Source organism: Hymenobacter piscis, assembly GCF_018760735.1.
In the GTDB taxonomy this organism is placed as follows: domain Bacteria; phylum Bacteroidota; class Bacteroidia; order Cytophagales; family Hymenobacteraceae; genus Hymenobacter; species Hymenobacter piscis.
The window spans coordinates 344580-512016 of sequence record NZ_JAHHZN010000001.1 but is presented as its reverse complement, the minus strand read 5'-3'; the positions used below and the strand labels follow the sequence as shown (position 1 = coordinate 512016).

147 protein-coding genes and 1 riboswitch are annotated in these 167437 nt (G+C 62.9%); of the genes, 70 read left to right on the top strand and 77 right to left on the bottom strand.

Features of this window, described 5'->3' with window-relative positions; genetic code table 11:
- Nucleotides 1-399: 399 nt before the first annotated feature.
- Nucleotides 400-2766, bottom strand: a complete 2367-nt coding sequence (locus KLP40_RS02190) for an alpha-amylase family glycosyl hydrolase (protein ID WP_215591914.1) — start codon at nt 2764-2766, stop codon at nt 400-402.
- A gap of 355 nt (nt 2767-3121) precedes the next feature.
- Here KLP40_RS02190 and KLP40_RS02185 point away from each other — a divergent pair, with 355 nt between their 5' ends.
- The gene (locus KLP40_RS02185; RefSeq protein ID WP_246558579.1) at nt 3122-3898 is read left to right on the top strand and encodes a murein L,D-transpeptidase catalytic domain family protein; all 777 of its coding nucleotides are present in this window, start codon (nt 3122-3124) and stop codon (nt 3896-3898) included.
- Between the two features lie 207 nt (nt 3899-4105).
- On the opposite strand, the gene KLP40_RS02180 is transcribed toward KLP40_RS02185, so the two are convergent.
- The 3 genes from KLP40_RS02180 to KLP40_RS02170 form a co-directional block, all read right to left on the bottom strand.
- Entirely contained in the window at nt 4106-5173 is a 1068-nt protein-coding gene (locus KLP40_RS02180; protein ID WP_215591912.1) for an Ldh family oxidoreductase, read from the bottom strand.
- Between the two features lie 147 nt (nt 5174-5320).
- On the bottom strand, nt 5321-6256 hold the full coding sequence (locus KLP40_RS02175) for a Ppx/GppA phosphatase family protein (RefSeq protein WP_246558578.1): 936 nt from the start codon (nt 6254-6256) through the stop codon (nt 5321-5323).
- Between the two features lie 179 nt (nt 6257-6435).
- A complete protein-coding gene (locus tag KLP40_RS02170; RefSeq protein WP_215591911.1) occupies nt 6436-7320 on the bottom strand; it encodes a class I SAM-dependent methyltransferase in 885 nt (294 codons plus the stop codon).
- A gap of 215 nt (nt 7321-7535) precedes the next feature.
- Between KLP40_RS02170 and dapF the strand changes: the two genes are divergently transcribed.
- From dapF to amaB, 13 genes are all read left to right on the top strand, one after another.
- A complete protein-coding gene (gene dapF, locus KLP40_RS02165) occupies nt 7536-8348 on the top strand; it encodes a diaminopimelate epimerase (protein ID WP_215591910.1) in 813 nt (270 codons plus the stop codon).
- A gap of 146 nt (nt 8349-8494) precedes the next feature.
- A complete protein-coding gene (locus KLP40_RS02160; protein WP_215591909.1) occupies nt 8495-9502 on the top strand; it encodes an ABC transporter ATP-binding protein in 1008 nt (335 codons plus the stop codon).
- 38 nt (nt 9503-9540) lie between these two features.
- On the top strand, nt 9541-10056 hold the full coding sequence (locus KLP40_RS02155; RefSeq protein ID WP_215591907.1) for a GNAT family N-acetyltransferase: 516 nt from the start codon (nt 9541-9543) through the stop codon (nt 10054-10056).
- A 295-nt stretch (nt 10057-10351) separates the two neighbouring features.
- A complete protein-coding gene (locus tag KLP40_RS02150) occupies nt 10352-11554 on the top strand; it encodes a glycosyltransferase family 1 protein (RefSeq protein ID WP_215591905.1) in 1203 nt (400 codons plus the stop codon).
- A 79-nt stretch (nt 11555-11633) separates the two neighbouring features.
- The gene (gene glf, locus KLP40_RS02145) at nt 11634-12815 is read left to right on the top strand and encodes a UDP-galactopyranose mutase (protein ID WP_215591903.1); all 1182 of its coding nucleotides are present in this window, start codon (nt 11634-11636) and stop codon (nt 12813-12815) included.
- A 259-nt stretch (nt 12816-13074) separates the two neighbouring features.
- A complete protein-coding gene (gene secA, locus KLP40_RS02140) occupies nt 13075-16476 on the top strand; it encodes a preprotein translocase subunit SecA (RefSeq protein WP_215591902.1) in 3402 nt (1133 codons plus the stop codon).
- A gap of 194 nt (nt 16477-16670) precedes the next feature.
- Nucleotides 16671-17348 carry a deoxyribose-phosphate aldolase gene (gene deoC, locus KLP40_RS02135; RefSeq protein WP_215591901.1) on the top strand — a complete coding sequence of 226 codons (678 nt, stop codon included), beginning with the start codon at nt 16671-16673 and terminating at the stop codon, nt 17346-17348.
- Complete coding sequence (locus tag KLP40_RS02130) at nt 17329-17865, top strand: sporulation protein (protein WP_215591900.1); 537 nt, start codon at nt 17329-17331, stop codon at nt 17863-17865. Before deoC ends, KLP40_RS02130 begins: the two co-directional genes overlap by 20 nt.
- A gap of 81 nt (nt 17866-17946) precedes the next feature.
- A complete protein-coding gene (locus KLP40_RS02125) occupies nt 17947-19149 on the top strand; it encodes a M20 metallopeptidase family protein (RefSeq protein WP_215591899.1) in 1203 nt (400 codons plus the stop codon).
- Between the two features lie 81 nt (nt 19150-19230).
- Nucleotides 19231-20049, top strand: a complete 819-nt coding sequence (locus KLP40_RS02120; RefSeq protein WP_215591898.1) for a hypothetical protein — start codon at nt 19231-19233, stop codon at nt 20047-20049.
- 220 nt (nt 20050-20269) lie between these two features.
- Entirely contained in the window at nt 20270-20704 is a 435-nt protein-coding gene (locus tag KLP40_RS02115; protein WP_215591897.1) for an Hsp20/alpha crystallin family protein, read from the top strand.
- Nucleotides 20705-20981: 277 nt separating this feature from the next.
- The gene (locus KLP40_RS02110) at nt 20982-22490 is read left to right on the top strand and encodes a Do family serine endopeptidase (RefSeq protein ID WP_246558577.1); all 1509 of its coding nucleotides are present in this window, start codon (nt 20982-20984) and stop codon (nt 22488-22490) included.
- Between the two features lie 276 nt (nt 22491-22766).
- Entirely contained in the window at nt 22767-24365 is a 1599-nt protein-coding gene (amaB, locus tag KLP40_RS02105; RefSeq protein WP_246558576.1) for an L-piperidine-6-carboxylate dehydrogenase, read from the top strand.
- Nucleotides 24366-24427: 62 nt separating this feature from the next.
- Here the strand turns inward: amaB and KLP40_RS02100 are convergent, their stop codons facing one another.
- Nucleotides 24428-24955, bottom strand: coding sequence for a hypothetical protein (locus KLP40_RS02100; RefSeq protein WP_215591896.1), 528 nt, complete (start codon nt 24953-24955; stop codon nt 24428-24430).
- Between the two features lie 179 nt (nt 24956-25134).
- Between KLP40_RS02100 and KLP40_RS02095 the strand changes: the two genes are divergently transcribed.
- From KLP40_RS02095 to KLP40_RS02060, 8 genes are all read left to right on the top strand, one after another.
- Nucleotides 25135-25698, top strand: coding sequence for an RNA polymerase sigma factor (locus KLP40_RS02095; protein ID WP_215591895.1), 564 nt, complete (start codon nt 25135-25137; stop codon nt 25696-25698).
- 116 nt (nt 25699-25814) lie between these two features.
- Nucleotides 25815-26549, top strand: coding sequence for a hypothetical protein (locus tag KLP40_RS02090; RefSeq protein WP_215591894.1), 735 nt, complete (start codon nt 25815-25817; stop codon nt 26547-26549).
- 33 nt (nt 26550-26582) lie between these two features.
- Nucleotides 26583-27785: a hypothetical protein gene (locus KLP40_RS02085; protein WP_215591893.1), complete on the top strand. Its 1203-nt coding sequence runs from the start codon at nt 26583-26585 to the stop codon at nt 27783-27785.
- 74 nt (nt 27786-27859) lie between these two features.
- Entirely contained in the window at nt 27860-28411 is a 552-nt protein-coding gene (locus KLP40_RS02080) for a PPC domain-containing DNA-binding protein (protein WP_215591891.1), read from the top strand.
- A 119-nt stretch (nt 28412-28530) separates the two neighbouring features.
- Nucleotides 28531-31845: a hypothetical protein gene (locus KLP40_RS02075; RefSeq protein ID WP_215591890.1), complete on the top strand. Its 3315-nt coding sequence runs from the start codon at nt 28531-28533 to the stop codon at nt 31843-31845.
- Nucleotides 31832-33790, top strand: coding sequence for a DUF3857 domain-containing protein (locus tag KLP40_RS02070; RefSeq protein ID WP_215591889.1), 1959 nt, complete (start codon nt 31832-31834; stop codon nt 33788-33790). The genes KLP40_RS02075 and KLP40_RS02070 overlap by 14 nt, the downstream gene beginning before the upstream one ends.
- A 190-nt stretch (nt 33791-33980) precedes the next feature.
- Nucleotides 33981-35957, top strand: coding sequence for a DUF3857 domain-containing protein (locus KLP40_RS02065; protein ID WP_215591888.1), 1977 nt, complete (start codon nt 33981-33983; stop codon nt 35955-35957).
- Nucleotides 35958-36154: 197 nt separating this feature from the next.
- A complete protein-coding gene (locus KLP40_RS02060) occupies nt 36155-36667 on the top strand; it encodes a PaaI family thioesterase (RefSeq protein ID WP_215591887.1) in 513 nt (170 codons plus the stop codon).
- A 172-nt stretch (nt 36668-36839) separates the two neighbouring features.
- Here the strand turns inward: KLP40_RS02060 and KLP40_RS02055 are convergent, their stop codons facing one another.
- Together KLP40_RS02055 and KLP40_RS02050 are read right to left on the bottom strand one after the other, a co-directional pair.
- Nucleotides 36840-38411: a diadenylate cyclase gene (locus tag KLP40_RS02055; RefSeq protein WP_215591886.1), complete on the bottom strand. Its 1572-nt coding sequence runs from the start codon at nt 38409-38411 to the stop codon at nt 36840-36842.
- Between the two features lie 349 nt (nt 38412-38760).
- Nucleotides 38761-39558 (bottom strand): energy transducer TonB, encoded by a 798-nt coding sequence (locus KLP40_RS02050; RefSeq protein ID WP_215591884.1) that lies wholly within the window; start codon nt 39556-39558, stop codon nt 38761-38763.
- 110 nt (nt 39559-39668) lie between these two features.
- On the opposite strand from KLP40_RS02050, the gene KLP40_RS02045 reads away from it, so the two are divergent.
- The 4 genes from KLP40_RS02045 to KLP40_RS02030 all read left to right on the top strand — a co-directional run bounded on the left by KLP40_RS02045 (nt 39669) and on the right by KLP40_RS02030 (nt 45611).
- Nucleotides 39669-40103 carry a RidA family protein gene (locus KLP40_RS02045; protein ID WP_215591882.1) on the top strand — a complete coding sequence of 145 codons (435 nt, stop codon included), beginning with the start codon at nt 39669-39671 and terminating at the stop codon, nt 40101-40103.
- 252 nt (nt 40104-40355) lie between these two features.
- Nucleotides 40356-42305 (top strand): MutS-related protein, encoded by a 1950-nt coding sequence (locus KLP40_RS02040; RefSeq protein ID WP_215591881.1) that lies wholly within the window; start codon nt 40356-40358, stop codon nt 42303-42305.
- Between the two features lie 116 nt (nt 42306-42421).
- On the top strand, nt 42422-43387 hold the full coding sequence (locus tag KLP40_RS02035; protein WP_215591880.1) for a bestrophin family protein: 966 nt from the start codon (nt 42422-42424) through the stop codon (nt 43385-43387).
- A 91-nt stretch (nt 43388-43478) separates the two neighbouring features.
- Nucleotides 43479-45611, top strand: a complete 2133-nt coding sequence (locus tag KLP40_RS02030; RefSeq protein ID WP_215591879.1) for an FUSC family protein — start codon at nt 43479-43481, stop codon at nt 45609-45611.
- 91 nt (nt 45612-45702) lie between these two features.
- On the opposite strand, the gene KLP40_RS02025 is transcribed toward KLP40_RS02030, so the two are convergent.
- Nucleotides 45703-48198 carry a TonB-dependent receptor gene (locus KLP40_RS02025; RefSeq protein ID WP_215591878.1) on the bottom strand — a complete coding sequence of 832 codons (2496 nt, stop codon included), beginning with the start codon at nt 48196-48198 and terminating at the stop codon, nt 45703-45705.
- Between the two features lie 304 nt (nt 48199-48502).
- On the bottom strand, nt 48503-50593 hold the full coding sequence (locus KLP40_RS02020) for a S9 family peptidase (RefSeq protein WP_215591876.1): 2091 nt from the start codon (nt 50591-50593) through the stop codon (nt 48503-48505).
- A 56-nt stretch (nt 50594-50649) separates the two neighbouring features.
- On the opposite strand from KLP40_RS02020, the gene KLP40_RS02015 reads away from it, so the two are divergent.
- The 7 genes from KLP40_RS02015 to KLP40_RS01985 all read left to right on the top strand — a co-directional run bounded on the left by KLP40_RS02015 (nt 50650) and on the right by KLP40_RS01985 (nt 57036).
- Nucleotides 50650-51552: a LysR substrate-binding domain-containing protein gene (locus KLP40_RS02015; RefSeq protein ID WP_215591875.1), complete on the top strand. Its 903-nt coding sequence runs from the start codon at nt 50650-50652 to the stop codon at nt 51550-51552.
- 78 nt (nt 51553-51630) lie between these two features.
- Entirely contained in the window at nt 51631-52620 is a 990-nt protein-coding gene (locus tag KLP40_RS02010; protein ID WP_215591874.1) for a YeiH family protein, read from the top strand.
- A gap of 305 nt (nt 52621-52925) precedes the next feature.
- Nucleotides 52926-53171, top strand: a complete 246-nt coding sequence (locus KLP40_RS02005) for a hypothetical protein (protein WP_215591873.1) — start codon at nt 52926-52928, stop codon at nt 53169-53171.
- A gap of 39 nt (nt 53172-53210) precedes the next feature.
- On the top strand, nt 53211-53924 hold the full coding sequence (locus KLP40_RS02000) for a hypothetical protein (RefSeq protein WP_215591872.1): 714 nt from the start codon (nt 53211-53213) through the stop codon (nt 53922-53924).
- Nucleotides 53925-53949: 25 nt separating this feature from the next.
- The gene (locus KLP40_RS01995) at nt 53950-55170 is read left to right on the top strand and encodes an SHOCT domain-containing protein (RefSeq protein WP_215591871.1); all 1221 of its coding nucleotides are present in this window, start codon (nt 53950-53952) and stop codon (nt 55168-55170) included.
- A gap of 126 nt (nt 55171-55296) precedes the next feature.
- On the top strand, nt 55297-56346 hold the full coding sequence (locus KLP40_RS01990; protein ID WP_215591869.1) for a DUF3089 domain-containing protein: 1050 nt from the start codon (nt 55297-55299) through the stop codon (nt 56344-56346).
- Nucleotides 56347-56406: 60 nt separating this feature from the next.
- Entirely contained in the window at nt 56407-57036 is a 630-nt protein-coding gene (locus KLP40_RS01985) for a DUF6624 domain-containing protein (RefSeq protein WP_215591867.1), read from the top strand.
- An 80-nt stretch (nt 57037-57116) separates the two neighbouring features.
- On the opposite strand, the gene KLP40_RS01980 is transcribed toward KLP40_RS01985, so the two are convergent.
- The 5 genes from KLP40_RS01980 to rplM form a co-directional block, all read right to left on the bottom strand.
- Nucleotides 57117-57431 carry a hypothetical protein gene (locus KLP40_RS01980; RefSeq protein ID WP_215591866.1) on the bottom strand — a complete coding sequence of 105 codons (315 nt, stop codon included), beginning with the start codon at nt 57429-57431 and terminating at the stop codon, nt 57117-57119.
- Nucleotides 57432-57541: 110 nt separating this feature from the next.
- Entirely contained in the window at nt 57542-58381 is an 840-nt protein-coding gene (gene tsf / locus KLP40_RS01975; protein WP_215591865.1) for a translation elongation factor Ts, read from the bottom strand.
- A gap of 225 nt (nt 58382-58606) precedes the next feature.
- Complete coding sequence (gene rpsB, locus KLP40_RS01970) at nt 58607-59374, bottom strand: 30S ribosomal protein S2 (RefSeq protein WP_215591864.1); 768 nt, start codon at nt 59372-59374, stop codon at nt 58607-58609.
- Nucleotides 59375-59394: 20 nt separating this feature from the next.
- Nucleotides 59395-59781, bottom strand: coding sequence for a 30S ribosomal protein S9 (rpsI, locus tag KLP40_RS01965; protein WP_215591863.1), 387 nt, complete (start codon nt 59779-59781; stop codon nt 59395-59397).
- Nucleotides 59782-59820: 39 nt separating this feature from the next.
- The gene (gene rplM / locus KLP40_RS01960) at nt 59821-60273 is read right to left on the bottom strand and encodes a 50S ribosomal protein L13 (RefSeq protein ID WP_215591862.1); all 453 of its coding nucleotides are present in this window, start codon (nt 60271-60273) and stop codon (nt 59821-59823) included.
- 168 nt (nt 60274-60441) lie between these two features.
- On the opposite strand from rplM, the gene KLP40_RS01955 reads away from it, so the two are divergent.
- Nucleotides 60442-61923: a V-type ATP synthase subunit I gene (locus KLP40_RS01955; RefSeq protein WP_215591860.1), complete on the top strand. Its 1482-nt coding sequence runs from the start codon at nt 60442-60444 to the stop codon at nt 61921-61923.
- Between the two features lie 80 nt (nt 61924-62003).
- Here KLP40_RS01955 and KLP40_RS01950 read toward each other — a convergent pair whose 3' ends face one another.
- The 5 genes from KLP40_RS01950 to recA all read right to left on the bottom strand — a co-directional run bounded on the left by KLP40_RS01950 (nt 62004) and on the right by recA (nt 67379).
- Complete coding sequence (locus tag KLP40_RS01950) at nt 62004-62717, bottom strand: RluA family pseudouridine synthase (RefSeq protein WP_215591858.1); 714 nt, start codon at nt 62715-62717, stop codon at nt 62004-62006.
- A 265-nt stretch (nt 62718-62982) separates the two neighbouring features.
- Nucleotides 62983-64068 (bottom strand): sensor histidine kinase, encoded by a 1086-nt coding sequence (locus tag KLP40_RS01945; RefSeq protein ID WP_215591857.1) that lies wholly within the window; start codon nt 64066-64068, stop codon nt 62983-62985.
- Nucleotides 64069-64192: 124 nt separating this feature from the next.
- Nucleotides 64193-64894: a response regulator transcription factor gene (locus KLP40_RS01940; protein ID WP_317196735.1), complete on the bottom strand. Its 702-nt coding sequence runs from the start codon at nt 64892-64894 to the stop codon at nt 64193-64195.
- Nucleotides 64895-65216: 322 nt separating this feature from the next.
- Nucleotides 65217-66038, bottom strand: a complete 822-nt coding sequence (locus tag KLP40_RS01935) for a DUF3108 domain-containing protein (protein WP_215591855.1) — start codon at nt 66036-66038, stop codon at nt 65217-65219.
- A gap of 216 nt (nt 66039-66254) precedes the next feature.
- The gene (recA, locus tag KLP40_RS01930) at nt 66255-67379 is read right to left on the bottom strand and encodes a recombinase RecA (RefSeq protein WP_215591854.1); all 1125 of its coding nucleotides are present in this window, start codon (nt 67377-67379) and stop codon (nt 66255-66257) included.
- A gap of 168 nt (nt 67380-67547) precedes the next feature.
- Between recA and KLP40_RS01925 the strand changes: the two genes are divergently transcribed.
- Nucleotides 67548-68714, top strand: coding sequence for a hypothetical protein (locus KLP40_RS01925; protein WP_215591853.1), 1167 nt, complete (start codon nt 67548-67550; stop codon nt 68712-68714).
- Nucleotides 68715-68749: 35 nt separating this feature from the next.
- Here the strand turns inward: KLP40_RS01925 and KLP40_RS01920 are convergent, their stop codons facing one another.
- Nucleotides 68750-69331, bottom strand: a complete 582-nt coding sequence (locus KLP40_RS01920) for a GNAT family N-acetyltransferase (RefSeq protein WP_215591851.1) — start codon at nt 69329-69331, stop codon at nt 68750-68752.
- A 196-nt stretch (nt 69332-69527) separates the two neighbouring features.
- On the opposite strand from KLP40_RS01920, the gene KLP40_RS01915 reads away from it, so the two are divergent.
- Nucleotides 69528-70412: an SDR family NAD(P)-dependent oxidoreductase gene (locus KLP40_RS01915; protein ID WP_215591850.1), complete on the top strand. Its 885-nt coding sequence runs from the start codon at nt 69528-69530 to the stop codon at nt 70410-70412.
- Between the two features lie 174 nt (nt 70413-70586).
- Here KLP40_RS01915 and KLP40_RS01910 read toward each other — a convergent pair whose 3' ends face one another.
- The 8 genes from KLP40_RS01910 to guaB form a co-directional block, all read right to left on the bottom strand.
- Nucleotides 70587-71033 carry a hypothetical protein gene (locus KLP40_RS01910; protein ID WP_215591849.1) on the bottom strand — a complete coding sequence of 149 codons (447 nt, stop codon included), beginning with the start codon at nt 71031-71033 and terminating at the stop codon, nt 70587-70589.
- 112 nt (nt 71034-71145) lie between these two features.
- Nucleotides 71146-72108, bottom strand: coding sequence for an AAA family ATPase (locus KLP40_RS01905; protein WP_215591848.1), 963 nt, complete (start codon nt 72106-72108; stop codon nt 71146-71148).
- Nucleotides 72109-72232: 124 nt separating this feature from the next.
- A complete protein-coding gene (locus KLP40_RS01900) occupies nt 72233-73621 on the bottom strand; it encodes a peptidylprolyl isomerase (RefSeq protein ID WP_215591847.1) in 1389 nt (462 codons plus the stop codon).
- Between the two features lie 467 nt (nt 73622-74088).
- Nucleotides 74089-76395 (bottom strand): peptidylprolyl isomerase, encoded by a 2307-nt coding sequence (locus tag KLP40_RS01895; RefSeq protein ID WP_215591846.1) that lies wholly within the window; start codon nt 76393-76395, stop codon nt 74089-74091.
- Between the two features lie 188 nt (nt 76396-76583).
- On the bottom strand, nt 76584-76997 hold the full coding sequence (locus tag KLP40_RS01890; RefSeq protein WP_215591844.1) for an ATP-binding protein: 414 nt from the start codon (nt 76995-76997) through the stop codon (nt 76584-76586).
- 24 nt (nt 76998-77021) lie between these two features.
- Complete coding sequence (locus tag KLP40_RS01885) at nt 77022-77351, bottom strand: STAS domain-containing protein (protein WP_215591843.1); 330 nt, start codon at nt 77349-77351, stop codon at nt 77022-77024.
- A gap of 14 nt (nt 77352-77365) precedes the next feature.
- A complete protein-coding gene (locus tag KLP40_RS01880; protein WP_215591842.1) occupies nt 77366-79459 on the bottom strand; it encodes a PP2C family protein-serine/threonine phosphatase in 2094 nt (697 codons plus the stop codon).
- A gap of 283 nt (nt 79460-79742) precedes the next feature.
- Nucleotides 79743-81215: an IMP dehydrogenase gene (gene guaB / locus KLP40_RS01875; RefSeq protein WP_215591841.1), complete on the bottom strand. Its 1473-nt coding sequence runs from the start codon at nt 81213-81215 to the stop codon at nt 79743-79745.
- A gap of 215 nt (nt 81216-81430) precedes the next feature.
- On the opposite strand from guaB, the gene KLP40_RS01870 reads away from it, so the two are divergent.
- Nucleotides 81431-82273, top strand: a complete 843-nt coding sequence (locus KLP40_RS01870) for an oxidoreductase (RefSeq protein ID WP_215591840.1) — start codon at nt 81431-81433, stop codon at nt 82271-82273.
- A gap of 158 nt (nt 82274-82431) precedes the next feature.
- Here the strand turns inward: KLP40_RS01870 and KLP40_RS01865 are convergent, their stop codons facing one another.
- Entirely contained in the window at nt 82432-83214 is a 783-nt protein-coding gene (locus KLP40_RS01865) for a DUF2490 domain-containing protein (RefSeq protein ID WP_215591838.1), read from the bottom strand.
- A gap of 145 nt (nt 83215-83359) precedes the next feature.
- Nucleotides 83360-85918 carry an ATP-dependent helicase HrpB gene (gene hrpB / locus KLP40_RS01860; RefSeq protein WP_215591837.1) on the bottom strand — a complete coding sequence of 853 codons (2559 nt, stop codon included), beginning with the start codon at nt 85916-85918 and terminating at the stop codon, nt 83360-83362.
- A gap of 252 nt (nt 85919-86170) precedes the next feature.
- On the opposite strand from hrpB, the gene KLP40_RS01855 reads away from it, so the two are divergent.
- Nucleotides 86171-87442: a DUF6799 domain-containing protein gene (locus KLP40_RS01855; protein WP_215591836.1), complete on the top strand. Its 1272-nt coding sequence runs from the start codon at nt 86171-86173 to the stop codon at nt 87440-87442.
- 111 nt (nt 87443-87553) lie between these two features.
- Here KLP40_RS01855 and KLP40_RS01850 read toward each other — a convergent pair whose 3' ends face one another.
- Nucleotides 87554-87877, bottom strand: coding sequence for a rhodanese-like domain-containing protein (locus KLP40_RS01850; protein WP_215591835.1), 324 nt, complete (start codon nt 87875-87877; stop codon nt 87554-87556).
- A 171-nt stretch (nt 87878-88048) separates the two neighbouring features.
- On the opposite strand from KLP40_RS01850, the gene pnuC reads away from it, so the two are divergent.
- From pnuC to KLP40_RS01830, 4 genes are read left to right on the top strand one after another with little or no spacing between them, the layout of a single operon-like run.
- A complete protein-coding gene (gene pnuC, locus KLP40_RS01845; protein ID WP_215591834.1) occupies nt 88049-88675 on the top strand; it encodes a nicotinamide riboside transporter PnuC in 627 nt (208 codons plus the stop codon).
- Between the two features lie 56 nt (nt 88676-88731).
- A complete protein-coding gene (locus KLP40_RS01840; protein ID WP_215591833.1) occupies nt 88732-89292 on the top strand; it encodes an AAA family ATPase in 561 nt (186 codons plus the stop codon).
- Nucleotides 89293-89344: 52 nt separating this feature from the next.
- Nucleotides 89345-90226, top strand: coding sequence for an aldose 1-epimerase family protein (locus KLP40_RS01835; protein ID WP_215591831.1), 882 nt, complete (start codon nt 89345-89347; stop codon nt 90224-90226).
- A 7-nt stretch (nt 90227-90233) separates the two neighbouring features.
- Nucleotides 90234-90650, top strand: coding sequence for a GNAT family N-acetyltransferase (locus KLP40_RS01830; RefSeq protein WP_215591830.1), 417 nt, complete (start codon nt 90234-90236; stop codon nt 90648-90650).
- 192 nt (nt 90651-90842) lie between these two features.
- Here KLP40_RS01830 and KLP40_RS01825 read toward each other — a convergent pair whose 3' ends face one another.
- Nucleotides 90843-91070 carry a hypothetical protein gene (locus KLP40_RS01825; protein WP_215591951.1) on the bottom strand — a complete coding sequence of 76 codons (228 nt, stop codon included), beginning with the start codon at nt 91068-91070 and terminating at the stop codon, nt 90843-90845.
- Nucleotides 91071-91341: 271 nt separating this feature from the next.
- A riboswitch (TPP riboswitch) is annotated at nt 91342-91448 on the top strand.
- A 59-nt stretch (nt 91449-91507) separates the two neighbouring features.
- Here KLP40_RS01825 and KLP40_RS01820 point away from each other — a divergent pair.
- Nucleotides 91508-93991: a TonB-dependent receptor gene (locus KLP40_RS01820; protein ID WP_215591829.1), complete on the top strand. Its 2484-nt coding sequence runs from the start codon at nt 91508-91510 to the stop codon at nt 93989-93991.
- Nucleotides 93992-94161: 170 nt separating this feature from the next.
- On the opposite strand, the gene KLP40_RS01815 is transcribed toward KLP40_RS01820, so the two are convergent.
- Nucleotides 94162-95901 carry an APC family permease gene (locus KLP40_RS01815; protein WP_215591828.1) on the bottom strand — a complete coding sequence of 580 codons (1740 nt, stop codon included), beginning with the start codon at nt 95899-95901 and terminating at the stop codon, nt 94162-94164.
- A gap of 228 nt (nt 95902-96129) precedes the next feature.
- Between KLP40_RS01815 and KLP40_RS01810 the strand changes: the two genes are divergently transcribed.
- The 3 genes from KLP40_RS01810 to KLP40_RS01800 are packed head-to-tail and all read left to right on the top strand — an operon-like array spanning nt 96130 to nt 98742.
- Complete coding sequence (locus KLP40_RS01810) at nt 96130-97365, top strand: acyl-CoA dehydrogenase family protein (protein ID WP_246558575.1); 1236 nt, start codon at nt 96130-96132, stop codon at nt 97363-97365.
- Between the two features lie 9 nt (nt 97366-97374).
- The gene (locus tag KLP40_RS01805; protein WP_215591827.1) at nt 97375-98139 is read left to right on the top strand and encodes a hypothetical protein; all 765 of its coding nucleotides are present in this window, start codon (nt 97375-97377) and stop codon (nt 98137-98139) included.
- A gap of 48 nt (nt 98140-98187) precedes the next feature.
- A complete protein-coding gene (locus KLP40_RS01800; RefSeq protein WP_215591825.1) occupies nt 98188-98742 on the top strand; it encodes an acyl carrier protein in 555 nt (184 codons plus the stop codon).
- Nucleotides 98743-98784: 42 nt separating this feature from the next.
- On the opposite strand, the gene KLP40_RS01795 is transcribed toward KLP40_RS01800, so the two are convergent.
- Nucleotides 98785-99246 carry a DUF4268 domain-containing protein gene (locus tag KLP40_RS01795; RefSeq protein ID WP_215591823.1) on the bottom strand — a complete coding sequence of 154 codons (462 nt, stop codon included), beginning with the start codon at nt 99244-99246 and terminating at the stop codon, nt 98785-98787.
- Between the two features lie 105 nt (nt 99247-99351).
- Here KLP40_RS01795 and KLP40_RS01790 point away from each other — a divergent pair, with 105 nt between their 5' ends.
- The gene (locus KLP40_RS01790; RefSeq protein WP_215591822.1) at nt 99352-99693 is read left to right on the top strand and encodes an HIRAN domain-containing protein; all 342 of its coding nucleotides are present in this window, start codon (nt 99352-99354) and stop codon (nt 99691-99693) included.
- Nucleotides 99694-99799: 106 nt separating this feature from the next.
- On the opposite strand, the gene KLP40_RS01785 is transcribed toward KLP40_RS01790, so the two are convergent.
- Nucleotides 99800-100771, bottom strand: a complete 972-nt coding sequence (locus KLP40_RS01785; RefSeq protein ID WP_215591821.1) for a hypothetical protein — start codon at nt 100769-100771, stop codon at nt 99800-99802.
- A gap of 255 nt (nt 100772-101026) precedes the next feature.
- On the opposite strand from KLP40_RS01785, the gene ruvB reads away from it, so the two are divergent.
- Together ruvB and queG are read left to right on the top strand one after the other, a co-directional pair.
- A complete protein-coding gene (gene ruvB / locus KLP40_RS01780) occupies nt 101027-102073 on the top strand; it encodes a Holliday junction branch migration DNA helicase RuvB (protein WP_215591820.1) in 1047 nt (348 codons plus the stop codon).
- Nucleotides 102074-102216: 143 nt separating this feature from the next.
- Nucleotides 102217-103155, top strand: coding sequence for a tRNA epoxyqueuosine(34) reductase QueG (gene queG, locus KLP40_RS01775; RefSeq protein WP_215591819.1), 939 nt, complete (start codon nt 102217-102219; stop codon nt 103153-103155).
- Nucleotides 103156-103268: 113 nt separating this feature from the next.
- Here queG and KLP40_RS01770 read toward each other — a convergent pair whose 3' ends face one another.
- The 5 genes from KLP40_RS01770 to KLP40_RS01750 form a co-directional block, all read right to left on the bottom strand.
- Nucleotides 103269-103463 carry a hypothetical protein gene (locus tag KLP40_RS01770; RefSeq protein ID WP_215591818.1) on the bottom strand — a complete coding sequence of 65 codons (195 nt, stop codon included), beginning with the start codon at nt 103461-103463 and terminating at the stop codon, nt 103269-103271.
- A gap of 273 nt (nt 103464-103736) precedes the next feature.
- Nucleotides 103737-104642: a ferritin-like domain-containing protein gene (locus tag KLP40_RS01765; RefSeq protein WP_215591817.1), complete on the bottom strand. Its 906-nt coding sequence runs from the start codon at nt 104640-104642 to the stop codon at nt 103737-103739.
- A gap of 21 nt (nt 104643-104663) precedes the next feature.
- Entirely contained in the window at nt 104664-105383 is a 720-nt protein-coding gene (locus KLP40_RS01760; protein ID WP_215591815.1) for a ferritin-like domain-containing protein, read from the bottom strand.
- A gap of 204 nt (nt 105384-105587) precedes the next feature.
- Nucleotides 105588-106394, bottom strand: a complete 807-nt coding sequence (locus tag KLP40_RS01755) for a ferritin-like domain-containing protein (protein ID WP_215591813.1) — start codon at nt 106392-106394, stop codon at nt 105588-105590.
- Between the two features lie 29 nt (nt 106395-106423).
- Nucleotides 106424-107152, bottom strand: coding sequence for a ferritin-like domain-containing protein (locus tag KLP40_RS01750; protein WP_215591812.1), 729 nt, complete (start codon nt 107150-107152; stop codon nt 106424-106426).
- A 359-nt stretch (nt 107153-107511) separates the two neighbouring features.
- Between KLP40_RS01750 and KLP40_RS01745 the strand changes: the two genes are divergently transcribed.
- The 3 genes from KLP40_RS01745 to KLP40_RS01735 all read left to right on the top strand — a co-directional run bounded on the left by KLP40_RS01745 (nt 107512) and on the right by KLP40_RS01735 (nt 111064).
- Nucleotides 107512-108984, top strand: coding sequence for a BatD family protein (locus KLP40_RS01745; protein ID WP_215591811.1), 1473 nt, complete (start codon nt 107512-107514; stop codon nt 108982-108984).
- 215 nt (nt 108985-109199) lie between these two features.
- Complete coding sequence (aroC, locus tag KLP40_RS01740; RefSeq protein ID WP_215591810.1) at nt 109200-110276, top strand: chorismate synthase; 1077 nt, start codon at nt 109200-109202, stop codon at nt 110274-110276.
- 158 nt (nt 110277-110434) lie between these two features.
- A complete protein-coding gene (locus KLP40_RS01735; protein WP_215591809.1) occupies nt 110435-111064 on the top strand; it encodes a NifU family protein in 630 nt (209 codons plus the stop codon).
- Between the two features lie 330 nt (nt 111065-111394).
- Here the strand turns inward: KLP40_RS01735 and secDF are convergent, their stop codons facing one another.
- The 5 genes from secDF to KLP40_RS01710 form a co-directional block, all read right to left on the bottom strand.
- Nucleotides 111395-114355 (bottom strand): protein translocase subunit SecDF, encoded by a 2961-nt coding sequence (secDF, locus tag KLP40_RS01730; protein ID WP_215591808.1) that lies wholly within the window; start codon nt 114353-114355, stop codon nt 111395-111397.
- 141 nt (nt 114356-114496) lie between these two features.
- The gene (locus KLP40_RS01725; protein WP_215591807.1) at nt 114497-114868 is read right to left on the bottom strand and encodes a hypothetical protein; all 372 of its coding nucleotides are present in this window, start codon (nt 114866-114868) and stop codon (nt 114497-114499) included.
- A gap of 150 nt (nt 114869-115018) precedes the next feature.
- The gene (locus tag KLP40_RS01720; protein ID WP_215591806.1) at nt 115019-115645 is read right to left on the bottom strand and encodes a uridine kinase family protein; all 627 of its coding nucleotides are present in this window, start codon (nt 115643-115645) and stop codon (nt 115019-115021) included.
- 262 nt (nt 115646-115907) lie between these two features.
- On the bottom strand, nt 115908-116486 hold the full coding sequence (gene rdgB / locus KLP40_RS01715) for an RdgB/HAM1 family non-canonical purine NTP pyrophosphatase (protein WP_215591805.1): 579 nt from the start codon (nt 116484-116486) through the stop codon (nt 115908-115910).
- A 106-nt stretch (nt 116487-116592) separates the two neighbouring features.
- Nucleotides 116593-116979 (bottom strand): hypothetical protein, encoded by a 387-nt coding sequence (locus KLP40_RS01710; RefSeq protein WP_215591804.1) that lies wholly within the window; start codon nt 116977-116979, stop codon nt 116593-116595.
- A 195-nt stretch (nt 116980-117174) separates the two neighbouring features.
- On the opposite strand from KLP40_RS01710, the gene KLP40_RS01705 reads away from it, so the two are divergent.
- The 6 genes from KLP40_RS01705 (at nt 117175) to KLP40_RS01680 (ending at nt 123173) form a co-directional block, all read left to right on the top strand.
- Nucleotides 117175-117420, top strand: coding sequence for a type B 50S ribosomal protein L31 (locus KLP40_RS01705; RefSeq protein WP_215591803.1), 246 nt, complete (start codon nt 117175-117177; stop codon nt 117418-117420).
- Between the two features lie 171 nt (nt 117421-117591).
- A complete protein-coding gene (locus tag KLP40_RS01700; protein WP_215591802.1) occupies nt 117592-118800 on the top strand; it encodes a GlmU family protein in 1209 nt (402 codons plus the stop codon).
- A 152-nt stretch (nt 118801-118952) separates the two neighbouring features.
- Nucleotides 118953-120086 (top strand): DNA polymerase III subunit, encoded by a 1134-nt coding sequence (locus KLP40_RS01695; protein WP_215591800.1) that lies wholly within the window; start codon nt 118953-118955, stop codon nt 120084-120086.
- A gap of 300 nt (nt 120087-120386) precedes the next feature.
- Nucleotides 120387-121316, top strand: coding sequence for a hydroxymethylbilane synthase (gene hemC / locus KLP40_RS01690; RefSeq protein WP_215591799.1), 930 nt, complete (start codon nt 120387-120389; stop codon nt 121314-121316).
- Nucleotides 121317-121475: 159 nt separating this feature from the next.
- Nucleotides 121476-122120, top strand: coding sequence for a peptidylprolyl isomerase (locus tag KLP40_RS01685; protein ID WP_215591798.1), 645 nt, complete (start codon nt 121476-121478; stop codon nt 122118-122120).
- 144 nt (nt 122121-122264) lie between these two features.
- A complete protein-coding gene (locus KLP40_RS01680) occupies nt 122265-123173 on the top strand; it encodes an SDR family oxidoreductase (protein WP_215591797.1) in 909 nt (302 codons plus the stop codon).
- 412 nt (nt 123174-123585) lie between these two features.
- Here the strand turns inward: KLP40_RS01680 and KLP40_RS01675 are convergent, their stop codons facing one another.
- From KLP40_RS01675 to KLP40_RS01665, 3 genes are read right to left on the bottom strand one after another with little or no spacing between them, the layout of a single operon-like run.
- Complete coding sequence (locus KLP40_RS01675; protein ID WP_215591795.1) at nt 123586-124605, bottom strand: ABC transporter permease; 1020 nt, start codon at nt 124603-124605, stop codon at nt 123586-123588.
- Nucleotides 124602-125633, bottom strand: coding sequence for an ABC transporter permease (locus tag KLP40_RS01670; protein WP_215591793.1), 1032 nt, complete (start codon nt 125631-125633; stop codon nt 124602-124604). The genes KLP40_RS01675 and KLP40_RS01670 overlap by 4 nt, the downstream gene beginning before the upstream one ends.
- 8 nt (nt 125634-125641) lie before the next feature.
- On the bottom strand, nt 125642-127153 hold the full coding sequence (locus KLP40_RS01665) for an ABC transporter substrate-binding protein (RefSeq protein ID WP_215591792.1): 1512 nt from the start codon (nt 127151-127153) through the stop codon (nt 125642-125644).
- Between the two features lie 1627 nt (nt 127154-128780).
- Between KLP40_RS01665 and KLP40_RS01660 the strand changes: the two genes are divergently transcribed.
- A complete protein-coding gene (locus KLP40_RS01660) occupies nt 128781-129491 on the top strand; it encodes a hypothetical protein (RefSeq protein WP_215591791.1) in 711 nt (236 codons plus the stop codon).
- Between the two features lie 20 nt (nt 129492-129511).
- On the opposite strand, the gene KLP40_RS01655 is transcribed toward KLP40_RS01660, so the two are convergent.
- The 12 genes from KLP40_RS01655 to KLP40_RS01605 form a co-directional block, all read right to left on the bottom strand.
- Nucleotides 129512-130000, bottom strand: a complete 489-nt coding sequence (locus KLP40_RS01655; protein WP_215591790.1) for a hypothetical protein — start codon at nt 129998-130000, stop codon at nt 129512-129514.
- Between the two features lie 144 nt (nt 130001-130144).
- Nucleotides 130145-130741 (bottom strand): PKD domain-containing protein, encoded by a 597-nt coding sequence (locus KLP40_RS01650; RefSeq protein ID WP_215591789.1) that lies wholly within the window; start codon nt 130739-130741, stop codon nt 130145-130147.
- 41 nt (nt 130742-130782) lie between these two features.
- The gene (locus KLP40_RS01645; protein ID WP_215591788.1) at nt 130783-131502 is read right to left on the bottom strand and encodes a LytR/AlgR family response regulator transcription factor; all 720 of its coding nucleotides are present in this window, start codon (nt 131500-131502) and stop codon (nt 130783-130785) included.
- A 33-nt stretch (nt 131503-131535) separates the two neighbouring features.
- A complete protein-coding gene (locus KLP40_RS01640) occupies nt 131536-135240 on the bottom strand; it encodes a hybrid sensor histidine kinase/response regulator (RefSeq protein WP_215591787.1) in 3705 nt (1234 codons plus the stop codon).
- A gap of 177 nt (nt 135241-135417) precedes the next feature.
- Nucleotides 135418-135969 carry a hypothetical protein gene (locus KLP40_RS01635; RefSeq protein WP_215591786.1) on the bottom strand — a complete coding sequence of 184 codons (552 nt, stop codon included), beginning with the start codon at nt 135967-135969 and terminating at the stop codon, nt 135418-135420.
- A gap of 85 nt (nt 135970-136054) precedes the next feature.
- Nucleotides 136055-136645: a hypothetical protein gene (locus KLP40_RS01630; protein WP_215591785.1), complete on the bottom strand. Its 591-nt coding sequence runs from the start codon at nt 136643-136645 to the stop codon at nt 136055-136057.
- Between the two features lie 108 nt (nt 136646-136753).
- Nucleotides 136754-137329: a hypothetical protein gene (locus tag KLP40_RS01625; RefSeq protein WP_215591784.1), complete on the bottom strand. Its 576-nt coding sequence runs from the start codon at nt 137327-137329 to the stop codon at nt 136754-136756.
- A 32-nt stretch (nt 137330-137361) separates the two neighbouring features.
- On the bottom strand, nt 137362-138012 hold the full coding sequence (locus KLP40_RS01620; RefSeq protein ID WP_246558598.1) for an IS630 family transposase: 651 nt from the start codon (nt 138010-138012) through the stop codon (nt 137362-137364).
- Nucleotides 137934-138320 (bottom strand): helix-turn-helix domain-containing protein, encoded by a 387-nt coding sequence (locus KLP40_RS21130; protein ID WP_246558574.1) that lies wholly within the window; start codon nt 138318-138320, stop codon nt 137934-137936. The genes KLP40_RS01620 and KLP40_RS21130 overlap by 79 nt, the downstream gene beginning before the upstream one ends.
- Nucleotides 138321-138784: 464 nt before the next feature.
- On the bottom strand, nt 138785-140824 hold the full coding sequence (locus KLP40_RS01615) for an OmpA family protein (protein ID WP_215591783.1): 2040 nt from the start codon (nt 140822-140824) through the stop codon (nt 138785-138787).
- 98 nt (nt 140825-140922) lie between these two features.
- On the bottom strand, nt 140923-141951 hold the full coding sequence (locus KLP40_RS01610; protein ID WP_215591781.1) for a tetratricopeptide repeat protein: 1029 nt from the start codon (nt 141949-141951) through the stop codon (nt 140923-140925).
- A 171-nt stretch (nt 141952-142122) separates the two neighbouring features.
- A complete protein-coding gene (locus KLP40_RS01605) occupies nt 142123-142416 on the bottom strand; it encodes a hypothetical protein (RefSeq protein ID WP_215591780.1) in 294 nt (97 codons plus the stop codon).
- 167 nt (nt 142417-142583) lie between these two features.
- Here KLP40_RS01605 and KLP40_RS01600 point away from each other — a divergent pair, with 167 nt between their 5' ends.
- Nucleotides 142584-143006 carry a BrxA/BrxB family bacilliredoxin gene (locus KLP40_RS01600; protein ID WP_215591779.1) on the top strand — a complete coding sequence of 141 codons (423 nt, stop codon included), beginning with the start codon at nt 142584-142586 and terminating at the stop codon, nt 143004-143006.
- 114 nt (nt 143007-143120) lie between these two features.
- Nucleotides 143121-143831 (top strand): GNAT family N-acetyltransferase, encoded by a 711-nt coding sequence (locus KLP40_RS01595; protein WP_215591778.1) that lies wholly within the window; start codon nt 143121-143123, stop codon nt 143829-143831.
- A 25-nt stretch (nt 143832-143856) separates the two neighbouring features.
- Here the strand turns inward: KLP40_RS01595 and recQ are convergent, their stop codons facing one another.
- Nucleotides 143857-146055, bottom strand: a complete 2199-nt coding sequence (gene recQ, locus KLP40_RS01590; RefSeq protein WP_215591943.1) for a DNA helicase RecQ — start codon at nt 146053-146055, stop codon at nt 143857-143859.
- A 174-nt stretch (nt 146056-146229) separates the two neighbouring features.
- On the opposite strand from recQ, the gene KLP40_RS01585 reads away from it, so the two are divergent.
- Both KLP40_RS01585 and KLP40_RS01580 read left to right on the top strand, forming a co-directional pair.
- On the top strand, nt 146230-147207 hold the full coding sequence (locus tag KLP40_RS01585; protein WP_394369957.1) for a KpsF/GutQ family sugar-phosphate isomerase: 978 nt from the start codon (nt 146230-146232) through the stop codon (nt 147205-147207).
- A gap of 188 nt (nt 147208-147395) precedes the next feature.
- Nucleotides 147396-148523 (top strand): mannose-1-phosphate guanylyltransferase, encoded by a 1128-nt coding sequence (locus KLP40_RS01580; RefSeq protein WP_215591776.1) that lies wholly within the window; start codon nt 147396-147398, stop codon nt 148521-148523.
- Nucleotides 148524-148623: 100 nt separating this feature from the next.
- Here the strand turns inward: KLP40_RS01580 and KLP40_RS01575 are convergent, their stop codons facing one another.
- On the bottom strand, nt 148624-149856 hold the full coding sequence (locus tag KLP40_RS01575; RefSeq protein WP_215591775.1) for an isocitrate dehydrogenase (NADP(+)): 1233 nt from the start codon (nt 149854-149856) through the stop codon (nt 148624-148626).
- A gap of 249 nt (nt 149857-150105) precedes the next feature.
- On the opposite strand from KLP40_RS01575, the gene KLP40_RS01570 reads away from it, so the two are divergent.
- Nucleotides 150106-150489 carry a hypothetical protein gene (locus KLP40_RS01570; RefSeq protein WP_215591774.1) on the top strand — a complete coding sequence of 128 codons (384 nt, stop codon included), beginning with the start codon at nt 150106-150108 and terminating at the stop codon, nt 150487-150489.
- A gap of 97 nt (nt 150490-150586) precedes the next feature.
- On the opposite strand, the gene rlmB is transcribed toward KLP40_RS01570, so the two are convergent.
- The 3 genes from rlmB to KLP40_RS01555 all read right to left on the bottom strand — a co-directional run bounded on the left by rlmB (nt 150587) and on the right by KLP40_RS01555 (nt 153160).
- The gene (gene rlmB, locus KLP40_RS01565; protein WP_317196731.1) at nt 150587-151612 is read right to left on the bottom strand and encodes a 23S rRNA (guanosine(2251)-2'-O)-methyltransferase RlmB; all 1026 of its coding nucleotides are present in this window, start codon (nt 151610-151612) and stop codon (nt 150587-150589) included.
- A gap of 38 nt (nt 151613-151650) precedes the next feature.
- Nucleotides 151651-152853 (bottom strand): GWxTD domain-containing protein, encoded by a 1203-nt coding sequence (locus KLP40_RS01560; protein ID WP_215591773.1) that lies wholly within the window; start codon nt 152851-152853, stop codon nt 151651-151653.
- Between the two features lie 100 nt (nt 152854-152953).
- The gene (locus KLP40_RS01555) at nt 152954-153160 is read right to left on the bottom strand and encodes a hypothetical protein (protein WP_215591772.1); all 207 of its coding nucleotides are present in this window, start codon (nt 153158-153160) and stop codon (nt 152954-152956) included.
- Between the two features lie 18 nt (nt 153161-153178).
- Here KLP40_RS01555 and KLP40_RS01550 point away from each other — a divergent pair, with 18 nt between their 5' ends.
- Together KLP40_RS01550 and KLP40_RS01545 are read left to right on the top strand one after the other, a co-directional pair.
- On the top strand, nt 153179-153529 hold the full coding sequence (locus KLP40_RS01550) for a DoxX family protein (RefSeq protein WP_215591770.1): 351 nt from the start codon (nt 153179-153181) through the stop codon (nt 153527-153529).
- Between the two features lie 5 nt (nt 153530-153534).
- Nucleotides 153535-153876 carry a DoxX family protein gene (locus KLP40_RS01545; RefSeq protein WP_215591769.1) on the top strand — a complete coding sequence of 114 codons (342 nt, stop codon included), beginning with the start codon at nt 153535-153537 and terminating at the stop codon, nt 153874-153876.
- A 110-nt stretch (nt 153877-153986) separates the two neighbouring features.
- On the opposite strand, the gene clpB is transcribed toward KLP40_RS01545, so the two are convergent.
- The 7 genes from clpB to KLP40_RS01510 all read right to left on the bottom strand — a co-directional run bounded on the left by clpB (nt 153987) and on the right by KLP40_RS01510 (nt 160668).
- Nucleotides 153987-156605 carry an ATP-dependent chaperone ClpB gene (gene clpB, locus KLP40_RS01540; protein ID WP_215591768.1) on the bottom strand — a complete coding sequence of 873 codons (2619 nt, stop codon included), beginning with the start codon at nt 156603-156605 and terminating at the stop codon, nt 153987-153989.
- Between the two features lie 274 nt (nt 156606-156879).
- Complete coding sequence (imm9, locus tag KLP40_RS01535; RefSeq protein WP_215591767.1) at nt 156880-157359, bottom strand: Imm9 family immunity protein; 480 nt, start codon at nt 157357-157359, stop codon at nt 156880-156882.
- A 93-nt stretch (nt 157360-157452) separates the two neighbouring features.
- Nucleotides 157453-157716, bottom strand: coding sequence for a Txe/YoeB family addiction module toxin (locus KLP40_RS01530; RefSeq protein ID WP_215591766.1), 264 nt, complete (start codon nt 157714-157716; stop codon nt 157453-157455).
- Nucleotides 157713-157934, bottom strand: coding sequence for a type II toxin-antitoxin system Phd/YefM family antitoxin (locus tag KLP40_RS01525; protein WP_215591765.1), 222 nt, complete (start codon nt 157932-157934; stop codon nt 157713-157715). The genes KLP40_RS01530 and KLP40_RS01525 overlap by 4 nt, the downstream gene beginning before the upstream one ends.
- Before the next feature lie 90 nt (nt 157935-158024).
- Nucleotides 158025-158426: an NUDIX hydrolase gene (locus KLP40_RS01520; RefSeq protein WP_215591763.1), complete on the bottom strand. Its 402-nt coding sequence runs from the start codon at nt 158424-158426 to the stop codon at nt 158025-158027.
- Nucleotides 158427-158720: 294 nt separating this feature from the next.
- Nucleotides 158721-159635, bottom strand: a complete 915-nt coding sequence (locus KLP40_RS01515) for a DUF808 domain-containing protein (protein ID WP_215591762.1) — start codon at nt 159633-159635, stop codon at nt 158721-158723.
- An 85-nt stretch (nt 159636-159720) separates the two neighbouring features.
- Nucleotides 159721-160668 (bottom strand): 1-phosphofructokinase family hexose kinase, encoded by a 948-nt coding sequence (locus KLP40_RS01510; protein ID WP_215591761.1) that lies wholly within the window; start codon nt 160666-160668, stop codon nt 159721-159723.
- Between the two features lie 185 nt (nt 160669-160853).
- Between KLP40_RS01510 and KLP40_RS01505 the strand changes: the two genes are divergently transcribed.
- The 4 genes from KLP40_RS01505 (at nt 160854) to KLP40_RS21375 (ending at nt 163610) form a co-directional block, all read left to right on the top strand.
- On the top strand, nt 160854-162026 hold the full coding sequence (locus tag KLP40_RS01505; RefSeq protein ID WP_215591760.1) for an extracellular catalytic domain type 1 short-chain-length polyhydroxyalkanoate depolymerase: 1173 nt from the start codon (nt 160854-160856) through the stop codon (nt 162024-162026).
- 230 nt (nt 162027-162256) lie between these two features.
- Nucleotides 162257-163048 carry a HipA family kinase gene (locus KLP40_RS01500; protein WP_215591759.1) on the top strand — a complete coding sequence of 264 codons (792 nt, stop codon included), beginning with the start codon at nt 162257-162259 and terminating at the stop codon, nt 163046-163048.
- Nucleotides 163026-163412 (top strand): DUF3037 domain-containing protein, encoded by a 387-nt coding sequence (locus KLP40_RS01495; protein WP_215591758.1) that lies wholly within the window; start codon nt 163026-163028, stop codon nt 163410-163412. The genes KLP40_RS01500 and KLP40_RS01495 overlap by 23 nt, the downstream gene beginning before the upstream one ends.
- Before the next feature lie 63 nt (nt 163413-163475).
- The gene (locus tag KLP40_RS21375; protein WP_262898904.1) at nt 163476-163610 is read left to right on the top strand and encodes a hypothetical protein; all 135 of its coding nucleotides are present in this window, start codon (nt 163476-163478) and stop codon (nt 163608-163610) included.
- A gap of 89 nt (nt 163611-163699) precedes the next feature.
- On the opposite strand, the gene KLP40_RS01490 is transcribed toward KLP40_RS21375, so the two are convergent.
- The 5 genes from KLP40_RS01490 to KLP40_RS01470 form a co-directional block, all read right to left on the bottom strand.
- On the bottom strand, nt 163700-164275 hold the full coding sequence (locus KLP40_RS01490; protein ID WP_215591756.1) for a hypothetical protein: 576 nt from the start codon (nt 164273-164275) through the stop codon (nt 163700-163702).
- A 67-nt stretch (nt 164276-164342) separates the two neighbouring features.
- The gene (locus KLP40_RS01485) at nt 164343-165023 is read right to left on the bottom strand and encodes a hypothetical protein (RefSeq protein ID WP_215591755.1); all 681 of its coding nucleotides are present in this window, start codon (nt 165021-165023) and stop codon (nt 164343-164345) included.
- The gene (locus tag KLP40_RS01480; protein ID WP_215591754.1) at nt 165020-165781 is read right to left on the bottom strand and encodes an LVIVD repeat-containing protein; all 762 of its coding nucleotides are present in this window, start codon (nt 165779-165781) and stop codon (nt 165020-165022) included. Before KLP40_RS01480 ends, KLP40_RS01485 begins: the two co-directional genes overlap by 4 nt.
- Before the next feature lie 13 nt (nt 165782-165794).
- Nucleotides 165795-166310: an LVIVD repeat-containing protein gene (locus tag KLP40_RS01475; protein WP_215591753.1), complete on the bottom strand. Its 516-nt coding sequence runs from the start codon at nt 166308-166310 to the stop codon at nt 165795-165797.
- Nucleotides 166311-166491: 181 nt separating this feature from the next.
- Entirely contained in the window at nt 166492-167424 is a 933-nt protein-coding gene (locus KLP40_RS01470) for a D-2-hydroxyacid dehydrogenase (RefSeq protein ID WP_215591752.1), read from the bottom strand.
- Between the last annotated feature and the right edge of the window lie 13 nt (nt 167425-167437).

The window sequence follows — 167437 nt, the reverse complement described above, 5'->3', positions numbered from 1 at the left end:
CGGCCAGGTGCTCGGCCAAGTAAGTGCCGGTGTAGTTGACCTGGCTGCTGAGCAGAAACTGGCCATACAATTGAGCGGTGACTTTCATGGGCTTGGTACGCTGAGAAAGCCGTTTGCGTAAGTCCTAATTACTTGAAAAGCACTTGGAAGACCAAAGTTGCTCTGTTGTACGAAGGGCGCATTTATGAAAACGAAGGAGTAGCTTCGGAAAAGTATGAGATTGGTGATTCTGTCAAAGTGAAAATTCTGCCGAATGATCCGAATGGACCAATGTTGATATCAGATAATGAAGATGTTATATGCAAATAGAAGCAGTAACCGTATCCAGAGAAATGCGCACATAAAAAGCCCCGCCGGAGCAGTCCGACGGGGCTTTTGTGTACCGAAAGCGTGAAGAAATTACCGCACCACCACTTTCCGGCTCAGGTTGAGTTCGGGTACGCTGAGCAGGTACACGCCGGCGGGCAGGCTCTGGGTCACGCGCAGACGCTGCTCAGTGGAGCCCGGATACAGGCGCACCGATTGCTCGTGCACCCGGCGGCCCAGCAGGTCAGTCAGCTGCAGCGTAGCAGTCAGTTCCTTCGGCGACTGAATCACCAGGTCGATGCGGTCAAACGCGGTGGGGTTGGGGTACACGGCCAGGTCGGCGCCGCTGACGGTGGCTTCCTTGGCGGCCAGCACGGTGCTTTCGCGCAGGGCGGTGGTGCTCAGCACGGCCGGGGCGGTGTAGGTGGCCTTGATGAAGGCGCGCTGGGCCGGGTTGGCCGTGGAGGCGTTCTTGGCCCGCAGCGTGAGCCAGCCGGTGGCTGTGGGCGTGTAGGTGCCCGTGAGGTTGCCGGTGCCGGTGCGGCTGCTCACGATGGTGCTCGTGCCGCTCACCAGCTCTACCGTCAGGCTGCGGGTGGCATTAGTGGGGAACAGGTTGTAGGTGACGGCCTTGCCCGACTGCACGTAGATGCGGCCCGCCGTGCGGTAGGCCGTGGACGAGGCCGGCAGCTGCCCGCCCTGCCGCAGGGAGCGGCTGTCACTGTCGCCGAGGTCGTCGGCCAGCTCCCATTCCTGGGTGGTGGCCATGGCGGCGCGCACGTAGTTGGTATTGATGCCCACGGGCGCCCATACCGAGTAGCCACGGCGGCCGCCAGCGGCCGTGCCGTTGCAGGGCGGCGTGTTGATGCTCACCGTGCGGGAGCCGCTCACCGTGACGGTAGCCGTGCCGTTGGCGCCGGAGTAATCCTTGAGCACGGTGCCGGGCGCGAAATCACACGAAACCGTGCTGTTCTGCCAGGCACTGAAGTTGTCGTTGATACCGATAATAGCCTTGGTGCTCCGCTCGATGACGAGGTGGTCCTGGGCTTGCCAGCGCACTTTGTAGGCGCCGTCCTTGAAGCGCAGGTTCTGGTGGCACCAGATCAGGTTTTCGATGTCGGAACGCTGGGGCAGGTCTACGGTGCTGGTGGGCTGGTGGGAGTAGCGCTTGCCGGTGTTGCCGATGTTGAACAGGTCTTCGAAGAAAATCTGCGGCGAGCCATCCACGGCCAGCGCGGCGGCATAGGCAGCCGAGAGGCGCGGATCAAACGGGTCGATGTGCGGGGCCAGCTCCGAGCCGGTGTTCCAGCCGGTATAGTTGCCGGTGCTGCCCACCTGGGGCCGGAACGTGTCGTGGTTGTTCACAAACGGCACCGTACGGTGCACGAATTGCCCGTTGATCTGGAACACGCGGGCGCCTTGCTGGTAGGTGGGCAGGCTGCCAATATCAAAGTTGCCGCCCCCGCTCACGATGCTGTACAGGGCATTGCGCAGCGAAAAATCGAAGGTGCCGGCGCGGTTCTGCACGCCTGCTACCCAGCTGTCCATCTGACCGCCGGAGCCTACCCATTCGCCCACGGCGTACATAGAGGCGCCGCCCGAGGCCCAGCCGGCGTTGCTTTGCAGGTTGTAGAGGAAATCCTCCATGGCAAACTCCGGGAAGTGCTTCACCGCATCCAGGCGCACCCCATCGAAGCCTACCTGTTTCTTGTACCACACCAGCCAGTTGCGCACGTTATTGCGCATGTAGTCGGCGCCCTGCACCGGGTTAAAGGTGGCGTTGGAGCTCTGGCCGTAGGAGCCGTTGTAGTAGCTGATATCGGGCCCGAACAGAATCTGATTCTGGTCGCCGGAGGTGGAGTTGTTGCCGGGGTTGGGGTTGAAGTTCTGCCAGTTTTTGGGGAAGCGGCCGTTGCGGGCCAGGTAGTTGGCGGCCGTTTCATCGGTGGCGGGCCGGCTGTAGCTCACGTACCGGAAGTTTTTGTACTTGCTGGTGGTGAAGTCTTCCCAGGCGGCCGGGTCCTGGCCGCCGCCGCCGGTCTGGGAGCCGGCTCCGTCGTTGTGGTTGAGTACCAGGTCCTGCACCACCTCAATGCCATTGGCGTGCAGCACGGCCACGGCGCGCAGCAGTTCATCCTTGTTGCCGAGGCGGGTGGCGGTGAAGCCCTTCTGGTACTTGTCGCCCAGGTCGTAGTTGTCGAAGGGCGAGTAGCCGTTGCCCTGGTTGCCGTTCTTGATGCTGGGCGGCAGCCACACGGCATCGATGCCCATGGCTTTCAGGCGCGGGGCCAGCAGGGCAATGTAGTTAGCCCAGCCGTTGGGGTAGTTGGTGTTCCAGTAGTCCCACCAGTAGCCCTGCAGAACTACTTTTTGGGCTTGGGCGGGTTGGCCACCCAAAACGAAAAGGGCAGCCGAAGCCAGGGTGAGCTTGCGCCACCACGAGTTTGTACCGTTGTACATGTGGGAATTGGGGGAATTGGGTTGTGGAAAAACGACGGCGTTGGGGACGCCGGAAAGAGCAGATTCGGGGATTCGAAAATCGGTAATGAAATAGAATAATGCTGATGTTCTGTTGCCGGATGATAGTTCTGCTTTTGCCAGTTAAAGTAGATCTGGGGAATTGATTAGGCTCCGGCTATGTTTACCCGGCGTCGGGGCCGATTTCACTGCCGTGCATCCGCCGCCCGTGCCCCTGCGTATAGAGGCAACCGGGCGGCCGCGCGCGCGCCGCCCCTTTCTGCAACCAAAACGAATTGTGCCGATGGAAAATGCAAGTGTGGTTCACCGTCAGCGACTGAAGCTCCGGGCTCGTCGGATGGCGCGTCGGGTACTGCCTTTCGTGGCGGCTTTGTTTATGGCCACGCCCCTGGCCGCGCCAGTTACCCGCTCCACGGCCGCTACCACCGGCTCGCACCTGAAACTCAAAACGGCCGCCGCCACCAAAGCCAGTCTCTTCGACCAACAGCTGATGGGCCTCTACCGCGACCTGCAGGTGGAAAACCAGGGCCTGCGCTACGAGGTCTTCGAGAAAGCCATGACGGGCTACCTCAACCTCGAAAAAGCCGGCAAGCTCAGCGACAAACAATTGCTCACCGTCGTGGATTTTGGCCTGCCTTCCACTGAAAAACGCCTCTGGGTGCTAGATCTGGAGCAAAAGGCAGTTCGGTTTCATACTCTGGTGGCCCACGGCCACAACTCCGGCGAAAACATGGCGACCAACTTCTCCAACGAGAACGAGTCGAACATGAGTAGCCTGGGCTTCTACGTGACCAAGGGCGAGTACGTGGGCAAGCACGGCCGCTCCCTCAAGCTGACCGGCCTCGACGAAGGCTATAACACCAACGCCCTCATGCGCTCCGTAGTTATGCACGGTGCCGATTACGTGAGCGAAGACTTCATCCGCCAGAACGGCCGCCTGGGCCGGAGCCTCGGCTGCCCCGCCCTGCCCATGGCGGAGAAGGATGCCATCATTGAAGCCGTGGAAGGCCAGACCGCCATCTTCATCAGCGGCCCCGATGCTCAGTATTCCTCCAAATACCTGAACCAGGACGTAGCCGTTCACTCCCTGCTCGATAACCGCCAGATGATCTAAATCACCGATGGTACAGATCAAACTGATGCCGCAGATTCGTTCTGAAGGCTAACAGAAGGCTAAACGTCCGCAATAAAATAGGACACTCCCGATTAGGAGTGTCCTATTTTTATTGCGGATACTACGTGCCGCACAGGTTAAAATGGATGTTGCCAAAAGTCAGTAGAACGAATCTGCAGTATCAGTTTCATCTGCGTCATCTGTGATTTAGAGCTGTACCCCGAACTTGCGGCCCAGGCTTTCCAGGTCGCGCATCACCGGGTCGAGCAGGGGAATGCCTTCCAGGAGCCGGACGGCGGCGGTTTCGCGCTCCGGGTCGCCGGGGATGAGTACGTGCTGGCCTTCCACCGCCCGGGCGGCCCGGAAGGTGCTGATCCAGTTATCCATGTGGGCCTTGAACTCGTCGGCGGGGCGGAAGGCATCCACGCGCATGGCCCCGAAGAAGTGGCCCAGGCCCTGGCCCACGGGATTGGCGGCCGGTTGCAGGAAGGCCACGAAGGGGGGTACCCAGGGCCCATAGTTGGCCCCGCTGAGCACGGCCGAAAAAATGTCGACCACCGCGCCCAGCCCGTAGCCCTTGTGCGAGCCGGTAGCGCTACCAAGCGGGAGCAAAGCCCCGCCGTTTTTCACCGCGTTGGGGTCCGTCGAGCCGGCGCCGGCCGCGTCCTGGGCCCAGCCTTCGGGAATGGGCTGTTGCTTACGCTGGGCAATTTCGAGCTTGCCGTTGGCGGCGGTGGTGGTGGCCATGTCCAGCACGAAATCGGGCTGCTCGCCGGCGGGCACGGCCACGGCAATGGGGTTGGTGCCCAGCAGGCGCTCCAGCGAGTAGGTGGGGGCCACCAGGGGCGAAGCGTTGGTCATGGCCACGCCAATCATGTCGTGGGCCAGGGCCTGCATGGCGTGGTAGCCGGCAATGCCGAAGTGGTTGGAATTCTTCACCGACACCCAGCCGGTGCCCACTTGCCGGGCCTTGTCCAGGGCCACCCGCATAGCTTTCGGCCCCACTACCAGCCCGAGGCCTCCGTCACCATCTACCACGGCGGTGCTGGGCGTTTCGTAGGTCACGCCCACCCGGGGCGTGGCGTTGATGCGGCCGGCTTCCCAGAGGCGCACGTAGCCGATAAGCCGCGCCACCCCGTGCGAATCCACCCCGCGCAAATCGGCCGAGAGCAGGGTTTCGGTGGCCAGCGTGGCATCTTCCGCCGGGCAGCCCAGGCTTCGGAATACGTTTTCGGTGAAGGCGAACAGCTGGGCGTAGGGGAGGGTAGTGGTCATGGGGAGAGGAGAAGCGGCTCCCGGATGCCCCAGGGCGGAAGCACTAGGCTACAGAGCAGCGCGGGTACGCGAAAATTGGGTGGTAGGAGCAAAGACGCGGTTAGTTCCGTAGCCCAGGGCTTCCGCCCTGGGGCATCCGGGGGGCGGCTACAGCATTTCGGCCAGCAGCCCTTCCTTGAGGGCGTAGGCCGAGGTGCGGATGCGGGTGATGCCGGTCAGCTCCAGCACGTAGTCGATGAGGACGCAGGCCACCACCAGCATGTCGGCGCGCATGGGCAGGATGCCGGGCAGGGCCTTGCGCTCCTCGTGGGGCAGTAGCAGCAGCTGGGCGTAGCTGCGGCGGAAGCTTTCCAGGTCGAGCTCGGTGGAGGGGGGCAGCTCGGCTTCGGCGCGCAGGCGGCCCAGCTGCATGTCGGCCAGGCTATCGAAGCTACCGGAGGCGCCCACCAGGCTCACCGGCCGGAACTCGGCCAGGGCGGCCGTGAGCGGGGCGAGCTTGGAGGCCAGGTACTCCTTCTCCCAGGCCACGGCCTCGGCCGTGATAACGCCGCTGGGGTCGGGAAAGAACTGGTCGAGCAGACGCTGGGCCCCGATTTCAAAGCTCTGTTTCCAGAAAATGGTGTCGGCGTTGGCAATGATGAACTCCACCGAGCCCCCGCCAATGTCCATGATCAGGTGGTGCTCCGCACCCAGCGGCACGGCCTGGCGGACGCCGGCGCAGATGAGCTCGGCTTCCCGGTCGCCGGCAATAATTTCCACCTGAATGCCGGACTGCTCGAAAATATCCTTCACCAGCTCGGGGCCGTTCTGGGCCACGCGCATGGCGCTGGTGGCCGTGGCCCGCACGTCGGTTACCTGGTGTAGCTCCATTTCCTCCCGGAAGCCGGCCACCGCGTGCAGGGCCCGCTCGTAGGCCGCCTCTGTAATCCGGCCCGCGCTGATGCCGCCCTCGCCCAGGCGCACGCCCACTTTGGTGCGCAACAACGTGCGCGGCTGAGTCCGGCCGACTTCGGGCAGCTCCACAATCAGCAGGTGAAACGTGTTGGTGCCCATATCAATGAGGGCGAGGCGGCGGTGCAGCATCTTGGTTTTTGGTTAATGGTTACTGGTTTTTGGCAGGTGGTTGCGGGAATATGATTTGCAATCAGGCTGCTATCCTGAGCGGAGCGAAGGACCTTACACCACATCGGGTCAGGTGGCACAAGATCCTTCGTTTCGTGCAGGATGACAGATTCTTTCAACATCCACCCACCAAAAATCCCCTACGTGGCGAACCGGCAGAAGGTGCCCAGGGGCAGCTTGCGGGCCCCAGCGTCGTGGAGGTAGATTTCCCCGATTTCACGCTTGTCGCGCATCGTGGGGAAGATTTCGCTCACGAGGTTATCCAGAATCAGGGCTGAGAAACCCAGGGAGTACAGGTTGACGAGGAAGAAGTGGTCTTCGGGGTCGAGCAGTTGCTGGCAGAGCTTGAGCATCTCGTTGAGCTCGTCTTCGAGCTGCCACTTTTCGCCGTTCGGGCCGCGGCCGTAGGCGGGCGGGTCGAGGATGAGGCCCTGGTACTTGCTGCCGCGCTTCACCTCGCGCTTCACGTACTTCATGGCGTCTTCCACCAGCCAGCGCACCCCGTCGAGGTTGGAGGCCTCCATGTTGTCGCGGGCCCAGAAGTTGACCTGCTTCACCGAGTCGAGGTGGGTGACGTCGGCGCCGGCGGCGCGGGCGGCCAGGGTAGCGGCCCCCGTGTAGGCAAACAGGTTGAGCACCCGCGGCACGGCGGCCTTGCGCCGGCGCGTCTGGTTGTAGATGAACTGCCAGTTGGGGTCCTGCTCGGGGAACAGGCCCACGTGCTTGAACGACGACATGCCCAGGCGGAAGCGCAGCTTCAGGCCGTCGGGCCGCTCGTAGCCGATGAGCCACTGCTCGGGCGTGCCGGGCTTGATTTTCCACTGGCCGCGCTCCTGGCTGCCTTTTTCGCGGGTGAAAATGGCGTTGGCGCTGCGCCATTCCGAGGCCGGCAGGTGCGGGTCCCAGATGGCCTGGGGCTCGGGCCGGGCCAGAATGTGCTGGCCGAAACGCTCCAGCTTCTCAAAATTGCCCGCGTCGAGCAGCTCGTAGTCGGCCCAGGGGCTCGTGGTCAGGAAAGTGTACATGCGGGGCAAAGGTAAGGAGCGGTGAAGGAGTGACTCGGCGAATGAGAGAAAAAGAACGTCATGCTGAGCGAAGGCGCAGCTGTAGTCAAAGAATCTCGCGTGCTGACGTTGCCATAGTAACCCAACGAAGCGGTAGAGATTCTTCGACTACGGCTGCGCCTTCGCTCAGCATGACATTTTTTCTCACACACTCCCTCCGTCCGTACCTTTGCCCTATGAGTACCACGCTGCACTTCTACAAATACCAGGGCACCGGCAACGACTTCGTGATGGTGGATGACCGGGCCAGCCAGTTCGATGCCGCCGACCACCAGCGCGTGCGCCACCTCTGCGACCGGCGTCGCGGCATCGGGGCCGACGGCCTGATTCTGCTGCGCGAGCACCCGCAGTACGACTTCGAGATGGTCTACTTCAACGCCGATGGCTACCTGGGCTCGATGTGCGGCAACGGCGGCCGCTGCACCGTGGCCTTCGCCCGCCAGCTCGGTGTGATTGACACCGAGGCCCGCTTTCTGGCCGCCGATGGCCCCCACGAAGCCCGCGTGGACGCCGATGGCACCGTGCACCTGCGCATGCAGGACGTGCTGGGCCAGCAGGAGTTGGAGGGCTACGGCGTGTTTCTCGATACCGGCTCGCCCCACCTAGTGCGTTTCCAGCCCGCCAGCACCCTGGCCGAGCTGAACGTGTTTGCCGAAGGCCGCGCCCTGCGCTACGGCGAGCTGTTTCGCGAGAAAGGCACCAACGTGAACTTCGTGGAAACGCCCGCCACGCCCGGTCAGCCCTGGCAGGTGCGCACCTACGAGCGGGGCGTGGAAGACGAAACCCTGAGCTGCGGTACCGGCGTTACGGCCGTGGCCCTGGCCGCCTCCCGCCGCGGGGCCGCCAGCCCCGTGCACCTGCGCACCCCCGGCGGCGACCTGCGCGTGGCCTTCGAGGCCCAGCCCGATGGCTCCTTCACCCACGTTTTCCTCAGCGGCCCCGCCACCTACGTGTTCGAGGGCCACATGCCGGATAAGTTGGGAGGTTAGAAAGGTGAAAAGTTAGAAAGTGCGGCCACGTAGTGCAGAACTGAACATGTACCCTGCCATCGACCCCTTTACTGTAATTGGAAACCCGCACTACGCAATGACACTTTCTAACTTCTCACCTTTCTAACTTCCCAACAAGTGCAGTTATGCCCGATACCGAATTTCTGACCCTCACCAACATTAGCCTGGAAGAGCGCGGGGCGACGGTGCTGCGGAATATCAGCTTTGCGCAGCCCGCGGGCCGGAAGCTGGCGCTGGCCGGCGAGTCGGGGGCGGGCAAGAGCACCTTGTTGCAGGTGATTGCCGGGTTGGTGCAGCCCACCGGGGGCGAGGTGCGGTTTGCCGGCCGCCGCGTAAAAGGGCCCCAGGAGGTGCTGGTGCCGGGCCATGCGGGCATTGTGTATCTGTCGCAGAAGTCGGATTTGCCCAAATCGTTGCGGGTGGAGCAGGTGCTGCGCTACGCCAACAAGCGCCCCGCCGCCGAGGCCGAGGCCGTGTACGAGGTCTGCCGCATCACCGGCCTGATGGCCCGCCGTACCGACCAGCTGTCGGGCGGGGAGCAGCAGCGGGTGGCTTTGGCGCGGCTGCTGCTCACGTCCCCGCGCCTGCTGCTGCTCGATGAGCCCTTTTCCAACCTCGATAGGGTGCACAAGCACCAGCTCCAGACCATCATCCGGGAAGTGGGGGAGGAGCTGGCGATTACCTGCCTGCTCGTTTCCCACGACCCCACCGACACGCTGCCCTGGGCCGATGAGGTGTTGGTGCTGGAGCGCGGCCGCCTCGTGCAGCAGGGCCCGCCCGAGCAGGTCTACCGCCAGCCGGTGAGCGAGTACGTGGCCGCCCTCTTCGGCGACTACAACCGCCTCGACGCCGCTGACATGCGGGCCCTGCTGGCCGCCCCGCGCCGCAAATTACCCGGCGCCGCCCTGCTCGTGCGCCCCGAAAACCTGCGCCTGCACCCCACCGGCCATCCCGGCGTGGCCGGCACCGTGCGCGCCGTGCGCTTCCTGGGCAGCTACTACGAGGTAGAAGTACAGTTGGCCGACACGCTGATTCGGGTGCGGCAGCCGTCGGCTATGGTGGCGCCCGGCGGGGCTGTCACGGTGGCCCTGGCCCCCGAGGCGCCGGTATCGTTTGTGCAAGAAGGAGAATAAATAGCAGCTAACCGCTGATAGCCAACAGCTCACCGCCCATGCTCCAATCTGACCTGCTCAGCCTGCGCCCCCTGGAGGCCGACGACCTCGACTTTCTCTACCAGCTGGAAAACGACCCGGCCGTGTGGGGCGTGTCGGATACGCTGGCGCCGGTGTCGCGGCACGTGCTGCGGCAGTACCTCGATAACGCGGCGGCCGATTTCTTCGAGGTGCGGCAGCTGCGGCTGGTGTTGCAGGACCGCGCCAGCGGAACGGCCGTGGGTACGCTGGATGTGTTCGGTTTCGAGCCCCTGCACCAGCGGGCCGGTGTGGGCATCACGGTGCTGGCCGACTACCGGCAGCGGGGCTACGCCCGGGCCGCGCTAGCCCTGCTGCGGCCCTACGCGCGGCAGGTACTGCGCCTGCACCAGCTGCACTGCACCATCGGGGCCGATAATGAGGCCAGTCTGGCTCTGTTTGCGGCGGCCGGCTTCACGCGGGTGGGCGTGCGGCGCGAGTGGCTGCGCACGGCGGCGGGCTGGCAGGATGCGGTGGAAATGCAGTGCCTGCTGTAACGGCCACAACTGCGGCTATACTGCGGCGACATAACTCCCGCGTTGCGACAAGCTCCGCAGTGGTTCGGCAAAAGGTAGCAGCTGGTTTGTCTGCTGCTCCGGCTGGCTGCATAACAGAGCCTGAGTGCGAAGGTTTTCAGTATAGTATTGCCAATATATTTAGTTCGGTTAAGCCAATTAAAATAGTTTTAGCTCGACAATATCCTTTTGAAAACCGGGGCGTATAGGCGAGGGAAGTCCGGCCGATGGGCCCGTGCAGTTACCGGATTTCGGCCATCGTCTATTCCTGCTACCTATGCCGCTTTCCCCGCCGGCGGAGTTGCCCGTGCGCGCTTCTCACGCTGAATCTTCCGCTGCCTACCAGCTCCCCGACCTGATCTGCTTTGCGCATCTGCACTGGGACTTCGTGTGGCAACGCCCCCAGCACCTCATGTCGCGCTTCGCCCGGCACGGGCGCGTGTTTTACGTGGAAGACGCCTTCTACCACGCCGACGACCAGGTGGAACCCCATTTGGAGGTGAAACCCCGCCAACACGGCCTGCTGGTGCTGGTGGTGCACCTGCCCCAGCGCCTGCGCGCCGACGAAGCCGCCGCCGACCAGGCCCAGGCCGAGGTACTCAGCGCGTACTTTCGGGAGCAGGACGTGACGCGCTACGTGAGCTGGTATTACACGCCCATGGCCCTGGGTAAAACGGCCGGTTTCCGCCCGGTGCTCACCGTGTACGACTGCATGGACGAGCTGGCCAATTTCAGGTTTGCGCCGCCCGTGCTGCGCGAGCGGGAACAGGCGCTTTTCCGCCAGGCCGACCTCGTGTTCACCGGTGGGCACACCCTCTACGAGGCCAAGCGGGAGCAGCACCCCGATGCCCACCCGTTTCCGAGCAGCATCGATAAGGACCATTTCGGGCAGGCCCGTCGCGAGATGGCCGAGCCCGCCGACCAGGCGGGCATTGCCCACCCGCGCATCGGCTTTTTTGGGGTGGTAGATGAGCGCCTGGACATTGAACTGCTGGGCGAGCTGGCTACAAATCATTCTGATTGGCAGTTTGTTATCATCGGGCCGGTGGTGAAAATCGATCCGGCCACCCTGCCCCGGCAGGCCAACATTCACTACCTCGGCGGCAAGGACTACCAGGAACTCCCCGCCTATCTGCGGGGTTGGGAGGTGGCCACGCTGCTGTTCGCCGACAACGAGAGCACAAAGTTCATTTCGCCCACCAAAACGCCCGAGTATCTGGCCGCCGGCCGGCCTGTGGTAAGCACGCCCATCCGCGACGTGGTGCGACCCTACGGCGACCTGAACCTCGTGCAGATTGCCGCCACGGCCCCCGAATTCGGCCAAGCCATCGAAAAGGCGCTTACCCAGACCCAGGACGCCGACTGGCGCCAGCGTACCGACGACTACTTGGCCACCATCAGCTGGGATCAGACCTGGCAGCAGATGGTGGACCTGATGCAAAACCGCCTGCCTGCCCAACCGGCCGGAAGCGCCGCCTGATACTGCCTGCCGCGCCCCGAGTACCCGCCTGCCCACCCTATTCTTTCCTATTCCCCTCTTTTCCAAACACCGCCACTGTATGTTCGATTATCTCATTGTAGGGGCCGGGTTTGCCGGCAGTGTGCTGGCCGAGCGGCTGGCCACGCGCTCTAACAAAAAAGTACTGGTCGTGGATAAGCGCAACCACATCGCCGGCAACGCCTACGACCATTACAACGAAGACGGCATTCTGGTCCACAAATACGGCCCGCACATCTTCCACACCAACTCCCGGGAGGTATTCGAATACCTCTCCGACTTCACCGACTGGCGCCCCTACGAGCACCGCGTGCTGGCCTCTGTGGACGGCCAGCTGGTGCCCATGCCCATCAACCTCGATACCATCAACAAGCTCTACGGCCTCTCGCTCAACAGCTTCGAGGTGGAGCAGTTCTTTGAGTCGCAGGCCGAGGACGTGCCCGTTATCCGCACCTCCGAGGATGTAGTGGTGAGCAAGGTGGGGCGGCAGCTCTACGAGAAGTTCTTCAAAAACTACACCCGCAAGCAGTGGGGCCTCGATCCTTCGGAGCTCGATAAATCGGTGACCAGCCGCGTGCCCACCCGTACCAACCGCGACGACCGGTACTTCACCGATACCTACCAGGCCATGCCCCTGCACGGCTACACCCGCATGTTTGAGCGCCTGCTGGATCATCCCAACATCAAGGTGATGCTCAACACAGACTACCACGACATCATCGACTTCATTCCCTTCAGGGAAATGATTTTCACGGGGCCGGTGGATGAGTTCTTCGACTTCCGGTACGGCAAACTGCCTTACCGCTCCCTGGAGTTCAAGCACGAAACGCTGAACACGGAAACCCACCTGGCCGCGCCCGTCGTGAACTTCCCCAACGACAACCTCTACACCCGCATCACGGAGTTCAAGGCCCTCACCGGCCAGCAGCACCCCAAAACGGCCATCGTGTACGAGTACCCCAAGGCCGAGGGCGACCCGTATTATCCCGTGCCCCGCCTGGAAAACGCCGAGCTGTACAACCAGTACAAGAAGCTGGCCGACGAAACCCCGAACGTGCATTTCGTGGGCCGGCTGGCCACCTACAAGTATTACAACATGGACCAGGTGGTAGCCCAGGCCCTCACGCTCTACAAGAAGCTGACGACTACCTCGGAGGAAGTGCAGAAGGCCAAGAAACCCGCCATCCTCGGCTCCACGGCCATCATGGAAAAGCTCGTTCCCCGCGACCCGGCCAAGCCATGAATGAGCGATTCGGTGAATGAGTGAATGAGATAGTGATTCTCAGTGAAAGAACTGCCCGCTCATTCACCGAGTCACTCATTCGCTCCGTATTCCCGCCTGACAACAAATCCGACTGCGCAAAGCCCGCACACTCTTTGAGGTGCGGGCTTTGTCGTTTCGCGGGCCGGGACGGTGCATTTGCGGTTGATAAGCCGGGGTATTCCCGAAAAACGCTGTAAATTTGAGTTGCGCCCCGGCGTTTCAATTAAGGTAAACCAACATGCTTGATTTTCTAGGGAAGACCGTCGCCAAAATTTTCGGGTCGAAAGCCGACCGCGACTTGAAGGAGATTGTCCCGTACGTGGCGTTGATTAATGCCGAATATGCCAAACTGGCACAACTCAGCGACGATGAGCTGCGTGCCCGCACCGATGAAGTCCGGGCCCGCATCAACGCCCACCTGAAAACCATCGACGACCAGCTGGCTGGTCTGCACGAGCAGGTAAACGTGGAAAACCTCGACGCGCTGCGCAAAGAGGAGCTCTTCGACCAGATCGACGTCCTGGAAAAGCAGCGCAACAAGGAGCTGGAAGTAGTGCTGATGGAAGTGCTGCCCGTTTCCTTCGCCATCACCAAGGAAACGGCCCGCCGCTACACCCAGAACAAGCAGCTGGTGGTAACGGCCACCGACTACGACCGGGACTACGCCCGCCGTAAGCCCAACGTAACCATCGAGGGCGATAAAGCCATTTGGAGCAACAAGTGGCTGGCTGCCGGCGCCGAGGTAACCTGGGACATGATCCACTACGACGTGCAGCTGATTGGCGGCGTGGTGCTGCACCAGGGCAAAATTGCCGAAATGGCCACCGGCGAAGGCAAAACGCTGGTTTCGACCCTGCCATCCTTCCTCAACGCCCTGGCCAAGCGCGGCGTGCACCTGGTAACGGTGAACGACTACCTGGCCAAGCGGGACTCGGAGTGGAACGCGCCTTTGTTCGAGTTCCACGGCATCACGGTGGACTGCATCGACAAGCACCAGCCCAACACCGACGCCCGCCGCCAGGCCTACTTGGCCGACATCACCTACGGCACCAACAACGAATTCGGCTTCGACTACCTGCGCGACAACATGGCGCGCGACCCCCAGGAGCTGGTGCAGCGCAAGCACCACTACGCCATGGTGGACGAAGTGGACTCCGTGCTGATTGACGACGCCCGGACCCCGCTCATCATTTCGGGCCCCGTGCCCCGCGGCGACGTGCACGAGTTCTACCAGCTCAAGCCCCGCATCCAGAAGGTAGTGGAGGCCCAGAAGAAGCAGGTGCAGAACTACCTCGTAGAGGCCCGCAAGCTCATCAAGGAGGGCAACGACGGCCCCAAGGAGGGCGAAGGCGGCCTGGCCCTGTTCCGGGCCTACCGTGGCCTGCCTAAGAGCAAGCCCCTGATCAAGTTTCTCTCGGAAACCGGCATGCGCGCCGTATTGCAGAAGGTGGAAAACCACTACCTGCAGGACAACCAGCGCCAGATGCCTCAGGCCGATATGCCCCTGTTCTTCACCATTGATGAGAAGAACAACCAGATTGAGCTGACGGAGAAGGGCCTCGACCTGATTACGGGCGAGGGCGAAGACCACCACTTCTTCATCATGCCCGATATCGGCACCGAGCTGGCCAACATCGAGAAGGACCCCGCTCTCACCAGTGAGGAGAAGCTCCACACCAAGGAGAAGCTCATGGACGACTTCCAGATCAAGTCGGAGCGCATCCACACCATCAACCAGCTGCTGAAGGCCTACACCCTCTTCGAGAAGGATGACCAGTACATCCTCACCGACGACGGCAAGGTGAAAATCGTGGATGAGCAGACCGGCCGCGTGATGGAAGGTCGGCGCTACTCCGATGGCCTGCACCAGGCCCTGGAAGCCAAGGAAAACGTGCGGGTGGAAGAGCTCACCCAGACCTACGCCACCGTGACGCTCCAGAACTACTTCCGCATGTACCACAAGCTGGGCGGCATGACGGGTACGGCCGAAACCGAGGCCGGCGAGTTCTGGGAAATCTACAAGCTCGACGTGGTGGTAGTGCCCACCAACCGCGGCATTGCCCGCAAGGACGAGCACGACAAGGTCTACAAGACCGTGCGCGAGAAGTACAACGCCGTAGCCGACGAAATTCAGGAGCTGGTGCAGGCCGGCCGCCCCGTGCTGGTGGGTACCACGAGCGTGGAAATTTCGGAGCTGGTGAGCCGTATGCTCAAGTTCAAGGGCATTCCCCACCAGGTGCTCAACGCCAAGCAGAACCAGCGCGAAGCCGAAATTGTGGCCGCCGCCGGCTACCCCGGCACCGTGACCATTGCCACCAACATGGCCGGCCGCGGTACCGACATCAAGCTGCGCGAAACCAGCAAGGAATCGGGCGGCCTAGCCATCATCGGTACGGAGCGCCACGAAAGCCGCCGCGTCGACCGCCAGCTGCGGGGCCGCGCCGGCCGCCAGGGCGACCCGGGCTCCTCGCAGTTCTTCGTGAGCCTCGAGGACAACCTCATGCGCCTGTTCGGCTCCGACCGCATTGCCAAACTCATGGACCGCATGGGCCTGGAGGAAGGCGAGGTGATTCAGCACTCCATGATTACGAGCTCGATTGAGCGCGCCCAGAAGAAAGTGGAGGAAAACAACTTCGGCATCCGCAAGCGCCTGCTGGAGTACGACGACGTGATGAACGCCCAGCGCGAGGTGGTGTACAAGCGCCGCCGCAACGCCCTGCACGGCGAGCGGCTGGAGCTCGACGTCTGGAACATGATTTACGACGTCTGCGAAACCATCGTGGTGGGCCACAAGGGCAACAACGACTTCGAGGACTTCAAGCTGGCCATTATCCGCGTGTTCGGCTACGATACCCACCTCACCGCCCAGGATCTTAGCGGGATGTCGGCCAACGCCCTCACCCAGAAGCTTTACGACGAGGCGCTGGGCTACTACCACAGCAAGAATGACTTCATCGCGGGCAACTCGATGGGCCTCATCAACGACCTGCTCCGGCAGAACGCGCCCTACGAGAACATTGCCGTACCGTTCACCGACGGCCGCAAGCAGGTACAGGCCGTGGCCAACCTGCGCCGGGCCCAGGCCAACAAGGGCCACGAGGTAATCCGGGGCATGGAGAAGGTGGTGGTGCTGGCCGTTATCGACGAAGCCTGGACCAAGCACCTGCGCGCCATGGACGACCTCAAGCAGGTAGTACAGAACGCCGTGTACGAGCAGAAAGACCCGCTGCTGGTGTACAAGTTCGAGTCGTTCGAGCTGTTCCAGCAGATGATCAACAAGGTGAACGAGGATACCATCCAGTTCCTGTTCCGCGCCGACGTGCCCGTGCAGGCCGGCCAAAACGGGGAGGACGAGTTCGAGTACTTCACCGAGGACGAGTTGCCCGTCGCGCCGCCCCAGCCCAAGCTGAAGGCCGAAAAGGAGGTTTCCTCCGTTTCGCTCGGCGCAGGTCCGGAGGACCTGGAGCAGGACGGCGCCATGCAGGTGCTGGAAAAGCAGCAGCCCGCCCGCTCCCAGAAAGTGGCCAACCGCAACGAGAAGGTGAGCGTGCAGTACATGGACGGCCGCATCGTGCGCGACGTGAAGTTCAAATCGGTAGAAGACGACCTGCTCAACGACCGGGCCGTGCTGATTGACTAACTATCAGGGTTCAGGAGCGGTGCCTAACGCATTGTCATCCTGCGCTTGCGAAGGACCTTATTACGCTGGAACGGCCGTAGCAACGTCTCGTTTCAGCGCGGTAAGGTCCTTCCTTCGTCAGGACGACTCCCACCGCTTTACCTTCGTCAGTTCGTCAACTCAGTTCCCCAGCTCCTAATAATCCGAACCCCAGCATGAACCTCGCGCCCTACATCGACCATACCCTGCTGAAGCCGGATGCCAGTCTGGCCCAGATTGAGCGGCTCTGCGCCGAGGCCGCCGCGCACGGTTTTGCCAGCGCCTGCGTGCCGCCGAGCTACGTGCGGCAGGCGGCTGAGGCGTTGCAGGGTTCGGGCGTGGCCGTGTGCACCGTTATCGGGTTTCCGCTGGGCTACGCGCTGGCCAAGGTGAAGTTCTTCGAAGCCCACCAGGCCCTGACCGATGGCGCCACCGAGCTCGATATGGTGCTCAACGTGGGCGATTTGCAGGCCGGTCGGCTGGCGGAGGTGGAGGACGAAATCGGGCAGCTGGCCGAGCTGTGCCGGTTCCGGGGCGCGCTGCTGAAGGTTATCATCGAAACGGCCCTGCTCACGCAGGAGCAAATCGTGACGGCCTGCCGCCTCTGCGCCGAAGCCGGGGCCGACTTCGTGAAAACCAGTACCGGTTTTGCCAGCCGGGGCGCTTCGGTGGCCGATATTTCCCTGATGCGCGCCTCGCTGCCCACCCACGTCCGCATCAAGGCTTCCGGCGGCATCCGGACCCGGGCGGCGGCCCTGGCCCTGGTGGCCGCCGGTGCCGACCGGATTGGCGCCTCGGATGGCGTAGCTTTGCTCACCGATTCAGCCCCCGCTCATGATTCAACTGCTTCGTAACGTGCTACTGCTTTCCGCCCTGTTCTCGCTCGGGGCCTGCGCTGCTTCCGCTCCGGCATCTCCAGCCGCCGATACTGCCCGCCGGGCCCCCGCCCAGCTGCCGCCCGAGGACCTGAGCCGCTTCCGGCCCACGTTCCCGGCTCCTAAGCCTGCTCCGGCGGTGGCCCCCGCGCCCGTGCGCCCGGTGCCGCCCACCAACCACGTCAACGCCCAGATCGATCAGCGCCTGCGCGACCAGGCCTTCACCAACCAGAACGTGAAGTACGCCCAGGGCTACCGTATCTTGGCTTATGTGGGGTTGGAAAAGGACAAAGCCATGGCCGTGCGCCGGGCCGTCATCAGCCGCTACCCCGAGGAAACCGATTACCTGACCTACAAGCAGCCCATCTTCCGCCTCCAGATCGGGGACTACCTCACCCGCCTCGAGGCGGCCCAGGCTCTGCTGCGCATCCGCCCCCTCGCGCCCCGCGCCGAACTGGAGCCCATGCAGGTGAATATCAATAAATCGGGTTATTAATGTTTGGCTGTTAGCTTTTGGCTTTCGTTCATCCGGCTAACAGCTAACAGCTAACAGCTAACGGCTAAAAAAACAGCAACTATGAACCACCTGCTCCCCCGCATCAAGCAACTGGCGGCCGAAGCGGCGGCCGAAACCGTGGCCCTGCGCGAACACCTGCACGCCCACCCCGAACTCTCGTTCGAGGAGCATCAGACGGCCGCTTTCGTGGCGGAGCAGCTGCGTAAGCTGGGTTTGCAGCCCGGGCCTATTGCCGGTACCGGCCTGGTGGTGGTGATTGAAGGCCGCAACCCCGGCTCCCGCACCGTGGCCCTGCGCGCCGACATGGACGCGCTGCCCATCACGGAGCAGAACGAGGTACCTTATAAGTCGCAGAATCCGGGCGTGATGCACGCCTGCGGCCACGACGTGCATACGTCCTCGCTGCTGGGCGTGGCCCGCATTCTGGTGGCGCTGCGAGAGGAGTTCGAGGGCAGCGTGAAGCTGATGTTCCAGCCCGGCGAGGAGCTGCTGCCGGGTGGGGCTTCGCTCATGATTGCCGAAGGTGTACTGGAAAACCCGAAGCCGGCCAGCGTGCTGGGTCAGCACGTGTTTCCGCTGCTGCCGGCCGGCAAAGTGGGTCTGCGCGCCGGCCGCTACATGGCCAGCACCGACGAGCTCTACCTGACCGTGCGCGGCAAGGGCGGGCACGGCGCCATGCCCGAGCAGAACGTAGACCCGGTGCTGGTAGCCGCCCACCTGATTGTGGCCGCCCAGCAGATTGTGAGCCGCCGCGCCAACCCCAAGCTGCCCTCGGTGCTCTCATTCGGGAAGGTGCTAGCCCAGGGCGCCACCAACGTGATTCCGAACGAGGTGCATCTGGAAGGCACTTTTCGCACCCTGAACGAGGAGTGGCGCAACGAGGCCCACGAGCACCTGCGCCGCCTCTGCGAAGGGCTGGCCGCGAGCATGGGCGCGAGCTGCGAGCTGGAAATCCGCCGCGGCTACCCTTACCTGGAAAACGAGCCCGCCCTCACGGCCCGCACCGAGCAGGCCGCCGTGGAGTACCTGGGCCGCGAAAACGTGGTGGAGCTGGATCAGTGGATGGCCGCCGAGGATTTCGCTTACTTCAGCCAGGCCGCCAGTGCCTGTTTCTACCGCCTGGGCACCGCCGCCGCCGACGGCAGCGGCCGCCTCACCTCCAGCGTGCATACGCCCACCTTCGACATCGACCCCTACGCCCTGGAAATCGGCCCCGGCCTGATGGCCTGGCTGGCCCTGCGCGAGCTGGCCGAGCGGCCCTAATGCCCTGGGGCAGTAGCGCGAAGCCTTGGCCTAGCGCTGCTGCCCGTTCGGATACCTTTTCAATTCGTCATCTATCCTCTTATGCGTTTTCTCCCGCTCTGCGCCGCCGCGTTACTGCTGCTGGCCGTCCAGAATGCCACCGCCCAGCGGCGCAGCACCGCCAACCTGGTGTTGCTGCCCGAAGTGCAGGCCGAAATTGCCCTGACCGGCAACGACTACGTGCTGGTGGGTGTGAACTTGGTTAGCCAGGTGAACAGCGGGGAAAGTACGTTTGCCGGGGGACAGCTGCGGCTGGGCTATGAGCATTTCTGGACCGAGCACTGGAGCTGGGGACCCACGCTGCGCATCGGCAGCGACGCGGGCGGCGGATACGGCGACTTTCTGGATTTGCCGGGCAATCTGGTGCCTGGGGCTTTGCTGCGCCACACTGGCACTGTTGGTGGGTTTGGTTTCTCGCAGCGCCTGGCGGCGGAATACGCCGTCGTGACCAATGACTCGTATGGCAATAGCGGCAACCGGGCGCACGCGCGGCTGCGGCTGGCCCTGGACCGGGAGTTTGCCGTGGGCAGCCGCGTAAAGCTGCGGCCCCGGCTGTCGTACGAGGCCCTGACCTACCTGCGCTTCCAACGCGATGAAAGCCAGAACAAGGAACGTTTCATCGACTTCGGCAATGACCGGGCCGAGGTGGGCGTACGCCTGTCTCCGCGCTTCGACTTTACGCCCTGGTTTGCCTTCCAGACCCAGTACATCAACGCCCTGGAACTGCGCGACGCGGACGGTAACCTCGTCACCGGCGGCCGAACCAATCTGCGCAGCCCGCAACTGGGCCTGGACCTACGGATTCTGCTGGGTAAAAATGCCACGTCAGCCAACCGCAACGTCCTGCCGACGCAGCACTAAGCCTATTTTCGGACTTTTTGTCTTGATTCGGTAGTTGTCTGAATGTCGTCTTAAGAAGTGTAGGGTTGCTTTTTGTTCAGTGTTGTTAATGGTGTCGGAGAAGGGGGTGAGAAAATAATGCCATGATGGCATGATCAGCCGATTGGTACAGAATTTATAAAGTAAGGGTGTCGCCGGATGATAAGCCGGCCTTCTACTTCAACCTTACTTTCTGTTTCCCATGGCAACTCTGCTGTATAACAACCGTCCTGCCCGCGCTTCCTTCAACTCCGTGCTCAACGAGATGCTGCGCGACACGCTGCCGGCCCACAACAAACCCGCCGAGTCCTTCCATCCCGCCGCCGACGTACTGGAAAGCGCCGAAGGTTTTCACCTCAACCTGGTGCTGCCCGGCGTAGCGAAAGAGGACGTAAAAATCGACTTCCAGGACGGCCAGCTCACCGTGAGCGGGGAGCGCAAAGCCCCGGAAGCCTCCGATGAGGCCCCCAGGTTCCGCCGCGTCGAATCGGGCTACGGCAAGTTCTCCCGCACCTTCCGCCTGCCCGATACCGTGGACGTAACGGCCATTGAAGCCGAGCTTACCAACGGCATCCTGCACCTGACGCTGCCCTTCGACAGCAAGAAAGTGACCAAGCACCAGATTGCGGTGCGCTAGTTCAACTGCAAAAAGGGCATCCTGCGGGGTGCCCTTTTTTGTGAGTAACAGAACGTTGGCGGAGCAAATGAAAGGGCGCGCGCCGAAACAATCTACCAACGGGTTGTTTTTTACCCTGAACGCCCATGCAACCGGACACCATTCGGTTGGTATCTGGCGTTAGGATGATGTGCGAAGCCCTTAGTTGGCCTCATTTTGGCTGCGGAGTGCTGGCTGGTTCACGTTTTCGTTGTATTTTCCACTCGCTATCTTTTCATTCTTCACCCTTTTCTTACCCATGCAAGCAAAACAAATGATGCTCGGCCTGCTGGGCTCCGCCATTCTCGGCGGAGGCGTGGCCGTAGGGGGGTACAAACTATTGGAGCCGGAGCGCCCCAACTCCCCCCAGGCGCTGGCCGCCGACCCCAACGTCCGCTACACCAGTGAATTAAAAAGCAGCACCTACGCGGTGCCCGAAGGCCTGAACTTTACGGCCGCCGCCGCCACCGTCACCCCGGCCGTGGTGCACGTGATGACCGAATACGCGCCCAAGGCCAGCCAGAACGAGATGTCGCGCATGGACCCCTTTCTGCGCCAGTTCTTCGGCGACGAAATGGACCAGTACCAGGGCCGCGGCCGTCAGCAGGGGCCCCAGCAGGGCTCCGGCTCGGGCGTTATCATTGCCGCCAACGGCTACATCGTGACCAACAACCACGTGATTGATAAGGCCGATAAGATTGAGGTGGTGATGGACGACAAGCGCAAGTTCCAGGCGGAGCTGGTGGGCACCGACCCCACTACCGACCTGGCCCTGCTCAAGGTGAAAGCCGACAACCTGCCCTTCATCCGCTACGGCAACTCCGACGAGGTGCGGGTAGGGGAGTGGGTGCTGGCCGTGGGCAACCCTTTCAACCTGAACTCGACCGTGACGGCCGGCATCATTTCGGCCAAGGGCCGCAACATCAACATCCTGCGCCGCGAGGACGGGATGGGCGTGGAATCGTTCCTGCAGACCGATGCCGTGGTGAACCCCGGTAACTCGGGCGGAGCGCTGGTGAACCTCAATGGTGATTTGATCGGTATCAACTCGGCCATTGCTTCTCAGACGGGCTCCTTCGTGGGCTACTCGTTTGCCGTGCCCAGCTCCATCGTGAGCAAGGTGATTGACGACCTGCTCAAGTACAAGGTGGTGCAGCGCGCCCTGCTGGGCGTGCAGATTCGGGAAGTAGATGCCCAGCTGGCCTCGGAGAAGAAGCTCAAGAATCTGAACGGGGTGTACGTGATGGGCGCGGGCAAGAACAGCTCCGCCGCCGAAGCCGGCCTCCAGGAAGGCGACGTTATCACGGAAATCAACGGCGCGAAAGTGAACACCTCTTCGCAGTTGCAGGAGCAGGTGGCCCGTTTCCGCCCCGGCGACAAAATCAAGGTGACTTACCTGCGCGACGAGAAATCCCGCACCACCACGGCCACCCTGCGCAACGCCACCGGCACCACCGATGTGATTCGGGAAGTAGCCGCCACCGGCCTCAAGTACGAGGGCGCCACGCTGGCCCCGGTAACGCGCCAGGAGCTCAACAAGCTCGGCATTGAAGGCGGGGCCAAAATCAGCGGCATCCGCAATTCCAACTTCCGCGAAACCGGCATTGCCGACGGCTTCATCATCACCCGCATCGATAAGAACAAGGTGGAGAAGCCCCAGGACGTGCAGCGCTACCTCGAAGCCGCCAAAGAAACCGACGGTGCCCTCGTGGAAGGCATCTACCCCGACGGCCGCAAAGCCTACTACCCCATCGGGCAAGCCCAGTAAGCGGCCTGATCGATTGAAACTGGAAATCTGAAAAGACGGCCTGATACAACGCCAAAGCCTCCGCTACGCTCGTAGCGGAGGCTTTTTGCTGGGCTGTTTCCGGGCGTCAGGGGTAAAAGGATGGGGCGGCCAGCAATTGCTCCGGGGCAGGCACGGGCACAAAGCTGGGTGGTGAGGCGGGAACATCGCCCCAATCTAATTTGCTAGCTTTGTGAAAGGCCACCTTCCGGGCGGCTCCGAAACCGCATTTCCCACCCACCCATAGTTACCCAACCCATGAAGCAAGCACTGGAAGAAGCCGTTGCCACCGGCACCGACGTTCAGGACCACGACCACCACGGCATCCGGCAGGTAATGCGCGAGCTGGGCATTCAGGCCCATAACGCCGCCTGGAGCACCGGCCTCGAATGGGGCGGCGCCGACAATAAAAACACCCGCACCATTCACTCGCCCGCCGATGGCAAGGTAATCGGCACCGTGGCCATGGCAACGGCCGACGACTACGAAACGGTAGTGGCCAAGGCCCAGGAGGCCTTCAAAACGTGGCGCACCGTGCCGGCTCCCAAGCGCGGCGAAATCGTGCGCCAGATTGGCAACAAGCTCCGCGACTACAAGGACGCGCTGGGCAAGCTGGTGAGCTACGAAATGGGCAAAATTCTGCAGGAAGGCCTTGGCGAAGTGCAGGAAATGATTGACATCTGCGACTTTGCGGTGGGTCTTTCGCGCCAGCTCCACGGCCTGACCATGCACTCCGAGCGCCCGGCCCACCGCATGTACGAGCAGTACCACCCGCTGGGCGTGGTGGGCATCATCTCGGCCTTCAACTTTCCGGTGGCCGTGTGGAGCTGGAACGCCATGCTGGCCGCCGTCTGCGGCGACACCTGCATCTGGAAGCCCTCCGAGAAAACCCCGCTCACCGGCGTGGCCGTGCAGCACATTATCAAGGACGTGCTGCAGGAAAACGACCTGCCCGAGGGCATCTTCAACCTGATTATCGGCGACGCCGAGATTGGGGCCAAAATGGCTGCCGACGGCCGCGTACCGCTGGTATCGGCCACGGGCAGCACCCGCATGGGCAAGAAGGTCGGGGAGGCCGTGGGCGCCCGCCTCGGCAAGTCGCTGCTGGAGCTGGGCGGCAACAACGCCATCATCCTCACTGAGCACGCCGACCTGGGCATTGCCCTGCCGGGCATTGTGTTCGGGGCCGTGGGTACCTGCGGGCAGCGTTGCACCAGCACCCGCCGCCTCATCATCCACGACTCGATTTACGACGACGTGAAGGCCCGCCTGCTCAAAATATACCCTTCGCTGCCCATCGGCCACCCGCTCCAGGAAGGCACGCTCGTGGGCCCGCTCATCGACGCCGATGCCGTTACCAGCTTCCGCAACGCCCTGACTGCGGTGCAGCAGGAAGGCGGCCAGCTGCTCATCGGGGGCGAAGTGCTCAGCGGCAGCGGCTACGAAACCGGCACCTACGTGACGCCCGCCATTGTGGAGGCCCGGAACGAGTACGCCACGGTGCAGGACGAAACCTTCGCCCCCATTCTCTACCTGATTAAGTACAGCGGTGAGGTAACCGAGGCCATCGACCTGCAGAACGGCGTGCGCCAGGGCTTGTCGTCGAGCATTTTCACGCTCAACATGCGCGAGGCCGAAACCTTCCTCAGCTACGGCGGCTCCGACTGCGGCATTGCCAACGTGAACATCGGCACCAGCGGGGCCGAAATCGGGGGGGCCTTCGGGGGCGAGAAGGAAACCGGCGGTGGCCGCGAGTCCGGCTCCGACGCCTGGAAGGTGTACATGCGCCGCCAGACCAATACCATCAACTACAGCACCCAGCTCCCGCTGGCCCAGGGCATCAAGTTCGACGTGTAGTTTTTCTCTTCCAGATTACCCAAACGGCCCGCTCGGTTTTACCGGGCGGGCCGTTTGGCGTGCTAGCGGGCTATCTTGACATCGCCGTGGCCCTTGGAGCGCAGCGTGCCATCGGGGGCGTAGAAGACGTAGTAGAGCCGGTAGATTTCCTTGTTCTTGAATTTATCAGTGGGCAAGGAAAACTGCATCGTAACCCCGTACCGCCCCCCGGTCGGAACGGCCTGATCGGCGCGCGTTATCACGTTGTACTTCCGGTCCACGAACACCGTGTGCAGGCGGCCGTCGGCGGAAGTGGGCAGGAAGGTAAGGCTGCCCGCGGTGCTCTGAACCGGATTGGGAAAAAAGCTGATGCCGGACACGTACGGGGTCTGACCGGCATTGACGTTAACGCTGCTCAGGTCCTTGCGGAACAGCGCTACTTCTTTCGAATTCCACTGGCCGTCCTGCGCCCAGTCGGACGGGTCGGACGGGCCCATGGGCTGATTCTGGGCGTCGCGGTAGGAAACGCCTTCGTTGGGGCCGAAATCGATGCGGTTATGGCAGGCGCCCAGCAGAAAAACGGCGGCGAATAGGGAAGCATATTTTTTCATAGCCTTCGGGATAGAAAAGTGGTTGTCAAATGTAGTACGCTGCAAGACGAATGCAACCCCGGCCCGGCGCGGCTGTCTTTCACCTGCTTACCCGCAAGCACGACCTGTTTCAGCCCGGAAAGTTGGATATTTACGATTCTGCTGCCGATTCCGAATCTTCGCCCACCCAGACGCAACCTATGGAGGCTTTTGCATATACCGACATTAACGCCCCGCTGGTCGAGCGGTGCCGTTTGGGCGACCGGCGCGCCCAGGCCGAAATCTACAAGCGCTACTCCAAGGCCATGTTCAACGCCTCGTTGCGCATCACCGGCGACTATGCCGAGGCCGAGGACGTGTTGCAGGAGGCCTTTCTGAGCGCTTTCCGGGAGCTGCACAGCTACAAGGGCGACTCGTCGTTCGGCTCCTGGCTCAAGCGCATCGTTATCAACAAGAGCATCAACTGCCTGCGCAACCGCCGCCTGAGCCTGGTGCCCCTGGGCGAGCAGCACGACGGGGCCGCCGCCGACTCCGCCGACCACGGCCCGGACCCGGAAATCACCAGCTGGCGGGCCGATGTGGTGCGGCGTTGCGTGCAGGAGCTGCCCGATGGCTACCGCGTGGTGCTCACCCTCTACCTGCTCGAAGGCTACGACCACGCCGAAATTGCCGGCATTCTCAACATCACCGAATCCACTTCCAAGTCGCAGTACAGCCGCGCCCGCAAGAAGCTCCTGGAGCTGGCCCGCCAGCACGGCCTGTAACGCTGCCACCTGATTTTCTCACCCTGACCCGCCCGCGGCCCCTGCCGGAGGCCGGTTCTGGCCCACCCCGCGCCCGACCAGCCGCCTCCGCCACCCGCCTGCTCTACCACCTCACCATGAACGACAAGAACATCGGACTGGAAACCTTCGTGGACCACCACCGCGCCGACTTCGACGTGTTCGAGCCCCGCGCTGACCTGTGGGACGCCATTGCCCAGGACCTGGACCTGACCGAAACTCTGGCCGAAGCCGAGGCGGCCCCCCTGCGGGTACTGCCTCTGTTTGCCGAAGCCCCGCTGCGGCCCGTGGCGGCCCCCGATACGGCCGCCGTCCGCTCGGCGCGCCCCTACGGCGTGGCCGCCGCCGTGGCTACCTTGCTGCTGCTGGGCACCTGGTTCTGGCAGCACCGCACCGAAGCCACCATCTGGACGCGCACTGGCCGGCCCGCCCTGGCCCAGCTCCCGGCCGACTACTACGCCGGCTCGGAACTGCCGGCCACTACGGCCGCCGCCGGCCCCGAGCAGCGCCTGGCCAGTGCCGTGCAGCGCATGGAATCCTACTACGCCACCCAGCTCACGGAGCGGGAGCAGGAGCTGCGCCGGGCTGACTCCGAAACGGCCGTTGCGCCCCAGGCGGACTGGCAGCAGGAGCTGGCCGCCCTCGACTCGACCTATCAGCAGCTCAAAACGGAGCTCTACCGCAACCCCGAGCCCGACGTGGTGCTGGAGGCCATGAACCGCAACATGCAGATCCGCCTGGATTTGCTGGCCCAGCAGCTGCGCACCCGGGAGCGAATCCGGGACTACCACAGCCAACCCTACATGGTGGCCGACAGCCGCCGCATTCCGTAGCCCATGCGCCCTTTTTGGTTTTCAGACGGTGGAATGGGACGGAGCCTGGTCCTGGCTGCCCTGCTGAGCCTGACGGGGGCCGCCGGGTACGCGCAGGCTCCTGCCGCCAGTCCGACGGAAGTACACTTCTACGAGCCGGGGCCTGCCGCCCAGCCCGGTCAGGGCCTGCCCGAGGGCCACGCGGCCGGCTCAACCCAGGGTCCGCAGGAAGAAGGGCAGCCCCCGCTGGCCGTGGAGAAGGTGCGCAAGCTCAGCCGCACGTTTCCGGCCAGCGCCACCAAGCTTTACACCCTCGATACCCGCTACGGCCGGGTGCAGGTGAACGTGTGGAACCGCGCCGAAGTGCGCACCGACGTGGACATTATCACGCGGGCTGAAACGGAGGAAAAAGCCCAGGAGCTCCAGAACATGATTCAGGTGCAGCTTCTGGATAAGGACCCCGTTACGGGTGGTATTGTGGCCCGGTCGCGCTTTGGGGCCCTGCCCCGGGAGTGCCGCAGCCGCACCAGGCTCTACGAGGTGAACTATACCGTGTGGGTGCCCTGCAACAATCCGCTGGCCCTGCACAACACCTTCGGCGAAATCAGCCTGACCGGCGACCTGACCGGGGCCACGGAGCTTAGCATTGAGTACGGCAGTCTGCGCACGGCCCGCCTCGAAGGCCCGCGCAACACCCTTAACGTGCGCAACGCCCAGTGCGCCGTGCCTTACGCCCGCCGGGCCGTTATTGAGGCCTCCTACGCCAAGGTACGCCTCACCGAGGGCGGGGTGGTGGAGCTGCTCAACAACAACTCCGACATCGACATTGCCACCGTCCAGGACCTGACCGTGCACAGCAAGTACGGCGACGTGGCCCTGGGCACGGTGCATAACCTGCGCGGCTCCTCGGGCTACTCCAAGTTCAGCATCGATAAGCTCAGCAACCAGCTCGATATGAAGGTGCAGTACTGCCCCAGCTTCGAGGTGCGCAACACGGGCAAGAACTTCCGCCAGATTACCCTCGACGGGGGCTACAGCACCATTCTGCTCAACTTCTCCGACGGGGCCGGCTTCGATTTCGACGTGAATACCGAGTTTGGCAAGCTGCTGGTGGATAAACGCCTGGTGAAGGTAGATTCGGAAGAATCCAGCTCCTCGTCGAGTGATACCCAGGGTAGCTTTGGGGCCGTGTCCGTTCGTAATCCCGGCAACGTGAACATCCGCATGCGCTACGGCAACGTGAGCTTCAACCGGTGAGCGGGGCGCGGGCGGGCGGTGCGGGCGGCGGGACTACCTTCGCGGTTTCTGCACCCGTTGCAACTTCTTTCCTGATGCGCTTTCTCCTCTGCGCGGGGCTGCTGGCCGCCGGTCCGGGGGGTGCCCAAACCATTCCGCCCATGCCCGCTTCTGCGCTGCCCACCCCGGCTCCGGCTTCTTCCCTGCGCACCTACGCCCTGCGGTTGCGGCCGGGCCAGGATGTGCGTCAGGAGCTGCTGGCCTTCGTAGAGCACCACAACCTGAAGGCGGCCTGCGTGCTCACGGCCGTGGGCAGCCTCACCACCGCCACCCTGCGCCTGGCCAACCAGGAAGGTGCCACGGTGTACCAGGGCCACTTCGAAATTGTATCTCTGGTGGGCACGCTGGCCCGGAGCGGCAGCCACCTGCACCTGTCGGTTTCCGACTCCACGGGCCGCACCGTGGGCGGCCACCTGCTCGAGGGTAACCGCGTGTACACCACCCTGGAGCTGGTTATCGGGGAGCTGCCGGAGTTGGAGTTTCGCCGTGAAACCGACCCCACCTTCGGCTACCGCGAACTGACGGTATATCCGGCGGCCGCACCCGCCCGCGGCCCGGCACCCCGGCGGGCGGGCCGGAAAAAATAGGACTCTGCCCCGGGGGCTTTTTCTTTTTCAAGCGGCGAAAAACCGATATACTTGTGGAACTATCAACGGCTCACCGCAGGGGCGGCCGGGCCGATGAAGTGTTCTATCGAGTGTAGTTAATGCGCATTTTACCTTATGGTATGTTCCTGGGCCTGTGGGCCGGGACTGCCGCCGCGGCGCTGGCCCAACAGCAGCCCGCCACCTTACCCACCGCCGGCCGGGCCTATGAACAGGGAGTAGCCCTGCACGACAAGGGCGAATTCGCCGCCGCCATCCGCGAGTACCTGCTGGTGCCGTCTTCGGATTCAGGCTACGTGAACATCCAGGGCGAGCTGGCACTGTCGTACCTGCAGAACAAGCAGTATCGGGAAGCCGCCGAGGCCAGCCGCCGGGCCATTGCGCTGGGCATGCACAACGCCCAGCCCTACTACGTGCTGGCCGAGGCCGAGGAAAACCTCAAGCACGAGGCCGAAACCTTCCAGGCCTACGCCGACGGACTCAAGCGGATGCCCTACAGCCAGCTGCTGTGGTTCAACCAGGGCGTGAGCTACGATGCCCTCAGGCGCCGGCCCCAGGCCCTGGCCAGCTGGCAGCGCAGCCTGGAGCTCAAGCCCCTGCACCCTGGCACCCACTACCAGCTGGCCTGGCTGGCCCTGGAGCAGGGCCAGACCGCCCGCGCCCTCATCAGCCTGGTTACCTACCTGGCCATCGTGCCCGACGGCCCCAACAGCCAGAACGCGCTGATTACGGCCGAAAAGATTGCCAACAACGCCCAGGAGGTGGAGGAGAAGGAGCGCGAGAAGCCCTTCGTGCCCAACGAAGCCTTCCAGGACCTGGACCTGCTGCTGACTTCCCGCGTGGCCCTGCGGCCCGACTACAAGTCGAAGGTGAAATTCGACGCCAGCATTGTCAAGCAGCTCCAGCTGCTGGTGGAGAAATTCCCGGCGGCCGGCCCCGCCGAAACCGACCTGTGGCTGCGCGCCTACGCGCCCATGGTGGAAGTCCTGCGCCGGGACGATAACCTGACGGCCTTCACCTACCTCATCCTCTCCTCGGCCGACGACAAGCGGGCCGCCAAATGGGTGACGAGCAACAAGAGCAAGGTGGAACGCATGAGTGCCGCCGTGGGCGTGGCCCTGATGCAGCTGCGCGGCCAGCAGCCCGTGGAGGGCGAGCCCGCCACGGTGCGCCGCTCGGGCTGGTTCCACGAGGGCACCCTGCAGGGCATTGGCGCCGCCGAATCCCAGGACGGCAAGCTCACCAACCTGCGCGGCCCCTGGCTGGTGCTGGACGAAGAAGGGGCCGTGAGCGAGCGGGGCAGCTTCTCGGAGGCCGGGGAGCGGACCGGCCGCTGGCTGGCCTACCATCCCAACGGCCGGGTAGCCAAGGAAATGAATTACAACGCCGACGGCAAATTCGACGGCCGCTACGTGGAGTATTTCGACAACGGGGCTATGTCCGTGGAAGGCACTTACCAGGCCGGCACCATTGTGGGCACCGTGAAGCTCTACCATTACTGCGGGCAGGTGCGCGAGGTGCACCAGTACACTGGCGGCGACATCAACGGCGAGGTGCTCTCCTACTACCCCAACGGCAAGCTCCAGCGCCGGGCCGTGTACCGCAGTGATAAGATGGAGGGCCCGGCGGCCAACTTCTACCCCGACGGCACGCCCGAAGCCAATTTCAACTACGCCGCCGACCAGCGCCAGGGCGCGTTCGAGGTGTTTTACGCCGATAAAAAGGTGGAGCGCAAGGGCAGCTACGAGCAGGGCGAGCTGCACGGCGACTACCAGGAGTTCTTCGCCAACGGCCAGCTGGCCAACTCCGGCCGCTACGAGCACGGCAAGCCGGTGGGCCGCTGGCAGACGTTCTACGAATCGGGCAAGCCCAGCGAGGAACGCCACTACGACCCCGCCACCAAGGAGCTGCACGGCGTGTTCAAGGACTACGACCAGCAGGGCCGCCTGACCAGCGAGCTGGAATACAACCAGGGCCGGGTGGTGCGCTTTACTAACTTCGACGGCCAGGGCAAGCAGCTGGCCCAGACGGCCGTGGCCAAAAAGGGCCGCACGGCCGTGAAAAGCCTGCGCCCCGACGGCACGGTGGTCTTCACCGGCGCCTACCAGGACGGGCAGATGAGCGAGGAGTGGCGCTGGTTCCGCCGCGACGGCAGCCTGAGCGCCGTGCGCCACTACCGCCAGGGCCAGCAGCAGGACGTGGAGGAACTCTACGCCAGCACCGGCCGGGTGCAGCGCCGCAACCACTACCTCAACGGCGACCTGCACGGCCTGAGCGAGCAGTACTTCGCCCACGGCCAGCTGCAGCGCACCGGCTACTACCAGGCCGGCGAGCAGCGCGGCACCTGGCGCGAGTTCTATCCCACGGGCCAGCTCAGCGAGGAGTACAACCGCAGCGGCACCGATACCCACGGGCTGGTGCGCAGCTACACCCCCGGCGGCCGGCTCACCCAGGAACGCTGGTACCAGTTCGACCGCCTGCTGCGCCTGACTTCCTTCGACTCGACGGGGCAGGTGCTGGACCGCATCAACCTGGAGCCCACCACCCGCGCGCTCACCCTGCACTACCCCGGCGGCCAGCCGCGGGTGGAAAGCACCCTGCTCTGCTACGACTACGACGGGACCGATAAGTGGTCGTTGCCCAACGGCAAAACCGAAATTACCAAGGGCTACGACCGGGGCTTCCTCGACGGCCCCTACCGCCGCTTCGACCCGCTCACGGGCCGGCTCACGTCCGAAGGCACCTACCGCCACGGCCGGCTCGACGGGGAGTGGAAGGACTACTACCCCTCGGGCAAGCTCCGGCGCACGGGCCGCTACCGCAACGGCAGCACGGAAGGGGAGTGGGTGAGCTACTTTGAAAACGGCCAGCGGGAGCGGGTTTCGACCTACGCCAACGACGAGCTGGACGGCTCCCTGCGCACCTACAACATGGCCGGCGAGCTGGTGCTGGAGAAAGTGTACGCCAACGGCGAGCTGCTGGGCTTCCGGGCCCCTGGCCCCGACGGCCAGCCTGGTACCGGCCCGCTGCAGCCGCTGGGCGTTATTAAAACCAGCTTCGCCAACGGCCAGCCCGCCGCCACCGAAACCTACGTGAAGGGCCAGCTGGCCGGGCCGCGCACCTATTACTACAGCTCGGGCCAGGTGTACCGCCGCCTCGAAAACAACGCCGACGGACAGCTCACCGGCCCCGTGACCACCTACTACCCCACCGGCAAGGTGCAGGAAGAGGAGCACTACGCCCTGGATGAGCTGCATGGCCGCTGCCGCTACTACCGCCCCGATGGCACTCTGGAGCGCGAGGAAACCTACCGCTGCGGCGAAAAAGCCGGCCCCACGGTGTACTACGACGCCCAGGGCCAGAAACCCGTGCGCACTGATAACTACTGGAACGCCCACATCTATGGAACTCGCTAAAACGGGCCGCTGGCTGGTGGTCCTGCTGCTGGGCCTGCTCACGCTGGCCCCGCCGGCCCGGGCCCAGCAGCCGGTGTCGCAACTCGCCCAGCTCCGGCAGCAGTATCCCACCGAAAAAGCCGTCTACCTCGACTACCGCCAGGAAATTACGGTGGAAGTGAAGGGCGACTCGGTGCAGGTGCTGGCCCGCCACCACTACGACATGCTGCACCTGGGCGCGCAGTCGGCCATGTATGCCCCCGATCAGGTGTACAGCTCCCACTTCAACCGCCTCCAGAGCATTGAAGCCCGCACGCTGGTGCCCGCCGGCAACGGCTACAAGCCCCTCAAAGTTGCGGAGTTCAAGGACAAGTTTGAAATCCGGCCGGGTATCTTCTTCGACGACGTGCGGGTGGTGAGCTTCGCCTACCCGGCCGTGGCCCCCGGCGTGCGCACCGTCTGCGACTACACCGTGCGCCACTCCGATGCGCGCTTCCTGATGCCCTTCCACTTTGCCAGCTACGTGCCCGTGCGCCACGCCGAGCTGGTGATTACGGCCCCGCGCACGGTGCGCCTCAACACCAAGCAGTTCAACATCCCGGCCGGCAAGGTCACTTACACCCGCCAGGAAAAGGGCAGCAACGTGGTCTACCGCTGGACGGCCGAGGACCTGCCCGCCGCCGCCCACGAGGCCGACGGCCCCGAGGGCAGTTACTACCTGCCCCATTTGGTGTACTTCGTGGAGGAAGCCCAGGTGAACGGGCAGGCACGCCGGCTGCTGGGCGGCGTGCCCGAGCTCTACAGCCTGTATTCGGGCTTCGTGAAAAATCTCGACAAGCAGGAAAGCCCCGCCCTGCGCCGGGTGGTGGACTCCCTGAGCGTGGGGGCCCGCACCGAGCCCGAGAAAGTGGCCCGCATCTACTACTGGGTGCAGGACCACGTGCGCTACATCGCCTTCGAAAACGGCCTGCGCGGCTTTATTCCGCACGATGCGGGCCGGGTATACGCCAGCCGCTACGGCGACTGCAAGGACATGGCCAACCTGCTCCACGAGATGCTGCGCATGGCGGGCGTGAAATCCTACCGCACCTGGATCGGCACCCGCGACCTGCCCTACCACTACGCCGAGCTGGCCACGCCCGGCGTGGATAACCACATGATTACCACCTACGAGCCCAGCCCCGGCCAGTACGTGTTCCTCGATGCCACCAGCAAGTACACGCCCTACGGCATGCCCTCGTCCATGATTCAGGGCAAGGACGCACTGCTGGCCCTCGACGCCGCGCACAGCAAGGTGGTGAGCGTGCCCGTAATGGAGCGCCAGCGCAGCCAGACCGTGGATAGCTCCGTGGTGGTGCTCGACGGGGCGGCCGGCCTGCGCGGCACCGGCCGGCTGGCCCTGAGCGGCTACGCCAAGGTGCGCCAGAGCTACGCCCTTGATGGTCTCGACCCCACCGACGAAGCCAAGCTGGTGAAAAACCTGGTGGAGCGCGGCAACAACAAGTTCTTCATCGACAAATACGCCGTGCACCACCTCGATGCCCGCGACCAGCCCCTGACGGTGGACTACGAGTACCGCCTCCAGGACTACGTGCAGCGCCTCGACGACGAAGTGTACGTGAACCTCAATCTCGATCAGAGCTACGCCGCCGACCGCCTCGACCCGGCCAAGCGCACCCTGGCCCGCGTGAACGAGTACCACCACACCAACCGCATCCGCACCGAGTTTGAGGTGCCCGCCGGCTACGACGTGACCTACCTGCCGCCCAACACCGAGGGCCGCGACGAGATGCTGGGCTTCTCCATCCGCTACGCACGCCAGGGCAACAAAATCATTCAGCAGAAGGAAATCTACGTGAATTACCTGCTGCTCGAACCCGCCCGCTTCAGCCAGTGGAACGCCGTGGTCGACCAGCTCAACGCGGCTTACCGCGACGCCATCATCCTCAAACGCAAGAAAGCCTGATTTTCAGTTGCCAGTTGCCAGTTGCCAGTTGCCAGTTGTCCGGTTATCCCAGGGCTGAAGCCCTGGGCTAGTCAGCGGCTCTGTTCTGCATAATTGCAATTCGCGCGCTCCATAGCCCAGGGCTTCAGCCCTGGGAATCCCGAACGGCAACTCGCCACCGGCAACTCAGCTTCCCTTAACTTCTTTTTCCGTGACGAATCTGCTACCTCAGCTGGCCCGCATCCTGACGCTGGCGCTGCTGCTGCTACCCGCGCTGCTGCGGGCCCAGGCCCTGCCGGCTACCCTCACCTACGCCCGCTACGACTGGGACGCCCGGCGCAAGCCCGCCACCCTCACCGCCACCGAGGGCCAGCAGCCCGCCGTGGTGCTGCGCGACTTCCGGGCCGAGGAGCTGGCCCTCGACGACAAGCGCGAGCTGCGCCTCTACTCCGTCGACCACCGCATCGTGCGCGTGAACTCCTCCGACGGCATCGAGCGGTTCAACAAAATCTACCTGCCCGTGCACGAGAACGGCCGCATCGTGCAGCTCAAGGCCCGCACCATCAGTCCCCGGGGCGTGATTGTGGACGTGGCCGAGAGTAACATGAAGGAGCTCAAGGACGAGGACGGCAGCCGCGGCTTTAAGGTATTTGCGGTGGAAGGGGTGGAAAAGGGCAGCGAGATTGAGTACCTCTTCACCCGGGAGCGGCCCGTGAATTACTTCGGGCGCATCAATCTGCAGAGCGAAGTACCCGTGCGCGACCTGGAAGTGGCCTTCATCACGCCCGAGGCCCTGACCTTCGAGCTGCGCCGCTACCCCGGCGGCCTGCTGCCCGATACGGTCCTCAACGAAAAACGCGTCATCGGCCTGAGTCTGCACAACGTGCCGGCCCTGCGCGCGGAAGGCTTCGCCAACGCCGCCGCCCAGCGCCAGCGCCTGGAGTACAAGCTGGCCTACAGCGCCAGCCGGGGCCGCACCCGCGCCTTCACCTGGGCCGATGCCAGCCGCTACCTCTACGAGCGGGTGTACCAGTGGAACAAGGACGAGCTCAAGGCCGTGGACAAGCTGCTCAAGCAGATGAATCTGCCCGCGGCCCAGCCCCTGCCGGCCCTGGAGAACTACCTCAAAACCAACTTTCAGGTGGGCGCCGCGGGCGGCCCCGAAAAGCTGACCGACGTGCTGAGCGCCCGCGCCGCCTCCGACATAGGCGCGGCCCGCCTGTTTGCCGCCCTCTTCAGCCGCCTCAACATCACCAACGAGCTGGTCCTGACCACCGACCGCACCGAAACGCCCTTCGACGAGGAATTCGACACCTGGAACTACCTCGATAACCCCGTCTTCTACCTGCCCGCCACCAAGCAGTGGCTGGCTCCCGGCCGCGCCGATTACCGCCTGCCCCTGATTCCGGCCGAGTGGACGGCCAACAAGGGCCTGTTCGTGCGCCGCGTGCAGCTGGGCTCCACCGAATCGGCGGTGGGCAAAATAGGTGACATCCCGACCCTGAGCGCCGACCAGAGCCAGAACGACCTCGACATCAGCGTGCAGTTTGCCCCCAACCTGGATAAAAGTACGGTGACCATCCGCGAAACCCTGGGCGGCTACGCGGCCCAGCCCATTCAACCCTTCTACGCCCTCATCCCGGAGGATAAGCGCGGGGAAGTCACGGAAAGCATCATCAAGAGCAACGTGCCCGATGCTGCCTTCAAGAAGCTGACCGTCACGAACGGCGAAACCGGCCTCAACCCGCTGGAAAAACCGTTTATCGTGGATGCCACCGTGGAGTCGGTGGCGCTGCTCGACCGGGCCGGGCCCAAGTACCTGTTCAAAATCGGGACGCTGCTCGGGCCTCAGTCGGAGCTCTACCAGAGCGAGGAGCGGCAGTACGACGTGGAAAACGAGTTCAACCGCCGCTACAACCGCACCATCACGTTTGAGGTGCCGGCCGGCTACCAGGTGCGCAACCTCCAGGACCTGAACGTGGACGTGCAGGCCGGCCCCACCGCCGCCGGCCCCGAGTACCTGTTCAAGTCCAGCTACGAGCAGCAGGGCCAGAAAGTCACCGTGACCATCCGCGAGTACTACCGCCAGATCCGCTGGCCCAAAGCCGATTTCCAGCCCTTCCGCGAAGTGGTAAACGCCGCCGCCAACTTCAATAAAGTGGTGCTGGTACTCGAAAAGAAGGGCTAAGCGGGAAAATACGGGTTGCCCGAATACGCGGCCCCGTCGGTCAGGCTGAGCAGCGCGCAGGACCTTGCACCATTCATCGGGAGGTGGTGCAAGGTCCTGCGCGCTGCTCAGGACGACCGACGGGGCCGCGGTTTGCTCCTCCGGATACTCGGCATGACGAGTAAATTTCGTTCCTTGTAGCACCTAACCTGCCCGCCATGACCAACCCCACCACGCCCGTGGCGCCCGATGCCGCCCGGATGGAGCACTTCCGCCGCACCATCAGCAACCCCCTGAAACTGCGCCTGTTCATGCTGCGCCGCCTGCCGATGGCTTACCTGGCGGGCCTGCGCCTGGCCGAGCTGACGCCGGAGCGGGCCACCATCACGGTGCGCTACAAATTCCTCACCCAGAACCCGTTTCGCAGCATCTACTTCGCCTGCCTGAGCATGGCCGCCGAAATGGCCAGCGGCCTGCTGGCCATGATGCACGTGCAGAGCGGCTCCCCGGTCTCGATGCTGGTGGTGGGCCTGGAGGCCGATTTCAGCAAGAAAGCCGTGGGCCTGATCCGCTTCACCAGCCCCGACGGCGCCGCCATTGGCCGGGCCATTGCCGAAAGCCGCGCCACCGGCGAAGGCCGCACCGTCGTCTGCACCAGCACCGGCCTCGACGAAGCCGGCGACACGGTAGCCGTATTCCGCATCACCTGGTCGTTCCGGGCAAAACGGTAGCGGTGAATGAGTGAAGTGGTGAATGAGTGAATAAGAAGAGCGGTCATCCTGAGCGGAACGAATGGTTTTATCACGCTGGAACGAATACCGTGCTGACGTAATAGGATCCTTCGCTCCGCTCAGGATGACCGGCCGTTTCACTCATTCACTCATTCTCCACTTCACTCATTTACTATTCCTCCCGCAGGCTTTCCTTGGTGATGACGTCCACCAGGCCGTCTTCGCTGACGACGATGGCCAGGCAGGGGTAGGGGGAACTGTCGACGTAGCGGATGGCGGAGTTGTAGCGGGCGCCGCGGGTGCTGGTGCCGTGGCCCGAGGCCTTGCCGTCGAGGATGACGCCGATGGAGTAGCAGTAGGCTTCCGGATCGAGCAGCACGGCCCCGTCGATGGCCGTAACGAGGCGGGTGATGAGGGGCGTGAGCGGCACCGGCTCGATTAGGGTGCACTGGAGCTTGAGGCGGTCGGCTTCGGCCAGGGCTTCGGTGGTGATGACGAGCAGGGTGCCGGCCTTCTGGCGGCTGGCTTCGAGCACTACGTCCCAGAGCTTCTCGATTTTGCCCGCGTCGGTGAGCTGAAAGGTGCGCTTCAGGTCGCGGCGGAACTTGGTGCGGTTGAGGCGGGCCCGGGGCAGACTGGGCTGGCCGTAGTGGGCGCGCATGAGCACCTGCCCGCCGTGCTGGAACTCCCAGGCGTAGTGGGTCACGAAGCTGATGACGAACAGATCCTCCCGCGAGGCATCGTACTGCCCGATCTGGCGGCCCAAAGCGTACACGTTTTCGCCGTCGGAGAGCAGGCTCACGTCGGGGGTGGTCATCTCCAGGAGCTTGCGCACGGCCCGGTAATCGGTGAGCGGGGTGGGGCAGGTGAGGGCGAATACTTCCGAGAGGTTGGGGTGGCCGCGCCGGGCCAGCAGCATCTTGCCTACGCCCTCGGCGCCCTCGTAGCGCAGGGAGGAAATGGTGTTGCAGGTGGCAAACAGCTTGGTGGCGGCCGGATTCATGCCCATGTCCTGGGCCGGCGTATCCATGAAGAGCTTGCCCGCTGAGCGGATAATTTCGTCGGTTTCGCGGGGGCGCACCAGCAGGCCCGAACCCGGCTCGGGCTCGGTGAGCGACTTGATGCAGTCCTCGTTGAAGCGCAGAATAGCCGCCATAATGAGCGAGTGGGCCAGCATGCGCCCATCGGTATAAAAGCGGTTGGGCTGGAGCGAGGGGTAGCTGTGGTACACCTTGCGGTTGAGCTGGAGCACGGGCATCACGAGGTGGCGGGCCACCTGCACCGGCCAGCCGGCGAAGGACAGCACCTTGCCCCCCGCGTCGAGCTCATCAAACACTTCCTGCACGGCCTGGCGCACCCCGCGCCCGTACTGCTTGCGGCGCAGCAGGTCCTCGCTCTCCATGTCCAGCTCCGTCGGCTGCCAGGTGTGGGTGAGCTGGAGCACCCGGCCCCGATCGAGCACGTGGCCGAACTGGTGCTGCTCGAACCCGCACTCCCGGGGCTCAAACTGAATTTCGGATGGCTGCTCGCCCTCGGCCAGCAGGGTAGGCTCCAGGGGCAAAGCCAGCAGAAACACGTTGGGATTCAGGTCTTCGTCGAGAGCCTCGAAAATGCCGTTGGCAATGGCCTGGGCCGCCTGGCGGAACCGGGCCTGGTAGGGCCAGATGGAGTAGCTGGCGGGCAGGGGCAGGGGCGTCCCGAATCCAACGGGCGGGGCAGAAATCAGCGGCAGGGGCGACAACATAGAATAGGCGGAAGGAGCGGGGCGCGAAGGGCGGCCGCCGGGCGGCCAGGCCGCCAGCAAGCAGGCTGACGAATTCGCGGGGAAAGTATTTTAATTCAGGGAGCAGGCGTTGGTGTTCAGTTGTCAGGAGACAGTTGTCGGTTGTCAGTTGTTGGTTGTCAGAAGAACGTCATTCCGAGCGAAGCCGAGGAATCTCGCGTGCCGGCGGTGCAATGGTAATCCTGACGACAGAGTTACTTTGGCAACGTCAGCACGCGAGATTCCTCGGCTGCGGCTTCGCCTTCGCTCGGAATGACGTTCTTCTGACAACCGAAAACCGACAACCGACAACCGACAACCGACAACTGCGCTACAGCGAGAAGACAACCGGTAACACCATTTTTTGCTTTACGGGCTGGCCTTTGTACATGGCGGGTTCCCACTTGGGCGCGGCTTTAATCAGGCGGATAGCTTCTTCGTCGAGGCCCGAACCGAGGCGCTTGATGGGCTTGATGTCGGTAAGCGAGCCGTCCTTTTCCACAATGAACTCCATCATCACCCGGCCTTGCGCTTTGCGCTGCCGGGCCAGGGCGGGGTACTGCTGATTTTGCTGAATCCACTCAAAAAAGGCCTCCGTGCCGCCCACGGGTCGGGCGGGCTGGTCGGCACTGACTACCTGAGTGGTGGCTCCGGTAGTGCCCGGCGCGGCGGCGGTACCCGCGGTCGGAGCGGCCGGAGCGTCACCGGGAATCTCGAAGCTGATGGGCACCGTCACGCGCTGGCGCACCACGCCGCCCCGGTGCTGGGCGGGCGTCCAGCGCGGGGCGGCCTGCACCAACCGGATGGCTTCGGCATCGAGGAGCGGATGTACGGGCTGGGCCACGGCCACGTTGGAAACGGAGCCGGTTTTCTCAATCACGAACGTCACCGCTACCGTCCCTTGGGCCCCGGCCTGCAGGGCCGCCGTGGGGTACTGCTGGTTGTCGGCGAGGTACTGCCCGAAGGCCTCAGGTCCGCCGGCCGGTTGGGCCGGCTTCTCCACGGCGTCGTAGATTTCGCTGGCGGGCGGGGCCTTGGGATACTTGAGCTTTTTCTGGGCGTAGGCGGGGGCCAGGGCGGCCGTACTCAGCAAAGCGGCCAGTACCAGCGGGCGGAAACGATACGACATAGCGGCAGAATCAGGGGAGAATGGAAGGCGGGCGGCTACAACAACCGCACCAGCCGAGGCTTAAGTTCGCGGATTCTGCCCAAATGCCGGCGTTTCGTAGCTTTGGCCGTATGGCACCTGACGCAACTTCCGCCGCCCACCACTCCGGCCGCGCCCCCGAGCCGGTGGGCCTCTACCCCCACGCCCGCCGCGTGGGCAACCTGCTGTTTCTCTCGGGCGTGGGCCCCCGCCAGCGCGGCCAGCAGCTGGTGCCCGGGGTGGAGCTCGATGCCGCCGGCCGCATCCTGCGCTACGATTTCGAGAGCCAGTGCCACGCCGTGTTCCAGAACGTGCGCTACATTCTGGAAGACGCCGGGGCCCGCTGGGAAGACCTGGTAGACGTGACGGTGTTCCTGACCAACATGCAGGCCGATTTCGCCACCTACAACCGCCTCTACGCCGAGTATTTCCAGACGAACCAGCCCTGCCGCACCACCGTGGAAGTCAACTGCCTGCCCACGCCCATTGCCATCGAGCTCAAGTGTGTGGCGGCGGTCGGTGATTAAGGTGAAGAGGTAATAGAGTGATGAGGTAAGGAGGTGACGCGGGCGTGCTCCGGTCCGACGGCTGCAAGCGGCCAGACCGTGCCGGAAACCGCCGTATCCTTTTTAATAAGATGATTCCGCTCCGCCCACCCGCCGTACTTTTACTCACTACTCACTACTCACTACTCACTACTCACTACTCACTACTCACCATCTCACCATCTCACCATCTCACCATCTCACCATCTCACCATCTCACCATCTCACCTTCCCGTGCCCGATTCCGCTGAATTCCGAAAGCTCACTGTTGCGCCCACCGAGCTGTTCCAGGATAACCTGGCCCATCATACGGAGCGCGAGGCCTACTTTGCGGGGCGGCACCGGCTGGTGGCGCTGGTGCGGCTGGCCCTGTTCGGGGCGGCGGCGGCGGGCGTGTGGGGGCTGCTGGGCGCGGGGCAGACGGCTGCCGCCCTGGGGCTGGTGCTGGCCGCGTACCTGGTGTTTATCGGGCTGGTGGGCTGGCACAACCGGGTGGGCTACCACCGCGAGCATCACCGCCTGCTGGCCCAGCTCAACCGCGACGAACAGGCCCGCCTCGCCGGAAAGCTGCAAGGCTTCGACCCCGGCCGCCGCTACCTCGACGCCCAGCACCCCTACGCCGCCGACCTGGACGTGTTCGGCGACCATTCCCTGTTTCAGCTCCTGAACCGCAGCACCTCCCGCCTGGGCCAGGACTGGCTGGCTGGCTGGTTGCTGGCCCCGGCCGCGCCCGAAGCGGCCCGGGAGCGGCAGCAGGCCACCGCCGAGTTGGCCCCCGACGTGGCCTGGCAGCAGGAGTGGCAGGCCCGGGCCCGCCACTATCCGCGCCAGGAAACCGACCCGCGGGCCTTCGCCGGCTGGCTCCGGGAGCCCGATTTCTTCGTTGGGCGCGGGTGGCTGCTGCCGTTGCTGGGGCTGCTGCCGTTGCTGGCCGTAGTGGGCGTGGCAGCGGCGCTGCTGGGCTACGGTACCTGGTTTCTGCTGCTGCTGGCGCCGGCCGTGGCCCTCAACCACCACGTTGCCGGGGTGCGCGCCGCCTATTACGCGCATGCCACCACCATGCGCGATGCCCTGCGCGCCGCCCACGACCAGCTCGCCCACTTCGAGGCCGGGCAGTGGCAGAGCCCGGCCCTGCGCCGCCTGCACCAAACCCTGCACACCACCGGCAACATGGCCGCCGCCCGGCTGCTGAAGCGGCTGGCCGGCATTGCAGGCTGGTTTTCCGCGCGGCAGAACCCGGCCGTGGCGGGCGTGCTCAATACCCTGCTGCTCTGGGACCTGTGGGGCATCTGGCAGCTGGAACGCTGGAAACGGCGCATCACGGGCGGGCTGGAACCCCTGCTCGAAGCTGCCGCCGAAATCGACGCGCTGGTGAGCCTGGCCGCGTTCCGGGCCGCCAATCCCGGCTTCGCGGAGCCCGACCTGACGGCCCCGGCCCTGACGGTGGAGGCTACCCGGCTGGCTCACCCGCTGCTGTTCGGGGGCGAAGGCGTGCGCAACGATTTCCGGGCAACCGGCCCGGGCCAGACGGTGATTGTGACGGGCTCCAACATGGCCGGCAAAAGCACGTTTCTGCGCACCGTGGGCCTGAACCTGGTGCTGGCCCAGGCCGGCGCGGTAGTGGCCGCCGAAGCCTTCCGCTGCGGCCCCGCCCAGGTGTTCACCGCCATGCGCACCCACGACAACCTGGCCGAGAGCACCTCCTCCTTCTACGCCGAGCTCAAGCGCCTGCGCCTGTTGCTGGACCTGACCTCGGGGGAGGAATTAAAAATTAAAAATGAAGAGTTAAAAATGGACAGGCTGGAGAGCCCAACGGCCGCTCCAGCGCCAACAACCAACAACCAGCAACCAACAACCGACAACCAACAACCAGCCACTGAAATCCCCGTTTTCTACCTGCTCGATGAGATTCTGAAGGGAACCAACTCGGCCGACCGGCACCGGGGGGCGCGGGCCCTGGTGTTTCAGCTGCGGGAGCGGGCGTCCAGCGGCCTCATCAGCACCCACGACCTGGAGCTGGCCGCCCTCGAAACCGACCTGCCCGAGCACGTGCGCAACGTGAGCTTCAACAGCTACCTCAACCCCGACGGCACCCTGCGCTTCGACTACCACCTCACGCCCGGCGTGTGCCGCTCCTTCAACGCCAGCCAGCTCATGCGCCTGATGGGCATTGTGGTGGAATAGAACGGGCGGGCCGGGGCAACCGGATTTTTTTTGGCCCCGAAAGTACCCCGTCCGCCGCGGCCCCCGTATTGCACCCCATACGCTGTTCTCTTTCTTTACGCTTACTCCCCTCCTTCATGTACGTTCGGGAAAATATCCGCTGGCGGGTTATCTGGAAACTCGGCTGGAAAAAAACCAGCCTCTTCGCCTTGTATTCTCTGCTGGTCTGCCTCATGTACCGGGCCGGCATTCACTCCCTCGATATTCCCTGGCAGCCCGTAGCTACGCTCGGCATTGCCGTATCCTTTTACATAGGCTTCAAAAATAACGGCTCCTACGACCGGTTCTGGGAAGGCCGCAAGCTGTGGGGCGGCATCGTAAACTACAGCCGGACCTGGGCCATTCAAACGCTCGAGTACATCACGTCGGTGGTTGATGCGCCCGGCGTGCAGGCCCCGCCGGCCTCGGGCGAGGAACTCTCGGTGCGGCACCGCCGCCTGGTTTACCGGCAGATTGCCTGGGTAAATGCCGTGCGCCTGAACCTGCGCCGGCAGCCCGGACTCTGGCAGGAGCACGTGGCCCCTTTTCTCGACCCGGCCGAGTCGGAACAGATCCGGGACCGGCAGAACCCGCCGGCCCACCTGCTGCGCCAGCAGGCCGCCGATCTGCGGATCCTGCGTCAGGAGCGGGGGTTGCTCAACGACTTCCAGCACGTGAGCATGGTACGCAGCCTGGAGGAGCTTTTCAACCTGCAGGGGGGCTGTGAGCGAATCAAGAATACGCCTTTCCCGCGCCAGTACGCCTATTTCAGCCTTGTATTCGTGTGGCTGTTCGCCTTGCTGCTGCCCCTGGGCCTGATCGGCGAATTCGCCACCATGGGCCCCGACCATATCTGGCTGACCATTCCGTTCTCCGTGCTCGTGTCCTGGGTGTTTCATACCATGGAAGTGGTGGGCCACACCTCCGAAAACCCCTTTGAGAACGAGATGAATGACGTGCCCATGACGGCCATCTGCCGCACCATCGAAATTGACCTGCGCGAGATGCTGGGCGAAACCGAGCTGCCCCCCAAACTCGCTCCCATCGACGACATCCTCTACTAGCACCCCGTGCCCAGGCGAGTAGCCGAAAACGCCGCGCTGGTACGCCCGACGCAGCTTCCCCCCCACGTTCCTGGCCCAACTGCCCGCCGTCATGGCCGAATCCCTTCGTAAGCTGCGCTACTTCTTCTCCAGCCAGGAGTTTTCCGATGGGGTGCGCACCACGCTGGCCATTCTGGTGCCGGGGCTGGTGCTGGGGTTGCTGGGCCAGCTTATGGCGGGCGTAACCATGTCCATCGGGGCCTTGTGCGTGAGTCTGACCGATACGCCCGGCCCGCCCGTGCACAAGCGCAACGGAGGGCTGGCAGCCGTGGCCCTTACCGGCCTCATGGCGCTGATAACCGGTTTTCTGCAACCTTACCCCTGGTTGCTGGGCGCGGTGGTGGTGGCCGTGAGCTTTCTGTTTACCATGCTGCTGGTGTACGGTAACCGGGCCGGGGCAGTGGGCACGGCGGGCCTGCTGGTGCTGGTGCTCATGCTCGACAAGCCCCTGCCGCCCGGCCAGGTGCTCAGCCATGCGGGGCTGATTGTGGCCGGCGGCTTCTGGTACCTGGCCCTGGCCCTGCTGCTCAACCAGCTGCGCCCCTACCGGGTGGCCCAGCAGGCCCTTGGCGACGCCATCCGGGCCGTGGCCGGCTTCCTGCGTCTCAAGGCCGAATTCTACCGCACCGGCACCAACCTGGAGGCCGATTACCGCCGCCTCGTGGCCCAGCAGGTGACCGTGAGCGAGAAACAGGACGTGGTGCGGGAGCTGCTGTTCAAAACCCGCCAGCTCGTAACCGAATCCACGGGCACGGGCCGCCGCCTGGTGCTCACGTTCGTGGATCTGGTGGACCTATACGAGCAGATTACCATTACCTACTACGACTATGCCGACCTGCACCGCCGCTTCGAGGCCAGCGGGGTGCTCGACGCCATAGCTACCGAAGTGGAGGCCCTGGCCGCCGAGCTGGAACGGGTGGGCTTCGCCATCCAGGCCAACCACGGCTACACCGCCCGTCGCAACCTGCTGGCCGGCCTCGACCAGCTCAAAGCCCGCATCGATGCGCTTGACGAACCGGCCCGATCTGGCTCCACGCTCATGCTGCGCAAAATTCTGGTAAACCTGCGCAACCTGGTGCTGCGCCTCCAGGATATTCAGGCGTATTTCGATGCCGAGGCCCCGGCCAGGGCCGCCGTGGGCGGGCGGGAGCTGGAGTTTGGGCGCTTCGTGGCCCACCAGAGCTTCGACCTCAAGCAGCTGGCCGGGCACCTGACGCTGCGCTCGGGCATTTTTCGCCACTCCATGCGGATGCTGGTGGCCTGCCTCATCGGCTTCATCATCACCGAAACCCTGCCCGGTCACCACAGCTACTGGGTGCTGATGACGATTACCTACATGCTCAAGCCGGCCTTCAGCCTTACCAAGCAGCGCAATGTGCAGCGGGTGCTGGGCACGCTGCTGGGCGGCATTCTGGGGGCTTTCATTCTGTGGCTGATTCCCGACCGGCTGGCGCTGCTGCTGCTGATGGTGGGCTTCATGGTGGTATCGTTCAGCTTCGTGCGCATCAACTACCTGGTCACCGTCACGTTCATGACGCCCTTTATCCTGATTCTGTTCAGCTTCCTGGGGCTGGGCTACGTGCGGGTAGTGCAGGAGCGCGTCTTCGATACGGCCCTGGGCTGCGGCATTGCCTTCGCGGTGGGCTACGTGTTGTTTCCGCGCTGGGAGTCAGAGCAGCTGCAGGACTATCTGAAGCCCGTGCTGCGGGCCAACCTCAGTTACTTGCGCACGCTTCAGCAGGTGCTGCTGGGCTCCCCCGTGGCGGTGCTCGACTATAAGCTGGCCCGCAAGGAAGTGTACGTGAGCTCGGCCAACCTGGGCGCAGCCTTCCAGCGCATGATGTCGGAGCCGCGCGGCAAGCAGCACCGCCCCACCGAAGTGCACGAGTTTGTGGTGCTCAACCACATTCTGTCCTCGAACGTGGCCTCGGTAACGGCCGCTCTGCTCAGTGGCGACACCCGGCCCGCCTGGCCGGCGGGCGGCCTCAAAACCCTGCGTCAGGCCCAGCAGAACCTGCACCGCAGCCTGCGCCGCCTGGATCCGCAGGAGCCGGAGCTGCCGCCCGCCGAGCTGGCCGCCCCGGCTCCGGCAGCTGCTCCGGACGCTCACCTGACCGAGCAACTGGAGTTCCTGCAAAAGGTGAGCAGCGACATCCAGAAAGTCACGGAGTCCGTGCTGAAGTAACGGCAAGCGGGCACGCAAAAAGCCCCGGCTAGCCGGGGCTTTAAGGGCACAGCCTTCGATGAAGCGGCGGGCTGCCTGTTGCTCAGATAGTTTAGAGCTTCACGCCCACGGAGGCAAACCAGGTGCGGCCGTCGGCGGGCAGCAGCCCGGGGCCGGGGTAGCCGCCCGAGCGGCGGGTGAAGTAGTTTTTATCGAACACGTTGTTGAGGCCGCCGCGCACGGTGAAGCGCTTGGCAAAACGGTAGGTAGCCGAGAGGTCGGTAACCGAGTAGCCGGGCACGCGGCCGGTAGTGGCGGCGGCGTTGGCGGCCACGGTGTTGTTAGCGTCGGCAAACACGCTGGAAACCCGCGTGAGCTGGGCCGTGGCCGAGAGGTCCTTGTGGGCGAAGGTAGCGCCCACGCGGTGCGTGTATTTGGGCGCGTACTCCACGCGGTTGTCCTTCAAATCACCTTCCTGAATACCGCCGTTGGCCAGCGCAGTGGTCAGCAGGCGGGTGTAGCGGGCATCCACCAGGGCCGAGGAAACGAATACGTCCAGGTGGGGCAGCTCGAAATTCTGGGTGAGGGCGTGCAGCACGTCCAGCTCCACGTAGGCCTCCACGCCCTTGTGCACGCTGGTCCCGATGTTGGTGCGCAGCTGCTGGGTTTGGGTGCTACTGCCCGGCACCAGCCGGCGTATGGTCCCGATGCGGTTGTCGTAGTTCAGCCAGAACGCATCCACGTCGAAGGTCAGTACCTTGCCCCAGGTGCCCCGGTAGCCCACCTCGGCGTTGAAGCCGCGGGCGTCCTTCAGGTTGGGGTCAATCACGTCGGAAGTAGCCGGCGGGGTCAGGTCGCCGAAGGTGACGGGGCGGAAGGCCCGCGAGTAGTTGGCGTAGAGGTTGGTCTGGTCGGTTACGCGCAGCTCGGCCCCGGCCCCGTACAGCAGCACGCGGCGGCGCGAGTCCTGCCTGATCTGGTTTTCCGAGCCGTCGGCGTTCAGGCTCAGGTAGCCGCGGCCTTCGTTGTCAATCACCTCGTAGCGCACGCCCGGCGTGAGGGTGAGGCGGGAGCCCAGGCGGAAGATGTTTTCCACGAAGGCGGCGTAGTTGCGGGTGCGGAAGCTCAGGTCGCGGCCGTAACGCGCGGCTTGCAGATCCAGGTTGAAGTCGGAGCCGGTGTCACCCTTGCCCTGCTGGCGGCGGCCCAGGTTGGCGGCGGCCACGCGCACGCCGGCGGCCAGCGTGTGCTGCTGGCCCAGCAGGCCGTAATCGGTGAGCAGGCGCAGCTCCGAACCCAGGTTGCGGTACCGGTCCCGGTCGAGCTGGCGGTTGGCGGGCTGGCTGGTGGCGGGGTTCACCGCGTCGGGCTTGTCCACGCCCACGCTGCTGGGCAGGCCAATGGAGTTCCGCTCGCCCAGCAGGCCAAAGGTTTTCAGGCTCAGGCGGGTGCGGTCCGAGAACTGGTAGTCGGCCGTGAAGGCCGGAAAGGTCCAGGGCGTGCTGAACCAGTTGCGGCTGCGCGAGCTGTTGCGCACGTTGCCGTTGTAGAACTGGGCATCGGTGAGGCCGCCGGGCTGCTGAATCTCGTAGTAAAGGTGGCTGATTTCGGCCCCGAGGCGCAGCTTGCTGGTGGCCTGGAACTGCACGTTCACGTGGGCGTTGCGGATGTTGAACTCCGAGTTGTCGCGCCAGCCGCCGCCCAGGCGCTGCTGGTAGTAGCCAAAGTAGCTCACCTTGCCCACCGTGCCGCCCAGCGAGTTGTAGGTGCTCACCAGCCCGTTGTTGCCCACCGTGTTATTGGTTTCGAACTCTATTTTCTTGCCGCGGGGCCCGCGCTTGAGCTCGTAGTTGAGCAGGCCGCCGAACTGGGGCCCGTACTGCAGGGAGCCGCCCCCGCGGATGATCTGAATGCGGTCCACGGCCTCCAGTGGCGGGTTGTAGTAGGCCTCGGGGTAGCCGAAGGGGTCGGAGCTGATGTCCATCCCGTTCTGGCGGGTGTTGAACTCCCAGCTGCGGTTGGGCGAAAGGCCCCGGCTGGCCACGTTGATCTGCTGGCCCGAGCCGTCGCTTTCCCACACCGTAATGCCGGGCACCTTGGCAAACACCTGCCGGGAGGCGTTCATCACCAGGTTAGCATCGAGCTTATCCAGCTGAATGATTTCGTTTTTCTTGCCGGCCGTGAGGGTAGTGCCGTCTACTTCCGGGGCATAACGGGTGGCCTTGGCGGCTATGGTTACGCCCGCCAGCTCGCGCAGGGCTTCTTCCAGCGTGAAGCGCAGGGTGTAGGCCTGCCCGCTCTGGAGCGTGAGCGTCTGCGTCTGGGGTTTGGTGCTGAGGCCGGTTACCGTCACGGTGGCTTCGCCGGCCGGCAGACCGTAGAGGCGGAAGCTGCCGCGGGCATCGGTAGTGGCCGAACGGTCGGCCACGCTTACCAGCACGCCCTCCACGGGCTGACCGGCGCGGTCGAGCACGGTGCCGGTGAGGGTGGCGCCGCGGCTGGTTTCGTCGGGGCTGCTCAGGTGCGTGCGTGGGGTGGTAGTGGCCGCCAGGGCCGGTACCGCGGCCGTGAGCAGGGAAGAAAGCAGTAGAGAAGAAGCAGTTCGCATACGGCAGTAGAACGGCGCATCGGGCTCCGTTTCGACGGCAAAAGCACAGCTGCTTAGATTGATTTTAAATAGCTAATTGGAAAAAAATCTAAATAAAACAAATTGGGTGGGTTGTTTGATTGCCGGTTTTCCATCCGGCCCCACTAACCTGCCGGCCAGGGGAGGACTGCTGAGCCCTCAGAACAGCGCGCAGTGGCGTACGCCGGATGTAGCAGTACCCGTATCCCGGCTCACCAACTAAAAGCTGCACCAAAAAGCCCCGCTCACCAGTGCTGAGCGGGGCTGAACGGGAGTACACGCGGCCTTACTTGGTTGCTTCCGGCTGGAGCGTGCGGCCCAGCCACTCGAAGAACACCCGGTTCCAGAGCACCGCGTTCTGGGGCTTACTGATCCAGTGGCCCTCGTTGGGGAAGTACAGGAAGCGGCTCGGGATGCCGCGCAGCTGGGCCGTGCCGAAAGCTTCCATGCCCTGGCCCTCGGGCACCCGGAAGTCCTTGCCGCCGTGAATCACCAGGATGGGCGTATCCCAGTTCTGGGCGAAGAGTTGGGGGTTGAACTCGGTGTAGCTTTTGTGCTGGGGCTGCTCCCAGGGTGCGGCCCCAATGTCGTGTTTGGCAAAGAACATTTCCTCGGTGCTGGGGTACCAGCTGGTGAGGTTGTAGAGGCCGCAGTGGGCAATGAAGGTCTTGAAGCGGCCCTCGTGCTTGCCGGCCAGCAGGTACACCGAGTAGCCGCCGTAGGAGGCGCCCACGCAGCCCAGGCGGGCCTTGTCCACGTAAGGCTCGGCACTCACGGCGTCGATGGCCGAGAGATAGTCCCGGATGGGCTGGCCGCCCCAGTCGCCCGAGATACTGTTGTTCCACTCGGTGCCGAAGCCGGGCAGGCCGCGGCGGTTGGGCGCCACCACGATGTAGCCCTGGGCCGCCATCAGCTGGAAATTCCAGCGGTAGGAGAAGCTCTGGGAAATCGGGCTCTGGGGGCCGCCCTGGCAGTAAAGCAGGGCCGGGTACTTCTTGGCGGGGTCGAAATCGGGCGGGTAGGTCACGTACACCTGCATCTGCTTGCCGTCGGTGGTCATCACCATCCGCGACTCCAGCTTACCGGTTTTCACGCCCGCCAGTTCCTGCTCGTTGATGTGGGTCAGCGCCGTTTCGCGGCCCGATTTCAAGTCCACCCGCACGAGGTCGGCGGGCGTGGCCTGGGTGGTCTTGTTCACGATAACGGCGTCCTTGCCCACCAGCTCGAAGCTGTTGTAGTTGAACGCGCCCTTGGTGAGCTGCTTTACTTTGCCGCCCTTGGCGGGTACCGAGAAAATCTGCTGGGTGCCGGCTATGGGGCTGGTGAAATACAGCGTTTTGCCATCGGAACTCCAGCGCACGTTGCCGGCCGCCTGCTCCGAGCCGGCTGTTACGTCCTGGCGCTTCTCGGTTTTGAAATCATACACTACATAGCGCTTTATGGTTTTGAAATCATACACCACGATGCCGTTGCGGTCCGACTCGAAGCCTGGCGTGGCCATGCTTAGCCAAGCTATCTGCGAGCCATCAGGCGAAAAAACGGGCTCGGTATCGTAGCCCCCCAAGCCCTCGCTTAGATTCTGAGTCTGAACCTTGCGGGTGTCGTATAGGTAGATGTCGGAGTTGGTGCTCTCGGCCTCGGCCTTGCCCGTGAGCTTGCGTGAAGTGTAGGCTATTTGGGAGCCGTCGGGCGAAAACGCCAGCTGCTCGGAGCCGCCGAAGGGCTGCAAGGGCGCGTCGAACTTCTCGCCGGCCATAATGTCTACGTCCTTGCCGCGTCCGCTGGGCATGCCATCACTCTCGATATGCTGGAAAAACACGTGCGACACCTTGTAGTCGTCCCACTGGTTCCAGTGGCGGTAGTTCAGGTCGTCGATGATTTTGGCATCGGCCTTGGGCAGGTCCGGAAACCAGTCCTGCACCGTTTTGCCCACCTTCACGTCCTGGGTGTACACCAGAAAGTTGGCCCGGGGGGAATACTTCAGGTTGGCCACGCCCTCCTTCGGAAAGGCGCTCAGCAGCTGCTTGCCCGAGCCGTCGGCGTTCATTACGTAGAGCTGGTCGGAGCCGCCCTCACCGCTCATGAACGTGAGCCGGCCATCGGGCCGCCAGTTGAGCGTGTTTTCGGAGGTGGCAGGCGTGTTGGTCAGTTGCCGGGCCGGGCCGCCGCCGGCCGGCACCGTCCAGATATCCGACTGCCCCTTGTTGTCGGCCAGAGAATAGCGGGTTACGGTGTAGGCCACCGTCTTCTGGTCCGGCGACACCTGCATTTCGCCCAGGCGGCCGAGTTTCATCAGCAGCTCGGGCGTGTAGGTAGTTTGGGCCGCCGCGCCGAGGGGCAGCAGGAGCAGGGCGGAGAGCAGGGGTTTGTGCATCATGGGAGTTGCGGGTGGATACGAACCGCAAGATATGGCGTCTCTGCTACCTTGCAGGCATGCCCGATTTCCGACTACGCGTTTTCCAGGCCGTGGCCCGGCACCTGAGCTTTACCAAGGCTGCCCAGGAGCTTTACATCAGCCAGCCCGCCATCACCAAGCACATCCGGGAGCTGGAAACCACCTACGCCCAGCGCCTGTTTGAGCGGCGTGCCGGCCGCGTCAGCCTCACCGAGGCCGGCGCCCTGCTGCTGGCCCACGCCGACGCCGTGGCCGATTTGCACCAGCAGCTCACCGGCCGGCTCCAGGCGCTGCACGGCGAAGCGGCCGGGCGCCTGCGCCTGGGCGCCAGCACCACCCTGGCCCAATACGAGCTGCCGGCCCTGCTGCCCGGCTTCCAGCAGCGCTACCCCCAGGTGGAGCTGACCCTGCTCAACGCCAACTCCGAGCAGATTGCCGAGGCCCTGCTCCAGGGGCAGCTCGACCTGGGCTTCGTGGAGGGCCGGGCCAAGAGCCGCGACCTGCACTACGAGCCCCTGCTGGCCGATGAGCTGGTGGCTGTGCGCCGGGCCACGCCCGCCGGTCCGCCCCCGGAGCCGCTGGCGCTGGCCGTGGCCCTGGCCCATCCGCTGGTGCTGCGCGAGCGGGGCTCGGGCACCCTGGAAGTGCTCGAATTTGCGCTGCGGGAGCAGAAAATCAGGCTCTCCGACCTGCGCGTGGCCTTCTACTTCGACAACACCGAGGCCATCAAAACCTACCTCGAAGCGGCTCCGCAGGCGCTGGGCTTCGTCTCGCGGCGGGCCCTGACGCGGGAGCTGGCGGCGGGGCTGCTGGAAGAGGTGCCGGTGGTCGGGCTGCGCCTGCCCCGGCAGTTCGAGGCCCTGTGGGTGCAGGGCCAGCCCCTGACCCGCCCGGCCGAACGGTTCCTGCGGTTCGTGCAGCAGCGTTATAACCAGAAGTAATACCCGATAACTATTTCCGATTATCGGGTGGGGGAGGAGCGCCGTAGTTTTGGGGCGCCGTTTGTTTTCCGTCCCGCCATGTCTGCCACATTGCCTGCGCCCGTTCCCGCCACTGCGCCCATCCCCGCGCCGGTGCCGCCGCCGACGGGCGACAAGGGGGCGAAAATCGGGTTTGCGCTGCTGCTGCTGGGGTGCCTCACGCCCTGGGCCTCGCCGCCGCTGGCCCTGGCCCTGGGCCTGCTGCTGGCCCAGACGCTGGGTAATCCCTTTCCGGCCTTCACCAGAAAACTCACGCCCCGGCTGCTGCAATACTCGGTTATCGGGCTGGGATTCGGGCTGAACGCTCAGGCGGCGGTGGCGGCCGGCCGGCAGGGCCTGCTGTTCACGGTGGGCTCCATCCTCGGGACGCTGGTGCTGGGCTACGGGGCTGGGCGGGCCCTGGGGCTGAACCGCGTGGTGGCCCACCTGATTGCCTGCGGCACCGCCATCTGCGGGGGCTCGGCCATTGCGGCGGTGGGCCCGGTGGCGGGCGCCCGAGACGAGGAAATGTCGGTGGCCCTGGGCACGGTGTTCGTGCTCAATGCGGTGGCCCTGTTCGCCTTCCCGCCCCTCGGCCACGCCCTGGCCCTGACTCAGCAGCAGTTCGGCCTTTGGTGCGCCATTGCCATCCACGATACGTCCTCGGTGGTGGGGGCGGCGGCGGCCTATGGTCCCGAGGCCCTGGGCGTGGCCACCACCATCAAACTGGCCCGCGCCCTCTGGATTATCCCCGTGACCCTGGGCACGGCTTATTTCTTCCGGCAGAAAAACGTGCAGGTAAAGCTGCCCTGGTTTATTCTGGGCTTCATCGGGGCCATGCTGCTCAATACCTACGTGCCCGAAACCCGGCTCGTCGGCCCCGGACTGCTGCAACTGGCGCGAATGGGACTGGTTGTGACCCTGTTCTTTATCGGTGCGGGCTTGTCGCTCAAAACCATTCGCGCCGTCGGCCCCCGCCCGTTCGCGCTGGGTGTGCTGCTCTGGCTGGTGGTGTCCGCCGCCTCGCTCTACGTAATTGTATCGGTGTAGCGGCGGCGGTGGGGGCCCAGAAGGCAGGGATACGAAACCGAAAATAGAACGTCATTCCGAGCGCAGCCGAGGAATCTCGCGTGCTGATGTTGCAGTAGTCCAACGTCAGCACGCGAGATTCCTCGGCTGCGCTCGGAATGACGTTCTTTCTTTGACAACCAACAACCAACAACCGACAACCGACAACCGACAACCAGCAACCAACAGGCCACCAACCGACAACCAGCAACCAACAACCAGCAACCAACAGGCCACCAACCGGGGGCTGCGTATCTTCGCGCTGTTCAACCACGTCGTCTTTTACTATGCGCCAGCTCGCCGTCATTCCCCATTCCGACGCCAAAATCACGCTGTTCAGCTGGAACGGGAAGTACCTCATCAAACTGGAAAAGGGTCCGTTTGAGCAAACCTACAAGGTGAGTGAGCTGGACCTGACCGGGGAGGAGGATATTCACCGGCTCCTTGACGACGAATTTGTGCAGGCCGCCGTGCGCCGGTTCGCGGCCATGCAGCAGGATTTGCAGGCGGCCTTCGACCGTCACGACCTCTAGCGGCCGGTTTTCCCCACGTTTTCAACTCCCCCTCGGATTATGCGTTTTCTGATTCCTCTGCTTTTTGTGCTGCTGCCCCTGGCCGGCCGCGCCCAGCTCTACGAAGCCCGCACCAGCTCCGTCAACTTCGAGAAGCGCGAGCGGGACGCGCTCAAGGTGCAGGTAGAAGCTTCCGCCGACTGGACCCGCAATTTCTGGCAGAGCTGGCTCAAGGACACCTACAACATCAAGCTCAAGGGCGATGGGCTGTTGGGCGTGGGCAAAAAGGACAACCTCACGGCCAGGCAGGTGCCCATGTCGAGCGTGACGGGCAAGCTGCTGGACCTGTATTCCACCGTCACGGCTCCTTCCGATTCAGTGGCCGAGCTCTCGGTGTGGGCCGCCATGGGACCCGATTCGTTTCTGTCGGCCGCCGGCACGCCCACCGAGTTCAACGCCCTGCGCGGCATCGTGCAGAGCTTCGGAGCCGCCGCCCGCCTCAAGGCCTACCGCGAGCAGCTCGCCGCCGCCGAAAAGGAGCTGAGTGCCACCGAGAAAGAGAAAGACAAGCTCGAAAAGGAGCGCAGCAACCTGGCCAGCAACACCAAGGCCAACCTCGAAAAGATTGAGCAGCTGCACAAGCAGAACGCCGACAACAAGCTCAAATCGGCCGAGGACTCGGTGAAGCTGCTCGATAATGCCCGCCTGCTGGAACTGCGCAAAGCCCAGCTGGAACGCCGGCGCGCCCGCCTCACCAACCTCGACCGTAACTAACGCGCCGCCGCGGCTGCACCTGCTCATGGAAAAAGACCCTTCGCCCCTCGATACCCTGCGCCAGCTGAAGGAATGGCTCGATGCCGGCACCATCACGCCCGAGGAATTCCAGACGCTCAAGCAGAAGCTGGTCTTCACGGACGCTTCCGCCCGCCCGCCCGCCGCGCCCCAGACTCCTGCCGTGCCGCCCGCCGTGGAGGAAACGCCGCCGCCCGCCGCCCCGCCGCTGCCCCCGAACATGGCCGCGCCGGTGGCCGTGGTGCCGCCCGCCTTGCCCGCCGCGCCGCCGGAGCCCACCATCATTGCGCCCCTCGACGACCCGCTGCTGCCGCCCCTGACCCATCAACCCGCCGCGGGGCGGCCCGCCGAGGCGGTGCCACCCGCCCCACCGGTGAGCGGGCCGGGCTTCTCGCATCCGCTCGAAGCCGGCCGGCCCGCCGCTTCCCCCGGCCGGGCTGATGAGTTTCTGACGCCCGCCGCCGCGCCCGCGCCCGCCGAGGAATACGTGGAGGATGAAGCGTACGCCGTACCGGCCAAAAGTCCGTTGGGCACCCTGCTGGTGGTGGGAGGCATTGTGGCCTTGCTGGCGTTGGTGGCTTACCTGATGATGGGCAACCAGGATTCCGAGCGCCTGACCAGCACCACCCTCACGGCCGCCGACTCAGTAGCCACCCGCCCCGACGAAGGTCCCCAGACCGAGCAGATTGAGCTGCCGCCCGTGGCCGCGCCCGAAACCATCCGGGTGGAGCAGCCCGCCACGCCCCTGCCCGCCCCCGCCGCGGACACGGCCGCCGCTCCGGAACCGGCCGCTGACCCCGCCCCGGTGACGGAACCCGCCGCCGCCGACGCCGGCGCGGAAGCCCGCATCACGGGCGTATTGCAGCGCTACTACGCCGATTTGCAGGCGGCCCCATTCACGGCCTCGGCCTACTTCGCGCCCCAGGTCGAGCGGTTTTACCTCCAGCAGAACACCACCCCGGCCGCTATCAATGCCGAGCTGGAGAAAACGCACTTTCCCGAGTTTCTGGAAGGCCAGACCACCATCCGGCCCGGCAGCCTGCAGGTGAGCCCCCCGGTGGCCGATGGCTCGCGGGTGGTAACCTACGTGGAGAACAGCACGGCCCTGCGCCAGTCTCTGCAGAAACGCCAGCAGACGGCCGCCCAGGTGCGGGTGCGCTTCGATAAGAACTTCAAGATCGTGTACCTGCGCCAGGAAAAGCTGCTGGAAAACAATTTCACCGACTAACGCGCCGTTTCGGCCGTGGCGCGGAACGAACTTTCGCCCCACGGCCGAAGCAGCGGGGCAGTTGGCCTGCAACCGTTGGGACCGGGTGTGGTTCTTAGCGGAGTTGAGCTTATTCTGAATTATCTGATGCGTACCCGTTTGCTGTTGTGGCCCGCCCTGGGCCTGTTGGGGTTGACTTCCTGCCTGAAAATCATCAAGCCGGGCAAGGATTTTGGCCGCTACACCCCGCCGCCCGCCCCCGATTACCGCATGGAGGACCACTGGGCCGCCCTGCCCGACCGCCGCGACTCGGCCGACGTGGTGCCCCGGGGCTCCCTGTTCCGGGACCAGCAGCGCGATGCCCCCGCCGACGTATTCTACGTGCACCCGACTACCTACCTCTGGCGCAAGCAGTGGAACGCTAGCCTCGCCGACGACCGGGTAAACCGCTTCACCGACGACAAGGTGATTCGGGGGCAGGCCTCCGCTTTCAACAGCACAGCCCGGGTGTACGCCCCCCGCTACCGCCAGGCTACGCTCTACTCCTTTTTCGACAGCGAAGAATCTACGAATGGGGAGCAGGCTATTGAGCTGGCCTACGGCGACGTGAAAGCGGCGTTTGAATACTACCTCGAGCATTACAACCGGGGCCGCCCCATTATTCTGGCCGGCCACAGCCAGGGCACCGTGCACGCTACCCGCCTGCTCCACGACTTCTTCGACGACAACGCTGCGCTGCGCCGGCAGCTGGTGGCGGCCTACCTGGTAGGCTATGAGGTGAAGCCCGACGAGTACCGGGTGTTGCGCCCCTGCGAAGACTCCACCCAGACCGGCTGCTACGTGGCCTGGAACACGGTGGCCTGGGGCAACGAGTACGAGCCCTACCAGCAAAGCCTGGCGGTAAATCCGCTGACCTGGACCCGCGACACGCTCACGGCCCCCGCCCGCCTCAACCTGGGCGGCGTCCCCTACGACTTTAAGCGCCTCGATAAGCGCATCGTGGATGCCAAGGTGCACAACGGCCTGCTGTGGGTGCATCCGCCCGAACGCGACGGGTATCCGCGCTTCCTGCTGCCCGGCCACTTCCGCCTCTGGCACTCCTTCCACCTCGCCGATTACGCCCTGTTCTACGGCAACATCCGCCAGAACGCCGCTGCCCGTGTCCGGGCCCACCGCATGCGCCTGGGTGGGCAATGAGGCGGCCAATCTAACGTTGGAGTTCCTGCTTGTTTCCCCCTATTCATCCTGCCCCCGACCATGAAGACGCCGCTTATTTTCTCGCTAGTGCTACTGGGGTGCAGCACCGGGGCATCGGCCCAGACGGCCAGCCCGCGCTACCCGGCCCTGAGTCGCACGCTGGATAGTCTGGCCTACGTGGACCAGTGGCCCATGCAGCGCATGATGCAGCAGCTGCCCGATACGGCCGGCCGTAATCTGGAAGGCGTGCAACATCTCAACTTCGCCCGCCATCAGCCCGTGCTCGAAGCCATCATCCGGCGCTACGGCTACCCCGGTTTTCGGGAAGTAGGCGAAACGAGCGCCAATAACTTCTGGCTCCTGGTGCAGCACGCCGATGCCCACCCCGATTTCCAGCGGCGCATACTCCAGCTGATGCAGGCCCAGGTGAAGGCCAAAAATGCCAGTCCCCGCAACTACGCCTACCTCACCGACCGCGTAGCCCTGGCCGCCGGCCGCCCCCAGGAATACGGCACCCAGGTGGAGTACACTGGTCCGGGCATCGGCACCGCCCACGCCCGCACCCTGCGCGACCCCAAAAACGTGAACAAGCGCCGCGCCGCCATGGGCATGGAACCCTTGGAGGAGTATCTACGCAATAGCGCCGATATGCACCGGCAGATGAACACGCCGCAGCCCAAAGCGCTATAGCGGAAGCCGCCACAAACCCCAGAAAGCCCCGCCGGCCAGCTGCCGGCGGGGCTTTTTCGTGCGCTGGGCGTAGGCAAGAACTACTCTTCCTCGTTCAACAATTGCCGGATGGTGCTTTCCGCAAGAGACGCCCACCGCTTAGTTGGAAATGCCTGCCGAAACACCGCATACTCTTTCCAAAACCAATCCTCTTGAAAGCCCTTGAAGTCGATGGCGGAATACATGGCCAGATTGTGGAGCCACTGCGCAACAGCGTGAGTAAAAAGAAGCCGCTTGCGGTTGCTACGCCTGTACCGCAAATCGGATAAGAAGCTGCCTGGATAGCTGTGTTGCCTGATATCCACCATTGCCCAGTACAGCAACTCCCGGTACAACTGCTTCCGTTTGTCATTCATGCGGCCAAAGAAACGTCAAAAGGCCCCGCCGGCAAGCTGCCAGCGGGGCCTTTTTAAAATGGGAACGGAAGCTAACAGCTAACAGCCATCAGCTAACGGCTCAAACGAACCTAGCCTACAATGGCTACGCGCTTGAAGTCGGAAACCGTCAGGCCCTTGCTCGTTTTGTCGAGCAGCTGGGCGATGGTCAGCGAGTTGTCTTTCACGAACTCCTGATTGAGCAGGGTGTTCTCCTTGTAGAACTTGTTGAGCTTGCCCTGAGCAATTTTCTCCAGCATCGCCTCGGGCTTGCCGTCGGCGCGGGCTTGCTCTTTGCCAATCTCGATTTCGCGCTCGATGGTAGCAGCATCCACGCCGTCCTTATCGAGGGCCACGGGCTTCATGGCTACAATCTGCATGGCTACGTCGCGGCCCACGGTAGCAACGTCGGCACCGCCTACGTTCTTCATGGCCACGAGTACACCCTTCTTGTTATCGGAGTGAATGTAGGAAGCTACTTTCTCAGCCGTGATGTTCTCGTAAGCCGTCACGACCAGCTTCTCGCCGATTTTGCCCATCAGGTCGGTGATGTGCTCCTGCAGGGAGCGGCCATCTTCCTGGGGAGCGGCCAGCAGTTCTTCCTTGGTGGCGGCGTTGGTTTTCACGGCCGTGTCCAGCACGCGCTGGGCCAGCTCCTTGAAATCCGGAACTTTGGATACGGGCTCGGTTTCGCAGGCCAGCGACACCAGTTTGCCGTTGGTGCCATCCTCTCTGACGGCGGCCAGCACCACGCCTTCCGACGTTTCGTTGTCCGAACGCTTGTCGGCAATTTTCTGGCCCTGCTTGCGGAGCAGGTCGCGGGCTGCTTCGAAGTCGCCATCGGCTTCCACCAGGGCTTTCTTGCAATCCATCATGCCCGCGCCAGTCATGGTGCGGAGCTTGTTTACGTCTGCGGCGGTAATTGCAGCCATTTTTTAAAGTAGTTAGGAGTTAGCAGCCAGGAGCCGAAATCACAAGGGGAGTGAAGCCGCCAGCTACGAACAGAAAGTTGGAATTGAATGAGAGAAAGAGGGAAAAACCACGCGGCGAGGATGGCGTCGAAGCAAAAAAAGTCAGGAGCTAAGAGCTAGAATTTGCCAGGCGGTTTCCCTCTGATTCTAGCTCCTAGCTCCTAACTTCTAGCTTCTAAAAGCCAACTATTCGTCAGCGTTCTGCTTTTCCTGAATGCCTTCTTCTTCGGCTTGCTTCTTGTCGGCGTCCTCTTTGTCGACTTTGCGCTCCGACAGACCATCTTCGATAGCCTTACCCATCACGCTCACGATGAGCTGGATGGATTTCGAGGCGTCGTCGTTGGCCGGAATCGGGAACTGTACCAGCTCGGGGTTGGAGTTCGTGTCGCAGATAGCAAATACCGGAATACCCAGTTTCTGGGCTTCTTTCACGGCAATATGCTCGCGCTTCACGTCAATCACGAACAGGGCGGCGGGCAGGCGGCTCAGGTCGGCGATGCCACCCAGTACGCGCTCCAGCTTCTCGCGCTCACGCGACATCATCAGCCGCTCGCGCTTGGCGAGGGCGGCGAAAGCCGTGTTTTCCTTCACCATCTTGTCGATGGTGCTCATCTTCTTCAGCGACTTACGCACGGTGGCGAAGTTGGTGAGCAGACCGCCCAGCCACCGGTCGGTGATGTAGGGCATTTTGAGGCGCTTGGCCTCGTCAGTAACGATTTCCTGAGCCTGCTTTTTGGTAGCCACAAACATGATTTTGCGGCCGCTTTTAGCGATGTTCCGGATGGCTGCCGCTGCGTGATCGAGCGAAGCCAGCGTTTTGTTCAGGTCAATGATGTGGATGCCGTTCTTCTCCATGAAGATGTACGGCGCCATTTTGGGGTCCCACTTGCGGGTGAGGTGACCAAAATGCGAACCGGCGTCCAGCAGTTCTTTATACGTGGTAGTCTGGGCCATGATAGGGTTCCTCTGGAAGATTAGCGTTTCGAGAACTGGAACGAACGACGAGCCTTACGCTTACCGAATTTCTTACGTTCCACCATGCGCGGGTCGCGGGTCAGGAAGCCTTCCTTTTTCAGGGCAGGGCGAACCTCCGCGTTGTCGCCCACGAGGGCTTTCGAGATGGCCAGACGGATGGCTTCGGCCTGGGCCGAGATGCCACCACCGCGCACGTTCACCTTGATGTCGTACTGGCCGAGCTGCTCGACCGTCGCCAGAGGCTGGTTCACGATGTTTTCCAGGAGTTCGTTGCCGAAGTAGGCTTTCATTTCCCGGCCGTTGATAGTGATATTCCCTTGCCCGGCCTGCATGTAGATGCGGGCCACCGAGGTTTTTCTTCTACCAGAGGTATTGGAGATTTCCATTAAGTGGAGGATTAAAGAAAAGGGGAGCCGGAGTTCGGCTTACAGATGCGAGAAAGAAACAGTTTGGGGCTGCTGAGCTTCGTGGGGATGCTCGGTGCCGGCGTACACGAACAGGTTACGGAACTGCTCCGCGCCCAGCTTGTTGCCCTGCAGCATACCACGCACGGCGTGCTCAATCACCCGGGTCGAGTCCTTGGCTTTCTTGTCGCGCAGGTTGATGCGCTTCTGACCGCCGGGGTAGCCCGAGTGGGTGATGTAAATCTTGTCGGTCATCTTTTTGCCAGTCACGCGGAGGTTGTCGGCGTTGATGACGATGACGTTGTCGCCACAATCCGAGTTGGGCGTGAAGGAGGGTTTGTGCTTGCCACGCAGCATGTTGGCAATTTGGCTGGCCAGACGACCCAGGGTAGCGTCGGCGGCGTCAACCACAACCCAGCCCTTGTTGGCGTTGGCTTTGTTGACGGATACCGTCTTGAAGCTCAGATGATCCATTGGGGAGGAGGATAAGCGTTTGAAAATGAAGAAGAAGCCGAACACGGTTCGGGGAAAACGGACACAAAGTTACTGCCTTTCGCCGAATATTCAAGCCGGGGGTTAATTATTGTCTCTGAAAGAGTTGTTAGCGGGCCGTGGGCGCTGCTTTCGTACTTTTACCGCGCTATGCTCTTTCCCTATTCTGCTACCAATCGGCCGGCCGAGTCGCCCGCCGCCCGCCGCCGGGCTTACGGGCTGCTGCTGGCCCTGCTGGCTCTTTCGCTGCTCACGGCCCTGCTTACCCGCGGCACCTTCGACTCGGGCGACAGTATCTACCACTACCAGTACGCGCGCTACGCCTTCCGCCACCCGCTCAACTTCCTCGAGTCGTGGTCGAAGCCGGTGGTGGTGGCCCTGATGGCGGGGCCCGCGCAACTCGGCCTGCGTGGCGTGATGGTGCTGCAGTGCCTGCTGGTGGCCGCCTCAGCGGGATTGGCCTACCGGGCGGCCCGGCGCCTGCAATTGCCCTGGCCCTGGCTGGCCATTGTGGCCTGCTACGCCGCCCCCGATTACTTCCTGATTCAGTTTTCGGGCCTCACCGAGCCCACGTTCAGCCTGCTGCTGATAGCGGCCGTGGCCCTGGCCCTCGAGGACCGGCCGGTTTGGGCGGCGGCCGTGGCTTCCTGGCTGCCCATGGCCCGCTCCGAGGGGTTCCTGCTGCTGGGCGTGTTCGGGCTGTACCTGCTGGTGCGCCGGCAGTGGCGGGCGCTGCCCTGGCTGGGGCTGGGATTCGTGTGCTACGGCCTGATCGGGTTGCTGGTCTACCAGGATTTCTTCTGGGTACTCACCCGCAATGCCTATCCGCTCTACAACCTCAACTACGCCTATGCCCACCACGGCGGCAAAACGCCCTGGCAGTTTATTATCGGCCTCGCCGACGCCATTGGCTGGGTGCAGTTCGGGTTGTTCTGGCTGGGCATTATTGGGCTGGGGCTGGGGGTGGTGCGGGCCCGAAAGCAGTGGGCCGCGGGCCGGCTGTCGGGGGAGCTGCTGCTGGTGTACGGCAACCTGGTGGTGTTCATCGGGGCACACACCGTGTTCTGGCTGCTGGGTATTTTCGGCTCCCTCGGCCTGCTGCGGGTCCTGTGCTGCGTGGTGCCGCTGCTCGTTCTGGTGGTGGTGCGGGGCGTAGCGCTGCTGGCGGCCCTGGCCCGCACGGAGCAGCAGCGCCGCTACGTGCGCTGGGCCCTGCTGGCGGCCGTGGTGTGGTTCCCGTTTAGCGGCTCGCGGGTGGGGTTGCGCTGGCAGCGCGACTTTGGCCAGGCTCCCGATCAGCAGGTGCTCGACGCGGCCGCCCGCTGGGTAGCCACCCAGCCTCGCCCGCCCCGCATCATCTATTCCCACCCCTACGCGGCCACGGCCCTGCACCTGGACCCCTTCGCGCTGGACCGGCAGCGCTTCGCGGCCGTGCCGGATACCGTATGGCCCCTGACCGCCGGCACCCTGATCGTGTGGGACGACTGGTTTGCACCCGTGGAAGACAAAACTACCTTCGACCAGCTCCGACAGAATCCCCGGCTGCGGCTACGCTGGCAGCAGGCTCTGCCCCGCAACCCCCGCAAACCCGCCGCCGACTCCACCTGGGTGGCCATTTTCGAGCATCTGTAAGGCTGCGGTTACGAACTGCAAACACCCCGGCCCGCCTCTGCAAAGAGACGGGCCGGGGTATTGGCAGGAAAAAAAGATGGTTATTGATACTGGCGCATGGTTTCCACCAGCACCCGGAAATCCTTGGGGTAGGGGGCCTCAATGGTCACTGATTCGCCGTCGAGTTTGGCAAACGTGAGCTGGGCCGCGTGCAGGGCGAAGCGCTTGATAAAGGGCTGTTCCTCCTCACCCTGCTTCACATTGAACTTCTTCTTGAGCGAGGAGAGGAAAAAGTCGTCGCCGCCGTACATGCCGTCGCCCACGATGGGGGCCTGCAGGTAGGCCAGATGCAGGCGGATCTGGTGCATGCGGCCCGTGATGGGCTGGCACTCGAGCAAGGTGTGGCGGGCGTAGGCTTCGAGGGTGCGCACCAGCGTAACGGCCGGTTTGCCCTTGTAAGCCAGCCGGGCTTTGCCCTTGGTGGTGGTTTCGATGCTGCGGTCCACGCGCAGGCCGTCGTAGTGGTGCACGCCCCAGGCTACGGCGTGATACACCTTGCGCACCTGCCGGTCTTCGAACTGCATGGCCAGGTGGCGGTAGGCCGCCGGGTTTTTAGCCAGGGCCAGGGCCCCGCTTGTCTCCTTGTCGAGGCGGTGGCAGGCCTGGATGTCCTCGTACTTTTCCCGGGCCAGGCGCAAAATGTTGGGAGCTCCCCCGAACCGCTCGTCGAGCGTGGCCAGGAAAGGCGGTTTGTTGATGATGACGAAATCGTCGTCTTCAAACAGAATCAGGTCGTTGAAATCAGGCAGCTTCATAGAGAGCCGCAAAGGTAGGGTATTCGCAGGTGATGGGATGAAGGGGTGATGGGATGAAGGGGTAATGGGGTGATGAGGTGAGGAGGAACAGTCATCCTGAGCGAAGCGAAGGACCTTGTCATGAAAGAACTGTCATCGTACTGACGTCTCGTTCCTGCGAGATAAGGTCCTTCGCTTCGCTCAGGATGACAGTTCCTCCTCACCTCCTCACCTCCTCACCTCCTTACCCCATCACCCCATCACCCTATCACCCCATCACCAGATATCACTCCACAACCGCCTTTTCTTTGGGCCGGGGGAGCTTGAATTCGAGGGTGGTGCCGGCGCCCAGCTCGCTATGGACGCGGATGGTGGATTTGTGGGCCTCCACAATGTGCTTGCTGATGGCCAGGCCCAGGCCCGAGCCGCCGGCTTCCCGCGACTCGCGGGTGCGGCTTTTATCAACGCGGTAAAACCGCTCGAAAATGCGGTTCTGGTGCTGTTTGGGAATGCCCGAGCCGTCGTCCTGCACGCTCACGCGGATGCTTTTGCCGGTCCGCTGCAGGCATACCTGCACGTGGCCCTGCTCGCGGCCGTACTTGATGGCGTTGTCGATGAGGTTGATGAGTACCTGCCGGATGCGGTTGCGGTCAGCCAGCACGAGCACGGGCTGGGTGGGAGCCCCATCGAAGCAGTTGAGCTCCAGCCGGACCTGGCGCCGGGCAGCCTTCAGCTCCAGCTGCTCAAAAATATCGCGCACGAGCAGGGCCAGATCGAAGCTCTGGCGGCGCATGCGCAGCACCCCCTTTTCCAGCTGCGAAATCGTGACCAGGTCCTGCACCAGCGCATCGAGGGCATCGAGGCTGGTGGCGGCTTTCTGCAGAAACTTCTTGCGCGTGAAGGCGTCCATGCCGTCTTCTTCCTCCTCATCCAGGACGGTGTGCACGAAGCCCTGGGCGGCGAAGATGGGGGTTTTGAGCTCGTGCGAGACGTCGGCCAGGAACTCGCGGCGCAGCTCCTGGAGGCGGCGCAGCTCATCAATCTCCTGCTGCTTGCGCTGGGCCATGTCCAGAATCTCGTCGCGCATGCGTTTGAGCGGCTCCGGCCGGAACAGAAACTTGTTCGACATGCGCCGGAACTCCTTGCGCTTGATGTGCTCCAAGCCCTCGTAGATGTTGTTGATTTCCCGGAAAATCAGGGCCTCGAACATGAGGTAGAGCAGCAGGAAGCAGGCCGCAATGGTGATGCCGGCCGCCAGCACGCCCTGCTGCAGCGGCAGGGTAGGGGCCACAAACATCAGCGCCGTCAGCACCGTGGCCACCAGAATCGAGAGCAGAATGGCAATGCTCCGGGAGGAGATGTTGAGGCGCATAGTGCAGTAGTGAAATGGTGAGATAGTGAAATAGTGAGTTGACGTTCGGTAATCCTAATGGCACCACGGGTACCGGCAGGATTACCGAACGTCAACTCACTATTTCACTATCTCACCAACTCGCCTAGTTGTCGGTGTTGAACTTGTAGCCCACGCCCTTGATGGTCTGGATGTGGTGGTCGCCCACTTTTTCGCGCACTTTGCGCACGTGCACGTCCACGGTGCGGGCCAGCACGAACACGTCGTTGCCCCAGATGTTCTGGAGCAGCTCGTCGCGGCCGAAGACCTTGTGCGGGGAGGCGGCCAGGAAGGCCAGCAGCTCGAACTCCTTCTTGGGCAGCGTGATTTTGCGGCCCTCCTGGAACACGGCAAACCCGGTCCGGTCGATGGTCAGGCCGTTGATTTCGATGGTATCCGACGTGTGCTGGGGGTCTTTGTCGCGGCGCACAAAGGCGGCCAGGCGGCTGAGCAGGGCCCGGGGCTTGATGGGCTTGGCAATGAAGTCGTCGGCCCCGGCGTCGAAGGCGGCCACTTCCGAGAATTCCTCGGCCCGGGCCGTGAGGAAAATGATGTAGGTATCCTTGAACTTGGGCAATTCGCGCAGCTGGCGGCAGGCGGCAATGCCGTCGAGGTGGGGCATCATCACGTCGAGCAGGATGATGTCGGGCCCGAACTGGGGAGCTATTTCCAGGGCCTTGCGGCCGTCGGGGGCGCTGGCTACGTCGTAGCCTTCCCTGCGCAGGTTGTATTCCAGCAGCTCTACAATGTCAGGGTCGTCATCCACAACCAGAATCTTGTAGGCATTGGGGTTGGCAGTTGGTTGCACAGCTCGGGGCGGTTTAGGGTAAAAGAGTAGGCGCGAAGACAAAAGTACCGCCGGCCGGCGGGTGCGGCGTGTTACGTTTTCGTTACCGGCCCCGCGGCGGCTGGAAACCAGGCCCCGGGGCAGCTTGGCCGGCACCGGATTCGGGATGGGCCAGACGAAATCCACGAGGGCCGATGGGGCGGGCGGAACGGGCAGCCGCACCGGGCGGCGGCGGGTAGTAACAATGGCAACGGGGGGAGGCATCGGCGAGGCGGGGAGAAGCGGACTAGAACGGAACAGAAAAAAGAAAGGCGGCCCCCAACGGAGCCGCCTTTTCACTACATCAATTTTGAGCCACCAAATTCAGTCGGTTTCGCAGGCCCTTGTACTTATAGAGGTCTACTTTCACGGAACCCACAAACATTTCGGCCTGAATGAGCACCGGAATTTTGTTCCGGTCGTCGGAGAGGAATACGGACACCGCGTTTTCCCCCTTGAACAGCTTGTTGCTGGGCATTTTGGGCACCAGCCGGATCACGCGGATGGCGCCGGCCTTGGTTTCTACTACTTCCCGGCCCTTGTAGGTCACGTCCATGCTGAACACGTTCTCGTCGAAGAAACCCTGCACCCGGATAACCTCCCCGGGCCGGCGCTGGTCGTAATTGACGGTGCGCAGAAAGTAAAAGCCGCTCACAATGTCCTGCACATTGTTAGGCACCTTGAACGTGTTCTTTTTCAGCGTGCTCTTGTCCTTCTTGTAGCTTTCGACGCCCGCTACGTCGTGCTGGTGGTCGAAGTCTACCGTTTCGTGCTTGCGGTAGTTATTTTCCTCGATGCTGCGCACGAAGCGCTGGGGCAGAATGCTGGTAGTGTCGATGTAAGTGCGCCAGGTGTCGCGGATGCGCAGGAAAAAGTCGAAGGAGCCGGTAGTACGCCCCGTAACAGTAGCGCGGTAACAGGGCCGCTCGTTTACGCGGTGCAGATTACCGTCGAGCTCAATGGTGGCCTCCGCCGCGTTGATGAGGCCGTAATGCACCTTGTATTGCAGCGTTTCGCCCCGCTCGAAACTGGTGTTGGTAAGGGACCGGGCCGCATCGGCGGGCGGACCAAAAGCAGCCAGCGGAAACAGGAGAGCGGGTAGTAAAAACCAGCGACGGGAAACCATGTAGGGAGCGACAAACAGTGAAGTAGCCGGTGTCTTCTCAAATGCGGTGCCAGTAAAGGTACTGGGATTCCGGGAGGGCAAAAAATGGCGGGGGCAAATGAGGCACTTTTGCCTGGCGCCGCAGCCAGGGCAACGTGACCGGATAGGCACAAAAAAGCTCCCCCAACGAGTTGGGGGAGCTGATATGGGCCCCGGTAAGTAAGGGGGAGGGGAGGTTTATTCTTCCACTTCGGCCGGCTCAACGGCTTCCTCGGCGTCCACGGTGCGGTCTTCCTCCAGCACGGCCAGGGCCTCCTCGGGGTTGCCTTTCACCTTGGCCCGGATCTGGGCTTCGATTTTGTCGGCCAGCTCGGGGTTGTCCTGCAGGATGGTTTTCACACCCTCGCGGCCCTGGCCGAGGCGGTTGCCGTCGTAGCTGAACCAGGAGCCCGACTTGGCAATAATGCCCATATCCACGCCCAGGTCCAGGATTTCGCCCACTTTGGAAATGCCTTCGCCGTAAATGATGTCGAACTCAATCACCTTAAAGGGCGGGGCCACCTTGTTCTTGGCCACCTTCACCTTAGTGCGGTTACCGGTGATGTTGTCCTTGTCCTCCTTGATCTGGCCGATGCGGCGGATGTCGAGGCGCACGGAGGCGTAGAACTTGAGCGCGTTACCACCGGTGGTGGTTTCGGGCGAGCCGAACATCACGCCGATTTTCTCGCGCAGCTGGTTGATGAAGATGCAGCAGCAGCCGGTTTTGTTGATGGTGCCGGTGAGCTTGCGCAGGGCCTGCGACATGAGGCGGGCGTGCAGGCCCACTTTCGAGTCGCCCATGTCGCCTTCCAGCTCGCCTTTCGGCACCAGAGCGGCCACGGAGTCAATCACGATGATGTCGATGGCGCCGCTGGAAATCAGCTGATCGGCAATTTCGAGGGCCTGCTCGCCATTGTCGGGCTGGGCGATGAGCAGGTTGGCCGTGTCGATGCCCAGCTTGCGGGCGTACACCGGGTCGAAGGCATGCTCCGCGTCGATGAAGGCCGCAATGCCGCCCCGCTTCTGCGCCTCGGCAATGCAGTGCATGGTGAGGGTGGTTTTACCCGACGACTCGGGGCCGTAGATTTCCACAATCCGGCCCTTGGGCAGCCCGCCCACGCCGAGGGCAATATCGAGGCCCAGCGAGCCGGTGCTGATAACTTCCACGTCCTGCACCTTGCTGCTGTCCAGCTTCATGACGGTGCCTTTGCCGTAGCTCTTGTCGAGCTTTTCGAGGGTGAGCTGGAGGGCCTTGAGCTTTTCAGCCTGCGGATTCGACTCTTTTTTGTCGGCTTTTTCAGCTTTATCGGAGTTTGCAGCCATTAGAATGGGGGTAAGAAGAAATGCTTAGGTTTGGTGAATGTAAGCGTTTTGGCCAGCCTACGCAACCCGCCGCCGGGGCGTTTTGGGGCCGGCTCCTGGTAACGCCGCCGGGCTATATTTTGTGCCCGCAATGCTAAAGAAATTCGTTGGATTCTGAAGTTTTTTTCTGTGCTAAAATTTTTAGAACAAAAGCCCCGCGCCAGAGTCCTGATTCTGACCGGCCTAGCGTGGCTGGCCACTGTTTCGGCCGCCTGGGCCCAGCTCGACAACCGCGCCTTTTTGTACCGTCCCCCGCTGGGGCCGGCCTACGAGCACCAGCTGCGGCTGGAGGTGCAGGGCTTTCTGTTTAATAAGGACAACGAGTACTTCAACAAGATTGACCCCGGCCTGACCTACTTCGGGGCCCAGCTGGCCCCGCGGCTGGTGTACTACCCGGCCGGTAACCTGCGGCTGGAGGCGGGCGTGTTTCTGCAGAAAAACTACGGCACGCGCCGGCTGCGGCAGGTGAGTCCGCTGTTCACGCTTACGTACCGCCAGGGCCCGCACCAGCTGGTGTTCGGCAACCTGGAGGGCCACCTGCACCACGGCTACATTGAGCCCCTGTTTGATTTTGAGCGGGTGATGACCAACCGGCTGGAGGAAGGTGTGCAGTATCAGTTGACTACCCCGCGCACCCGTCTGGATGCCTGGGTGAACTGGGTGCGCCAGCAGTATCGGTTCAGCAACTTTCAGGAAGAAGTAGCCGGCGGCTTCACCCTGGAGCACCGCCTGCTCACCGACTCTGCGCGGTGGCTGGTGGCGCTGCCGCTGCAGTTCACGGCCACCCACCGCGGCGGCCAGATTGATACCATCGACAAGCCCCTGCAAACCCTGTTCAACGGTGCGACCGGGCTGCGGGTGCGCCGGGGCCTTACGTCGCGGCTGGTCAGCGCCGTGCATTTCGATGGCTACCTGACCTACTTCAACGACTACTCTTTCACCGAGGAGCTGCCTTTTAAGAGTGGGACTGGCCTTTACCTGAACGCGGGAGCTGATACCCGGCTTTCCACCCTGCAACTGGCCTACTGGAGCGGCCGGGGCTACATCTCGCCCCTGGGCGGGCGCCTCTACCAGTCGGTGTCGTCCTCGCCGGTGGATGTAAATTACACCGAGCGGCAGCGGCAACTGCTGATTCTGCGCGTACTGCGCGACTACCGCCTGCCGGGCCACGTTATCCTGACCACCCGCTTCGAGCCGCTCTACGACCTCAACAACGGCCTGTTCGACTTCTCCTTCGCACTCTACCTGAATTTCAACCAGAGCTTTCTGCTCCGTACGCTTCGCCCCGCCCGGTAAGTGGGGGCCGCTCCCCGGCGGCGGATGCGCTTGGCTCAGGCCCGCTCTTCGCGGCGCAGAATGTAATAAAGCACGGCCGGGCCGCCCAGTATCCGGTGCAGCCAGGGCCGAGTGCGGGAGGGCAGGGGCTCGAACCCCACGGCTGCAGCCACGGCGAGGCTGCGGGGGTTATCGGGGCGGCAGCGGATGAGCAGGCGTTTGGCGTGCAACTGATCGAAGCCGAAGCCGGCCACCGCCGCCAGCGCCTCGCGGGCGTAGCCCTGGCCCTCGGCGGCAGCGGCCAGGTAATACCCGATTTCCAGGGTGATGGGGGGCGTCCAGTTGGGTTTGAGGCTGATGTCGCCGAGGTACTGGCCGGTCTGGCGGTGCCAGAGGCCCAGCACGTAGAGGCGGCCGGCGGTCCAGTCGTGGCGGAACTGGGTGAGCAGGCGGGCGGCGGCGGCGGGCGTGGTCGTAGTGGCCTCGCGGGCCGGGAAGGAGGGCCGCAACCGGGCCCGGTCGGCGTCGATGAGCCCGAAAAAGGCGGGGGCGTCCGGGGGCTGGTAGGGCCGCAGCAGCAGGCGCTCCGTCAGCAGCGAGGTATCGGGGGGCGCAGGCGTGGGGCAGGCAGCGTACATGATTTGGGGCCGGCAAAGGCGGCAGGACGGAATCAGGCGGGAAATTGGGCTTTAGAGTTGGTTTTCCAACCTCAACAGTGGAAACCTGGGCGGCCGGGAGTCGTTCAAAATCGTGTTTCCGGCCCACCGAATCAGCCCCGTAGGGCTTTTCGGTCAGGCAGCCGGTGCCAATTCCTCCTCCTTTCCAACCTCTATTATGTTAGGCAGACTCGCAAATAAAGTAGCCATTGTAACCGGCGGCGGCTCGGGTATCGGCGAAGCCATCAGCAAGAAATTCGCCCGCGAAGGCGCCTCCGTTGTGGTGGTAGGCCTCGATACCGACCCCGTACGCGCGGTGGTCGATGAAATTCTGGGCAGCGGCGGCCGGGCCATCGGCTACCTCGGCGACATTTCGGTGCAGGACGTGGCCCAGGACTGCGTGAAGGCCACCGTCAAGGAATTTGGCCGGCTCGATGTGCTGGTCAACAACGCCGGCGTATTCCCGGCCACGGCCGAGCTGGACCAGTATCCGGTGGATGCTTTCGAGTATATGATCAAAAACAACATCTACTCGGCATTCATGATGACGCGGGCCGCCCTACCCGAGTTGCAGAAAACCAAGGGCAACATCGTGTCGGCCGGTTCGGAAGCCGGGCACATGGGCTCGCCCATGATTACGCCCTACGGCGGCACCAAAGCCTGGGTCATGACCTTCAGCAAAGGCTTGGCCGTGGAGCAGGCCAAACACGGGGTGCGCGTGAACTGCGTCGGCCCCGGCCCTATCGACACGGCCTGGACCCACAAGGAAACCGGCCCGATGAACCAGAAAATGGAGAAAAACACGGTGGCCGGCGTACCCCTGGGCCGCCGCGGCACCCCCGAGGAAGTAGCCAACGTGTACCTGTTTCTGGCCTCCGACGAAGCCAGTTACGTGACCGGCGCCACGTATTTCGTGGATGGCGGCGTGACCATTTCCAAGAGCCTGCCGGGAGAAGAAGTGCCTTCCCACCTCAAGCAGCAGCCCGCCGGCCAGATAAAGCTGGAGCACAGCAAAGACGGCAATACCAAAGTGCGCGAAGAAGCCGCCGCCTCCATGTCCTGATCACGGATTGGCGCAGATTTCAATTGATTTCACGGATTTTGTGAACGTCTAAAAAAGCAGCCGCCACCCCAATCGGGGTGGCGGCTGCTTTTTTAGACGTTCACAAGCAGTGGAAGGCCGATCAGGCCGCTTCCAAAACCCGCGAAATTCGCATGGTGCCGCGCTGATTCGTGGTTAGCCTTTCTGCAGCTCCAGGCCGATGCCGGAACGCGACTGGGGCGGGCTGCCCAGGGTGAACTGGTTGCGCATCACGTTGATCTGGCGGGCGGCTTCGTTAAAGTACTCCAACCGGCGGATGAGCATTTCCTTGGTCAGCACGCGGCCTTCCGGGGTGCGCATCATCGCCTTTTTGTCATCGAGGATGCGTTGCATGAGGGCTTCGTGGCCGGCCTCATCGGCCCGGAACTGGGCGTAGAACTCGCGGACCTGCTCCAGCGGCGTTACGTCGGAAGAGAGGCGGAACTGGGCCCCGCCCTGGTTCAGGACTTCGCTCAGCACGTACACCTCCAGCGGCAAGGATACGTTCAGGGCCGTTGTGCGCACATCCAGCCCCGCTTCGAGGCCGCTGAGGATGATCTGCAGGTTGCGCTCAAATTGCTGGTAGTAACCGGCTGCTTCCATGTTGAGGTCTTAGGTGTTAGATTCTTAGGGCTTAGATGACGTGCTGGAAACTTGAGGTGTACAACGATAGAACGTTATCTAACCCCTGAGAACCGAACACCTAAGACCTCATTTAAAGTAACTCTTTTACAATCTGGTCCACCGAAATGCCTTCGGCTTCGGCTTTGAAGTTGCGCACCAGGCGGTGGCGCAGGATGGGCAGGGCGACGGCCTGCACGTCCTCAATGTCGGGGGAGTATTTGCCATGCAGCAGGGCGTGACACTTGGCACCCACAATCAGGTGCTGGGAAGCCCGGGGGCCGGCGCCCCATTCCAAAAGCTGGGTGGCACGGGCGGCGGCACGGCCGGTGTTGGGGCGGGTTTTGTGCACCAGCCCCACGGCGTACTCCACCACGTTATCGGCTACCGGCACCCGGCGTACCAACTGCTGAAAGGCCTCAATTTCGTCGGTGCGCAACACCTTGCCCACGGTGGCCTTGTGGTTGGAGGTGGTGTTCTTGACGATTTGCAGCTCGGCTTCGTAGCTGGGGTAGCCCAGCTCAATGTTGAACATGAAGCGGTCCAGCTGGGCCTCGGGCAAGGGGTAGGTGCCTTCCTGCTCGATGGGGTTTTGGGTGGCCAGCACGAAGAACGGGCGCTGCAAGGGGTAGCGCTTGCCGGCCACCGTCACGGCGTATTCCTGCATGCTCTCCAGCAGGGCCGCCTGGGTTTTGGGCGGCGTCCGGTTGATTTCGTCGGCCAGCACAATGTTGGCGAAAATCGGCCCCGGCACGAAGTGGAAGTCGCGCTGCTGGTTGAGCGTTTCCGAGCCCACGATGTCAGAGGGCATCAGGTCGGGCGTGAACTGCACCCGGTTGAAGGACAGGTCCAGCGAGTCGGCAATGGTCTGAATGAGCAGGGTTTTGGCCAGCCCGGGCACGCCCACCAGCAGGCAGTGGCCCTGCGAGAACACGGCCGTCAGCACCAGCTCCACTACCTCGTCCTGCCCAATAATGACTTTGCCGATTTCCTGGCGCAGCTGCTGGTAAGCGCGGGCCAGCGCGTCGGCGGCTTCTTTATCGGAGGAGAAGGGCATTTTTGGAGAAGCTAGGAGTTAGAAGCTAGGAGTTAGGATAACATAAGAAACAGGAACCGTCGGCAAGGTTAACTGCGAAGGAGAGAACGGCATTCTAACTCCTGGCTCCTGACTCCTAGCTTCTCTAATTAATCGAATTCAGCAGCTGGCAGCCGGCGTACTCGGGGTCGACCTCCAGGTACACGGTGCCGCGGTTGAGGGCAAACCAAGCGTCGAGGGCTTTGTTTTTCTTCTGGTTGAGGGCGGCGGCGGCAATTTTCTGGTAGTCGTCGTCGAGGTTGGCCTGGTGGGGCGCGGAGTTCGACTTCAGGTAGAGAATGCGCACGGCGTCCTTGCCATCCTCGGTGCGGTAGGGCAGGGGCGGCGTCACGCTGCCCACATTCATGGTGTCGATGGTGAAGAAAATGGCCGGGTCGAGCTGGTCGAGGGGCAGGTAGGTGCTGCCGTCGCGACGGTTCTGGAGCAGGCCGCCGTTGCCGCTGGTCAGCTTGTCGTCGGAGTTATCCTTGGCGGCTTTGGCGAAGCTCACGCTGTCGGCCAGAATGCGCAGGCGCACTTTGGCCAACTCCTGGGCCGCTTCGTTGGTATCGGCAGTACCGGTTTCGGGCTTGAGCAGAATGTGGCGGGTGCTGTAGGAGTCGCCCTTGCGCTCAATAAGCTGAATCAAGTGAAACCCGAACTGCGACTCCACGATGGGAGAAAGTCCGCCGGGCTCCAGGCGCAGGGCCGCCGCTTCGTACTCCGGCACCAGCTCACGGCGCTTGAAGAAGCCCAGGTAGCCGCCTTCCACGGCCGAACCGGGGTCCTGGGAGAATTCCTTGGCCAGGGTGGCGAAGTCCTCGCCAGCCACAATGCGGGCCCGCAGTTCGTTGAGCTTGGCCTGGGCTGCCTGCTTGGCTTTGGAATTGGTCTGGGCCAGCTTCACAATCTGGCCTACTTCTACCTCCGTGGAGTAGTAGGGCAGGCTGTCCTTGGGCATGCGGTTGAAGAACTGGCGCACTTCCCGGGGCGTCACCGACACCTTGCCGGCAATCTGCTCCTGCATTTTCTGCTGAATCAGCTGCTCCTTCACCTGAATGCGCAGGTCGTCCTTGAGGTCCTTGAGCGACTTGTTATAATACTCCTCCAGCTTTTTCTCGGAGCCAATCTGCTGCACGAAGTAAGCCATGCGGCGGTCCAGCTCGCTTTTCACCTGGGAGTCCTCCACCACCACGGAGTCGGTTTCGGCCTTGGCCAGCAGCAGCTTGTTGAGGGCCAGGCTCTGCAGGATTTTGCACTTGGTGTCGGGGGGCAGGGGTTTGCCCTCGGCCCGGGCTACTTCCTGGGCGTAGATGGTTTCCAGGTCCGATTTGAGCACAATCTGGTTGTCGACCTTGGCGATGATACCATCGACCACGCGCAGGCCCACCGGCCGTCCCACGCCCAGCTGAGCATACCCGGCCGAGGCCGAAACTAGCAGCAGGGCCGCACTCAGCAGTACCTGTTGGACCGGTACTCGCAAAAATTGAATCATGGAATCTTTCTCTAATACCCGCGCCGGCAACCGCACGGTGCAGGCCAGACGACTGACAAAACGCCAAAAGCCGCCCGTAAATTTCATCATAAATCCTTTCTCCGGCAAAAAAACCGGATTCGACCGGTTTCGGGCCGGCTCCGTTCTCCAGAGCCACTTCCGCCCCGCAGCGTTGCATGGGCCAGGTGGCGGAGCTATCCGGATCGGTTTGTGAAGTGAGGAAGTGCAAACGTCGTAGCGCAAGGGCTGGCGCACCGGTCGTCGCAAGAAATGGTTGTGAAGAGAGGAAGTGCAAACGTCATTCTGAGCGAAGGCGGAGCCGTAGTCGAAGAATCTCTACCGCTTCGTTGCGTTGCCGTCACAACGTCAGCACGCGAGATTCTTCGACTACGGCTCCGCCTTCGCTCAGAATGACGTTCCTTTTCTCACTTCTCACTTCTCACTTCTCACTTCTCACTTCTCACTTCTCACTTCGTCACCAGCTTGTCTACTTCCGACTGGTTGATGTTCACCGGGTACTGGGTGCGCAGCTGCTCAATCCACTGCTTTTCCAGGTAGTTCTGGTAGTCGGACGTGGCCTGGCCGCGGGCTTCCGACAGGGCTTTGGGGCCGGCCGGCAGCTGCTTGTCGATGATGATGGTGTAGAAGCGCCCGTCCACTTCAGTGGTATAGGTGCCGGGGGCGCTGGTCAGGAACTGGTCCACGGCTTTGTTGTCGCCCTTCTGGAAGCTGCGTTGCTGCACCTGCACGGCCAGCGGGTTCTGGGTGTTGAGGCTTTCTTCCAGGGCCACCGGGTTGGTACTGCTGAGGCTGAGCTGGGCATCGGCGGCGGCGGGCTTGCCGGTGGCCGTCTGCAATTGCTCGGCCGGTACGCCCAGCGTCGTCAGAAACTTGACGATGCTGGCGTTACGGCGGCCCGCCAGGGAGGCAGGTTCGCCGCGCTTGGTACGGCCGGTGATGGTCAGGGTGAGAGCCTTGTCGGCGGCCAGGCGCCCGGCCAGCTCCTCCAGCGAGGCGCGGCCGGCCGGCTCCACATCGGCCGTATTGGCGGCGAAGCTCACGCTGGCAGGCACGCCCTGGCGCACGGGGAAGCGGCCGGTTTTCAGCTGCTGCTGGGCCCGGGTGCGCAGTTCGGGCGAGGCGGCACTGAGCACGGTGGCCTGCACGCGGGGCTCCCACTGATAGTTGGCTTGGTTGGCGGCAAAGAACTGCTGCAGGCCCACCGTGTCCTCGATGGCCTTGCTCCACACCTTCTCATCCATGAGCTGGAACAGCAGAATACCGTCGCGGTACTCCTTCACCAGCATGCGGTAATCCTCGTACTTGGTTTCCAGGTTGGCCTTCTCGAACTCGGTCAGGCTCTGGTCCACGTACTGGTCGTAGAGCTGCTGCATGGCGAAGGCCGGGTCGGTGCCGGGGCGCGGACGCTGGTTCTGCTGGGCAAAAGTGAGGAAGTCGCTCACGAAGTAGGGCTGGCCCATGATGGTGAACAGAATCATCTTGCCTCCGTTGGCTTTGGCCTGGGCGGGCTTCAGGCCTTCGCCCGGCGTGAAGGTGTACTTCAGGCGGCCCGCTACCAGGGCCGTATCGGCTTTACCGAAGGCGTAGAGCTTGGCGGCCGGAATCTCGAGAAACTGGTTTTCCTGGCGTACGCGCTTGAGGAAGGCCGCCCGGTTCAGCTCCGAGCGCGAATCCTTGGAAACCTTGCTCTTGAGAGTGGGCTCCATGGCCTCAAACGAAGGCACGGGCTGCTTTTCAATCAGGCGGATAATGTGCCAGCCGTAGGGCGTCTGCACGGGCGGGGCCAGGTCGCCGGGCTTCTGGAGTTTGAAGGCCGCTTCCTCAAAGCTCGGAATCATGCGGCCGGTGCCGAAGGCGGGCAGCTCGCCGCCGTTGGCGGCCGAGCCGGCATCTTCCGAGAACTGCGTAACCAGCTTTTCCCAGTTTTCGCCCCGCTTGGTGAGGCGGTTGTAGAGCTCGTCTACTTTCTTGCGGGCCGTCACGGAGTCGGCGGCGGGCATGCCGGGCGTGGCCCGGATCATGAGGTGAGCCACCTTGATTTCCCCCTGGGCCTGGCGTACGTCGTTGACCTTGATCAGGTGGTAGCCAAAGCGCGTGCGCACCGGCTGCGACACCTGCCCGGCGGGCGTAGCGTAAGCCGCCGATTCGAAGGGATACACCATCTGCATGGCCGTGAAGTAGCCCAGCTTGCCGCCATTTTCGCGGGCCGATGGGTCCTCCGACGCCTGGCGGGCTACCTGGTTGAAGTCCTCGCCGCCGGCAATGCGCTGGCGCAGGGCCATCACCTTCTGGTAGGCCGCCAGCGTGTCCTTGGGGGCAGCATCGGGCATCAGGCGCACCAGAATGTGGGAGGCGCTGATTTCCTGGCTCATGCGGTCATATGCCTCGCGCACCAGCTGATCGGTCACGCTCTTTTCCGTGAGGTAGGGCTGGGCCAGCTGCTGCTTGTAGCCTTCCAGCTCGCGGCGGAATGCCTGGGTGGTATCGAGACCCCGCTGCTCGGCGGCCAGCACCTTGAGCTTGAAGTTGGTGTACAGGTCCAGGTACTCCTGCACGCTGGCCTTGGTGCCGAAGGCGGGGTCGGCGCTATTGTTTTTGCGGTAGACGTAGGCAAATTCCGAAGCCGGGACGGCCGTGGTTCCCAGCATTTCGACGGTGGCCGCGGCCGGGGTGGCGGTGGTGGATTTGGTAGCCTGGCACCCGGCCAGCAGCGTGGCCGCGGCGGTACCGGCAAACAAAAAGCGTTTGTGCATACGAAGGAAAAGGAATCGGCTGAGTGAGTCCACCGGCCGGGAAATACCCCGGAGGCGGATAGCTGACTAGCGCAATTTTACGGATTTTTTTTCGGCCGCCGCTGCCTGGTGTCTCTTGGGCTGGCCCACAAAAAAAGCACCCCGCGGGCGGAGTGCTCTTCTGGCCGGTGGCCGGCCCGCAACCCGGATCAGGCCAGGTGTTTATAAAGCCGGCAAATGTTGTGACTGTTGTGAGTCGTGAACTCCACCCGGTCCATGATGCGGTTCACCAGCATCATGCCCACGCCGCCCTTCTTACCGATGCGCACGTACTCCTGCAAATCGGGTTCCTGGTAGCTACCGGGCGAGTAGGAGGTGCGGTTGGTGTCTTCCAGCTCAATGCCAAACTCGTGGTTTTTGACGTCGACCCGCACATCCAGGTGCTTGGATTCGTCCTCGCCGTTGCCGTGAATGATGAGGTTGGCCACTACTTCGTCCACGGCCAGCACAATCTGATTAATCAGCACTTCCGAAAGCCCGTAGCCGGTCAGAAATTCGCTCACAAAATCGCGCACCACCTTGAGGTTGCGGCGTGTGCAGCTGATTCGGAGTGCCTGTTTCATCCCTTGGGGTGCGGTGCAGTCGGGTTAGGCGGCCTCGGCTTCGGCCAAAGACGGAACAATGGTCATCAGCGAATCGAGCCCCAGGATTTCGAATACGTTGTGGACTTTTTCCTGCATGTTGAAGAATATCAGCTTCACGTTGGCATCCTGAAACGTTTGCAGATGGGAGATGAATACGCCCAGACCGGCCGAAGAGATGTAGTTGAGCTGGCGGCAGTCGACCAGAATTTTCTGGTAGCGCAGGATTTCAGGCTTGCTCAGCTCGTTGTCCAGCAGCACGGAAGAGCTGGCGTCCAGTTCGCCGTCGAGCAGCAGGGTAAGCGTGGTATCGGTGGAGTTCTGAGTTATTTTCATGGGTTCGTGCTACGTTAAAGGCCCGCTTCGGGTTGAGCCGCCTTGAATTTAATTACCAGTAGCGTCTGGTCGTCGTGCATGGGCTGGCCCTTGCTGAACTCGTTGAGGTCCGTGAGAATGTACTCCTTGATCTGGTCGGCGTCGAGGTAGAAGGACTGCTCCAGCATCCGCAGCAGGCGGTCCTCGCCGTACTCGTCCTGGGCCGCGTCGCGGGCTTCCACGATGCCGTCGGTGTAAATCACCATCACGTCGCCCGGGTTGTAGTCGTAGAACTGGTTCTTGATGTGCTTCTCGTAACCGTCGTTGCGGATAATGCCCAGGCCCAGGCCCGTCGTGTGGAAGTAGGATACTTCTTCCTTGATGGAGTGATAGTAGAGCGTGTGGCAGTGGCCGGCGCGGGCGAATACGAAGCCGCCGTGCTCGTAGTCGATAATGTAGAGCGAGGCCGTGATGAAAGCCGATTTTTCGAGGCAGCGGCCCAGCGCGTCGTTGGCCTGGGCCATGAACTTGCTGGGCACCGGAAACTTCTCCCGTTCGTTGCGGGCCAAGGGGTTTTCCTGCATCAGGGCGTGGAAAATTCCCTTCATCTGGGCCACGTGGAAGGCCGCCGTCACACCCTTGCCCGATACGTCGCCGATGAGCACGGCCAGGCGCCGCCCGGGCAGGTGCAGGAAGTCGTAGAAGTCGCCGCCCACCTCGGTGGCCGACACGGCGTGGGAGCTGATTTCAAACCAGTTATCGATGGGCAGGTTTTTCGGAATCAGGCTCTCCTGCACGGCCGAGGCAATCTTGAGCTCGTCCTGCACGCGCTGGGTCAGCAGCGAGGCCTGAATCAGCTGCAGGTTTTCGATGCTGAGCACCGTCTGGCTGGCGAAGGTTTGCAGAATGCTCAGGTTCTCGCGGTCGAAGGCCTGGGCGTACTGCTTGAGCATGTAAATGTTGCCGTACTGCCGCTTGCTGGAGTGCAGGGGCATCACCATGAGCGACCCGTAAGGCAACTCCAGCTGCCGAAAGCTGCTGTTGGCCAGGTCGTTATTGAGGTACTCGATGTTGTTGAGGTTGTAATCGGTGAGCAGCTGCCGGATGGCCTCCCCCTGCTCGGGCCGGAGCTGGTAGAGCTGGCCGGTGTACTCGTTTTCAACGTCTTCCACCAGCAGCCAGGCCGCGTCGGCCCCCACCGTCTGAATGGCGGAGTCGAAAAACATGCGGTACACTTCCTCGGGCGTCTGGCCGCGCTGAATCAGCTGGGTAAGACGCTGCATGCTCAGAATCTCTTCCCGCTTCTGCTCGAATACGCCCGCCGTAGGCAGGTTGAAGAGCGTGACGAGCAAGCCCATCAGGGCGTAAAAGCCCGCAAAAAAGGCATTCAGCAGCAGAAAAGCGTTCTGGGTGGGGGGAGCCAGCAGGCGTAGAACGGTCTGGGTGTGCTGGAAGTAAAACACGAACAGGCCCATAACCAGAATAACGGCCAGCTGGAGCAGCACAGCTTCCAGCTTCTGGCGGCGGTTGAGGTAGGCCACCCACTTCTGCCGCCCGCTCAGGTAGGCTCCGAAAGCGGCCAATACCCCCAGCAGGCCGGTCGCCAGCCCCAGCGGGGGCGTCCAGGACAGGAGCCGCAGCAGCAGGGTAACGCCCAGCAGAATCTCAAACCACAGCCACTGCCGCCGCAGTCGTTCGGTACCGTGAAACAACACCAAAGAGCGCCAGGTGTAGTTGGTGCGGGCCAGTAGCAGTACGAACAGGCCTACGTTGATGGTATAGAAGACGGTGAACAGCACGGAGCCGGCCGCTGGCAGGGGCTGCTGAGCGTAGTGCATGCCCAGGTGCAGCCCCACGCAAACCGCCGCCACCAGCGCCGGACCCAGCACCAGGTGGCGCAGCAGGCGGTTGAAGTCGATGCCCCGCAGCCGTTCCGTCTGGTAGCGCTCCTGCAGGAAGATGGCGGCCGTAAACAGGGCCTGCAAGCCGAGCAGCAGCCAACCGGGCGGCGTGGGCAGCCCCGCCATCAGGGTGGGATGGACGTAAAGCAGTGTGCAGATCAGCAGGGCTAACCAACTCAGCACGGAAAAAGGCAACAGGAAGGGGTGGATCTTCCGAACGAACGACATGTAGGGGGACTAAGGAAGCGGAACGGAGAACCGAACGGGTGGACAAGATACGGGCTGCCAGCCGAAAACCGCAACGCGGTGCTAAAGTCCTCGGCGCGGCGCGGCGGCCACTCCGCCGAAGCCAGCCAATCTGTGCCGGCCGGGTATTCCAATGCTGGCAGGTGGCCGGGAAGCAGTGCCCGTCGTCACTTGCAGTGGCGGCGGCCCGGAAACCGAAAAGGCCAACGCCCCCCAGGGAAGCGTTGGCCCATGCCGTAGGGTCGGGCCGAAACCGGCCGTGCCCCTAGCGGCTGCTGTAGTTCGGCGACTCGCGGGTAATCTGCACGTCGTGGGGGTGCGACTCGCGCAGACCGGCGCCGGTGATGCGCACGAAGCGGGCCTCGTGCAGGCCCTCAATGGTGGCCGCGCCGCAGTAGCCCATGCCGGCCCGCAGGCCGCCCGTGAGCTGGTAGAGCACTTCGGCGGCCAGACCCTTGTAGGGTACGCGGCCCACGATGCCCTCGGGCACGAGCTTCTTCACGTCGTCCTCGGCGTCCTGGAAGTAGCGGTCCTTGCTGCCTTCCTCCATGGCTTCCACCGAGCCCATGCCGCGGTAGCTCTTGTACTTGCGGCCCTCGAACAGGGTGACTTCGCCGGGGGCTTCCTCGGTGCCGGCCAGCAGGGAGCCCACCATCACGGTGCTGGCGCCGGCGGCCAGGGCCTTCACCACGTCGCCGGAATACTTAATGCCGCCATCGGCAATGAGGGGCACGCCGGTACCTGCGAGGCCGCGGGCGGCTTCGAGCACGGCCGAGAGCTGGGGCACCCCGATGCCGGCAATGATGCGGGTGGTGCAGATGGAGCCGGGGCCCACGCCCACCTTCACGGCGTCGGCACCGGCATCGGCCAGGGCGCGGGCGCCTTCGGCCGTGGCCACGTTGCCGGCAATGATGTCGAGGTTGGGGAACTGCTGCTTGAGGTTGCGCACGGCATCGAGCACGCCCTTGCTGTGGCCGTGGGCGGTGTCCACGCTCACCACGTCCACGCCGGCTTCCACCAGGGCAGCCACACGCTGCGCCAAATCGGCGGTAACGCCCACGGCGGCTCCCACGCGCAGACGGCCCAGCTCGTCCTTGCAGGCGTTGGGCGTGCGGCGGCGCTTGCGGATATCCTTATAGGTGATGAGGCCCACCAAGCGGCCTTCCGGGTCGATAACGGGCAGTTTCTCCACTTTCGAGTCCTGCAGAATGTCTTCGGCGGCGGCCAGCTCGGTGCCGGCCTTGGCCGTTACCAGCGGCGTGGCCGTCATCACGGCCGTTACCGGCCGGCTCATGTCCTTCTCGAAGCGCAGGTCACGGTTGGTAAGAATGCCCTTGAGGCGGCGCTCGGCGTCGATGATGGGAATGCCGCCGATGTTGTTGTCGCGCATCAGCTTCTTGGCGTCGGCGAGGGTGGCGGTTTCTTCCAGCGTGAAGGGGTCGAGAATCATGCCGCTCTCGGAGCGTTTCACGCGGCGCACCAGCTCGGCCTGGGCCCGGATGCTCATGTTCTTGTGGATGATGCCGATGCCACCTTCCTGGGCCAGGGCAATGGCCATGTCGGCCTCGGTCACGGTATCCATGGCGGCCGAAACGAAGGGCAGCTGGAGGCGGATGTTACGGGTGAGCCGGGTGCTGGGGTCGGCGTCGCGGGGCAGCGTTTCCGAATAACCGGGCAGCAGCAGGACGTCGTCGTAGGTTAGCGCCTCGAAGGCAATTTTGGCAGCGTGGTCGGCCATGGCAACAAGAAGGTTAGGTGCTACTTATTGCCGGACAAAGCTACGGCGGAAAGTTGGGTTTCCGTGCCTGCCCCGCCGATTAACCGTTGTATTTGTGTGACGCCGCCGTAATAATGCCGGCCCCGCCCGAAAACCCCCGGCCCGGTTCGGCAGTTAAACCACTTCGCTGCTCGACTACCGGGCCGGCGTTTCTCGAAATCGAAACAACCCTTCGTATGTCCACCACCAAAAACTGGTTCATTACCGGCGTCAGCTCTGGATTCGGCGCCTCGCTGGCCGATTTGCTGCTCGAAAAAGGCGATAAAGTGGCCGCCACCTTCCGCAAAAAGGAGCAGGCCGAAGAGTTTACCAAAAAAGCAGACGGCAAAGGCTACGGCTTCGTGATGGAAGTCACCGACGAAGCCCAGGTGAAGCAGGCCATTGCCGACGCCATCAGCCAGCTCGGCCACCTCGACGTTATCGTCAACAACGCGGGCTACGGCTCGCTGGGCAGCATCGAGGAAATCGATGCTGAGGAAGTACACCACCAGTTCGACGTGAATGTGTTCGGGCCCCTGCACGTGCTGCGGGCCGTGCTGCCCCACCTGCGCGCGCGCAAGAGCGGCCACGTGCTCAACATCACCAGCATCGGGGGGCTGAAAACCTTCCCCGGCGTGGGCATCTACAATGCCAGCAAATTCGCCCTGGAGGCTATTGGCGAGAGCCTGGCCCAGCAGGTGAAACCGCTCGGCATCAAAGTCACCAACATCGAGCCCAGCGGCTTCCGCACCGAGTGGGCCGGCAGCTCGGCCACCTACGTCGATACGGCCATTGAGGACTACCGCAGCACCGTGGGCGAGAACCTGAAAGGCATCCAGAGCTACAGTGGCAAGCAGCCCGGCGACCCCGACCGCGCCGCCCGCATCATGTACGAACTGGTACACCAGGAAGGCGACGCGCCCCTGCACCTGCCCCTGGGCAAAGCCGCCGTGAAAGGCGCCCGCGAGAAGTTCACCAGCCTCGTGGAGGAGCTGGCCGCCGTGGCCGACACCGGCGACTCGGCCGACTTCCCGTCATAGATTTTAGCGTTTAGAACGCAGAGCCTGGAACGTCCTTCCGAGCGGAGCCGAGGAATCCCGCGTGCTGATGTTGTGATAGTAACTCAACGTCAGCCCGCGGGATTCCTCGGCTCCGCTCGGCAGGACGTTCTGCTCTACTGACAACGACATCCTGCCAATTATTCATCCGCCACGCGGCGGCGGAAATCGGGGTGGAAGCAGAGGCTAAACTGCAGGTTTTCGTTCATCTCGAAGCGGCCGTTTTCCCGGGGCGACTGCACTAGCTGATTGAGGTAGCCGATTTCGATGCCCGTCGCCTTGCTTAGCTGGTAGCCCAGGGCAGCGTAGGCGCGGTTCTGCTTGATGAGGCCAGCCGTTTCGCGGCGCCCGAACCCGAGGAAAACCTCATCCGACACCGTCACGAACGGGATGCCGGGCGCCATCTCCTTGCCGATGAGGGGCATGGTCAGGCGAAGCTGGTAACGCATGCGGTTCAGGAACACGTGGGGGGCGGTGGGCTGGAGCTGCACCCAGCGTTGCTCCAGGCGGTAGCGGTGCTGCACCTGCACCCGGCTGCCGGTATCGTGGAACTGCACCTGCTGGTAGAGGCGGTGCTCGGGGCCGATGGGAACGGGGTAGCCCGCATCCGGAAAAGACTGCGAAAAGGCGTAGCCGCCGGTCAGCAGCAGGTGGTCGGTGGCGTAGTAGTTGGCCCCGGCGCGCAGCACGTTCTGCAAACCCAGCGCCGAGGTGTGAGTGCGCAGCACCTGGGCCTCGGCGTGCAGGCCCCAGCGGGCACTCAGGCGCACGTCGCTCAGAAACATAAGCCAGGTATTCGTCTGGCTGGGGCGGGCGGCGGAAGAAGGAGCCGTTAGCTGCTGGGCCGCGCCCGGGTGCAGTAACAGCAGCAGCAGGGCCGGCAGCAGCTTCAGCGCCCGAAGGAAGGCGGTAGAAGTTTGCATAAGCCAATGTTACTGAATTGTTACCCGTATTACCTAATTGTTACTGTTAAGTTTTAAGTGGTTGTCGGTGAATAGATAGGAAGGCTTGCTGAAAGGTAGAAAGCCGGCCCGTGAGGACTAAACGGCCCTAGCCAGCCGGGCAGAGTTATAAACCGTTCTGCTTCTTGGTGCCCCGGATGGCCTGGGCCTCCAGTGGGTTTTCGGGCCAGTAATGTTTGGGGTAACGGCCCCGCAGGTCCTTGCGCACCTCAAAGTAGCTGCTGGTCCAGAAGCTGCGCAGGTCGCGGGTTACCTGGGCGGGGCGGTAGCCGGGGCTGAGCAAATGGAGCGTGAGGGGCACCCGCCCGCCGGCCACGGTGGGCGTATCGAGCAACCCGAACACTTCCTGGAGGCGCACGGCCAGCACCGGGGTGGCGGGCTCGGCGTAATCAAGGCGGATGCGGGAGCCGGTGGGCACTTCCAGGTGGGTGGGGGCGAGGCGGTCGAGCTCCTGGCGCTGGGCCCAGCCGCCCGGCAGCCGGCCCAGCAGGGCTTCCGCGAAATCAATCCGGCCCAGGGCCACCAGGGATTTTACGTCCGTCAGGTAGGGGCTCAGCCAGTCGTCGAGTTCCGCCAGCAGGGCCTCATCCGATACGTCGGGCCAGTTTTCGGGGAAATGATAGTGAGCGAAGGCCAGCCGCTCCCGCAGGTGGGTGGCCGCCTCGGGCCAGGGCAGGGCCCCGATGCCGCCGGCCCGCACCGCCCCCAGCAGGGCTTCGGTCACCAGGGCCGGGTCGGGGTGGGGCAGGTGGGCGTCGGAGAGGACCAGGGCGCCGAGGCGGCGCAGGCGGCGGGCCGTTACGCGGCCGGCGGCTTCGTCCCAGCGCACCTCGTCGCGGCTCTCAATCTGGCCCGCAAAGTATTCTTCCAGCTCGGCCCGACTCAGGGGCGCGGCCAGGCTGGCCCGGGGCTGGGCGGTATAGCCATCAAGGGCGGCCACGGCAAAAAACTGGTCCTGCTGCCCGAAAAACTCGGCCGCCAGGGTGGCGCGCTGCCCGCTGAGCAGGCGCACCCGCTCGGGTGTTTCGCGCTGGGCGAGGCGGTCGGGGTAGGCCAGGGCGGCCAGCAGTCCGGCCGCATCGGGCTCAATGGGCCCCTGGGCGCCGGCCCGCTGGCGCAGCACGGCGGCCGCCTCGCGCACCCGGCGCAGCCCGGCCTGGTCGGGCACGAGGCCGGGCAGGGGGGCGCGGCCGGTGTGCAGGGCCTCCAGGCGCAGGCGCAGATCGGGCGGACCGAAGGAGCCATCGGCGGGGCGCAGGATGTCGCGCTCGGTGAGCAGGGCGGCCAGCGCGCAGGCCGTAGCCCCGTGCCCGATTTCCTGCCCCCGGGCCACCAGGTGGGCCAGGCGCGGGGCCAGCCCCAGCCGGGCCAGCGCCCGGCCGTGGGCGGTGGGCACGCCGGTGGGCAGCACCGCTTCCAGGCGCCCGAGCAGGTCCCGGGCCTGCGCCAGGGCCGGGGCCGGGGGCGCATCGAGCCAGCGCAGGGCAGTGGCGTCGGGGGCTCCCCAGAGGGCCAGCTCCAGGGCCAGCGGGCTCAGGTCGGCGGTCAGGATTTCGGGGGGCAGGTGGGCGGGCAGGTCCCGGAACTCGGCTTCGGTCCAGAGGCGGTAGCAGGTGCCGGGGCCGAGGCGGCCGGCCCGGCCCCGGCGCTGGTCGGCGGCGGCCTGGCTGGCGGGCTCGGTGCCGAGGGTGGTGAGGCCGATGCGGGGCTCGAAGCGCGGAATCCGGGCGTAGCCCCCATCCACCACGATGCTCACGCCCTCAATGGTGAGGCTGGTTTCGGCAATGCTGGTGGCCAGCACCACCTTGCGGCGGCCGGCCGGGGCGGGGCGCAGCGCGGCATCCTGCTGCTCGGCGGGCAGTTCGCCGTGCAGCATATGGATGTCAATAGTATCGGGTAGCGAGGCCAGCTTGTCGGCCACCCGGCGCTGGTCGGCCAGGCCGGGCAGGAACACCAGCACGTCGCCGGTGGGGTGGTCGCGCAGGGCTTCGCGCACGAGCACCAGCACCAGGTCCTGGAGCTTTTCGTGGGGGCGGCGGGAGGCAGCGGCGGCCCGCTGGGGGCTCAGGTAGTGGGTTTCGACGGGGAACATGCGGCCCCGGCTGCTCACCACGGGGGCGCCCAGCCACCGGCCCAGCCGCTCAGCATCCAGCGTGGCCGACATCACCAGCAGGCGCAGATCGGGCCGCAGCACCTGCTGGGCATCCAGGGCCAGGGCCAGGCCGAGGTCGGCCTGCAGGCTCCGTTCGTGAAATTCATCGAAGACCACCGCCGCCACGCCCTCCAGACCCGGGTCGTCCTGGAGCTGGCGGGTGAGGATGATTTCGGTGACCACCTCGATGCGGGTTCTGGCCGATACCTTGCTTTCGAGCCGCATGCGGTAGCCCACGGTCTGGCCCACCGGCTCGCCCAGCAGCTGGGCCAGGCGGGTAGCTGCCGCCCGGGCCGCCAGCCGCCGGGGTTCCAGCACAATGATTTTCTGGCCCGCGCACCAGGCCGCTTCCAGCAGGGCCAGCGGCACCACCGTGGTTTTACCGGCTCCGGGCGGTGCCTGCAGCACCGCTATGGGGTGGCTTTCCAGGGTGCGCAGCAGCGCCGGCAACGCCTCCAGAATGGGCAGTGCGAGGGCCGTCAGACGGTCGGATAACGAAGAGGCGGGCAGCATACCGAATGGGCAAGGTTAGCGCGTGAGTAGTTGGAGCCGCGAAGTTGGGCAAAGCCGCTGCATAAGTGGGCCAGCGGCGGCAACGATAAGGTGCGTTTTTTTGGACTGATGCGCTCTGAATAGTAGTTCAACAGGTATTAATTACGCTTGAGCGAACAAGGGTGTAACTTTTGATGAAAAAAATCACACTTTTGCACATCGTGGACAACCTGCTTCACCACGCAACGCTCACTTATTTATTTCATTTCGCTCATGTTCAAACCGCTACTTCGTCTGTTTTTTTGCCTGTTGCTGCTGAGCACGGGCGTTTTTCAACTGGCTTGGGGGCAAGGCCCATCGGTTATTGATACACCACCGACCGCCCCGCTGACGTGGTTTATCAAGCAGAACCAGCAGATGGTGGTGCGCCGCGGGGCCGCCGTCATGCCCATGGACCGCGACGTGACTCTGGCCAACGGCGCACGTATCAGCCATACTACCGGCAAGGTGGAGCTGCTCACGGGCGGCAGCATGCCCCTGCAGGAAGGCGAGGCCATGAGCCAGAACGGGGAGCTGGTGGGCAGCCAGCGCGCCCTGCAGCTGGGCCTGACCCCGGCGGCCATAACGGTAACGCCAGGCGCGCCGGCTATGCTAACGGTAGTATCGGTGCCGGTAACCCCAGCCGTGGCACCAGCTGGAGCTCCGGTTGCTGCGCCAGCTTCGGCCGTTGCCGCCCCCCCGGCATTTACCTATCAGCCTGCCGCGCCGGTGAACGGCAAGCTCAAGGGCGTGGTGGAACTGGGGGCCAGCGGCTTCAACTCCTTCATTATCCGGGTAGACAAACAGCAGAACTGGAAGCTGGAAAAATCGGACTTCGGCAACAGCCTGGTCATGGAAAATCTGGCCACCGACGACGATGTGCGCAAGGGCCTGAAAAGCTACATCGGGCAGATGCTCGACTATGGCGTGGGCGGCAAGGATATCCACTTTGTGGTAAGCTCCGGCGCCACCATGGCCGCCGTAACGCGCCGCATCATTGCCACCCTCAAGGAACTGGGTTACGTGGTAAACACCGTGACGCCTGAGCAGGAAGGGGCCCTGGCCCTGAAAGCAGCCCTGCCGCCCACGTTCACCGATAAGGCGTTTGTGGCCGATATCGGCTCGGGCAATACCAAGATTTCCTGGACCCAGGACGCGCTGCCCAAAGCCCTGGATACGTATGGTGCCAAATACTACCAGAAAGGAATTTCCGACGCGGACGTGGCCCGCGACGTGACCAGCAACGCCCGCCAGGTGCCCTCGGCGCTGCGCCAGACGTGCTTTATCATTGGGGGCGTGCCCTACGAACTGGCCAAAATCAACCGCCAGGGCCAGGAACGGTATACGGTTCTGAGCGCCCCGGCGGCCTACGCCGAGCTGCCCAATGCCAAAACCAAAGCGGGCCTGACCATCTATAAAGCCCTGGCCGAAACGACCGGCTGCCAGCAGTTCGTCTTCGACTGGGATGCCAACTTCACCATTGGGTACCTGCTGAGTCTGCCCTAAAGCAGCCCCGCACCCGCCCCGAAGAAAGCGCCGACCTGGATCTACCTGAGTCGGCGCTTTCTTTGGGGCGCATGGCTACCATTCCCCGGGCTCTTGGCTGCGGCCAGTGGATCAGTAGAGCGCCACGGAAGCATCCACGCGGCGGCTCCAGGCATCGATGCCGCCGCGCAGGTTGAGCAGGTTGGTGTGCTCGTGGCGGTGCTGCAGGTAGGCCAGCGCCTGCATGGAGCGCACGCCGTGGTGGCAGATGAGCACTACGGGCCGGTCGGTGGGCACTTCCTCGGCGCGGCGGGCCAGCTCGCCGAGCGGAATTAGCTGGCTGCCCTCGATGCGGCAATAGGCATGCTCCTCGGGTTGGCGCACGTCGAGCAGCACCAGGTCTTCCCCGTTTTGCAGGCGGGCGTGAAGGGCTTCGGGCGTGAGTTCGGGCAGCATGGCAGACGGGAAAAAAACAGGGAAAAATCCGGTGATACCGCAAAAATACCCTAATGCTCGTTAGCTTTGGCCACTTGGCCGCCGGGTTTGTGGGTAGGCGGCGGCCCCGGGGCCGGGAGGTTGTTCGGTTGGCCGATGATGGTTTACTGCCCGTACTTTAGCTGTTTTTGCGTGTCGGAGTCGATATATGCTTTCTGGACGGCCGCGGCCGGGGGAAGTCCGCTGGAGTGGGTGGCCGTGCTGACGGGTTTTGCCTGCGTATGGCTGGCGGCGCGCGAGTCGCTCTGGAATTTCCCGGTGGCCATCGTGAGCTGCGGGCTGTACGTGTTCGTGTACCGGCACAGCACCCTGTACGCCGATATGGGCCTGCAGGTGGTGTTTATCGGGCTGGCTTTGTATGGCTGGTACCAGTGGCTGCACGGCGGACAGAACCGCGCCCAGCTACCCGTTTCGCGTACGACCCGCCCCGAATGGGTGGGCTGCGCCGCCTTTGTGGTCGTGTTCACGCTCGGCCTGGGCTACTACCTACGGCACCATACCGATGCCACCCTACCTTACTGGGACGCCTTTACTACGGCCGGTAGCCTGGCCGGGCAGTTTCTGCTCATTCGCAAGCGCCTCGAAAACTGGTTGGTCTGGGTAGTGGTCGATATCATCTACGTGCCCATTCTCTGGTACAAGCACCTATACCCTACCAGCGCCCTCTACGCTCTTTACCTGGCCCTGGCCGTGTACGGCTACGTGGAGTGGCGGCGGACCCTGCGCCGGCCGGCCGCCCTGGTTTTACCTGTTTGCTGAATGTTGCTCGTGCCTGCTTTCACCTTGCTTCCCCACCCGCCTGTTTCCGCCTGCTGATGTTGCGCGTTGCCCTGACCGGACCCGAATCGACGGGCAAAACCACCCTTAGCCGTCTGCTGGCCGAGCATTACCGCACCAGCTGGGTGCCCGAGTACGCCCGCCACTACCTGGAGCGGCACGGCGCCAACTACACCATCAGCGACCTGGAGCAGATTGCCCAGGGCCAGCTCCGGGCCGAAGATGAGGCCTTTCGGGAGGCCCGGCACCGGGGCTATCCGGTGGTGTTTTGCGATACGGATCTGCTGGTGATAAAAATCTGGGCGGAACACGCCTTCGGCTACTGCCCCGACTGGATTCTGCGCCGCCTTGAGCAGCAGCAGTACGATCTGATTCTGCTGCTGAACGTGGATTTGCCCTGGCAGCCGGACCCGTTGCGGGAGCATCCGCATCACCGCCAGTATTTCTTCGACCTCTTCCAGCGCGAACTCCGCGGGCAGTTGTCGAACTTTGCCGAGATAAGCGGCCTGCCCGCGCAACGCCTGGAACAGTCCATTTTTCACGTGGACATGCTGCTGGGCCGCGACCCGGACGCCGGCTTGGCCGGACTGCCGGGCTAACCTTCCGGCCGGCTCGCCGTTTCTTCCTGCATTCCCCCGCCTTGCTGGCCTCATGACCTATACTCTCGAAAACGCCCAGTGCCGCGTGGCCATCAGCCAGCTGGGAGCCGAACTTTGCAGCTTCGTACGAACCGACCTGGCCGATGGCCCGCTGGAGTACATCTGGTCCGCCGACCCCGCCTACTGGGGCCGCCACGCCCCGGTGCTGTTTCCGGTGGTGGGTCGCCTGCCCGATAACCGCTACCACCACCAGGGCCAGGCGTATACCCTGGGCCAGCACGGCTTCGCCCGCGACCGGGAGTTTACGCTGGTCAGCCAAAGCCCCAGCGAGCTGCTGCTAGAATTACGCGCCGACGCCGCAAGCCGGACCGTTTATCCGTTTGAGTTCCGGCTGCGCATCCGCTACCAGCTGACGGGGAGCATGCTCACAGTCGGCTGGGAAGTAGCGAATCCGGGCCCGCAGGAGCTGCTGTTCAGCATCGGGGCCCACCCGGCCTTCCGCTGCCCGCTACAGCCGGAGGAATCGTTCGAGGACTACGAATTCGTCTTCGACCACCCCGTAACCCTGGAGCGCCACTTGCTGGAAGGCGGCCTGCTCAGCGGCCAGACGGCCCCGCTGCTGCACGAGCAAAGGGTGCTGCCCCTGCGCTACGAGCTGTTTGCGGAGGATGCGCTGGTGTTCAAGCACTTCGATTTCACCCACCTCACCCTGCGCAGCCGCCGCTCGGGCCGGAGCGTGCGCGTCCGTTTCGACGGCTTCCCGTACCTGGGCCTCTGGACGCCCCGGCCGGGGGCGCCCTTCGTCTGCATTGAGCCCTGGCAGGGCATTGCCAGCGCCATAACCGGCTCGCCCGAGCTTTCCGATAAGGAAGGCATCCTGAGCCTGACACCCGGCCAGCAGTTTCTCACCACCTATAGCATTACCGTTGCCTAACTCCCCGATGACCTCCGAACTGACCATCCGCCCCATTAAGGCGGCCGAAACCTACGCCCTCCGCCACCAGGTGCTCTGGCCCGAGGAATCGATGGCCTATATCAAGCTCAATAACGACGAAACCGGCTTCCACTTCGGGGCCTACCGCAACGCCAAGCTGGTATCTGTTATTTCCCTCTTCATTGATGGCAACGTGGCCCGCTTCCGCAAGTTTGCCACCCGCCCCGACTGCCAGGGCCAGGGCATCGGTTCCCAGCTGCTGCGCCACGTCATTAAGGAGGCCCGCACCCAGGGCGCCCGCCGCCTCTGGTGCGACGCCCGCGCCGTAAACGAGAACTTCTACCGCGCCTTCAAGCTGGAGCCCGAAGGCAACCGCTTCTACCGCGGCACCATCCCCTACGTGCGCATGGCCCGGGATTTATAGGGTTTAGGTCTTAGGTCTTAGTAACTGGAGATTAGAACTTAGCAGAACGTCCTTTCGGGCGAAACGGAAAATCTCGCGGGCTACTCGTTGAAACAATGTTCATCGAGTAGCCCGCGAGATTTTTCGTTTCGCCCGAAAAGGCGTTTATCCCTAATCCCTAATCCCTAATCCCTAATCCCTAATCCCTAATCCCTAATCCCTAAGCACGGGGCGGCGGTTGTAGTCGGGTTCCCAGTCGTTGATGGGGCGGGAGATGCCGGGGGGCAGGTCGAAATCGGGCAGGCCGTCGTCGAGGGGTTCTCCACCTTCGTCGTCGTTGTCGGGGGCGGGCGGCTGGCGGGAGCGGTGACGGGGCAGTACCCACAACAGGCCCGCGAACAGAAAGGCCACAAACAAGTACAGAAGGCTGGTAATAGTCATGACGGAGGAAGCTGAAGAGCGACAACCAAAGACACCGGAGCCGGCCGGCTCTGGTAGTGCAAACGGCCGGCCGGGGCGCCTGGTTTAGGAGTAACCCACTTTATTTAAGTCAGCGGCTGCTATTTCTAATTTACTTGATTATCAGTAGAAATCGAACCGGGAAGGAGTTTATTTGTGGCATCCGCGGCCGCCCCTGGGCGACGATGCGGCGGGCTAGAATGGGCTTTTTGCAGGTAGGGCACTGAAATCGGAAACCGGCGCGTACCTTTGCGCCCTAGTTTAGGGGTGCCCCGTACCGGGAGTGGTGCGTGGCTGAGATCATACCCATTGAACCTGTCCGGGTAATGCCGGCGAAGGGAACAAACGATCCGCGAGCGACAAGCCGAAGGCCCCGACCCCTGGGGCCCGGTCCGTTCCACTTTTTCCAGTTTTCACTGTTGAAAAATTTTCTACCCACCGGCGTGGCGCTTCTGGCGCTGTCCGGTCCGGCATGGGCGCAAGGTCCCGTGTCCGGCACGCTTACCGATGCCCGCACTGGCCAACCCCTGCCCGGCGCCACCATCCTGCTCGATAACGCTGCCCGCGCCGCCACCGACGCGTCGGGCAGCTTCACGATTCCGGCCGTGGCGGCCGGCGTGCACGAGCTGCGTATCACGTTTGTGGGCTACGAGCCGCTGGTGCGCCAGCTGCAGGGCCAAGCGGCGGCTCAGCGCCTGGCGGCCACGCTGCAGCCCGGCGGCATCCTCACCGGCGAGGCCCTCGTGACGGCCAGCCGCGCCAACGAGCGCACGGCCATGGCCTACACCAACGTGAGCAAGGAAGACCTGGCCCAGCGCAATTTCGGCCAGGACCTGCCCTACCTGCTCGACCAGACGCCTTCCGTGGTGGTGACCTCCGACGCCGGCGCGGGCGTGGGCTACACCGATATCCGCATCCGGGGCACGAGCACCACGGGCATCAACATGACCATCAACGGGGTGCCGCTCAACGATGCCGAATCGCGCGGGGCGTTTCTGGTGAACCTGCCGGATCTGGCCTCGTCGGTGAGCAGCCTGCAGGTGCAGCGCGGCGTGGGCACCAGCCAGAACGGGGGCGCGGCTTTTGGGGCCAGCGTGAATATCAGCACCCTCGACAACCGCCGCGAGGCCTACGGCGAAACCCAGAACAGCGTCGGCTCCTTCGGCACGGTGAAGAATACGGTGCAGTTCGGCACCGGCCTGATCGGGGAGCATTTCACAGTAGACGGCCGCCTCTCGCGCATCAAGTCCGATGGCTACATGAACCGGGCGTCGTCGGATCTGAAGTCGTACTACCTCGCGGCCGGCTACCAGCAGGGTAGCACGCTGCTCAAGTTCATCACCTTCTCGGGCCGCGAGAAAACCTACCAGGCCTGGAACGGCGTGCCCGAGCCCGCCCTCACCGGCGACGAGGCCCTGCTGCAGAACTACATCGACAACGGCGAGCTGAGCGAGGCCGATGCCGAGCGGGTGCGCCGGGAAGGCCGCCGCTACAGCTATTACACCTACGACAACCAGACCGACAACTACCAGCAGAACCATTACCAGCTGCACCTCTCGCAGGGCCTGGGCGACGACTGGAACCTGGGCGCGGCCCTGCACCTGACGCGCGGCTTCGGCTACTACGAAAGCTACCGGGCCCGCCGCAAATTTGCGGATTACGGCCTGCAGAACGTGATTATCGGGGGCGATACGCTCACCCGCACCAACCTGGTGGACCGCAAGTGGCTGGATAACTACTTTTACGGCGGCACCTTCGCCCTCAACTACCAGCCCAAGACCGACGACCGGCTGCAGGCTACCTTAGGCGGCGCCTGGAACCAGTTCGACAACGACCACTACGGCGAAATCATCTGGGCCCAGTACGCTTCCAACAGCGCCATCCGGCAGCGCTACTACTTCAACAACGCCGTCAAGACCGACTACCACGGCTACGCCCGCGCCACCTGGCAGGTGCTGCCCCAGCTGGGCATCTACGGCGACCTGCAGCTGCGCCACATCGACTACACCATCGAGGGCGTGGAAGATGAGCAAAACGACGTGCGCACCCGTGCCCGCTACACCTTCTTCAACCCCAAAGCCGGGGCTACGCTCACGCTTTCCGAAGGCCAGCAGCTGTACGCCAGCTTCGCAGTGGGCCAGCGCGAGCCGGTGCGCGCCGACTTCACCGACCGGCTTGCCAACGACCCCACCCCCCAGGCCGAGCGCCTGGTGGATCTGGAAGGCGGCTACCGCCTTAGTCGGTCCAACGCCAGTGTGCTGGGTGCCCGGGCCGTGGCGCGACTGGAAGCCAACTTCTTCTACATGAACTACCGCAACCAGCTGGTGTCCATCGGGCAACTGAACGACGTGGGCACGCCGCTGCGCACCAACGTGGCCCGCAGCTACCGCCGCGGCGCGGAGCTGACCGGCTTCCTGTCGGCCAACGACAAAATCAGCCTCAGCAGCACGCTCACGCTCAGCCAGAACCGTATTCTGGGCTACCGCGACGTGACGTTTGATGCCGATTTCAACCCCGTGCTGGGCGAGGCCCGCACCAGCACCATTTCCTACTCGCCCGGCGCCGTGTCGGCGCACACGCTGGAAGGGCAGCCGCTGAAAGGCCTGCGCCTGGCCCTGCTCTACAAAACCGTGAGCCGCCAGTACCTCGACAACTCCGAAAACCTGAGCCGTAGCATCAAGCCCTACCAGGTGCTCGATTTTCGGGTGCGCTACGCTTTCCGGCCGCGGTTTGTCCAGGAAATCGAGCTGGGGCTGCTGGTGAACAACGTGCTCAACCGCGAATACGCCGCTAACGGCTACACCTACAGCTACCCCGGTGCCAGCGGCGGCCTCGATACCTTCAACTGGTACTACCCGCAGGCCACCCGCAACTTCCTGGTGTCAGTCGGGGTGAAACTGTAAATCACAGCTGTTGCAGATTTTTGTGCTGATTACGCCGCTGCCGGCGTCCGCTTTCGGTGAATGATCTTACAAGCCATGAGTAAAAAGCAGAAGAGCCCGACCAACTTGGCCGGGCTCTTCTGCTTTGCATTGCGGACGCCGGCAGCGGCGTAATCAGCGCAAATTTCTGATCAAATGATGAGCCGGACCCCGCCCAGCTCGGAAATCTGGTAGGGAAACCGGTCGCCGGGGGAGCCGATGAACATGAAGTTCTTGGGCACATTCCACTCGGCCGAGAGGCGGTCGATGAGCTCGGGGCCGAAGTGGCCCTGCATAGCCACAAAATCCACCCGGATCTGCTCGTAGGCGCGGTCGAGCACTTCGATGTCCTTCACCAGCTCCGGCGAGTAGGTTTCGCCCTCGCGTAGCAGCGTTACAATTTTGAGGCGGTTGGTAAACTCGTTTTCCACCACGTAGGCCATTACCTTGTTGAGGTTCGATACGTTGTCGCCCTTGGTGAAGAACACGAATTCCTGCTGGTGCAGCTCCCGCATGGCCCGCTTCACCTGCAGCCGGCTGAAGCGCGAAACGCCCGGCGACTTATCGCCAAACGACTTGGCCGCCGCCAGAATCAGATCCAGAATGGAGGCCCGGTTGAGCATGATGGATACCACCGCCATGGAAGGCAGGAAGTACTGCAGGAACACAATCAGATAGTCGGGGTGCAGGGTGATGTTGCCGTAGAGGGCCACCATAATGCTGATCAGGGCTACCGTAACCGTCAGAATGCCCGCGTACACTGGCCGGGGCAGGTTGGGGCGCTTGCTCTTGAGCAGGAAGTTGCCCAGCGCGAAGAAGGCCATCACCGACAGGAAGGAGATGGTGTACACGCCCGACAGGGGCCCCAGCTCGCCGTTGGTAATGAACAGCACCGACATGCAGAGCAGGAAAAAGGTAATCAGGATGACGTAGTTGCTGCCGCGGCCGTTTTCCTTGAGGAAGAACTGGGGCAGAATGCGGTCCAGGGTCATGCGCTTCATCAGGCCGCTCACGCCCACAAAGCTCGTGAGCACGGCCCCGCTGAGCACGGCCACGGCATCCACGGAAATGAGCATGCCCAGCCAGCTGCCGCCGGTAGTGTTGCCCAGGTAGGAGAGGAGGGTTTCGGTATGCTCGCCCACCGTGGCCAGGGGCAGGGCGGCAATGGCCAGAAAGGCAATAACCGGGTTGAAGAAGCTCACCACAATCCACATGTTGCGGAGCGTTTTGGGGAACACGCCGTCGGCCTGCTCCTCCACGAAGTTGGCCGAACTCTCGAAGCCCGAAATGCCCAGCATGGCCGCGCTGAAGCCGAAGAACAGGGCCGTTGTAATGCTGCCGCCCCGCACCGGCGCCGAGAAGTTGAGCGAGAGCGTGCTCAGATCATGCGTGAACAGGAACCAGATGGTAGCCCCGACCAGCAGCGTGAGCGACACCAGGTGCACGACAAAAATGGCCACGGCCACCTTTGCCGACTCCGAAATGCCCAGGATGGTGAGGGCCAGAAACAGGCCCAGCAAGCCCAGCGTGGCCCCGATGATGGGCAGCCCGTGCCAGAGCGTGTGCAGGTAGTGCATGGCCTCGGAGGCCGAAATAACCGCCGTGGCCATGTAGGACAGAATGGTCAGGCAGGCGGCCAGGGCGGCGTTGCGCTTGCTGGTGGTGTTGAGCAGCACGTTGTAGGCGCCGCCGTTCAGGGGCAGCGCGCCCACCACCTCACCGTAAATCGTGCGAAACAGAAACAGCACGGCGGCTACAATCAGCAGGGCTACCCAGGCGTACTGACCGGCGTAGGCAATGGCCAGCGCCGATACGTACAGGCAGGAAGAGGAAATATCGTTACCGCAAATGGCGGTAGCTTCCAGTTCAGTTAACTTTTTGTGCTCACTCATAAGGGCGGTAGAACGTGTTTCGGTAGAGAAGACTGTGGGGTGGTACGGAAAAAGAAAGCCTTAGTACGGCCAAAGGCCCAAGTTACAGCTTTCTGCACCCCGCGCGGGCCAGTTTGATTTTCGGCTGCTTTCCGGAACGGGAGCCGTGAACCGCCGGGCCGGGTGGGCGGTTTCACCTGCTGAAACTGTTATCTTTGAAGCCGATTCCCACCCAATCCATTTCCTGCCATGTCTTCCGAAGCCGACGTCCTCTCGCCCCAGGCCAAAGCCCACTCCGCCCAGCGCGGCTCCACCAACGCCGCGGGTTTCACCGATTATTTCGACCTCGACGGCCTGCTCACCGAGGAGCACAAGCTCATCCGCCAGAGCATCCGTGATTTCGTCAAGAAGGAAATCAGCCCCAACATTGAGCAGTGGGCCCAGCAGGCACACTTCCCCAGCGAAATCGTGCGCAAGTTCGGCGACGTGGGCGCGTTCGGGCCCACCATTCCCACCGAATACGGCGGCGGCGGCTTGGACTACATCAGCTACGGCCTGATTATGCAGGAAATTGAGCGCGGCGACTCCGGTATGCGCTCCACGGCCTCGGTGCAGGGCTCCCTGGTGATGTACCCCATCTACGCCTACGGCTCGGAGGAGCAGCGCAAGAAATACCTGCCCAAGCTCGCCAGCGGCGAGTGGCTCGGCTGCTTCGGTCTCACCGAGCCCGACCACGGCTCCAACCCCGGCGGCATGGTTACGCGCATCGAAGACAAGGGCGACTACTACCTGCTCAACGGGGCCAAGCTCTGGATTTCCAACTCGCCCGAGTGCCAGGTGGCGGTGGTGTGGGCCAAGGATGAAAACGGCCGCATCAAGGGCCTCATCGTGGAGCGCGGCATGGAAGGCTTCACCACCCCCGAAATCCACAACAAGTGGAGCCTGCGCGCCAGCATCACCGGCGAGCTGGTGTTCGACAACGTGAAGGTGCCCAAGGAAAACCTGCTGCCCAACATCGACGGGCTGAAAGGCCCCCTGGGCTGCCTCGATTCGGCCCGCTTCGGCATTGCCTGGGGCGCCATCGGTGTGGCCATTGACTGTTACGAGTCGGCGCTGAAGTACAGCCTGGAGCGCGAGCAGTTCGGCAAGCCCATCGGCGGCTTCCAGCTCCAGCAGAAGAAACTGGCCGAAATGATTACCGAAATCACCAAGGCCCAGCTGATGGTGTGGCGCCTGGGCGTGCTCAAGAACGAAGGCAAAGCCACCAGCGCCCAGATTTCGATGGCCAAGCGCAACTCCGTGGAAATGGCCCTCAACGTGGCCCGCGAAGCCCGCCAGATCCATGGCGGTATGGGTATCACGGGCGAGTACCCCATCATGCGCCACATGATGAACCTGGAATCCGTGGTCACCTACGAAGGCACCCACGACATCCATCTGCTCATCACGGGCGCCGATATTACGGGCATTCAGGCGTTCAAGTAAGCCAACAGTTTGCGTAAGTTTAAACGGCCGTTCTGGAAGCAGAGCGGCCGTTTTTTTGCTGTCTACCTGAATATGCAAGCCGATACCCGTCGTTTCTTTAGTGCCGCCCTGCTACTGGGGGCCGTGTTCTGCGCGGTGTATCTGCGGGCGGCGTATCCACCACCGCCAGAGGTAAAGCCGGAGCGGCGGTGGGGGGCGCCGCGCCTGCTGGTGTCGGATAGTGTGTTGTATGGGTTTGTGCGGGAGCTGCTGGCGCAGTCCAGCTCTGATATGTCGCCCGAAGGCATGGCGCATGCCGATTTCTATATCAGCCGCGTACTGCTTGAACACAATACGTATCCTGTGGCAAGAACGCGTCTGTTTCGGTACGCAGTTAGAGAACGAGACTGGACGCTAGGGGAACTATGCAGCCGTGACCACCTGCTGGCTCCTGCTGACACCGCTTTTATGCGTCTTCAAATGAAATTTTCCTCAGGGTTCGGGCTCGAACAACGGTTTCTGCCTAATCATGTGGTTGTTTCAGCCGATAAGGTCTGGACGATGCGAGAGCAATCTAAAAGACCATTTGCTCTTTTAGATATGCTGAAAGCCCACTACAAAACAAACGATTACTCATGCCTGACGTCCCCTCTTTTCTCTCGTGATGGAAAGACCGTAATCGTGCAAATCTCCACTATCTGTGGCGGCCTATGCGGCAGTGGCGAAACGTGGGTGCTGAAGCGCCGCCAGGGCAAATGGCGCAAAGTACGGTTGCTGAATAGCTGGGTGAGTTAGTAACTGCTGAAAAATACGGGCCTGGATAGCGTCGAGCTGATTTACGAAATGGAAGCGTACTTCCAGGTCGCCATTCCTGACGGCCTTGCCGAAACCATCGGCACCGTGGGCGACATGGCCGCCGCCGTAGCGCTCCTGCGGGGTCTGCCGACTGATACCAACCGCACGGCCGTTCACGCCGGGCTGCTGGCGCGGGTGATAGACTGCCTGCGGCCGCAGTTCCAAGCCGTGGCGGCCACCACGCCGCTCCGGGAGCTGGGGTTGTTGCGGCGCAACGGGCCGGTTCGGGCGCAACTGGCAGCCTGCCTGAAGCTGCCGCTACCGCCCGTGCCGGCCATGCCCGCAACGGCCCCGGGCGGCTGGCTGCAGCGGCTGTTCAGTCCGCGCTATCCAACTCCTTCACAGCCCGACTGGCCCCGCGCCACGCTGGCCGATTTTACCGACTGGCTACTGGCCCACAACTACCGGCAACTGCTGCCCCGGCCGGCCACGCTCTACGAAGTGCAGCAAGCCGTTATCGGCCTCACGGCTGATAAATGCGGAATCAGCGAGCCGGAAATCAAGCTGACCGATAGTTTCACCACCGACCTGGGAATAGATTGAGTCGCAAAGTCAGATCTTGTCCAGGGTTGCCGATAAGCCTTCTTACCGCAGTTCGTCAAAAGCGTACTGCCCGGTGCTCCAGAACTCGTCGAGGGCCATCAGGCGGGGCTTGAAGAAGGAAATGAGCCGGGGCCAGTCGTCGCGGGAGAACAGGTTGACGGGGCGCAGCTCCTGGTAGATGCGGCTAAGGGGCTGGCCGTTGGCGTCGAGGGACTCGGCCTCCCAGGTCCAGGTTTCGCCAGTGGCTTCTTCCAGCATCGCCCGCACCTCCCGGAACTGCTCGAAGAACAGCTCCCGCAGGCCCGCGTCGGGGTGGGTAATGTCGATGCCGATGGTGGCGTGGCGGTTGTCGGCGTGCAGGCGGAAATACACGTGCTTGAGGCCGGTTTTGTAGTTAATCCAGTTGATGGGGCCGCCGTCGGCCGAGGGCACGGGCTGCATATACTGGCCGAACGTGGTCCAGAAAGCCTGGCGGAGCTGGGTGACTTCAGTCTTGCTATACATGATGGGGCAAAGATAAACCCGCCGCCGCAGCGGGCCTTGGTGGGAGCAGTTGGGCATAAACCCGTTTCCCTCCGTATTTTACGGCCTCACTACGCCCAACTCCCCATGTCCTCCACTCCCGATTCCGCCGCCAAGGCCCTGGTTTTGCTCGAATGCCTGGTGGCCGGTACCACCCACCGCCCCGGTCTGCGCGAGTTCGAGCCCAGCCTTCAGCCCACGCAGCCACTGGCCCTGGAACGCGAAGCCGACAGCTCCTACGACGATTGGGCCGTGCGCGTGCTCACCACCGGTCCCGAGGCCTTCTGGCTCGGCTACCTGCCCGAGGGCCGCAACGAAACCGTCGCCCGCCTCCTCGATGCCGGCTACCCGCTCAGCGCCCGCCTCACCCACAAAGCCTGGGAAGAAGAGTGGCTGCACCTGGAAATCGAAGTTTTGCTGGCCCAGTAACACCCCGTTGTCATTCCGCCGCCGGAGGAATCCGGGTTGAACCGTTGGACAGTTCCGTGCGATGACCTGATCCGAATTCCTCCGGCGCCGGAATGACGGTACCAGTTTACAGCGTATCGGCCAGGGCCAGCACCTGCTGCCGGGCGCGGGCTATTTCGGGGTCGTCGGGGAAGGTATGCTGCACCCAGTGGGTAAAGCCGCTGACCATCTCGCCCACGGCCTGACGGTTGCTGGCCGGGGCGGGCTCAGTGGCCTCGCGCTCCTCGTCGGGCAGGGCCGGGAAGGCGTCTTCCAACCCCAGCCGGCTCATTACGTCCGACACGAACACCATCCCGCAGACCTGCATGCCCTGGTAGAGCTGCACCAGCTCGGGCATGGTGAGAGCCAGCGGCTCCTGGGCCCGCACCCGGCCCAGATGGGCAATGAGGGGCTCCAGCGCCTCGGCCCGCAGGTGGGGCAGGGCGGCCACGGCCCGCAGAAAGGCGTGGTCAGTGTCGGCGGGCAGGCTGTGCACCAGCAGCAAAGCCAGGCGCAGCATGTGCAGTTGGGGCTCGGTGAGGCGCAGACTGGCGGCCGGCAGCGCGGGGGCGGGCAGCTGAGCCACCAATTCGGCAAAGGCTTCTTCCACCGCCAGCCGGTGCAAACCCAGCGAAGCCACGCCCGCCGGAGCCGCTACGTGCTCCTCCAGCTGCCCCAGAAAGGCCCCGCTCAGCTCCAGGCAGTAGGTTAGCAGCGTGTGCAATTGTTCCGCGTCGATGCCCATCGACTGCTGCACGTAGGCCAGCACCGGCGCGGCCAGGCTGGTTTCCAGCGTCAGGCGGCCCAGCAGCAGCAGGTGATACACGGCCAGCGGCTCCTGCTGCAGCGCCGCCAGCAGCTGCTCGTGGCTCCCGATACCGTTCAGGCGCTGCACGGGGGCCACGTCGAGGCGGGTCAGGTGGTGCAGGCGGTCGGTGAGGGGCGTAGCGGGCCGGCTCAGCAGCTCCAGCGCCGCCATGCCGTGCAGGCTGAGGCTGCGGGCCAGCTGGTCGTAAAAGTCAGGCGGCAGCGTGTCGAGCCAGGAAGCGGAAGCGGGCATACGGGGGTGGGTGGTTGAGGCGGCAAGTTACACGGCGGGCGGAATTGCGCGCGGTCAGGCCGCCGCCGGAGGTATCCGGGGTGAGTCGTTGAGCAGTTTCCTGCCAGGACCTAGCTCCGATTCTTCCGGCGTTGCGATGATGTTTGCTAATTTAATTAGCTATATGCAAAATTACAGGTATTATTTTGCTAAAAAATGCACCAAGGCCGGCGGCAAGGTGTTATCTTTCGACACGCTCAACCCAATGCCAGAACTATGCGCGAACCGCTGCTAACGGGTGGCACCGACCACTACGACGCCACCGACAAAGACATTGACAAGGCCCTGCGGCCCCTTTCCTTCGACGATTTCGCCGGTCAGGACAAGGTGGTCGAAAACCTGAAGGTGTTCGTGGCCGCCGCCAAGCGCCGCGGCGATGCCCTCGACCACGTGCTGCTCCACGGCCCGCCCGGCCTGGGCAAAACCACCCTATCGCACATCATCGCCAACGAGCTGGAAGCCGGCATCAAGATGACCTCCGGGCCGGTGCTCGACAAGCCCTCCGACCTAGCGGGCCTGCTCACCAACCTGGAGCCCCACGACGTGCTCTTCATCGATGAGATTCACCGCCTCAACCCGGTGGTGGAGGAGTACCTGTACTCGGCCATGGAGGATTACCGCATCGACATCATGCTCGATTCGGGCCCGAATGCCCGCTCGGTGCAGATTTCGCTCTCGCCCTTTACCCTCATCGGGGCCACCACGCGCTCGGGCATGCTCACGGCCCCGCTCCGGGCCCGCTTCGGCATCAGCGCCCGCCTCGAGTACTACGATGCCAAGCTGCTGACCAGCATCGTGGGCCGCTCGGCCGAAATCCTGGCCACGCCCATTCACGACGAGGCCGCCTACGAAATTGCCCGCCGCTCCCGCGGCACCCCGCGCATCGCCAACAACCTGCTGCGCCGCACCCGCGACTTCGCCCAGATCAAAGGCAACGGCACCATCACCCAGGACATTGCCCAGTTTGCCCTGGCCGCCCTCGACGTGGACGCCCGCGGCCTCGACGACATGGACAAGCGCATTCTGACCACCATCATCGACAAGTTCAAGGGTGGCCCGGTGGGCATCAGCACCATTGCCACGGCCTGCGGCGAGGAAGGCGAAACCATCGAGGAAGTCTACGAGCCCTTCCTGATTCAGGAAGGCTACCTCAAGCGCACCAGCCGCGGCCGCGAAGCCACCGAGGCCGCCTACGAGCACCTGGGCCGCCCCATGCCCCAGCACCTGCGCGGCAATTCCGCCACGGGGGAGCTGTTTAGCTGAGGCCTGAAAAAACTGTCATCCTGAGCGGAGCGAAGGATCTTATCCCGCGGAAACGACCTGCCCAGGTAGTTGTTCCCGCGGAGTAAGGTCCTTCGCTCCGCTCAGGATGACGTATTTTTGGCTCTTCTTAAGTTCTACTGCCCATGCTGCCTACTGCCCACTATACTGCTTTCATCAAACGCCGGGCGGCGGAGCTGGGCTTTATGTACTGTGGTATTTCGGAGGCCGGATTTCTGGAAGAGGAAGCGCCCCGGCTCGAAAACTGGCTTAACCAGAACATGCACGGCCAGATGGCCTACATGGCCAACCACTTTGACAAGCGCCTCGACCCGCGCCTGCTCGTAGACGGGGCCCGGTCGGTGATTTCGCTGCTGCTCAACTACTACCCGCCCGCGGAAACCCAGCAGCCCGACGACACGCTCAAAATCAGCAAGTACGCCTACGGCCGCGACTACCACTTCGTCATCAAGGACAAGCTCAAGGAGCTACTCCACGATATGCAGCAGGAAATCGGGGAAATCGGGGGGCGCTGCTTCGTTGATTCGGCCCCGGTGATGGACAAGGCCTGGGCGAAGAAAAGCGGTCTGGGCTGGGTGGGCAAGAATTCCAACCTGATTACGCCCGGCGTCGGCTCGTTCTACTTCATTGCCGAGCTCATCGTGGACGTGCCCCTCGACTACGATGGCCCCATCAAGGACTACTGCGGCACCTGCACCAAATGCGTGGACGCCTGCCCCACCCAGGCCATCACCGAGCCCTACGTGGTGGATGGCAGCAAGTGCATCAGCTACTTCACCATCGAGCTCAAAGACCAGATTCCAAGGGAAATGGACGGGCAGTTCGGCAACTGGGTGTTCGGCTGCGACATCTGCCAGGACGTGTGTCCCTGGAACCGCTTCGCCCGGCCCCATCAGGAGCCCCAGTTCAACCCCCACCCGGCCCTGCCGGGCCTCTCCCGCACCGACTGGCAGGAAATCACCCACGAGCTGTTCTCGGAGCTGTTCCGGCAGTCGGCCGTGAAGCGCACCGGCTACGCGGGCCTGCAGCGCAACATCCGGTTCGTGACGGAGGAGGGAGTTTAGAAGCTATAAAACTACCGGAGCCGGGCGCAGGCTTTCCGGAGGGAAAGCGGCGCCCGGCTCCGGTAGGTGGGAAACGGGTGTTGGGAAAAAGGGTGGTTGGAAAAGGGGGAACGTTAGGCGAGCGTGGGCTGGGAAAATACCCGGTTCAGAATGCGGCGGTAGAGCCGGGAGAACTGCTGGTAACACCAGGCTTTCAGCTCCGAAAGCTCAGCGGGCACCAGGGTCCGCAGGGCTTTGCGCAATTCTTTTTCAAACAGGATCTTGTCGAAGCTCACCTTGAGCAAAATGGTCTTTGCATACTCTAACATGGCTTTTTAGTTGGTTTTCATGGGTGGTAAACAAGCGCGGAACAGTAAGCAGGCAGTTGTACGAAGAAGCTGAAAAAAAGCTGAGGGGTGGTTACTTGATTTCGATTCTTTGTTGAAAGATACAACTAAATACTGCTGGAATGCAAGCTGAACGGGTGCAAAATGAGGGCCACCAGTGCCCTTGTTGGTGCACAAAAAAAGGAGCAGCCGGAGGCTGCTCCTTGCCCTGCAAAGGTCAACACCCGGCATTTCCTGGGTGTGACGCCGGGATGATCAGTATGTAAAGAGCTGGAGCAGCGCGGTGGCCGTCTGGGCGTTCAGGGGCTCGTCGAAGGCTTCGGCTACTTTGGCCAGCACCTGGGTCGGGGTCAGGGGTGGCGTCCCCACGTTGATGGGCAGCGTTGAGTCGAAGGGCACCTGAACCAGGCTGGTCCCGATGGTGACGTACTGCGTGATGTTGTCCTCGCCCTCGTACACCTTGGCCGGCACCGAGCCGGGCGTGGTAATGGCCGCATCGGAGGCGCTGATCCAGCTTTTTACGGTAGCGCCGCGCTGCCGCCGCATGGTGCGGATGTGAGAGGCGTGGCGGGCCTCGGTGGAGTGGGTCCGGACGGCCGCTTCCAGCAGGTAGTCGTCTGATTGCAGAAACTCCACCTGGCCCTTGTAAGCCCGAACGCCGGCATCTTCCAGCAGCTGGGCTACTTGCAGAAAAGTATCGGGGTTGGTCTGTACATCGGGGTAAAGGGCCGGCTGGGCGCCGTTTTTACTGCCGGTGAAGTCGTAGCGCACAACCGGGTCGAGGGAGCTGCCCGAATCGGTAATCAGCCGCTGGAACAGGGCAACGTGCTGGGCCTCGTGCTGCTGAATGGTCTGGATGGCGGTTTTTTCGGTAGCCGAAAATGGCACGGCCGAAAAGCCGGCCACCAGGCCCAGGGCCCGGGAGTAGAACTCGTTTTCGAGCAGCTCCAGTTGCAGGGCCAGGTGCAGGGCATCGAGGCGGGTTTTGGTGTTCTGGGGCGTGGCGGCGGCCGGCCGGCTCAGGCCCGTGAGCAGGGCGGGCAGCAGCGCCGTGCCCGCCTGGCCAAGCCGGCCGAGGGCGGCCCGGCGCGGGGCCGCAGCGGGCAGGGCAGGTGTCGTATCGAGGTCGGCCAGCCGGGCCAGCAGGTTCAGGAAATCCATAGGAAAGGGGCCGGGCGCGGCTTAGAGTAACATGAGGCCATCGGTAATGAGCACTACCGGGAGCAGGGAAGCAATGAGAGTAGCCACTTCGGCGGGCGTTTTCACCGTATCGAGGCCGGCGAGGCTGCCCGAATCCGCAATTACGTCGGAGGCGGCAAAGGAATTGGGCTCGGCCTGGTCGCGCACGAAGGCCGCGTGGCGGGCTTCTACGGAAGCCAGCTTGGCCAGCAGCTGCAAATACTGGGGGTTGGCAATGCGCCTGGCCAGTCCGTTGTAGGCACCCACGCCCACATCTTCCAGCGTGCGGGCGGCGGCGTACACGCCGGCCCGGGTGGTGAGAGTGAAGGCCGTGAAGTTGAAAGCCAGCGGCGTCGTCAGGCCTGCGTCGTAGGCATTGGTGCTCAGGGCAAACTTGAGGAACTCCCGGTGAATGACTTCGTGGTCGCGCAAATCGAGGAAGGCCGCCTTGTCAGCCGCGGTAAAGTCGGCGGGGAATGCCTCCACCACCTTCTGGTAGAACGCCGCTTCCAGCTGTTCCAGCAGGTAGGCAAAGTTCAGCACGCCGGTATCATCCTGCTTGAAGCCGAGGGTGGTGGTATCGGGGGTAGGAGCGGGCGCGGGGTCTTCGCCGCAGCCGGCCAGCACCAGGGCCGATGAAGCCGCCGTAGCGCCGGCAACCCGCAGAAAAGAACGGCGGCGCAGCGTGCGCCCCAGGAAAGAAGTTGCTTCAGAGTTGATCATGCGCAAAGTAAACTCAACGGAGTGCAACCCGATGCAGGCCGCATTTCCCGAAAACCAAAGGTACTCCGAAGAACCGGGATGCACCAGTTACCAGATACCCGCGGAGCTCCGACGGTTGCGCGGCCCGCTGGCCAACACGAAAAAAGCCGGCCCCTAGGGGTCGGCTTTTTCATTTAGGGGCGCAATACGCCCGGCAGGAACTGCTTAGGCTACCAGACCACCCGCGCGCGAGCTATCCAGTACTTCAGCCATAGTCAGGATTTCGTCGAACGAAGCCGCGGCGTCGTTGGCGCTGTACGTGGTGCCGAGCTGCGTAGTCAGGTTAACGTTCGACTGCGTCACGTTGTCTTCGCGGATGCCACCGGTGTACACCGGGCCGAGCGGAGCGGGCAGGTTGGAATCCGAGGCGGGAATCCAGGGCGTCTGACCGCGCATGGTGCGGATGTGCGCCGCGTGCCGGGCTTCCACCGAGTGAATCTGGAGGGCCACCTGGAGAAGAGCACTATTGCTCATCAGATTGCCGGCCTGGCCTTTGTAAGCCCGAACACCGGTGTCTTCCAGCGCCTGTGCAAAGGCCAGCTGGGTAGCATAGTCAGCCGGGAAAAGCGACTCCTTGAATTTTACGTCAGTATCAGTAACTGGCGTGCCATTCAGGCTCTTAATAGTATCCGTCAGCAGCTTTACGTGGGCCGTTTCGTGCTTCAGGATGAGGGCAATGGCACCCGCGGGAGCCCCGGTGGGAACTTGGCCGGCAGCTGTCATTTTTTTGTAGTAATCTTCTTCCAGCAGCTCCAGGGTGAGAGCGTAGTTCAGTACCTCAATAACGCTGGGAGCCGTTGTCTGGCCGTAGGCTTTCGAGAACAAAGAAGCCACGAAGATGGGGGCCGAGGCCAGCGCGCCTTTCTTGGCGGTTTCGCCCAGGGTTTTGAAAACGGCGCGGCGGGAATCGAAGCGGCCCAGTACGTCGGCGTCTACCTCCGACAGTTGTTCAATAATGCGAAGTATGTTCATGATGGGGTGTCGTTAGGAAGGAGGGAGGATTACTTGCCAACGCTGGTAGCGTCGAGCTTCACTTTAATGAAGGGCTGGGCAGCAGCAATTACATCTACCGGCTCCATGGCCTTATCGAGACCCATGCTGTCGATGATGCTGTCGTCGGCGAACGAACCGTTGGAAATCAGGTCCCGCACATACGCGGCGTGGCGGGCTTCCACCGATACAATCTGCCCGGCAATAACGAGGTAAGCCGGCGTTTTGAGGTATTTACCGGCACCGTTGTAGGCGGCTACGCCCAGGTCCTCGAACGTCTTGGCGGCAGCCAGTACCGAGTCGCGCTTGGTGAAGTCAACGGAACTGAAATTCAGGTCAGATGCCTGCAACGACGGAATAATCTTGCCCGGGGCGTCGCGGTTGATGGCGGCCTTGAAGAAGTCGCGGTGAATGGCTTCGTGAGCAGCTACCTGGGTGAAATACGCCAGCTCGTTGGTTTTGAAGTCGGTGGCCGGGGTGTCCTTTACCTGCGCATAGAACGCGGCTTCGAGCTGTTCCAGGGCATAGGCATAGTTCAGGACGCCTACGTCACCGGAGCCCAGGCTGATGGTGCCAGCGGGTACTACTTCGTCTTTGTCGTCGTCGCAACCGGAGAGGAGCAGAGCCGTAGCCCCGGCCGTAGCCCCGGCATACATAAAGAAGGAGCGGCGTTTGATGGGCGTGTACAGCGGTTTGGCGAACTCCGCTTCGTCGCCGGCGTTTTGCTTGATGTTGGACATGAGAAAGGTAGTTGGGTGAAAAGTATAGGCAACAACGGGCCACCTGCCTCAAAGCAGTGCTCTGAAACCCTCGTAAACTGTGAAAACCAGCGGGAGGTAGTGGTTTGGGGGGAATTACGCGCCCCCTTGCGCTATGGATTGGAGAAAGCCAAAATGTTGTTCAGGATATTTGCCTATTACTAGATATAAAAAGTGAGTATCTGCCTGAAAGCGTGGCGCCAAGGCCACTGATGCGGGTTTATCTTCGAAGCAAAGCGGCCAGGCCTTTATACCCGGGCCAGGCCCGCCGGGAACCGGAAGGGAGTCGGGTGGCAGCGGTTTTTGCGTAGCTTTGAGTTGTTTCCTGTTGCCGCCGTCCTATGCGCTTGTTCATACTGCTGCTCTGCCTGCTGTGGGCCGGAAACGTCGGTCCGGCAGCCGGGCAGTCCGGCCCGGCGCCCAGCGCCGACATCGTGCTCGGCCCCGCGGCCTTTCCCCTCAACGAGTACTATACCATCAGCTTCCGGCTGCGCGGGGCCCCGCTGGAGCGCTATTCGGCCTTTCCGGATCTGGAGGGCTTCAAGAAAAGCGGCAAATCGAGCACGACTACCACGCGCATTGTCAACGGGCAGACGTCCACGGAGCTGACCATTACCCAGCGGTACGCCGCCTTTGCCGAGGGCAGCTTTGAGCTCAAGCCCTTTGGCATGACGGTGAACGGGCTGGAGCTCAAATCGGCCGGGGCCACGCTGAAAGTGGGCCCCCAGCAGGCCGCTCCCGCTCCGGCCCCCAGTGCCGCCCCGCTGCAGGGTCTGGGGCTGCTGGATCAGCTTTTCGGCAAGCCCAAGCCCCAGGACTACGTGGAGCCCCAGGATGCGGCTTTCCTGGCCGTGGTAACGGACAAGCCCCGGGTGTTTGTGGGCGAGGGCGTGCACGTGGGGCTGTACTTTTACCTGCGCCCCGAAGATCAGTCGGTACTCAACTTCTACAACTTCGCCAGCCAGCTGCCCGGCATTATCCGGCAGCTGCGCCAGCGCACGGTGTGGGAAGAAAGCTTCGACGAGCAGGAAGTGCTGCCCGAAGCGGTGCAGGTAGGCGGCAAGCCCTTCCTGCGCTACCGCCTCTGGGAAGCCGAGCTCTACCCCCTGAATGCGGAGCCGCTCACCTTTCCGCCCGTGGAGCTGCAGATGCTCAAGTACAAAGTAGCCAGGAAGCCCGCCGAGGGCCTCGATAACCGGCTGGAAGGCTACAAAACCTACCGCTCGGCGGCGCGCTCCGTACCCGTGCTGCCCCTGCCGCCCCACCCGCTCCGCGACCAGGTGCCGGTGGGCAATTACGAGCTGAAAGAGTTTCTCGACCGCACCACTTTCCGCACCGGCCGCACTTTCGCCTACACTTTCGGGCTGGAAGGGGAGGGGAATCTGGCGGCGGTAAATCTGGCTGCCCCGTCGCCGCCGGCCGGGCTGGAAGTGTTTGGTCCGGAAGTGCAGCAGACCCTCACGCGCCAGAACGGCCGGGTGGGCGGGCGTAAGAGCTTCCGTTTCCGGCTGGTAGCCCGCCAGCCCGGCCCGCTCCGCCTCGACACCCTGTTTCAGCTCATCGTCTTCAACCCCGCCACTGCCCGCTACGACACGCTACGCTCCCGGCTGCGCCCCCGCGTGCAGGGCCCCGAGCGCCCGGCTACCGTCCTGCGGGCCAACCCCACCGACCCCTTCTACCGCGACGCCCTGCGCGACGCCGACCCTGTTCCCCAGCCCCGCGACGTGTACCGCGACGTGCGTCGCTACGCCAACCTGTTCCTGGGGGCCCTGCTGGCCTTTGCCCTGTTCGGCTGGTGGCGGGCCCGGCGGTGAAGTGGTGAATGAGTGAGTCGGTGAATGAGTGAATGGGCTGTTGGGGGGAGCCTGCGAACGACTTTATTCGGCTGCCACTCCTTACTCAGGCTGAACTCAGGCTGACCGAAAGCCCGTACAAGCTCTGGGTGACCGTATATTTGCCGCATTAGCTTTTGAGTCACTCATTCACCGAGTCACTCATTCACCGAGTCACTCATTCACCACTTCACCACATGAACACTTTCGGCTCGCTGTTTCGCATTACCACGTTTGGAGAATCGCACGGGCCGGGGATTGGGGTGGTCATTGACGGGTGTCCGGCCGGGCTGTCCGTGGCCGAGGAGCAGATTCAGGCGGCCCTGGACCGCCGCCGCCCGGGCCAGTCGGACCTGACGACGCCCCGCTCGGAGGCCGACCGGGTGGAGGTGCAGTCGGGTATTTTCCGGGGCGCAACCACCGGCACGCCCATCAGCCTCTACATCCGCAACCAGGACCAGCACAGCCACGACTACTCCCACATCGAGCACGCCTACCGCCCCTCCCACGCCGATTATACCTACGACCAGAAGTACGGCCGGCGCGACTTCCGGGGCGGGGGCCGCAGCTCGGCCCGCGAAACGGCGGCCCGCGTAGCCGCCGGCGCGGTGGCCCAGCAACTGCTCAGCCAGCACGGCATCCGGGTGGCCAGCTACGTTTCCCAGGTGGGCGCGGTGGCCGTGCCGGTGGGCTACGAGCAGCTCGATCTGGGCCTGATTGACGCCAACCCCGTGCGCTGCCCCCACCCCGAAACGGCCGGGCGCATGGCCGACCTCATCCGCCAGACCCGCGACCGGCACGACACGGTGGGCGGCCTCGTGACGGGGGTGGTGCAGGGCCTGCCCGCCGGCCTCGGCGAGCCCGTGTTCGATAAGCTGCACTCCGAGCTGGGCCGGGCCATGCTCAGCATCAACGCCGTGAAGGGCTTCGAGTACGGCTCCGGCTTCGCGGGCACGCTGCTGTTCGGCTCCGAGCACAACGACGCCTTTTACACCGACGAGGCTGGGCTGGTCCGCACCCGCACCAACCATTCGGGCGGCATTCAGGGCGGCATCAGCAACGGCCAGGATGTGTACTTCCGCGTGGCCTTCAAGCCCGTAGCTACCATTCTGCAACCCCAGGCCACCATCAACGACCAGGGCGAGGAAGTCACCCTGGCCGGGCGCGGCCGCCACGACCCCTGCGTGCTACCCCGCGCCGTACCCATCGTGGACGCCATGACCAGCCTCGTGCTGGCCGATATGCTGCTGCGCGCCCGCGCAAACAGGGTTTGATGCTTTTGGCTGCTGGCTTTTGGCTATCGTTTCTTTGGCCAGCAGCTAACAGCCAACATAAAGCTACCTTTGCAACTATTACCGCCCCGGGCGGTTTTACAGGTCGGGCCTGCTTGATTGGCCCGTTTTTCTCCCGCTTGTCTCCAAGTCTTTCAAACATGGCTGAACAACTCACTGCCCCCGCGGCTCCGGTTTCCATTTACGCCGAAGCCAGCCCCAACCCCGAATCCATGAAGTTCGTGCTCAACTCCCAGCTGCTGGCTGATGGGGTGAGCGTGGATTACCCCAACCTGGAAGCCGCCGCCAACTCGCCGCTGGCTCAGGAACTGTTCAACTTCGACTATGTGGGCCGGGTGTTCATCGCCCAGAACTTCGTGACCATCACCAAAACTACGGACCATCAGTGGGCCCAGCTGATTCCGGAGCTGCGCACCTTCCTCAAGTCCTATATCGAGGCCAACGGCCCCATCTTCACCGTGGACCCCGCCGCCGAGCAGAAAGCTGCCCAGCAGGCCGCCGCTACGCCCGCCGACGCGTCGGAAGCCGACCAGGCTACCAGCCAGAAGATCATCGACCTGCTTGATAACTACGTGCGCCCCGCCGTGGAGCAGGATGGTGGCAACATCACCTTCAAAAGCTACCACGAAGGCATCGTGACCGTGAACCTGCAGGGTTCCTGCTCCGGCTGTCCTTCGGCCACGGTCACGCTCAAGTCCGGCATCGAGAACCTGCTCAAGCGCATGGTCCCCGAGGTGCAATCGGTCGTAGCCGAAGGCATCACCATTTAATCCCAGATGGTGCAGATGATTGGCTGCCGCTGATGCCGGCGTCCGCACACAGGATTACAAGCAAAGAGCCCGGCCAATCGGCCGGGCTCTTTGCTTGTAATCCTGTAGCCTGTAGCGCGCAGCCTGTGCTTCGCGTATCGCTCTAACCGTAGAACAGCTATCCTTCAGCGGCAAAATCCGGCCGGGACGTTCAACGAAACGCGAAGCACAGGCTTTGCGCTACGGCCTTACAACGCAAAAGAGCCCGGCCAACCGGCCGGGCTCTTTGCTTGTGCTTCATGTGTGCGGATGCCGGCATCAGCGGCATCCAATCATCTGCACATCTGGGATCTAGACCTGAGACGTGCTCAGTTTGGGCGCGCCGGCGTCGGATACGGTGTTCATCCGCTCTTTTTCCTTCTTGCCATAGGTGTCCAGAATCAGCGGGGCCGCGATGAACAGCGACGAGTAGGTGCCGAAGATGATACCGATAATCATGGCGAAGGAGAACGAACGGAGGGTTTCGCCGCCGAAGATGTAGAGCACCACCATTACCAGGAACACGGTGGTAAACGTAATCATGGTGCGGGAGAACGTGCTGTTCAGGGCCGGGTTCACTACCTGAGCGAAGGTCAGCTGCTTGTTCTCGCGCAGGTATTCCCTGATTCGGTCGTAGATAACGATGGTATCGTTCATCGAGAAGCCGATGGTGGTGAGCACGGCGGCCACGAATACCTGGTCCATTTCGTAGTTCAGACCCACGGCCCGGGCAATCGGGAAGGAGGCAATTACGATGAGGGCATCGTGGAACAGGGCCACAACGGCGGCCATGGAGTACTGCCACTTCTCGAAGCGGAAGAGCACGTACACGAAAATGGCCAGCAGCGTGAGGCCCAGGCTCAGCACCGAGGTGCGCTTGATGTCGTCGGCAATGGTAGCGCCTACTTTCGAGGTGCTCTGAATTTTGGGGTTCAGCGCGCCGTACTTGGCATCGAGGCCCTGGAGCAAGGCTGCCTGCACTTTCTGGTCGGCTTCCACGCTCTCGTCGTCGGCCAGGTAGCCGGTCGTGATGCGCAGGCGGCTGTCGGTGCCGAAGGTTTTGGCCTCGGTGCCGGCCCCGCCGAAGTAGTCCTGGGTAAGCAGGTCGCGGGCTTCGGAGGCCACCACGGGCTTATCGAAGCTGACCACGTAAGCGCGGCCGCCGCGGAAGTCCACGCCCAGGTTGGGGCCGCCCTGCAGGTACATCAGCACGAAGCCGATGACGATGAACACGGTGGAGAAGGCGTAGGCAATTTTGCGCTTGCCCACGATGTCGAGGTTGAGGCCCTTGAAGAGGTTGCGCGAGAGGAAGGTGCTGAAGTTGAGCGAGGTGGTTTCCTTGCCCTTCACCATCCACTCGATGATAAGCCGAGACACGTACACGGCCGACAGGAAGGAGGTGAACACGCCAATCAGCAGGGTGATGGCGAAGTTCTGCACCGGACCCGTTCCGAAGGTGAACAGGATGATGGCGATGATGAGCGTGGTGACGTTGGCATCGAAAATAGCCGAGAAAGCCCGCGAGTAGCCCTTGTTGATGGCGTCCTTGGGCTGCAGACCGTGGTCAAGCTCTTCCCGGATTCGCTCGAAAATCAGCACGTTGGCATCCACCGAGGCCGCAATAACCAGCAGCAAACCGGCAATGCCGGGCAGGGTGAGGGCGAAGCTGAATTGGGCCAGCACGCCCATAATCAGGAACAGGTTGAAGAGCAGAGCGGCATCGGCCACCAGACCGGCGCGGCCGTAGTAAGCGGCCATGAAGGCCATGATAATCACGAGGCCGCCGAGGGTGGAGTACAAACCCTGGTTGGTGGCTTCCTTACCCAGCGACGGACCGACCACGGCTTCTTCCACGATGCGGGTAGGAGCGGGCAGCTTGCCGGCCTTCAGCACGTTGGCCAGGTCGTTGGCTTCCTCAATGGTGAAGTTGCCCGAGATGCTGGAGTTGCCGCCGGCAATTTCGGCCTGCACCACGGGGGCGGAGTACACGTAATCATCGAGCACGATGGCCACCTGGCGGCCGATGTTGGCGGCCGTCAGGCGCTGCCACTTGCGGGCCCCGCCGGGGTTCATCTGCATCGAAACTTCGGCCCCGCCGCCCTGCTGGTTGAAGTCGCCGCGCGCGTCGCTGATGACTTCGCCGCCGATGGGAGCTTCGGTTTCGCGACCCTTGCGGATGGCGTAGAGCTGCAGGTATTCCTGGCCTTCAATCACGTCGGGCTTCACACCCCACATGAAGGTGAGGTTGGCGGGCAGCACGGCGCGGGTGTCGGCGCTGCGGAGCACGGCGTTCACGCGGGCCGTGTCGCGGATGTTGGCACCCAGCGTGCCGGGCATGGTGAACAGGCTGGCCAGTACGTTTTTCTGGGGTGCGGCCGAGTCGGTTTTAGCGGTGGTGTTCTTCTGCGCCAGCTGCTTGGCCAGATCAGACGTGTCGGCGGCAGCAGTGGCTCCGGCGGCGGTGGTAGCGGTAGCGGCGGCCGGGGCGGCGGCTACTTCCCGGGCGCTGAGCACCTGGTTGAGCTGGCCCAGGTAGGGGGCAAACTCATCCTGGCGCCATACTTCCCAGAACTCCAGCTTGGCCTGGCCCTGTACCAGCTTGCGCACGCGGTCGGGGTTGTCTACGCCGGGCAGCTCAATCTGAATGCGGCCGGTGCCTTTCACCCGCTGAATGTTGGGCTGGCTGGTGCCGAATTTATCGATGCGGGTACGCAGGATGTTGAACGAGCGGTCGATGGCGTCCTCCACCTGCTTGTTGATTTCGGCAATAACTTTCTCGTCCGAGGAGTTGATGTCGATGGCGCCCTTGTTGGTGGTGTTGGCGAAGATGCGGGCGAGTTTATCGTTGGGCGCTACCTGGCGGAAGGCCTGGGCAAACAGGGTAGTAAAGGGCGTCGACGGGTTGGTCCGGCGCATTTCCTGGGCCTGGTTGAGGGCTTTGTTGAAGTTTGCGTCCTTGGATTTGCCGCTCATGCCGCGCACAATTTCCACCGGCGAAACTTCCAGCGTCAGGTGCATACCGCCGTTCAAATCCAGGCCCAGGCCCAGCTCCGACTGGCGGACTTCCTTATAAGTGAGGGGGCCGAACACGGGCGCGCGCCATACCGAATCGAGGTAGTGCTGGCGCTGCTTTTCGTTGAGCTGGCCGCCGCGGGTGGCAAACCGGGCCGCATCCCGCTGTACCCCCTTGGAAACCAGGGTCAGTGAGAGGAAGTAGATGCACAACGCCGACACGAGCAGCGTCAGCGTTATGATGAGTCCTTTATTACGCATGAAAAAGTGAATTGATAATCAGTAGAAAGGAGAAGGAACCCGGCCCGGACCGCGGGAGCGGGGCGGGTCCAACGGCGGTGGGTGGCCCCGCGAATGGCATCACGGGTGCCCCCCCACCGGGTAGTGGCAGGAGCAGGGAGGCTAGGGAGCCTGGGGCGAAAGGGCCGAAATCAGCAGGCGGGCCCGGAAAAAATCCGCTATCCGGTCGGCTCGGGGCGGGGTGCAGGCCTGGGCCAGCAGGCGCCATCGGGGGGTAGCCAGCCGAACGGGCAGCGGCAGCCAGGCATCGGCCGCCGGAGCTACCAGCGCGCTGAAGGGCGATGTAGCTTCGAGGTTCACACGTTGCTTGACCACGGCCGTACGGGCCGCTACGGCCACCCGGGCCGCCGGGGAACCGGCCGGCAGTACCCGCAGCGTGGCCACCGTCTGGTGGTTCAGGCCCAGCACCATGAGCACGGTGAGCGTGAGCAGGGCGAAGCGCAGGCGCGGATACAACGTGGTGAAGGAAAGCAACGGACGGGGGGTAAGAGCTACAAATATAGGTTTTTGCCCCGCCGGCAGCAAAGCCCGTTGCGCTTTGCTGCCCATAATCCGCAAAAAAGCCCCCGACCAACGGTCAGGGGCTCGGGCTGCGCAACCCGGAAAACCGGCGCTGAAACCAGCTTAGCGGCCCGCGGCTACTTTGCTCTGCAGAAACGAAACGAGCACGTTCAGGCCTTTCTCGAAGTGGCGGTTGTTGGGGATGATCAGGTCGGCGTCCTGCTTGAAGGGCTGAATGTACTTCTCGTAGGTGGGCGCCACGTGGTTGGTGTAGCGGTAAAGCACGTCCTCCAGGTCGTAGCCCCGCTCGTCCCGGTCGCGCACGATGCGGCGCTGCAGCTTCACGTGTTCCTGGGCGTCGATGTACACTTTCAGGTCCAGCAGCTTGGCCACTTCCTGAAAGTAGAACACAAAAATGCCTTCCACCACCACAATGGGCGCGGGCCGGAATACCAGCTCGGTGGGCACCACGTTGGGGTTGTTGAAGGTGTATTCCTGGCGGCGCACCTCCAGCCCCTGGCTGATGCGCAACACATCGGCGGCGTAGGCAGCCGAGTCAATGGAGGTCGGCAGGTCGAAGTTGGTGACGCCCTGGGCATCTACCGACTGGCTTTCCCGGGGGTGGTAATAATTATCCTGCGAAATCAGACAGATTTCTTCTTCGGGAAACGAAGCCAGCAGCCGGCGCAGAAAAGTGGTCTTGCCAGAGGCGCTGCCGCCCGTGATACCGACGATGAAAGGGTGTTGCATGGGGTGGGGAATAGGCCCGTACCGGCAGGGCCAACCCTGCAAAAGTAATAAATCTGACGCAGGCGATGGAAGAAAATGAGAAATGAGGGAGGATTGGGGTGAGGAGGTGATGGGGTGAGAAGGTGCAGTTCTGTCATCCTGAGCGGAGCGAAGGACCTTATGCTGTTTTACCGGTTGATAGTGCAAGGTCCTTCGCTCCGCTCAGGATGACAGAACTGCACCTTCTCACCCCATCACCCCATCACCCCATCACCTCCTCACCTCACCCGTTCAAAAAAGCCACCAGGCCGGCTACGGCGCGGCTGCGGTGGCTGAGGGCGTTTTTCTCGGTCAAATCCATTTCGGCGAAGGTGCGGCCGTCGCCCTCGGTGGGCTCAAAAACGGGGTCGTAGCCAAAGCCGGCCTGCCCGCGCTGCTGCTCCGTGATGCGGCCGGGCACGGCGCCGGCAAACTCGTGCACTTCGCCGCCGGGCAGCACCAGGGCCACCACCGTCCGGAACTGCGCGGTGCGGTCGGACTGGCCCTGCAGTTCCTGGAGCAGCTTGGCCACGTTGTCCTCGGAGCGGCGCTGGGGGCCGGCGTAGCGGGCCGAATAGACCCCTGGCGCGCCGTGGAGAGCCGTTACTTCGAGCCCGGTATCATCGGCGAAGCAGGCCACCCCAAAATGGTCCCAGACGTGCTGAGCCTTCTGGCGGGCGTTGCCCTCGAGCGTGTCCTGGGTTTCGGGCAGTTCCTCGTGGCAGCCGATAGCCGCTAGGCTGACCAGCTCCACGGAAGCAGGCAGCAGGGGGCGGATTTCATCGAGCTTGTGGGCGTTGTTGGAGGCAAAGCAGAGGCGCATGGAGCAGCAGGTTGGGGGAAGTGAATCAACCGCCCGCAAGGTACGGACATAAAAAAACCGGCCCGGGGCCGGTGAGTCAGAACGTACGGGTATCAAACGGACGATTTCAGCGGAACATCACCTTAATCAGGTTCCAGGAGCGGGCTACGGGGTTTTCGGTTTCGGGCGCAGTCTGGTAGGAGCGGGTGCCGGTAGGGCTGCGCACCGTCAGACGGTAGGTGACGGGGCCTTTCACGGCGGGGCTCATTGCGTCGAAGTAGCGGTACTCGGCCTGAGCCGTGGGGCTGAGGCTGGTAATCTGGTCGAAGTCAGGAGCGGCGGCATCCCGGCGGTACACGTCGTAGCTACTCACCTGCTGTCCCCCCGGAGCCTGCCACTCCAGCCGCACGCCGCCTTCCTGCGTCTGGGCCCGGAACAGCATGAAGCCGGCCCCGTAGGTGAGGGCCGAAAGCAGCAGCAAAACCAGCAGAACCGGCGTAACGGAACGGACCATAAAGTAGATAGCGGTAGTAAAAAAATCAGTACGCAAGTATACAGGTATCCGGGCAGATAGTGTGTGATGGCAAGGTTAAGGATTATGGGATTTGGGAAAAGATGCGAATAGGTTTTAAAATCCGGACGTAACGTGTACTTTTGCAGTCCCTTCCGCAAAATCGGCAGGCAACAAGGTACAAACGTCACTACGACCATGAAAAAAGAGATTCACCCCGAGTATCGTGAGGTGGTGTTCCAGGACACCTCCAGCGGCTTCAAATTTGTGACCCGTTCGACGATGAGCTCCGGCGAGACCATCACGATGGAAGACGGCAAGACTTACCCCGTAATCAAGGTGGAAGTTAGCTCGGAGTCGCATCCCTTCTATACTGGCAAAAACGTGCTGCTTGATACGGCCGGCCGTGTGGAGAAATTCCGCAACCGCTACAACAAGAAGTAATTTGTTGGTGCCTAGTGCTTAGTTATAAGTGCTTAGGCCACTACCAGAAGAACTCCCGCCAGCTCGACTGACGGGAGTTTTTTTGTTCTTCACACCTCTATATTAACGGACCGGACCCTACCGCAGCTCCGGTCTAAGCCCTACTCTCTAAGCACTACGCACAACTCCGCCATGCACGTTCTGCTCTTCGACGACCCGGCCATCCGGCCCCATCTGCTGCCTTTTACCTTTACCCGGCCGGTGGCGGCGCTGCGCTGCGGCATTCTCACCCTGGCCGAAAAATGGCAGCACCGCCTGGGCGTGGAGCAGGTCGGCTACCTCACCCAGGACTACCTGCAAGCCAAATTTCCGGCCGGCGAAACCCAGGGCCCGGCCCTGGTCATCAACGGCGCCGTGTGTCCCGACGAGCTGCTGATCCGGCAGGTGCAGGCCCTGGCGCCCGGCGAGGCCCTTTTTGATGGGGAACTGCTGGTAGCCGCCCACCTCTCCGACGCCACCCAGGTGGCCGAGCTGATTCAGGAAGGCTTCCAGAAAACCCGCGAGGTGGCGGAGCCCGTGACGGCCATCCGGGCACTGTGGCACCTGTTTCTGCGCAACGGGGCCGAAATCCGCCAGGATTTCGACCTGCTGACCAAAGGCCGCGAGTCGGCCCCGGTCAGCGATGCGCACACCATCGTGTACGGGGCCGAGAACATCTTCATTGAGCCGGGCGTGAAAATCCGGGCGGCCATCCTCAACGCCGAAAACGGCCCGATTTACCTGGGCCGCAACTCCCAGGTGCACGAGGGCGCCATCATCAGCGGGCCGCTGGCGCTCTGTGAGGGCAGCCACATCAACCCCGGCGCCAAAATGCGCGGCGACAACACTGTGGGCCCCTTCTGCAAGGTGGGCGGCGAAGTGGGCAACAGCATCCTGCTGGGCTATTCCAACAAAGGCCACGACGGCTACCTGGGCAACTCCGTGATTGGCGAGTGGTGCAACCTGGGGGCCGATACCAACACCAGCAACCTCAAGAACAACTACGCCCCGGTTAAAATCTGGAGCCACTCGGCCGGCCGATTCGTGAACACGGGCCAGACCTTCTGCGGCCTGATGATGGGCGACCATAGCAAGTGCGGCATCAACACCATGTTCAATACCGGCACGGTGGTGGGCGTGGGGGCCAACATCTTCGGGGCGGGCTTCCCGCGCACCTTCATCCCGAGCTTCAGCTGGGGCGGTTCGGCCGGGTTCGAAACCTTCCGCCTGCCCAAAGTAGCCGAGGTAGCCGAGCGCGTCATGGCCCGCCGCCAGCTCGCCTACGACGCTGTGGAGCAAGGTATCATGCAGCACGTCTACGACGCTACTGCCAAGGACCGGGTGTGGGAGAAGGCGGGATAGTTTAGGAATTGTTGTAAAAAATGCGCGTCATGCTGGGCGCAGCGAAGCATCTCGCGTGCTCGTGTTGCCCAACCAATTCCGACGTCAGCACGCGAGATGCTTCGCTGCGCTCAGCATGACAGCCCTTGCCTGAAACATAAGCTCCAACAGCCATGCGTTTTTCTGATATTCCCGGCCAGCAGCAGGTCAAGCAGCTGCTGGTGAGCAGCGTGCGGCGCAATCACGTGGCCCACGCCCAGCTGTTTCGCGGGGCCGAGGGCTCGGCGGCGCTGGCCCTGGCCCTGGCGTACGCGGCGTTTCTGAACTGCGAAGCCCGCGGGCCCGAGGCCGACGACTCCTGCGGCCACTGCCCGAGCTGCCAGAAAATCGACAAGCTCATTCACCCCGACCTCAACTTCATTGTGCCCGTAACTACCACTAAGGCGGTGGCCAAGGATGCCACGAGCAGCAAGTTTGGGGCGGAGTGGCGGGAGTTCGTGCTGGAAAACCCCTACCAAGGTCTCAACGACTGGATGCAGCACATTGGGGCCGAGAATAAGCAGGGCAGCATTTCCAAGGACGAAAGCCTGCAGCTACTGCGGCTGGTGAGCCTGAAGGCGTTTGAGGCCCGTTTCAAGCTGGTAGTTATCTGGCTGCCCGAGCTCATGCATCCGGCTGCTGCCAACGCCGTGCTCAAGCTGCTGGAGGAGCCGCCGCCCGCCACCGTGTTCCTGCTGGTAAGCTACGCGCCCGAGCAGCTGCTGCCCACCATCATCAGCCGGGTGCAGCCGGTGGTGGTGCGCGCCCCCGCCGAAGCCGAACTCACGGCCTGGCTGCACACCGCCCACCACATTCCGGAAGTGAAAGCCCGGCAGCTAGCCCAGCTCACCGAAGGCAACCTGGGCGCGGCCCTGGCGGCCAGCGCTGGCCCCGCCGCCGAGCACGACTACTACACCCTGTTCGTGAACTGGATGCGCACCTGCTACGGCAACAAAGTGGCCGAAATGCTGAGCCTGAGCGACGACTTCCAGAAGCTGGGCCGCGAAAACCAGAAGGAGTTCTTCCAATATGCCCTTTCCCTGCTGCGCAAAGTGCTGCTCTTCGGCCTCGACCCCCAGCTGGTGCCCCACCTGCCCGCTGGCGAGCAGGGCTTTATCAAGGGTTTCAGCCCCTTCGTGACACCTCGTAATGCCGACGCCATCACCCGGGAACTCAACGATTCGCACTACCATGTGGAGCGCAACGCCAACCCCCGCATGGTGTTCCTGGACGCCTCCCTGCATCTGGCCGAGCTGCTGCGGATGTAGCGCTAACTCTGTAGTTCTCGTCCCCGCGTCGCCAAAGCCAGTTGAACGGCACGGGGACGCGGACTACAGAGTTAGCGCTACATGCAACGGCGCAACAGCAGTAGATGAGCAAAGCGGTGGGGGCTTACAAAATCGACCTCCATTACTTCTAAACGCAGCAAATACAGTTTGCTGATTTGCTATAGTTGCCGCTAAAACCGGTATAGGCTGTCGGGCTCCGGCCGGGGGCGTATCTTTGCCGGCACGCAGGGGGCCGCCTGTTTCGGCCCCAAGTTTCCTGATTTCTGACGCAACTTCCAATTGAAGACCTCTATTCGCATCGGTACGCGGGGCAGTAAGCTGGCCCTCTGGCAGGCCCACCACGTAGCCGACCTGCTCACGGCCGCCGGCCTGACCCCGGAAATCGTCATCATCACCACCAAGGGCGACGTGGTGCTGGACCGTTCCCTGGATAAAATCGGCTCCAAAGGTGTATTCACCGAGGAGCTGGAGGAAAGCCTGCGCACCGGTCATATTGATGTGGCCGTGCACAGCGCCAAGGACGTACAAAGTACCATCCCGGCCGATCTGGAGCTGCTGGCTTTCATGGAGCGCGAACAGGTGAACGACGTGGTGGTGAGCTTCGACGCCGACCTGGACCTGCAACGCCCCGACCTGGTGCTGGGCACCAGCAGCACCCGCCGCAAGGCCATGCTGCGCCGCTTCTTGCCCCATGCCACCACCGCCGAAGCCCGCGGCAACCTCCAGACGCGCCTGCGCAAGCTTGAAGAAGGCCAATACCACGCCCTGGTGCTGGCCTACGCCGGTGTCCACCGCATGGAATACGACGGCCTGATCCGCCACGTGCTGCCTGAAACCCAGTACGTGCCGGCCACGGGCCAGGGCAGCGTGGCCATTGAGTGCGCCCGCAACCTGGAGCCCGGCCTCAAAGCCGAGTTGCACCGCCTCCTCGACCACGGCCCTACCCACGTGTGCCTGCGCGCCGAGCGGGCTTATCTGCGCGCCATGGAAGGCGGTTGCAGCATCCCCAGTTTCGCCCTGGCCACCCTCAGTCCCGATGGCCAGACGGTGCAACTGCATGCCGGCCTCATCAGCCTCAACGGTCAGCAGTTGCTCGAAGAAACCCGCGTAGCCGCCGCGGAGCAGGCTGCCGCCCTGGGCGCGGAAGTAGCCGAAAGCATCCTGGCCCGCGGCGGCCAGCAAATCCTGGACGACATCCGGGCGAAGTAGCCCCGACAACTGGCGGGAGCATGGGGCGTCCGGCCAGGCGACCTGCTGCCGGGCCGGATCGGTGTTAGGCTGCCAATCCGACCTGGTGTTCTGGCCAGGCAGCATAAGCGTAAACCGCGTAATTTTACCATTCCATCATTGCCCGACCCGATTTCACGCATGAGCAAACTTCTTCGCCGTACTCTGCTTTTTGGCCTGTTACTGGGACTGGTGGCCCCCACGCTGCAGGCGGCCAGGGGGCCGCGCAAGAGTAAAAAAGACGAAGTCGTGACCATCAGTACCAGCCAGGGCGACATTCGGATGATCCTCTTCGACCAGACTCCGCTGCATAAGGCCAACTTCCTGAAGCTGGCCGAAAGCGGCTTCTACAACGGCACCACGTTTCACCGCGTCATCCCGAATTTCATGGTCCAGGGTGGCGACCCTAATTCCAAGGACGCGGACCCCGCCAACGACGGCGCCGGCCAGGACAATGAAAAGCTGATTCCGGCCGAAATTCGGCCCGACCTGACCCACCGCCGCGGAGCCGTGGCCGCCGCCCGCACCGCCGACTTCATCAACCCCGAACGGGCCAGCAGCGCCTCCCAGTTCTACATCGTGCAGAATCCCCGCGGCACGCCCCACCTCGATGGCCAGTACACCGTATTCGGCCAGGTTATCAGCGGCCAGGATGTGGTGGACAAAATTGCCCAGCTGCCCACCGCCGAGCGGAACCGCCCCGTCACGGACATCAAGATGACCGTGAAAGTGGAGAAGCTGAAAAAGAAGAAGATAACCGAACTCTACGGCTACCAATACCAATAGTCCTGTTGCCGCTGCCCGGGCAGAAAGCGGGTATTCCGAACTTGCAGCAACACCGGGCAACCTATTGTCCGGTGTTGCTTTTATCTGCCAATTTGCGGGCAACAAGCCCTGATGCATCCCGCCAACTCCTAGCCCGGCTCTCCCATGAAAATTCTGATTACCGGCTCCAACGGCCTGCTGGGCCAGAAACTGGTAGCCCTGCTGGCCCAGCAGGCCGAGGTGGAAGTAGTGGCCACTTCCCGGGGGACCAACAAGCTGGCCCGCCTGTATCCCGCCGTGCGGTTCGTCCCCCTGGACGTTACCGATGCCGTCCGGGTGCAGGAGGTAGTTCGAGCGGAGCGGCCCACCCACCTCCTGCACACGGCCGCCATGACCAACGTGGACGAGTGCGAGCTGAACCAGGCTGCGTGCTGGGCGCAGAACGTGACAGCCGTGGCCCACCTGGTAGCCGCCTGCGAGCAGCATCAGGTACACCTGCTGCACCTGAGCACTGACTTTATCTTCAGCGGCGAAACCGGTCCGCTGACTGAGGAGGCCGAGCCCGGGCCGGTTAACTTTTACGGGGAAAGCAAACTGGCCGCCGAAGGGCTGGTGCGCCAGTGCCGCGCCCCCTGGGCCATTCTGCGGACGGTGCTGGTGTATGGCGTGGCCCACGAGTACGGCCGGACTAACCTTGTGGTCTGGGTGCGGGATTCGCTCCGGGCTGGTAAACCCATTCAGGTGGTCAGTGACCAGCTGCGTACGCCCACGCTGGCCGAAGATCTGGCCCAGGGCTGCTGGCTGGCCGCCCGGAACCAGGCCACCGGCATCTACCACCTGAGCGGGGCCGAACTGCTCACACCCTATCAGATGGCCCTGGCAGTAGCAGCGTACTTCGGGCTCGATGCGTCACTTATTAGCCGGGTGGATGCCAGCACGTTTTCGCAGCCCGCCCGCCGCCCTCTGCGCACGGGTTTCATCATTGAAAAAGCGGGACGTGAGCTGGGCTATCGGCCTCACTCGTTTGCCGCCGGCATTGCCCTGGTAGCCCGGCAAGCGGAGCCGGCTGGCTAACCCGTTAGGATACGAACGAGCAAAAAAAGCCCGCAGACAACGCCCACGGGATTTTCACACACCTATTGCAACAACCTGACAGTAGCGGAGCGCGCTGCGAGCAGCTACGGCGGCTTCGTACTGAATTCGGTATATCGGGAATATGCTCCAACCCAGAGGCCGGGCAATGAAATACTGGAAATGATTTCGCCAGCTCTGATCCGTTGATGGGTCTGCCGGCGGCATTATTGGCGGTGGTAGCGTCTCTGGTACCGGCCGTTCAACATGACAATGTTAGGGACGATATACGGGGATGTAAAGGACATTTACGTCGTAATTGTGACTTGTATTAAGACAATATTTCTTGCTTAAAACTGATAACTGCGCTTCAGTATACTAGCAGCAAGTGACCGTGGTGACTCGTATGCAGAGATTAGTCTATAATTGTCTCGTTGATTTTACTGAGAATACCTGCTGTCGGTGTGACATCATTTGCTTGGTTTTGCGCCATAATGTGCAGACTCAGGATGGTGGATACCAGCATTATTCCAGGCCAGAGCACCAGCCACCAGGCGGTGGGCGCGAAACGGACGGCTGCCAGTAACTGCCCCCAGCTCGATACTTCGGGTGGCAGACCCACGCCCAGGAAGGAAAGGGTGGTTTCCAGCCCGATGAGCAGGGCTATTGTGAGCGGAAAGCGTACCAGCAGCACGTGGCGCGTATTGGGCCAGATATGCCGCACCAATAGCCGGCCGGTTGGAATGCCGGCGGCGCGGGCGGCTTCCAGGTAAGGTTGGGCGCTGACTTGCAAGGTGGCGGCCCGCATCAGCCGGGCCGGGGTGGTCCAGCAGGTCAGACTCAACAACACCACCAAGCCACCCAGCGACGGGCGCTGTACCGCCGCTGCCGCCAGCACCAGAATCAACAGCGGCACCGATTCGAGCAGCGACATAAGCCCCAGTACCAGCGCATCGAGCGGGACGGCTACCCGGCGCCGCCCCAAACGGAGCCGGCCCAGCAGAATCCAGCTACCTGCCGCCACCCCGGGCAACCAGGCGCTGGCTGGCACCAGGCGGGGCCCGAGGACCAGGGCGGCCAGGGCTGTCAGCAGAAGAGTTGACAAGCTGCGCCAGCTAACCTGCCAGCCGGAGTTCCGCAGAAAGCCCGCGGCGCTGCCCAGTATGGTGCCCAGCAGCAGTGTAAGCAGGCTGGCCGGAACGCTGACCAGCACCAGCGTGCGTGCGCCCTGCAGCAAGGCCCCCCAGACATCCAGGCCCTGCGGATCAGTGCCCAGCCAGTGCTCGGTGCCCCCGGGAGGCTGGCTGATGTGGGCCAGATCGGGAGCCAGGGCGGCGGAAGGAGCCCAGGTCGCGGCGCCTACTACCAGTAGCAGCCAACCCGCCGCCAACAGCTGACGAAGCGAAAAGGACCTGGGGAAACAGAGTTGCCTCATAGCCGGATGCGCGGATCGGTGAGCTGATAGGCCACATCGGTGAGCCATTGGGCCGCCAGCCGCACTACGGCCACCAGGCCTACGGCTCCCAGCAGGACCGGGTAGTCCTGGGTGGCGGCAGCTTCGGCCAGCAGGCGACCCATGCCCGGCAGGGCAAACAGCACTTCCACCACCACTGAGCCCGCTACCAGGTTAGGGAGCAGGTCGGTGAGCTGGGCCAGGGTGGGCAGCAGGGCGTTGCGCAGCACGTGGCGCCACAGTGTGCGCCGCCGGGAAGCCCCCTTCGACCGGGCCGTAGCTACGTAAGCCAGCGCCAGCTCCTGCCGGATGGCTCCGTCGAGCTGCACCACCAGCCCCGGCAGACTCACTATGACCAGACTCAGCACCGGTAAGGCCAGGTGGTAGAGCAGGTCGGCCGTGCTCTGCCACCATCCGCCCGATTCCTGCTCCAGGCCCAGTCCGAACGCGGGAAACCAGGCCAGCGCATCGGGGTTGGCCAGCAGCAGCAGCAGCCCTACCGCCACCAGAAACAGCGGAAAGCTCTGTACGCCGTGCAAAGCCAGCAGCATCAAACGGCGAAAGCGGGGTCGGTAGCTCAGGCTCACGGCCAGCCCCAGGGCCAGGGCCACACTGCCCACCGTGGCCAGCAGCGTGAGGGGCAAGGTGTAGTGAAGGGCCTCCCGCAGCAACTCCCGCACCGGCGTGCCCTGGCGATACGACAGGCCCAGGTCGCCGGCCAGCAATTGCCCTAGCCAGTAGTGATACTGGTTGCGGCAGCCGTGCCAGCGCCAACCCGTAGGCGTTTGCCAGGAAACGTAAAAAAGCGGGACATCGAGACCGTAACGATGCAGCAGTTGCCGGGTCAGGGCCGCCTGGTTAGTCTGGGCGTCGAGGCGGGTATTGCTGGTAAGGGTGCTCTGGATGAAGGCAGCCTGATCCGTCACGGACCGGCTTAGCAGAAATAAAGCCGAAAGCGTCAGCCAGACGGCCACCAGAGCCCGGGCAGTATGACGCAGCAGTACCCGCACGCCCCGGCTTACGGCTGGGAAACCTTCGTCCGGATGCGCGCGGCTTCGTAGCCCGGTTTGAGGCCCGTAACGGGCACGCTCAACCGCCGGGCCGCCGCTACCCGGTAGCGCAGAAAGTAGAGCACCGTGAATGGCCGCTGCTGGTGGAGCAACAATTGAAATTTGCGCAGCAGTCGGGTCTTTCGGGCCGGATCATCGGTAGCCGCAATCTGCTCAATCAGCTGGTCGCTGGCGGGCAGCGAAAAGCCAGTGGTATTGCTGGCCCCGATGCCCTTGGAGTGCAGCAGGGGAGTGAAATCGTAGGAGAACGGGTTGCCGCTGAAGGTGCGGATGGACATGTCCGTTTCGCCGGCCCGCAACTGGCGCGAAAGCACCGACTGCTCCGTAGGGCGCAGTTCCACGGCAATGCCCACTCCGCGGGCCGCCGCACTGAACTGCCGGGCGGCCGTTTCGTAGGCCGGTTCCCCGGCTCGGTAGCTCAGGCCCAGACGCAGTTCTTCTGGCTGACCCTGCGCATTCGGGCGCGTCCAGGAGCCCGTGCCCGCCCGCCGCCAGCCCGCCTGCCGGAGCAGCTCTACAGCGGCAACGGGGCTGAAATCGAGCAGGGGCAGACTATCGTGATAATAAGCGGTAACGCGCGGGCTGATCAACCCGACACTGGCCACGGCGGCTCCCTGCTGGGTTGCCTGAATGAGAGCCGGCACGTCGAAGAGCTGGCTCAGGGCCCGGCGCGTTAGCGCATCCCGCAGCACGGATTTGCGCACATCGAAGCCCGCCGCCAGGAATTCGTGGGAGTCCGTTGTGTAAAACTGCAGCCGTTGCTGATCGGTGGCCGACTGCTGCAGCCGGGTAAACTCGGCGGCGGGCATAAGCGAGTACAGGTCAATTTCGCCCCGCCGCAGCGCCAGCGTGGCCGTTGCCGCATCGGGAATGATCTGGTAAGTGAGCTTTTCCGGAAAAGCCTGCAGTACGTGCGGGGGTGCCGGCAGGGTGTCGGCCCACCACTGCGGTTTGCGCGTGAGGGTTAGGTAGCGCCCCTTTTGCCAGCCCGAAACCCGGTAGGGTCCGCAGCCGGGAAGTCGCTCGGGGTGGTTCTGCAGCTGCAGGGCCTGGTAGCGCCTGGCAAAGTCTGCCACCACCGGGCCCGCAGGCTGGGCTTGCCGCAGGTTTGGCAGCGTTATGTCACGCAGTTTTCCCTGCGGATCCAGCACGTATTCCGGCAGAATGGAAAAATCCCCCGAGGAACGCACATGGTCCGGCGACTGCCCAACGCACACGAGCGTAAATCGTCGTGCATCCGTCGAATCCAGCCGGATGTCCCGGATAAAGCCAAACATGGCCTGGTCCATCTCAATCGGCAGGCCCGGACAGTTCATCACCTTCAGGGTGAAAGCCACATCGCGGGCCAGAACCGGTGAGCCATTATCCCAGGTTGCCTCCGGCCGCAGCTGGTAGGTAACCAGCAGCAGCGAATCGTTGAGCCGCTGGGTTGTCGGAAAGGATTGCGCCAGCCACGGCACGAAATCGGTTTTGCCTTCGATTCCCTTTAAAAGGCTACAGTAAGTCAGATTGGCTATTTCAAACGCAGAACCATTGCTCACTACTAGCGGATCCAGGTTGTCGGGGTCTTGAGCCCACCGAATACGAAAAGCAGGAGTAACGGTATTCGAGTCGGAAGTAGAACAAGAGGCGAACGTGACTGTCAGAAGGAGGACGAAAAACCCCGGGAAAAGTCGCTTCATGAACGGGTAACCGCTTAGGAGAGTGTTCCGGGCAAGTTACCACGTTTTAATAGTAATAGAACATACTCCCTAGTGGTCATCGCCCCATCCTCCCATACCATGATCGATATTAGTAGTAGGCGTAGAGGAGGATGCATTCTGTGTAGCATCTGTAGTGGTAGAGGGAGTAGCTGACAGAACAGCGAACTGGAGAATAGCAGCGGCGATGAGCTCTAACATGGTTTAGAAGTCTTTGTGGTTCAGACGATTGAACGACACAAATGTGGGCTCTAAACCAGCCGTCAGAAAGGCAACAAGAAGGCTAAACGTGACCCATTTTTGGGTGTGTCACATTTGTCATTTCGTGCCAAAAAGCGCCTTTAGTAGACTTTATTATGAGAAATAGAGGGATTGGATCAGGTGATAGTTTAATTATTTGTGACATCATCTATTGCAAAATAGCCCAACTATAGCTATGCAAAGGTGTAGCAGATTATCATAATCAGTAAAGGCCGATAAGAATATTTTGTGACATCGATAGAGGATACCAACGGATGCTATATTTTAGCGTTATAGCAACCCTAAAGCCATTTATAACATGGAAGAACTGATAAATCTGGTGAGAATTGTGACTGATAGAAGACTAGCTGTATTGCCGTTTCTTGACTTTTCAGATAAACATTCGGCTAATAAGGATTTGCAGCTGGTTAGATTGCTTGAAAGTGGTACTTCTGTTACCCAGCACCAATTGGTAAAGGGAATATATGGCAAAACGGATGCGAAGACACAGACAACGTTTCGGAAACTGAAGTCTAGGGTTCAGCAAAAATTGCTTAATCATCTTTACTTTCTAGATCAGACTGATCCTCGTCATTTAGTTTCTCGTCAATACGAGCAACAGTGCTTAGGTCTTTTACACCAAGCCAAAATCCTGAGTAGTGAAGGCGAGTATAAAATGGCGGAAAAGCTTTTTCGAAAGTTCATGCGAGTTGCTGATGAGGCAGAATATACTTCATATAACTTATTGGGTGCTAGAATATTGAAGAAGATGTATGGGGAGATGGGGCAGCCAGCTAAGTATAATGCAATGGCAAAAAAATTCGCTTCACTACAGAATATAATGGCACTGGAAGATGAAGCAGAGCAGTTATATACAGATATTAAATTAACCTTAAATCATAAGGTGAAAGACCGTAAACTTTTGCTAAAAAAAATGCCTGAAGTAATAAATCGCCTAGATGCTATTGATAAGATGGTTGATAGTTATAATACATTCTATTACTTATATTCTGCAAAAATTTCAAAAGAAGAATTGGTAGGAAATTATGCTGAACTTATACAAATAACCGCACAAACTGATAGGGACTGGAATCAGGATAAAATCAACAAAAAACGCTTCGACAAGCGTTTTAATAACTACATGAGTGTGTATGCGCATCTGCAGTGCCGGCAGGCGAAGACGGGTTTAGCCCTGGCTGAGGAGTACTTCAAGGATTTTCACTATTCCTCGGGTAACTGGTTTTACTTCCTCGAAACCTACCTGCTCCTGGCTCTGCATGCCCGGCAGTACGGGCAGGGGGTGGAACTGCTGCAGCAGGCGCGCAAAAACCCCTATTACCGCAAGCAGCGCGCGGCAGCTCAGCAGCGCTGGGAGCTCTACGAAGCGTACGTGCAATTCGTGCGCCCCGAGCCCTCGCCGCTGAAAATGCGGCATTTTGCCCAGTTTGTGCAGACCGTGCCCGATTATAGCCGCGACAAACAGGGCTACAACGTGGCCATCCTGATTCTGCAGTTCCTCTACTTTCTGCAGCGGCGTGACATTGAGGGGCTATTGGCGCGCCTGGAGGGGCTGCGCAAATACGAGCAACGCCACCTGCGCGACCCGGCCACGCTGCGGAGCCAGCTGTTTTTCCGGTTGCTGCTCATGACGGTGAAGGAGAACTTTGCCTCCGATGCGTGCGAGAAGAAAGGCCAGCCCCTGCTGGAACGGCTGCGGGCGGCCCCGTTGCCCGGACAGGCCTACGGGGAAATCGAAATCATTCCCTACGAAGACCTCTGGGACCTGACGCTGGGTATTCTGCGCCAGCTGGCGGCCGAGGACCTGGCCGCCGAGCAGACCGCCCGCAACCGGGTGTAGGGTTTGGTAAGAAAACTGACTTACCGTCGAACGGTGGCCGTTTTGGCAGCGGCTGGTCGGGCGGCCGGAATAGAGGCGCGGGCTGGCTCTGGGTGGCTGGCTGTGGTACGCGGGGCCGGAACCTGGGCAGTGGGCGCTGGTTGCCGGATGGCCGCCACCGAGGCCGGCAGCGTACCCGGGGCCGCCGCCAGATACCGCTCGTACTGGGCAGCGCTCAGCAGGGAGCCCAATTGCAAGGTATACTCCTGCCCGATGGCCGTCAGCTTTTTCTGGAGCATATCAGGGTCGTTGGCGTACAGCTGGCGGGCTTCGGTCTCCTGGCTCAGGCGCTGCTGGGTGAGGCGGCGGACGGGTAGCTGCCGGGCATCATCGAGCACGATAAAGGCCGCCAGCTGGCGGGTAATAGTGATGGCTTCTGTCCGATAAGCCGCTGAAACTTCCTGGGCACGGCTGTTCAATGGCAATAGCAGGGCGCAACTCCCGAGCAAGAGTAGAAAAAAGCGTTTCATGGCAGAAGAAATACGGTAGAAGACCAGGCCGCCAACCACAGCAGCGGCAGCGAAAGTAGTAACCCAAACTCAACCGAAAGGCCCTTGCCGGGCAAAGTGGCACGCTAACCCGCTGAAACCGGTAGCGGCCTCGTCAAACGCTGATCAGGGCACTACCACCACCGTCCGGCTCACGCAGTGGCTGTCGGGGCAGGAGTCGGGGCCGTTGGCGCGCAGGCTCATGCGCACGGCGTAGCGGCCCGGGCGCCGGAAGGCGTGCTGCACCTGCCAGCCATTGCTAACGTACCCGTCGCGAAAATCCCAGAGCACTACCACGTTTTCGCACAACGGGAGCTGGGAGTCCAGGGCATCGAAGGTTAGGGGGTGACCCACGCGCACCGTGTCGGCGGCGCGGAAGTTGAGCACGATTTCCTGGGTAAAATCAACGGGAATGAGCTTTTCGGCGGTTCGCACCTCACCCGTGGCCTCGTCCAGCACATCGAGCTGCACGGTGTAGCGGCGGCGCTGCTGGTAGCAGTGCGAGACGGTAGGACCAGTCAGCTCGGTGCCGTCGCCCATGATCCAGCGGAAGGTGAGCGGCCCGGCGGCCGGGTCCACGGCGCGGCGCGCGTCGAGTTCCACGCACATTTCGGCTACGCGGGGCGGCGGGCAGGCTACGCTCAGCGTATCGCCGGCCATCTGCGCCCGGGCAGGGCGGGTGGCCAAAGGCAGTAGCAGCAGCAGGCAAAACAGGAAACGCACGCGGGCAGCGGTAACGGCACAGAAGGACCCCATTGGCCGGATTAGAACTTATTCAGACGCTGAAACACCTCCTTCTGGTAGGTTTGGCCAATCGGAATGTGCTTGGCATCGATGATGATGGTGTTGTCTTCGATGGTGTGCACGCGCTTGAGGTTGACGATGAACGAGCGGTGCACGCGCACGAACAGGGCGGCCGGAAACTTCTCCTCCACGGCCCGCATAGTGCTGTACACAATGAGCTTGCTCTTGCCCGTGACGATGTGCACGTAGTCGCCGAGGGCTTCCACGTACTGCACCTCGTCAAACTGCACCTTGACCAGCTTGCTGTCGACCTTCACGAAGGTAAACGGGGCGTCGGCCGGTACGTTTTCGGGCGCATCGACGGGGCTGCCGACCACTTCCAGGGCCTTCTGGGCAGCCTGCAGAAACCGGGCGTAGCTGATGGGCTTCACCAGGTAATCGAGCACATCATACTCGAAGGCTTCTACGGCGTAGCTCTTGCTGCTGGTGATGAGGATGACCAGCGGCGGGTTTTGCAGGGTGCGCAGCAGGTCGAGTCCCGACATCAGGGGCATTTCCACGTCCAGGAACAGCAGGTCGATGGGCTGTTGGCGCAGGACTTCAGCGGCGGCAATGGCACTTTCGCAGCTGACTGCGTGGGTCAGGAAGGGCGTGTTGCCAATGCAGTTTTCAACAATCTGGAGGGCCAGGGCATCGTCGTCGACAACCAGGCAGCGGAGTGGAGCGGGAGTTTCGGCCATAGTCTCAAAGGTACAGGCTTACTTGAAATAACCCTATGGTGGCGGCGGGGCATCGGGCAGGCGGCTGGCCAGCAGCGGATACACAGCCCGCAGGGCCTTGCTGATGGTGGTGAGCAGCGCCGGCAGCTGCGGATGGGAGGTCGGGTGGCGGGCCGTTTGCTCCAGGGTTTCAAGCTGGTGGGTGAGGTGGGGGAGGCCGAAGTACGCCACCTGCCCCTTTAATTTATGGGCTATCTGCGCCAGCTCCGGCCCCCGTGCGGCAGCCAGCTCAAGCTCGGCCGCCAGCACCGGGGCCTGGGCCAGGAAGGTGCGGACAATCTGCTGCACGAAGGCCTCGTTGCCGCCGGCCAGCTCTTCGAGTAGCGCCCAATCGGGCTGCTCGGGCACAGTCGCTAACGGCAGCAGCGTGGGCAGTTGGGGGGGCGGGGGAGAAGAAGCCAACGTGGGAGCTTCCGCCAAGGGGGAGGCCGCCGTGCGGCCGGTGTAGTGGGCGAGCCGGGCGTAGAGCACGGCCGGGTCGAAGGGTTTGGCCAGCGTGTCGTTCATGCCGGCTTCGAGGGCGAGTACCCGGTCTTCGGGCAGGGCCGAAGCCGTGAGGCCGATCAGGGGCAGGCGGGCGGCATCGGGGAAGTGGGCGCGGAGTTGGCGGGCGGCCTCGTAGCCGTCCATTTCGGGCATCTGCACGTCGAGCAGCACCGCGTCGAATTCCTGCTCCCGGGCGGCCTGCACGGCCAGGCGGCCGTTGTCGGCCAGCACCACCTGCACGTTCCAGGCTTCGAGGGTTTTGCGGGCCACGAGCTGGTTGAGCAGGTTGTCTTCGGCCACCAGCACCCGCAGCGGCGGCTCAAAGGGCGGCAGCACCACCGCGGCTTCGGGCGGCACGGTAGCGGGGTCGGCGGGGTGGGCCGGAATCTCGAACCAGAAGGTGGAGCCCGTGCCCTCCGTGCTTTCCACCCACAGGCGCCCCCCGTGCAGCTGCACCAGGTTGCGGGCAATGCTCAGGCCCAGGCCCGTGCCTCCAAACTGCCGGGTGGTACTGGCGTTGGCCTGGGAAAAATCCTCGAAAATGGCCTCCACCTTATCGGCCGGAATGCCGATGCCCGTATCGCGCACGCCAAACCGCAGGCCTGCCGCTGCGCCGGGGCCGGCCGCCGCCACCGCCTCCAGCCGTAGCGTGACGCCGCCGCGGGTGGTGAACTTCACGGCGTTGCCCACCAGGTTGACGAGCACCTGGTTGAGGCGCACCGAGTCGCCGAGGATGGCCGGGGGCACGGCGGGGCCGATTTCGGTGCGGAAGTAGAGGCCCTTGGCTTCGGTGGCGAACCGGAACATGCGGCCCACACGCTCCACCAGTTCCGGCAGCCGGAACGGGGCCTGCTCCAGGGTAAGCTTGCCGGCCTCCATTTTGGAGGAGTCGAGGATGTCGTTGATGATGACCAGCAGGTTCTGCGACGACGACTGGATGGCCTCCAGGTACTCCTGCTGCTCCCCGTTGATGGGCGTGTTGCGCAGCAGGTGGCTCAGGCCAATCACGGCGTTCATGGGCGTGCGGATTTCGTGGCTCATGTTGGCCAGAAACTGGGCCTTGGCCCGGCGCGAGGCCTCGGCCGCGTCGCGGGCCACTACCAAATCGGCGTTGATCTGCTCGGTTTCGGCTTTCTGCCGGCGCAGCTCAGCGGTACGCTCCTGCACGGTGGCTTCGAGCTGCCGCTTCTGGCGGCGCAGGCCGGCCGTGCGCACCCGCGTGAAGGCGAAGACGCCGCCTGCCAGGGTCGCCACGCTCAGCAGGGCAAACCAACCGGTCTGCCAGAAGGGAGTGGCCACCGCGAAGGTGGTGGTGGTGGGCGTCGACCAGCGGCCGTATTCGCCCAGCCGGGCCCGGACTTCCAGCGTGAACCAGCCGGCGTCGAGGCGTGGGAACTGGGCTTCGCCGACGGCCGTGGGCTGGCTCCAGTCGTTTTGGTAGCCCCGCAGTCGGTACTGGTACTGGAGCTCCGCCGCGCCCGGCCTTAAACTCACGCCCCGGAACCGGAAGCTGACCCGGTGCCGGGTCGGGGACAGTTCGCCCAGGCGGTAGGGCGGGCGCGGGGCGCCGTCTACCGCCCCAGACAGCAAGTAGGGCACGGGCGCCTGGGTGGAGGGCAGCAGATCAGGGGCAGCGGTGCCCAGGCGCAGCAGCCCGGACTGCGTCAGCACCCACACGGCGTACTCGCGCCAGTCAACGGCCGCCTGCGGGAGGAGGCCGCGCACCAGCGGGTTAGCCGGGAGCGTGGCCGGCCGGAATTCCCCATTCTTCCCCAGAAAGCTGAGTGCATCCCGATGCACGGCCAGCACCTGCTCCCGGCGGAAATCGTGGCGGTAGCCGCCGTGGTAGCTGCTGCCCCAGCGCACCGGCACCAGGGCGTAACAGAAGCGGGAAGCCAGCCCCCGGGCCGGCGTGTAGTGGGTGAACTGATTGCGCTGAAAGCTGAATAGGCCCTGGCCCTCCGTCCCGATCCAGACCCGGCCCACATCATCGGTCAGCAGCACCGATACGTCGAGGCCGCCCTGGCCGTAGCGGAAGTAGCGGAACCGCCCCCGCCGCCACACCGCTAGCCCGGTATCGTGGGTGCCTATCCAGACCTGGCCCACGGAGTCGGTGGTGAGGGCGTAAATAGTGTTGTGGAGCAGGCCGTTGGCGGTGGTGAAATGCTGGGCCGGCCGGGTTGAATCGGCCGGCAGGCGGAACACGCCGTCCAGGGCCGTGCCCACCCACAGGTCGCCGTTGCGGTGCTGGGTGAGGGCCGTAACGGCTACCGTGGCCGGCAGCCGCCGCACCCGCCGCATGAGCGGCTGACGGGGCGGCTTCTGCGGCACGGGCGTGTGCCAGAGGCCTTGCCCGGCCGTACCGGCCCAGACAGCGGCCGGCACGTCGGGCGGGTAATGGTTGTCGAATACGGGCCGGGAGCGTTCATCGGGCGTAGCCAGCAGAACGGTGGGGGCGTGGGGCAGCAGCAGGCCGTCGGGAAAGATGCCCACGGCGGCCGGGCGGGTGGCGTGGGGCCCCAGCCGGCCCCACTGGCCGTTTTCCAAACCGGCTAACGCCCAGGATCCGCTCGCCAGCGCCGTGACGGCCGGAGTTCCGCGCCCTGCGGAGGGGTAGAACGTCACGTGCCGGTCCGACCACCGCCACAGGCCCTGACCGGCCGTGCCCAGCCAGAGGTTGCCTTCCCGGTCGGGCAGCGCGCACTGCACCACCGTACCGGGGGGCAGCACCTTCGCAAAGCCGAACGTGGGCCCGGAGTCGGGCAGATCAGAGGGGGAAGGAGCCGGCTCGCCCGCCTCCCGGAAAGCCGTATCGGGCGGGGCCAGGCCCCGGGCCGGCCGCAACGGGCCCGCGGCCGCCGCCTTGCCGGCAACCGGCCGGAACTGCCGGTCCCGGCTCACCGACAGGCCGCCCTGGTAATGGCCCACCCACAGCCGGCCGGTGCCGGGCTCCACGGCCAGGCGGGTCACGAAATCCTCGGCCAGCCCTTCGCGGGTGGTAAACGTGGTGAACTCCGTGCCGTCGAAGCGGACCAGGCCCTCGGCGGTGCCAATCCAGAGGTAGCCAGCCGGGTCCTGGGCCAGGGCGTAGATGAACGGCTGGGCCAGCCCCTCGGCCGCCCCGAACTGCTTCAGAAATACCCGCCCCGGCCCCGGCTGGGCCGGGGCCAGGTGGGCCAGCAGGCAAAAAAGCAGGAGCAGCAGACGGCGCATCACGGTACGCAAGATACTGGTTGGGCCGCCGCGCCCGGGCTATTTCTCGGCGGACGCGGGTATTTTGGCGTTAAGCCCGGTATTGTTCGCGCAGGGTCGCGCAGTGAGGGCGCAGAAAAACGACTTCTGCGGCCAGTTGCGAGATGCTGCCGCGGCCTGCCGCGGTATACTATGCGGCTACGGCACGCGCCGGCTACGGGACAACAGCCGGCGTGTGCCCTTCCGCAGGGCTTTGTGCGTCGCGTACTCGGTGGCGGCCAGGTTGGTCTGCGTGATGCCCCCACGCCGGTCCTGAACAGCCAATGAGCCGACGGACGAGGTGGTCATGCCCAGGTACACGGGGCGCTCCTCTGTCAGCGAAATCAGGGTAAACGACACGCGGGATTTACTGCCTGCGTTGGCCATGGCACTCTGGATGCGCCCATCGTAGGGCAAGGCCCCCTGCGCAACCTGCCAGGGGAAAAAATAATCGGCTGCGCCGTACTGCTGTCCCGCGCTGCGCACCACCAGCACATGCGTGTAGCCCAGCTGGCGCAGGGCCCCGATTTGCAGACTATCGAGCGGGTGCCGGATGCCGTGGGCTTTCAGCTCCCACTCTTGTTCCGGAGCATAGGCTACCGGCACTCCTTGCGCGGCAAACTCGCGCTGCACCCGCTCATAATACACCGTTGACACGACATCGGGCGAGAAATCCAGCTCCGTCACCAGCACCCGGGACCGGGCTGGCAAGGGAAAGAGCGGCTGGGTGCCCTCGTGCCGGTTGGTCACAAGGCATCCTCCCAGCAGAAAGGGCAGGGCAGCCAACCGCCAGCCCTTAGAACAGGAGCCCCACATGTGCCGCTACCGAGTTTAGCCAAACCGTATGCCGTTGGTCAGCTGCCGACTTCTGGTAGAACAGGGAGAGTCGCGCGTCGCGCACCTGGTGAGTTTCCAGGCCGGTACTGAACAGCAGATGCGTGGCGCGGCCCGCAATCAGCCGGTAACCCACGCCCAGTCCACCCGTGAGGCCGGCCCCGAACTCCTGCGTCAGGGAAACGGTGTGGCCGGCCGTGGCTACGGCAAACAGGCTGCTCTGGGCCGGGCGGCGGTAATAGCGCATATCGGCTACCAGGGGGGCGAAGGCGTACTTGGGGACGTCATAGGCTTCCAGTCCCAGGCCCAGCCCTACCGACAGCTCCGGCTTCAGAAAATACCCAAACGTGGTGCGCAGCCTCGATAGCGCCCCGGGGTGCCGAAAAGAAGATTCACCAGGAAAACGCACCTGCCCGAGTCCGCTGCTGCTACCCAGCTGGGTAATATTGAACAACCCGATATTCTTGTTCTTTTTAACGGGCCCTGGCTGGGCATGGGCGGAAGTAGCCAGCAGGCCCGCAAAGCAGGTAAGTAGCAGGAGGGCGTTGTGCATGGGTGCAGATGTGTGTAATAGTAACCTGGTGTACGCTTCACAGGGAGTCGCCCGAACTGCCCGGGCTAGAGCGACGCGGCATTTCGCGTCTCTCTAGCCCGCGATTCATTAAAATAGCAAGCCGGTGTTGAAGGAAACCGATTTGAGCCAGAGGTTACTCTGCAGGGTCTCTACGGAAGTTGGCCCTAGTAGAAATAGCCTGGCATCCCGAATCTGATGCGTCTCCAGCCCTGTGCTCAGCAGCAAGTGGGTACCGCGCCCGAGTATAAACCGGTAGCCTACGCCTAGGCCGCCCGTGGCGCCCGGAGCAAATTGGTTGCTCAGCAGCAACAGGTAGCCCGCGGTGGCTACAGCAAATACACTACTGGCCGTTGGGCGCGTATAGTAGCGGAAATCGGTCACCAGTGAGGCCGTGTTGTAGCCGGGGTTCTCGTAACGGTCCAGGCCCACGCCCAGCCCTACTGAAAATGCGGGACACAGAAAGTAGCCGAGCGTGGTACGAAGTCTGTTGACGTACCCCCGATTTTGAAAAACGGCATCAGAACGGAATGAATACTGCCCGATACCTCGGTTGTGCCCGATTTGGGTGATATTGAAGAAACCGGCGTTCCTGTCCTTCTTCGAATCCACGGCAGACTGCTGTGCAAATGTGGTTGTATTGTCTGCGAAAATCAATGCAACCACTATAGCGGTTTCGTGAACGGTTCGCTCGTTTTTCAGCCAGCAGTGGCGTGATAGCCACAGTGGTCAAACCAGCCGAGCGCATCGGCGCTGGTGATCCAGTCGATGGCGGCTTGCAGGGCCTGCAGCAAGGCCTCGCGGGTACGGGCCTGGGCCGCCCGCAGCTTGGTCTTCAGCTTGCTCCAGGCCTGCTCCACGGGATTAAAGTCGGGCGAATAAGGCGGCAGAAAGAGCAACTCCACGCCCCGCTCGGCCAACCACTGTTTCACCCCCTCGAGCTTATGAGCCGACGCATTATCGAGCACCAGCACATCGCCCCGCCGCCGCGTCGGGGCCAGGCAGTGGGTCACATACCAGGCGAAGCGGTGCTGATTCAGGGCCCCGTCGAGCACTTGCATGCCCCCTAAGCCCTTGACCGATAAGGCCCCAATCAGTGTCAGGGACTTGCCCCGGTTCAACGGGATGGCCTCGCCCACCCGCTGCCCGCCCTTCGCGCGGGCGTAGCGGCGGCTCTCATCCAGCCGCAGCGCGGTCTCGTCCAGAAAGTGGAAGCGGGCGACGTCGGGGCGGGTGCAGACCGTGGCCACGTGCGCGGCGCGAGCTGTTCTTACGCGGGGCGTATCACGCTCGGTGGCGTGGAGGCTTTTTTTTTGCGGCGTAAGTCCTGCTCGTTGAGCACGTTCCAGAGGCAGGTTTGGCCGACTGAGCGGCCCGAATGCGTCTGCCAGGCCTGATTCAGTTCGGCCAGTGTGGCGTCGGCGTGCTGGCCAACGTAGGCCACCAGCCAGGCCTGATCATCAGCCGAGAGCCGTCGCTCGGGGCCGCCACTGGCGGGCTTGGGGGCTAACGAGCCCGTTTCCCGTTCACGGCGTAACAGGTCGCCCACAAACGAGCGACTCACGCCGAAGCGTTGAGCGACCTGGGTTTTACGGGCGTTTGGTTCGCGACAGGCGGCGGCCACGCGGGTGCGTAAATCAAGCGAGTAGGGTTGCATAAAAGAGCATACGGTGACTAAATAAAAACGACCGAACCGTTCACGAAACCGCTATAAGAGGAAAAAAGGCTTCATATTATACCCTCTCGTAATTTAATGATGAGATGATACAACGGGGCATGCCGAAATACTCGGTATGCCCCGTTGTCATTACTCCTGGAGTAGGACTATTTTAGACCCCTTCCAGGTATTCCCTCTTCTCCCCATTCCATAACAAATGGACTGAAATTTCTTATAGGATATTGGAGGAGCAAATAGAAACACTGACCTTCCAGTGGATGTGAAGTTTGTTTTGAATCCTATTTTTGTTGAATTCCAGTTGTAGGTACAAACTTGGTTGTATTTTCTGCAGAGTTAACGGCTCAAGTATAGGACGTTAATTGACAACCAGCAAGAATGCGGGAATTGTTTTTTTAAATAATTAATCATTAAAATAATATTAAAAAAACAGGAGTTACATCAGCCTATTTTCCCGTCACCTTGAATTCGGTGCGGCGGTTGAGCTGGCGGCCGGTTTTGCTGGTGTTGGGAGCCACCGGCTGGGTGTCGCCGTAGCCGGCGAAGGTCAGGCGGGCCTTGTCCACGCCCTTGGCCACGAGGTAATCGACCACGGCTTTGGCCCGGCGCTGGCTCAGGTCCTTGTTGTACTCGGCCTTGCCCACGTTGTCGGTATGGCCGGAAATTTCGAGGCGCAGGGCGGGCGTTTCGGTGAGCAGCTTGAGCAGGCGCTCCAGCTCGCCGGTGCTTTCCTTACGCAGCGTGGCCTTGTCGAAGTCGAAGAAGATGTTGTTGAGCACCACCTTCACGCCCACGTCGAGCTTCTTGAGGGCAATGTCCTTAACCACTTCGGCGTAAGCCGAGCCGGCCGGCAGATCGAAGTTCTCGGAGTGGAACAGGTAGCCTTCCTTGCGCACCACAATGCCGTAGTTCACGCCCGAAGGCAACGACACGAGGTAGCGGCCCGATTTCTCATTCGACTGAAAGGAGGCAATAACCTGGTTGAGGGTGTTGTCAATTACATCAATAGTGGCTTCCAGGGGCTGCCGGCTGGCTTCCTCCGTCACCACGCCCTTGAGAATGGTCACCTGGGCGGCCACAATGGCTACCGGCGGGGCCAGCAGGGTTTCCTTCACCGGCTGCACCCGGGAGGCCAGCAGCTGGTCTTCCTGGCTGAGCACGGGCGGTTTTTCGGCCCCCAGAAAGGTAATCTGGTAGATGTCCTTGGAGCCCAGGCCATCGTCGCGGAAGGAGGAGTAGTAGCCGTGCCGACCCGAGGCCGAAATCACGAAGAACACGTCGTCGTCGGGGGTGTTGATGGGCCAGCCCAGGTTTTCGGGCGTACTCCACTTGCCGTTCTCGAACACCGATTTGAAGATGTCGTAGCCGCCCATGGAGTTGTGGCCCTCCGAGCTGAAGTACATCGTTTTGCCGTCGGGGTGCAGGAACACGCCCTCCTCGCCGTACTGGGTGTTGATGACCGAACCCAGGTTTTGGGCCGGCCCCCGCCCGTCAATCTCAATTTTGTAGATATCCCGACTGCCCAGGCCGCCTTCCTTGTCGCTCACGAAATAGAGGCTGCGCCCGTCGGGCGTGTAGGAAGCCGACGACTCGTGGTACTTGGAGTTGATGCGGGAGCCCAGCTTCTGGGGTTTGCGCCACTCCACGCCCCGCAGGTTGGCCTCGTGCAGGTCGCCCCCGTTGTCTTCCATGTACACTAGCAGGCGCTGGCCGTCGGGCGCGAGGCCCACGGTCGCGTCGTGGCCCTCGGTGTTGATGTTTTCGCCCAGGTTCTGGGCGGCGCTCCAGCCATCCTTGCCCTCGCGGGTGCTCTGGTACACGTCCTCAAAGAAACCGCCGGTTTCGGGGTCGGTGTTGCCGCCCGTGGAGCCGGCCCGGCGGGAAGTAAACAGGATAACCGACTCATCGGCCGTAATCACGGGGCCGTACTCGGGGAAGGGCGAGTTCACCCCCGGCCCGGCATTGTCGATGAATACGCGGCTGGGTTTGGCGGCCAGCTTGCGGCCGTTTTCGCACTCCCGGATTTTCTTCTGGATGTCCTGTATCAGCCCGGCGGTGTTTTTGGCGCCGGTGGCCGGGGTGGCCCGCTTGTACTCGGCAATGGCCGCGTCCCACTTGGCATTCAGGTGCAGGCCCCGGCCCAGCAGGTAGTGGATGCGCGGGTCCACGTCGGGGTTGAGCTGGTAGGCCCGCTGTAGGTATTCCAGGGCCCGGGGCTTGAAGCCCGAATGCAGGTAACAGTCGCCGATGCGGAAATTGAGCTGGTCGTTGCTGGGGTTGAACTTCTGGGCTGCCAGGTAGTGGGGCAGGGCCTGCTCGTAGCGGGGCGGGTCCATGTCGTAGAATTCGTCGCCCTGCTTGATAGCCTTCTGGGCCGCTTTGAGGCCCTCCTTGTCGTTGCCGAACCGGTCTTTGCTGAACTCCACGCTCTGGGCCGAAGCTCCCGTGGCCGTGAGTAGCAGAAAGGCGAGTAGGTACTTGTGCATGATGGTAGCAGGGTAGGAGCGCGGGGCCGCGCCCGTTCAGGGTGAACTTCAACAAAATCAGGCGGATACCGGACGCCGGTTGTCCGGCCGGGGCCGGCTTACTCGGCGCCGCAGCCGGAGTTGGCCGCGTGGGTCAGACCCACTTCCAGGCCCAGCTCAGCGGCCCGGCGCCAGTCCTGGCAGGCCGCATCGGGCTGGCGGAGCATTTCGCGGGCGTGGCCCCGGTTGAGGTAGGCCTCGGCGTACTCCTTGCTCAGGCTGATGGCTTTGCTGGCATCGGCTTCAGCCTTCGGGTAGTCTTCGAGCTTGAGGTAGGCGGCGGCGCGGTTGTTCCAGGCAAAGGCGTAGCCCGGATCCAGCTCCACGGCCTTGCCAAAATCCTCGGCGGCGCCCTTGTAATCACCTTGCTCGTAGCGGGCGGCGCCGCGGTTGGTGTAGGCCAGGGCGTTGTCCTGCTTTTTGCTCAGGTAGTCGTTGTAGTCCTGCAAGGCCCCTTTCAGGTCGCCGGCGCGGCGGCGGGTACCGGCCCGGTTGAGCAGGGCCGGCAGCAGCTCGGGCTGCAGCTTGAGGGCCTGGGTGTAGTCCTGGATGGCGGCGGGCAGGTTGCCCAGCTGGCGCTGCGTGCTGGCCCGGTCGTGCCAGGCGTAGGCGTAGGCGGGGTCGGCCTTGAGGGCGGCGTCGAAATCAGCCTTGGCGCCCGCGTAATCGGCCCGCTCGAAGCGCAGGGCGCCGCGGTAGTACCAGGCGGGGGCGTAATCGGCCTTCAGCTCGGCGGCCTTGCCGTAGTCGCGCTCCGCTTCCTCGGTCTGCTTCAGGGCCTCCTCAGCCTGGGCCCGCCCGAAGTAGGGCGTAAACGTATTGGGGTCGATGCGCAGGGCCTGGTTATAGTCCTGCACGGCCGGCTGATATTCCTTGAGCTCGTAGCGCACGGCCGCCCGGTTGTAGTAGGCCTTGGCGAAATCGGGCTTCACGGTCAGGGCCTTATCGAAATCGAGCAGGGCTGCGCGGTAGCTTTTCTGGTTGAATTTGGCCACTCCGCTGTTGTAGAGGCGCTCGGCCTGCTGGTCGGGCGGCAGGGTGGAGGCCCGCACGGAATCTACCTGAGCCTGGGCCGCAGCCGCGCTCAACAGTATACTAAGGGAGAGGAGAACAGTCTTTCGCATCGTATCCCGCCGGTTTGAGAGGCGCGGGATAAATGTAAATTTATTTGCTGAATCGGCGGCCTCCGTCGGCTCAATAAGTTTGCGTATTGTCTTTTGACAAGATGGAATAGACTCCGTTTTTCGGTTTACGTCCCGTTACTCCGGCAGCTGGGTGCGTACCAGTTCCTGCCACTCGTGGCGCAACGAGCCCGCGAAAACCGGCCGGTTGGCCCGTTGGTACCAATAGGCGGCATTGTCGGCGTCGCCCTGCTGGCGGTGCAGAAAGGCGTGCAGCCAGTCGAAAAGGGGGACATCTTCGTGCTGCTGGGCAATAGCGTGGGCCTTATGCCACTCGTCGCGGCCGGCGTACCAGAGGGCTTCGAGCAGGGCCGACAGGCCAGCGGGAGCGTCGGGCTGGGTTTGGGAATCGAGGAAGGCAGCGTAGGTCATATAACCGAGGGGAGAGGTGCGGAAGAATATCAACGAGTAAACTTCTGCCGGCCAGCCGGGGTTTCAGCTATTGTTGGCGACGATGCAGCAGCAGTTGCGTAATTTTACGTCGCCGCCGGACAACGTGTCCGCCGAGAAGTACATTTTTTAACGCCTAGCTTTCACCTATGGCCACCTATCCCGAATACATGGTTGCGCCCATCCGCCAGGACCTCACCGAGGCTGGTTTCGAGCAACTCATGACCCCCGAAGAAGTTGACAGCGCCCTCACCGCCGACAGCGGCACCGTTCTGGTGGCCGTGAATTCGGTGTGTGGCTGCGCCGCTGCCAAAGCGCGGCCGGCCCTGAAAATGGCCGTTTCCAGCTCCGATAAGAAGCCCGCCAAACTGGTGACCGTCTTTGCCGGTATGGAAACCGAAGCCGTAGCCAAGGCCCGGGAACACATGCTGCCCTACCCGCCCAGCAGCCCCTGCATTGCCCTGTTCAAGGACGGCGAGCTGGTGCACATGATTGAGCGCTACCACATCGAAGGCAACGACCTGATGCGCATCGTCAACAACCTGCAGGGCGCTTTTGAAGAGTACTGCTAGGCAGTAGTATAATGTACTGCTGTCCCTGAACACGGAAGCCCGCGGCCAGCAGCTGCGGGCTTCCGTGTGTTTACCTGCACTATTGCTGCTTCCGCTTCTCTAACCTGCTTGCCCGTGCTCCTGCAGCCCTTACCCTGGGACTCCGATTTTTTGGGCTTTCCCGTGGCGAATGTCCAGAATGCGGATTGGTCGAACGCCGGCCTCACCGACCTGCTCCTCCGGGCCCGAGCCCAGGGCTACCGCCTGCTCTACTGCTTTGTGGCACCCGGGGCAGTGGCCGCGGCAGCCTTGCAGGAGTGCCCCCAGGCCGTGCTAGCCGACCGCAAAGTCCGGCTCCGGCTTCCAGTACTGCCGGGGCAACCCACCAGGTTGCCGGCAAGTATCCGGCCCACCCGCACTTACAGCCCCGCCCTACGGGCGCTGGCTCCTCAGGCCGGGACCTATTCGCGCTTTCAGCAGGATCCCCACTTTGCCCCCACGGTATGCCCGCGGCTGTACGAGTTGTGGCTGGGCCAGGCACTGCGCGGCGAATCAGGGCAGGAAGTGCTGCTTTACCAACCCGCTTCCAGCCCGGTGCCCCTGGGTTTTCTGACGCTGAGGGAAAAGAACCAGCGCACAGCAATGGAGCTTATGGCCGTGGAAGCCGCCAGCCGGGGGCAGGGCATCGGGGCCGCCTTTATTGAAGCGGCCCGTTGCCGGGCGGCCGCGGCGGGCCACACCGCAGTTCAGCTTGTGACCCAGGCTACTAATCCCGCCTGCCGCCTCTATCACCGCGAAGGTTTCGTGCTGGAACATGAGGAATTGGTGTATCACGTATGGCTATAATCGATTACGGGTCAGGTTCTAACCCCTAATTCGCTACTTCGCTCAGGAATTTGATGCGCATCAGGCGCAGATCTTCCTCGGTGTACTCATCGGTGCCGAGCTCCTTGAGGGCCGCGGCGATGTTGTCGGTGCTGGCCGTCATGAAGTAGTCGTAGATTTCTTCCTGCCGCTCCTGGTCCAGCACCCCGTTGATGTAGTAGCCCAGGTTGAGCTTGGTGCCGGAGTAGCAGATGTGCTCGATTTCCTCCATCAACTCCCGCATGTCGAGGCCCTTGGAGGAGGCAATTTCCTCCAGATCCATCTTCTTGTCGATCTGCTGGATGATGTAAATCTTGATTTTCGACTTGTTGACCGCTGATTTCACCACCACGTCGGCGGCGGTGGTGATGTCGTTGTCCTCTACGTACTGCTTGATCAGGGCAAGAAAGGGCGTGCCGAACTTCTGGGCCTTGCCCTGGCCTACGCCCGACACGTGGGCCAGATCCTCCATTTTGGTGGGGAAGGTAGTGGCCATTTCCTTGAGCGAAGGATCCTGGAACAGCACGTAGGGCGGCAGGTTCTTCTGAGCGGCCACTTTCTTGCGCAGGGCCTTGAGCATCTCAAACAGCGCCTCGTCGTGGCCGGCGGCCAGCTGCACGTCTTCCTGCTGCTGCTCCTCCTTTACTTCCTCGTCGTAGTTGTGGTCTTTGGTGAGTTTCATGGAATGCGGATTTTCGATGAAATCAAGGCCTTTCTGGGCAATCCGAATAACGCCAAAATTTTCCACATCCTTCGCCAGCAGGCCGTTAAGTAAGGTCTGCCGCAGCAAGGAGTGCCAGAATTGCGCGTCGTGGTCCTTGCCCTCGCCGTAAATCGGGAGGCTGTTGTGGCCGTAGCTGATGACGTGGGGATTCGACAGGCCCATGAGCACCGTGCCGATGTGGTCCAGCCCGAACCGCTCGCCCGTCTGCACCACGGCTTTCAGGGCCAGCAGCACCTCGTTCTTGGCCTCGAACCGCTCCTTGGGGTGGCGGCAGTTGTCGCAGAAACCGCAGTCCTTCTCAAACGCCTCCCCGAAGTAGTGGAGCAGCTGCTTGCGCCGGCACACCGCCGAATCGGCGTAGTTGGCCATTTCCTGGAGCAGCAGCTTGCTGTTGTCGCGCTCCGTCACGGGCTTGTCCTTGTTGAACTTCTCCAGCTTCACGATGTCGTCGTAGCTGTAGAACATCAGGCAGTCGCCATCGAGGCCGTCGCGGCCGCCGCGGCCGGTTTCCTGGTAGTAGCCCTCAATGCTCTTGGGCGTGTCGTAGTGAATCACGAAGCGCACGTCGGGCTTGTCGATGCCCATGCCGAAGGCGATGGTGGCCACAATTACGTCGCACTCCTCGTGCAGGAAGGCGTCCTGGTTGTGCATGCGCACCTGCGGGTCGAGGCCGGCGTGGTAGGGCAGGGCGCGCACGTCGTTCACGCGCAGCAGCTCGGCAATTTCCTCCACCTTCTTGCGGCTCAGGCAGTACACAATGCCGGCCTGGCCCTTGCGCTGCTTCACGTACTGAATCAGCTGCTTCTTGGTGTTGTGCTTGGGCCGGACTTCGTAGTACAGGTTGGTGCGGTTGAAGCTGGTTTTGAACACCGAGGCATCATCCATCTGCAGGTTTTTCTGAATGTCCTGCTGCACCTTGGGCGTGGCCGTGGCCGTGAGGGCAATGATGGGCACGTTGGCCCCGAGGTTGTCGATAATGCCGCGGATTTTACGGTACTCGGGCCGGAAATCGTGGCCCCACTCCGAAATGCAGTGGGCTTCGTCGATGGCCACGAAGCTGATGGTGGCCTTGTGCAGAAACTCGATGGTTTCGTCCTTGGTCAGCGACTCGGGCGCCACGTACAGCAGGCGCACCTCGCCGCTGATCACGTCGCGCTTCACCCGGTTCATCTCCGATTTGGAGAGGGTGGAGTTCAGGAACTGGGCGTTCACGCCGAAGGCGTTGAGCTGGTCTACCTGATTTTTCATCAGGGCAATGAGGGGCGAAATCACGATGGCCGTGCCGGGCAGCACCAGGGCCGGCAGCTGGTAGCACAGGCTTTTGCCGGCGCCGGTGGGCATAATCACGAAGGTGTTGTGGCCCTGGATGACGTTCTGAATGATGTCTTCCTGGACTCCGCGGAACTGTCCGTACCCAAAAACTTCCTTTAACTTGCCCTTCAAATCAGCTTCTGGCGGCACTTGTTGTTTCACAGCTGGCATCGACATCCTCACTTGCTCAATTGGTTGGTAGATTGGGCGGCCACCCGTAGGGGTCGCTAGACTCAATCTAAGGATTTTATAGTATTCGCAGCGAAGAAGTTAGGAGCGGGCCGCTGACCGGAGTCAGGGGCGCTGCTGGCGGCTTCACTTTCGAAACACAATACCAAATTTAGATTGAAACCGCATACCGAACTCAACTTGCTCGCAAAAAATGTGCTTCAGCAGGAAGCGGAAGCCATCCAAGGCGTAGCCGCGGCCCTCGACGAGCGGCCCGACTTTGCACAATGCGTAGAAGCCATCCTCACCCTGCGCGGTCGGGTGGTGGTCACGGGCATCGGCAAGAGCGCCCACATCGCGGGCAAAATGGTGGCCACCTTCAACTCCACCGGCACGCCCGCCCTGTTCATGCACGCCGCCGACGCCATCCACGGCGACCTGGGCATGATTCAGGCCGGCGACTTCGTCATTGCCATCAGCAAATCGGGCGATACGCCCGAAATCAAGGTACTCGTGCCCCTGCTCAAGCGCAAGGGCGTGCCCCTGGCGGCCCTGGTGAGCAACGCCGACTCTTACCTGGCCCAGCAGGCCGACTACATCCTGCACGCCCCCGTGGCCAGCGAAGCCTGCCCCCACAACCTGGCGCCCACCACCAGCACCACCGCCGCCCTGGCCCTGGGCGACGCGCTGGCCGTGTGCCTGCTCGAAAGCCGGGAGTTCTCGCGCCAGGATTTTGCCCACCTGCACCCCGGCGGCACCCTGGGCAAGCAGCTTTACCTGAAAGTAGGCGACCTGAGCCGTCAGAACCAGCAGCCCCAGGTTGCGGACTCGGCCCCGCTCAAGGACATCATTCTCGAAATATCAGGCAAGCGCCTGGGCGCCACGGCCGTGCTGGCCGAAGGTGGGGCCCTGGTCGGCATCATCACCGACGGGGACCTGCGCCGCATGCTGACCACCTACGAGGGCCGGCTGCAGAGTGTGCGGGCCCGGGACATTCTCACGCCCAATCCCGTGACGGTGGACGTGGACGACTTCGCCGTGGAGGCCCTGGCCCGGATGCAGGCCCGCAACATCACCCAGCTGCTGGTCACGGAGGCCGGCCGCTTCAACGGCTTTATTCATCTGCACGATTTGCTGCGAGAAGGGCTAGTGTAAGGAGTGTGAAGTTATTTAAGTTAAAATAATTAGTAAAATTGTTATATAAATCAGAATTTTTGTAGGTTTGACTTTTCTGATTCAGTAGAAATTCTACTTCCGTACCTTGGGTGAACGTGGCCAAGACGCACCGCCGTCGATGGTCCGTGCGCTTTCTCTCTCACGCAGCAATATCTGGTTTGGCGCTCATGGAACAACATACCTACCTGGTGGTCATGGCCGGTGGCATTGGCAGCCGCTTCTGGCCCTTCAGCCGCACGCATCATCCCAAACAGTTTCACGATGTGCTGGGTCTGGGCCGCTCCATGCTCCAGCTCACCGTCGACCGGTTCCGGGGCATCTGCCCGCCCGAGAACGTGTTCGTGGTGACCAACCGCGACTATATGGAGCTCGTGCACCAGCACCTGCCCGAGCTGGCCGCCGACCAGATTCTGGGCGAGCCCATCGGCCGCAACACGGCGCCCTGCATTGCCTACGCCAGCTACCGCATTGCCCGCCTCGACCCCGAGGCCGTGATTGTGGTGACGCCCGCCGACCACGCCGTGATGCACGAGGAGAATTTTCGCGCCGCCATCCGCACCGCCCTCGACGGGGCCCGCACCCACAACGTGCTCATCACGCTCGGCATTCAGCCTTCCCGCCCCGATACCGGCTACGGCTACATCCAGTTTCTCGATGATGCCGTGAAAGCCCAGGACGTGCAAACCATGCCCGGGCACGAAGACGGGGCCTTCCCGCCGGAGCTGCGCAAGGTGAAAACCTTTACCGAAAAGCCCAATCTGGAGCTGGCCCAGATGTTCGTGAACAGCGGGGAGTTCCTCTGGAATTCCGGTCTGTTCGTGTGGCGGGCCGATGCCATCGTGCAGGCCTTCCACCACTACCTGAGCGACATTGCCGAGGTCTTCGACGAGGGTGCCGACCAGTTGGGTACGCCCCGGGAGGAAGAGTTCATCTCCCGGGCCTACAGCCTGTGCCGCAACATCAGCATCGACTACGGCGTGATGGAAAAGGCCGACAACGTGTACGTGCTGCCCGCCGACTTCGGGTGGAGCGACCTGGGTACCTGGGACTCCCTGCACCGCATGGGCCACCACGACGCCGACGAGAACGTGGTGGACGGCAACGCCCTGCTGTACGACACCAAGGAGTGCGTCATCAAAACGCCCTCCGACCGTCTGGTCGTCGTGCAGGGCCTCGACGGCTACATCGTGGCCGAGTACGACAACGTGCTGCTCATCTGCAAGCGCACTGAGGAGCAGCGCGTCAAGGATTTCGTGGCCGACGTGAAATCGAAGAAGGGCGTGGGGTACAATTAGGTTTTAGAGCTTCGTTGTTTGTGCTTAGTGCATAGAAAAGCCTGTCATCCAAGTAACGGATGACAGGCTTTTCTATGCACTAAGCACAAACAACGAAGCTCTACTTCGCCAGTTTGGCTTTCAGGTTTTCGTCCAGGGCGGCCAGGAATTCCTCGGTGTAGAGGTAGTCGCGGCCGTGCTCCACTTTGTTGCCGTGGATGCAGACGGCCAGGTCTTTGGTCATTTTGCCGCTTTCCACGGTTTCGATGCACACGGCTTCGAGGGCGTGGCAGAAATCGATGAGCTCCTGGTTGCCGTCGAGCTTGCCGCGGAACTCCAGGCCCCGGGTCCAGGCGAAGATGCTGGCGATGGGGTTGGTGGAGGTGGGCTTGCCGTTCTGGTGGTCGCGGTAGTGGCGCGTCACGGTGCCGTGGGCCGCTTCAGCCTCCATGGTGCCGCCATCGGGCGTCACCAGCACGGAGGTCATCAGGCCGAGCGAGCCGAAGCCCTGGGCCACGGTGTCACTTTGCACGTCGCCGTCGTAGTTTTTGCAGGCCCACACAAAGTTGCCGTTCCACTTCAGCGCCGAGGCCACCATATCATCAATCAGCCGGTGCTCGTAGGTGATGCCGGCTTCCTTGAACTTGGTCAGGTAATCAGCTTCGTAGATTTCCTGGAACAGGTCCTTGAAGCGGCCATCGTACTTTTTGAGGATGGTGTTCTTGGTGCTCAGGTACAGGGGCCAGCCCTTGCTCAGGGCTTGGTTGAAGCAGGCGTGGGCGAAGCCGCGGATGCTTTCGTCGGTGTTGTACATGGCCAGGGCCACGCCGTCGCCCTTGAAGTTATAGACCTCAAACGACTGGGTTTCGCCGCCATCCTCGGGCTGGAAGGTTACGGTGAGCTTGCCCTTGCCCTTGGTCACGAAGTCGGTGGCCCGGTACTGGTCGCCGAAGGCGTGGCGGCCGATGCAGATCGGGGCCGTCCAGTTGGGTACGAGGCGGGGTACGTTGCTCATCACGATGGGCTCGCGGAACACGGTGCCGTCGAGGATGTTGCGGATGGTGCCGTTGGGCGACTTCCACATCTGCTTGAGGCCGAATTCTTCCACCCGCTGCTCGTCGGGGGTGATGGTAGCGCACTTGATGCCCACGCCGTACTGCTTGATGGCGTTGGCCGCGTCGATGGTCACCTGGTCGTTGGTTTGGTCGCGGTACTCAATGCCCAGGTCGTAATACTTGATATCGAGTTCGAGGTACGGCGTAATCAGCTTGTCCTTAATGAACTTCCAGATGATGCGCGTCATTTCGTCGCCGTCCAGCTCAACAACTGGATTTGCTACCTTGATTTTGGTCATGGATGGGGGGATGTGAAAGGATGATAGGGCCGCTGATGCTACCGATTGTAGGCTGGCAGAAGCCACCCGCAGACGTATTCGTCGGCGGAAAGATAACAACCGCTGCGCAAGCCGGCCGCATCATAACCGCTCAAAGGGCCCGTAAGGTTTTGGGGAGCCGGGTTGGATTTGTCAATCTGCCGGCTGCCGCAGTATTTTTCAGGTTCCCGGCTTCGCCTGAGTCGCCCGCCATACTCTCTGATACCCCGTATGCTTTTCCCCAAGTCCACCCCGCCGCTGCGCAAGCGCGACAAGCTTGCCGACTCGGTGGTGCTGACCACGTCCCGCCTGCGGCCCCTGCTGGAGCTGGTGGAACGCATCCGCCCCCACGTCGGCCACGATTCGGTATTCAGCTCCCGCCGCGAGAAAATCCGGGAGCAGCTGGCCCTGGTGCAGGCCCAGCTGCGGGAGGAGCGCCCCCGGCACGAGGCCCTACGCGAGGCCTTCCACACGCTAAGCGAATTCGTGCGCGAAGAAGCGGCCGAAGTCACCAAGGACGAAGTCAAGGAATCCGGCAAGCGTTTCGTGGCCGCCACCCTCAAAAATGCCCCCCAGCTCATCAGTGCCGCCCGCAAAGCGGGGCTGTTATCTTGAAAAGGGAGTTAAAAATTAAGAGTTAAAAATTAAAAATTGGGCCGTTCTACTACCTCGCAATGAGGAGCAGAACGGCCCGATTTTTAATTTTTAACTCTTAATTTTTACTTGAAGAAAGCCGCTGGCGGAGCACCTCATAGAGCATGATGCCGCTGGCTACCGAGACGTTCAGGGAGCTGATCTGGCCGGCCATTGGGATGCGGAGCTTATGGTCGGCGAGGCGCAGGTATTCGGGGCTGATGCCGTCTTCCTCCGAGCCCATCAGGATGGCCAACGGGCCGGTCAGGTCCACGGTTTCGGCCTCCAGGCTGGCGTCCGATTTCTCGGTACAGGCCACCACCTGCACGCCCGATTCGCGCAGGAAGGTGAGGGTTTGCTTGAGGTTGTGCTCCCGGCAGACCGGAATCAGGTTGAGGGCGCCGGCCGAGGTTTTGAGCGCGTCGCCATTGATCTGGGCCGCGCCGTGGCTGGGCACCACAATGGCGTGCACGCCCAGGCACTCGGCGTTGCGGGCAATGGAGCCGAAGTTGCGCACGTCGGTGATGCGGTCCAGCACCAGCAGGAGCGGGGTTTTGCCTTCCTCGTAGAGCCCGGCCAGAATGCTGTCCAGGGGCATGTAGTCAATCGGCGAAACGAAGGCGACGGCACCCTGGTGGTTTTTGCGGGTGATGTTGTCGAGCTTCTCCACCGGCACCATCGACACGGGCACGTTGGCCGCTTTGGCCAGGGCCGTAATGTCCTGGGTGAGGGAGTTCTTGGTGCCGCGCAGCAGGAACACCTTGTCGAGGGTGCGGCCCGCGCTCAGGGCTTCCAGGATGGGCCGGAGCCCGAAAATCATATCGATGCTGCGGTCCTGGGCCGGGCGGTGGGGGTAGCGTGGCTTGTCGGAGAACCGGCCTTCGCCGCGTCCGCCCTCCCCCCGGCTGCCTTCACTGCGGCCGCCCCGCTCGCCTTCGGGCCGGCGGCCGAAGGGGCGGTTGTCGTCGCCCCGATTATCGTCGAAGCGGCCGTCGTCGGCGCGGCTGGTTTCGAAACGGTCGTCGTCGGCCCGGCTGCCCTCGAAGCGGCGGTTATCATCGGCCCGGCGGCCGTCGTCGCGCGGATTCGGGCGGCGGTTGGGCACGGGGCGGTTTTCCGAGTCAAAAAATTGGCGGCGTTCATTCAGCGGCCGGGCTGGGCGGTTCGTCCTTTTCTCCATTGCTCCACGGCGGCATACCAGAGCGATTCATACTCGGGGCGGCGCACCAGTTCGTAGTTGTTGGGGGCAAAGGTACTGGGTTTGGCGCGGAAGATGAACGTGCCGCTGCGCTCCGGGTCGCGGCGGTACACCCACCGCTCCTCCGAGCCCACCCGGTACACGCTCTCGGGCGGCCCCAGCACCAGATACAGCATGCCCCGGTCGGTGAGCCAGCCGGCTTTGTGGGCCGAAAAAAGTTGACTGGCCTCCGCCACCCGGCCGTAAAACGTGCGGATCAGCAGGCGGGCCGCCGGCTGACTGTTGTTGGCCACGCCCAGCCAGAACTGGTCCACGGCCTTCTTGGGCTCGGGGGCATCGAATAGCTTCTGCCGCTCGGCGGAAGTCGTTACGTAGATCAGCGGGGCAATCAGCTCATCGGCCGTAGTGAGCTCCGGAAACTGGTTTTCTTCCACCAGCAGCCCCGTGCGCGGCCCCGTGCCCACCCGCAACAGGTATAGCCCGGCCGGCAGGCGCAGCAGCTGGTCGGCGCGGAACCGGGCCGAATCCTGGGCGCTGAGCGTGCGCGGCTGCGGCCCCAGCGCCCCCGGTCCGGCCATGGGCGGGGCGGCGGCCAACGAGCTGAGCGGGTATCGGTAGGCGCTCAGCTCCTGATTCGGGCCGTAGGCATCCACCCCGAACACTTCCCGGGCCTGGAGGTAGCGGCGCAGCAGGGGCTGGCCCACCGAGTCGGTGAGGATGAAGTTACGATTCAGGTAGTCGGGGGTGAGGCGCAGCCAGGCCGCGTCGCCGCTGGTGGCCTCCTCGGCCGGCCCGATGGCCATGCTCAGCACTGAGCCGCTGCGCAACTGGCTCAGGGGCAGCGTAAAGCTGATGCGGGCCGCGTCGCCGTCGGGGCGCAGGCGGCGGGCCAGCTGGCGCACGGTATCCTGCCAGAGGGGCTTGCGGGCGTCGAAATCGGCCCAGCCGACGACGTGCAGCGGAAAACCGCGCCGCAGCAGACCGCGGTTGGGGAAGCGCAGGTACACGCGCAGGCTGTCGCCCTCGCGGCGGGTATCCACGGCAATGCGCCGTTCGGGCCGGTACTGGGTGGCAAAGTCGCGGCGCGGCGCGGCGGCAGCGGCGGCAGCCAGCACCAGGAAAAGCAGCAGGGTAAGGATGTATTTCATAGAGGACGGAAGATAAGTGGTGAAGTAAGAGCGGCCGACGATCAGCCGCAAACTGCCGCAGGTCGGTAGAGGGGCGGTCAAAAACCGTGCGTTCTTTACGCTACGCCATTGCGGCGGCGGCCGTAAATGGGCGGCCCGCCTGCGCCATGCGCGGCAGCCACACCAGCGGCAGCACCTGGGGCCAGAACGAAAACTTGTTGCGGCCGGTGCCGGTTACCGACCAGAGCTCAGCAGTATCGTTGCCGTAACCGGCCCGGTCGTTGCGCTGCCGGAAGGCTGTCCTGCCGGCGGCCGTGTGTTTTTCCACCGTGTCATTCTTTCGCGTATGCCTGCCACCGTCGTACTTGCGCAGCTCGTTATTGCCCTCTCGATAGTTGTCGTCTGGGTGTTTCGGTTCGATAACATCGTCAGGGAATTCAAGCAGTACGGCCTGCCCGACCTGGTGCGCACGATGGTGGGGGCCGCCAAAATTGCGCTGGCCACGCTGCTGGTCGCGGGCATCTGGTATCCGGGCCTGGTGCTGGTGCCGGCATTGCTGATGGCCTTGCTGATGCTGTGCGCTCAGCTGGCTCATATCAAGGTGCGCAACCCCTGGCATAAGTACGTGCCGTCGTTGCTGCTGCTGCTGTTGTCGCTGTTCGTGGCTGCGGCCCACGCGGGCCTTCTTGCCAACTGAGCCTGATGACCACTACTATTCTGATCTGGCTTTCGGCCCTGTCGTTTCTGTTTTACGGCGTCAGCTACTTCACTTCCCAAAAGCTTAAAGACGAGTTCAAGCGCTACGGTCTGGCCAAGTTCGGCCCGCTGACGGCCGTGCTGGAAATCCTGGGGGCGCTGGGGCTGCTGGTGGGCCTGCAGGTTTCGCTGATTCTGTCGGTGGCGTCCGGCGGGCTGGCCGTGCTGATGCTGCTGGGCTTCGGCGTCCGGATGAAAATCAAGGACGGTTTCTGGCTGTCGTTGCCCTCGTTCCTGTTCATGCTGCTGAACGCGTACCTCTTCTACGAGTCGCTGCGGGCCTACTAACGGGCATATTCAGACGGAGCGCAGAACCTGTGCCCGGGGCAGACAGGCTGACACACAAAAAGCCCCGCTGGCGCAACGCCAGCGGGGCTTTTCTGTTTACTCCAATCCACTTAGCCCACGGCGGGCATCTCCACGTTGTTGAAGCGGATGCCGCCGTCTTCCAGCACGGCTTCCACCACGGCGTCCTTGCTCACGCGGCCCGAGAGAATGTCTTTCGACAGCTCGTTGAGCACTAAACGCTGGATAACGCGCTTGAGCGGCCGCGCCCCGAAGGTGGGGTCGAAGCCCTGCTCGCCGAGGAAGTCCAGCACGTCGTCGGAGGCAGCCAGGCGGATACCGGCTTCTTCCAGGCGCTGCTGAATCTGGCGGAACTGGATGTCCACGATTTTGCGGATTTCCTTGCGCTTGAGCGGCTGGAACATCACAATCTCGTCGATGCGGTTCAGGAACTCGGGGCGCATGTGCTGCTTGAGGCGGTCCACCACTTCCTCGCGGGTGCGGTCCACCACTTCATCGTGGTTGTACTCGTTCAGCTCCTTGAAATTCTGCTGAATGATGTCGGCCCCGGTGTTCGAGGTCATGATGATGATGGTGTTCTTGAAGTTCGCCACCCGGCCCTTGTTGTCGGTGAGGCGACCATCATCCAGCACTTGCAGCAGGATGTTGAACACGTCGGGGTGGGCCTTCTCGATTTCGTCGAGCAGCACCACCGAGTACGGCTTGCGGCGCACGGCCTCGGTCAGCTGGCCGCCTTCGTCGTAGCCCACGTAGCCGGGAGGCGCCCCAATCAGCCTGCTCACGGCGTGGCGCTCCTGAAACTCGCTCATGTCGATGCGCACCATGGCGTTTTCATCGTTGAACAGGTACTCGGCCAGGGCCTTGGCCAACTCGGTTTTGCCTACACCGGTCGTGCCCAGGAAGATGAACGAGCCGATGGGCCGCTTGGGGTCCTGCAACCCGGCCCGGGAGCGGCGTACAGCATCAGAAATAGCCGCAATGGCCTCCGACTGGCCGGCTACGCGCTTGCCCAGCTCGGCCTCCAGGTTCAGCAGCTTCTCACGGTCCGACTGCAGCATCTTGCTCACCGGAATGCCCGTCCACTTGGCCACTACGTCGGCAATGTCCTCGTGGGTCACCACTTCCTGTAGCATCGAGCCGCCTTCCTTGCCCTTGTCGGCTTCGGCCTGGGCTTGCAGCTCCTTCAGCTTGGCTTCGGCTTCCTGAATTTTGCCGTAGCGCAGCTCGGCCACGCGGCCGTAGTCGCCCTGGCGCTCGGCCTGGTCGGCTTCCAGCTTGTAGCGCTCAATGTTCTCCTTTTCGGTCTGGATACTGGTGAGGGCCGATTTCTCGTTTTCCCACTGCGCCTTCAGGTCGTCGCGGCGGGCCGAGAGGTCGGCAATGTCCTTGTTGAGCACGGCTTCCCGGTCGTGGTTTTCCTCGCGGCGGATGGCCTCGCGCTCAATTTCCAGCTGCATGATGCGGCGCTGCACCTCGTCGAGCTCCACGGGCATGGAGTTCAGCTCGATGCGCAGCTTGGCGGCGGCCTCGTCCATCAGGTCAATGGCCTTGTCGGGCAGAAACCGGTCGGTGATGTAGCGGCTGCTCAGCTCCACGGCGGCAATAACGGCGTCGTCGGTAATGCGCACGCCGTGGTGCAACTCGTACTTCTCCTTGATGCCGCGCATGATGCTGATGGCGTCCTCCATGGTGGGCTCGTCTACCATCACGGCCTGGAAACGGCGCTCCAGGGCCTTGTCCTTCTCAATGTACTTCTGGTACTCCTTGAGCGTGGTGGCCCCGATGGCGTGCAGCTCGCCGCGGGCCAGGGCCGGCTTGAGCAGGTTGGCCGCGTCCATAGCCCCATCGCCGCCCGCGCCGGCCCCGATGAGGGTGTGCATCTCGTCAATGAACAGGATAATCTGCCCATCCGAGTCGGTTACTTCCTTGATGACGGCCTTGAGGCGCTCCTCAAACTCGCCTTTATACTTGGCCCCGGCAATGAGCAAACCCATGTCCAGGCTCATAATCACCTTGTCGCGCAGGTTTTCGGGCACGTCGCCGGCCACGATGCGCTGGGCCAGGCCCTCCACAATGGCGGTTTTGCCCACGCCCGGCTCGCCCAGCAGCACGGGGTTGTTCTTGGTGCGCCGGCTCAGAATCTGGAGCACCCGGCGGATTTCCTCGTCGCGGCCAATCACCGGGTCCATCTTGCCGGTGCGCACCTGCTCGTTGAGGTTGCGGGCGTAGCGATTGAGGCTCTGGTACTGGTCCTCGGCCGACTGCGACGTGACCTTGCGGCCCCCGCGCAGCTCCAGAATGGCCGCTTTCAGGTCTTTCTCGTTGAAGCCGGCGTCCTTCATCAGGGTGGCCACGGCGTCCTTGCCGCTGAGCAGCCCCAGCAGCAGGTGCTCCACCGACACGTACTCGTCCTGGAACTCCTTGAGGTAGCCGGTGGCGCGCTGCAAAGCGGCGGCGGTTTCGTTGGCGAGGTAGGGCGAGCCCCCGCTCACCTTGGGGTAGGCGGCCACGATGGCGTCGAGGCGGGGCGTGAGGATGTTGAGGTTGGCTCCCAGCTTCTTGGCCACAAACGACAGCACGTTCTCGTCGCTCTGGAACAGGCCCTTCAGCAGGTGGCCGGTTTCAATGGCCTGCTGCTGGTTGGCGCCGGCTAGTTCGGTGGCCTTCTGCACGGCCTCCTGCGCCTTGATGGTATAGTTATTAAAGTTCATGGTTTGCTTTCGTCGTAGGGTGAGACTTCGCAGTGGAAGGTTCTACGAGGGGCATAGCAAACGGGGTGCGAGAGGGTTTTTGCTGACTTTTTGGCTTGTTTTAGTGTGGTGTATGTATTTTAAAATGCTATTTTGTCATTTTTGTGCTTTTGAAGTGTTCTGATTTTTATAGCCGCATCTTGAATGGTATACGCGTGCTGCAGCGGAGATGCAAATTGTTGCGTTTCTATATTGTTTGCGAAACTGCAGTAGGAAGTAGATTGCAATCGAAATACTATGCAGATTTAATTATTACACTCACGCCATTAACAGTAAAGCCCTGTTCAAAACATAGCCTTATTGCTTTGTGGGCTGCAGCGATAATGTAATCATTTCGATTGTGAAATACTTTGAAATCAATGTCTATGTAAGAGCAATACTTATTTTCATTCATCTGAACTGGTAAATTCACAAGTTGACTTTCTTCAACACCCCAGTCGACAACGCTTTTGATTGGAATTGGAATATGAATGAATAGCTCTTTTTGCTTAGTCTTCTTATACGAAGGATATTGTTTGTAAAGTCTTATCAGACTGCGTTGATCACTGCTATATACTATATTGAATATAATTTGCCAATCGGTTAAAGAATCAGCGTGTATTGTTTTCATAGTTCTTTCAACATAACTTTTGATTGTAGTTTGTATCTCTTTTGATTTAAATCCAATGTCTGTAAAACTAATTACATTTGAAGTGTGAGTTATCTTCGAATTCATCCTTCTAGCTATTATTAGTTAATTACAGCAATTACCCAATCCGAATCGGAGGAACCACAGGCCGCAAGGTGTCGCTGAGAGCGGGGGAGGAATCTACCTGTCGCCGTAGTGATAGCGGCACTGGAGAATAAGTAGAATATCTCCCTCAATGCGGTAAACCAGGCGGTGCTCCTGCGTGATGCGACGGGACCAATAGCCGCGTAGATTTCCCTTCAGGGCCTCCGGCTTACCGGTACCGCTGAATGGAGTGCGCTGACATTCCTTAATCAGCGCGTTGACTTTGAGGATAATCTTACCGTCAGCAGCCTGCCAGTCTACATACTGCTGCCACGCTTGCTCGTCCCATTGCAGCCTCATGGTTCAATCAGGCCACGCTCCACCACTTGCCCCGCATCTATGCGCTGGATGGCTTCCATCAGCGCCTTGGCGTTGGCCGGGGAGCTTAGCAGGTACTCCGTTTCGTCCTGCGGCTTGGCTTTGCGGCGGGCCGGCGTGGCTTTCACGAAGGGCAGGCTTTGCAGCAGCTCCATCATAAAGGCGGCCTTGTGGTCGGGGACTTCCAGCGTGATTTTCATACTATTCAAAACTAGCTGATTCCGGGATGGTTCCCAAGCCCAACTGTCTGCGCATCTACAGGCAATTGTCGGGGCAGTTCAGCCTAGCTATTACTCCCCCAGCTCGCCTGTTTCCCGCAGCCAGTCGAAAATCAGCTGGTCGACGGCCGAAACCTGGGGGCGGTGGCGGTAGGTGAGCCAGACGATTTCCTCGATTTCGGCGGCGGGCTGCAGCTGGCCGGAGTAGGTGGCGGCGTAGAGCGTCATCTGCACCAGCACGTCGGGGGCGTGGCCGTGGGCGGGGGCCGTGAACACGCCGCGCAACTGCAGGCTGGCCGGGTCCAGCGTTACGGTCAGCTCCTCCCGGATTTCGCGCAGCAGCGTGTCGGCGTCGGTTTCGCCCGGCTCGCGCTTGCCGCCGGGCAGGTAGTACCGGTCTTTGCCCCAGCTGCGGGTGCTCAGGATGCGGCCGTTGTGCAGGTGCAGCCAGGCAATTTTATCGATGAGGGGCATACGGGTGGATTACGAGCAGCGCACTACAACGTACGCTACCACCGCTACCAGCGCCACCGAGCCGAAGCGCAGCGCCAGAAACACCCAGGCGGGCAGTTCGGGCTTTTTAGGAGAATAGGACATAACAGACAGGGTGTATGGATTAGGTTTAGCAGGTCTGGCTCTGACTACATCTTCGCTCAGCACATTGCTCCGTTGCCGACGGCTATTCAGCTGCTCACCCGCCGGCGGCCTGATTGCCGAAACGCTCAGGGCCGGGGTTGGCAGGGGCAGTGGTGGCGGGCGCTACGGTGGTCAGGAACGCAGTTTCTTGACCAGCCCCACCAGTTTTTCCACCACGAAGCCCACGAACAGGCCCCCGATGGCGCAACTCAGCGCTTTGGCCAGCCAGGCCAGAATGGGCAGATGCGCCAGGGACACTTCCAGCTCGTGCAACAGGTGGGCCGTGAATGGGATGCCGTGGGCAATGATTTCGCCCCCCACCCAGAGCATGGCCGCCGTGCCTACGTAGCTCAGAATCTTCAGAAAGTGGGGCATGAAGCGCACAATGCCGCGGCCCAACTGCTGGGTAGTGGCATGGTTCCCGGTCTGGGCCAGGTGCACGCCAAAGTCGTCGGCCTTTACGATGAGGGCCACAAACCCGTACACGGCCACGGTAATGAACACGGCCACGGCCACCATCACCGCTATCTGGTTCACGATGGGCTGATCGGCAACCTGACTGTAGGCAATGGCCATGATTTCGGCCGAGAGGATGATATCGGTGCGCACGGCGCCGGCCACGCGCTGCTGCTCCAGCTCCTGGGGCGTAATCACGGGCAGGGCTTCGGCCGCCACGGGGCCGTGGGTGGGGCCGATGAACAGCTCGTGGACTTTCTCGTAGCCCTCGAAGCACAGGTAGGCTCCGCCCAGCATGAGAATGGGCGTGATGGCCCAGGGCGCGAAATAGCCCAGCACCAGCGCCGCCGGACTCAGCAGCACCAGCTTGTTGAAGAGCGACTTGCGGGCTATCTGATAGATAATGGATAGCTCCCGGGAAGGGTCGAGGCCGACCACGTATTTGGGCGTCACGGCCGTGTCGTCGATGACGATGCCGGAAACTTTGCCGGTGGTTTTGGCCACCTGGGCCGGCACATCGTCCAGGCTGGCGGCACTGACTTTTACCAGCGCGGAAATATCATCGAGAAGAGCTACCAGACCTGAGGCCATAGAACGAGGAGCGAGAGTGAGGGAGGAAACAGAGAGGAGTGAATTGGGGAGGAGTGAATTGGGGAGGAGTGAATTGGGGAGCGGGCTAGGCCTGGGCCGGCATGGTGTGCAGCAGCCACTGGTAGAGCTTGTCCACGTCGGCTTTTTTGAAGAGCTCGGTGCCGGGGTTCATGGTGGCGGCCGAGCCGCAGGCCACGCCCAGGCGGGCCGTTTCGCGCAGGCTGCGGCCCGTGGCCAGCCCGTGCACCAGGCCGGCCACCATACTGTCGCCGGCGCCCACGGTGCTGCGCTTCTTCACCGACGGGGCCGGGATGTAGTCGGTGCCGGCGGCCGACACCACGCAGGCGCCCTGGGGGCCCATCGATACCACCACCACCTCGGACTGGCCGCTGGCGACCAGCTGGCGGGCCGCGTCGGCCACGGCCTCGTTGTCGAGCTCCTCCACGCCGGTCATCTTGCTGAGCTCACCCACGTTGGGCTTGGTCAGGTACACGCCTTCCTGCAGCAGGGCCCGCAGGGCGGGGCCGGAAGTATCGGCAATTACCCGCACGCCCTGGGCTTTGGCCGCCCGCACCACCTCCACCAGAAACTCGGGGGCTACGCCGGGGGGCAGGCTGCCGCTGATGACCAGAAACTCGGGATGCCGGGGCAACTCTTCGAGTGCCCGCAGCACCCGCTGCTGCTCCTCGGGCTGCAGCTCGGCGCCGGGCATGCCGAAGCGGTACTGCTGGCCCGAGGAGCTATCTACCACGATGAAGTTTTCCCGGGTCCAGCCCTCGGTTTCGATGGGGCGCTGCTCGATTTCCTCCGCGCTCAGCAGCTGGCGCAGCAGCACCCCGCTGGGGCCGCCCACCGGAAACACGGCCACCGAATCGGTACCCAGGCGCCTGAGCGCCCGCGACACGTTGATGCCGCCCCCGCCGGGCTCAAACTTGGGCTTGGTGCAGCGCAGCTTATGGTCGGGCAGAATCTGGTCGGCGGTGGTGCTTTTATCGACGGTGGGGTTGAGCGTGAGCGTAACGATGCGGGACATGGGCAAAAACGTAAGTCAGTGAAGGGGCGGCGGGCGCTGATGAGCGGCCCGGAGCGGAGCCCGCGGCCGGGGCTTGCAGGCTTCCAACGGCTAAACATAGCGCGGGTTTATCCGTCTTTAAAAGAAGGCGCCCGATTTTGGGTGTTTTCCACCGGCTTTCGCACGCTGCTTTTCTTCTTTTTCCGATGATGCGTTCCGTACTGCTTACGGCCGGCCTGGTGCTGGCCGGCCTCACCGCCCCCGCCCAGCAAACCGTTACGGGCTCCATCCGCTTCGGTGGCGTCGTGCGCGACTACCGCCTCTACCTGCCCAAGGCCTACACCGGTACCCAGCCCGTGCCCCTGCTGCTGAACCTGCACGGCTACGGCTCCAACAACGTGGAACAGGAGCAGTACGGCGACTTCCGCGCCATTGCCGACACGGCCAACTTCCTGGTAGTGCACCCCAACGGTACCCTCGACGGCACCAACCGGCGCTACTGGAATACCTTCCTGCCCTACGCCCTGGGTGGACCCGACGACGTAGGTTTCCTGAGTGCGCTTATTGACTCCATCAGCGCCAAATACCGCGTCAACGCCCAGCGCGTGTACAGCACCGGCATGAGCAACGGCGGCTTTATGAGCTATGAACTGGCCTGCCAGCTCAGCAACCGGGTGGCCGCCATTGCTTCCGTCACGGGCAGCATGGCCAGCAGCCACGTGGCGGCCTGCACGCCGGCCCGGGCGGTGCCGGTGCTGGAAATCCACGGCACCGCCGACGGCACCGTGCCCTACGCGGGCAACGCGGTGTTTGTGCCGATTCCGGAATTGGTGGCGGCCTGGGCCCGGCGCAACGGCTGCAACCCCACGCCCCTCATCACCCAGCTGCCCGACCTCGACCCCAACGACGGCAGCACAGCCGAGCGGCAGGTATTCAGTGGGGGGCGCAACGGCAGCGTGGTGGAGCATTACCGCATCATCGGGGGCGGCCACACCTGGCCCGGCGCCCCCGTCAACATCGGCGTCACGAACCGCGACATGGACGCCAGCAAGGTAGTGTGGCGCTTTCTGCGCCGCTACCAGCTCAGCGGCCTCGTAACGGCCACCACGCCCGCCACCCGGCCCGAATCGGGACGCCTGACGGTATCCCCGAACCCCGTGCGCGGAACGGTGAGCGTGCGTCTGACCCAGGGAACCCTCGACCCGGCCCAGGCGCAGGTGACGGATGCCGTAGGCCGCCGCGTGCCCGCCGCCCTGCGCCGCGCCGCCGACGGCAGCCTGCTGCTGAGCACCCAGGGCTGGGCCCCCGGCACCTACTGGCTCCGCGCCGAAGTCAATGGCCAGCCCTTGTACCGGCAGTTGGTGAAAGTGGCAGAATAGGTCAGGAGGGCGTCAGTAATAAAAGGCCCTCATTCCGAGCGGAGCCAAGGCATCTCGCGTGCTGACGTTGGAATGGTAACTCAACGTCAGCACGCGAGATGCCGCGCTCCGCTCGGCATAACAACCTGCTTTCGGCACTACTTCAAGTCATTCCCGTTTTCCACTTTTCCGCCGCGAAACCCCGCGGTTTGTCCGTTCTTTGTCCTTCCCTTCTGATTTTGTTGCTCCGTATGTCGGCTCCTGCCCTTGCCTTGAGAACCGTTGACGTCACGCGCTACGTGATTCCGCTGCGCGAAGGCGGCTCCCTGCCCGCCCTGGTGGAAGCCGACGACGGATTTATGTACGTGGTCAAGTTCCGGGGCGCGGGCCAGGGGCTGAAGGCGCTCATTGCCGAGCTGGTGGTGGGCGAGCTGGCCCGGCAACTGGGCTTACGCATGCCCGAGCTGGTATTTATTCACCTGAGCGAAGCCTTCGGCCGCACCGAGCCCGACGAGGAAATCCAGGATTTGTTGCGCTTCAGCACCGGCCTGAACCTGGCCCTGCACTTCCTCTCGGGCGCCAGTACCTTCGACCCGCTGCTGCTCGACGTGGAGCCCGAGCTGGCCTCGCTCATCGTGTGGCTCGACTGCCTGACGCTGAACGTGGACCGCACCGCCCGCAACACCAACCTGCTCATGTGGCACCGGGAGCTCTGGCTCATCGACCACGGCGCGGCCCTCTACGTGCACCACGCCGGGGCCGGCTGGGCGGCCCCCAGGCCGCGCCCGTTTCCGCAGATAAAAGACCACGTGCTGCTGCCCCAAGCCACGGCCCTGGCCGCTGCCGATGCCGCGGGCCACGCCCGCCTCACGCCCGCCGTTATTGAGGCCGTGGTGGCGCTGGTGCCCGATGAGTGGCTGCAGGAGCCCGACCTGACCCCGGCCGAGCAGCGCGCCCAGTACGTGCAGTTCCTGACGGCCCGCCTGGCCGCTTCTTCCACCTTTGTTCAGGAAGCCGAAAATGCCCGACAAGCACTTATTTGAGTACGCCGTGCTGCGCGTGGTCCCGCGCGTGGAGCGCGAGGAGTTTCTGAACGTGGGCGTGATTCTGTACTGCGCCGCCCAGGGCTTTCTGCAAACCCGCTGCCACCTGCCCGAAGACCGCCTGCGCGCCTTCACCTCCTCCGAGCTGGATTTCGACGACCTGCGGGCCCGCCTGCGGGCATTTGAGCGCATCTGCGCCGGCCGCCGGGAGGGCGGGCCCATCGGGCAGCTGGCCGTGGCCGCCCGCTTCCGCTGGCTCACGGCCACCCGCAGCACGGTGGTCCAGACCTCGGCCGTGCACCCGGGCCTCTGCGAAGACGCCGGCGCTACGCTGGAGCAGCTGTTTGGGCAGCTGGTGTCCTGAAAATGAGATTGATGCGAATTTCTGTATATTCCGGGAGTCAACTCACCTTCTACTCGGGAAACTATGGAAGTTTACAGCAAATGGCCCGTACAACGCGGCCTGAACCGCCTGCCCTGGTGGGCTTACGCTCTGTTCATTCCGGCCGTTTACTGCCTGTTCTGGGTACTGCACCTGGTGGGCATCATTCCCGGCCGTTAAGTCGGATTTCATCCCTGAAAAACACCCCGGCCCGGCCGCAACCCAATAGTTGCGGCCGGGCCGGGGTGTTTTAGAAAGCTCAGGATTCCTTACAGGGGAGGAAAGGTGAGCGGGGCCGGGGCCAACTGTTGCAGCAGGCGCAGCAGCAGGTGGTAGATTTCCCGCAGCTGCTCGGGTTCCAGCAGGGCGCGCTCCTCGCTGAAGGTGAGCACAACGGGGGCGTGGGCTTCGTCGGAGGCGGGGGCCAGGGTGAGGCGGCCGGCCGGGTGGCGCAGCAGAATGGCGTGCACGTCGGGCTCAGCCAGTAGCTGGCGCAGGGCGCTGGCGTCGTTAGTGGTGATGATGAACGTTTTGTCGAGGTCGGCGAAGCCCAGTTCCACGTCTTGCAGCCCCAGCAGCTTGCCCAGCTCGTGGATCCAGTCCTGCTCGTGGAGGGCAAAGTGGAGGGTGGGCCGCCCGGGTACCTCGGCCCGCAGCGTCGTGATTTCGTAGCCGCCCTCGAAGCCGCCGCCCAGATCGATGTCAATTTCCAGCCACACCCGGTAGTGCTGCTGGCAGAGTTCGGCGCGGTAGTCGTAGAGGTCGGCCTGGCGGCCCAGGTCGGCCGTGACCTGCTCCCAGAGGGCGGCTTCGGAATCGGCGGAGAAAATACGGGTGGTTTGCATGAGACGGAGGAATAGGACGTGTTCTAGTTACTCCGTTCTGCCGGACCGGGTTATGGCCGTCCGGGGCTCATAAGTGCCACCCCAACCGGAAACCTATCGGCAGGTAAGCGCCCGCCTTGCCGTAGTCGCGGGGGGTAGCGGCGAAGTGCCGGCCGGGCAGGGTAGTCCGGGAGGTGGCGTGGCGCCATCCCAGGCCCAGGAAGAAATCGAGAAAAAAGGGCGTGCCAGTGGCCTCCATCTGCTGGCCTGCCACTATGCTGGCGCCGTAGCGGTCAATGGCTTCGGTTTGGTTGCGCAGGCGGCTCTGATAGTAATAGAGGCCATCCGCAGCCAACTCCGACTGCCAGCTTACGGCCCGGAACTGCATATCAAAGTGCTGGTAGCTTACCCCGTAGGCCAAATAGGAGCCCGTGAGCGGGGTGGCCTGCCGACCCAGATAGAAACGATGCTGGGCGGCCAGTCCCCAACCCCGCACCCGGTCGGTGTCGCCCTCGTGCCGGTCCGAAGTGAGGTCACTGACCGGGCCCCGGTAAAACTGGGGCGTAAGGACCACCTTTTGCCGGCTACTTGTCCCCAGTCGCCTTTCCGCACTCAGGTGGTAGCCACTGGCCAGCAGCGGCAGCAAATCGACCGAGAAACCCCATTGGCGCCCGGTCTCCCTAACCGGCCGGGCCGCCACCGACTGGCCCTGGGCCTCCGAAAGCAAGCCGATGCTCAGCAACCCGACCCCCATAAGCAACCCTTTCATTGGCGGGTGGGGCTGACGGCGAGCTTGCTCAGGGCCGTGAGCTGGCCCTTGCGGTAGCGGTACTGGTAAAGTCCGTCGGGCCCGATGGCGAGCAGCAGCCCCCGGTGGGGAATGACGTCGGACACGTTCACCGGGAATATTTCGGGCGTGGGCAACTGGGGCGTCGTGCGGGTATCAAAAACCTTGAGCTGATTCTGGTCGCACACGAACAGCAGGGTGCTGTCGATGCCCAGGCCCATGGGATGCGTCATGGGGTAGGACTGGGCCAGGTGCGGTGCCGACAGGTCGGTCAGGTCCACTACCTGCAACTGGTTGGCCCCGCCGCCGCAGGTGCGCCCGTCGCGCAGCGTTACGTAGGCGTAGCGCTCATCCACCACCACCGGGTCGCAGCTGGCTACGTGTTGGTAGTAGGCTACCTGACGGGGCTGGGCGGGCACGGTGGCATCGAAGATGAACATGCCGCGCTGGGTACCCAGAAACAGGTAAGGGGTGCGCGGGTAAATCGTTTCGATACCCAGGCCCAGCGGTACTACCTGCCCGGGCTGCGGTGCGGCCGGATTTGTCAGACTGAACAGGCGCAGGTTCTGGTTATCGACTACAAAGAGCGTGTTGCCCAGTACCGTAAAGCGAGCCAGGGAGCCACCCTGCCCGTTATCGGCGGCCAGGTTCGGACTGGCATCGTTGCTGGTGTTACAGGCCGTTAAGAACAGGCTCAGCAGCACCCCTGTCAGCCGCAGGAAGGAGGAAAAGTAGTTCATCGGGTCCGGGGGGTTAGAGTTTCTGCCAGCCGATTACCACGGCGTCGGCGGGACGGTTGGCCGCCTGGTACTGGTCCGGAACGAGGCCGCTCTGGGGCATGGGCAGCTCCGGCACCGCTTCCCGTAGCCGGTTCAGCAGAGCCGGGTGCTGCATGTCGCGGGCATCAAACGTGAGCAGGTCGGAGCCGCTGTCGGCGTAAAGCATGGAGCCCTGCATGGTCACGTCCACGTTGCCGGGAATGCGCAGAAAGGCCACCGGCTGCGGATGGCTGGGGTCCTGGTTATCGATGATGTGTAACCCCTCATACTGCTCGTTGATGAGCAGGTAAGGGTCGCGGAAGTAGATTTTGCCGGTATTGTGCAGCTCGCGCGGTGGCAGCACGGCCACGGCCTGTTCCAGCTGGCTGCGGGCCATGAGCAGGGGCTTGTAGCTGGGGAGCGGAATCGGGTCGATGGGCTCCACCATCGGGCAGGCAGTCAGCGTCATCAGGCAACTGACTGCCAGGAATAAAGAGTAGCGTAGCTGCATAGCCTACCGGAATAAGATGGTATGGGCAGGAGCCTGACCAGGAGGCAAAAGGTTGCACGACCGAAGCGCGGCCGCCCCAAAATATGGCAGAAGAAGGCCAACTGCCCCAACCGGTAGTACGATCAGGCAAACCGGAAAACGTTATGCCGGTTTGCCTGACCGCCAGACGCTTATTGTGGGTTTAATAGCCGCGCATCAGCTGTACTTCGTTTTCCAGGGGCTGCCCCAGGGTCAGGTAGCGCAGGTTCCGCAGAAACAGGTCGGCTTTGCCGGCTTCCTCACCGGGCTGACCGCCGCCGCTGTGCTGGGTGAGCAGCACCCGGGGCAGGTGCCAGAGGGGGCTGGTGAGGGGCAGGGGCTCCTGCTGGGTGACGTCGAGCACGGCCCCGGCCAGGCGGCCGGTTTGCAGGGCCTCGATGAGGGCCTGCTCGTCGGTGGTAGAGCCCCGGCCCACGCTGGCGTAGAGCGCGTGCGGGGGCAGGGCGGCAATGAGTTCGGCCGAGAAATAGCCCTCGGCACTGCCCGGCAGGCAGTTCACTACGATATCGGTGGTGGGCAGGGCGGCCAGCACGTCGGCGCGGGTGTGGAGCTGGGCCTGGGGGTCGGTGCGGGCCAGAAACTGCACGGGGCAGCCGAAGCCGGTGAGCTGCTGGGCCACGGCCCGCCCGATGGTGCCGCGCCCCAGCACCAGCACCCGCTTGCCCCGCAGCAGCCCCAGCTGGGTGCGCACGGGCGCGCCTACCCATTGCCGCTGCTGCTGCCAGACGGCCAGCTCGGGCACGTAGCGCAGCAGCCCCAGCAGCCCGGCCACCATCGTCTCGGCGCAGGGCCAGGCGAAGAAGTCGCCCATATTGGCCACCGGAAACTCAGGGCGCAGGTGCTGATACTGGGCAATACCGGCCGAGTCAATCTGCCAGAACCGGAGCCGGGGCGGCAGCGGCTGCAGCCAGTCGGGGGGGGGGTTGCCCAGGAGCAGGTCGGCGCGGTGCAGGGCGGGGCGCTGCTCGTCGGCGGGCAGGTCGGTGCGGAAGACGGGCGTGACGTTGGGCGGTAGCCCCTGAAGCAGGTTGGTCCGCACGGCGGCGGAAAAATCAGAATAGATAAATAGTAGCATTGTCTTCATACGA

Coding starts and splice junctions, on each gene's coding strand:
- KLP40_RS02190 (WP_215591914.1), bottom strand. CDS start 2,766: ATGTACAACGGTACAAACTCGTGGTGGCGCAAGCTCACCCTGGCTTCG.
- KLP40_RS02185 (WP_246558579.1), top strand. CDS start 3,122: ATGGCGCGTCGGGTACTGCCTTTCGTGGCGGCTTTGTTTATGGCCACG.
- KLP40_RS02180 (WP_215591912.1), bottom strand. CDS start 5,173: ATGACCACTACCCTCCCCTACGCCCAGCTGTTCGCCTTCACCGAAAAC.
- KLP40_RS02175 (WP_246558578.1), bottom strand. CDS start 6,256: ATGCTGCACCGCCGCCTCGCCCTCATTGATATGGGCACCAACACGTTT.
- KLP40_RS02170 (WP_215591911.1), bottom strand. CDS start 7,320: ATGTACACTTTCCTGACCACGAGCCCCTGGGCCGACTACGAGCTGCTC.
- dapF (WP_215591910.1), top strand. CDS start 7,536: ATGAGTACCACGCTGCACTTCTACAAATACCAGGGCACCGGCAACGAC.
- KLP40_RS02160 (WP_215591909.1), top strand. CDS start 8,495: ATGCCCGATACCGAATTTCTGACCCTCACCAACATTAGCCTGGAAGAG.
- KLP40_RS02155 (WP_215591907.1), top strand. CDS start 9,541: ATGCTCCAATCTGACCTGCTCAGCCTGCGCCCCCTGGAGGCCGACGAC.
- KLP40_RS02150 (WP_215591905.1), top strand. CDS start 10,352: ATGCCGCTTTCCCCGCCGGCGGAGTTGCCCGTGCGCGCTTCTCACGCT.
- glf (WP_215591903.1), top strand. CDS start 11,634: ATGTTCGATTATCTCATTGTAGGGGCCGGGTTTGCCGGCAGTGTGCTG.
- secA (WP_215591902.1), top strand. CDS start 13,075: ATGCTTGATTTTCTAGGGAAGACCGTCGCCAAAATTTTCGGGTCGAAA.
- deoC (WP_215591901.1), top strand. CDS start 16,671: ATGAACCTCGCGCCCTACATCGACCATACCCTGCTGAAGCCGGATGCC.
- KLP40_RS02130 (WP_215591900.1), top strand. CDS start 17,329: ATGATTCAACTGCTTCGTAACGTGCTACTGCTTTCCGCCCTGTTCTCG.
- KLP40_RS02125 (WP_215591899.1), top strand. CDS start 17,947: ATGAACCACCTGCTCCCCCGCATCAAGCAACTGGCGGCCGAAGCGGCG.
- KLP40_RS02120 (WP_215591898.1), top strand. CDS start 19,231: ATGCGTTTTCTCCCGCTCTGCGCCGCCGCGTTACTGCTGCTGGCCGTC.
- KLP40_RS02115 (WP_215591897.1), top strand. CDS start 20,270: ATGGCAACTCTGCTGTATAACAACCGTCCTGCCCGCGCTTCCTTCAAC.
- KLP40_RS02110 (WP_246558577.1), top strand. CDS start 20,982: ATGCAAGCAAAACAAATGATGCTCGGCCTGCTGGGCTCCGCCATTCTC.
- amaB (WP_246558576.1), top strand. CDS start 22,767: ATGAAGCAAGCACTGGAAGAAGCCGTTGCCACCGGCACCGACGTTCAG.
- KLP40_RS02100 (WP_215591896.1), bottom strand. CDS start 24,955: ATGAAAAAATATGCTTCCCTATTCGCCGCCGTTTTTCTGCTGGGCGCC.
- KLP40_RS02095 (WP_215591895.1), top strand. CDS start 25,135: ATGGAGGCTTTTGCATATACCGACATTAACGCCCCGCTGGTCGAGCGG.
- KLP40_RS02090 (WP_215591894.1), top strand. CDS start 25,815: ATGAACGACAAGAACATCGGACTGGAAACCTTCGTGGACCACCACCGC.
- KLP40_RS02085 (WP_215591893.1), top strand. CDS start 26,583: ATGGGACGGAGCCTGGTCCTGGCTGCCCTGCTGAGCCTGACGGGGGCC.
- KLP40_RS02080 (WP_215591891.1), top strand. CDS start 27,860: ATGCGCTTTCTCCTCTGCGCGGGGCTGCTGGCCGCCGGTCCGGGGGGT.
- KLP40_RS02075 (WP_215591890.1), top strand. CDS start 28,531: ATGCGCATTTTACCTTATGGTATGTTCCTGGGCCTGTGGGCCGGGACT.
- KLP40_RS02070 (WP_215591889.1), top strand. CDS start 31,832: ATGGAACTCGCTAAAACGGGCCGCTGGCTGGTGGTCCTGCTGCTGGGC.
- KLP40_RS02060 (WP_215591887.1), top strand. CDS start 36,155: ATGACCAACCCCACCACGCCCGTGGCGCCCGATGCCGCCCGGATGGAG.
- KLP40_RS02055 (WP_215591886.1), bottom strand. CDS start 38,411: ATGTTGTCGCCCCTGCCGCTGATTTCTGCCCCGCCCGTTGGATTCGGG.
- KLP40_RS02050 (WP_215591884.1), bottom strand. CDS start 39,558: ATGTCGTATCGTTTCCGCCCGCTGGTACTGGCCGCTTTGCTGAGTACG.
- KLP40_RS02045 (WP_215591882.1), top strand. CDS start 39,669: ATGGCACCTGACGCAACTTCCGCCGCCCACCACTCCGGCCGCGCCCCC.
- KLP40_RS02035 (WP_215591880.1), top strand. CDS start 42,422: ATGTACGTTCGGGAAAATATCCGCTGGCGGGTTATCTGGAAACTCGGC.
- KLP40_RS02030 (WP_215591879.1), top strand. CDS start 43,479: ATGGCCGAATCCCTTCGTAAGCTGCGCTACTTCTTCTCCAGCCAGGAG.
- KLP40_RS02025 (WP_215591878.1), bottom strand. CDS start 48,198: ATGCGAACTGCTTCTTCTCTACTGCTTTCTTCCCTGCTCACGGCCGCG.
- KLP40_RS02020 (WP_215591876.1), bottom strand. CDS start 50,593: ATGATGCACAAACCCCTGCTCTCCGCCCTGCTCCTGCTGCCCCTCGGC.
- KLP40_RS02015 (WP_215591875.1), top strand. CDS start 50,650: ATGCCCGATTTCCGACTACGCGTTTTCCAGGCCGTGGCCCGGCACCTG.
- KLP40_RS02010 (WP_215591874.1), top strand. CDS start 51,631: ATGTCTGCCACATTGCCTGCGCCCGTTCCCGCCACTGCGCCCATCCCC.
- KLP40_RS02005 (WP_215591873.1), top strand. CDS start 52,926: ATGCGCCAGCTCGCCGTCATTCCCCATTCCGACGCCAAAATCACGCTG.
- KLP40_RS02000 (WP_215591872.1), top strand. CDS start 53,211: ATGCGTTTTCTGATTCCTCTGCTTTTTGTGCTGCTGCCCCTGGCCGGC.
- KLP40_RS01995 (WP_215591871.1), top strand. CDS start 53,950: ATGGAAAAAGACCCTTCGCCCCTCGATACCCTGCGCCAGCTGAAGGAA.
- KLP40_RS01990 (WP_215591869.1), top strand. CDS start 55,297: ATGCGTACCCGTTTGCTGTTGTGGCCCGCCCTGGGCCTGTTGGGGTTG.
- KLP40_RS01985 (WP_215591867.1), top strand. CDS start 56,407: ATGAAGACGCCGCTTATTTTCTCGCTAGTGCTACTGGGGTGCAGCACC.
- KLP40_RS01980 (WP_215591866.1), bottom strand. CDS start 57,431: ATGAATGACAAACGGAAGCAGTTGTACCGGGAGTTGCTGTACTGGGCA.
- tsf (WP_215591865.1), bottom strand. CDS start 58,381: ATGGCTGCAATTACCGCCGCAGACGTAAACAAGCTCCGCACCATGACT.
- rpsB (WP_215591864.1), bottom strand. CDS start 59,374: ATGGCCCAGACTACCACGTATAAAGAACTGCTGGACGCCGGTTCGCAT.
- rpsI (WP_215591863.1), bottom strand. CDS start 59,781: ATGGAAATCTCCAATACCTCTGGTAGAAGAAAAACCTCGGTGGCCCGC.
- rplM (WP_215591862.1), bottom strand. CDS start 60,273: ATGGATCATCTGAGCTTCAAGACGGTATCCGTCAACAAAGCCAACGCC.
- KLP40_RS01955 (WP_215591860.1), top strand. CDS start 60,442: ATGCTCTTTCCCTATTCTGCTACCAATCGGCCGGCCGAGTCGCCCGCC.
- KLP40_RS01950 (WP_215591858.1), bottom strand. CDS start 62,717: ATGAAGCTGCCTGATTTCAACGACCTGATTCTGTTTGAAGACGACGAT.
- KLP40_RS01945 (WP_215591857.1), bottom strand. CDS start 64,068: ATGCGCCTCAACATCTCCTCCCGGAGCATTGCCATTCTGCTCTCGATT.
- KLP40_RS01935 (WP_215591855.1), bottom strand. CDS start 66,038: ATGGTTTCCCGTCGCTGGTTTTTACTACCCGCTCTCCTGTTTCCGCTG.
- recA (WP_215591854.1), bottom strand. CDS start 67,379: ATGGCTGCAAACTCCGATAAAGCTGAAAAAGCCGACAAAAAAGAGTCG.
- KLP40_RS01920 (WP_215591851.1), bottom strand. CDS start 69,331: ATGTACGCTGCCTGCCCCACGCCTGCGCCCCCCGATACCTCGCTGCTG.
- KLP40_RS01915 (WP_215591850.1), top strand. CDS start 69,528: ATGTTAGGCAGACTCGCAAATAAAGTAGCCATTGTAACCGGCGGCGGC.
- KLP40_RS01910 (WP_215591849.1), bottom strand. CDS start 71,033: ATGGAAGCAGCCGGTTACTACCAGCAATTTGAGCGCAACCTGCAGATC.
- KLP40_RS01905 (WP_215591848.1), bottom strand. CDS start 72,108: ATGCCCTTCTCCTCCGATAAAGAAGCCGCCGACGCGCTGGCCCGCGCT.
- KLP40_RS01900 (WP_215591847.1), bottom strand. CDS start 73,621: ATGATTCAATTTTTGCGAGTACCGGTCCAACAGGTACTGCTGAGTGCG.
- KLP40_RS01895 (WP_215591846.1), bottom strand. CDS start 76,395: ATGCACAAACGCTTTTTGTTTGCCGGTACCGCCGCGGCCACGCTGCTG.
- KLP40_RS01890 (WP_215591844.1), bottom strand. CDS start 76,997: ATGAAACAGGCACTCCGAATCAGCTGCACACGCCGCAACCTCAAGGTG.
- KLP40_RS01885 (WP_215591843.1), bottom strand. CDS start 77,351: ATGAAAATAACTCAGAACTCCACCGATACCACGCTTACCCTGCTGCTC.
- KLP40_RS01880 (WP_215591842.1), bottom strand. CDS start 79,459: ATGTCGTTCGTTCGGAAGATCCACCCCTTCCTGTTGCCTTTTTCCGTG.
- guaB (WP_215591841.1), bottom strand. CDS start 81,215: ATGGCCGACCACGCTGCCAAAATTGCCTTCGAGGCGCTAACCTACGAC.
- KLP40_RS01870 (WP_215591840.1), top strand. CDS start 81,431: ATGTCCACCACCAAAAACTGGTTCATTACCGGCGTCAGCTCTGGATTC.
- KLP40_RS01865 (WP_215591838.1), bottom strand. CDS start 83,214: ATGCAAACTTCTACCGCCTTCCTTCGGGCGCTGAAGCTGCTGCCGGCC.
- hrpB (WP_215591837.1), bottom strand. CDS start 85,918: ATGCTGCCCGCCTCTTCGTTATCCGACCGTCTGACGGCCCTCGCACTG.
- KLP40_RS01855 (WP_215591836.1), top strand. CDS start 86,171: ATGTTCAAACCGCTACTTCGTCTGTTTTTTTGCCTGTTGCTGCTGAGC.
- KLP40_RS01850 (WP_215591835.1), bottom strand. CDS start 87,877: ATGCTGCCCGAACTCACGCCCGAAGCCCTTCACGCCCGCCTGCAAAAC.
- KLP40_RS01840 (WP_215591833.1), top strand. CDS start 88,732: ATGTTGCGCGTTGCCCTGACCGGACCCGAATCGACGGGCAAAACCACC.
- KLP40_RS01835 (WP_215591831.1), top strand. CDS start 89,345: ATGACCTATACTCTCGAAAACGCCCAGTGCCGCGTGGCCATCAGCCAG.
- KLP40_RS01830 (WP_215591830.1), top strand. CDS start 90,234: ATGACCTCCGAACTGACCATCCGCCCCATTAAGGCGGCCGAAACCTAC.
- KLP40_RS01825 (WP_215591951.1), bottom strand. CDS start 91,070: ATGACTATTACCAGCCTTCTGTACTTGTTTGTGGCCTTTCTGTTCGCG.
- KLP40_RS01815 (WP_215591828.1), bottom strand. CDS start 95,901: ATGAGTGAGCACAAAAAGTTAACTGAACTGGAAGCTACCGCCATTTGC.
- KLP40_RS01810 (WP_246558575.1), top strand. CDS start 96,130: ATGTCTTCCGAAGCCGACGTCCTCTCGCCCCAGGCCAAAGCCCACTCC.
- KLP40_RS01800 (WP_215591825.1), top strand. CDS start 98,188: ATGGAAGCGTACTTCCAGGTCGCCATTCCTGACGGCCTTGCCGAAACC.
- KLP40_RS01795 (WP_215591823.1), bottom strand. CDS start 99,246: ATGTATAGCAAGACTGAAGTCACCCAGCTCCGCCAGGCTTTCTGGACC.
- KLP40_RS01790 (WP_215591822.1), top strand. CDS start 99,352: ATGTCCTCCACTCCCGATTCCGCCGCCAAGGCCCTGGTTTTGCTCGAA.
- KLP40_RS01785 (WP_215591821.1), bottom strand. CDS start 100,771: ATGCCCGCTTCCGCTTCCTGGCTCGACACGCTGCCGCCTGACTTTTAC.
- ruvB (WP_215591820.1), top strand. CDS start 101,027: ATGCGCGAACCGCTGCTAACGGGTGGCACCGACCACTACGACGCCACC.
- queG (WP_215591819.1), top strand. CDS start 102,217: ATGCTGCCTACTGCCCACTATACTGCTTTCATCAAACGCCGGGCGGCG.
- KLP40_RS01770 (WP_215591818.1), bottom strand. CDS start 103,463: ATGTTAGAGTATGCAAAGACCATTTTGCTCAAGGTGAGCTTCGACAAG.
- KLP40_RS01765 (WP_215591817.1), bottom strand. CDS start 104,642: ATGGATTTCCTGAACCTGCTGGCCCGGCTGGCCGACCTCGATACGACA.
- KLP40_RS01760 (WP_215591815.1), bottom strand. CDS start 105,383: ATGATCAACTCTGAAGCAACTTCTTTCCTGGGGCGCACGCTGCGCCGC.
- KLP40_RS01755 (WP_215591813.1), bottom strand. CDS start 106,394: ATGAACATACTTCGCATTATTGAACAACTGTCGGAGGTAGACGCCGAC.
- KLP40_RS01750 (WP_215591812.1), bottom strand. CDS start 107,152: ATGTCCAACATCAAGCAAAACGCCGGCGACGAAGCGGAGTTCGCCAAA.
- KLP40_RS01745 (WP_215591811.1), top strand. CDS start 107,512: ATGCGCTTGTTCATACTGCTGCTCTGCCTGCTGTGGGCCGGAAACGTC.
- aroC (WP_215591810.1), top strand. CDS start 109,200: ATGAACACTTTCGGCTCGCTGTTTCGCATTACCACGTTTGGAGAATCG.
- KLP40_RS01735 (WP_215591809.1), top strand. CDS start 110,435: ATGGCTGAACAACTCACTGCCCCCGCGGCTCCGGTTTCCATTTACGCC.
- secDF (WP_215591808.1), bottom strand. CDS start 114,355: ATGCGTAATAAAGGACTCATCATAACGCTGACGCTGCTCGTGTCGGCG.
- KLP40_RS01720 (WP_215591806.1), bottom strand. CDS start 115,645: ATGCAACACCCTTTCATCGTCGGTATCACGGGCGGCAGCGCCTCTGGC.
- rdgB (WP_215591805.1), bottom strand. CDS start 116,486: ATGCGCCTCTGCTTTGCCTCCAACAACGCCCACAAGCTCGATGAAATC.
- KLP40_RS01710 (WP_215591804.1), bottom strand. CDS start 116,979: ATGGTCCGTTCCGTTACGCCGGTTCTGCTGGTTTTGCTGCTGCTTTCG.
- KLP40_RS01705 (WP_215591803.1), top strand. CDS start 117,175: ATGAAAAAAGAGATTCACCCCGAGTATCGTGAGGTGGTGTTCCAGGAC.
- KLP40_RS01700 (WP_215591802.1), top strand. CDS start 117,592: ATGCACGTTCTGCTCTTCGACGACCCGGCCATCCGGCCCCATCTGCTG.
- KLP40_RS01695 (WP_215591800.1), top strand. CDS start 118,953: ATGCGTTTTTCTGATATTCCCGGCCAGCAGCAGGTCAAGCAGCTGCTG.
- KLP40_RS01685 (WP_215591798.1), top strand. CDS start 121,476: ATGAGCAAACTTCTTCGCCGTACTCTGCTTTTTGGCCTGTTACTGGGA.
- KLP40_RS01680 (WP_215591797.1), top strand. CDS start 122,265: ATGAAAATTCTGATTACCGGCTCCAACGGCCTGCTGGGCCAGAAACTG.
- KLP40_RS01675 (WP_215591795.1), bottom strand. CDS start 124,605: ATGAGGCAACTCTGTTTCCCCAGGTCCTTTTCGCTTCGTCAGCTGTTG.
- KLP40_RS01655 (WP_215591790.1), bottom strand. CDS start 130,000: ATGAAACGCTTTTTTCTACTCTTGCTCGGGAGTTGCGCCCTGCTATTG.
- KLP40_RS01645 (WP_215591788.1), bottom strand. CDS start 131,502: ATGGCCGAAACTCCCGCTCCACTCCGCTGCCTGGTTGTCGACGACGAT.
- KLP40_RS01640 (WP_215591787.1), bottom strand. CDS start 135,240: ATGCGCCGTCTGCTGCTCCTGCTTTTTTGCCTGCTGGCCCACCTGGCC.
- KLP40_RS01630 (WP_215591785.1), bottom strand. CDS start 136,645: ATGCACAACGCCCTCCTGCTACTTACCTGCTTTGCGGGCCTGCTGGCT.
- KLP40_RS21130 (WP_246558574.1), bottom strand. CDS start 138,320: ATGCAACCCTACTCGCTTGATTTACGCACCCGCGTGGCCGCCGCCTGT.
- KLP40_RS01615 (WP_215591783.1), bottom strand. CDS start 140,824: ATGCACAAGTACCTACTCGCCTTTCTGCTACTCACGGCCACGGGAGCT.
- KLP40_RS01605 (WP_215591780.1), bottom strand. CDS start 142,416: ATGACCTACGCTGCCTTCCTCGATTCCCAAACCCAGCCCGACGCTCCC.
- KLP40_RS01600 (WP_215591779.1), top strand. CDS start 142,584: ATGGCCACCTATCCCGAATACATGGTTGCGCCCATCCGCCAGGACCTC.
- recQ (WP_215591943.1), bottom strand. CDS start 146,055: ATGCCAGCTGTGAAACAACAAGTGCCGCCAGAAGCTGATTTGAAGGGC.
- KLP40_RS01580 (WP_215591776.1), top strand. CDS start 147,396: ATGGAACAACATACCTACCTGGTGGTCATGGCCGGTGGCATTGGCAGC.
- KLP40_RS01575 (WP_215591775.1), bottom strand. CDS start 149,856: ATGACCAAAATCAAGGTAGCAAATCCAGTTGTTGAGCTGGACGGCGAC.
- KLP40_RS01570 (WP_215591774.1), top strand. CDS start 150,106: ATGCTTTTCCCCAAGTCCACCCCGCCGCTGCGCAAGCGCGACAAGCTT.
- KLP40_RS01560 (WP_215591773.1), bottom strand. CDS start 152,853: ATGAAATACATCCTTACCCTGCTGCTTTTCCTGGTGCTGGCTGCCGCC.
- KLP40_RS01550 (WP_215591770.1), top strand. CDS start 153,179: ATGCCTGCCACCGTCGTACTTGCGCAGCTCGTTATTGCCCTCTCGATA.
- KLP40_RS01545 (WP_215591769.1), top strand. CDS start 153,535: ATGACCACTACTATTCTGATCTGGCTTTCGGCCCTGTCGTTTCTGTTT.
- clpB (WP_215591768.1), bottom strand. CDS start 156,605: ATGAACTTTAATAACTATACCATCAAGGCGCAGGAGGCCGTGCAGAAG.
- imm9 (WP_215591767.1), bottom strand. CDS start 157,359: ATGAATTCGAAGATAACTCACACTTCAAATGTAATTAGTTTTACAGAC.
- KLP40_RS01530 (WP_215591766.1), bottom strand. CDS start 157,716: ATGAGGCTGCAATGGGACGAGCAAGCGTGGCAGCAGTATGTAGACTGG.
- KLP40_RS01525 (WP_215591765.1), bottom strand. CDS start 157,934: ATGAAAATCACGCTGGAAGTCCCCGACCACAAGGCCGCCTTTATGATG.
- KLP40_RS01520 (WP_215591763.1), bottom strand. CDS start 158,426: ATGCCCCTCATCGATAAAATTGCCTGGCTGCACCTGCACAACGGCCGC.
- KLP40_RS01515 (WP_215591762.1), bottom strand. CDS start 159,635: ATGGCCTCAGGTCTGGTAGCTCTTCTCGATGATATTTCCGCGCTGGTA.
- KLP40_RS01510 (WP_215591761.1), bottom strand. CDS start 160,668: ATGTCCCGCATCGTTACGCTCACGCTCAACCCCACCGTCGATAAAAGC.
- KLP40_RS01505 (WP_215591760.1), top strand. CDS start 160,854: ATGATGCGTTCCGTACTGCTTACGGCCGGCCTGGTGCTGGCCGGCCTC.
- KLP40_RS01500 (WP_215591759.1), top strand. CDS start 162,257: ATGTCGGCTCCTGCCCTTGCCTTGAGAACCGTTGACGTCACGCGCTAC.
- KLP40_RS01495 (WP_215591758.1), top strand. CDS start 163,026: ATGCCCGACAAGCACTTATTTGAGTACGCCGTGCTGCGCGTGGTCCCG.
- KLP40_RS21375 (WP_262898904.1), top strand. CDS start 163,476: ATGGAAGTTTACAGCAAATGGCCCGTACAACGCGGCCTGAACCGCCTG.
- KLP40_RS01490 (WP_215591756.1), bottom strand. CDS start 164,275: ATGCAAACCACCCGTATTTTCTCCGCCGATTCCGAAGCCGCCCTCTGG.
- KLP40_RS01485 (WP_215591755.1), bottom strand. CDS start 165,023: ATGAAAGGGTTGCTTATGGGGGTCGGGTTGCTGAGCATCGGCTTGCTT.
- KLP40_RS01480 (WP_215591754.1), bottom strand. CDS start 165,781: ATGAACTACTTTTCCTCCTTCCTGCGGCTGACAGGGGTGCTGCTGAGC.
- KLP40_RS01475 (WP_215591753.1), bottom strand. CDS start 166,310: ATGCAGCTACGCTACTCTTTATTCCTGGCAGTCAGTTGCCTGATGACG.
- KLP40_RS01470 (WP_215591752.1), bottom strand. CDS start 167,424: ATGCTACTATTTATCTATTCTGATTTTTCCGCCGCCGTGCGGACCAAC.